Source organism: Sinorhizobium mexicanum (genome assembly GCF_013488225.1).
GTDB lineage: Bacteria > Pseudomonadota > Alphaproteobacteria > Rhizobiales > Rhizobiaceae > Sinorhizobium > Sinorhizobium mexicanum.
The window spans coordinates 3030751-3260759 of sequence record NZ_CP041238.1; the positions used below are offsets into that span (position 1 = coordinate 3030751).

A 230009-nucleotide genomic window follows, 5' to 3' on the forward strand; every position below is an offset into this window, starting at 1 on the left:
TCAAGCTAAAGAAGCGGTAAGGCCCCTCCCAACCCTCCCTCACAAGGGAGGACTTAACTTGCCGCGCCGGAGCCATCCTCCCCCTTGTGGGGAGGGTGGCCCGGAGGGCGGACGGGGTTCCAAGCCAACAGTTGAATGGAGAGGGCATGAGCATCATCAGCAAGGCCGCCTGCGTCGGCGGCGGCGTCATCGGCGGGGCCTGGGCGGCGCGTTTCGCTCTTGCCGGCATCGACGTCAACATCTTCGATCCGCATCCGGAAGCCGAGCGCATCATCGGCGAGGTCATGGCCAATGCCCAGAAGGCCTATGGCATGCTGACCATGGCGCCACTGCCGCCGCGCGGCAAACTCAACTTCTGCAAGACGATCCAGCAAGCGGTCGAAGGGGTTGACTGGATTCAGGAAAGCGTTCCCGAGCGGCTGGAGTTGAAGCGCGGCGTCATCACCGAGATCGACGCATTTGCCCGCCCGGACGCGCTCATCGGTTCCTCGACCTCGGGCTTGCTGCCCTCGGACCTGCAGGCCGACATGAAAAACCCCGAACGCATGTTCGTGGCGCACCCCTATAACCCGGTCTATCTGCTGCCGTTGGTCGAGCTCGTCGGCGGCAAGAAGACTTCATCGGAAACGATCAAGCGGGCGGAAGAAGGCGTTGCCGAAATCGGCATGAAAGGCGTCGTGATCGCCAAGGAGATCGAAGCCTTCGTCGGCGACCGCCTGCTCGAAGCGCTCTGGCGCGAGGCGCTCTGGCTGATCCAGGACGACATCTGCGACACCGAGACGCTCGACAACGTCATGCGTTATTCCTTCGGCATGCGCTGGGCGCAGATGGGCCTGTTCGAGACCTATCGCATCGCCGGCGGCGAAGCCGGCATGCGCCACTTCCTCGCCCAGTTCGGCCCCTGCCTCAAATGGCCCTGGACCAAGTTCACCGATGTCGTCGACCTCGACGACGCGCTCGTCGAGAAGATCGGCGCCCAGTCGGACGCCCAAGCCGTCGGCCGCTCGATCCGCGAACTCGAACGCATCCGCGACGAAAACCTCGTGGGCATCATGCATGCGCTGAAAGCCGGCAATGGCGGTGAAGGCTGGGGCGCTGGCAAGCTGCTCGCCGATTTCGAAAAGCGCCTTTGGGCAAAGGGCGGCGATCAGGCGAAAAGCTATGACGCCTCCGGTCCGCTGCGGCTCCTCGACACCAAGGTCAACGCAGCCTGGGTCGACTATAACGGCCACATGACCGAGCATCGCTATCTGCAGCTCTTCGGCGACACCTCCGATGCGCTGCTGCGCCTGATCGGTGTCGACTTCGATTATGTCGAAGCCGGCCACAGCTACTACACCGTCGAAACCCACATCCGCCATCTGGGTGAAGCCAAGCTCGGCCAGGCGCTCTGCACGACGCTCCAGCTTCTCGCCTCCGACGAGAAACGGGTCCATTTCTTCACGAGGATCCACGATGCCGCGTCCGGCGACGTCATCGCGACCGCCGAACAGATGATGCTGCACGTCGACGCCAAGGCCGGCAAATCGGTCCCGGCGCCGGCGGAAGTGCTGGCGAAGCTTAAGCCGATCGCCGAAGGCCATGCGAAGCTCGCTGTACCGGAAGGTGCCGGGCGTTATGTGGGGCAGAAGCGGTGAACGCATGAGGGCGAATGATCGCCCCTCATCCGCCTGCCGGCACCTTCTCCCCGCAAGCGGGGAGAAGGGATATGTCGCAGCCGCTCGCTTGGCCCTCACCGTAGGGCGAGGCACGAGATGTCCCCTCTCCCCGCCTGCGGGGAGAGGGCTAGGGTGAGGGGCAAGAGCCAAGCAAGCAAAGGGCCGATGGGGAGATCGGCCCAGGCGGGCGGACCAAAAAATACGAGGGAGAACAATGAATTTCGCACTGACCGAAGAACAGCAGATGATCGTCGACACGGTCCGCAACTTCGTCGAGACCGAGATCTATCCGCATGAAAACGAGGTCGAGCGCACCGGTATCGTACCACGCGAGCTCGGCCAGGAAATTGCCCGCAAGTGCAAGGAGCTCGGCTTCTTCGCCTGCAACTTTCCGGAAGAGGTCGGCGGTGCCGGGCTCGATCACCTGACCTTCACGCTCGTCGAACGCGAGCTTGGCCGTGGCTCGATGGGCTTGACCGTATTTTTCGGCCGCCCCTCCGGCATCCTGATGGCCTGCAACGAAGAGCAACGCGAACGCTACCTGCTGCCGGCCGTCAAGGGCGATAAATTCGACGCGCTCGCCATGACCGAGCCGGACGCTGGCTCCGACGTGCGCGGCATGAAATGCTTCGCCAGACAGGACGGCGACGACTGGATCGTCAACGGCACGAAGCACTTCATCAGCCACGCCGACATCGCCGATTTCGTCATCGTCTTCATCGCCACCGGCGAGGAGCAGACACCGCGCGGCCCGAAGAAGAAGATCACCTGCTTCCTCGTCGATCGCGGCACGCCTGGTTTCCAGATCCGTGAAGGCTACAACTCCGTTTCGCATCGCGGCTACAAGAACTGCATCCTGACCTTCGACGACTGCCGCCTGCCCTCCTCGCAGATCCTCGGCGAGGTGCACAAGGGTTTCGACATCGCCAATGAATGGCTCTATGCCACGCGCCTGACGGTCGCCGCCACCTCGGTCGGGCGGGCGCGGCGCGCCTTCGACTATGCGCTCTCCTATGCCGCCGAACGCAAGCAGTTCGGCAAGCCGATCGGCGCCAACCAGGGCGTCTCCTTCAAGCTTGCCGACATGATCACCGAGATCGACGCCGCCGACCTTCTGACGCTGTCGGCCGCCTGGCGGCTCGACCAAGGCCTGCCGTCAAACCGCGAGATCGCCTCTGCCAAGGTCTATGCAACGGAAATGCTGGCGCGCGTCACCGACGAGGCGATCCAGATCTATGGCGGCATGGGCCTTATGGACGACCTGCCGCTCGCCCGCTTCTGGCGTGACGCCCGCGTCGAGCGCATCTGGGATGGCACTTCGGAAATCCAGCGCCACATCATCAGCCGCGACCTGCTGCGGCCGCTGGGGGCTTGAGGGATGATGTACGGTTTTCGGCTAGGCCATTTGCCCCTCACCCGTACCCTCTCCCCGCGTGCGGGGAGAGGGTACGCCGTGCTGCGCGCGCTTCTCCTGTCGGTGAGGCCTAGCACGCGGGGGCGGCAGGTCCCTTCTCCCCGTGTTATGGGGAGAAGGTCGCGGCAGCGGGATGAGGGGCATCGCCCTGCCGCGTTGAGGGAGTGCAGGGCGTAATGACCACCCCTCCCCGCTCTCTCGACCGGCTGATCCGCCCGCGCTCCATCGCCGTCTTCGGCGGCAAGGAGGCACGCCGCGTCATCGAACAATGCGACAAGATGGGCTTTGCCGGCGAGATCTGGCCGGTCCACCCACGCGAAGAAGAAATTCGCGGCCGCCGTTGCTACCGCTCGGTGGCGGACCTGCCGGATGCGCCGGACGCCTCTTTTGTCGGCGTTAACCGCGCACTGACGATCGAGATCATCCGCGAGCTCGCCGCACGCGGTGCCGGCGGCGCCGTTTGCTACGCCTCGGGCTTCCGCGAAGCAGCAAGCGAACTTGCCGACGGCAATGATCTGCAGGAGGCGCTGGTTGCCGCCGCCGGCGACATGCCGATCGTCGGGCCCAATTGCTACGGCTTCATCAACATGCTCGACGGCGCCCTGCTCTGGCCGGACCAGCACGGCATGCTGCGCGTCGAGCGCGGCGTCGCAATCCTCACGCAGTCTTCGAACATTGCCTGCAACATCTCCATGCAGACCCGCGGGCTGCCGCTCGCCTATGTCATGACCGCCGGCAACCAGGCGCAGACCGGGCTGTCCGACATCGCCTGCGCCGTGCTCGAAGATCCGCGCGTCACCGCCGTTGGCCTCCACATCGAGGGCTTCGACAGCATCGAGGCGCTGGAGCGGCTGGCGACCCGAGCTCGCGAGCTGCGCAAGCCCGTCGTCACGCTGAAGGTCGGCAAATCGGAAGCCGCCCAGCTTGCGACCGTCTCCCACACGGCCTCCCTCGCCGGCAACGACCGCGTCTCCTCGGCACTGCTTGTCCGCCTCGGCATCGGCCGGGTCGACACCCTGCCGGAGCTGCTCGAAACACTGAAGCTCCTCCACCTTCACGGCCCTCTTGCCAGCGCCGACATCTCCTCGATGAGCTGCTCTGGCGGCGAGGCCTCGCTGATGGCGGATGCCGGTGTCCGGCGGAGAGTCAACTTCCGGGCGCTCCGCGAAGAGCAGCGCCAGCCGCTGAAGGAAAGTCTCGGCGAGATGGTGACCATCGCCAATCCGCTCGATTACCACACCTTCGTCTGGGGCAACCGTGACAAGCAGACGGCCGCCTTCACCGCGATGATGAAGGGCGGCTATGCCTTGAACCTGATCGTGCTCGATTTCCCGCGTCTCGACCGCTGCGACGCCGCCGATTGGGTGACGACCTGCGAGGCCGTGATCGCCTCGGCAAACGCAACCGGCGCCGTCGCGGGCATCGTCGCAAGCCTCGGCGAGAACATGCCGGAAGAAACCGCCCTTTCGCTGATGGCTGCGGGCGTCGTTCCCTTCTTCGGCATCGACGAAGCGCTCGCCGCTGCGGAGACTGCGGCCGAGATCGGCGCCGCCTGGGCAAGACCTGCCCCGCCGCCTCTCCTCAAGGTCCGGGCCGAGGCGGGCGATGCCGTTACGCTGACCGAGGCGGAAGCCAAGGCCGAACTCCTCGAATCCGGCGTCGAAGTGCCTCGGGGAAAAACGGCTGCCACGGCCGAGGAAGCGGCAGATACCGCCGAAGCCCTCGGCTTCCCGGTGGTGCTCAAGGGCCTCGGCATCGCCCACAAGACCGAAGCCGGCGCGGTCCGGCTCAACCTCACGAGTCCCGACGAGGTCTACGCCGCCGCCAACGCAATGGCCGCCGTCGCTTCCGGTTATCTTGTGGAAAAGATGGTTGCCAGGCCCGTGGCGGAACTCATCATCGGAGCGATGCGCGATCCCGTTGCCGGCCCGGTGCTCACGATCGGCGCGGGCGGAATCCTCGTGGAATTGCTCGATGATTCCGCGATCCTGACGCTTCCGACCACAGAAAAAGCGATTTCGGAGGCGATCGACAGTCTCAAGATCAGAAAACTGCTGGACGGCTATCGCGGCGGTCCGAAGGGCGATGTGGCGGCGCTGACCAGGACTGTCGCCGCAGCGGCATCCTATGTCGTTTCAAACGCTTCAAAGCTCGACGAACTCGATATCAATCCTATTATGGTGTTACCGGAAGGCCAAGGAGCTATCGCCGCTGACGCCCTGATCCGCCGGAGGAAATGACGCCTATGACCGGACCGATCCTCACCCGCCGTGAAGGCGGCATTCTCGAAGTCACGATCGACCGGCCGAAGGCCAACGCCATCGATCTGAAGACCAGCCGGATCATGGGCGAAATCTTCCGCGAGTTCCGCGACGACTCCGCCTTGCGCGTGGCGATCATCACCGGCGCGGGCGAAAAATTCTTCTGCCCTGGCTGGGACCTCAAGGCGGCTGCCGAAGGCGACGCCGTCGACGGCGACTATGGCGTCGGCGGTTTCGGCGGCATCCAGGAACTGCGCGACCTCAACAAGCCGATCATCGCCGCCGTCAACGGCATCTGTTGCGGCGGCGGTCTCGAAATCGCGCTTTCGACCGACCTCATCCTTGCCGCCGAACATGCGACCTTCGCGCTGCCGGAAATCCGTTCTGGTACCGTCGCCGATGCCGCTTCGATCAAATTGCCAAAGCGCATCCCCTACCACATCGCCATGGACATGCTGTTGACCGGCCGCTGGCTCGACGTCACCGAGGCGAACCGCTGGGGCTTCGTCAACGAGATCCTGCCGGCCAACCGACTGATGGAACGCGCCTGGGAGCTTGCGCGCCTGCTCGAGAGCGGACCGCCACTCGTCTACGCCGCGATCAAGGAAGTGGTGCGCGAGGCGGAAGGCCGCGATTTCCAGACGACGATGAACAAGATTACCCGCCGGCAGTTCAAGACGGTCGATGTCCTCTATTCGAGCGAAGACCAGCTCGAAGGAGCACGCGCCTTCGCCGAGAAGCGCGATCCCGTCTGGAAGGGGCGCTGAGACGATACGGCCGCCAAGGGCCGCGTGATTTCCAGCCGGCGAGAACCGGCATTCGACGTGGCAGGCCGCGAGAACCGGTGCACACGGGAATACTGGTCGTCCATAAGCTAGCTTATGGAAAAGATTTACAATTTAGGACGTTACAAGCCTGTTCCGAACGACTAGCCTTATGGATCGGAACAGCTGTATCGCTACCGTAGATCGCAAGGGAGGAGAAACCGGACGACATCACGCGAGCTTTGAAGCCATTTCAGACGATGGTGATACGCAACAGTCTCTACCAATCACAACAAACGGCGAATGCCGACGTAAAGAAGGGAACAGGGGAATGAGCGATTACAAAGACTATCTGACACGACAGGTCATGCTGGGCAAAATGAACCGGCGTGAGTTTCTCGGACGCGCGGCAGCTTTCGGCATCGCCGCTTCGAACGCCGGCACGCTTTTCGCAACCAGCGCCGCGGCGCAGGAGCCGAAGCGCGGCGGGCACCTGAAGCTCGGTCTCGAAGGCGCAGCTGCGACCGACTCACGGGATCCGGCAAAGGCTCTTTCGCAATTCATGTTTGTCGTCGGCCGCAACTGGGGCGACATGCTTGTCGAGAGCCATCCTACGACCGGTGCGCCGGTGCCGGCACTCGCCGAATCCTGGGAGCCTTCCGCTGACGCAGCGACCTGGACCTTCACGATCCGCAAGGGCGTCAAGTTCCATGACGGCAAGGAATTGACCATCGACGACGTGATCAAGACCCTGCAGCGCCACACCGACGACAAGTCGGAATCGGGCGCGCTCGGCGTGATGAAGTCGATCAAGGAAATCAAGGCCGACGGCGACAAGCTTGTGCTGACCCTGACGGAAGGCAACGCCGACATGCCGCTGCTGCTTTCCGACTATCACCTCATCATTCAGCCGAACGGCGGCCTCGACAAGCCGGACGCGATGATCGGCACCGGCCCGTACAAGGTGGCGAGTTTCGAACCCGGCGTGCGCGCCACTTTCGAAAAGAATGCCGACGACTGGCGCACGGATCGGGGCTATGTGGATTCGATCGAACTGATCGCCATGAACGATGCGACCGCGCGCATCGCGGCGCTTTCCTCCGGTCAGGTGCACTACATCAACCGCGTCGATCCGAAGACGGTCAGCCTCCTGAAACGGGCACCCACGGTTGAGATCCTCAATACGTCGGGCCGTGGCCACTACGTCTTCATCATGCATTGCAACACCGCGCCGTTCGACAACAACGACCTGCGCATGGCGCTGAAATACGCGATGGATCGCGAAACGATGGTCCAGCGCATCCTCGGCGGCTACGGCAAGGTCGGCAACGATTTCCCGATCAACGACACCTATGCGCTGTTCCCGGAAGGGATCGAGCAGCGCGCCTATGATCCCGACAAGGCCGCCTTCCACTACAAGAAATCCGGGCATAGCGGCCCGGTCCTGCTGCGCACGTCCGATGTCGCCTTCCCGGGGGCGGTTGACGCCGCCGTTCTCTATCAGGAGAGCGCCAAGAAGGCCGGCATCGAGATCGAGGTCAAGCGTGAACCGGGCGACGGCTACTGGACCAACGTCTGGAACGTCCAGCCCTTCTCGACCTCCTACTGGGGCGGCCGTCCGACCCAGGATCAGATGTACTCGACGGCCTATCTATCGAACGCCGACTGGAACGACACTCGCTTCCAGCGTCCGGATTTTGACAAGCTCCTGCTCGAGGCCCGCTCGGAACTCGACGAGGCCAAACGCAAGGACATGTACCGTACTCTGGCGATGACGGTGCGCGACGAGGGCGGCGTGATCCTGCCGATGTTCAATGATTTCGTGAACGCCGCCACCAAGCAGGTGAAGGGCTATGTCCACGACATTGGCAATGACATGTCGAACGGCTATGTCGCAACCCGTGTTTGGCTCGACGCGTGATGACGGAAAGCGGACCAATGACTGGTCCGGTTCTGACGGATGGGACCGCGGGTGAACAGCCGCGGTCTGCCGACCTTTCCGGAGTGCCAGCAAAACCCAACCCCACCGGCGCCAACGGCGAGATCGGTGGCACCTTCTGGCGGCGTTTCGTCTTTCGCCGTCCTCTCGCGGCGCTGATCCTTCAGCGCCTCGGCTTGAGTGTTGGATTGCTTTTCGCCGTGTCGCTGATGATCTTCGGCGGCATCGAAGCCTTGCCCGGCGATTTCGCCACCACCTATCTCGGCCAGTCGGCAACACCGCAGGCGGTCGAAAACATCCGCAAGGACCTCGGCCTCGACCGGCCGTGGAGCGAACGCTACCTCAACTGGCTCGGCGGCGCCGTCAAGGGTGACTTCGGCACCTCGTGGGCCAGCAAGAATTCGGTCAGCGAGCAGATCGGCAACCGGCTCGGCAATTCGTTGTTCCTTGCGTTCTTTGCCGCGCTCATCTCCGTCCCGCTCGCCGTCGGGCTCGGCATGCTGGCCGTGCAGTTCCGCAACCGAATGCCGGACAAGATCATCAACGTGATATCGCTCGCGGCGATCTCGCTGCCGGAATTCTTCATCGGCTACCTGCTGATCATGTTCTTTGCCGTCAAATGGGGCGTCGCCACCTTCCCGGCGACGGTCTATGAGAGCATGAGCTTCACCGAACGGCTTTCGGCGATCGCGCTTCCGGTCGCGACCCTCGTCCTCGTCGTTCTCGCCCATATGATGCGCATGACGCGGGCGGCAATCCTCAACGTCATGTCATCTGCCTATGTCGAGACCGCCGAACTGAAGGGGCTCAGCACCTTCCGCATCATCGCTCGTCACGCCGCTCCAAACGCCGTGGCCCCGGTCATCAACGTCATCGCGCTGAACCTGGCCTACTTGGTCGTCGGCGTCGTCGTCGTCGAGGTGGTCTTCGTCTATCCGGGCATGGGGCAATACATGGTGGATGCGGTCACGGTGCGCGACATGCCGGTCGTGCAGGCCTGCGGCCTGATCTTCGCGGCCTTCTACATCTTCCTCAATATGGCGGCAGACATTCTCGCCATTCTCGCCAACCCGAGACTGAGGCACCCGCGATGAACCTGAGATCTATCCCCCTGAGCGCCTGGGTAGGCATCGCGGGCATCGCGATCGCCATTCTCTGCGCGATTTTCGCACCGGTCATCGCGCCCTATGGCGAGCGGGACGTCGTCGGCGAAATCTGGCTTCCGGCCGGCGGCGACTTCCTGCTCGGCACCGACAATCTCGGGCGCGACCTCCTCTCGCGCCTGATCTACGGCGCCCGCACTACCATTCTCGTGGCGCTGGCGGCAACAGTGCTCTCCTTCTCGCTCGGCATGATCCTAAGCTTTGCCGCGGCGGTCATGGGTGGCTTCGTCGACCAGCTCTTCTCGCGCTTCAACGATCTGATGATGGCGATTCCGACGCTGATCTTCGCCCTCGTCGTGCTCGCGGTATTGCCGCAGCATCTGTGGATCCTGATCCTGGTGATGGCGGTGCTCGATTCCACCCGCGTCTTCCGCATCGGCCGTGCCGTCGCGCTCGACGTTGCGGTGATGGAGTTCGTCGAGGCGGCACGGCTCAGAGGCGAAGGCTCGCTCTGGATCATCTTCCGCGAGATCCTGCCGAACACGCTGTCGCCGCTGCTCGCCGAATTCGGCCTACGCTTTGCCTTCTCGATCCTGTTCCTCTCCACCCTCTCCTTCCTCGGCCTCGGCATCCAGCCACCGGCCGCCGACTGGGGCGGCATGGTCAAGGACAACAAGGACGGCATCATCTTCGGCATCTCGGCCGCCTTGGTGCCGGGCGCGGCGATCGCGACGCTCGCAATCTGCGTCAACCTCGTCGTCGACTGGCTGATGAAGCGGACCTCGAGCCTGAAAGGAGGGCGCGGCGATGCCTGAGCTTCTTTCCGTCAAGAACCTGAAAATCGAGGCGACGAGCTACCCGCCGGGCGAACCGCCAAAGGTCGTGACCCTGGTCGAAGGCGTTTCTTTCGACTTGCAGAAAGGCAAGGTGCTCGGTCTCATCGGCGAGTCGGGCGCCGGCAAGTCAACGATAGGCCTTTCGGCACTTGCCTATGGCCGCGGCGGCTGCCGCATCATCGGCGGCGAGGTGCTGCTCAACGGCCGCGACATCCTGAAGCTTGGCCGTTCCGGCATCAACTCGGTGCGCGGCGCCCAGGTCTGCTATGTTGCACAATCCGCAGCAGCCGCCTTCAACCCGGCCCACAAACTCGGCGACCAGGTCATCGAGGCCTCGGTCCGGCACGGCATCATGACGCGGGATGAAGCCGAAAAACGCGCGCTTTATCTCTTCCGGGTGCTCGGCCTGCCCAATCCGGAAACCTTCGGCGAGCGATACCCTCACCAGGTTTCGGGCGGCCAGTTGCAGCGCGCCATGACCGCCATGGCGCTCTGCCCGAACCCGGAACTGATCGTCTTCGACGAACCGACCACGGCGCTTGATGTCACCACGCAGATCGACGTGCTTGCCGCGATCAAGCACGCTATCGAGGAGACGCATACGGCGGCGCTCTACATCACCCACGATCTCGCCGTGGTGGCGCAGGTGTCCGACGACATCATGGTGCTGCGCCATGGCAAGACCGTCGAATACGGCACGACCAAGCAGGTGATCGAAGCGCCCAAGGAAGACTATACCCGCGCCCTCGTCAGCGTCCGTCAGACCAAGCGCGACGAAGCAGCGGACCAGTCCGGTACGCTTCTCAAGATCGAGCATGTCCATGCCGGCTATGCCAATGGCTTCAAGGTGCTGCACGACGTGTCGATGCACCTGCCGAAGGGCCAGACGCTGGCAATCGTTGGAGAATCCGGCTCCGGCAAGTCGACGCTCGCCCGCGTCATCACCGGCCTTTTGCCACCGTCCGAGGGCCGCATCACCTTCGACGGCAAGGAACTGCCAAAGGCATTGAAGGGCCGGACGAACGACGAGCTGCGCCGCATCCAGATGATCTACCAGATGGCGGATACAGCGATGAATCCGCGCCAGACCGTGCGTGACATCATCGGCCGCCCGCTTTCCTTCTATTTCAGCATGCACGGCGCCAGGAAGACCGAGCGGGTCAAGGAACTGCTCGACCAGATCGAGATGGGGCCGCGGTTCCTCGACCGCTATCCGGCCGAGCTTTCCGGTGGCCAGAAGCAACGCGTCGCGATCGCCCGGTCTCTTGCCGCCAGGCCGGAACTCATCCTGTGCGATGAGCCCACCTCGGCGCTGGACCCTTTGGTGGCCGAAGGCATCCTGAATCTGCTTCTGAGGCTTCAGGAGGAAACCGCTGTTTCCTATGTCTTTATCACCCACGACATCGCCATCGTTCGAGCCATCGCCGACAGCGTCGCGGTCATGCACCGCGGTCGCTTGGTGCGCTTCGGACCGAAGTCGAAGGTGCTCTCGCCGCCGTTCGACGACTATACCGACCTGCTCCTGAAATCGGTGCCGGAGATGGAAATCGGCTGGTTGGAAAAGGTGCTGAAGACACGGCGCATGGAGAGCGCCGGTAATTGATGCGTTTCTCTCCTCGAACTCGGGAGAGAAAACCGGCGTCGCCGTCGCTAGGATCATTTCATTGTTTCATTGAAACAGTGAAATGATCTAACTCTTTGAGACTACGCAATTCCGGACGAAAAACCGTTACACACTTTTCCTGGAATTGCTCTAATACTCTGCCGGGATGGTCAACACCTCGGCGTCCGGGGTCTCCAGAAAGCGCCTGACTGCAGACGGCAACTGCCGTGATCCGAAGGGAAGCAGCCCGCAGCGCGAAAGCATCTGGCGCTTGTCCGGATCCTGCCCGATATGCCGCCAGATCATACGCGAGGCGTAAGGCAGGTTCTCCTTCCGCCACGAAACCCCCATCGTGGTGCCGCGCAGATAGACCCGCTGGTGCACCTCGAATGGCATCAGGATCGTCTGCGCCAGCATCGACGCGTGCCCGACGGTACGCTCGGCAATGAAGATGCGGTTCCGCCAGAAGGTGACAAGGCCGACATATTTCGAGAACTGCTGGATCTCGTTTGCCACGTCGCGAATGCGCTCGATCGATTTCACCCGGATCGAGCCGCCTTCTTCGTAGATATGCGCGCAGGAACAGACAATGAAGCCGGGCCAGGAGAGCGAAAGATGATAGGTCTGGTAGTAGCCGAGATGGCGGCGAAGGGCCGCGGCATCGCCCGGGAACCCTTCAAGGAGTTGCCCCGCTTCCAGGCGATGGCGCTCGGGACGAGTCATCCGCGCTTCGAAGAGTTTTGGCGAGAGCGAAAAATCCTGTGTCGAAACCCCGAAGAACGCCACGATCCGTGCAACGTTGTGCGGTGACGGCCGCGCCTCGCCGTTAATGTAGCGATTGAACTGCTGGCGATTGATACCGATTTCGCGGCAAATCTGCGAGATCGAACGCCGGGTCGCGCAGGCGAAACGCAAGTTGGTGACGAACGTATCGTCCTGCTCCACATCAGGCTCCTGAACTCTTGATCTCAAGGAGCGTAAACGAGCGTAAATCAGCGTCAAGTCGCGAAATTGTTTCGTATCAGGTACGCGCTAGGTTTTCGTCAAACAACATACAAAGGGAACCCTGAAATGACGGAACTCACGAAGCGTCCCGACGGCCTTATCGTCCCGACTGGCATCAACCGCCGCGGCTTCCTCGCGGGCACGGCCGCGCTGGGTCTCGCCGCCGGCCTCGGTGGCACGCTGCCGGCGGGCAAGGCCCACGCACAGGAGCCGAAACGCGGCGGCCACCTGAAGCTCGGCCTCAAAGGCGGCGCGACAACGGATTCCCTCGATCCAGCCGCCTATACCGGCTCCGTTTCGTTCGTGATCGGTCATCTCTGGGGCGACAAGCTCGTCGAATCCGATCCGGTGACTGGCGCGCCCCTCCCCTCGATCGCCTCTTCCTGGGAGCCTTCCGCGGATGCCTCGGTCTGGACCTTCAAGATCCGCAACGACATCGCCTTCCATGACGGCAGCAAGCTGACGGTCGCCGACGCGGTCGCGACGCTGAAGCGACACTCCGACGAGGGCTCGAAGTCGGGCGCGCTTGGCCTGATGCGGTCGATCAAGACGATCGAAGAAAAGGCCGGTGATCTCGTTCTGACGCTTACGGAAGGCAATGCGGACCTGCCGCTGCTGCTCACCGATTACCACCTGATCATCCAGCCGGGCGGTGGCGTCGAAAATCCTGCCTCCACGATCGGAACGGGGCCGTACAAGCTCGTAAGCTATGAGGCCGGCATCCGCGCGACCTTCGAGAAGAACACCGCCGACTGGCGCTCGGATCGCGGCTTTGTCGACAGCGTCGAGATCATCGTCATGAACGATAATTCCGCGCGCATCGCGGCGCTTTCCTCGGGCCAGGTGCATTTCATCAACAACGTCGACCCGAAGACCGTATCGCTTCTCAAGCGCGCCCCTCGCGTCCAGATCCTTCAGACCCCAGGCAAGGGCTTCTACAGCTTCCTGATGCATTGCGACACGGCGCCCTTCGACAACAACGATCTCAGGCTGGCGCTGAAATACGCGATCGACCGGCAGGCCATCCTGGATCGGGCCGTTGGCGGCTACGGCAAGCTCGGCAACGACTATCCGGTCAACGAAAACTACGCGCTCGCGCCTACGGGCATCGAGCAGCGCGTCTACGATCCGGATAAGGCGGCCTTCCACTACAAGAAATCCGGTCATGACCGGCCGATCCTGCTGCGCACCTCCGATGCCGCCTTCCCCGGCGCGGTCGACGCAGCGGTTCTCTTCCAGGAAAGCGCCCGCAAGGCTGGCATCGAGCTCGAAATCAGGCGCGAGCCGGAGGATGGCTATTGGACCAATGTCTGGAACGTCCAGCCATTCTCCGCCTCCTATTGGGGTGGGCGCCCGACGCAAGATTCCCGCTACTCGACCTCATATCTCTCAAGCGCGGAATGGAACGACACGCGCTTCAAGCGTGCGGATTTCGACAAGCTCTTGTTGCAGGCGCGCTCCGAACTTGACGAGGCGAAACGCAAGGAACTCTATCATACGATGGCGGTTATGGTGCGCGACGAAGGCGGTCTGATCCTGCCCGTCTTCAACGATTACGTGAACGCCGCCTCCGCCTCGCTGAAGGGCTTCGTGCACGACATCGGCAACGACCTTTCGAACGGCTATGTGGGAAGCCGCGTCTGGTTCGACAGCTAAAACGGATGAGGAAGAGTGCGGGCGGTTTTCCGCCCGCATGCTTCGTCCCTAAAGTCAGGCATGGATCGGGAGGTAGGCAACATGGCCGATCGCAACTTCACCGTCGTCGAGAACGAATGGATTACGCTCAAGGACGGGACGCGCCTTGCCGCGCGCATCTGGATGCCGGAGGGCACGGAGCAGAATCCGGTGCCGGCCGTTCTCGAATATCTGCCCTATCGCAAGCGCGACGGCACCTCAGCCCGCGATGAATCGACCTATCCGGTCTTCGCCGCCGCCGGCATTGCCGGCGTGCGCGTCGACATTCGCGGCTCCGGCGAATCCGAAGGCGTGATCGACGGGGAATATACGCCGCGCGAACTTTCCGACGGCTGCGAGATCATCGAATGGATCGCGTCGCAGCCGTGGTCAAACGGCAAGATCGGGATGATGGGCATTTCCTGGGGCGGCTTCAACTGTCTGCAGGTCGCGGCCCTCAAGCCGCCGGCGCTCAAAGCGGTCATATCGATCGCCTCGACCGTCGACCGCTACAACGACGACATCCACTACAAGAACGGCTGCCATCTCTCGGCGCAGCTCTCCTGGGCGGCGACCATGCTCGCCTATCAATCACGCTCGCCGGATCCCGAACTTGTCGGCGAACGCTGGAAGGAAATGTGGCTTGAGCGGCTCGAAAACGAACCTTTCTTCCTGGAGGAATGGCTGGAGCACCAGCGCCGCGACGATTTCTGGCGCCACGGGTCAATTTGCGAGGACTTCGAGCGCTTCCCCATTCCCGCCCTGGTAATCTCCGGTTGGGCGGACGGCTATCGCAACACCCCGATCAAGGCGGTCGAAGGGCTCGGCGACAAGGCGAAGGCCCTCATCGGCCCCTGGGTGCACAAATATCCGCATTTCGCCTGGCCAAAGCCGCGCGCAGATTTTCACAGCGAGGCGATCCGCTGGTGGAATCGCTGGCTGAGAGACGAGAAGAACGACGCGGAACAGCTGCCGCAGATGCGTGCCTATATTCTCGACGGGCCGAAGCCGGCGCTCAGGCGAAATGAAGATCCGGGACGGTGGATCGCCAAGGACGTTTGGACGGCGCCGGAAATGCGCGAGTTTGCCATCGCCGGCGACGGCAGTCTGACCGCTGGGGCCTCGGCGGCGAAGGGCGTCGGCGACGTTTATCTTCATTCGCCGCTCGACACCGGCACGGCCGCCGGCGAATATTTCACGCTGAAGCCGGATGCCGAAATGGCAGGCGACCAGCGCATCGACGACGCCGGATCCCTGACCTTCGAAACGCAGCCGCTGCTTGAAGCGCAGGATTATCTCGGACAGCCGGTCCTTAGTCTCGATGTATCCTGCAGCGCCGAAACCGCGAACCTCGTTGCCCGCATCGTCGACATTCATCCCGATGGCACCGCGACACGCGTCGCTTTCGGCGTGCTCAATCTCGCCCACCGGAACGGCAATGCGACGCCGCAGCCGATGGAGAAAAACCGCAGAACGCGCGTCACGCTGGTGCTCGACGCATGCGGCTACCGCTTCCGCGCCGGCCATCGCATCCGCCTGTCGCTGTCGACATCCTACTGGCCGATGATCCTGCCGCCGCCGACCGATCCGGGTCTCACGATCGACACCGCCAGACTTTCACTGTCGCTACCGCTCCTCGGGGATCATCGCGAGATCGTCGTTCCCCAACCGGCAAATCCCGATCCCTTGCCGCGTTATATAGAGCACTCGCCAGGAGAGACGCGCCGCACGGTCGAGCGCGACATGACGAAAGGCGTGACGCGTTACCGGATCTACGAGGACACGGGTCTTCATGAACACCCTGACACCGGCAACGCGACGCAAGACATCCGCGACGAGGTCTGGTCGATCGCTCCCGACGATCCGCATTCGATGACCGGGCTCTCCACATGGACCTGTGTCGCGCAACGCGGCGATCAGGTCGTGAAGACGGTCTCGACGTCCCGCTTGGCCTGCACGGCGTCCGAGTGGATCACCTCGGCAAGGCTTGAGGCTTTCGAGGGCGAACAGAAGATTTTCGAAAAGAGCTTCGAAAAGCGTATTCAGCGAGATTTCATGTGAGCGACCGCCGCGCGTCGAGCGTTATTGCGGCCCCTCATCCCGCTGCCGCGACCTTCTCCCCGCAGGCGGGGAGAAGGGACTCGCTGCCCGTCTAGCGCATCGGCCCGAAAATCGGAATCGATTTTCGGAAAGCACGATGCGTAGATTCAAAGACTTACAGCGTCCTTGGTGCGTCCGAAGGACGCACGGCGCTGCAGGGCCCCCTCCACCCCACCTGCGGAGAGAGAACGTCCATAGGAAGCTGAAGGGGTGCGCCAACCGCGACGGTGTCCCGTCGCCCCGCGCGCGGGGAGAGGGTTAGGGTGAGGGGCAAAGTCCAGGGCGACTCATCGTGCCAGTCAAACCCCGCAATGCCTCCACAGCCCGCTCGCCATCCGCCGCCGGTACGAAGATGTGGTCGTGGTAGTACGCCGCGACCACATTGGCGCTGATGCCATCGCGGGTTACCGCGGCCGATACCGCTGCAGTCAGCCCCACGGCCTCGAGGGCGGAATGCACGCTGAGCGTGATGAGGCGCAGAACCGGACCATAGGAAAGCCCGGCCGCATCCGCCCGCGATCGTTCGAGAATGAGCGTCAGGCCTTCCGCCTCGCGGAAAGTGCCGAGCGGCTCCAGCGCGAGCCAGGGCGCTACATATCCTTGAACGGTGCAATAGACATATTCGCCTTCCTGCAGGATCGGCTTCATCTCCGCCAACAGTCGGGCAAGGTCGGTCTCTCCACTCATACTTTCACGTCGTCCCGAGCAGTCGCGCCACGCCGTGGACGAGATGGCGAAAGCCCTCTTCTGCACCCGGACTCATGTGCCGAGCACGGAGCCAAGCATGGATCATCTGCGGCTCTTCACGGTAGGTGACATTCACGCCTGCCTGCGCAAGCCGCGCCGCATAATTCCGCGCGTCGTCCCGTAGTGGATCGAAATTCGCCGCGGTAATATAGGCCGGCGGCAAGCCGGAAAGATCGCTGGCCTTCAGCGGATGGGCGAAAGCATTGTCCGCCGGCGCCTTCAGGATGTCGCGGTAATAACCGACGTCCGCTGTTGTGAGCCCCGGCGCATCGGCCATCTCGATATACGAACCGCTGACGAGATCGCCGCCGAGAGCCGGATAGATCAGCACCTGACCGATGATGCCGGAGAGCCCCTCGGCCTTCGCCTTGAGCACGATGCCGGCCGTGAGATTGCCACCCGCACTGTCGCCGACCACGACCACCGGGCGGCCTCCCGCGATCAGGTTCTGCAACACCTCGTAGCAGTCCTCGAAAGCTGCCGGCCAGACATGCTCCGGCGCCAGGCGGTAGTCGACCGAGACCAGCTCGGCGCTGGTGCCGTCGGCGAGCTCCGCGCAGATCGCGTCATGGCTCTCCAGCGAACCGACGACGAAGCCGCCGCCGTGGATGTAGAAGATGCGCGTATCGGTCGCGACGTCACCTGGTTGATAGTGCCGCACCGGAATGCGCCCGCCCACGCGCTCATCCCGCCGCGTCAGCCCCACCGGAGACGGCGCGTCGAACTCGGCGCAAAGCGCGTCGTACCAGCGGCGCTGTAGCTCAATGGAGGCGTCGACGGCATCCGCGGGACAGAACGCCTCGCAGCGTTCGTGAAAGGCGAGTATACCCGGCTCGGTCGGCATCGGTCGCGATGTCTTTGAATCCATCCTGCGCTCCCTAATGCATGTTTCCTTTAATCGTTGCCGATTGAAGGATATGCAGCATTCACAGTGCTACAGCGACCTTTCTGCGTCTGAAAAGATGCACGGCGCTGTAGAAGAGACCTTAGCACCGGCATCCGGTTGCGCACGACAAAATGCGGCGCGGCATGGCGCAGCCGCATTGGCTCGCTTGCCATCACGTCCCTGCCCGGTGTTAAGTCCGTGCATGGCATTCACACTCCGGCAGTTGCAGTATTTCATCGCCGTCGCCGAGCAGGGCTCGGTCACCCGCGCCGCGCAGAACCTTTCGATTTCACAGTCGTCGATCACCGAAGCGATCAAGGAACTTGAAACCGACCTCGGCGTCGAGCTCTTCGACCGCCACCCCCGCGGCCTGTCGATCACCCACAACGGCCACCAGTTCCTGCGCCACGCGACGAAGATCCTGGCCGATGTCTCCGACGCGCGGCGGAGCTTTTCCGACAGCCGCGAGGAACTTGGAGGCAAGCTCAATCTCGGCGTCACCTCGCTCGTCGCGGGCTACGTCCTCTCCGACCTGCTTGCCCGCTACCGCCGCGCCTGTCCCGGCGTCGAAGTGAGCGCGATCGAGGACAACGGCTCCTATCTCGAGCATCTCCTGATCGGCGGCGAGCTCGACGTCGCGGTCATGGTGATCTCGAACCTGCGCGACCGCATGGCGTTGCAAGCGGAAATCCTCGAAACCTCCCCCTACCGTGTCTGGCTTCCGATCGGCCATCCGCTCGTCAGCGCCGATATCATCTCGGTCGACGACATTGCCAAGGAGCCGCTGATCATGCTGACCGTGGACGAAATCGAGGAGAACACCGGCAAGCTCCTGACGGCGCTTGGCGCCCGCCCGCACGTCGCCTTCCGCACCCGCTCGGTCGAGGCGGTCAGAAGCTTGGTCGCGACCGGCGCCGGCATCGCCCTCTTGCCCGATCTCGTCTACCGCCCCTGGTCGCTCGAAGGCGACCGGATCGAAAGCCGCGACGTGTCCGGCGCTCTCCCGGTGGTGCAGGTCGGCATGGTCTGGCGTAAAGGCTCGAGCCTGCCGCAATCGGCGCGCGATTTTGTCGGCATCGCCGAAGCCCTTCGCAGCGCTCGCCCCCGGTGAACGCATGATTCGCGCGGAAAACGCTTCGATTTCCTATCATTTTTCTGCGATATCGGAAAAACCGATAGCGCCATTCTGATTAATGAATTTGCGAATGCGGGGAAATCAAGGCACGCTTCGATCTGGGAACAAAGCTGCAGAAACGCGGCATAAACTGGGGAGACTTCCGATGAAGCAGATCTTGAAATCCTGCACGGCGCTTACTCTTTCGCTGGGCCTCGTCGCCCCTGCGCTCGCGCAGGAGCCGCTGAAGGAGTTGGGCAAGGGCGAAGGGGAGCTGTCGATCGTCGCCTGGGCCGGTTACATCGAGCGCGGCGAGACCGACAAGAACTACGATTGGGTCACCGACTTCGAGAAGGAGACGGGCTGCAAGGTCAGCGTCAAGACCGCAGCCACCTCGGATGAAATGGTCGCGCTGATGAACGAAGGCGGCTTCGACCTCGTTACTGCCTCTGGTGATGCCTCCCTGCGCCTCGTCGCCGGCAAGCGCGTCCAGCCGATCAACACCGACCTCATCCCGAGCTGGAAGACGATCGACGAGCGCATGCAGAATGCGCCGTGGCACACGGTCGCCGGCATCCACTACGGCACCCCCTATGTCTGGGGCCCGAACGTGCTGATGTACAACAAGGATGCGTTCAAGGGCGAAGCGCCGAAGAGCTGGAACGTCGTCTTCGAGGAAATGACCCTGCCTGACGGCAAGTCCAACAAGGGCCGCGTCCAGGCCTATGACGGCCCGATCCACGTCGCCGACGCTGCCAACTACCTCATGGCGCACAAGCCCGACCTCGGTATCAAGAACCCCTACGAGCTCAACGAGGATCAGTACAAGGCCGCGCTTGACCTCCTTCGCGTCCAGCGCACCCTCGTCGGCCGCTACTGGCATGATGCGATGATCCAGATTGACGACTTCAAGAACGAAGGCGTCGTCGCTTCCGGCTCCTGGCCGTTCCAGGTCAACCTGATGGAGGCCGAAAAGCTGCCGATCGCCTCTGTCATTCCGGAGGAAGGGGTAACGGGCTGGGCCGATACGACCATGCTTCACGCCGACAGCGCGCACCCGAACTGCGCCTACATGTGGATGGAGCATACGCTTTCGCCGAAGGTGCAGGGCGACGTTTCCGCCTGGTTCGGCGCGAACCCCTCGGTCGGGGCCGCCTGCAAGGGCAATGAACTGCTGACCGACGCCGGCTGCAAGACCAACGGCTACGAGGACTTCGACAAGGTGAAGTTCTGGAAGACGCCGGTGACAAAGTGTGAAAGCCAGGGCGAATGCGTACCCTACCACCGCTGGGTTTCCGACTATATCGGCGTGATCGGCGGGCGGTAAGCCGCAGCAGCCGCGTCGCAAGCATCGCCCCTCACCTTGGCCCTCACCCCGCTCGCGGGGCGAGGGCACGCCTCCTGCAAAGCTGGAGCGTCGCCTGTAGGCCAGCGCCGGCCGCGTATCACCTTCTCCCCGCAAGCGGAGAGGTACCCGCAGGCGGATGAGGGGCAAGAACATCCCGGAGCATCCCCATGACCACCGCCGTCCTCTTCGACAACGTTTCCCGCTACTTCGGCGCCGTTCGCGCCGTCGATCGCGTGAACCTCGACATCGCCGAGGGCGAATTCTTCGCCATGCTCGGGCCCTCGGGCTCCGGCAAGACGACGTGCCTCAGACTGATGGCCGGCTTCGAGCAGCCGACGGGCGGCCATATCGAAATCTTCGGTGAGACGGCCGAGGGTGTCCCGCCCTACCGGCGCAGCGTCAACACCGTGTTCCAGGACTATGCGCTCTTTCCGCACCTCTCGATCCTCGACAATGTCGCCTATGGCCTGATGGTCAAGGGCGCCGGCCGCGAGGAGCGGCGCAAGGCCGCCGAGGATGCACTCGCCATGGTCAAGCTGCCGGGCTACGGCACGCGCCGACCCGGCCAGCTCTCCGGCGGTCAGCGCCAGCGCGTGGCGCTCGCACGCGCCCTCGTCAACAAACCGAAGGTGCTGCTCCTCGACGAGCCGCTCGGAGCGCTCGACCTGAAGCTCCGCGAACAGATGCAGGAAGAACTGAAGAGCCTGCAGAAATCGCTCGGCATCACCTTCATCTTCGTCACCCACGACCAGGGCGAGGCGCTGTCGATGGCCGACCGCGTCGCCGTTTTCAACGAGGGCCAGATCCAGCAGCTCGGCAGTCCGGAAGAGGTCTACAACCACCCGAAGACCCGCTTCGTCGCCGATTTCGTCGGCTCGTCCAACGTCCTTACGACGACGCTCTGCCAGAGGCTCGGGCTGAAGGCGCCCTTTGCCAGCCTCAGGCCGGAGGCCATCGCGATTGCGGCCCCGAGCAACGGCGCTCTGAGCCTTGCCGGCACTATCGCTGGCCAGAGCTTCCTCGGTGCGACCAACCGCGTCGTCGTCGATGTCGACGGCGCGCGTATCGCCGTGGCAAGCCCGGCCGCACACGCGATTCCGGCCATCGGCAGCCCGGTCACGATCAGTTTCGCCGCGCGCGACCTTCACCCGATGGAGGACGCATGACCATCGTCGCCGAAAGCATCATCCTTCCGGAACGTCGCGGCACCGCCGGTCGTCTCTCGGACTTCTTGTGGAGGCACCCACGTGTGCTCCTGGCGGTGCTGCTCGGGCCGCCGCTTCTTTGGCTGGGCGTCGTCTATCTCGGTTCGCTCTTCGCACTCCTGCTGCAGAGCTTCTTCTCGATCGATGACTTCTCCGGCCTCATCAATTACGAGTTCACGCTCGCCACCTACCGGCAGCTTTTGAGCGAGACCAATCTCGACATCATCATCCGCACCGTCACGATGGCCGCGGTGGTGACGCTTGTCTCCGCCCTCATCGCCTTTCCGATCGCCTATTACGCGGCCCGCTACGCGCGCGGAAAATGGAAGGTGCTGTTCTATCTCGGCGTCATGCTGCCGCTCTGGTCGAGCTACCTCGTCAAGATCTACGCGTGGAAGCTGATCCTCGCCAAGGAAGGCATTCTTACCTGGTTCTTCGCGAAGCTGAACCTGCTCTGGCTGCTCGACGCGTGGCTCGCGCTTCCAGTCGTCGGGGGCAATTCGCTGTCGGTCAGCTACACCGGGACCTTCATCGTCTTCGTCTATGTGTGGATGCCCTTCATGATCCTGCCGATCCAGGCGGCGCTGGAGCGGGTGCCGTCAAACCTGATCGAAGCGTCGTCGGATCTCGGCGGTACGCCGGCGCAGACCTTCCGCTACGTGCTCTTTCCGCTGGCACTGCCGGGCATCGTCGCCGGCTCGATCTTCACCTTCTCGCTGACGCTCGGCGACTACATCATCCCGCAAATCATCGGCTCGTCGCGGCTCTTCATCGGCCAGGCGGTCTATGCCCAGCAGGGCACCGCCGGCAACATTCCGCTCGCTGCCGCCTTTACGGTCGTGCCGATCGTCATCATGGGCCTCTATCTCTGGATGGCCAAACGCATGGGGGCCTTCGATGCGCTCTGAGAAATCGAACCGCGCCCCCCTGAGCCTGAAGATCGCTGCTGCGGGCGGCCTCGCCTTCATGCATCTGCCGATCCTGCTGATCTTTCTCTACGCCTTCACGACGGAGGAGAAGAGTTACCAGTTCCCGCCGCCTGGCCTGACGACGCAGTGGTTCGGCGTCGCATGGGACCGGCCGGACGTCTGGGCGGCGCTGGCGCTCTCGGTCAAGGTCGCATCGATCGCGACGGCCACGGCGCTGATGCTCGGCACGCTCTGCGCCGCCGCTGTCAGCCAGACCCGCTTCTTCGGCCGCGAGACGATCTCGCTGCTGGTCATCCTGCCGATTGCGCTCCCCGGCATCATCACCGGCATCGCCTTGCGTTCGGCCTTCTCGATGGCGGATATCCCGTTTTCCTTCTGGACCATCGTTCTCGGCCACGCGACCTTCTGCATCGTCGTCGTCTACAACAATGCGGTGGCCCGCTTCCGGCGGATCTCCGGCTCACTGATCGAGGCCTCGATGGACCTCGGCGCCGACGGTTTCCAGACGTTCCGCTATGTAATCCTGCCGAATATCGGCACCGCGCTGCTTGCCGGCGGTATGCTCGCCTTCGCGCTTTCCTTCGACGAGGTGATCGTCACGACCTTCACTGCCGGGCAGCAATCGACCCTGCCGATCTGGATGCTGGAGGAGTTGATCCGCCCGCGCCAGCGTCCGGTAACCAATGTCGTCGCCATGATCGTGGTCGTCGTCACCTTCCTGCCGATTCTCGGCGCCTACTACCTGACGCGCGACGGCGACCAGATCGCCGGCGCCGGCAAATGACATCGAACATAAAGGGAGAACAGACATGGACACCCAACTCTTGATCGGATCGCGCTTCGAAGCCGGGACCGAGGTCGAGGAGCACATCCTGAACCCGAGGACGGGCGCCACGATCATCGATGTCGCGGAGGCTTCCCATGCGCAGCTCGACGTCGCCGTCGACGCGGCCGAGCGCGCCTTTGTCGCCTGGTCGCAGACGACGCCTGCCGAGCGCTCGAACTATCTCCTGAAAATCGCCGATGCGATCGAGAAAAACGCCGACGGTTTTGCCGCGCTGGAAGCGCTCAATTGCGGCAAGCCGATCAATGCGGTGAAGAACGATGAATTGCCGGCGATCATCGATTGCTGGCGCTTCTTCGCCGGTGCGGTCCGCAACCTGCATGCACCGACTGCCGGCGAATATCTGCCGGGGCATACCTCGATGATCCGGCGCGACCCGATCGGCATCGTCGGCTCGATCGCACCCTGGAACTACCCGCTGATGATGATGGCCTGGAAGCTTGCGCCGGCCATCGCCGGCGGCAACACGGTGGTCTTCAAGCCTTCGGAACAGACGCCACTGACGGCGTTGAAGCTCGCCCGGCTGCTCGCGGAGATCCTGCCCGAAGGTGTCGTCAACGTCGTTACCGGCCGCGGCGAAACGGTCGGCAACACGCTCATCAACCATCCGAAGATCGCGATGGTCTCGATCACCGGCGATATTGCGACCGGCAAGAAGGTGCTGGCCGCCGCCGCCAAGACGGTCAAGCGCACCCATCTCGAACTCGGCGGCAAGGCGCCGGTCATCGTCTATGATGACGCAGATCTGGAAGCTGTGGTGAACGGCATCCGGACTTTCGGCTATTACAATGCCGGCCAGGATTGCACCGCCGCCTGCCGCATCTATGCCGAGGCCGGCATCTACGAGAAGCTCGTTGCCGATCTGACGTCCGCCGTCTCGACGATCCGCTACAACCTCGATGACGACACCGAAAACGAGATCGGCCCGCTGATCTCCAAGCGCCAGCGCGACCGGGTCGCGAGCTTCGTCGAACGGGCGGCAGACCAGAAGCATATCGAAATCACCACCGGTGGCGCCGCGGGCAGTAAGGAAGGCTTCTTCTTCAAGCCGACCGTCGTCGCCGGCGCCACGCAGGAAGACGAGATCGTCCGTCGCGAAGTGTTCGGGCCGGTGGTTTCCGTCACCCGCTTCACCGCCAGCGATGATGCAGTCGCCTGGGCGAACGATAGCGATTACGGCCTCGCCTCTTCCGTCTGGACGAAGGACATCACCAAGGCGATGCGGGCGGCGTCGCGCCTGCAATACGGCTGCACCTGGATCAACACGCATTTCATGCTGACCAACGAGATGCCGCATGGCGGCGTCAAGCAATCCGGCTACGGCAAGGACATGTCCGTCTACGCGCTCGAGGACTACACCGCCGTTCGCCACATCATGATCAATCATGGCTAATGGGAGGATGCCATCATGTACCGCCGTCAATTACTCGCCGCCGCTGGCGCGCTCGGCCTGAGTGCCCTTCTCTTTCCTCCGGCAGCCTTCGCCGCCGAGGCCGCCCCGGCAGTGGTCGCCGCTTATCTCGCGGCGTGGAACGCCCACGATTCGAGCAAGGCCGCGTCCTACTTCGCTGACGACGTCACCTATTACGACGCTTCCGTCGGCAAGCCCGTAAACGGCAAGGATGCAGCCAAGACCGGCGTTATCGACAATTTCCTGAATGCCGTTCCGGACGCCGTCTGGACCATGAAGGGCGATCCGATCGCGGCTGGCGACAAGGTGTCGTTCGAGTGGGAGTTTTCGGGCACGAATTCAGGCGCCTGGGGCGATGGCACTGCCGCCACCGGCAAGACGTTCAAGTTCACCGGAGCCTCCGTCTTCACCGTCAAGGACGGCAAGATTTCCACCCAGAGCGACTATTACGACGCGCTCGGCTTCTATAAGCAGCTCGGCCTGATGTAGTCGCCACCTGGCGCACCCGCGCCGATACGCAATCACACAGGCATAATACGCCCTCCGGTTCGTCCAGATCGACCGGAGGGTTTTTTTATGCGCCTTCCACCTCGTCCCGAACGCGGAAGCGCTCCGCGCCGCGCCGCGCAACTGTTGCAAATTTCCCACAAATTTAAAAACATGACTCTTAGAGTCATAAAAAGCCTCTTGCGCGAACAGAAATCATGAGTGAATAGCTCATCTTATAAAATTTCGCTTACCGATCAGAAAGTTGCATCGCATGCCCGCCACGAGAACCCTCCTTCTGCCGCTCATCCGCGCCGCCCTCGCCGGCACCACCGCCCTCGCGCTCGTCGCCACCGCGCAAGCCCAGGAAGCAAAGCAGGAAGACACGACGTCCAGCGGCGATTCGACTGCACTCGAAACCCTGGTCGTCAACGGCGGCAGCGGCGGCGTGATCACGGCGGAAGGTTATGTCGGCATCAGCAGCGCGACTGGCGCCAAGGTCGATACGCCCTTCCTGGAAACGCCGCAGTCGATCTCTACCGTTACTGAGCAGCAATTGAAGGACCGCAATCCGCAAACCCTCCTCGACGTGCTGGCCTACACTCCAGGTTCACGCGTAAACGCCTTCGGCTTCGATCCGCGATTTGACAGCTTTACGGTGCGCGGCTTCGACGTGACCTATACTGGTGTCTTCCGTGATAACCTGCGTCAGCCCGCTGCCAGTTCATCGGTATTCAAGAACGAGCCGTACGGGCTGGAAGGGGTCTCCATTTTGCGCGGCCCGTCATCCGCCCTCTATGGAGCATCGGGCGCCGGTGGGCTCTTCAATCTGATCACCAAGCGGCCGACCGAAGACCCCCTGCACGAACTGCAACTCCAATACGGCACCGACAACCGCTATCAGGGCCAGTTCGACTTCTCCGGCCCGGTCAACGAAACCGATCCTTTTTACTACCGCCTTACCGGGCTTCTGCGGGACTCCGACACCGAGCAGGTCAGCGTGCCGGACGACCGCGCCTATGTCGCGCCGGCATTCACCTGGAAACCCGATGAAGACACGCGCCTGACCGTTCTCGGCGAATATTCGCGTACCAAGACTGGAGGCACGGCCGCCTACTACAATGACCCCTTGACCGGTGAAGTGACTGACATCTTCGCCGGCAATCCTGACTTCAACGACTCGGTGCAGAAGCAAGCCAGACTTGGCTACGAATTCGAACATAGACTGAACGATACATTTACCTTCCGCCAAAACGCGCGCATCTCTACGCTTAATACAGACACTGACTGGGCCTTCGCCTATGCTCCGAACGACAGCGATCCAACGCTGCTTGACAGTAGCGCAGGCACCTTCGATGAGCGGCTGACGGCCTTTGTCCTCGACAACCAGATGATGGCTGAGTTCGACACGGGCGCGCTCGACCACACCCTCCTTGCGGGTATCGACTTTACGAAGCTCCGCTTCCGCTCGCTCGATGGCCGCGGCGTGTCGCCGCCGCTCGATACTAACAATCCGGAACAGGGACGTCCGGTAAGTTCAATCGATTTCAATACGCGTACCGTGCAAGATCAATGGCAGCTCGGCACCTATCTGCAAGACCAGATACGCTATGATGCCTGGACCCTCACCGGCGGCATACGGCACGACTGGGTCTCAACCGACACCAGCATAACCGATCTTGCCACCGACACCTCAAGCCTGGTGTCACAGGACGACAAGGAATTCTCTGGCCGCATCGGCCTGACCTACGAATTTGACTTCGGCCTAGCCCCCTATATCAGCTACTCGACCGCCTTCTCGCCCAACGCCGGGCTCAACCAGGAAACGAACCAGCCGTTCAAGCCGACCGAAAGCGAACAGGAAGAAATCGGCATCAAATATCTCCTGCCGAACAGCAACACGCTGATCACCGCCGCGCTGTTCAACATCGACCAAACCAACAGCCTGTATTACGAAGTCGTCAACTTACCGACCGGACCCGCGAACATCCAGGTCCAGCGCGGCAAGGTACGCTCTCGCGGCTTTGAGCTGGAGGCAAATACCAGCCTCGACAACGGCCTGTCGCTGGTAGCATCCTATACCTATACGGACGCAAAAATTCTCCAGGGCCCCGCGGATACGATCGGCAACTACGTCTCGTCCGTGCCGCGCCACATGGCCTCTGTCTGGGCGTACTATACCTTGCCAGAGGAGGGTCCGGGATATGGTCTCGGATTTGGCGCGGGCGCACGCTTCCTAGGGTCCAGCTATGGCAACGACCAAAACACGACGCGCAACTCCTCTCGTGTCCTCTTCGACGCCGCTGCTCACTACGACTTTGCAGCCATCGACAAAAAGTATGAAGGTTTGCGTCTGCAGGTGAACGCCACCAACCTATTCGACCGTCGCGAACCGGTTTGCTCGGCAGGTTTCTGCTACCGCGACCAAGGCCGCGCCGTCATCGGCTCTCTGCGCTACAACTGGTAGAACCATGGCGACTAGCGGGCATGAAAGCATGACGGAAGCCGGCAGGGCAAAGCTCCTGTCGGCGGCCTTTGTCGGTCCGCATGCCTGGTGCAACGAGAAGATGATGCTGGCGGAAGAGCTCTCCGACGGCGTCCCGCTGGCGACGTTCTTCGCCTCGGGCGCCTTCGAACGGGCGCTCTCGACCTATGCCGAGACTTCGAAAGGCAGCGACCGGCGTGCTGTCGCCTCCATGTGGTCGCTCTATTATTTCTCCTGCCTTACCATTCCCTATGTCGTCGCCCGAGTGCTGGATCACCAGGCGCTGCCCGTTGCATTTGACGAGATGACCGTGGCGCTTTCGGCCGATGGTCTCCCCCGCGCATTCGGCGTCACGACGCCCGGCGCCTGGCGGGAGGATGGCGAGCAGGAGATATTTTCCGTCCTCGCACCCCTGATGGAAGAGCATCTCGCCAAGGTCGTCGGTCATCTGAAGGCCGTCGGCGGGATTTCGCCCCGGCTCGCCTGGAACAATGCCGCCGTCTATATCGACTATGCGCTTCGCACGGCCGGGGTCGAACCCTTGAGCGATCAGGCCGATGCCATGGTCGGCTGTCGTCTGATGCCGAACGGCGCGCCCAACCCCTTCTTCGATTGCCTGCGCCATGAGGAAGACGATGGGACAAGCGTCTGCCGTCGCAAGATCTGCTGCCTTCGATACCTGCTCCCCGGTATCCCGAGCTGCGGCAGTCTCTGCGCCCTTCCCAGCCAAAGGAAACAGTAATTGTCTCGTCCCAACGTCGGTCTTATGACCATCATCCGGGTCATCATGCTTCTGTCGATGACAGTGTTCTGCTTCGCCGCGCGTGCGGAGACCCAGTGGCCGATGACCATCACTGACGCCGTCGGCCGGCAAGTAACGATACCGGCTCCACCCAAGGCGGTTCTGCTCGGTAGCGGCTTCAACCTTGTCGCGCTCTCGCTCATCCATCCGGATCCCGTAAGCGTCCTCGCCGGCTGGTCGGGCGACATGAAGAACGACAACCCGGAAATCTACGGAAGCTTCGTCCGCAAGTTCCCGCGGCTCGCAGAAGTGCCGTTGATTGATGACGGCAGCGGAGCGGGCCTGTCGTTCGAGGCGCTACTGACGCTGAAGGCCGACCTCGCGATCCTCGCCAACTGGCAGGCCGATACGGAACCGGGTAGGCGCGCGATCGAATATCTCGAGAGCGTGGGTGTGCCGGTGGTGGTGGTCGACTTCAACGGCGACCCCTTGAAGAATACCGCCGGCAACATGCGGCTGCTTGGCAAGATCTTTGAGCGGGAGCACCAGGCCGAAGATTTCGCCCGCTTCTACGAAGAGCGCCTCGCTCGCATCCGCGAGCGGGTTGCGAAGCACCCTGAACCCGGACCGACCGTGCTCATGGAGGCGTTTCCCGGTGTAGCCGCCTGTTGCTGGGCCTATGGTGTAGGCGGCCTCGGCGAATTCATAAGCATCACCGGCAGCCGCAACATCGTCGAAGGAAAGCTGCCGCGTCCAGGCGGCATGGTCAACGCGGAAGCGGTCATGGCCGAAAATCCCGAGGTCTACATCGCCACGTCGTCACCGGGCGGAAAGTACAGCGGCTTCTCCATCGGCCCCGGCGTGAAGGCGGAAGACGCAGAGCGGACCCTGGCGGAAGCGGTCGGAACGCCGGTGATGACCAGCATCGCGGCGGTCCGCAACGGGCGCGTCCATGGCCTCTGGAATTTCTTCAATGCCGTGCCGCTGAACATCCTCGCGGCGGAAGCCTTCGCCTCCTGGCTGCGCCCGGACCTTTTTCCGGATGTCGATCCAGCGGCGAGCCTTGCCGAAATCAATACGCGCTTCGCAGCGGTTCCCTTCGAGGGCAGCTACTGGATCAGCGTGAAGAGCGGAAAATAGCACGGCCGGCGCATGGGAACGAGCGCGCGGCAACAGGTGCCAGCGCCTTGATTTCAAGCATCTTATTCCGATTCACCTTCCTCGGCGTGGATAGACGCGACTGGTAATTGCCAGTCGCGTTCGACCCCATATAAGGTTCCGCGAGGAGGAGCTTCATGCTGTGGTTGATTGTCCTGCTGGTCGCCGTCGCGATCGTATATCTTGCGGCCCGATACAGCCGCTTTCGCAGCCAGGCCGAGCTGATCCTGTCAATTGCCGTCGCGCTCGGGCTGATCGTCGCCTTCGTGATCTGGTTGAGCGACCGCGGCAACCAGCAAGCGTCGGCGCCTGAGCCAACCCGCCCTGCCGGGCTCGCGGCCGCGGACGTTGCGCTCGAAGGCGTCACTTTCGAGCGCAACCAGTCCGAGCGGAGCTACCGCGTGCGCGGCACCGTTCACAACGGCTCCTCCCTGGCGCTCGAATATTTCCGGCTGACCGTCACGCTCGAAGATTGCCCCGGTCGAGCCTGCGAGCGGATCGGCGACGACACGGCGCTCATCCTCGTCCGCGTGCCGGGCGGCCAGAGCCGTCCCTTCGAGACGTTCCTTACGTTTCCGTTCCGGGATGGAGAACCGCCAACCGCGCCGAAATGGACCTACGAGGTGAGCCAAGTGCGGGGCGCGCCGACGCATTAGAGCAATTCCGGTTTTTCCGCCTGGAATTTCGTAGTTTCAAAGAGTTAGAGAGCGGGAGCCACAGGCGCCCGCCCCGCCAGCCCTCGCAATCACGCCGCCGCAGCGCCGCCGAGCGCCGCGAGCAGCTCGCCTGTCGTCACGACCGAAGCGAATTCCGCCCGCAGCGTCGCGATATGCGCGCGATGGATATCCCGCGCAGAAATCACGCCACCCGCGCCGTCTGCCAGATCGAAACAATCGCAAGCATCCTCCACGAGGATCACGCGATATCCCATGTTGGCGCCGACCCGTACCGAGGTCGAAACACACATGTCCGTGGAGATGCCGAAGAGCACGACGGTATCGGCGCCGAGACGCCGGAGCCGCAAGTCGAGGTCGGTGCCGATAAAGGCGGCGTTCACGCTCTTTGTGACCAGCGGTTCCTCGCCCTTCGGCCCGAAACCCGGGCGGAATGCATTACCCGGCCGTTCCGGACGCAGCGTCGAGCCCTCCTCGACGCTGTCGTGCCGCACATGGATGATCGGCCGCTTGGCGGAACGCCATGCTGCGAGAAGCGCGAGCCCGTTTTCGTCCACGCGGTCATTCCAGCGCGGCGGCCATGGCGCCGCATCAAAGGCCTGCTGCAAATCGATCGGTATCAGGACGGCATTATCGGGCAATTTCAAGCTGTTCATGGATGAGGCTCCTTCGTTGTTCCTGAACGATAACTGCCCTATCGTCCGGTTTCACTGAGCATGATGTTGCCCGGTCCGGACATTCGTCCGGCGAGACCGGCAGGGGACGACGATTTGACCGAACTCGATGAAAAAGACCGGCTATTGATCGCCGCTTTGCGCCAGGATTCACGCCAGAGCCTCGTGGCGCTTGCCCGCCATGCCGGCCTTTCCCGAAGCGCCACGCATGAGCGGCTGCGGCGGCTCGAGACGAAGGGTGTCGTTGCCGGTTACACGATCCGCCTCGGTCAGGAGGACAGGTCGCCGGTCGTGCGCGCGCTCGTCGCGGTCGCCTTTCAGCCCGGCAAGAACTGCGACCATGTGGTGCCGCATCTTTCCGGCATGCCTCATGTTGTCAGTTGCTGGTCGCTCGCGGGCGCAACGGATCTGATGCTGCTCGTCGAGTGCGATTCCAACGGCGACCTCGACACGATCCGGCGGCGGATCGCCACGATCCCGGGTGTCGCCACTGTTCAGACGCATGTGACGCTCAAGACGCACTTCGACCGCCGAACCTGAACGCGCGAGCGGTTCTGCCTCAAGCACGAAGGCGGAACCGCTCTTGCATTGCCGTCAGCAATAGATCTTGAACTTTTCACGGATCGCCCGGTCGATCTCCGGTGCGATCACCGAAGATGCCGCCTCCGCGAGAATGCGATTCTTCCTCTCGATCGCACGCGCGACGAGATCCGGACGGCCGATCTCCACCCATTCCTTCGGGCTCGTGCGATCGGCGACCGCCGGATAGATGTATTCCGTCTGCATGAGGCCAAGCGTCTGCGGGTGGCCGAGATAGTGGCCGGGGCCGTCGAGGCAGACGGAGCGCATGGTTTCAAGGGAAACCGAATCCTCGCTTACGTCGATCCCGCGGATGCAGCGCTGCACCTGGCCGAGCATGTCATCGCCGAGCACCAGCGATTCCAGGCAGAAACCGAGGAGCGAGGCATGCATGCCGACGGCTTCGTAGACCATGTTGAGGCCGGAAAGCCCAGCCATCACGTTGGAGATCGCCTGCTCCCAGCCCGCCTGCATGTCCGGCAGCTTCGCATCCGCGATGCCGGCGGCAGCCCCGCCCGGTAGACGGTAGAACTGATGCATCTGCGCGCAACCGGCCGTCAGCAGCGCCTGCTCGCCGGAGCCGCCTGACATCGCGCCGGTCCTCAAATCCGATACGAAGGGCCAGGTGCCGAAGACAGCCGGGTGGCCGGGAGACATGGCATTGACATAGACGACACCCGCCAAACATTCGGCAACCGCCTGCACGATCGCAGTCGCAAGCGGCGCCGGAGCGGTCGCCCCCGCCTGCCCGGCGGAAAGCAGGAGGATCGGCATACCGCCACGGATACATTTCTCCATGGTGACGCAGCTTTCCTCGGCGAATTTCATCGGCGGCACGACGAAGCAGTTGGAATTGGAGACGAAAGGCCGTGCCCGCCACTTGTCCTCGCCCCCGGCGATCATATGGATGAGATCGAAACAACCCTCGACATGCGACGGATCGGAAAAGCTTGTGCCGACATGTTTCGTTGTCCCGGCGCAACAGGCATAGAGCGTGTTGACGTCCATCAGGAAATTGTCGGGAATGTCACGGCAGACCATTGCCCGCTGGAAGAAGTGGACATTGTCGAGATGGTGGACGAGTTGGGCTGCGTTCAAGAGGTCCTTCGCGGTCGATTCCCGGTATTCCCGCTTCTCGACGTCGACAACATGAACCGCCGCGCCGGCGGTGCCGTAGTAGACCCGCGTGCCGCTAAGCTCGAGATCCTGCTTCGAATCGCGGGCATGGAGCGTGATGTCGCGGGCGGCAATGGCCAGCATGTCCTCGACCAGCGCGCGGGGAAAGCGAATGCGCCCGTCATCGCCGAGGATGGCGCCGGCACCGGTCATGATCTCGATGCCGGATTTCGGCGCGTTGGCAAGACCGATCTCTTCCAGCGCATCGAGGGCCGCTTCATGGATGCGCCTGACGTTCGCCTCGCTCAGCGGCTTGTACTGCCCGCCGGCCAGCCCCGGCCGCACCGGCCGAATGTTCTCGGCAAGCGGCGCGGAGCGAAGCGCCATGCGCGCTGCCCGTCCTCCGGACCGTCTCGAAACCGCAACTGCGCATTCCTCAGCCATCATTCATCTCCCATGGGCCGTCTTGCTACTTGCCCCTCATCCGCCTGCCGGAACCTTCTCCTCGTTCTGACGGGGAGAAGGGAATTTGCGGCTCACGCTCGTCCCGTCTCCCCGCCTACGGGGAGAGGGTTAGGGTGAGGGGCAGTTCGGCGTCGGGCCTCTTCGGCTCTCGGCGTCATTCTCGACGACGTTTACATCCGCACCCGCTCCGCCTTCGGGTCGTACATCGGCTTCAGCGAAACCTCCGCCCTGACCCGCGTTCCGGCAATCTCGATCTCGTAGCGTGACGCCAGCACATCCGCGGCGCTCTCGCCCTCGCAAGGCACATAGCCGAGCCCGATCGCGCCGCCGAGGTGGTGGCCGTAGTTGCCGGACGTAATCGTGCCGACGATCTCACCGTTGCGGACAATCGCTTCGTTGTGGAAGAGCAGTGGCTCCGGATCGGCAAGCCGAAACTGTACGAGCCGGCGCGACAACCCCTTGTTCCCTTTGGCAAGCACGGCCGCACGGCCGATAAAATCGCCCTTCTCGGGCTTCACCGCAAAGCCGAGGCCGGCTTCCAGCACATGGTCCTCGTCGGTGATGTCGTGTCCAAAATGCCGGAACGCCTTCTCGATGCGGCAGCTGTCGAGCGTATGCAAGCCGCAAAGCTTGAGGCCGACGCCGCCGCCTGCGGCTTCCAGCGCTTCGAACACATGGGCCACCTGGTCGGTCGAGACATAGAGCTCCCAGCCGAGCTCGCCGACATAGGTAACGCGGTGGGCGCGGGCGAGCCCCATGCCGATCTCGATTTCGCGCGCGGTACCGAACGGATGCGCCTGATTGGAAAAGTCGTTTGGACTCACCTTCTGCATCAGCGCGCGAGCCGTCGGTCCCATCACGCAAAGCACGCTCTCGGCCGCCGTGACATCGGTGATCACCACGAATTCATCCCGAACATGCTTGCGCAGCCAGGCGAGGTCGCGCTGCAGCGTCGCGCCGGGCACGACGAGGAAGAAGGCGGTTTCCGAAAGGCGGGTGACGGTGAGGTCGCTCTCGATGCCGCCGCGCGCATTCAGCATCTGCGTGTAGACGATCCGGCCTGGCTCGACATTCATCTCGTTTGAGCAGAGCCGCTGCAGGAACGCGAGGGCGTCTCGCCCTTCGACCCGGATCTTGCCGAACGACGTCATGTCGAAAAGGCCGACGCCGCCGCGAACGGCGAGATGCTCGGCCCTCTGGTTTTCGAACCAGTTCTGGCGTTTCCAGGAATAGCGGTACTCGCGCTCCTGCCCGTCCCTTGCGAACCAGTTCGCACGCTCCCAGCCCGCCACTTCACCGAAAACAGCGCCGCGGGCTTTCAGATGTTCATGGAGGGGCGAACGACGGACGCCGCGCGCGGTCGCCATCTGGCGATAGGGGAAGTGATCGGCGTAGAGCAGGCCGAGCGTTTCAGACACGCGCTCCTTGAGGTAGCTGCGGTTCTTCTGGAATGGCTGCGCGCGGCGGATATCGACTTCCCAGAGGTCGAACGGCGGCTCGCCGTCATTCATCCATTGCGCCAGCGCCATGCCGGCGCCGCCGGAGGAAACGATGCCGATCGAGTTGTAGCCGGCGGCAACCCAGTAGCCTTTCACTTCCGGCGCCTCGCCGAGATAATAGCGGTCATCAGGCGTAAAGCTCTCGGGACCGTTGAAGAAGGTGTGGATGCCTGCCGTTTCCAGCATCGGCATGCGATTGACCGCCATTTCGAGGATCGGTGCGAAATGGTCGAAGTCCTCAGGCAACTGGTCGAAGCAGAAGTCCTCGCGAATGCCGTCCATCCCCCAGGGCTTGGCCTTGGGCTCGAAGGCGCCGACGAGCATCTTGCCGGCATCTTCCTTGTAGTAGGTACACTCGTCCGGCACGCGCAGCACCGGCAACCGGCTCAGGTCCGCGATCGCCTCGGTGACTATGTAGAAATGCTCGCAGGCGTGCAGCGGCACGGTGACGCCCACCTGCCGGGCAAGCTCCCTGCCCCACATGCCGGCGCAGTTGACGACATTCTCGGTCTCGATCGTGAAGCTCTCGCCGTTCTGCTCGCAGGTGACGCCAGTCACGCAGCCGTCTTTCTTCAGAACGGACGTGACCTTCACACCCTCGATGATGGTCGCGCCGTTCTGGCGTGCGCCCTTGGCAAGCGCCATGGCGATATTGGCCGGATCGCACTGACCGTCGAGCGGAAGATGCACCGCCGCCCTGACATCCGAAGTGTTGAGATGCGGATACATCGCCTTCACCTCGTCCGGCGTGATCTCGCGAACGTCGACGTTGAAGGCGCGGGCGAGGGAGGCCTGGCGGTAGATCTCTTCCTTGCGCTCGTCTGTCAGCGCGACAGTGATCGAGCCGTTCTGGCGCATGCCGGTGGCGATGCCGGTCTCGGCCTCGAGCTTGACGTAAAGGTCGGCCGAATATTTCGCGAGCCGCGTCATATTCTGCGAGGCGCGAAGCTGGCCGATCAGACCGGCCGCATGCCAGGTCGTGCCCGAGGTCAGCTGCTTGCGCTCGAGCAGCACCACGTCCGTCCAGCCAAGCTTCGACAGGTGATAGGCAACCGAGCATCCGGAGACACCGCCGCCGATGATGACCGCACGGGCCTTTGCAGGAATAGGTTTCGTCATGCTCTCAGTCTCTCAGTCTTTCATTCGAGGGATCCCAGAGCGGCTGGTCCGGCTGAACCACCGCCTTGAAGCGCTCGCCGAAAATCTCGACCTCGATTTCCCGGCCCGGCACGGCGAGATCGGCACGCAGCATGCCAAGCGCGATCGACTTGCCGACGCGATAGCCCCAGTTTCCGGAGGTCGTCTCGCCGACGACGTCGCCGCCCGACCAGAGCGTCGACATGTAGGGTGCGTCGCATTCGCCTGCCTCGACCGTAAGGGTGACGAAGCGTTTGCTGACGCCCCGCTGCTTCTCGCGCTCCAGCGCCGCCTTGCCCTTGAATGCCGGCTTCGACCAATCGACGAAGCGCTCCAGCCCGCCCTGCAGGACCGTGTAGTCGGTGGACAAGTCACCCTTCCAGGCGCGGTAGCCTTTTTCGATGCGCAGGCTGTCGAGCGCCTCCATGCCGAAGGGTCTGAGGCCGTGTTTCTGGCCGGCCGCCCATACGGCCTCGAAGATCGCGGCCGTGTCGTCCACCTTCGTGTGGATTTCCCAGCCGAGCTCCCCTGCAAAGGACACCCGAACGAGTTGGCAGTAACGCCCGGCGATTTGCGCCGTCTGATGCGTGAGCCAACCTTTCGAAAGGTCGGCATCGGAAACGTCGGCGAGGATGTCGCGCGATTTTGGGCCAGTCAGGATCTGGCAGGAGAAATTCGCAGTCACATCGTCAAGCGTGAAGGCCGCACCGGACGGACGGTGTTTCTGCAGCCATTCGAAATCATGCCATTGCGCCGTCGCCGCCGTGATCAGGAAGAAGAAGTCCTCCTCGATCGCCATCACCGACATTTCCGTGACGATACGCCCCTTGTCGTCGGCAAAATAGGCAAGGCCGATGCGTCCCGGCTTCGGCACGCGACCGGTGATCAGCCCCGTCAGCCATTCACGCGCGCCCTCGCCCTTGACGCGGAAACGCGAAAAGCCCGGCAGGTCGAGGATGCCGGCCGCGTCGCGCACCGCCAGGCACTCCTCCTCGATGCGCCTCGCCCATGGCCCCTCGCGGCCCCAGGTCTGCGTCGCTTCCTCGGAGGTGTCGTCGCCGGGTTTTGCGTACCACATGGCGCGCTCCCAGCCGTTATAGGGCTTGAACTGGGCACCGAGCGCGGCGATGCGGTCGTGGATCGGCGACAGCTTCTTGCCGCGCCCCGCCGGCCAGTAATGCTTCGGGAAATGCATCGCGTATTCGTGGCCGTAGATCTCCATGCCCTTGGCGATGCAATAGTCCTGGTCGGTAAAGTTGGTGTAGCGGCGCGGATCGCAGGACCACATGTCCCATTCCGTCTGGCCTTCCGTCACCCATTCGGCGAGCACCTTGCCGGCCCCGCCCGCCTGGCAGATGCCGAAGGTGAAGACGCAGGCCTCGAAAGCATTCGGCACGCCGGGCATCGGCCCGATCAGCGGGTTGCCGTCCGGCGCATAGGGGATCGGCCCGTTGATGACGCGCGACAGGCCCGCCGTGCCGAGCATCGGCACGCGCTCGACCGCATCGTTCAGATACCATTCGAGCCGGTCGAGGTCGTCCGGGAAAAGCTGGAAGGAAAAATCCTCCGGCATCGGATCATCCGGCCTCGTCCAGTGCGCCCGGCAGTTCTTCTCGTAAGGCCCGAGATTCATGCCGTATTTCTCCTGCCGGAGATAATAGGACGAATCGACATCGCGGAGCAGCGGCAGCTTGTGCCCCGCCTCCTTCGACCAGGCGGCAAGCTCCGGGATCTCGTCGAAGAGAATATATTGATGGCTCATCACCATCATCGGCACGTCGCGGCCGAACATCTTGCCGACTTCGCGGGCATAATACCCGGCGGCGTTGACGACGTACTCGCAGCGGATCTCCCCTTGCGGCGTCGAGATCACCCATTCGTCGTTTTCGCGCCGTGCTCCGGTCACGGGACAGAAGCGGATGATCTTCGCGCCCATGTCGCGCGCGCCCTTGGCGAGCGCCTGGGTCAGCTGCGCGGGGTCGATATCGCCGTCATAGGGATCGTAGAGCGCGCCGGTCAGCTCGTGGGTTTCGAGGAAAGGATAACGGCCGCGCATCTCGTCCGGCGTCAGGATGTCGAGATCCGTGCCCTGGTAGCGGCCCATGCCTACGACGCGCTTGAACTCCTGCAGCCGTTCCTTCGAATGACCGAGGCGGATCGACCCGGTGACGTGATAGTTCATCGGATAATCGACCAGCGCCCCCAGCTCGCGATAGAGCGAGGCCGAATAGCGCTGCATGTTCATGATCGACCAGGACGACGAGAAGGTCGGCACATTGCCGGCCGCATGCCAGGTCGAGCCCGCGGTCAGCTCGTTTTTTTCCAGAAGCACGCAGTCGGTCCAGCCGGCCTTGGCAAGATGATAGAGCGAGGAGGCGCCAACCGCTCCCCCGCCGATGATCACGACGCGCGCGTGAGACGGCAAATTCGACATGCGTAGTTCCCTCTTTTGAGTGGATATTTGACGAGGAAAATAAGGCCATCAAGCAGCGGAACGAGGTATTATTGATCGAAGATTTCGATTAGATTCACCGCACTTTGGAGGCGGCGTGTCGCAAAGATGCAAGTTGAACTGATTGAGACATTTCTGGACCTGATGGAAACGCGGAGCTTCAACCGCACGGCCGAGCGGCTGAACATCACCCAGTCGACCGTTTCGCATCGCGTGAAGGCGCTGGAGGCGCAGTTCAACCGGAAGCTTTTTACCCGCAGCAAGGGCGGCACGGTGCCGACGGCTTCAGGCCTGCGTTTCCTCGACTACGCCAAAGCACTTCAAAATCAATGGCATGAAGCAACGCGCGCGGTCGCCAGTGCCGGCGCCTTCGAGCGTTCGATGCGGCTCGGCATCCAGCACGATCTCGCCGAGAGCCTTGCCGGCGATTGGCTGGCCGCCATCCGTCGCGAGCTGCCGCAGACCGAAATCTACATGGAGGCGGATTATTCCAACCAGATGAACCGCGATCTCGCGGCCGGGGAGCTTGACCTCGCGATCCTCTATACGCCCCACTATCTGCCCGATCTTCACTATGAACGGATCGGCGAACTGCATTACATACTGGTCAGCACGCAACCCTGCGACATAGCCGGCGTGAAACCCGCGTCCTACATCCGCTCCAGCTATTCGCCTGCCTTCGACCGCGCCCATCGCCTCGCCCTGCCGCACCTCTCCGCCGCGCCGCTTTCCGCCGGGCAGAACATGGCGATCACCGGCCTGCTTCGCGCGCTAGGCGGGGCCGCCTATGTAACGAAGGCCACCGCCGAGCGGCTCTCAGAAAACGGCGCTGCCACAACGGTCGCCGACGCGCCGGTCATCCCACAGGCCATCTACGCGGCAACCAGCCTCCGCACCCGCCATGCGCATCAGCACCGCAAGATCATCGGTGCGATCGAGGGTCTGCTGTTTGATCTTTAGCGCGTCAATCAAACAGGACTGACGCCGGAGTTGCTGCGGAGATTGCCCCTCACCCTAGCCCTCTCCCCGCTCGCGGGGACAGGGGACTGAAAGCGGCGCGGCTTATCCCTTCTCCCCGCAGGCGGGGAGAAGGTGCCGGCAGGCGGATGAGGGGCGAATGCCGGTGAAGCCGGGGTCGCTCATCGCTCCTTGAATTGCGCCTTCAGCCGCGTGACATCTTCGGGTGTGACCGCCGGTGGATCGGTCACCGCCATCCAGGCATCGATATAGTGCTCCGGCGCATAGACATGGCCGTAACCGATCGGCGACGTCGTCGCCAAAGCAATGTCGGCGAGAAGCTGCAGTCCGGTCACCACTGGAAACCAGCTTAGCGCAGGCGAGACATCAGGCCCCCGCGGCGCTTTCATCCATTGCGGCTCGCGATAGAAGGCATGGGGATCGAAAAACGTCACCGGGTCGCTCGCATATTGCAGATAAACGATCCGCATCGCCCCCCAACTGGCGCCCGGAATCTCAAGCGCATTCTGCTGGTGCGTGAAACGGATGATCGAACTGTCCCGGTAGCGCGGCAGCCAGACCGGGGACGCAGGATCGCGATCCGCCGTCACCGATTGCCACAGCTCGCTCGTGAAAGGAGGCCCGCTCCAGAGCGCGCCCTGAAAGGGATCACTTATGACGTCGAACAGATCAACCGACCCTTGCGAGTTCATCGCACCAAGACTCAGGCCGTGGAGATAGAGCTTCGGCCGCTGGTCCTTCGGCAGCGTCCTCCAGTAGTTGTAGACCTCGTCGAACAGCGCATTGGCAGCATCGGCGCCGTAGCCCGGCTCGACCAGCAGCGACAGCCAGCTCGAGAGATAGGAATATTGGACCGCAACGCTCGCGACATCGCCGTGCAGCAGGTACTCAACGGGATCGAGTGCCGCCGGATCGACCCAGCCGGTGCCGGTTGGAACGACGACGATCAGCGACTTGCGTTCGAAACCGCCGGCGCGCTTCAGCTCTTCGAGGGCAAGCTTCGCCCGCTCCCTCGCGGAGTCGGCAGAATTCAGCCCCACATAGACCCGGACCGGTTCCCGCGCCTGACCGCCGAAGAAGCCGCCGATCTCGGCACCCGTAGGGCCGGAGGCGATAAACTCTCGGCCCCGCCGCCCAAGCTCATCCCAGTTGACCAGCGATGCGGCGCTGCCCGTCTTGGCCGGATCCGACGGAGGCGGCACCTCGGCGTCGATATAGGCATCGAGGCTCTGAAAGGAACTGTCGGCGGCACGCAATGCGAACCTGAAGATCAGGCCATCGGCGACGGACCAGAAAAGTGCAATGGCTGCGAGCCCGCCGATCGCCCTTGCGATAGGGCGCGTGACGAGACGTTCCAGCATGCGCGAGAGAAACTGGAATGTCAGCCGGAACAGCCGCGCCAGAAAGACGAGCACGACAAAGCCCGACGCTGCGATGAGACCGAGCTTCAAGGGTTCCGCCGTCTCGATCGGTTCGAGACCCATGATATTGCGGACGGTGTTCTGCCATCCCGCGGTCTGCCACAGGAACACCGCGACTGCCGCAGCGCAGACGAGCCCCGCCACGATCTTCAGCGTGTGTTGACGCCGCGGCGAGGCGTCGGGAAGCTCGAAAAAGGACCAGAGCCAGCGCATCAGCACGCCGATTGCATAACCGGCCGCGAGCGAGAAGCCGGATATCGTTCCCTGGATCAAGTAAGGCCGCGGAATGAGGCTCGGTGTGAGCGAAACGGCGAAGAACAGCACGCCGACGAGCAGCCCGGTCGTGGAAAACGGACCCCAGAGGCCCGCAGGATGGCTTGAAAGCCGCGGCCTCGACATGTCCGTCCGTTGAAGGTGTTCCATGCGACCCTCCACTCTACAGGCACTACCACCGGAATGTCCGCCGCGAGCGACACGCGCAGAGAGCAATGTCGCCCTGCTGTCTCTTGCAGTCAATTGTTGCCGCCAAAAGGCGCGAGGGCAGCCCAGAGCGCCGCGCGTTCAAACGAACGCGCAAAGGACGCTCTCGTAATTTGAATCTAGAGCATCCTGCTTTCAGTGATTCCACTTGAAAGCAGGATGCTCTAGATCCGCCGCTCCTTGATCGTGTTCATCACGAAACTCGTCTCGATCGAAGCGACGCATTTCAACCGGGCGATCTTTTCCTTGATGAAACGCTCATATTGTTCGAGCCCCGCACTCATCACCTTCAGAACATAGTCGCGCGAGCCGGTGACAAGGTGGCATTCGAGCACCTCGTCCCAGCCGCGGATCGCCTCCTCGAACATCACTATTTCGTCCTCGTGCTGGCGGCTGAGCCGGACGGTCGCGATCGCCGTCATCGTCCAGCCTTCGATCGCCGGATCGACGAGCGCTGTATAGCCACGGATGACACCGCTTTCCTCCAGCCGCCGCAGGCGCCTGAGGCAGGGCGACGCCGACAGCCCGACGCGCTCTGCGAGTTCATTGTTGGTGATCCTGGCGTCGGCCAGCAGTTCCTTCAGAATCCGGCGATCCATTTCATCGGCAATTTTCTGCGTCATATCTCTTCGGTTCCGGCAAATATTTGCGCTCATCAAAGCGAAGTGATCGCAAATAGCAAGGATCGGTCCAAGCGTCTGATATAATTTGGCTGTTACTGCATGTTTCCTGAAATCGTAGGCGATTTAAGGACAAAAACATGCAGCCAATTTAAAGTGCTACAGCGTCCCTTGCGCGTCTGACGAGACTCGCGGCGCTGTAGTCGAATCCGCTTCGTTCGAGGAGAAAAGCCATGACCGCGCCGCATCCTTCCAAGACCCATATCGGCAACCACAAGCTGCACCCCGAAACCCTCATGCTGAACTATGGTTACGATCCGGAGCTCTCGGAGGGCGCGGTCAAACCGCCGGTCTTCCTGACTTCGACTTTCGTTTTCCGCTCGGCCGAGGAAGGCCGCGATTTCTTCGATTTCGTTTCGGGGCGGCGCGAACCGCCTGCGGGGGTCGGAGCGGGTCTCGTCTATTCCCGCTTCAACCACCCGAACAGCGAGATCGTCGAGGACCGGCTGACTGTCTTTGAACGGGCCGAAAGCGGCGCCGTCTTCTCCTCCGGCATGGCGGCAATCGCGACGACGCTGCTCGCCTTCGTGCGCCCGGGTGACGCCATCCTGCATTCGCAGCCGCTTTACGGCGGCACCGAAACGCTGCTCGCCAAGACCTTCCTGAATCTCAACGTCTCGGCAGTCGGCTTCGCCGACGGAGTCGACGAGACGGCCGTTAGGGGCGCGGCGGACGAGGCGATGAACAAGGGACGCGTCGCCGTCATCCTCGTCGAGACACCCGCCAACCCGACCAACAGCCTCGTCGACATCGCCATGATCCGCCGCGTTGCCGAGACGATCGGCGAAAGACAGGGGCACCGGCCGATAGTCGTCTGTGACAACACGCTGCTTGGCCCGGTCTTCCAGCACCCGCTCGATCACGGCGCCGACGTCTCTCTCTACTCGCTGACCAAATATATCGGCGGCCACTCCGACCTCATCGCTGGCGCTGTGCTTGGCTCGAAGGCGATCATCAAGCAGATCAAGGCGCTACGCGGCGCGATTGGCACGCAGCTTGATCCGCACTCCTGCTGGATGCTCGGCCGCTCGCTGGAAACGCTGGCCGTCCGCATGCACAGGGCGAATGACAATGCCCGCATCGTCGCCGAGTTCCTGCGCGACCATCCGAAGGTCGAGCGGATCCACTACCTCCCCTTCCATGACGAAGCCTCACCGGTCGGGCGCGTCTTCGCCGCCCAGTCGACCGGCGCCGGCTCGACCTTCTCCTTCGACATCGCCGGCGGCCAGGACGCCGCTTTCCGCTTCCTCAACGCGCTGCAGATCTTCAAGCTCGCCGTCAGCCTCGGCGGCACGGAATCGCTTGCGAGCCATCCGGCCGCGATGACCCATTCCGGCGTGCCGATCGAGGTGCGCCAGCGGATCGGCGTGCTTGAGTCGACCATCCGCCTGTCGATCGGCATCGAGCATCCGGACGATCTCGTCGCCGACGTCGCCAATGCCCTGACGACCGTGTGACGTTTGTCTAGGCGGGGCGCGATTTGAGCTCCGCTGAATGCGACAGGATGTTGACGATGTTGCCGAACGGGTCGCGCAGAAAGAACCGGCGCACGCCCCAAGGCTCGTCAGTGATATCGTAGACGATATCGGCGCGTTTCGCGCGTTGATAGACCTCGTCCACGTCATCCACCTCGATCGAGAGCGCCGGCACCGGCGTTCCCGATCCACCCTCGATGGCGAAGCTCACCTGCGGCATGGCGGAGCCGCCTTTCGCTGCAAAGGTGAGGATCCACCCATGATCCATCACCACCTCGAGGCCGAGGAGGTCGGTATAGAAAGCGCGCGCACGCGGCGGATCGGACGTCTGAAGATTGGACACGATGCGTCGGACTGCCATGCTCCCCTCCCGTTTCGCCGGCATTCGTCACCGGCTAAAGTATCCCGCTTTCAAGTAGAGTCACTAAAGCAGAAAGATGCTTTAGATCCAAAGTTCTAGAGCATCCTTTGGGCGTTCATTGAACGCCCGGCACTCTAGACCGCGCGAGTGTGATCAGCGATGCCGCCGCCATCCCCGCCGTCTCCATATAGCTAGGATCGCGATGGAGCAAAACGACGGCGAAACTGCCATCGAGGAGCAGCAGGACCTGACGCGCAAGCATGTCTGCGCCGTCGATGCCCTCCTCTTCGAGGCACTGCCGTAGCCAGTTCTCGAATTTCTTCTTGTGTGCGGCCCCGATGCGCATCGCCGGATGCCCCGGCATATTCGCCAGTTCGGCGGAGGTGCGCAGGAAGCCGCAGCCTTTCCACTTTGGATGGCGCGCGGCACGGGCGAGATTGCGGAAGATTCCGTCCACCCTCGTGGCGACGTCGCCCTCGGTTTCGGCAAACCATTTCTGGAAGAGCCTGAGGTTTGGCTGGTCGCGCCCCTCGAGATAGGCGGCGATCAACTCATCCTTGCTGTCGAAATGATAGTAGAGCGTGCGCTTCGTGACGCCGGCGGCTTCCGCTACCGCGTCGACGCTGACGGCGCGAATGCCCTCCGCGTAGAAAAGCCTGGCTGCGGCAGAAACGATACGGTCGCGGGTGGAAGGGGTCGTCATAGGTATACCGACTAGTAAATATACATCCGGTTATCGTTCGCCTAGCCTGCTTCCGTCAAGACCACGGGAGATAGCCATGTCCGATACAGTGCTTTTCGATGCCGCCGACGGCGTCGCGCTGCTCACCCTCAATCGGCCGGAAAAACTCAACGCGTTAAGCTACGAACTGATCGACCGGCTCCTTCACCTCCTCGACCTGATCGAGGTGGACGACACCGTCCAGGCGGTCATCCTCACCGGCGCCGGAGAACGCGCCTTTTCGGCCGGCGGCGACATCCATCAATTTTCCAACAGCGTGGCGCAGGGCGCAAACGCGGCCGTTCGCGATTTCGTGCGGCGCGGGCAAAGGCTCACCGCCCGGCTGGAAGCCTATCCGAAGCCGGTGATCGCAGCCGTCAACGGCCTTGCCTATGGCGGCGGCTGCGAGATCACCGAAGCCGTGCATCTCGCGATCGCCAGCGAACGGGCCCGTTTTGCCAAGCCGGAGATCAAGCTGGCCATGCCGCCGACCTTCGGCGGTACCCAGCGTCTTCCGCGCCTCGCCGGCCGCAAGCGCGCGCTCGAGTTGCTTCTGACTGGAGACGAGTTTTCCGCGAACCGGGCGCTCGAGCTCGGGCTCGTCAACACGATCGTGCCACACGACGACCTCATCGCTTCCGCCCGCGCGCTGGCCGCACGGATCACGCGACACTCGCCCCTTGCGATCGCCGCGATCATCACCGCGGTCACACGCGGCCTCAACATGGCGATCGGCGAAGGCCTGATGAACGAGAGCGAACAATTCGCACGCATGATACCGAGCCATGATCTCGCCGAGGGCCTTGCAGCCTGGAAAGAATGGCGCGAGCCGCACTACACCGGACGCTGACGCCGTTAAGAGCGCTGCACTAGCTTCGCGCGAAGCCGAGCACGAAGAGCGCCAGCGCTGCGATCGAGGCGAATGTCCGGACGTGGTTCCACCAGACCCAATCTGTCAGGTATCGCTTCTGCCAGATCTCTTGAGCCGCCTCTCCTGACGCGGCCGCAAGCGCATCGTTCAACGGCACATTGAAGACGATCGTCACCAGCAGTGTTCCGACGACATAGGCAACGCCGCCTGCCGCCAGCAGCCAGCTACCCTGCCCTCCAGAAAAGAAGGCCGAGGCGACGAGGATCAACCCCACAAGTGCCGTTCCCATGAAAGCAGTGAGAAAGATCGGATTCTGGATCACCTCATTGATGGCATTCATCGCGGCGATTCCCTGCTCGGGCGGCAACCGCGACAAGGCCTGCATGATGCAGACGGAGAAGATGAAGAACAGACCGGCCATCAGGCCGGAGCCGATGACAGCGGCGAAAGCCAGGGCGGGAATCAGGGCGACCATCGCACAACACTCCAGATATCGGCGACTACTGGCGAATATGAGCATTCCTCATATTTGCAAATGTGATAAATCCTCGTATTTTGCGAGTCAAGTGAAAATGTGAGCGATACTCATGACTGAAGAGCCTAATCCGGCCGCGGGACCAACCGAAGAACAACCAAGCCTCCGCCGCACGCCGAGCCAGAAGCGCAGCCGCGAGCGTGTCGAGCACATCCTTTCCTGCGCCAGAACGTTGATCGAGGGAAAGGGCAGCGACGCCATGCGCATGAGCGAGGTTGCGGAGATGGCCGGCATCTCCATCGGGTCGCTCTACCAGTATTTTCCCGACAAGGCGGCGATCGTGCACACTCTTGCCGAACGTTACAACGCCGCCAGCCGGGACTGCATCGCGAGCGAGTTCGCCAAAGTCGCCACGCTCGCCGAGTTGCGTAGCGCCTTTTCCGCGCTCGTCGATACCTACTACGATATGTTTCTCGCCGAACCGGTGATGCGCGACATCTGGTCGGCGATGCAGGCGGACAAGGCCCTGCGCAAAATCGAACTCGCCGAAAGCCGGGCGAATGGGCGCCTGCTTGCCAAAACCTGGGCAAGGGTTCGGCCGGAAACACCACGCCAGAGGATCGAGGACGCCGCCTTACTCATCATGCACCTTGGCGAATGCACGATGAGGCTCGCAGTCTCGGTCGACAGGTCCGAGGGGGACCGCATCGTCGCCGCCTTCAAGCACATGATCCTTCGCGAAATTGTCGCGGATGCAACTTGAGACGACGCAAGTTCAATTGACATCGCCCGCGACCGATCCTAATCATCTGGGATCGATTGGTTCCCGGAAAGCGAACGCGTTTCGGGAGTAAATGGGAACGTGACGGATGGACCCAAGCTGGGCATCTTAATCACGGCCGACCCCGCGACTGTAGAGCGGCGTGAATTTGCCGTTCCGGAGCGATCCGGAAGAAGCCACTGGGAAAGACCGCGAGGGCGGTTCGATCCTGGGAAGGCGAGGCAAATCCTTGGTGAAAACCACCTGACGCCGTGAGCCAGGAAACCTGCCAAGCGATGCGGGCATAGTGCCCAACCCGGGAAACGTCCCACGCCATCACGGAGGTTGTCATGGCTACGTCTACAGCTTCGAGCATTTCGCTCTCCCTCAACGATCGTCTGGTCGCAGGCATCTCCGCCCTGTTGATCGGCGCCTTCCTCGTCTTCGGTGCAGGCCTCGCAAATTCGGCCGTTTTGCACGACACGGCGCACGACACCCGCCATTCCTACGGCTTCCCCTGCCACTGATCGATGCCATGGAACGCACTACGGCGCCGCGCGTCTTATCGGACGCGCAAAGGACGCTGTAGCACTTTGAATTGCTGCATGTTTTTATCCTTGGATCGGCTACGCTTTGAGGAAACATGCAGCAGGCGTTCCATCTCGAACAAGAGCGGATCGTTGCTGCGGCGTATAGCACGCGGGCATGCTTGCCGTTGGGCATGTGCTCCGACGTGCTCCGCCGGCGTTTTGCATCCATGGAAAGTGGAAATGGCGCCAGCTGTGGCGTTTGCGCGGCGGTCGCGTGTCTTGAATGACGCGCTGCGCGTCGGGGCAGCCGCGCGCCGGATTGAGGAATATCGACAATGATCGTCAAGACACTTCTGGCCGCGATCGTGGCCGGGCTGATTGCCGGCGTCTTCATGACCGCCGCTCAGGAAATACGCGTCGTGCCGCTGATCCTGCACGCCGAGAAATACGAGGGCGAAGCGCCGTCGGCGGATCAGCCGACAACGCAGGAGCCCGCGGCCGCTGGTCACGACCAGCATTCGTCGCTGGACGGCGTGTCACCCGTCGGCGCGCTGCTTTCCCTGCTCTCGCCGGTTACGCCGGCCTATGCGCATGAGCATGAGGGCGAGCACGAGGAAGGCGGCATCATGTTCGGCTTGAGCCGCTTCTCCGGCACGCTTCTCGCCAATCTCGTGACCGGCGCCGGATTTTCGCTGCTGCTCGCCGGCGTCAGCCTCGTGATCGGCTATCCGATCACGCTCGCGAACGGGGCGCTCTGGGGCGCCTGCGGATGGCTCGCCGTCCACTTGCTGCCGGCGGTCGGGCTTCCGCCCGAACTGCCGGGCTTCCCGGCGGCCGAGCTCGGCGACCGGCAGGTCTGGTGGGCTGCGACCGTGCTGTTCTCGGCAGCCGGCCTCTATCTGCTGGCGCTGCGCCGCGAACTGGTCGCCAAGATCGCGGGTCTCGTGCTCATCGCCGCGCCGCAGTTCTACGGCGCACCGCAGCCGCTCGACATCTCCAGCAACGTGCCCGCCGTCCTCGGCGCCGAGTTCGCCGTTGCGGCACTCGCGACCACGCTCGCCTTCTGGCTCGTGCTAGGGGTGGTATCCGGCTTCATCAACGACCGGTTCGTCAAGGCGCACTAACGAAGACCGGATCAAGGCATCGCTCGAAAAAGCCTTCTCCCCGTCCCACGGGGAGAAGGTGAGCGTCAGGCGGACAAGGGTCAAACACTCACCCTGTCCGATCGCAAGCAGCCCCGAGCAAATGCGCCCGCAGCCGTTCGCGTCGAGCCTCGGGGTCGAGCAGCACGCAGCTGTCGCAATAGCTGCCGCCGTCGGTGCGATAGTAGAGGCAGCACCCGCCGCGTATCCTGTAGGTCCGCGAAAGATCTGTCCCATCCGCCGCGGCAACACCGATCGTCTCATAGCAAAGCGCCTCGGAATGGAGCGGTGACCCCGCACGCTTGACGATCGCCAGCGCCTGTGCGATCGCCTCTGCCTCCGTTCCGCGCCGTCGTCCGACTTCGAGAAAGGCACCGGCCAGACCGTCGGCCGCAAGCCGCCATTGCGCGCGCAGCGACAGGCCGCAGCGCCGCTTCAGATGAGCGATGACCGGCTTCAGATGAGCGACAAAGAGATCGTGAAAAAGCCTGTCGGCATCCTCTGGTTCGCTGCTGGAGACTTCCTTAAGTCGCATACAAAAATGAAATCGTCCGGCGTCAACGGCGCCCGCCTCGCGCGGACGCACGTAGTGCTCGAAGCGTAGCCCAGTCACGTGCGGGACACGACCGCAGCAGAGATAGATGGCGGTGGCCGCGAGGCTGAGCTGATGGCTATAGAAGGCGATGAGATGCGCCGCCCGCACCTTGTCGTCCATCCCGGCGGCGAAACGGTCCTGATAGGCAAGACAGGTCTCCAGATCGCGCGATCCCTCGGCCCAGAATGCCGACGGCAGTCGCACGTCCTCGTTCAAGATCAGCGAGCAGGCAACCTCGGGAAACGCGGCTTCGAACCAGGCGACCGCGGCCCTCGCCTCCCCCTCGCCCTGGGCGTCTTCCGGCTCCAACTTCGGCGCCTTGTCCATTCCGTCTCCGTCGCGCTCAGACTTGCGGGCCGCCCGCCGACAGCCAGCCACCCTCGAAACCGGCCCGGCGCAGTCCGCAACCAAAGGCAGGGGTGCTGCGTGTGATATCCCAGAGCAATCCGCTCCTCCAGTTCTCGATCAACATGACCACCAGGCCCTGGTCAAGTCCGACGACCCTGTCGTCCACCCAACCTTCTGGGCCCTCGCCTGGCAAGCTCGGATTGAAACCACCTGGAAGGCGGTCATCGCTGAGCAGCGCCGGATAACGGGAAAGCAGGTGGTCGAGGCCGCCAAGGCTGGCCTCCGGCTCGAAGGGCAGGCAGGCAAGCGGCGCCCAGGGCACGAGTGTCCCGTCGTCGGCTCCGAAGGGCGCGCCGCGTGCCGCGTAGCCGAGCATTCTTTGCCAGCGGCCGTCACGAAGCCGCAGCCGGCCCTTCGGCGCGTGGCAGGCGCTGAAGCCCCAGAGGTCGCGGCAATAGCCAGCGAAGGCGCCAGGATTTTCCTCTGCATGCGAGCGCTGGAACGCAATCGCGCGACGGGTATTTTCAAAGTAGTCGCTCCCCGCCTTGCGCATCGCAGCATCGCGAATGGCGCGAAAATCGATCCAGGAATGAGGAAAGAGGTGGATGAAAAGCGCGCCTGCATGAAGGTGCCCGGCGCCTCCGATCGACAGCCACTCATGAGCCGCGGTGAAGGCGTCGTAATTCTCGGGCGCGATCGCGTGGCGCGGCGCGGCAAGCGCCAACGCATAGAGCAACAGCGCCTCGCTATATCCGCGCCAGCGATGCCTGAGAAAGCGACCAGGCGGCCGCCAGCCCATCGTCAGCGTGTCGCCACGATTGAGCGCCCATGCCCAGTCCGCCCGCTCGAAGAGCCGTTCGGAAAGGCTGCGGACCTCCGTCTCGACTTGCCTGCGCTCCGCGAAATAGGCAGCCGCCGTCAACATCCCAGCAAAGAGCAGCGCGCTGTCCATCGTCGAAAGCTCGCAGTTCCAGCTGCGCTCGCCGGTGCGCATATCGAGGAAATGATAGTAGAGGCCACGGTAGCCTGTCGCGCGCCTATCACTTGCCTGCCTGCTGGCCGCGAGAAAACGCAAAACCGTCAGCACGCGACGCGCAGCCTCGGCACGGCTGATCCAGCCACGCTCGACCGCGACCGGATAGCAGGCAAGGCCGAAGCCTGTGGCGGCGACGCTCGATGGCGACCCCTCCCGCGATGTGTCCGCTACGAGACCCGTCCCGGCATCGGAATATCGGAGAAAATAGCCGAACGCAGCGCGTTGCAACCGATCGATCCGCATGATGTCCGTATTTGACCTGGATTGAAGCATCCCCATGTCCCGTCTGGCGCACAGCGTTCGTGCCGGCTGCGTCAGCGATATCTACAGCGCCGCGCGCCCAATCGGGCGCGCTAGGGTCGCTGTAGCACTTTGAATGGCTGCATGTTTCCTTAACTCGATTCCGATTTAAGGAGACATGCAGCAGCGCCCTGAAAGCGGCCAATGCTTTCGCCCATCGGTACGGTTCCTTCAAGGGCAAAATCGGGCAAGCAGGATATCGACGATCACCGAATATTGTAGGGTTGATCGTTCGCAACAGTCGCGCAAAGCCAATCCTGTGCTACATTCTTCCCGATGCCTTGATTTTGGCGGGGTGCAATCCAGACTCACGGATGTCATCGATTTTTGAAGCGCAGGGTGCGGGGCAGACCGCCTCATATTATTCCGCATCCAGCCCCGAAGTGACCACGCGCAGTAAACGGTTGATGCGATGTTGAGCACGTTGGCATTGATCCTGGCCCTCAGTGGGAGTCCGATCCAATCGGCCGCCATGCAGACGGATGTCGATGTGGAACTGGTGCTGGCCGTCGACATGTCCGGATCGATGGATATGGAAGAGGCGCGCGTCCAACGGTCCGGCTATCTGCAGGCACTGCGGCATCCGGACTTCATCAACGCGGTCAAGGGCGGCCTGATCGGGCGCATCGCCATCGGCTACTTCGAATGGGCAGGACTTGTGAACGAGCAGTCGGTCGTTTCCTGGCAGGTCATCGACAACGCCGAGGACGCCGAAGCCTTCGCCGCGAAGGTCGAGGCGCGACCGATCGGTACGCGCCGTGGCACATCGATCTCCAATGCCATCCTGTTCGGCACGAACCTGATCGATTCCAATGCCTTTTCCGGCGCACGCCGGGTGATAGACATTTCCGGCGACGGGCCGAACAATACCGGCCCGCCGGTGACACCCGCCCGTGACGGCGCCATTGCCCGCGGCATCATCGTCAACGGGCTGGCAATCCTCATCCGTCCCTCGGTTTCGACCGGACCGCTCGACCAGTACTACGCGCAATGCGTCATCGGTGGACCGGGATCTTTTGTGCTTCCGGTCCATGAACCGGAGGATTTCGCGATCGCAATCCGCCAGAAGCTGATCCTTGAAGTGAGCGGCCTGCCCCCACCGCCCACCTTGCAACTCACGGCCATGACGCCCGGCGCCGACTGCCTGATCGGCGAAAAGCTGAGGCCCGGTTTTCTCGACCGGATCTATCCCGAACTCGACCGATAAGCCCCATCACAACTGCTCATTCGCTGCCGGGCATGAGCGCCGAAACGCCGCCGTCGACGAAAAGCGTTGTGCCGTCGATGAAATCAGAATCGGGGGAGACCAGGAACAGGATGGCGCGCGCGAGATCGTCCGGCACGCCCGGCCGGTCACGCAAGTTGACGACCGGCCGCGTCGGATCGAACGTATCCTTGCCGACCGGCGAGCCGATCTTGTTCGGCACCACGCAGTTGACGCGGATCTTGTGCTTGGCGAGCTGGATCGCCAGTGAGCGCGAGAGGTTGGTGACACCCGCCTTGGCAGCCGTGTAGGCGACGGCGCGCGGGCGTCCATAGAAGCCTGAGGTCGAGCCGACGTTGACGATGTTTCCGCCATGGCCCTGTGCCACCATCTGCTGGGCGAAATATTTGCTCATCAGGAACGTCCCGGTCAGCGTCACCGCGATCACCCGGTCCCATTCCTCCTTCGTCACGTCGAGGATGTGCTTGTTGTCGCTGATGGCGACGTTGTTGACGAGGATATCGACCTTGCCGAAGTGCTCGGTCACGCTCCTGACGAGCGAGATGACACCTTCTTCGTCGGCAACGTTGGCGAGGAACACCTCGGCGGTACCGCCTGCCGCGCGGATCTCGTCCGCGACGCGTCCGGCACGCGCGGCGTCGATGTCGGTTACGGCGATGCTCGCGCCTTCCTTTGCCAGAAGCTTCGCCGTTGCCTCGCCGATATTTCGGCCAGCGCCGGTGACGACCGCCACTTGATCGATCAGTTTCATTCTGTCCTACCGTTCTTTAGTGTGGGGTGATCCGGCCGGTCGCTCATGACCGGCCAGGAGGTTAGAGCTTGTTGTCCGGCCGCCAGCGGTCGAAGCGCCGCTCGATCATCCTGAGGATGTTGGTGAGAATGACGCCGGCCGCGGCGATCAGGATGATGCCGAACATGACCCGGTCGGTCTGGAATGTGGCGCCAGCGACAGAGATCAAATAGCCAACGCCCGCCTGTGCCGAGTACATTTCGCCCACCACGATGCCGATCAGCGCGTGGCCGAGGCCGAGGCGTAGGCCGGTCAGGAGGAAAGGAACGGCCGCCGGGAAGGCAACCGTCAGGAACATCTGCCTGTCGTTCGCGCCGAAGGACCGAGCCACCTTGATATAGTCGCGCTCGACGGTCTGGACGCCGGCGGTCGTGTTGATGAGGATCGGGAAAACGGCGCTCAGGAAGATGATCGCAAACTTCGAGCCGAGGCCGATACCGAACCAGATCATGATCAACGGCAGCAGCGCAATGCGCGGCGTCGCGTAGAGCGCCGAAATGATCGGATCGAACGCCGCGTCGAAGCGACGGTACCAGCCCATCAGGATGCCCAGCGGCACACCGACGATGATCGCAAGCCCATAGCCAACAACCAGCTCCAATCCGCTGATGGCGAGGTGCGGATAGATGCTGCCGTCGGCGAACATTTCATAACCGGTTGCGATGATGCGGCTCGGAGAACTGGTGAAAAGCGGATTCACCAGGTCGAAGCGGACGACCGCCTCCCAGAGCAGCAGTGCCACGATCATCGTGAAGCTGCCGAGCAAGGCGTTCTCGTGGCGCACCAGGAACTCGTAGAGGGCGAATTCCGACTTGCGCGGTCTTGGGATTTCTCTGTCTTCGGTAACGGACGTCATCTCTCGCTCCCTCAATGCACGCGCAGAAGGCCCATGCGGGCACTTTCCTCTTCGATCAGCCGCCAGATATGGCGAAAGATCTCCATGAAGCGCGGCGTATGCTTCAGATCGAGCGTGCGCTCCTTCGGCAGGTCGATCTCGACGATCTCCTTCACCTTCGCCGGGCGTGCCGAAAACACGACGACGCGGTTGGAAAGGAAGATCGCCTCGTCGATCTGGTGTGTGATGAACAGGCCGGTTTTCTGGGCCCGGTCGAGAATGCGCAGCAGTTCGAACTGCATGAATTCGCGCGTCTGCGCGTCGAGCGCCGCGAAGGGCTCATCGAGCAGCAGCAGTTCCGGATCGACGGCGAGTGCCCTTGCGATGTTGACGCGCTGGCGCATGCCGCCGGAAAGTTCGCGCGGATAGCTGTCTTCGAAACCGGAGAGCCCGACGAGCTCGACGAACTTGCGCGCACGGGCGGCGATCTCCTCCTTGCTCAAGAGCTTCTGGATCTCGAGGCCGTAGGCGACGTTGCGCTGGACCGTGCGCCACGGAAAGAGCGAGTCCTGCTGGAAGACGAGGCCGCGATCCGGCCCCGGCTTCTTCACCTCCCGTTCGTCGATCAGGATTTTACCGCCATCGATCGAGACGAGGCCGTCGACGGCGGCGAGAAAGGTCGATTTCCCGCAGCCGCTCGGGCCGACGATGCTGACGAGTTCACCCTCGTTGACGCTGAAGTCGATGCCGTCGAGTACACTCAGATCGCGCTTGGTGCGATCATTGTAATAATTCAGTTTGACGCTATCGGCCTTCAGCTTGACCGGCGTTGCCTGCAACATGGGTGTCTCCTCCCGCCTTGTTCGCGGTTTCAGTCGAGCGCTTTGAAGAAGCCTTCGCTGTCAAGCGCATCGAGCGTGCTTGTGTCGACTATCGATTCCGGCTTCACGGAGGCCGCAGCCGGCAGCGTTTTTGAAAGCTCCGCCAGGACGGCAGCCACACCCGGCATCGAGGGGCGCAGATCCTGCGGGAATACCTTCTCGGAATAGAAGCGGAACGCCTGTTCGACCGACGGTCCCTTCTCAAGTTTCAGGAACGACGCGGTTACCTCCATTGCGTCCTGCGGATTGGCACGGAAGCCGTGGAGGCCCTCGCCCATCGCCATGAAGAAGCGCTTGACGACGTCAGGGTGCCCGGAAAGGTAGTTCCTCGAGGTCACATAGGCGGTATTCGGGTAATCCTTGACGATCTCGGTCACGTCCACGAGCATCTTCGAGCCGGCATCGACTATTTCCTGGGTGCGCGGATATTGCGACATCAGCCCCTGGACCTGATGACTTTCATAGGCGGCCGCCCGCGTTCCCTCGCCTCCGAGCTGCAGAATGTTGACATCCGTCGCCTCGAGGCCGAGCGACTTCAGCGCGAACTTCAGGGCGGTGTCGGTCGACGAGCCGAACTTGCTGATGGCGATGCTCTTGCCGCGCAGCTGATCGGCATTCTGGATCGAGCCATCGACGACAAGCTGGAACGGCAGTTTATTGGCCATGCTGCCGATGATGACGACATCGGCGCCGGCAACGGCCGCCGAGATCGACGGGGTGTAGCCGTTCTGGGCTATATCAATCGAGCCGCCGACGAGCGCCTGGGTGAGCACCGAGCCACCCTCGACATAGACGAGATTGACGTCGAGGCCATGTTTCTTGAACAGGCCCTTGGCAAGCGTGTACTGGATCGGCGCACTCGTCATGGTGAAGCCGTCATAGGCGACATTCACCGTGGTCAAGGCTTCGTCCGCCGCCGCCGGCGACAGGGCGCCGGCAACGAGGCTCAACCCCGCTGCCAAAACTGTCTTCAATAGATTTTTCATGCTCTCCTCCCACGGGTTGGTTCGCCCTCATCCGGCTCTCCTCCGAGCTCTGGATGAGGGTGACTGGATTCAGCTAAGCAGGCTCTGCATTCGTTCCTTGTTCATGGACTTCATGAGCTGGTCGACGAGACCGTTGAGCGGCAGAGGCAACTTGACGCTCTGCGCTAGGTCGAGGGCGACGTCCATGTCCTTCTCCGCCCATTTACCGGTGCTCTTGCCCCAGCGCGACAGCGACCAGTTGGCACCGGAAGAATGCATCAGCGCGGAGACCAGCGTCGGCACGTCGGCGCCGAGCTGCTTAGCGAGGCTGAGCGCTTCAAAATTAGCGCAAATGCAGGCCCAAAGCAGCATATTGTTGGTCGTCTTGGCGATCTGGCCGGTGCCGCTTGGACCGATGTGCAGGATGTTGCTGCCAAAGGCCGAGAGTACCGGGCGCGCCTTCTCGAGCCATTTCGCCTCACCGCCGACGAAGACCGTCAGCGTGCCGTTGTCTGCCGCTTCCTGTCCAAGCACCACAGGCGTGTCGAGAACGCCGACGCCCTTCTCGGCCGCCTCGCGCTCAAGCTGCCGGCAGGTGTCCGGCGCGATCGAGCTCGCGATGCAGATGACCGATCCCGGTGCGAGCGAAGCGAGAAGCCCGCCATTGCCGATCACGTCGACGACCTGCTTGTCGGTCTGCACCATGACGACGACAACCTCGGCACCGCTGCCGACCTCGGCGATATCCGCCTTGGTCGGAATGCCGATCGCCTGCGACTTGGCAGTCGCCTCAGCCGAAACGTCATAGCCGGCAACGGTGAAGCCGTTCTCCTTCAGGTGCCGGGCCATCTGGTAGCCCATCGCACCCAAGCCGACTACGCCGGCCGTCGGTTTCGTGTTCACGATTCCATCCATTGTTTTTCCTCCTGATCTCGCTTCAAACCGCCGCGGCCTTCGACCGCGCTGCTCGCAATCTCTGCGTCGCCTCGTCATCGAGGCTCGGACCCTTCGGCCCTGCCACCAGCACCACGCCGTAGTCGCGTCCCGCCGCCTCGACGGAGACATACCCTTCCCTGACATCGGCAAGCACCGATCCCGGATCACGCGTCAGCGGATCGCCGTAGCCACCACCGCCCGGCGTTTCGAGTTCGAACACGTCGCCAGTCTGCAGCGGATAATCGGCGTAGCGCGAAGGCAGGCGCTTCCAGCCGTCTCCATCCGGGTTGATGCGGATGTCGCCCGTGCGTCCCGGCAGGCCGTCGGCATAACCCTCGGCCGGAATGACGTGCTTGGTCGAGCGGATCGAGAAGCGTGCCTCGGTGAGGTTCAGATATTTGCGCCGGATACCGAGTCCGCCGCGGAATTTGCCCGCACCGCCAGAGTCGCGGATCAGCTCGAAGGCAAGCACCCGGGTCGGAAATTCGCTCTCGATGATCTCTACCGGCGCGATCTTGGCGTTGCTCTGGTTGACGGTCGTGCCCGAAGCCCCGTCGCGCGTCGAGCGCGCCCCGGCGCCGCCACCGACGATTTCGTACTGCACGTAGCTGCTGCCTGTATTCGTGCCGCGACCGCCGAGGATGATCGACCGGCTGCCGCATCCGTCGGCCCGCGAGCGATCCGGCACCACTTGCCCGAGCGCCGCGAAGATCGCGTCGACGACGGCATGCACCGTCGGATTGTAGGTATTGACCGGGGCCGGATAACGCGGATTCAGCACGCTTGAGGGCCGCGTTTCGACCGTGAAGGAGCGCAAAATACCGCTGGTGATGAAGATGTTCGGGTCCACCAGCGAAATCAGCGCGTAGGCGCAGGCCGCCTGGACGAGCGGCGGGCGGATATTCGCCGGCCCCCGCGTCTGGTCGGCCGAGCCGGTAAAGTCGAAGCGGATGGTGTCACCCGTCTTTTCCACCCGGACATGGATGCGCACCGGCTTCGACAGCTCGACACCATCGTCGTCGACAAAGCGCTCGGCCTCGAAGACACCGTCCTTCCAGGTTTGGATGATCGCCCGCATCCGGCGCTCGGCGATGTCGCCAAGCTCGTTGAAGGCGGCGATGCATTTCGATGAGCCGAACTTTTCCAGAAGGGCCGCAAGTCGGCGCTCGCCGAGACGCGCGGAGCCCAGCTGGCCGCGAATGTCGCCGAGCACCAGTTCCGGCGTGCGGCTGTTGGCGGCAATGATCCTCTCGACATCGCCGAAGGGCAGGTAATTGCGCTGGTAGCGCACCGGCGGCAATTGCAGGCCTTCGTTGAAGACTTCACGGGCCTGGCCCGAGCAGCTTCCCGGCACCGGGCCGCCGATATCGCCCTTGTGCGCAATGCTGGCGCAGAAGGCCACCAAGGTGTCGTCGAAGAAGAGCGGCGTGATCACCGCCATGTCCGGCGCATGCGGACTGCCGCCCTCGTAAGGGTCGTTGATCAGGAATGCGTCGCCGGGCGCGATGTCGCCGGCAAACGCCCGCAGCACCGCCTGGGTGCAGGCCGGGAAGGCGCCGATGTGCAGCGGCAGGACCACGTGCTGGGCGATGACGGCCGCGTTCGCGTCGAGCAGCGCGCACGAGGCGTCCTGCGATTCCCGGATGATGGTGGAAAAGCCGGTGCGGAACAGCGAGTTCTGCATTTCCTGCACGATGCCGCCGAGGCTCGCGCGGATCACTTCAAGTTCGACGGCAGTAGGTCTGCCAAGCGAAGCGTTACGCTGCAGCATCACGCGACCTCCGTTACGATGAGATTCTTGAATTCGTCGATCCGAACCTGCTGGCCCGGCAGGATGACGGTCGTGCAGTCGAACTGTTCCACGACAGCGGGGCCGGTGAAGACGAGCCCGACATCGAGGCGTTCGCGCTGGTAGACGGCGCAATCGAGATTTTCGCCGTCGAAGCGGACCGGACGGCGGCCGAGGAAGGCGTCGGCAAGCGTTCCGCCGCTCGGCCGGTAGCGCTTGGCGTTGACCGGCGGCACCAGGCCGACCGCCTTCACCCGATAGGAGACGATCTCCACGGACTCGCCCGACGCCTTGTGGCCGAACATCACTTCGTGCTCCGCATCGAACGCGCTGCGCACGGCATCGACGTCCGCGGCATCGGCAAGCGCGCCGATCGGAACGGTCAGTTCGTACCCCTGCCCGGCATAACGAAGATCGAGGGCTCGCTCGATACGGATGCGGTCTGCAGGGAAGCTTTCCTCGGCAAGATCGGCAAGCCCCTGCGCTTCCATGCCGGCGAAAATCGCGTTGAGTTCGCTCGCCGAGGCGCCGTCGAGCGGTGTCAGCCGAGAACGCACATAGTCGTGCGTGACATCCGACATCACCAAGCCCATGGCGGAGAATACGCCGGCATGCAGCGGCACGACGAGGCCGGCCATGCCGAGTTCACGGGCTATGCGGGCGGCATGCAGGGGGCCGGCGCCGCCGAAGGGCAGCAGCATGAAGTCGCGCAGGTCGTGGCCGCGCATCGTCGAGATGGCCTTGATCGCCTCCTCCATCTTGACGTTGATGATCCGGACGATGCCTTCAGCCGCTTCGAGCACATCCATGCCGAGCGGGCCCGCCACATGGGTTTCCACGGCCTGGCGCGCCTTCTGTGCGTCGAGACGCATCTTGCCGCCGAGGAAGTTTTCTTCCGAGAGATAGCCGAGCAGCAGGTTGCAGTCGGTGATCGTCGGCTTGGTGCCGCCGCGGCTGTAGCAAGCAGGACCGGGTATAGCGCCGGCGCTTTCCGGCCCGACCTGGAGGACGCCGAAACGGTCGACTTCGGCGATCGTGCCGCCGCCGGCGCTGACCGTGTTGATATCCATCATCGGCATGGCGATGTCGCGGCCCTCGACCTTGCCGCGGTTGGCGATCACCGGCGTGCCGTTCTTGATCAACGCCACGTCGCAGGACGTCCCGCCCATGTCGAAGGTGACGATGTCGTGGTAGCCGGTCGAACGCGCCATCGCGACACTCGCCGTCACGCCGCCTGCGGGACCGGAAAGCACGGTAGTGACGCCCTTCTTCGCCGTCGCGTCGAAGGTCGCCATGCCCCCGTTCGACTGCATGATGTATTTCTGCGGCGTCTTCACGCCCGCCGCTTCCAGCCGGTCGGCAAGCCGCGCAATGTAGCGGGCGAGAACCGGCTGCAGGTAAGCATTGATCACCGTCGTGCTCAGCCGGTGATATTCGCGGATCTGCGGCACGATTTCGGACGAAAGCGAAACCTCGCAGCCCGGCAGTTCCTCGCGGATAATCTCACGGATCCGCTCCTCGTGGCGCGGATAGAGGAACGAGAAGAGCAGGCAGACGGCAACGGATTCGATGCCCTGGCCGCGGAGTTCGGCAAGCGTCTCGCGGAGTGCGGCTTCATCAAGCTCTGCAAGGACGCTGCCGTCGTGAACCACGCGCTCCGATACTTCGCCGGTCAGCGACGGAAGCACGATCGGCGCGGGCTTTTCATAGAGGATATCGAAGATCGCCGGCCCATGCGGACGCGCCTGTTCGCCGACTTCGTAGATACCGCGAAAACCTTTGGTCACCAGAAGCCCGGTCTTCGCCCCCTTGCCTTCCAGGAGCGCGTTCGTCCCTACCGTCGTGCCATGGCAGAAGTAGCTCACATCGTCCGGGCGCACGCCGCGCTCCAGGAGAATATCGATCCCGGACAGGATTGCCCGCGATGGGTCGTCCGGCGTCGACGGAACCTTGGAAATCGACGTTTCTCCCGTCGTTTCGTCGAGATAGACGAAGTCCGAAAACGTCCCGCCGGTGTCGACGGTCACGCGATAGCCTCCCATGCGGCAGCCTCCCTAGATGCGCTCCAAACGACCTGATATTCCGGCCGACCGGCGCTCTCCCTGACCGCACCGGATTTGATATAAGGCAAGCCTAGTGGCACGAAGATGGCCTGTCCAAGACCGTTGAAAGCGGCGAGCTATAAGTTTTTCGCTATGGCTGGATGATGTCACAGGGCGTCAGGAAGACGTCCCGAGGATCTCGAACCGCGGATCGACGATGATCGCGTAAGGGGCCGAGGCGCGACAGATGTGACGGACCACGTCCTTGAGGAACGGCCCGATGAGTTCGTCTTCCAGAAGCGAGCGCTCCTCGCGCCGGCTCACCATGTAGAGCGTGCGGCTCGGCACGGGACGCTCGATCCTGCGGATGGCGAAGATGCCGCGACTGACGCCGTCGGCGACGCTGCCATAGGGCAGAAGGCTGGCGCCGCCTTCGGCAATGCGCGCCCGGATCGCCGGCACCGACTGCATGTCCGAAACGATACGCGGTTCGAGCGAGAGGCGCTGGGCCATGCGGCGGACAAGCGTAACGATGCCACGCTCGCCGGCGAAGAAGAGCTCTTCTTTAAGAGCGTCGGCAAAGCTGATGGAGCTGTCGTCCGACGCATTGGCCCGCGCCGTCACGAACAGCAGCTCGTCCTCGATCACTGCCTCCCGCACCAGCCCTGGACGTCCCTCGACGTCGTAGGCGAAAGCGAGGTCGATCTCCTTGCGCTCGAGCGCGGCGATCAGCGCGAAGCTAAGCTCTTCTACCAGTTTCAACGATGTCGCCGGCAGCTTCGTCCCCGCCGCAATCAACACGTCGGCGCCGACAAGGCGCATATGGCTCGGGACGAGGCCGATGACGAAGGGCCGCGGAGCCGGGCTGCCGGCGGCGGAGCGAACGTCATCGAGCGTCCGCTCCAGGAATCGCTCGAGTTCGTTGTAGCGCTCGTACAACACCTCGCCGGCCTTCGTCGGCACCACGCCGCGCGAATGCCGCTCGAACAGGCTGACGCCGATCTCGCGTTCGAGGTCGCGAATCTGAATGCTGATCGCGGTCTGGGCAAGCTTGAGCTGGGCCGCCGCATGCGACATGCCGCCGGTTTTGACCACCATCGCGAAATAGCGCAACTGCCGAAGGTTTATGGCTCAACCTCCCCATGTCGACGTGGCAGGACGCTGCCGATCAGGCTGCCGTATGGCCCCATCCTCTCGGCAAGCCGCCCAATCATCCTGTCGAGAAAAGCGAGCAGCGCCGTCTCGTGAACGAAAGACACGGCATCCGACATGCGGTTGAGGAAGAGCGTGCGCTTGATGGACGGCTGGCGGATCGGACAGGCGACGATCAGCCCCTGCTGGATTTCCTCCGCCACCACCCCATAGGGCACCACGCTGGTGGCCGCTCCCCGCGCGACCAGCGTCTTGATCGCCGGCATCGACTGCACCTCGAAGGCGACGTTTACGGGAAGCTTTTGCCGGCCGGCGACGTCGTGGATCAATCGCCAGACGATATCGCGGTCGCTGACGAGCGCGAGGTCGGTGCGGATCGCCTCCTCGAAGGAGATGGATTCCCCGAGCACACGGGACCCGGCACCCGCGACGAACAGCAATTCCTCCTCGATCAGCGCCGTCGCGGCAAGCCCGGGACGGTTCTCGAACTCATAGGCAAGCGCAATATCGAGCTCGCCGCGCATGAGCGCGTCGATCAGGATGAAGCTCAACTCCTCGACGACGCGGAACGAAACGTCCGGGATCTCGTCGCGGGCGGCAAGGAGGAGTTCCGGGCCGATCAACGCCTGGATGCTGGGCGTAACGCCGAGATTGACAACCTCTCGCCTCGCCGCCCCATGCGCCATCACCTCCCGGCGCGCCTCCTCGACGGAACTGAGAATGGCAAGCGCATGCCGGTGCAAGACTTCCCCCGGCTCGGTCAGCGAAATCCCGCGCGAATGGCGAACCAGAAGCCGGACGCCGAGCGATTCTTCCAGATGCCTGATCTGCTGGCCGAGCGCCGTCTGCGCGACATTCATGCTCTGTGACGCCCGGGTGATATTCCCGGTCTCGACCACCTTCACGAAATAACGAAGCTGCCTGAGATTAATGGTCTCCTCCCAAATCCACGGCCCGCGGCGATTCTACCGTTCGCGGTGCCGAGCATGCAACGGCGTTCTAGGTTTCGACCTACGGCCACGACTGGTCAAGCTTGGTGCGGCGAAGCAGCGATGATTGCTTGGTCAGCGGTTTGGATGATTTCTACCATGATCTCCCACGCCAACGAGGAAGATGACTATGGCCACTGATCGCTGCGGCGGCCAGCGGGACCAGACGAAACTCTATCCTCGGCGCCGTCTTCGATGAAATTGCATTGGAGCGGGTGAGCTCGGGGCGTCGAGCTTGAGGCTCAGGTTCTCACGGGCCTCGCTGGAGCGCTACAGCGCCGCGCGTCTTGTCGCATGCGCAACGGACGCTGTAGCACTTTGAATTGCTGCATGTTTTGGTAAATCGGCTACGATTTAGGAGACATGCAGTAGAACCAGGCGACGCCGACCTCGGCGCCGCGGTGGCTGGGGACTATGCAGAGTTTCCGGGCCTTAACGCCCGGAGTCACGGTCGCGCCGGGCTTCAGGGCTTGGCTGGGGTGCCTAGGGGGCCGACGTACTGCTCCAACGGATTCAGTTCCAGGGGCGTCCTGAATTGGGCATGGCAGCTCTCGCATTGAGCCTCGAGGTCTTCCACGATCGGCAGCGCATTTGCACGCTTTTCCAGCGACGCCTTGAACATGGTCTCCGACGCCTGCTTGGCCATTGCGTTGAAAGTCTCCCAATCTTCCCACACAGTCGGCAGTGCAAGGCTGGCGCCCGCCGGATCGGCGGCTTCGGCCTCCGGCGTCCATGGATTGGGCTTGGCGCGGTAGAGGTTGGGAAACGCCGTCATCATTGCGCCCATTGCCTCGAGTCGAGCCTTGAACTCAACCCCGTCCCATTCAAGATAACCGTCGAGCATCTCATGCAGCACGTCGTTGTTGGTGCCAATGGCGTCCATCAGCTCCCTTCTTGCGGTCAAGGCATCACCGGTTGGGGTCAGCGCTACCATGTCAGGGGTGGGAACGGTGGCATCCTGCGCTAGAGTCCCGCCGAGGCCCACTGCCAGAGCCGCAACAACGGTCGTAACCAGAACAGATTTCCTCATCATACACCTCCTGCATCATCTGATGACGAGGATGATGGCGAAGTACCCCTTGGGCCTCCTCCCCCCATCTCCGGCATTTTTCTAGAGCAGGTTTGTCGGGCATGTAAAATGTTCAAAAGTTTCGGAAACCGTACAAAAAGTTATACCAAGACACATTGATCAGAACCTTTGAGCCCAGCAGCGTAAGCCGAGGGACAATATGCGCCGGGATTGATCGACCAATCTGGTCCAGGAATCCCAGCATTGATCGACAATTCCATCGTGAAGTAAAGATGCGGTTCGACAGCCAGTTATCGGCATGAACTGCCAGACATTCTCCCGCGCATTGAGCAGAGCGCGACAGTCGACGATGCGGCGGTCGAGGAGTTTCTGGCGGCGGCAGTTTGGGAAATCCCGGTCGGGAACTTCACCGGCTCGTAGGCATCGACGCGACGCGGAGGGATGCCGTGAAGCGCTGGCTTGCCGAGCGGCTGACAGCGGGATTTGAGATCTTCCCGGCTCTGGCGCTCTATCACGTCCATCCCGGCACCGGCCGCTCGGGCCGAAACGACAATCCTTAGGTTTTCCAAAAGATTTCTAGTTTTCTATAGAAAACCGCCCCGTAACCATTTGATTTTGCGAGAAATTGGTGGGCCCGGAGGGACTCGAACCCCCAACCAAGCGGTTATGAGCCGCCGGCTCTAACCATTGAGCTACAGGCCCTTGCCGGTCATCTGCCGGTTGACCGCGAACCAATGGTAATTCGCGGGTCGCAATGGCTCTAGCGGAAAACCTTTTTGACGACAAGCCATTGCCGCAATGCCTACACAATCGATAAGCAAGAGTTCGGCATAAAACAACCGGAGAGAAATAACCATGATTTCTACACGCATCGCCCGCACGGTTCATGTCGCTGCCATGGCCGCTGCCTTTGCCGGCGCTTTTGCGGCTGCCGCTGTGGCGGACGATAGCAATGGCAACAAGAGCGGCAACGCGCGCCCTGAAGGTGTGCGGGGCCGGCAGGCGCTGATTAAGGTCTCCGGTGAGGGCCGCGCAACCGCAGCGCCAGACATGGCGATCGTCCAATTGAGCGTCGTCAAGGACGCGAAGACCGCGCGCGAGGCGCTCGATGCCAACAACAAAGCGATGGCGGAGGTACTCTCGGCACTCAAGCAAGGCGGCATTGCCGAGCGCGACCTGCAGACCAGCGGCTTCGCCATCAACCCGCAATACAACTACCCGCAGGGCAACGACGGCACCAACCGGCCGCCGGAACTCGTCGGCTATCAGGTCGTCAACGGCGTAACCGTGCGCGTGCGCGATCTGAGCAAGCTCGGCGAGGTCCTCGACAAATCCGTGTCCCTCGGCATCAACCAGGGTGGCGGCATCGAATTCACCAAGGACAAGCCCGACGAGGTGATCACCGAGGCCCGCAAAGCCGCAGTGTCCGACGCGATCGTCAAGGCGAAGGTGCTGGCGGAGGCAGCCGGCGTCTCGCTCGGTCGACTGATCGAGATTTCGGAACAGGCTTCCCGCCCGGAACCGGTTCCGATGGTGCGCAGCATGGCCAAGGAATTCGCCGCCGATGCCGTTCCGATCGCGACCGGCGAAAACGCCTACAACGTCACCGTCAACGTGACCTTCGCCATCGAGCAGTGATGCGCGTGGCTGCTGCCTGTTTCCCTAAATCAGCGCCGATCTTGGGATAAGAACATGCAGCAGCTCAAAGTATCGCCGCGACCTGTGCGCGTCTGATAATACGGGCGGCGCTGTAGGCGGAGCGTTCCGCCCGAACCTCAAAGCGATACTTCGCGAAAAGTAACAGACAAAGCCCCGGCGAATTGCATCGCGAGGGGCTTTTCGAATCAAAAGCCCCTCACGGTTTCCCGTGAGGGGCGCATGTCCGTCGGCCGGGGGAGACGAGACGGAAAAACCGGCAGCTTACCAGCGGCCAATCACCGGGCATCCGCGCACATTGGCGAAGATGATCGCCTGGCGGTCACCATGACGGCGGCCCTCGACGATGACCTGGCGCCGCGCGACATTGGCGACATGGGCCCGGCGCAGACCGCGATCACGGGCCTTTTCGACGGCAAGCCACGGGTCGCAACGGCCGCGGCGCTCACCGTCCCAGCGGGGGCGATCCCGGCGCCAGTCGCGATCGTAGTCACGGTATTGGACGCTCTGCGGCGAGCCGAACTCGAATATCACCGATTCAGCGGAAGCCGTGGTGGCTGCACCGGCAAGACCGGTCAGCCCGATGACGGCAGCAACCGCGGCATTGATGAGGAATTTTTTCATGACTTTCTCCGGTATAGCGAAGGGTTCAAAACTGGCGATTACCGCTCTCGACGATTGAGCCAACCATAGTCCGAATAAACTGAACGCTACCGGAACCCTCCGTTCATGCAGTGTTCAGGTTGATGAATCCCGCATGGACGGAACGGCAAGCAAAGCGATTCGTTCCCTTCCGACCGCGCCGCATTCCTCCGCCCCGGATCCGATCCAAGGAGAAAAACACCTACCGCATGTCTCCTTGAACCTATCTCGATCAAGGAGAAAGACATGCAGCAATTCAAAGCGTTACAGCGACCTTTGCGCGTCCGATAAGGCGCGTGGCGCTGCAGACATCCGGCATGTTAGGGGGAGAGGCGGCTCAACCTTCCAGTTCGCGCTCGAAGATACGGAGATTGCGATAGTGGCTGAGGCGCGTGATAGCGCCATCCTCGATTTCGAAGATGAAAACGCTCGGAATCGCGTAGCTCTGGCCCGAAGCCGTTGGAAAGCCCGACATGGTCTTGCGATAGGTGCCGCGCGCAGTCATGTCGGCGGCGACCCGCTGCCCGAACGCATCATGCATCAGCACGATATCGCTGAACGTCTCATCGAAATGGTGCAGATACGTCATGATCCAGGCCCTCAACGGACCGACGCCCACGGTTCGCTGGCCGGTCAGCGAATCAAGCGCGACGTCCTCATCGACGAGCCGGGAAAGCGCGTCGAAATCGCGACTGTTGACGGCCTCGATGAAACGGCTGGCGATGGTCTGGGCGTCTTTCATCGTCCGTTCCCGGAGCTGTGATCCCTCAACTCTACCGCAGAATGGTCGGCCGGAGCAGAACTCAATTGAGCGCCGATCACGCGCCAAGGTGCAACACGATTTCGCGTCGGTGCGGGCGATCGCGATGCTCGAACAGATAGATCCCCTGCCAGGTGCCGAGCATCAGGCGCCCACCGCTGACCGGGATGCCTATCGAGACCTGATTGAGTGCCGCCTTGATATGCGCCGGCATATCGTCCGGTCCCTCCTGGGTGTGCGCAATCCAGCGCATGGAAGAATCGGAGGATGGCGGCACCAGGCGACCGAAGAACTCATTGAGATCGCGTTTCACATCCGGGTCGGCGTTTTCCTGGATGAGCAGGGATGCAGAGGTATGACAGACGAACACGGTGAGAAGCCCCTCCGCGACGCCTGATTGCCGCACGAAATCGGCGGCCGCATCGGTGAACTCGTAGAGTCCCTGTCCACGGGTTGCGATGGTGATAACGGTCTGCGGCATTGCGGCCCTTCTCGTTTGCTACAGCGTCCTTGAATGAATCAATTTAGAAAAAATATCCAACAGGTCAAAATCCGGGACAGCCCACGCGGGAACGAAGAGAGCGCGAGGGCCGCGTCTTGCCAGGTAGAGCGGCACGGCCCCCCTGCCCGCTATAGCTCCAGAAACGGCTCGAAGCCTCCATAAATCATCCGCTTGCCATCGAAGATGGACTTCCACTCATCTCCCTGAAGCCGCGGATCGGCCATGACCTTGGCGACGATCGCATCACGATCCTGGCGCGACCGGTAGACGACCCAGGAGAAGACCACCGTCTCGTCCTCTTTCGCCTGCACGGCGCGTGGAAAGGACGTCAATTCTCCATAGGGCACGTCGTCGGCCAGGCACTCGACGTAGTTGAGCGCACCGTGTTCCTTCCAGACCTCGCCCGCCCGGCGTGCGAGCGCCTTGTAGTCCTCGACCTTCTCCTTGGGCACCGCGACGAGAAAACCATCAACATAGGCCATGTTCATCTCCTCCTATTTGGCTGGACAGGCAAAGGACGATCGAAGCGGAAAGGTTCCGACAGCGGATGATTATTTTTTGTCATTGCTCCACTCGCCAAAGAGGAGGCCGCTTTCGCTGACTTGTGTGGGTGAAGACGCAGAACGCGTCGATTGATTGTCGGAACGTCCCTCCGTCATTCGTCTTAATGCTGTAACGACAAACAAGGGAGAATCGCCATGCAGAAGATCACGCCGTTCCTCTGGTTCGACAACCAACTGGAAGATGCCATCGAATTCTACACCTCCATTTTCCGCGACGCCCGCGTCAGGGACATCAAGCGCGGACCGGACGGTAAGGCCTTCACCGCGACCTTCGAGCTCGAGGGCCTGCAGTTCATGGGATTGAACGGCGGACCGCATTTCAAGTTCACCGAGGCTATTTCATTTTTCGTCCGGTGCAGCGACCAGGCGGAGGTCGACTACTATTGGGACCGGTTGATCGAGGGCGGCACGCCGCAGCATTGCGGCTGGCTGAAGGATCGCTACGGCGTTGCCTGGCAGATCATTCCCGACGCGCTCATCCGCTATCTCAGCGACGCGGACAGCGCAAAGGCCGGCCGAGTGCAGCAGGCGATGATGGGCATGGTCAAGCTCGATGTAGCGGGGTTGGACGCCGCGGCAGCCGGCTAGATCTGGCTCACGAACCGCAGCCGCGCAGCTGCTGTGCGTAGAGCGTCGCCATGCCGGAGGCGCGTTTTGCGCCGGTCTGCGCCGTTTGGCTCCAGTTGCCGCGCGCGTACCCGCCGTGGCCATGGTAATAGGCGATGTAGAGCCTGTAAGGGTCGTTAAGCGCGATGCCGTTCTGCTGGTGGCTTTGATTGTGGTACCAGGCGATGAAGCGGACAGCGTCGGCGAAATCCGTCCGGCGTGCGGTCCAGCGTCCGGTTTCGGACTGATAACGCGCCCAGGTGCCGTCGAGCGCCTGCGAATATCCATAGGCGGAGGAGACGCGCGTCCACGGAATGAAGCCGAAGAGCTTTGTGCGCGGCGGCCTTGCGTTATGCTGGAAACCGGATTCCGTGTAGATCGTTGCCATCAGCACCGGAACGGGTACGCCATATTCGCGCTCCGCCGCATAGGCGGCCCGACGCCAATTGTTGAAAAGACCATCTCGCTGCTCGAAAACCGCGCAGGCGTTCCGGGTGTTTTTCGGCACCGTTCCGCAGCCGGCCAACAACAGGAGGACGACGACAAAAACGCAACGCATCGCGGAACCTCTCGTTTGCGAGAGATTGATAAAGCGTAAATCTTAAGGATCGGTTTTGAGGCGAAGTTGAATGAGCGCCAGAATGACAGTCGTCCTGCCGTTTCTCGCCATGCTTGCCAGCGTGATCTCGCCGGGGATGGCACGGGCCGCCAGCGCGCAGGACCTTTACGTGAGCGATGCGATCGTCACTGGGACCGGCGAGGAGAACCGGGAGATCGGATTTCGTGAATGCCTGGAGGAAGTCCTCGTCAAAGTCTCCGGCGACCAGCGTGTGCTGGCAGCCCCTGCGCTCGCTCCACTCATTGAACGCGCCGGCCGCTTCGTCGCGTCCTTTGCCTATCGCGATCGGCTGGAGGGTATCCCGATCCACGACGAACAGGGCACGCACGACCGGCCGCATAACTTGACCTGTCGCTACGACCCGGCAACGATAGACCGGCTACTTGGGTCGCTGGGAACCAGGCCCTGGCCGCAGCCGCGCCCGAGGATTGCAGTCTTTCTTGCCGTCCACGACCAGAAGAGCAGCTTCACGCTGACGAGTGACGGTGAAGAGAGCCCCTACATGGCCGAGTCGCTCTCCTCCGCGACCGTGCCTCTCGCGCTTGAAGCAAGGCTGCCGGACCAAAAAACGCGTGTCGCAGAAAAGCTCGACCTCGACGTGGTGTCGACCAAAACAACCGTGCAATTGGAGCAGTTGGCAAAGGAAGTCGGCGGCGATGTGGCGCTCGCCGGTAAGATTTCCTGGAGCGACGAGGCGCTCGGCTGGATTGCAGAGTGGCAACTGCATAGCGCCGGAAAGACGCACCGGTGGCAAGTCCGCGGCGTCAGCTTCGACGACGCCTTTCGCAATGCGATCCGCGGCGCGGCGCAAATCCTGTCGGGCAACGGCGCGCCTTGACGTCCGGGCATCGAAGCCGAGATCATCTCACTGTCTCATTGAAACAGTGAGATGATCCAATTCCCTGAAACGAGGCAACCTAGCCGAGCGTGCCGATCAGTTCACGATAGGCGGCTTCCGGAAATGCCTTCAACGTGCGGGTGCGCACATTGCCATTCATCCCAAGCGTCAACGCAAACCGTGCGGCAACCGCGTCGTCGGGCGCTTCGCAGATTGCGACCATGTCGTATTCGCCCATGGTCAGATAGAAGTCCTTGAAGGACCCGCCCATTTCGGCAAGTACCTTCCTGGCGGCATCCAGCCGCTTCGGAGACTCACGTACGTTCTTGATACCCAGCTCGGTCCAATTGAGAAGCACGACATAAGTGGTCATCTCACACCTCCCCACAGAGCATCCCGCTTCCGGATGAAAGCGAACAAAATGCCCTGGATTCAAAGGACTAGCGCCGATGATGCGTTCATCGCATGGGCGCTCTGGCTCGCGCCCGCGGTGCTGCCTCCCTGCATCGCGGGCTCGCTGCAAGCCGCGAAGTATAATCCTGCGGTCATGCGCGAACAAGCGCGCCCGGAACAGGGTGCGTGCGCAAAAAGGAATGATGGGGGCATAAAAAAGCCGGGCGCGAGGCCCGGCTTTTTCGACTTTATCCGTGTCGCTTAGCTATCAAGGAACGAGCGCAGCTTGCGCGAACGGCTCGGATGCTTGAGTTTCCTCAGCGCCTTCGCTTCGATCTGGCGAATACGTTCGCGGGTGACCGAGAACTGCTGGCCGACCTCTTCGAGCGTGTGGTCGGTGTTCATGCCGATGCCGAAGCGCATGCGCAGCACGCGCTCTTCGCGCGGTGTCAGTGAAGCGAGAACGCGGGTCGTCGTTTCACGCAGGTTCGCCTGGATGGCGGCGTCGATCGGCAGCAGCGCGTTCTTGTCCTCGATGAAATCGCCGAGGTGTGAATCTTCTTCGTCACCGACCGGCGTTTCGAGCGAGATCGGCTCCTTGGCGATCTTCAGCACCTTGCGCACCTTCTCGAGCGGCATGGCGAGCTTTTCGGCCAATTCCTCCGGCGTCGGCTCGCGGCCGATCTCGTGCAGCATCTGGCGCGAGGTACGGACGATCTTGTTGATCGTCTCGATCATGTGCACCGGAATGCGGATCGTGCGGGCCTGGTCGGCGATCGAACGGGTGATCGCCTGCCGGATCCACCAGGTGGCGTAGGTCGAGAACTTGTAGCCGCGGCGGTACTCGAACTTGTCGACCGCCTTCATCAGGCCGATGTTGCCTTCCTGAATGAGATCCAGGAACTGCAGGCCGCGGTTCGTGTACTTCTTGGCGATCGAGATGACGAGACGCAGGTTGGCCTCGACCATCTCCTTCTTGGCGATGCGCGCTTCGCGCTCGCCTTTCTGAACCATCGAGACGATGCGGCGGAACTCGGCGATGGAAATGCCGGTTTCGGTCGCAAGATTCTGGATCTCCTGGCGGATATCGCGGATCGTCTGGTTCTCGGCCTTGGCAAACTCCTTCCAGCCCTTGCCGGCGAGGTTGCTGATCGACTTCATCCAGTTCGGGTCGAGCTCGGCGCCCGAATACTGTTCGAGGAACGAGTCGCGCTTGACGCCGTAGGATTCGGCCAGCCGCAGCAGCCGGCCTTCGTTCTGCATCAGGCGCTTCGAAATGTCGTAAAGCTGCTCGACCAACGCATCGATGCGGTTCTGGTTGAGCGACAGCGACTTCACCGCCTTGATCAGTTCGTCCTTCAGCTCCTTGTAGCGGCGCTCCTGCGCCGGCGACAGCGTGCCGGTAGCGGCAAGGCGCGCTTCCACCTGCTGGTCCTGCAGCTTGCGGAGCTTCTTGTAGGTCTCGGCGATGATGTCGAGCGTTTCCATCACCTGCGGGCGCAGTTCCGCTTCCATTGCGGCGAGCGAGAGGTTCGATTCGTCATCGTCCTCTTCTTCTTCCTCGGGCGGCTGGCCATCGCCGCCGACATTGGTGATGTCGTCGTCATTGGCCGCAGCTGCGCGCGTCTTGCGCACCTTTTCCTTCTCTTCGGCCGCCTTGCGGTCAGCCTCGATCTTTTCCGGGCTCTGGAACTGCGGGGCAGCCTTCGCCTCGGGACCGGAATAGGTCGTTTCGAGATCGATGATCTCGCGCAGAAGCGTCTGGCCCTCGTTCAGTTCGTCGCGCCAGATGATTAGCGCCTGGAAGGTAAGCGGGCTCTCGCAGAGACCGGCAATCATCGTCTCGCGGCCGGCTTCGATGCGCTTGGCGATCGCAATTTCGCCTTCGCGGGAGAGAAGTTCGACCGATCCCATCTCGCGCAGGTACATGCGCACCGGATCGTCGGTGCGATCGGTCGGCTCCTTCTTCTTGCCGGTCGCAAGCGCGGTGCCGCTCGAGGTGGTGAGTTCACCGCCTTCTCCGTCACCGTCGTCGCTGCTGTCTTCGTCGTCGCCGCCAGCGGCCGCTTCCTCGGCTTCTTCATCCTCGATGACGTTGATGCCCATGTCCGAAAGCATGGCCATCGTGTCTTCGATCTGTTCGGAGGTGACTTCCTCGGACGGCAGGACCGAGTTCAGTTCGTCCATCGTCACATAGCCGCGCTTCTTGGCGGCCTTGATCATCTTCTTGACAGCGTCGTCGGAAAGGTCGAGAAGCGGGCCGTCCGGAGCGCCTTCGCGTTCAACGTCTGCTTCTTCGTTTTCTTTGACTTTAGTTGCCATTTATTCGTCGCTTTCCTTGTCGCAACCAGCGTGAGCCTGGTGCCAATGCCGCTTCGGGGTCCGGGCGCCGCGCACCCGCCACCGACTCATTTCCCCTGACGTAACGGGATGAAGTTTAATTCCTGATTAACCACGACAACGATCGCGGTCGAGTGGCAAGCTTCGCCAGTCCTGCCACTGAAACGTCTCAGGCATGATTTTCCTATCCGCCGTACCGTGTCGCCATTTCTGCTTGAAATGGTGATTCCCAGAATTTTTGATCCCGTCAAGCATTTCCGGTGAAAAACCGCGTAAATCGGCAAAAAACGCTTCTTCGCGGGTTTTTGCGCTGTTTATCAGCTTTCGCTCAAGATGTAGGGACGGTCCAAAAAAAGACAAGGGCGGCGCTGGTTTTCCAGGGCTGAAGTCGGGAAGCCGGCCGCAGGGGCGACCTGCGGGGGGCTAGCCACGAGATCGAGATCAGTCAACGCAAACGCGCGATCTCTACCAGTCCATCACGACCTTGCCGGAATTTCCGGACCGCATCGCCTCGAACCCCTCGCGGAAATCGTCGATGCCGATCCGGTGGGTGATGACCGGTGAAAGATCCAGTCCGCCCTGGACAAAGGCGATCATCTTGTACCAGGTCTCGAACATTTCGCGTCCGTAGATGCCCTTCAGGTTGAGCATCTTGAAGATGACCTTGTTCCAGTCGATCTCGAAGCCCGCCGGCGCGATGCCGAGAATGGCGATCTTGCCGCCATTGTTCATCTTGTCGATCATGTCGCGGAAAGCAGGCGCCGCGCCGGACATTTCGAGACCGACATCGAAACCCTCGGTCATGCCGATCGACCGCATCACGTCGGCGAGGTTTTCCTTGGACGCATCGACGACATAGTCGATGCCGACCTTGCGGGCGAGTTCGAGGCGCGTCGGGTTGATGTCGGTGATCACGACCTTGCGCGCGCCCGAGCGCTTGGCGACGAGCGCGCCCATGATGCCGATCGGTCCCGCTCCGGTGACGAGCACGTCCTCACCGACGAGGTCGAAGGAGAGCGCCGTATGCACGGCATTGCCGAAGGGATCGAAAATCGCGGCGATCTCATCCGGCACATCGTCCGGGATCGACACGACATTATATTCCGGAATGCAGACGAACTCGCCGAAGGAGCCCGGACGATTGACGCCGACGCCAAGCGTGTTGCGGCAGAGGTGACCCCTGCCCGCCCGGCAATTGCGGCACTTGCCGCAGACGATGTGGCCCTCGCCCGAAACGCGTTCGCCCACGTGATACTTGGTAACGGCGGAGCCGACTTCCGCGATCTCGCCCATGAACTCGTGGCCAACGACCATCGGCACGGGGATCGTCTTCTGCGCCCACTGGTCCCAGTTCCAGATGTGAACATCGGTGCCGCAGATCGCCGACTTCTTCACCCGGATCAAGACGTCGTTGGGACCGACTTCCGGCACCGGCACCCGCTCCATCCAGAGCCCGACTTCCGGCTTCGTCTTGACCAGCGCCTTCATCATGTTCGTCATTGCAAGATCCTCGCTCGCCCCTCAGCCTAACACTTCAAATCACGCCCAGTTCACGGCCGACCTCTTCGAAGACCGCTATCGCGCGCCGGACATCCTGTTCGCTGTGCGCGGCCGACATCTGCGTGCGGATGCGCGCCTGCCCCCGCGGCACCACCGGGAAGGAGAAGCCGATGACATAGACGCCCTTCTCGAGCATCCGCGCGGCCATCTCTTGCGCCAGCGCCGCGTCACCGAGCATGACGGGAATGATCGGATGCCCTTCGCCAGCAAGCATGAAACCAAGCTTCGACATTTCGGCGCGGAAGAGCGCGGCATTCGCATAAAGCCTTTCGCGCAGCTTGTCGCCGTTCTCGATCAAGTCGAAGACCTTCAGCGAAGCCGCGGCGATGACGGGCGCCAGCGTGTTAGAGAAAAGGTAGGGCCGCGAGCGCTGGCGCAGCCATTCGACGACTTCGGCCTTGGCGGAGGTGTAGCCGCCCGAGGCGCCGCCGAGCGCCTTGCCGAGCGTGCCGGTTATGATGTCGATCCGGCCCTCGACGCCGCAATGCTCGGCGGAGCCGCGGCCGTGCTTGCCGACGAAACCGATCGCATGGCTGTCGTCAACCATGACCATCGCGTCATATTTCTCGGCGAGATCGCACACACCCTGAAGGTTGGCGATGATGCCGTCCATCGAGAAGACACCGTCGGTGGCGATCAGCTTGAAGCGGCTGCCTTCGGCCTTCTTCAACTCCTCCTTGAGCGCTGCCATGTCGTTGTTGGCGTAGCGGAAGCGCTTCGCCTTGGAGAGCCGCACGCCGTCGATGATCGAAGCATGGTTCAACGCATCGGAGATGATCGCGTCATCCTCTCCAAGCAGAGTCTCGAACAGCCCTCCATTGGCGTCGAAGCAAGAGGAATAGAGGATGGTGTCCTCCATCCCAAGGAAGGAGGATATGCGCGCTTCGAGCTGCTTATGCTCTTCCTGCGTGCCGCAGATGAAGCGGACCGAGGCCATGCCGTATCCATAGCGATCGAGCGCCTTCTTGCCGGCCTCGGCAAGCTCTTGGCTATCCGCCAGACCGAGATAGTTGTTGGCGCAGAAGTTCAGCACGCGATCGCCGGACGCCACCTCGATCTCGCCCGCCTGCTTCGAAATGATGACTCGCTCGGCCTTGTAGAGGCCGGCCGTCTTCAGGCCTTCGAGTTCGGAACGAAGATGAGACAGAAAGGATGAGGTCATGGCTGGCCACTCGCTGTAAGAAGGATGCTTCGAACCTGGGTATCGCGCGTTCGCGCACCGCTAGACGACTAGCACGACGGGCCGTCTCTTGCAGCAATTTCCAGCGCCTCGGGGAGGCCGGAACGCACCGATCAATGAAAACGACAGGGGCTTTCGCGCTGGACGCGGCCCGCAGACACTTTCTGTCCCACGGCGCGCCTCAGGCGACATTTTCGTTCGCAAGGGCGGGTCGATCAGTGGTGAGGCACCGACTGCGGCCCTACCCGTCGAGGTAGCCGTCGATGACGGCCAGGAATGCCTCGCCGTAGCGCTCGCGCTTGCTCTCGCCGATACCGGGAATATCGAGTAGGTCATCGAAGTCGCGCGGACGCTGCTTGGCGAGCGCGATCAAGGTCGTGTCCGGGAAGACGACATAGGGCGGCACGTTCAATTCCTTGGCGATCGAGAACCGCTCGGCGCGCAGCCGTTCGAAAAGTTCGAGATCGGAGCCGGCAAGATCGGCTCTCTCGCGCTGCGCACCGCCCTTCGCCGTTCGGGCGGCCTTGCCCGAGGTCGGCCTGTCCTTGCGAAAGAATACCTGCCGCTCGCGCTTGAAGACGGCGCGGGCCTCCGGCTCGAGCTGAAGCGCGCCGAAGGCGGAATGATCGGTCCTGACGAGGCCGGCGGCGAGCAGTTGCCGGAATATCGACTGCCATGTTCGCGCCGGCAGATCCTTGCCGGCGCCGAAGACAGGCATATCGACATGACCGAACCGCTCTGTTTTCTCGTTGATCGTTCCCACAAGCACATCGACCAGGTGGCCGGCGCCGAAGCGCTCGCCCGTTCGGTAGACGGCGGCAAGTGCCTTGATCGCGGCTTCGGTACCGTCCCAGGTCTCGACCGGCTTCAGGCAGGTGTCGCAATGGCCGCAGCGGCCGGGATGCGCCTCGCCGAAATGCGCAAGGATCGCCTGCCGCCGGCAGCCCGCCGTCTCGCAGATCCCAAGCAGCGCATTGAGCTTCGCCCGCTCGACGCGCTTGATCTCCTCCGCGGCACCACCCTCGTCGATCATCCGCCGACGCTGGATGACATCGGCCATGCCATAGGCCATCCAGACTTCGGAGGGCAGCCCGTCGCGACCCGCGCGCCCGGTCTCCTGGTAATAGGCTTCGACCGAGCCTGGCAGATCGAGATGGGCGACGTAACGCACATCCGGCTTGTCGATTCCCATGCCGAAGGCGACCGTCGCGACGAGGCAAAGATCCTCCTCCTTCAGGAAGGCATCCTGATGGGCGTCTCGCAGGACGCGGTCCATGCCGGCATGATAGGGAAGTGCGCGCACGCCTTGCACGTTCAGCCATTCCGCCGTGTCCTCGACCTTGGCACGCGACAGGCAATAGACGATGCCGCTTGATCCCTTGAAGCGGGAGAGGAATCTGAGGAGCTGCTGGCGCGGCTGATCGCGCTCGACGATCTCATAGGCGATGTTCGGCCGGTCGAAGCTGGTCGTGAAGACCTTCGCTCCGCTGAGCGCCAGCCGCTCGATGATATCGTCGCGCGTGTGCGGATCCGCGGTAGCCGTGAGTGCTATGCGCGGCACTCCGGGAAAGCGCGACCGGAGACAATCCAGGCCGCGATATTCAGGCCGGAAATCATGGCCCCACTGCGAGACACAATGCGCCTCGTCGATCGCGAACAGCGCAATATCCATATCGCCGATCATCTCGGCGAAACCGTCGGTGACGGCGCGCTCCGGCGTGACATAGAGCAGGTCGAGCGCACCTGCCGAAAGTGCCCGGCGGACAGTGATCGCCTCGTCGCGCGTCAGAGACGAATTAAGCGCGGCGGCACGAATACCGAGTTGCTTCAGCGCCTCGACCTGGTCGCGCATCAAGGCGATCAGGGGCGAGACGACGATGCCGACCCCGTTTCGGCAAAGTGCGGGAATTTGAAAGCAGAGCGATTTGCCCGCCCCCGTCGGAAAGAGCACCACTGCATCGCCGCCCGCCACCACATGCTCCACGACGTCCAGCTGCTGACCGCGGAAGGCGGAATAGCCATAAACGCGTTTCAGAACATCAAGGGGGTCAGAGGCACCTTGCGCCCCGAAAAGGCGCGCGGCGGAAACATTGTCGTTGTGAGGCATGGAATCACTTTCGTCGGGCGGTCGAGTATGGGTTTCGGCCGGTGGGATGCAAATCACCCGCGTGGGGGAGAATAGAAAGCTCTACCGCGCGGCCGGACCCTTCACCCTTCCCGAAAGCACGCCAAATCCTTCGATGATGGCTTCCTGGTTCTCGAGCCGCGTTACTTCGAGCTGGACCTCCTGGAGCGTCCTGAGCAGCTGTGGCACGACCTCGAGGTCCCCCTCCTCGGTGGCGTGGGCCAGTTCACGCTCCAGTTCGCGCCGCTGCCAATGCAGCGCTTTGCTGCGCCTGTGGAGGGCGAGCGCCTGAAGGTAACCTTCGCGCGCATCCTCGGGCGCTGCGGCAACCGTAGCCGTCCACAGCCGCGCATAGCGGACCTGCTGGTCGAGTCCCGCGATCAGCGCACCGAAACCCTCCGCCTCCAATTGCTCGATGAGGATCTCGCGCGTCAAACGCGGTCCGTTTGACGCCGCCGCGTTCAGAACCACGGCCCAGCAGCGCTGCAGGTCGCGGTGGTCGAACTCGATCGTCGAGATCTCGTCATATTCGTCGAAGAGCAACTGCGGGTGGTTGACGATCGTGAGCGCCAACACACTTTCGCGCAGCAGCGGCACCGCCTGTTGGCCGCTGACGAGAGAAGAGCGCGCCAGGCGATCTGAGATGGCGGTCGGGCCGGCGGCAATATTCCTGGCGCCCGCGGCACCTCGGGCGCCGCCACCCTGGCGTCCGCCCCGCTCGAACGGCCGCCGTTCATTCCTGAACGGCGCACTTCCCTGCAGAAAGGCATTGAGGCGGTCGCGCATGTCCTGGCCATAATGGCGGCGCACGCTCTCGTCGGCGATGACGGACGTAACCTGCCTCAGCCGCGCCTCGAGTTCGGCGCGTTTTTCTGGCGTGTCGAATGCGCCGCCTTGGACCTCTCGCAGCCACACCATTTCAGCAAGCGAGCGGGCATTGGCGAGCACCTTGTCGAAGGGTTCGCGTCCGTCATGACGGACAAGATCGTCCGGGTCCTTTCCATCCGGCAGCATGGCAAAGCGGACCGATCGCCCGGGCTTCAGGTGGGGGAGCGCCAGATCGACGGCGCGGTTGGCGGCGCGGATACCCGCGCCGTCGCCATCGAAGCAGAGCACTGGCTGCGGCGTCATCTTCCAGAGAAGATCGAGCTGGTTTTCGGTGAGCGCGGTTCCGAGCGGCGCTACGGCATTCTCGATGCCGGCCTGATGGAGCGCGATCACGTCCATGTAGCCTTCGACGGCGATGATCGTGCCCGCCCCATCGGCACCCTGCGAAGCCCGCCGGGCGCGCGCGAAATTGAAGAGCACATTGCCCTTGTGGAAGAGCTCCGTCTCGTTCGAATTCAGATATTTTGCCGGCGCGTCGGGCGACATCGCGCGGCCGCCGAAGGCGATCACCTTCTCGCGCGCCGAAAGGATCGGAAACATGATGCGGTCGCGGAAACGGTCGTAGGAGACCGGCACGTCGGGTCCATGCACGACGAGGCCGCACGCTTCGATCTGCTCCTTGCCGACACCCTTGCCGGCGAGAAATTCCTTCAGCGCGTTGCGGCTGTCGGGCGCAAAGCCCAATCGGAACGTCTCGATCGTGCGCCCGGTCAGCCCCCGCTCGCGCAGGTAGGCCCGTGCCTTGGCACCATTCGCCGTCTGCAACTGATCCTGGAAGAACTGCGTCGCCATTTCCATGACGTCGAGCAGGCTGGTCCGTTCCTTCTCGCGCCGCTCGGCCTGCGGATCGGGTTGGGGCATGGCGACGCCGGCCATGTCGGCAATCTGCTGCACTGCTTCAGGGAAGCCCAGCCCTTCAAGGTCCGTCAGGAAGCGGAAGTGGTCGCCGGAAACACCGCAGCCGAAGCAATGATAGCGGCCCTTGCGGTCCTCGCAATGGAAGCTCGGCGACTTTTCGCCGTGAAAGGGGCAGCAGGCCCAATAGTCGCCGCGCGAAACATTGGACTTGCGCCGGTCCCAGGTGACACGCTTGCCGACCACGTCCGAAATCGGAACGCGATCGCGTATCTCGTCGAGGAAGGACTGTGAAAAGCGCATGGATAGCCGATACCCCTAGCGGGCCTGCCACACAAGCAGCGCGATCCGTGGTGCCCGCAATTCACAGGCAGATGCCGGGCGCCAAAGCTCAAAAATGAGGCCGGTCGGTGCGCCGGCGAGGAAGGCGACACGCCCGCTGCAAAGCGGGCGCAGGCTTATTTCAGCAGTTCCTTGACGAGACCGGAGGCCTTTGCGAAGTCCATCTGGCCCGGGTAGCGCTCCTTCAGCGCATTCATGCACTTGCCCATGTCGCGAAGGCCCTGGGCGCCGGTCTCCTCAATGATCGCGGCGCAGGCCTGCTTTACCTTGTCCTCGGAGAGCTGTTCGGGGAGGAAATGGTTGATGACGGCAATTTCCTGTCGCTCCTGCTCGGCGAGCTCGGGGCGGCCGCCCTCCTCATAAATGCGAGCGGATTCTTCGCGCTGTTTGATCATCTTGGCGAGGATCTGCATGATCTCGTCGTCGCCGACCGGATCCTTGCCCTGGCCGCGATTGGCAATGTCGCGGTCCTTGATCGCAGCCTGGATCAGCCGGACAGTCGACGTGCGCCGTGTCTCCTTGGCTTTGAGGGCTTCTTTCAATGCGTTCGCGAGTTGGTCGCGCATGTCCTTACTCCATGTCGAAACCGGCCCGCGGAGCTCATGCCCGCAACCGGTTCGATTACGTCGTTGTTGTCGTCGTCTTAAACCAGTGCGGCAGGTGCAATCAAACGGATTACGCAACCAGTTGAATTATAAGGAATTTTATTTCCCTGCAATTCATGGCGGCCGGTTGACCCGGCCAAGGCCTTTCGTTATTTTCCGGCACCTGCACGAACATCGGCATGAACCTTCTCTCGCGGGGTTTCCGCGCGCCATGCCGCATGCGATTTGAAATGGCGCTGAACCGACCGGCTTTCAAGCCTCGCTTTCCGCCGCAACGGGATAGGAACGATGACCGCGACACCCGCATGGACAACCCAGAAACCCACCGCCCTTCTCGTTCTGGCCGACGGCACGGTGATCGAAGGCAAGGGCATCGGCGCGACCGGCAAGGTTCAGGCCGAAGTCTGCTTCAACACGGCACTGACCGGATACCAGGAGATCCTGACCGACCCCTCCTACCTCGGCCAGATCGTCACCTTCACCTTCCCGCATATCGGCAACATCGGCACCAATGACGAGGATATCGAGGATCTGACACCCGCCGCCCGCCACGGCGCCGTCGGCGTCATTTTCAAGGCCGACATCACGGAGCCCTCCAACTACCGCGCCGCCAAACACCTCGACGCCTGGCTGAAGGCCCGCGGCGTGATCGGCCTTTGCGGCATCGACACGCGCGCGCTGACCGCCTGGATCCGCGAAAACGGCATGCCGAACGCTGTCATCGCTCACGACCCCGCCGGCGTCTTCGACATCGATGCGCTGAAGGCAGAAGCCAAGGCCTGGAGCGGTCTCGAGGGCCTCGACCTCGCCAAGGTCGCCACCTCCGGCCAGTCGTCCCGCTGGAACGAAAAGCCCTGGGTGTGGAACGAGGGCTATTCGAAGCTCGGGGAAACCGACGCCGCCTATCACGTTGTCGCCCTCGACTATGGCGTCAAGCGCAACATCCTGCGGCTGTTCGCCGGTCTCAACTGCCGGGTCACGGTCGTCCCCGCGCAGACCAGTGCAGAAGAAGTTCTGGCGCTGCGACCGGACGGCATCTTCCTTTCCAACGGTCCGGGCGATCCGGCGGCGACCGGCGAATACGCCGTTCCGGTGATCCAGGACCTCCTGAAGACCGAGGTTCCGGTCTTCGGCATCTGCCTCGGCCACCAGATGCTGGCGCTGGCGCTCGGCGCCAAGACCGAGAAGATGCACCAGGGCCACCACGGCGCCAACCATCCGGTCAAGGATCACACCACCGGCAAGGTCGAGATCGTCTCGATGAACCACGGCTTCGCGGTCGATTCGAAGTCGCTGCCGGAAGGCGTTGAAGAGACTCACATTTCGCTCTTCGACGGCACGAACTGTGGCCTGCGCGTCACCGGCAAGCCAGTCTTTTCGGTCCAGCACCATCCGGAGGCCTCGCCCGGCCCGCAGGACAGCCACTATCTCTTCCGCCGCTTCCTCAACCTCGTGCGCGAGAAGAGGGGCGAACCGGCGCTCGCCGAGCGCTGAGCCCGAGCCGCCAGCCGGTGCGATAAACAAAGAGAACCCTCCTACAGCGCCGCGCGTCTCATCAGACGCGCAAGGACGCTGTAACACTTTGAATTTCTGCGTGTCTTTCTCCTTAAAGCGAGGTCTATTTAAGGAGAAAGACACGCAGTAGCGCCTGCTCGGAGGGTTTTCTCATATGGGGAGCCTTGAAAACTCCCACGCTCGGCATTCGTAGCGTACAATGCGTCGCATGGTGCTGCAGAAAATCCGGGCGAAGTCGTCGCCTGATTGCGGCTTTCGCGAATGCCTTGTTAGGAACGGACAATGGCAAAGCCTCTTGTCTTTGGTGCCGATTACAGCGTCTACGTCAGAACCGTTCGCTTGACGCTGGAAGAAAAAGGCATCGGTTACGACCTCGTGTCAATTGACGTCTTTGCTGAAGGCGGCCCGCCTGGCGACTATCTTCAACGACATCCATTCGGCCGCATTCCCGCCTTCGAGCACGACGGCTTTCGGCTGTATGAAACAGGCGCGATAATTCGCTATATCGATGAGGCATTCGAGGGGCCGGACCTTCAGCCGGCGGATTTGCGACGGCGTGCGCGCGTCAACCAGATAATCAGCATGATGGATGCATATGCTTATCCCGTAATGGTCTGGGGCATTTACGTCGAGCGGGTATCAAAACCCGCGGAAGTCGGCTTTGCGGATGAGGCGCGCATCGCCGAAAATCTTCCCAAGGCAGCCACTTGCCTCAAGGCGATGACCGATCTCATGAAGGGTGCGCACTGGCTTACGGGCGACAGCCTGACGTTGGCCGATCTGCATGCCGCTTCGATCTTCGACTATTTTCTGATGGCTCCGGAAGGGCGCGCGCTGATCAAGGATCATCCCGATCTGGCATCGTGGTGGTCACGAATGGCAGGCAGGCAAAGCATGCGAGCCACAAAGCCCGCGACGTAATGCGGCGCCGAGTCCGGGCCCCTACAGCGCCGCGCGTCTCATCAGATCGAGGTCGATTTCAAGAGACATACGAGAGTCAGCCTTCGCCGAGGCGGGCGGCCAGGAAATCCACTGTTGCACGCACCGAAGGCAATTGGCCGCGCCGATGCGGCATCAGGATCGTCGTCGTCACCCTGCCGGCCGTCCATTCAGGCAGGATACGGACGAGGACGCCGCCAGCGACCTCCGCTGCACAGAGCTTGCGAGGCAAGGCGGTGATCCCGAGTCCGGAAAGCGCAGCTTCGCGCAGCACGTAGGATTCGTCCGCAAGGAAGCGCGGCCGCGGCCGGGCCTGCACCTGCGAGCCCCGAGGATCGGTCGCCACCCAGCCTTCCGACGAGAGCGACGTCAGAAGCCCGTCGTGGCTTTCGAGATCGCCCGGATGCGCCGGCGTGCCGCGCGCGCTGAGGTAGGCGGGAGCCGCGACGAACCAGACCGCTTCGGAACCGACACGCCTCTGGACGAGGCCGGAGTCCGGCAGCGACGCGAAATGATCGCGCACCGCGAGATCGAAGCCTTCCTGGACAATATCGACGAACCGGTCGGTCGCATGCACCATAAAGCGGATCTTCGGGTATGCGATCGCCAGCCGTGGCAACAGCGGCGCGAGCGAAAGCTGCGCCGTCGGAACGGATGCCGTGATTCTGACGGTGCCGCTCGGCTCTGCAAGCCTTCCCTTGACCACGCTCTCGGCTGCTTCCGCCTCAATGAGCATTGCCGCCGCATGACGATAGAAATCCTCCCCCGTCTCGGTCACCGCAAAGCGGCGCGAAGTGCGGTTGATGAGCCGAACGCCGAGCGCCTTTTCGAGCTCCGCCACACGCTTGCTGAGCGTCGATTTCGGCACGTTGAGCGCACGCGCAGCCGGGGCGAAGCCCCCGTGATCCGCGACGTGGACGAAGAACATGAAGTCATTGAGGTTTGCCATGAGCGAGAGCCACCGTCCGCATCCGTAGATGATAAGTCCACATTAAGCCATCTGGCAAACCTTCGTCCACAAATGCATCTCTTCCTCATCGTTAAGTCGAACCAAGAGGAAGACATCATGACTATCTACGAAGGTAAGAAGGCCGTCGTGATCGGCGGCACCCATGGCATGGGGCTGGCGACGGTCGCACGGTTGGTCGATGGCGGCGCCGAAGTGCTGCTGACGGGAAACAACGAAGACAACCTCGCAAAAGTCAAGGAGAGGTTCGGCACGCGCGTCCATGCCTTGCGCTCCGACATCGCCGATCTCAAAGACATTGCAGCTCTCGGCGCCGCGGTTGGCCAGAAGATGGGCGCGCTCGATCTTCTCCACATCAATGCCGGCATTTCGGAACTTGAGCCGTTCGATCAGGTGACGGAGGCATCCTACGACCGCCAGTTCGCGATCAACACCAAGGGCGCGTTCTTCACCGTTCAGCAACTGGCCCCGCTGATCCGCAAGGACGGCTCGATCGTCTTCACCTCCTCCGTCGCGGACGAGGGCGGATATCCGGGCATGAGCGTCTACAGCGCCACCAAGGCGGCGCTCGTATCGTTCGCCTCCGTGCTTGCGACCGAGCTCCTGCCGCGCGGCATCCGCGTCAACACCGTCTCCCCTGGCTTCATCGATACGCCGACCAAGGGCGCCGCCAGTCTCACCGACGCTGAACGCGCCAAGTTCAAGGCCCTCGGCGACACGGTCACGCCAATGAAGCGCAATGGTACGGCCGACGAGGTCGCGCGCGCCGTGCTGTTTCTCGCCTTCGAAGCAAGCTTCACCACCGGCGCGAAGCTCGCCGTCGATGGCGGCCTCGGCCAGAAGCTCGCAACCGCGTTCTGACGCGAAACGGAAAGGGAGAAGCATGAGCAGGATTTCGGTTCTCGGCCTCGGTGCCATGGGCGCAGCGCTGGCCGCAACCCTCATCAGGAAGGGCCATTCCGTAACCGTCTGGAACCGCACGCCCTCGCGTGCAGAGCCTCTTGCCGGCGCGGGAGCAAGGATCGCCACGAACCCCGCCGAGGCCGTCGCGGCAAGCGACCTCACGATCCTCTGCGTCGTCGACTATGCTGCCGCAGGCGCGGTGCTGGCTGAGGCGCAGGAGGCACTCCGCGGCCGCGATCTCGTCAATCTGACGAACGGCACGCCGCGCGAAGCGAAAAAGCTCGCCGCCTGGGCTGAGGAGAAAGGAGCGGCCTACCTCGACGGGGGCATCATGGCCATTCCGCCGATGATCGGCGAGACCGGCGCCTTGATCCTCTATAGCGGCTCGGACGCAGTCTTCGAACGGCACAAGCCATCGCTCGATGCCCTTGCCGAAAGCCGCCATCTCGGCGGCGACGCGGGCCTGGCTGCGCTTTATGACCTCGCCCTGCTCTCCGGCATGTACGGCCTCTTTTCGGGATTTCTGCATGCCGGCGCGCTGGTAGCAAGCAGCGGCCGCAGGGTCGGCGATTTCCTGCCGCTTCTCCAGCCCTGGCTCCAAGCGATGAGCGGCACCCTGCCCGACCTTGCCGGCAAGATCGACAGCGGCAAGCACAGCGACACCGTCGTCTCCAACCTCGCCATGCAGGCGACCGCACTCGAAAACATCGCGAGGGCGAGCACGGAGCAAGGCGTGGCCCCGGACTTCATCGAACCGATGCTTCGGCTCGCGGCCCTTCGGATCGCCGATGGTCACGGCAACGACGATATCTCGGGCGTGATCGAGACAATCCGGAGAAAAAAGTGAATCCGTTTCAGCGAATTAGCACCGTCGCCTGATGCGGATTGGCAAGGCGTTGAATCGCTTTGTGAGGCAACAAAAAGCCCGCCGGCATCGGCGGGCTCCTCACTTGCGGCAAAGGCCATTTTTATTTGCAGGCGCCGCAGAAGCGCTGGATGCGGCGGCAGGCCTCTTCGAGTAGCTCCTCGGAGGTCGCATAGGAGATGCGGAAGTTCGGGCCGAGACCGAAGGCCGAACCATGCACAACCGCGACGCCTTCGGCTTCGAGAAGTTCGGAGACGAAGTCCTCATCCGTCTCGATGACCTTGCCGGACGGCGCGGTCTTGCCGATAAGGCCGGCGCACGACGGATAAACGTAGAAGGCGCCTTCCGGCGTCGGGCAGGAAATGCCCTTGGCCTGGTTCAGCATCGAGACGACGAGATCGCGGCGGCCCTGGAAGATCTCCTTGTTGCGCGGGATGAAATCCTGCGGCCCGTTGAGTGCCTCGACCGCGGCCCACTGCGCGATGGAGGTGGCGCCCGAGGTCTGCTGGCCCTGGATCATGTCCATCGCCTTGATGAGCTGCAGCGGGCCTGCGGCATAGCCGATGCGCCAGCCGGTCATGGCATAGGCCTTGGAGACCCCGTTCATTGTCAGCGTGCGGTCGTAGAGGCCGGGCTCGACCTCCACCGGCGTGGCAAACTTGAAGTCGCCATAGGTCAGGTGCTCGTACATGTCATCGGTCAGTACCCAGACGTGCGGATGCTTCATCAGCACGTCCGTCAGCGCCTTCAGTTCGTCATGCGAATAGGCAGCACCTGAGGGGTTGGACGGCGAGTTGAAGACGAACCACTTGGTCTTCGCCGTGATCGCCTTTTCGAGGTCCTCGGGCCTCAGCTTGAAATTGTTTTCCTGCTGGGTCGCGACGAAGACCGGCGTGCCGCCGCACAGCGCCACCATCTCCGGATAGGAGACCCAGTAGGGTGCCGGTATCACGACTTCATCGCCGGCGTTCAGCGTCGCCATGAAAGCGTTGAAAAGAATCTGCTTTCCGCCGGTGCCGACGATCGTCTGCGCCGCGGTGTAGTCGAGATTGTTTTCGCGCTTGAACTTCTTCGCGATCGCTTCACGCAGCTCCGGAATGCCGGTAACGGGTGTGTACTTCGTCTCACCGCGGTTGATCGCGTCGATCGCGGCCTTCTTGATGTTGTCCGGCGTGTCGAAGTCCGGCTCCCCTGCACCGAGGCCGATGACGTCACGGCCCTTCGCTTTCAGCTCACGGGCTTTCTGCGAAACGGCGATGGTGGCGGAAGGCTTTACACGGGAAAGGGCATCGGCAAGGAAGGCCATGGTGTGAGGTCCTGATCGTTTCGAAACGGCGTGAAGCGCTACGGAACGGAAAGTCAGGCTCCATAGCGGTTAGGTCTATGTCGAAAGAAGCCCGCTCTTGCAAGCGCTCGAGCGGCGAAAACGGCGGCAAAGCCGCGCAAAATGCGTCACCATGACAAAGTTTCATGAATACCATCGAAGCGATCGATCGGTGACGCCATCGCGCTCCGGCATGCAACGGTCCTGACGCGTAAGATTTGGGGGGAGAGCCGGCGGCGGCGTGCATCCATGAAACAGGAGCACCACGCGACCCCTACTGCAGATTTTCTTCAAAAAAATCAGCGTGTTTCGCAGATTTCCGCAATGCCTTAATTTGGTCACAACAACTGTCGCGGAGCGCCGCAATTTAGTCCCGCAAGAGCCGATTTCCGGGCCTCTTCTACCATGACGTGAATGCATTCGCATCGTGGGGGTATGCAATGTTTCTCGATGACGAAATCGCCGCCACGCGCACTCGGCGCAACGAGGCGCGCTGGGGCTTCTATCTGGCGCTCGCCGCGCTTGCAGCCTGCATCGTGATGATCCTCGGCCTGTTGGCGCAGGCTTCGGCGCAAACAGCCGATGCCAGGCCACAACGGCTGGCGGGCTACGTCCGCCCGAACGACATGGGGACCGGCGCGCTGCTCTTTCCTTCGCGGGAACCGGGCTATTTCGTCGAGGCGCCGCGGCTGGCAACCGACGTCGAGATAAACGTCAACGGGCCCGTCATGCGAACCCGCGTCACGCAGCGCTTCGAAAACCCGAGCAAGGGATGGGTCGAGGGCACATATGTCTTTCCGCTACCGGAGGACTCCGCCGTCGACACGCTGAAGATGCAGATCGGCGACCGCTTCATCGAGGGAACGATCAAGCCACGCGCCGAGGCCAAGGAAATCTACGAACAGGCGAAGGCCGAGGGCAGGAAGGCCGCGCTTCTCGAGCAGCAGCGGCCGAACATCTTCACCAATCAGGTCGCCAATATCGGCCCAGGCGAAACCATCGTCGTGCAGATCGAGTATCAGAGCGGCGTTCGCCAGTCCAACGGGGTCTTTTCCTTCCGCTTCCCGATGGTCGTCGCGCCCCGCTACAATCCGCAGCCGGTCGTCAACACGGTCGATATCGATGGCCGCAGCGGCTACGCCGTAAGCGAGCCGGTTCCGGATCGGGAGAAGATCGAGGCGCCGGTACTCGATCCGAAGGAAAACGCCAAGGTCAATCCCGTAACCCTCACCGTGCACCTCAAGGCCGGTTTTCCGATCGCAAGCGTGACCTCCCCCTATCACGAGGTCGATACCGCATCGCTCGACGAACTCACCCGCCGGATCACGCTCAAAAACGGCAGCGTTCCGGCCGACAAGGATTTCGAACTGAGCTGGAAGGCGATCGACGGCAAGAGCCCCTATGCCGGGCTCTTCCGCGAGACGGTGGGCGGCAAGACCTACCTGCTTGCCTTCGTCACGCCGCCGTCCGCCGTCGAGGCCGGCAAGCCGGTCAGGCGCGAGGTTGTTTTCGTCATCGACAATTCCGGCTCGATGGCCGGGCCATCGATGGAACAGGCCAAAGAGAGCCTCGCGCTGGCGATCTCGCGACTGGGCGACGATGACCGCTTCAACGTCATCCGCTTCGACGACACGATGACAGTGCACTTTCCCGAGCTCGTCGCCGCCACGCCTGACAAGCGCGAGGACGCCATCGCCTTCGTGCGCGCGCTCACGGCCGACGGCGGCACCGAAATGTTGCCGGCGCTGGAAGCGGCACTTCGCACCCAGGGAGCGGTGGAACCGGGCGCCCTGCGCCAGGTGATTTTCCTCACCGACGGCGCGATCGGCAACGAGAGCCAGCTCTTCGACGAGATCCGCAACAACCGCGGCGATGCCCGCGTCTTTACCGTCGGTATCGGTTCCGCTCCCAACAGCCATTTCATGACCAAGGCCGCCGAATATGGCCGCGGCACCTTCACCCTGATCGGCTCCGAGCGCGAGATCGCCACCCGCATGGTCGAGCTTTTCGAGAAACTCGAAAATCCGGCCATGACGGAAATTTCGGCGACGTTCGACGGTGTCGCCCCGGCAGACATCACGCCCGACCCGATGCCAGACCTTTACCGCGGCGAGCCGGTGGTGCTGACGGCGGAACTCAGCGGCGCGGCGCCTGAAGGCAAACTCAGGATCGTCGGCAAGGCGGGGGATCAGCCCTGGCGGGTCGAGATGGACATCTCCAAGGCGGCGGCTGGCGATGGTATCGCCAAGCTCTGGGCGCGCCGGAAGATCGACGATCTCGAGGCGAGCGCCGCGGCAATCGCAAACGCGGACGAACTCGACCGGAAAATCGAGGCCGTCGCACTCGCGCATCATCTCGTCTCGCGCGTCACCAGCCTTGTCGCCGTTGACGTCACCCCTTCCCGCCCGGCCGGAGAACCGCTCGCCGGCGCCAAGGTACCGTTGAACCTTCCGGAAGGATGGGATTTCGGCAAGGTTTTTGGCGAGAACCCGGCCGAGCCCGGCAGGATCGATGAGCGTGAGGCGGAGGCGGGCAACCGGAGCGAACGCGCCATACTGATCGCGGATCGGATGGCCGCAGCGCCGACGGCGCGCGCCGCAAGCCTGATCGCCGAGGCGACCAACCAGGTGAACCTGCCGCAGACGGCAACCGAGGCTGACAGGCAGATTCTGATCGGCCTGATGCTGCTTGCCATCGCGCTCCTGGCAGGCACAACCTTCGCTTTCTGGCGGCAGCAGATCGCCGCGTTCGTTGTCGCAAGGGTGCACCGCGATGGCTGACGAAGACGACCTGCCCAGCCAGCGTGCGGGTTTCCTTGCCAGACTGTCGGCGGTCGAAACGATCGTCGTGGCGATCATCGCGCTCATTGCTCTTGCCGGCCTGCTGCTGATCGGCAAGGGCTTCTACATGAAGGCCAAGGCCGAGCTTTCGCAGGTCCTGTTGCGAAATACTTTCGAAGAACAGCTTCGCGGCGCTGCCGACGGCAGGCCCTGGCCTTGGGCGGATTTCGAGACCGAAGCGGAAATCTCCGCGCCTCGCATCAATCGTTCGGCAATCGTGCTTGCCGGAGCAAGCGGCGAGGCTCTTGCCTTTGGCCCCGCCTGGCTCGCCAACACGCCGCTCCCAGGCGATGAAGGAACATCGGTGATCGCCGCCCATCGCGACACGCATTTCCGCTGGCTGAAGGACGTGAACCCCGGTGACCTGCTGGTACTGACGAGAAAGGACGGCCGCCGTTTCATTTTCCGTGCCGGTGAAGGCCGTGTCGCCCGCTGGGACGAAAGCGGCATCAACGCGTCCGCCAGTGGACACCATCTTGCACTCGCTACCTGCTGGCCCTTCGACGCCGTCAAACAGGGGCCGATGCGCTACATCGTCAATGCCGAACTCGTCGGCGAGCAACGCCCGGTGCCACTGACCACCGGCTCAATCCGCCGATAAAGCGGTTTTGATCCGATTTGACTTGAACGGCGCCTGCCTGCGCCCCAGCTTACGTTAATCGAAGGCGCAATCCGGAGAATGGCATGCAGCGCTCGCTCCTTGGGGCAGGTCTGACGAACATCCCGCCCCTGTTGACGCGGTCCGCGGCCGCTCTCCTATCCGGTTTTCTGTGCCTCCTCGCCCCGCAGGCAGCGACCGCACAAGGAGCGCAGGAATTTTCAACCCAGACCGGCACGGTCCGTGTCGAAACGCTCGCGACCGGGCTCCGCCATCCCTGGGCCGTCGAGGCGATGCCGGACGGCGGCCTCATCGTCACCGAGCGTGCGGGGCGGTTACGCATTCTGCGCGACGGCGAACTGTCCGCCCCGATCGAAGGCGTGCCCGATGTGGCCGCTCGCGGACAGGGCGGACTGCTCGATGTCGCCCTGGATCCGCAATTCGCCACTAACCGCGTGCTGTACCTGACCCATTCCGCCAGTGACGGCAACGGCTATGGCACGGTGCTTGTGCGAGCGACCCTCTCCGATGACCAACGGCGCTTGACCGATGTGAAGGAACTGTTCCGGATGAGCAAGTTCACCGGCAGGGGCCAGCATTTCGGCTCGCGCATCGCCATCGACAAGGACGGCAGCCTGTTCTTCGGCATAGGTGATCGCGGTCAAGGCGACCGCGCGCAGGACCCGCGCGACCATGCCGGCGCCATTTTGCACATCAGTCCCGACGGCAGCATTCCGGCGTCCAATCCCTATCGCGGCGGCACCGAGGGCCGCGCCGAGATCTGGTCGAAAGGACATCGCAATCCGCAAGGCATTACCTTCGACCAGGGCGACGGCAAGCTCCTGACAGTCGAACACGGCGCGCGTGGCGGCGATGAGGTGAACAACCCGCAGCCTGGCAAGAACTACGGCTGGCCGGTGATCACCTATGGCAAGGATTACTCCGGCGCGGAGATTGGCGAAGGCACGGCCAAGGAGGGGTTCGAACAGCCGCTCTATTATTGGGATCCGTCTATCGCACCCGGCGCACTTGCGGTCTACCGCGGCAGCATGTTTCCAGAATGGGATGGCGACCTCCTGGTCGCGGCGCTGAAATACCAGCTGCTCGCTCGCCTGGAGAGAGACGAAAGCGGCGCGATCACCTCCGAGGAACGACTGTTCGACGGCGAGTTCGGTCGGATTCGGGACGTGGTCGTGGCGCCGGACGGCGCGCTGCTGATGGTGACCGATGAAGACAACGGCGCCGTTCTCCGGGTCTCCAAGGCTCCGACGCAATAGCGGGGTTCAGAGCAGTTCCGTCTGGAATCGTGTCGTTCAAAGCGCTTGAAGCGACGCCCGCACCTCCTTGCGAAACATGAACTTGAGCCCCGACCAGACCGGGTCGACAGCGCAGACCTTCACATCGACGAGGTCGAGCGGCAGAAATATCTCGCGCAAGGCATTCTCAGTCAGGGTTGTCAAAACACCCGAAGCCCGTTTCGGCCACGAGACCCAGAGCATTCCGTCCGCCTTCAACCACGCCCCGAGCGCCTTGGCCTGGCTTTCAAGCGTGGTCCGGTCTGCTTCGAAGACATGGATGTAATCGTAGCAGCGTGAGGCGATCCGGCCGATCGAGGTGTCGGTGCGCGCGAAACCGGGAAAGCCGGCAATTTCAGAAAGCCTGGCGGGAACGGCGAGCAGCAGGGCGGCCTGCCCGTCGCGCAGGCCGAGCTTTTTTGTCAGTGGCGTTCCGGAATAGCCGGTGTCGCTCATCGGGTCGCGTCGCGGCCGTCGAAATGGTCACAGTGCATCGCTTGCCTCCCTATTGCGGCGGTGGAGGATGAGGGTTGCCCGGCAAAAACGCAACTGATAGAGCGACTATGCAATCACCGGAGCATGGCTTTGGATTGCCTCGCTTCAACGTCGTGATCCGGGAGCACAGCCGTGACTCGCCTCCAAGCCAATCTTTTCCTGCTGTTTTCCGGCGCGATCTGGGGCGCCGGTTTCGTCGCCCAATCGACGGCGATGGAGGCAATCGGTCCGCTGTGGTTCATTGGCCTGCGTTTTGCGATCGCAACGATCGTCGCACTGCCGCTGGCGGTCGTTGAAGGAAGGCTCGCCAAGACGCCGCTTCCGCAAAAGTCGATCCGCAACTTCACTATCATCGGACTGGCGCTCTTCGGCGGCGCAGTGACGCAGCAGTTCGGACTTCTGACGACGAGCGTCACCAATTCGGGCTTTCTGACCGGGCTCTACGTCGTCTTCGTGCCTATACTGACCGTCGTCTTCCTGCGCCGCAAGCCGCATTGGGTCATCTGGCCGGGCGCCCTGCTTGCTACCTTCGGCATCTTCCTCTTGAGTGGTGGCGCACTTTCGAGCCTGACCGGCGGGGACCTTCTGACGATCGTGTGCGCGCTCTTCTGGGCGATCCAGATGCTGCTCGTCGGCATCTTCGCCTCCGAGACCGGTCGTCCGATGCTGTTGTCGATGGTGCAATTTGCCGTCTGCGCCGTTCTCGGTTGCCTGCTCGCGGCCTTCAACGAACCCTTGAGCCTCGGGGTGATCAGGGACGCCCTGCCACAGATTCTCTACGCCGGAATTTTTTCGAGCGGCGTCGCCTTCATCTGCCAGGTTGTCGGCCAGCGCTACACCACGGCACCACAGGCGGCGATCTTCCTGTCAAGCGAAGCCCTGTTCGCCGCCCTGTTCGGGGTGCTGCTGCTTGGCGAAGTCATCACCCCGATCGGCTATCTCGGCTGCGCCGTCATTTTCGCGGCGATGCTGGCGGTCGAACTCATTCCGGAGCTGGCAAGAAGGCGCGAGGCGGAAGCAGCCGCTTGATTCGATACAGCTACAGCTCCGCGTGTCCAATCAGACGCACAAAGGTCGCCGTAGGACTGTGAATTTCTGCACCTCAGGCAAGCTGAACTTACGGTATTACTTATTACTGTCCAAAAGCGCCGATTTTGCTTCGAAATGAGACGACGTGACGCCGCCGCGCGCAAACCCGGCAGTATTCCTGCAGTTTTTCTGCAAAGTTTGGCAGCCGGACTTTGCCGCATGCGGAACGTGAAACATATCAGGCGCTTGCGATTTTTCGAACGAATCTGCACAAAGTCGCGGCATGATCGAGAGCGACAAAATATGGCGCAAACAGTCCAGTCTTGCCGCAGCTGCGTTCAAAAAGCTGTGATTTCAACAGCTTGCAACGCATTCTGAATACCCGGCGCCGGAGCCGCAACTGACCGGTTTTTGAGCAATGAGAAGCGGCAATACCTCGTCAGAAAAGTTTTGCTTGCCAATTCAAAATAAACCCATCACTCTTACTGTGTTCGGGCAATCTGCGAACACGGGAAGATCTTGAAAATAAGCGGGCCGGAGACGCAAGCCACTCCGGGCGGCCAGACCGGGGGGAGGCTTGTTTTCCCTTCCGTCTATGGCTGGTTGCGATAACAGGACCCTTTCCTCAAATGTCGAGAACTGCCTGCCCCCACGCCCATTTTGGGCAAAACTGCAATGCTGCCCGCGCCGTCAAGCGGGTGGAGAGAAAAGGACCTGACGCATGGCCGAAACTGGCACTGTAAAATTCTTCAACACTGACAAGGGCTTTGGTTTCATCAAGCCTGACAACGGTGGTGCGGACATCTTCGTACATATTTCTGCCGTGCAGGCTTCGGGCCTGAGCGGCCTTACGGAAAACCAGAAGGTAAGTTTCGACACTGAACCCGATCGCCGCGGCAAAGGCCCGAAGGCGGTCAACCTGCAGATCGCCGGCTGATACGGCCTCTGCTGATAGATTATAAGTTGCAGCCCGGCATATTTGCCGGGTTTTTTCATTCAGGCTCCGTTCAGTTTGGGCGCCATAAAGTCCATTTATGATGAAGACCGGAACTGATTCCGGCCCCATGCATAGGATTGAAGCCCATGAACAAGTTCATCAAAGCCGCTGTTCTCTCGGTTGCCGCAGTCACCATGATTCTCCCGACCTTCGGCGCCGCCCAAGCAGGAGGCCACCATCACGACGATGCGTGGGCGGCGGGTGCAGTGGGCCTCGTCGCGGGCACGCTCATCGGTGGCGCGATCGCCTCGCAGCCGCGCTACTACAGCGAGCCAGTCTATAGCGAGCCGGTCTATGTCGATCCGGAACCCGAATATTATGAGTCGCGCCCGGTCTATCAGCCGCGCCCGGTTTACCAGGCTCGCCCGGTCTATCGCCGGGTCGCCGTGGAGAGCTACGGCCTCGAACCCTGGACGCCGGCCTGGTACCGCTACTGCTCGCAGCGCTACCGTTCGTTCGATCCGGACAGCGGCACTTTCGTCGGCTATGACGGCCGCAGCCATTTCTGCACGGCCGGCTGACCGAACCGCAATACGCTGAACAAAAGGCACATGCCCCGCGCGGAGCATGTGCCTTTTGATTCTCTCCGTAATACGTAGCGACCTTGCTTCCGTCAGTCGGCGAAGGAACCACGCTGCGATGTCAGAGACCCCTGAGATAGGGATTGCTGCGGCGTTCCTCACCGATCTGTCCGCCCGGGCCGTGCCCGCAGATGAATCCGACATGATCGCCAAGCGGCAGGATCTTGTCGCGAATCGAGGCCAGCAGTTGCTGGTGATTGCCGCCGGGCAAGTCGGTGCGCCCGATCGAACCGTGGAACAGCACGTCACCGACATGGACGAAATTCTGCTTCCTGTTGAAATAGACCACGTGGCCTGGCGCATGGCCCGGGCAATGCAGGACCTCGAAAACATGGTCGCCGAAGGAAACGGTATCGCCGTCTTCAAGCCACCGGTCGGGAAGGACGTTCTGCACCTTCATCGTCAATCCGAAGCGTTCCGCCTGGCTCTCCAGTCGCTCGAGCAGGGGCTGGTCGTCCTTGTGCGGACCGATGATCTCGAGCCCCAGCGCCTCCTTCAATTCCTTGGCGCCGCCGGCGTGATCGATATGGCCGTGCGTGAGCCATATCGCTTTCAGGGTGATGCTGTTCTCACGAATGGTCTGCAGGATGATGTCGACGTCACCACCGGGGTCGACGACCACGCCCTCCTTGGTTTCACTGTCGAACAGCACCGTACAGTTCTGTTCGAAATGCGTAACCGGGATAATGCCCGCCTGTAACATGCGACCGCGCCTCGCTTTTGGATCGTTTGGGTGCAAGGCAGGCATAACCGCCGAACATCCCAACCGATCTCAATCCGTTCCGCGGCCACCTATAGCGACATATGGACGGGATGACAGCCCAATTCAGCGCAAAGCGGCGATTTCCGGCGCGGGCGCAGGGGCAGGCGGAGACAATTGCACCGTCGTCAACAGCAGGGCCGATACCGCCAGTTTCGACGCCACGACGACAATCACCACCGGACGAAGCCTCTGGGCCGTGGTTCTGCGCTCATCGATGAGTTGCATTTCATTACCCCCGGATGCAGCAGGCCGCCCTTTCCGGGACGGGAAAATATCGAAATCACACCGTCATGCGACGGTCGGGCCGGTCGGCTGCGTTGGTTCGATCGTCAAACCGGGAGCAATATGTCTCATCCTCACACTTCGTGATGTCACGGGGGGAACATCCCGGCTCTACACGGCGTTTCGCCCTCATCACGCAACAGGAGCAAGACGATGAAAACCCCTTCCCTCCACCTGTTTCGGACGGTCGCGGCAGCGGGTTTGATGCTCGCCGCTGGCATCTCGACGGGCTATGCAGCAATGAGCGCAACCGCCGTTACGGATTTGAACATCCGCGCTGGCCCGGGGCCGCAATATCCGACCATCGGCCTTGCAACGCGCGGCAGCGCTGCTGTTCTCGATGGATGCATCCAAGGAAGCAATTGGTGTCAGGTCAACGTCAATGGTGTGCGCGGCTGGGCCTATGCCCGCTATCTGACAACCGATCTCGGCGGATCCGCGGTTGTCGTCGAGCAGCGCCGCACGGAACTCGCGATCCCTTCCGTGACCTATCAGGTACAGCCAGGTGACCCTGTCGTCGCCACGACCTCCGAACCGCTGGAACTGATCGGCCCGGTCGAACAGGTTGATGCCATCACGCCGCCTGCGGCGGTGCGCACCTATATCACCGAGAACCCTGCCGATACGGTTTACCTCGAAGGTGAGCCCGTTCTCGGCGCGGCATTGCCGAGTACAGTCGGCGTCCGGCAGATTCCGGACTACGACTACGATTATGTCAGCATCAACGGACAGCCCGTGCTGGTAGAACCGGCGACGCGGCGGATCGTTTACGTCTATCGCTGACACAATCGACAGCCGGTAGAGGACGCGCGCGCAGCCTCCTCTTCCTGCATGCAGCAACTCAAAATGCTACGGCGACCTTTGCGCGTCTGGTGACGCGCAAAGGTCGCCGGAGAGGAATGATTCGCCGAATCGCGCGCCAATATGCGCGCTTTCTACCGAGAAGAAAGATCGATTTGCGTTCGGAATTACTGGGGCTCTTCTTCTGGAAGCACTATTTACTATTTGCCAATTTCTTCCATTCAAACCGAAGTCCGAACTAAATATCCATATATATCAAAGCGCTACGTACTTCCCGAACCCATCCTTACACCGGTCACCAGTGCCGCCTCCGCACAACCTCAACGTCGAAATTGACAGTTTCCGCTTTCGGTCTCAACCTGTCCGTGCCGGATTGTCGGTGCATCGCGGCTCTTGGACGAGGGGCCGCAGACGGAGGGTTCAATGGAAGCATTAATGCCTATCATTACCCAGTTAATCGCGGGGGCAGCTGGCGGCAACGCGGCCAGCGCCATGCTGAAGCAGCAGGCATTCGGGGTTGTGGCGCGCACGATCGTGGGAGCCATCGGCGGCCTCGGCGGTGGGTTCCTGGTTCAGATGCTTGGCGGGGAAGCAGCAGCCACCGGCCTTGTCATGCAGGCAATTGGCGGCCTTGTCGGCGGTGGCGTGCTGAGCGGCATCGTCGGACAGTTCCTCGGCAAAACAGCGTGACGTCTCCCGAGCGATATCCGTAGCAAGACAAAAGGCGGCCGCAGGTCGCCTTTTGTATTTCTGAATGCCTTGCAGGGCGCCTCCGGTTCTTCGGAGGCGCAAGAAGCCCTATTCCAAGTCTACTGCATGTTTCCTTAAATCGCACTCGATTCAAGGATAAAAACATGCAGCAATTCAAAGTGCTACAGCGTCCTTTGCGCGTCTGATCAGACGCGCGGCGCTGTAGACTATTCTGCCGCCGCAGCGACCGGATTAACTTCCTTCGTGTAGTCGTTCATCAGCGTTTCGGTGATCGTGGCCGGCGCGAAGCGATAGGGGCCGATCTCCGACACTGGAGTGACCTCGGCGGCCGAACCGGTCAGGAAACATTCCGAAAAACCGGAAAGCTCTTCCGGCATGATTGCCCGTTCGACCACCTCGTAGCCCCGGCGCTTGGCAAGCTCGATGACGGTCCGGCGCGTGATGCCGTCCAGGAAGCAGTCCGGCACAGGTGTGTGCAGAACGCCGTCCTTTATGAAAAAGACGTTGGCGCCGGTCGCTTCGGCCACCTGGCCGCGCCAGTCGAGCATCAGAGCGTCCGCATAGCCCTTGGCTTCGGCCGCATGTTTCGAGATCGTGCAGATCATGTAGAGGCCCGCGGCCTTGGATTTCGACGGAGCGGTCCGCGGATCGGGACGACGATACTCGGCGATATCAAGGCGAATGCCCTTCAACTTCTCCGCCGGATTGAAATAGCTGCCCCATTGCCAGATGGCGATCGCGACGTTGATGCGGCTGTTCTGGGCGGAGACACCCATCTGCTCGCTGCCGCGCCACGCGATCGGGCGGACATAGGCCTCGGAGAAACCCTGGCGCTTCAGCAATTCCTTGCTGGCACTGTCGAGTTCATCGACCGAATAGGGGATCTTGAAGCCGAGAATGGCTGCAGACTGGTGAAGCCGCTGATTGTGTTCCGTAAGCTTGAAGATGCGCCCGCCATAAGCGCGCTCACCTTCGAAGACCGCACTCGCATAGTGCAGCCCATGCGTCAGCACATGTATCTTGGCATCCTTCCAGGGCACGAACTCGCCGTTGAACCAGATTTCACCGTCCAACTGATCGAAGGGAATAGCTGCCATGGTATTATCCTCCGGCGCGTATGCACCATACCTACTGTTGATTATCTTGCCGTTTCCAGTTTATCGGCAAACAGACTGGGGGAAAATTCAATTTCACGATTTTGGATTTGCGAACGGAACCGCGCGGCCTATCCTCCAACGGCGACGCCGGGCCCCGATGTCTCGCCCGACGAGCCGATCGCTATCAATGACATAAAAATATGTCAACGAAACTGACATATTTTGCGATATATTTCGTGAAGCGCAATTTGGTTGAAAGGAAATGACTGCGTGCCCGGCCAACCCAAGGACAACACCGAGTACCTGACCGAAGTTGTCGGTGAGGAGGACACGATAGATTTCGAGATCATCGAACTGCTGTTCTTTGCCTATCGTGACTTCACCGGCGATCCGGACGCCATACTCGAAAAGAGCGGCTTCGGGCGAGCGCATCACCGCGTCGTGCATTTCGTCAACCGTGAGCCCGGAATGACCGTTGCCGACCTTCTCGATACATTGAAGATCACCAAGCAGAGCCTCGCACGCGTTTTGAAGCAACTCATCGATTCCGGCTATATTCGTCAGGTAACCGGCCCCGAGGACCGGCGGCAGCGAATGCTTTACACCACGCAGGAGGGCAAGGCGCTGGCCCGGGCGCTTGCGGAGCCACAGTCCCGCCGCATAGCCGAGGCATTGGCAAAAACGGGTCCCGGCGCGCGTGAAACCGTGAAGCGTTTTCTCGCCAACATGAAGAATGCCGCCGCGGACTGATGGTTATGGGGCCGGCGTCTCGAGCTTCATTCGGCGAGGCAGACGGCCCCCTGGAATCGGGGAATTGGGCGGCGGCCGCGCGTCTGGTTGAATGCGTGATCCAGCCAGCCGGCTTGCGGAAAATGAGGGTAGTCGAGCCATGACAGTGAAAGCGAAAGTCTCCGACGATGCGGCGCATCTTCTGATCGTCGATGACGACCGGCGGATTCGCGACCTGCTCAACCGCTACCTGGTCGAGCAGGGTTTCCGTGTGACGACGGCGGCCGACGCCGACGAGGCGCGGCGCAAGCTGATCGGCATCGATTTCGACCTCCTGATCGTCGACGTGATGATGCCCGGCGAGAGCGGCATCCAACTGACGCAGAGCCTGAGGCAGATCAAGACGGTGCCGATCATCATGCTGACGGCGCTGGCTGAATCGAATTCGCGTATCGAGGGCCTTGAGGCCGGTGCGGATGACTATCTGCCGAAGCCTTTCGAGCCGCGCGAACTCGTGCTCAGGATCAACAATATCCTGCGCCGCAACCAGCCGGCACAGGCGCCGAAGGTCGATCAGGTCATTTTCGGTCCCTATACCTTCTCCGTGGTGCGTAAAGAGCTCCGCCGTGGCGCCGATCATATCCGCCTGACCGACCGCGAGCAGGAGATCATGACCCTGTTCTCCCAGCGCGCCGGGGAGACTATCCCCCGGCATGAACTGATCGGAGACGACGCCGAGGTCGGTGAGCGGACGATCGACGTGCAAATCAACCGGCTGAGGCGCAAGATCGAGGACGACCCGTCCAACCCCATCTGGCTTCAGACGGTACGCGGCATCGGCTACCGGCTGAGTGTGGACTGAAATGCGGGAGAGTCATGGCAAGCTTTGACAGCATCAGGCGCGAAGGAACAGGCCCGGCCGACGGTGCCTGGAAACGCCTGACGCGGTGGTTGCGCCGCCGCCTGCCGATCGGCCTTTACGCACGTTCGCTGCTGATCGTCATCATTCCAATGGTACTGCTGCAGTCGGTCGTCGCCTTCGTCTTCATGGAGCGGCACTGGCAGCTCGTCACGCAACGCCTCTCGGCAGCGGTGACCAGCGACATCGCCGCGATCGTCGATCTGATCACGACCTTTCCGCGCGATGGCGATATCGACCAGATCGTGCGCATTGCCCGTGAACAGCTCAATCTCAACATCGCCGTCGAGCCTGGCGGGGAGTTGCCGCCGCCGCGCCCCAAGCCCTTCTTCGAAATCCTTGACCAGATCCTCAGCGAGGAGATTTCGAACCAGATCCGCCGCCCCTTCTGGATCGACACCGTCGGCAACTCGAAGCTCGTCGAGATCCGCATCAAGCTCAATGATGGCCGTATCCTCAGGGTTTATGCGCGGCGCAACCAGGCCTATGCGTCAAACACCCATATCTTCCTGGTCTGGATGGTCGGCGCCTCGTTGGTGCTGTTGACGATCGCGGTCCTCTTCCTGCGCGGGCAGATCAGGCCGATCCTGGCGCTGGCGAGCGCCGCGGAAAGTTTCGGCAAAGGCCAGAAGATCGACGATTTCGCGCCGCGCGGCGCCGAGGAGATACGCCGCGCGGGTCTTGCTTTCATCCTCATGCGCGAGCGTATCGAGCGCCAGATCGAGCAGCGCACCGCGATGCTCACCGGCGTCAGCCACGACCTGCGCACGATTCTCACACGGTTCAAGCTGCAACTCGCGATCGCCGGCAACAATCCGGACCTCGAAAGCCTCAATCAGGATGTCGAGGACATGCAGAACATGCTGGAGGGCTATCTGGCCTTCGCTCGTGGCGAGGCGGAAGAGGACGTCGGTGAGCTGAAGCTCAGCGACCTCATGACCCGCCTTGCAGCCGAGGCGGAGCTATACGGCAAGACGCTGACGACCTCCATCGAGGGAGAAGACGATATCCGGGTGAGGCCCGCTGCCTTCACCCGCCTCGTCGCCAATCTCGCATCGAATGCTTATCGCTATGCCAATTCGGTACGGATCGAGGCGCGCCACAGCGCCAAGTGGCTGACGATTACGGTCGACGACGATGGCCCCGGCATTCCGGAGCGATCCAGGGAGGACGTGTTCAAGCCGTTCTTCCGCCTCGACGAGGCGCGCAATCTCGACAGTTCCGGCACGGGGCTCGGTCTGGCGATCGCCCGCGATATCGCCAGAAGCCACGGAGGCAACGTCACCCTTGGCGACAGCCCGCTCGGCGGCTTGCGCGCCACGGTCCGCGTGCCGACGTGATCCCGATGGCGTTTGCGCGACTGGCGCGCGGCGCGGCGAGTGCGGAGCTTCCGCAGTAAAGCAGGCAAGCGTGCCGCTCCGGTTGCCGCCGTTCGGGATTGGCGAACGAGCCGCCTTTAGCTATCAATGCTATAACTGTCCAACAGTCGGGAACCGCCGCCAATGCAAAGCAGGGTTTTCGAAGCGCTCCTCTCCAGATATGAAACCGTGGCCCTGATTGCCAACAGCGAAGGCGTCGACGTCGACGCGGTCGTGCGCGCCCTGCCGGAAAGAACGCTGTATGTCTTCTTTACCGGCTGCGCAAAGGTGCTGACGCGTCCCTTCGATGGGGATGCGGTGCTTTGCCACCGACTTATCGCCGACGGCACGCGCTTCCTGAAGTCGCGCAAGCATTTCGATAGGGCATATTCGCTCTTCTCGCAGCCGCCGAAGGCCGAGATCGGCGTTCTTGCCGATCGCGGCGTGCCCGAAGGCGCGCCGCGCGTGACGACTGCGCGCACGAGCACCCTCGTGCCATACACGCTGGACTTCGACCACGCGCTTGGGCCGCTCTATCCGGTCGACCGCATGCCCACAACTGGGTTTGCCGTTGCCCTGTGGCTGGCCGAGAAGGTCCCGGACGCAAATGTCTCTCTCTGCGGATTTACAGGCACCGCGGGCCTGCAGTTCAACATGTACAGCGAGCACGACTGGACCTTCGAACAGATCATGTTGCAGCTTCTCGCCCAGAAGGGGCGCATCCGACGCTTCGAAGACAGCCTTTGCGAACCAGCGGGCGCGCTGGCGCGCATCATTGGCCGCTTCCCAGAATTCGACGAGGCGACGATAGCGCTCGTGGCCGCCAACGTGCTGGCAAACCGCTTGACCGGCACCGAGCGTCAGGTCTCCAGGCTTTGGGCAAGGACGAAGCTCGAGCGAAAGATCCGCGCGTTCTTCAAACGTTTCACACATTGATACCCGCGGTGCGGGTTGCCAACATCCCGTCAGACTTGGCCGGTGTCATGCGCCATTACCGTTGCTCAACGAAGAGGACCCGATCGCGCGTGGCGAACCATTCCTCGGCATAATCATCGTTCTTGTATTCCACAAAATACGGACCTCCGTCGGTGAAGTGCACGAGGTCCGCCGCCGGATTGTAGTCATACTCGTTGACCAGCCAGTTCCAGGTCGGCGGCAGTGCGCCGATCAACTCCTCCGATTCCAGCCACTTGAACTGGTGCAGTTGCAGGCCGGTTGCCGTGTTGACGTAGTCTGGCGTAAGCGCCGTGCATTTGGCATTGTTGAAGAGGATGACGCTCGACCAGTTTTTCTTTTCATATTTCGTCTGTGTCTGGCCGAGGAACTTTGTCGCGATTTTGGGCGTGTATTCGTGCTTCACGCACATCACGGCATAGCGCTCGTCGCGCAATTGCCACAGCCGCGCGATGTCGGTTCGCATCAGCATGTCGCAATCGGCGAAGAGACTCCATCCCTGATAGCCGCTGAGATAAGGAACGACGAAGCGGGAAAACGAGAACTCGGTCGACTGCAACGGATTGCGCTCGCGGGTGAAAATCCCTCCCAGAGTGCTCAATGCGATCGGCAGAAACTCAACCGGAATCGAACTCTTCTCCAGAATGCTCTGGCAAAAGACGTGATAGGCGACGACCTCCCTGCTGTCGAAGCCGATAAAGACGCGCGCCGTGTTCGCCATGTCTCCTCCCATCGAAATTATCGCCGGCCGCATGCCAGTCATGCGGCGGCAACTAACCCGGGAAGGGTCGCGACAGGACAAGCCTTAGTCAAGGGCTCCAACTGCAAGATGTGTAGTCGACCACCTCGCTAATTTTGGATCGGTTCAATCCAAATCATCGCGATCTAATCAAGAATCGCGCTACCGCGAATAGGTAGACCTAAAGCCGCGCCGGTAATTGAAGCGATGCCAGGCATCGATCCGCCGTGGATGGCGAGCGCGCATGGCGTCGAGCGGGGCAAGCAGCCTGCCTTCGCGGCCGAGGGAGCCATCGAGGATTTCGATGATCCTGCGGTTTGGCCAGGGCTTGCGGGTGATCGTCAGCAGCGCGGCGAAGGCCTCCTCTTCCCTGCCTTTTCCCAACTGGTAGGCAATCAACCCGTAGGCGAAGGCCGTCGAGCGGCTGACACCGGCATGGCAATGGACCAGGATACGACTCGATCGATCGTCGGCGACCGGTCTCATGGCCTCGAAGACGTCCTGGACGAGGTCCGGGAAATGCTGCGTCGCGCCGGCGTTTTCCTGATCGCGCATGCGTACGACGCGGTGCGCGACATTGGCGATGGCCGGCACATCCGCTTGCGGCAGTTCCGGATCGAGAAGCGAGAGCACATGGCTCGCTCGCCATTCCCGCGCCACCTCCGCCGCGCGCCAGAGGCAGGAAACCTTGACGCATTCAGGGATCAGGGCGCGGTTGATCGTCATGATGCTCACATCAACTTCTTGCCGTTCGGAACCGGTCTGTCGGTCGCCGCCAGCACGATCGCGCCGGCTTCATCTTCAAAGCCGAGGGTCAGCACCTCGGAACGCACGGGGCCGATCTGGCGTGGCGGAAAATTGACCACGCCCAAGACCTGCCGTCCGACGAGATCCTCCGGCTTGTAGTGAACCGTAATTTGCGCCGATGACCGTTTTATGCCGATTTCAGGGCCGAAATCGATCTTCAGCTTGAGGGCAGGCTTGCGCGCTTCCGGGAAAGGCTCCGCTTCGATGATCGTGCCGACGCGAATGTCGACGCGCTCGAAATCGGCGAAGGCAATGGTTTCGGCCATGATCGTACTCTTGAAATTGCGGTGACTTATCCAGCCAGTTCCTCGGCCCGCTTGCGCGCGGCCGCAATGGCCTTTTCGAAGAGCGGCTGCATTCCGTCATCGGCCATCAGAATGGCGAGCGCCGCGGCGGTTGTTCCGCCGGGAGAGGTTACGTTCTGGCGCAGCTGCGCGGCTTCGTCGGGGGACTGATGCAGGAGTTCACCAGCCCCCGCGACGGTTTCCCGAGCGAGACGCATGGCGAGGTCCGCCTTGAGACCGGCCCTGCGCCCGGCCTCCGCCATGCACTCGACGAGATAGAACACATAGGCCGGCCCACTGCCGGAAACGGCCGTCACGGCATCGATGTCGGCTTCGGTCTCGACCCATTCGACCGGGCCGCTGACCTTCAGAAGGTCATGAACCAGGGCGCGCTGTGCTTCGGTAACGCGCGCATTCGCGTAGGCGCCGGTCACGCCACGGCCGATCATGGCCGGCGTGTTCGGCATGGCGCGCACGGTTGCGGCTTGACCGAGATGGCTTTCGATGGACCGGAGCGTCTTGCCGGCAGCGACGGAAACGATGACAGTCTCCGGGCCGACAAGCCCTTCGAGCGGCGGCAATACGGCATCCATGATCTGGGGTTTGACCGCCAGGAATAGCACGCCCGCCTTGACGCCTTCCGGCGCGGACGTGGCGTGCCTAACACCATTGTCGGCAATAAGCTCGGCCATCGCCGGCGGCGGGCCCGGATCGATGACGAGGACGTCGCCGCCCTTGACGCCGCTCTTCAGCCAGCCGCCGAGCATCGCGCCGCCCATATTGCCGGCGCCGATGAGGACGATTGGACCGGACACGGCTACAGCCATCTCATGCCTCCCCGACTGTTTCGAACAGCACCGCATCGACTGCACGCTGCGCATCCATTCCGGACCAGACGACGAACTGGAATGCCTGGAAATAGGATTCGCAAGCATCGAGCGCACTCGACAACAGCACCTCGACCTGCTGGTTCGTCGGTTCCGCGCCGCCCGCGAGCAAGAGAGATTGGCGGAAGATGATGACTTCTTCTTGGCGCCAGAGATCGAAATGCCCCATCAACACCTGACCATTGATATGGGAGAGCAGGCGGATCACCTCGTTGACGCGGCTTTCCGGCACCTTGATGTCAAAGGCGCAAGCCAGATGCAGCGCCTCGAACTCCTCCATCCAGGAGAAGGAAACGTGATAGTCCGCCCATTTGCCTTCGACCGTCATGGCGATCTCGTCTTCGCCGGATCGCTCGAACGACCAGTCGTTGTTGGCGGCCACGAACTCGATCATGTCGACCGGGTTGGACTGGCGCTCGACTTCCATTTCCAAAAGGCTCATGCATCACCCTTACGGCGCGGCACAGGCGCGCATAATCGCGTTCACAAGACGCAACGCTGCAAACCCAATACCGGATACGGACACACTATGATTGCTGGACGCACGGCCATCCTGGCTTACTTACCCTGCCCGGAGCTTACGTGATCCGTTTCGAATCATCATTTAAAATCAGTGTATAACGGCGGAGTCAGCCTGCCAGCCCCTCGGGCGAAAAATTGCGGCGAAGAATGACGCCCGCGTTGCGATTTTGATTCAGCACAGATGCTTAAACGACTCTGCCATAAGGACTTTTTGGCAGTGTCCACAGGTGGAAAACTTTTCAGATTTTATTAACCCTAAAGCGCCGCACGCCCTTCCGACAGGCAAGGACAGTCCTAGCACTTTGAAATGCTGCATGATTCCCTCGTTCAGGAGCCCGGTCTGAGGAATCATGCAGCAGTGCGACCATGTAAAACACGGCAGATTCTGCCCCGGCCGGGCGGGAATCGCTCAGATGCGCGGCTCGCTCCGGGAATGAGCCCGGAGACGGAGCGAGCGGAGCCGCGAGAAGCGCGGCTCCCAGTCGGTCGTTACTTTTTCTTTCCGGTCTCTGCGAGGCGCGCTTCAAGCGCTTCGATGCGGGCAAGCAGCGCGTCGTTTTCCTCGCGCGCCTTGACGGCCATTTCCTTGATCGCCTCGAATTCCTCGCGCTTGACGACATCGAGCGAGTTCAGCCAGCTTTCGGCCTGCGCGCGGAAGGCCGTCTCGACCTCGCGTCGCACGCCCTGGGCAGCGCCCGCCGCATCGGTCATCAGCTTGGCAAAGTCGTCCAGAATGCGGTTGGCTCCAGTGCTCATCGTCCAGATCTCCATTTCAGCGCGCAGCAGCGCGGTCATGAAATTGAGGTAGGATTGTCGACGAAAGGATGCAAGAAAAATAAGACGGCGCGGAGGTAGCGGGCCGGCACCGGGCGCTTGACCCGCCCGGATTCGATCGCCATGTTCCGCCAAAACAACCGGCCGGCACGAGACAAGACCTTGGAAACAATCGCCACCCGCCTCGCCATCCTTCCCTTCCCGGAAATCGATCCCGTCATCTTCACGATCGGGCCGCTTGCCATTCATTGGTATGGGCTCGCCTATGTCGCGGGCATTCTCATCGGCTGGGTTTATGCACGCCGCATCGTCCAGAACACCACGCTCTGGCGCAACGAGACCCCCGCCTTCAACCTGACGCAGCTCGACGATTTCCTGCTCTGGGTTGCCGCCGGCATCGTCCTTGGCGGGCGCATCGGATACGTCCTTTTCTATGATCTGAGCTCGGTCCTGCAGAATCCGGTCCGCGCGATCGAGATCTGGAACGGCGGCATGTCGTTCCACGGCGGTCTTCTCGGCACGATGCTCGCGATGATCATCTTCGCGCGGCGCAACGCCATTGCCGTCTGGAGCCTGTTCGATGTCGTCGCCGCCGTGGTGCCGATCGGTCTCTTCTTCGGCCGCGTCGCCAACTTCATCAACGGTGAACTCTGGGGACGTTTGTCGTCCGTGCCCTGGGCGATCGTCTTTCCGACCGGCGGCCCCTTTGCCCGCCACCCGAGCCAGCTTTACGAAGCGGCGCTCGAAGGCATTCTGCTCCTCCTGGTGCTTGCCTATTTCGTCTATCGCCGCAAGGCGTTGAAAGTACCCGGCCTTCTCTGCGGCATATTCGTCTGCGGCTATGCCGCGAGCCGCATTTTTGTCGAATTCTTCCGCGAACCGGACGCTCAGATCGGCTATCTGGCCGGCGGCTGGCTGACCATGGGCATGGTGCTTTCACTGCCGATGGCGCTCGCAGGCATATGGGCGATCGCGCGCGCACGCCGGGCAGCAGCGACCGCATAACTGGACGGATGCATGACGAATCCTCTCGCCGACAAGATCAAGGCGCTGATCAAGGCCAACGGGCCGATCAGCGTCACCGACTATTTTTCGCTCTGCCTCGCTGATCCGCAACACGGCTACTATCGTGTTCGCGAACCCTTCGGTGCTGCCGGCGATTTCACCACCGCGCCGGAGATCAGCCAGCTTTTCGGCGAGATGATCGGCATATTCCTGGTGCACGCGTGGCAGGAGCACGGCCGCCCGGAACCCGCGATCATCGCCGAGGTCGGTCCGGGGCGGGGCACGATGATGTCCGATGTGCTGCGCGTGATCGGTCGTCTCGCGCCCGATCTCTATCGCTCGGCCAGTGTACATCTCGTAGAGACGAGCGAGCGGCTGCAGAAGGTGCAGGCCGAAACACTCGCGGGACACCAGGGCAAGGTTCATTGGCACGCGAGCTTCGAAACTTTGCCGGCGGGCTTTCTGCTGCTCGCGGCAAACGAGCTTTTCGACGCAGTTCCGATCCGGCAATTCATTCGCACCGCGCAGGGATTCCGAGAGCGCATGATAGGTCTCGATGCCGGCGACAACTTGATCTTCGCGGCCGGCGTCGCGGCTATCGATCCGTCGCTTCTGCCGTCGCCGGCGCAATCGGTCGGCGAAGGTACGATTTTCGAGACAGCCCCGGCACGCGACGCGGTCATGGCCGCGCTATGCGAGCGCCTTCGCGCCGGCGGGGGCACGGCCATTATCATCGACTACGGACATATGGCGACCAGCTATGGCGATACGCTGCAAGCGGTCCGCGAGCATCGCTACGATCCTCCGCTGGCCAGCCCCGGCCAGGCGGATCTCACGAGCCATGTCGATTTCGAACAGCTTGCCCGTCGCGCGAAGGCGGAGGGACTGCAGGTCAATGGACTCGCGCATCAGGGCGATTTCCTCGTCGGCCTCGGTCTGCTCGAGCGGGCGGCGGCACTCGGCCGCGGCAAGGACACGCTGACGCAAGAAGGCATTCGCTCCGCCGTCGAACGACTCGCCGGCTCCGGGGCAGGAAAGATGGGCGAACTGTTCAAGGTGCTGGCGGTCAGCAGCCCTGAAGTCACGCTGGCGCCGTTCCAGAAGAAGGCCTAGCGACGATCAAGGCGCCGTGGCTCTTTCAGACGCATGGCCGCCGCAACAGCTTGAATTGCTGCATGTTTTATACCCAAATCGATTCCGGTTTAAGGAAACATGCAGCAGACCGGCGGCGGCTCGGCGATTGACAGTGCCGGCGTGCCGCGTCAACATCGCGCCGCAAATCAGCCGCAAATCACCGGGCCGCGACGCGCCCTCAATTCCAATGAAACCTTAAAGACAGCAAGGGCGAGTACACCGATGCAGGACGATGCCTCGCTTTCCCCGGTTCAGAGTCCGCTCTTCAGCGCCAAGGCGGGACCGGCGATCGCACACGGCTATTTCACCCGCAAGGGCGGCGTTTCCGAAGGCATCTATCGTGGCCTGAACGTCGGCCTCGGCTCGAAGGACGACCGCGAACATGTCGGCGAAAACCGAGCGCGCGTCGCGCGCTGGTTCGGTGCGGAGCCGCGGCACCTTGCAACCGTGCATCAGGTCCACTCGCCGGACGCCATCGTCGTCGACGGCACCTATGATGGCGCGCGCCCCGATGCCGACGCGCTGGTGACGGCGACCCCGGGCATCGTGCTCGGCGTTCTTTCAGCCGATTGCGGGCCAGTGCTCTTTACCGATCCGCACGCCGGCGTGATCGGTGCGGCCCATGCCGGCTGGAAAGGCGCACTCGGCGGGATTCTTGAAGGCACGATCGAGGCGATGATCTCGCTCGGCGCGCGCCGTGAGCGGATCATCGCCTGCCTTGGCCCGTCGATCAGCCGGACGCACTACGAGGTCGGAGCCGAATTCGTCGAACGTTTCATCGCCGCTGACGACGATTATGTATCTTTCTTCAACCCTTCCGAACGGAACGGCCATGCCATGTTCGACCTGCCGGGGTTGACAATCCGGCGACTGACGGAAGCCGGGGTGACGGCGGAGAACCTCGACATCTGCACCTACGCGGACGAGGACCGTTTCTTTTCCTACCGCCGCACGACACACAGACAGGAGCCTGACTACGGCCGGCAGATGTCGGCGATCTGCATACGGGAGAATTGAAATGGCGCTTCAGTTTGCGGCAGAGGAATACGCAGCCCGCCTTGCGCGGCTGACGGCCAGAATGCAGGAAGAGAAGCTCGACGCCCTGCTGCTCTTTGCGCAGGAGAGCATGTACTGGCTGACCGGTTACGATACGTTCGGCTACTGCTTCTTTCAGACGCTGGTCGTCAAGAGAGACGGCTCGATGGTGCTCTTGACGCGTTCGGCCGACCTGCGCCAGGCGCGTCACACGTCCAATATCGAGCGTATCGAAATTTGGGTGGACCGGGTCAATGCCGATCCGGCAGTGGATCTCAAGAATCTCCTGAACGAGCTCGATCTGCTCGGCTGCCGCATCGGGGTCGAATACGACACGCATGGCATGACCGGCCGAACGGCGCGACTGGTCGACCATCAACTCGCCAACTTCGGCGAATTGATCGACGCCTCGTTGCTTGTGAGCCGCCTTCGCCTGATCAAAAGCCCCGCCGAAGTCGCCCATGTCGAAAAGGCCGCCAGCCTCGCAGACGACGCGCTCGAAGCGGCGCTGCCATTGATCCGCCCGGGTGGCAACGAAGCGGCTATTCTCGCAGCCATGCAGGGCGCGGTCTTTGCCGGCGGCGGCGACTATCCGGCCAACGAATTCATCATCGGCTCGGGCGCCGATGCCCTGCTCTGCCGCTACAAGGCGGGCCGGCGCACGCTCGACGCCAACGACCAGCTGACCCTCGAATGGGCGGGCGTCAGCGCCCATTACCATGCGGCGATGATGCGCACCGTCGTGATCGGAGAGCCGACCAACCGCCACCGTGAGCTCTACAGCGCCTGCCGCGAGACGATCCAGGCGATCGAGATGGTGCTTCGCCCCGGCAACACCTTCGGTACCGTTTTCGACGTCCACGCCAAGATCATGGACGAACGCGGCCTCGCCCGCCATCGGCTGAACGCCTGCGGCTATTCTCTCGGCGCGCGCTTCTCGCCCTCCTGGATGGAGCACCAGATGTTCCATGTCGGCAACCCCCAGGAGATCGAGCCGGACATGTCGCTCTTCGTGCACATGATCATCATGGATTCCGACAGCGGAACGGCCATGACCCTCGGCCAGACCTATCTCACGACACCGGATAAACCGCGGGCGCTCTCACGTTACGGACTGGACTTCATTTCTGCGTAAGGAAATCCGCCTATGATTTCCGACCGAGACGGACGAACGGAGGCAGCCTCCTAGAGCATCCCGCTTTCTAGAAGCTGTCGCGAACCGGAACGGGATCAGGGCGTGCGAAGCTCCCTCCCGCTCCGACTGTTAGAGTCGAGACGGACGGTGGGAACGATGCGAAAGCTGATCATGCCTATCGCAAGCCTTGGTCTTGCAACAGCACTTACAGGCTGCAACAGCACCGATGTGCTGATACCGCAGGTGGACGTGGGCGCCGGGACCTTCCGATCCCCGCCGGTGACTCAGTCCGATCTCGACACCATGTCGACGCAGACTGCCATCGTTCCGGTGCAAACCGTGCCACCAAGCAGCACGGCCGCCTTCTCTGCGCAGCCGAACGTCTCCAGCCCGCCGACGCAATATGCCACGGGCGATGCCACCTATACGGACCCTGCCGGCACGCTCGATGCCCAGGCAAACCGCCTTGCCGAAGGTGAGCCACCGATCCAGACAAGCCAGGCCCAGACTGAACGAGGCGAGACCGAACAAGACGAGGCCGCGCAGGTTGAGGTGAGGAAGGTCCAGACCACGCGCATACAAAGCCCCGCCCCTCAGCAGGAGCCGGCCGGGCAGCGAGCATCGACGGAGCCAGCAGCGCCCGCGCGACAACAAGACGTAAACCACGCCGCCCTGCCGGCGGCCACAAGCGGTTCAGGCAGCATTCGCTTCCTGCCGATCATCGGTGCACCGGTCGAGGCGGTGACCCCGCTTTCGAAACAGCTCGGTGCCGACGCCCGCGCACAAGGGCTGGCGATCAAGGGCTCTGCAGACAAGACGAGCGAGCATATCCTCAAGGGCTATTTTTCGGCGCTCAACGACGGCGGCAAGACAACGGTCGTTTATGTCTGGGACATTCTCGACGGCAACGGCAATCGCCTGCACCGCATCCAGGGACAGGCCACCGTCGCAAGCACCGCTGCCGAGCCCTGGAGCGCGGTCCCGCCGGAAACAATGCAGGCGATCGCCACCAAAACCATCAAGGCTTACCTCGATTGGCGTCAGTCCAGAGCAGGATGAGGAAACGCGTGTGCGCTTTCCGCCCGCATCCGCTCTAACTCACTAAAATCGATCACGATCTGTGATTACGTGTGCGGTCGCCCCAAATGGTCGTGATCTTGGCCGGTTGACACAAAGTTTTTAGGGTAATGGCCTTTGCGCCGCAGCATTCCCCCTTGCATTCGAGTTCAGGGACGCTAAAAAGCGGCCGATCAGCTCTGAACAGCGGCCATTCCGTAAAGATTGCCCGCGATCGGAATGGCTCACGGAATTTGCGCGGAAAAAACCGCCCCGGACTGCACGCCGGACGGAGGCCGCGCCAGCTCAAGGCGGACCGTCAATGAAGGTTTTCGCAGGCAATTCGAACCGGCTGCTTGCCGAAGCGATCTGCAACTATCTCAACCTGCCCCTCGGCAAAGCTACAGTAAGGCGGTTCGCCGACCAGGAAATCTTCGTCGAAATCGGCGAAAACGTGCGCGGAGAGGACGTTTTCATCGTCCAGTCCACCTCTTTTCCGACCAACGATCATCTGATGGAACTGCTCATCATGATCGATGCAGTGCGCCGCTCTTCCGCCCGCCGCATCACCGCCGTCCTTCCTTATTTCGGCTATGCCCGACAGGACCGAAAGCCTGGTCCTCGCACGCCGATCTCCGCCAAGCTGGTCGCCAACCTTATCACCCGAGCCGGCGCCGACCGCGTTCTCACCCTCGATCTTCATGCCGGCCAGATCCAGGGCTTCTTCGACATTCCGACCGACAACCTCTATGCGGTTCCGATCCTGGCGCGCGACGTCAAGGAACACTACGACCTGAAGAACGTCATGGTCGTTTCGCCGGACGTGGGCGGCGTCGTGCGTGCCCGCGCGCTTGCAAAGCGTCTCGACTGTCTGCTGGCGATCGTCGATAAGCGCCGCGATCGCCCGGGTGAATCGGAAGTCATGAACGTCATCGGCGATGTGAGCGGCAAGGACTGCATCCTGATCGACGACATCGTCGATTCCGGTGGCACGCTTTGCAACGCCGCCGAGGCACTCTTGAAGAACGGCGCCACCAGCGTCACCGCCTACATCACCCACGGCGTGCTTTCCGGCGGTGCAGTTACCCGCGTCGCCTCCTCGATGCTGAAGGAACTGGTTATCACCGACTCCATCCAGCCGACGACCGCCGTCCAGTCGGCGCACAATATCCGCGTGATCTCGACCGCCGCCTTGATCGGGGAAGCGATCAGCCGCACCAGCCAGGAAGAATCGGTTTCGAGCCTGTTCGACTAAGGTCATTCAGTCCGAGACTAGAGCATCCCGCCTTCACGTGGCATCACTGAAGGCGGATAAGATGCTCTAGAAGCAAAGCGCTGGAGCGTCCTTTGTGCGTTCATTTGAACGCACGGCGCTCTGGGAGTGCATCGACGCCGGCGCATCGAGCGCCGGCGTTTGTCTGGCAGGTGCGAACCAAGCTATCGACTCTTCCCGAGAACCTGCGTCACCGGCTGGTCGGCAAGATTGTCGATGAACCAGTTCGGATAGACCGGCGGAGGCACGGTCTCGGCATCGAGCGCTGCGATCTCGCCTTCCGTCAACGTAAGCTCGGCGGCGCCGAGATTGTCTTCGAGCTGATGCAGCTTGGAGGCGCCGAGCAGCACGCTCGTCACAGCATCCTTCGCCAGCAGCCAGGAGATCGCCACCTGAGCCACGCTTGCTCCGTGCGCGTCGGCGATCGTGCGCATGCGTTCGACGAGACGGAAGCCCTGCTCCTTGTCGAAAGGTAGAATGTCGAAGCCGGAATAGCGGTTGTCTGGATCCCCGAGATTGTCGCGGGTATACTTGCCGGAGAGGAAGCCGGCGGCGAGCGGGCTCCAGACCGTCAATCCCAGGCCGTAGCGCTGCATCATCGGGATCACGTCGCGTTCGACGTCCCGGCCGAGAAGAGAATAGTGCATCTGCCCATGCGTGAAGGGCGCGAAACCGGCGGCTTTCTGGATTTCGAGCGCCGCCGCCACCTTCCAGGCCGACCAGTTCGAGAAGCCGATATAGCGCACCTTCCCCGAGCCGACCACCTCGTCCAGCACCGACAACGTCTCTTCAAGTGGCGTGTGAGGATCCTCCTTGTGAACGATGTAGACGTCGATCCAGTCGGTGCCGAGCCGTTTCAGGCTCTGGTCCACGGACCAGAGAATATGGCGACGGGAGAGACCGGCCTGCGTCAGCGGCGTGCCGGTTCGAAACCCCACTTTCGTCGCGATGACCACGTCATCGCGGCGCGTCCTCAACGCCTCGCCGAGAATGCGCTCCGACTGACCGGAGGCGTACCCGTCGGCCGTATCGAAGAAATTGATGCCGGCGTCCAGCGCCCTCCCGACGAGTGTGGCCGCCGCCTCTGCATCGGTCTTGTAGACTGCACCGATGCTGCGGTCGCCGGCCGTGAAGGTCATGGCGCCGAAAGCAAGGCGCGAAACCACGAGACCGGTATTGCCAAGCGTTGTGTACTGCATGTTTCTCTCCGTTTCCGAATGGGCCGCATTGCGGTTGGCGATGATCATGCCAAAACGGATTATTGCGAAAAACAGGATGTCACTATAAAGGTTATGAAGAATAACTTCATAATGGCGCGACCGTGGCAGTCGACCCCTTCAACGGTTTGACGGAATTTCTGGCGGTGGCGGAGCATCGCAGCTTCACCGCCGCAGCGGCTGCGCTCGGCGTTACGCCGAATGCCGTCAGCCAAGCGATCAAGGCGCTCGAGAGCAGGCTCGGCGTTCAGCTCTTCGTTCGCACCACGCGCCGCGTGGCCCTCACGGAGGCGGGCAGCGCATTCCTGCTGCGCGTGCGCCCGGCGGCATCCGAGATCGCCGAAGCCCATGACCTGCTTGGCGGTTTTCGCGACCGGCCGATCGGCAACCTCCGCCTGACCGTCCCGCGCATGGCGATCCCGCTCGTGCTGACGCCTTTGCTGCCGCGCTTTCGGCAGGCCTATCCGGACGTGTCCGTGGAAATCTCGATCGATGACGCGGCGATCGATATCACCGAACGCGGCTTCGATGCCGGCATCCGCATCGGCGAGGCCGTCGAAAAGGATATGGTCGCCGTCAGGCTGACGCCCGACATCGCCTGGGCCGTCGTCGGCGCACCGTCCTATTTCGCCAAACGGGGACGCCCGGCAACGCCGGAGGAACTGACGCGGCACGAGGCGATCCGCTACCGTTACCCCACGTCGGGCACGATCTATCGCTGGGAGTTCGAGCGCGAGGGCCGCGAATTCTCCGTCGACGTCCCGGGCGGCCTGATCGTCAACGACTTCCTGCTGCTTATCGAACTGGCCGAAGCCGGGATGGGGCTAGCCTACCTGCCCGAGCCATCAGTCCGCGAGGCAGTCGCAGCGGGGCGTCTCGAACGCGTGCTGGAGGCGTATCTTCCGACGTCACCGGGTCTTTTCATCTATTTCCCCGCCAAGGCCCAGACCCAGCCCAAACTGCGGGCATTTCTCGACCTGGCGGCCAAGATCGGGCGCGAGCGGAAATAACGGCCGCGTCCACAACCAAGCCTAAAGTCCGCGCAGATTGACAATCCTGAGGCGTGCGCCGCATAGTTCGATCTAATTTCAGAAATTTAGTATAGGCGTATGCAAAAATGGGAATTGGCTCTCCAAGGCAGCGCGATCGACTCGCGATATTGATAGATGCCGATAATATTCGCTCCAATTTTCTGCCGCTTATCATTCGCGAAGCATCAGCCATCGGCACTGTTTTCATCAAGCGCGTTTACGGACATTTTGGCAGTGCCGCGATGAAAGCCTGGCAGCCGCTTGTCCATGAATTTGCGCTCTTGCCGGTCCACGTCGCACCAGCCGCAAAGAGCAAGAACGCCACCGATTTAAAGCTGGCGATCGACGCAATGGACATACTGCATCGCGGGCAAGTCGACGGCTTCTGCATTGCATCGAGCGACAGCGATTTCACCTCTCTTGCAAGCCGAATCCGGGAGGATGGTGTGTCCGTTTACGGCTTTGGGGAGAAGAAGGCGACCAACCCCTATGTGAAATCTTGCGACCGCTTCTTTTATTGCGACCTCCTTCTTGAGGAAGGTGCAAAGGCCGACTCCGGCAAGCCTGCCAAACTGCCTTTGAAGGAAATCCTGGCTGCAGTTGACGACACGTTGGGCGAAGACGGCTGGGCTCATCTTGGTGAAGTTGGCAGCGTGCTCAACAAACGCATGCCGGATTTCGACTCCCGAAATCACGGATTCAGCAACCTCAGTACGCTAATGGAGAGTATTCCGTCCCTCGAGTGCAATCGTATTAAGTCGAACGGTGGTAGCTTCATCCAAGTGAAGCGGAAATAGCTACCAGTTCCTCCCGATCTCAGACGGATGGCCGGCACTCAGCTATGGCCGCGGTAAGGTGCAAACCTCCCCTCCACCGAAAAGCCGCGACCGAGTGAGGAAACGCTTCTCCCGGCCATTGTCGAGCGAGAACATCCCGCCCCTGCCCGGCACCACATCGATGATCAGTTGCGTGTGCTTCCAGACTTCATACTGGCTGGCGCTGATATAGACCGGCACACCATCAATTTCGCCGAGCTTCACGTCATTGTCGCCGACGATGTACTCGTCCGCCGGATAACACATCGGCGACGAGCCGTCGCAGCAACCACCCGACTGGTGAAAGAGAATGTCGGGATGGTCGCGCCGGATTTCGCGGATGAGTTCGATCGCCGCATCGGTCGCGAGCACGCGCGGCTCGCCATTCGTTTCCGTCATCATTTCCTCCCTTCCCGCATGACCGACAGGCCCCCGATGAATATCGGGAGCCCGCCGGGAGGATCACCGGCGATCGCCGCCGGGATCGAACAATGAGGATCAGAAGAAACCGAGCGCCTTCGGGCTGTAGCTCACCAGCATGTTCTTGGTCTGCTGGTAGTGGTCGAGCATCATCTTGTGCGTCTCGCGGCCGATGCCGGACTGCTTGTAGCCACCGAAAGCGGCATGCGCGGGATAGGCGTGGTAGCAATTGGTCCAGACGCGGCCGGCCTGGATCTCACGGCCGAAGCGATAGCAGCGGTTGGCATCCCGGCTCCACACACCGGCACCGAGGCCGTAAAGCGTATCGTTGGCGATCTCCAGCGCCTCAGCCTCGGTCTTGAAGGTCGTCACCGAAACCACAGGGCCGAAGATCTCCTCCTGGAAGATACGCATCTTGTTATGGCCGCGGAACACCGTCGGCTTGACGTAGTAGCCCTCGGAAAGCTCGCCTTCGAGCACGTTGCGTCCACCGCCGGTCAGTACCTCGGCCCCCTCCTGCTTGCCGATGTCGATATAGGAGAGGATCTTTTCGAGCTGCTCGCTCGACGCCTGCGCGCCAATCATGGTCGCTTGGTCGAGCGGGTTGCCCTGGCGGATCGCCTCGACCCGCTTCAGCGCCCGTTCCATGAAGCGGTCATAGATGCTTTCCTGGATCAGCGCGCGGCTCGGGCAGGTGCAGACCTCGCCCTGATTGAGCGCGAACATCGCAAAGCCCTCGAGTGCCTTGTCGAAATAGTCGTCATCCTCGTTAAGCACATCGGCGAAGAAGATGTTCGGCGACTTGCCGCCGAGCTCGAGCGTCACCGGTATGAGGTTCTGGCTGGCATATTGCATGATCAGCCGCCCGGTCGTCGTCTCGCCGGTGAAGGCAATCTTGGCGATGCGCGGGCTGGTGGCAAGTGGCTTGCCCGCTTCAAGGCCGAAGCCGTTGACGATGTTCAGCACGCCCGGCGGCAGGAGGTCGCCAACGAGTTCCGCCCAGACGAGAATGGAGGCAGGCGTCTGCTCGGCCGGCTTCAGCACCACGCAGTTGCCGGCAGCAAGTGCCGGGGCGAGCTTCCATGCGGCCATCAGGATCGGAAAGTTCCAGGGAATGATCTGACCGACGACCCCGAGCGGCTCGTGGAAATGATAGGCGACCGTGTCGTGGTCGATCTCGCCGATCGAGCCTTCCTGGGCGCGGATGCAAGCGGCGAAATAACGGAAATGATCGATCGCCAGCGGAATGTCGGCAGCCATGGTCTCGCGGATCGGCTTGCCGTTGTCGAAGGTTTCCGCCCGCGCCAGAAGCTCAAGGTTGGCCTCCATACGGTCGGCGATCTTTATCAGGATGTTGGAGCGCTCCGTCGTCGACGTCCGCCCCCATTTTTCTCGCGCCGCATGCGCCGCGTCGAGCGCGGCTTCGATATCGGCGGCATCGGAACGGGCGATCTGGCACAGCGTGCCGCCGGTGACCGGCGTCGTGTTGTCGAAATAGCGGCCCGCAATCGGCTCCCGCCATTCGCCGCCAATGAAGTTTCCATATTTCTGCTTGTACGGGTTCTCGACGATCTTCTGGTGCAGCATGGCTTCCTCCCTGTAAACAGCAGTCCTTTGCTGTACGAGGAAGGGTGCAGCCGAATATCGAACCGCGATAGAGAGCCGCGGCACTCGGCAGCGCCATCTGTTTCAGAACTGAGACAGGCCGGCTGGCTGCAGCGTGCTGCAGCGCAGCATCGGTCGGAACTGAACGATTTTTTGGCTCGTCCGCCCCTCATCCCGCTGCCGCGACCTTCTCCCCGCAGGCGGGGCGAAGGGACAAGCGGCAAACTGCCAGTCCCCTCTCCCCGCACGCGGGGAGAGGGTTAGGGTGAGGGGCTTTTCGTGGATTTGCGCAGCTCAGTTCAGCGAAAGCCGCTTCATCTTGCGGTAGAGCGTGGCGCGGCTGATGCCGAGAAGGTCAGCTGCCATCGAGACGTTGCCATTGGCACGCGACAGCACGCGACGCAGCGCCGCCCGCTCGGCGTCCGGCAATTCGCCGCCGTCGCCGGGCGGTTCTTCCTGGAGCAGGTCGGCAGCGGGAACGCCCGCTGCAATCCGCCTGTCGTCGAGGCCGAGCCGCTGCCGCGCGGCGCGGGTCGCGCCAAGCACCAGATCGTCGCGGTCGACCGCAAGCAATGCCGGCCCTGCCCTGTCCATCGGTACGAGGACGATGCGGGCCCCGGCATAAGCCCGCCGGAACAGATTGGCCTCGATGCGGGAGGCGGCGTCGCGCACGGCCTGGGAAAGGATCGACACTGTTGCCTCGGATGCGTCGTCGCGGCAGGTGGAAATGTCGATCGCCCCGGCAAGCCGCCCCGCCTCGTCCCGGATCGGCGCCGTCGCGCAACTCAGGCCGATATTGCGGCTCAGGAAATGCTGGTCGCGTTGGATGATGACCGCGCGCTCGTCCGCGATGGCCGTGCCGATGCCATTTGTGCCGACGCTCGCCTCGCTCCACACGGTTCCCGACCACAGGCCGACATCGCGAAATTCGATATCGTCGCCGGCCGCCCCGCGGCGTTCGAGCGCAACGCCCTTGTCGTCGGTCAACAGAAGGCAGCAGCCGGCCCTACCAATGACTGCGAACAGCCGGTCGAGTTCTGCGACCGCCTCCGCGACCAACACGCCGGAGCGCTCGTGCGCCTGCCGGAATTCGTCATCCGTAAGCCGCCAGGGCGAACGGACCTCCTCCGGCGCCAGTCCATGCAGCGTCACGCAGCGGCGCCACGATGCCGCGACCGGCGAACTCGCCGCAGCCGACGATTGATGCGCGATCCTGTAGACGTGTTCGGAATGATCCCTGACAGCAGGCATCCGCTCCCTCCCTAAAAGCGTCCTCCGGCGCTGACAGGTCTGCCGATTTCCCGCTCGGCATACCCGCAGCGGCTGCACTATAGGCATCGATTGCGCGGCCGGTCCAGCCAGACGAAGGTCGCGCCGTCAAGCGCCTTCGGGGATGCAGCAAGCGCCATAGCCCACGAGGCCGCGTGTTTTCAGACGCGCAGAAGAACGCTGTAGCACTTTGAATTGTCGCATGTTTTTATCCTTAAATTGGGCAGTGGGATATGCTACTCGATGGTCATTTCACGCCCCCCGCCCCCGCAACATCCGGTCTTTCGCCATGCTTCGCGACTTTTCGCTTCAAAGCCTTTTCATGGGTCTGCTGATCGCCTTTGTCGGTTTTGCGAGCTCTTTCGCCGTCATCCTGAACGGACTTGCCGGCGTGGGCGCAACGGAAGCCCAGGCCGCCTCCGGCCTGATGGCTCTGTCGATTTCGATGGGGGTGTGTGCAATTGTCATCAGCAGTGTGACGCGGCTGCCGATCAGCGTCGCGTGGTCGACTCCTGGCGCCGCATTGCTCGCAAGCTCGACCGCCGTCGAGGGCGGTTTCAATGCAGCGGTCGGCGCCTTTCTCGTTTGCGGCCTGCTGATCGTCATCGCCGGGCTTTGGAAGCCGCTCGGCAGGATGGTTTCCTCGATCCCCTCGGCTTTGGCGAACGCGATGCTTGCCGGCGTGCTCATTGGCCTGTGCTTCGCACCGGTCAAGGCGATCGCCTTCAACCCCCTCTTCGGCCTGCCGATCGTTCTCGCCTGGGCTCTGGTCGGCAGCATCAATAAGCTCTACGCCGTCCCGGCCGCCCTCCTCGCCTTCGCTCTCGTCATCGCCTTCGGCATCGAAATGCCCGATGGCATCCTTGCAAGGCTTTCCTCGGCGCTAATCCCCCAAGCCGAGTTCATCTTCCCGGTCTTCAACACGGCCGCCATGGTCAGCATCGCCCTGCCGCTCTTCATCGTGACGATGGCATCGCAGAACATTCCCGGGATCGCCGTTCTGAAGGTCAACGACTACCACCCGAATCCCGGGCCGCTCTTTGCAACGACCGGCCTCTTTTCGGTGCTGAGCGCACCCTTCGGCGGCCATGCCGTCAATCTGGCGGCGATTACCGCGGCCATGTGCGCCGGTGTTGATTCCCACCCCGACCGCGCGCGGCGCTACTGGTCGGCGATCAATGCCGGCATTGCCTATATCGTCTTCGGCCTGCTAGCCGGCACCGTTACCACCTTCGTCAGTCTCGCGCCCCCGGTGCTGATCGAGGCAGTCGCCGGAGTGGCGCTCATCGGTGCCTTTGCAAGCTCGGCCATGGCGGCTTTCAGCGAAGCTCAGACGCGCGAAGCCGCCGCAATAACCTTCCTGGTAACCGCATCAGGCGTCAGCTTCGCCGGCGTCTCTGGGGCCTTCTGGGGTCTGATCGCCGGTGGCCTCATGCTCGCGCTCGCCCGGTTTACCAAGCGAAGGGCATGAACTGGGGCGCCCGCCTTGCATTTCCGCCCGTTCTCGGTTATGCACCCCGCGTCCGCGCAGACACCCTTGGAGGCAACGCGGATGAAGCTGCCAGCCAGCTTCAAGTTCTTCCGCTTCTTTGACGGACGAACTCTCCAAATAACCAGAAAGGTCTACCCATGAGCCAGACTTACGAGCTCAAGGCCGAGACGCGCGAACGGGTTGGTAAGGGGTCCTCCCGTGAACTTCGCCGCAACGGTCTTATCCCGGCTGTCATCTATGGTGACAAGCAGGCCCCCCTTTCCATCGCGCTCTCCACCAAGGACGTGACGATGAAGATCCACGCCGGCGGTTTCATGACCACCGTCGCGATCATCGACGTCAACGGCGAGAAGATTCGCGTCCTGCCGAAGGACTATCAGCTCGATCCGGTCCGCGACTTCACCATGCACGTCGACTTCCTGCGCGTCTCGAAGGACAGCCAGGTTTCCGTTCAGGTCCCGGTTCACTTCGAAAATGAAGAGAAGTCCCCGGGTCTCAAGCGCGGCGGTGCCCTGAACATCGTTCGCCACGAAGTCGAACTGAACGTTTCCGCCGACAGCATTCCGGAGTTCCTGACCGTTGACCTCACCGGCCTGAACATCGGCGACACCGTCCACATCTCGGACATCAAGCTTCCGGCAGGCGCGACCCCGGTTATCGCTGATCGCGACTTCACGGTTGCCACGATCGCCGGCCGCGTGATGGAAACCGAAGAAGAAGCAGCAGAAGAGGCCGAGGGCGAAGCAGAAGAATAATCTGCGTTTCGCATCTCGCCAGCGCTACAGCGCCGCGCGTCCAGCGGACGCGCAAAGGTCGCTGTAGCACTTGAAGTGCTGCATGATTTCGTCCTTAGATCGATCCCGATTTAAGGAATCATACAGTGACGGCTGACAAAACAAACCCGCTCCATGTCGCATGGGGCGGGTTTTTCATTTCCCGCCAGACTTCAGGCCGTCCGACTTCAGGCCGTCAGGACTTGGCTTTTTCCAGGAATCATCATCCGCTAATGCAAGCACCGCGTCTTGTCGGCACGCTCATGAAATCTCGGCGTGCAACTTCAGCAACATTTAAGGTTTTGATGATGTCCTGCCGGCGGGGAGACATTGGTGGCAGTCCAAGAGAATTAGCAATGAATCAAATGGCAACGACTGCCGAGCGGGGCATGCGATGATGCACTCGGTGGAAAACCGGTTTGTTGCGATCATCGGCGGCGCGATGTTTGTATTCGTCGCACCGTTGCTCGCACTCTTTCTCACCATCTCCAGCGAACGCGTCGCGCGAGAGCGCCTGCAGAACGTCGAGCTTTTGATGGAGGCGAGCGGCGAAGCGCTCGGCAAGCCGATCTGGGATTTCGACCAGCAGGGCATCGACCGGATCGCCCGCTCGCTGATGAACGCCACCGATATCAGGGCCGTCGCCATTCGCGATGCGGGTGGAAATATCCTTGCTCAATTGCCGCGGGCCGGCATCGGCGGCACCACCGCAAGCCGCTCCTTGAAGACCGCCATCGCCTTTGAGAGTGTCGAGGGCGTCAAAGAAATCGGCACGCTCGAGGTCGTCGTCCCGACGCCTGGCATCCTTTCGCGTTTCAGCAAGGATGAATGGACCGTCCTCGCCATTCTTCTTTTTGCGGTCGCGATCGTCTTTGCGGCGGCCCTCGTCGGCAATCGTTTCACGGTCATCCGCCCGCTGATGCGGCTGACCGCGGCGATCGAGGCGACAAGGCGGCTCGGATCCCGCCACCGGGTCGACTGGACTTCGGACGACGAGATGGGCACGCTCGCGGCGAACTTCAACGAGATGCAGGATCGCCTCGAGCGCGAGGAAAGCGAACTCAAGATCGCCCACCATCGCGCGACCGAAACCTACAATCTCACGCCGGCCATGCTTTTCTCGCTCGACGCTGCAAACAGGCTGAGCGCCGTCAGCGATTACTGGTTGCTTGCGACGGGCTACGCCCGCGAAGAGGTCATCGGCCGCAACTTCACCGATTTCATCGATCCGTTGTGGCACGAAGCCTATCGCCATCGCGCAAAGACGACCGCGGTCGACAATGACGATATCAGCGAAGTAACGCTGCCCTTCCGCAAGGCCGACGGCGAATTCATGACCGTCCTGATCCTGGAATCGGAAATGGCCCATGGCGGCGATCTTTCGCTGTCCGTCATGACCGATGTCACGGCGCTCAAGCAGGCGGAAAGCCGCAACCATGCCCAGGCGATCACCGATCACCTGACCGGGCTGCTCAATCGCCAGGGTTTCGAAAGCGCGCTCGACGACGCGATCCGCAGCGCCGACGAATGCGGCATGCAGCTTGCCTGCCTGTTCATCGACCTCGACCGCTTCAAATGGATCAACGACAATTTCGGCCACGCCGCCGGTGACGCCGTCTTGCGCCGGACGGTCGAACTGATCCGCACGACGCTTGGCGCGGATGACGTGATGTCGAGGCTCGGCGGCGACGAATTCGCCATTCTCGTCGCGGCAACGGATGTCGCCGCCCTCGCCTATGAGATTGCCGAGCGCATCTGCGCGGCGCTGCGCGAACCGATGGCGATTGGCGGCAACGAACTGTCGGTCAGCGCGAGTGTCGGCGTTTCGGTCTATCCGACGCATGCGGCAAGCGCCTCGGACCTTCTCTTGAAGGCGGATATGGCGATGTATGCGCGCAAGCGCGACGGCAAGAACGGCTTGCGGGTTTTCGACGCGAGCATGCTCGACACCGCACGCGAGCGCCACGAGATCGAGCAATACATCGAAACCGGCCTGAGGGAGGATTGGTTCGAGGCCTGGTTGCAGCCGATCGTCGGCCTCGGCGACGGCCAGATTGTCGGTTTCGAGGCGCTGATGCGCCTCGATCATCCGGAAAAGGGGCTGATGCCGCCCGGCAAGATCATCGGGATTGCCGAGGAGACAGGCACGATCGGCCGCATCGGCGACCGCGTGCTCGACAAGGCGATTCGCCACCTCGCCGCGATCTCTAAGCTGGATGGAACGCAGAATACCTATCTGGCGGTCAACTTCTCGCCTTTGCAGTTCGAGCTGACCTTACCCCACAAGCTGGCTGCGTTGCTGCTCAAGCACCACATTTCGCCGCAGAGGATCGTCATCGAGATCACAGAGGCGGTACTGATGCTGGACAATCCCGAGGTTCACGCCGTCCTGAAACAACTCAACGAGTTCGGCTGCCGCATCGCGCTTGACGATTTCGGCACCGGCTACTCGTCCTTGAGCTACCTCAATCGCTTCCCTGTCGATATCGTCAAGGTGGACCAGTCCTTCACCCGTTCGCTGAGTTCCGGCACCGCCGACGTCAGGCGCAAGAGCCGCATGCTCATCAAGGGCATTCGCACCATTTCGCATCAGATGGGATGTACGGTCGTCGCCGAAGGCATCGAGACGAAGGAGCAGTGGCAGCTTCTGCGCAAGCTCGGCGTGGACAATGGGCAGGGTTATCTCTTCAGCCGACCCATGCCGATCGACGGCATGTTGGCCCTCCTGGAGAATGAATCCGAAGCCAAGGCGGCCAATCCGGCATAGCGCCGCTCGAAAAGGAGAAAACGGGCGTGAAGCATCTGATCCTGGCATTCCTGCTCGGTCTTTCCACTACCGCTCACGCCGAGACGATCCATTTCGTCACCGAGGAGTATCCGCCCTACAACTTCTCGACCGCGAGCGGCGCGAATGGCGCAGCGGTCGAACAGGTCGCGCTGATCATGCAGGCTGTCGGTCTCCCCTTCGATATCGAAGTCCTGCCTTGGGCGCGCGCCTTTGCGCTTGCCGAAAGCCAGCCTTTTCACTGCGTCTTCACTACCGGTCACGACGCAGAGCGAGACAGGAAATTCAGGTGGATCGAGCCGCTGCTCGTCGATCACATGATCATGGTACGACGCAAGGGTGCGGCGATCGCGCCGCAAACGATCGATGAGGCCAAAGAGTTCGTCGTCGGAACGCAGCGCGAAGACTTCTCCGCGGCCTATCTGAAGACGCATGGTTTCGATAAGATCGACTATGCTGCCAATCTCGACTCTACCATGAAGAAGCTCGCCGCCGGTCGCATCGACCTGCTCATGACGTCGGAGAAGACCTTCGAGACCATGCGGGCCGATGGCATACCGGTCGAGGCGGCATTGGTGCTGGAAGGCAAGCAATATGGCATCGCCTGCCATAAGGATATGCCCGATGAGACAGTTGCCCGCATGCAAGCCGAACTCGACGGCCTGATCGCCAACGGCACGCAGGACCGGATCTTCGCGCGCTACGGCCTGCGCCCGAATCGCATCGAGCAGGCGGCGAAATAAGGATTGACTTTCCCCGGACCGCGATGATTTTGGGTTGATTTAACGACCAGCGGGACAGGCGCGACGCCCCTTGCCCCGGCTCCCCCGCACGCGGTCGTAACGCAGGGAGTAATGGCGACATGCTGATTATCGCGGGACTTGGCAATCCGGGTTCGAAATATGCCGGGAACCGCCACAATATCGGCTTCATGGCCGTCGACGCGATACAGCGCCGCCCGAGCTTTGCCTTGTGGTCGAAGAAGTTCAAGGCGGAAGTTTCCGAGGGCGAGATCGCCGGCGAGCGCGTGCTCCTGATGAAACCGCAGACCTTCATGAACCTGTCGGGAGAGGCGGTGGGCGAGGCCATGCGCTTCTACAAGCTCGCGCCGAAGGATATCGTCGTGATCTACGACGAACTCGACCTTCCTGCCGCCAAGGCACGGATCAAGACCGGCGGGGGCCACGGAGGCCACAACGGCATCAAATCGATCGACGCCCACTGCGGCAAGGAATACCGCCGACTGCGCCTCGGCATCGGCCACCCGGGTGTGAAGGACCTGGTGCACGCCCATGTGCTCGGCGACTTTGCCAAGGCCGATCTGGCTTGGCTTTCGCCACTTCTGGACGCGATCGCCGACAATGCGGATATGCTGGTCAAGGGCGAGGATTCGCAGCTCATGAACAAGATCGCGCTGGCGACCGGCGCCAAGCCGAGCGAGGAAAGGCAGCAGGCGGCGAAGAAGCAGCCCGCGCAATCCCACATTCACCAAGCTCGCAACGCCGCGCAGCCGAAAAAACTTCCCACGACCGGCCCGATGGCCGAGATGCTGAAGAAGATGTTCGGCTCGAAGGGGGATTGAGAACGACGAAACCGACCGACCCTACTCCTCCGGCTCGGTCGTGAACAGCAGCGGATAGCCCGCTTCCTTGGCGAGATCGGTCGCCTCCTTGGCCTTGGTCTCGGCGATGTCCCTGGCGCAAACGACGACGACCGAGGTGCCGAGCTTGTGTGCCGTCATCATCACCCGATAACCCGTTTCCTCGCTCATGCGGAACACGGCCTTGAGCACCATGACCACGAATTCGCGTGGGGTGTAGTCGTCGTTGACCAGAATGACCTTATACAGCTTCGGCCGCTGCAGCTTGGGCTTCGATCTGGTTTGGGGTTTTGCGGCAACATCATTGTCACTCATCGGAAATCCACCCGTTGATGACATGAGGAGGCGATCACCGTCGCGCACCACAATATTGCGTGTCGGGCATCGGCATTCAAGGGAGAGCCGGCTGGTAAGGTCCACTGGATGTTTCCATCATTCGTTCACGAAAGAAGGAAACGTCCAGAAATTCAAAGTATTATAGCGCCCTTTACGCGTCTGATGAGGCGCGCGGCGCTGCAGAAGCGCGTGAAGAGCTTGACCGCTCCTCTCCTTTACCCCATAGCCACCGCCAAGCAATCCGAGAAAAGACAGGTTTTAGCCATGGGCTTCAAATGCGGTATCGTTGGGCTGCCGAATGTCGGCAAGTCCACACTCTTCAATGCGCTCACCAAGACCGCGGCAGCGCAAGCGGCAAACTATCCGTTCTGCACGATCGAGCCGAACACCGGTGAAGTCGCGGTTCCGGATCCGCGCATGCGCAAGCTCGCCGATGTCGCGAAATCGAAGGAAATCATCCCGACGCGCATCTCCTTCGTCGACATCGCCGGTCTCGTGCGCGGCGCGTCCAAGGGCGAAGGCCTCGGCAACCAGTTCCTCGCCAATATTCGCGAGGTCGATGCCGTGGTCCATGTTCTGCGCTGCTTCGAGGACGACGACATCACCCACGTGGAAGGCCGCATCCACCCGGTTGCCGACGCCGAGACGATCGAAACCGAACTGATGCTCGCCGATCTCGAAAGCCTGGAGCGGCGCACTGACCAGACGCGCAAGCGCGCCGCTGGCAAGGACAAGGACTCGATGGCGCAGCTTCCCGTAATGGAAGCCTCGCTGAAGCTCCTGCAGGAAGGCAAGCCGGTACGGACCCTGCTTTCCAAGCTCGATGCGGACGAACTGCGCATTCTCCAGGGCCTCAATCTGCTCACCTCCCACCCGGTGCTCTACGTCTGCAACGTCGCAGAAAGCGACGCCGCCACCGGCAATGAGCACACGCGCGCAGTCGCCGAAATGGCGAAGGCCCAGGGTGCGGAAGCCGTCGTCATCTCGGCCGCGATCGAATCGGAGGTCGCACAGCTGCCCGAGGAGGAGGCCAAGGAATTCCTTGCTGCACTCGGCCTCGAGGAGGCAGGCCTCGACCGCCTGATCCGCGCCGGTTACAAGTTGCTCGACCTCATCACTTATTTCACGGTCGGCCCGAAGGAAACACGCGCGTGGACCATTCCACGAGGCACCAAGGCACCGCAGGCCGCCGGCGTTATCCACACGGATTTCGAGCGCGGCTTTATTCGTGCGAACACGATCGCTTATGATGACTATATTTCGCTCGGCGGCGAAACCGGCGCGAAGGAAGCCGGCAAGGCGCGCGACGAAGGCAAGGAGTACGTCGTCCAGGACGGCGACGTCATCCATTTCCGCTTCAACACCTGACGCGGTGGCTGTGCGGCAGAGCTGTCCTTAAATTGTCTTCGATTTAAGGAAACATCAAGCAGAGCCGCATAGCAGCACATCTCCGGCAGCGAGGGAGGCCGGCATGCTCTATTTCGAGGACTTCACGCCAGGTCGGCGCTTCGACTATCAGCCGGTCGCCGTGCAGGCGCCTGACATTATCGCTTTTGCCAGCGAATTCGACCCGCAGCCGATGCATCTGGATGAAGAGGCCGGCAAGCGCAGTATTCTCGGCGGCCTTTCCGCCTCCGGCTGGCACACGAGCGCGATCGGCATGCGCATGATGATCGACGCCTTTCTCGGCCATTCCTCCTCTCAAGGCTCGCCGGGCATCGACTTCATGGACTGGAGGAAGCCGGTGCTCGCAGGCGACGTGCTTGCAGGCTTCAGCCTGGTGCTCGAAGCCCGGCCGTCGAAGTCGAAACCTAGCGTCGGCATCGTCAAGCTTCGTAACGAGATCAGCAACCAGTCGGGGGAAGCGATCGCGGTTTCGGAATGCTCCGTCCTCTTCCGCCGCCGAGATCGGGGGCAGCGCCTATGATGACGTTGGCGGAAATCTACGCCGCAGGCCGAAAGACCGTGATCGGCAGCCTGACATTCACGGCGGAAGACATCGTCCGCTTCGCGCGCAACTTCGACCCGCAGTCATTCCATCTCGACGCGGAAGCGGCCAAGCACTCGCTTTTCGGCGGCCTTTGCGCGTCCGGGTGGCACACGAGCGCCGGCTGGATGCAATGTTTCGTGCGGTTCTGGAAGGATGAGATCCGGCGTCTGGCAGCCGAGGGGCTGCATGCCCCGAAACTGGGCCCCTCACCCGGCTTCCGCGAACTCAAGTGGCTGAAGCCGGTCTATGCCGGCGACACGATAACCTACGCGGTCACATTTCTCGAAGCGCGAACCATCGCGTCGAGACCCGGATGGCGTATCAACACCATTCTCTGCGAAGGCGAGAACCAGCACGGCGAACCCGTCATCCAGTTCGAGAGCAAGGTAATCGAATTCACCTGAGGCCTGCAGCGCCGCGCGTCTTATCGGGCGCGCAAAGGACGCTGCAGCACTTGATTTGCAGCATGTTTTCATCCTTGAAGCGGCTCGGATTTAGAGAAATATGCGGTAGGCGTCGCGCTCGCTGAGCGCTTCAATGCCCCGCAAATTCGATCAGCGTCCGGACATTGACGCCGAGGGCCTCGAGCTTCTTGCGCCCCCCGAGCTCTGGCAGATCGATGATGAAGCAGGCGGCCACGATATCTGCTCCCATCTGCTGCAGAAGCCTGACGGCGCCTTCGGCGGTCCCACCGGTGGCGATAAGGTCATCGACCAGGATCACCTTCTCGCCCGGCTGGATCGCATCCCTGTGCATTTCCATCTCGTCTACGCCGTATTCGAGGCTGTAGGCGATGCGGACGGTATCGTGCGGCAGCTTGCCCTTCTTTCGAATCGGCACGAAGCCGGCCGAAAGCTGGTGGGCGATCGCACCGCCCAGAATAAACCCGCGCGCCTCGATGCCGGCGATCTTCTCGATTTTGGTTCCGGCATAGGGGTGGACGAGCTCGTCGATTGCCCGCCGGAAAGCTCTCGGATTGCCAAGCAGTGTCGTGATGTCGCGAAACATGACGCCTGGCTTCGGGTAATCCGGAATGCTCCGGATGGCGGAAATCAGTTCCGATTGAACGGTCGCGGTCATGACGGAAAACAGCCTCTGCGAGTCTCAAGGAAAGGCAAAGCCATAACATCAACGACGTCCAATTCTACAGAAGTTTCTTCGCGTTGCCGTCAGAAAGCTGCTCTCCGCCGCGAACCGCATTTCCCCGGTAAAATCTCCGCAGGACAGGTGGAACAATTTGGCGGCGTCGGTGTTAATGTTACGCTCGAATTTTGCAAGGCACGCAATTGGGGCATAACTGGACCTTGAGCCAGCAGAGGAAGGAGGAGCACAATGCGCTTGTTTGAATGTGGTTCGCTCGTTCCGGGTTGTGAATGGCACACCCGCGCCGACAATGATGCGGAAATCGTCCGTCGTGTTGTGGAACACATGCGCGTGACTCACGGCGAAACGACGATCCGCGAGAACATGATCGACAACATCAAGGTTCGGATCGTCGACGAAAGCAAGGCCGCCTGACCGGAGTGGGGCAAGGCCGTATTTGGGTCGAGTCGCTCCACAATGTCACCTGGTGTCTGAGACCATCGATTCGAGCCGGGCTGCGAGCGCTGCCCGGGTGGGAGTGAAATTGCGCTCGATCCAGAAATTTTCGAGCTCAGATAGCGCTTCGCCGACCTTGGGACCGGCCGCAACGCCCGCCTTCAGCACATCGGCTCCCGTCAAAGGAAAGACCGGGCGCTGCCATTTCTCCGCACGCGACAGAAGCCCCTGAAACGCCGCCGTTTCGCCAAGAAGCGACGGATCGTTTTCGGACAGTCGACGCGAAGATGCCAGGGCAAGCCGCAGGCGCGTTGTAATCCCCTCGGCGCCCGCGCGATAAAGTTGGCGGTCGAGAGCCGCATCCGCGAGCGTCGCGGGAACTACCGGAGCACTCGCAAACCGCGCGAAATAGGCGGCCTCAGCCTTCGATAGACGCAACCGCACGGCCATGGCCTGAAGCCGCTCCGCATCCGGAGGCACGATCGCCGCCAGCCTCTGCAGTGGATCCGGCTTCCAGGAGAACACCTTCTCGGCGGCAATGAGGCCGGGAACGGCATCGATGCCCCATTTTTCCGTCTCCGGCAGGATTTCGGTGAGCACGCCGGTCTGGCGCATCCAGAGCAGCGCGCGCCCGGGATCATCGGCAGCAAGCAGCTTCTTCGTTTCGGACCAGACCCGTTCCGCCGAAAGCGTGGACAGTTTTGCGCGCGCCTGTGCGCAGGCTCTCAGTCCGTCCGCATCCGGGCGGCCGATGCCATAATAGGCGAAGAAGCGGAAGAAGCGCAGGATGCGCAGATAATCCTCCCTGACGCGCTCGGCGGCATTGCCGATGAAACGCAGCGTACGGCTCTCGATGTCCGCAAGACCGCCGACATGGTCGATTATCTGACCTTTGCTGTCCGCATAGAGGGCGTTGATGGTGAAGTCACGGCGCTCGGCATCCGCTCGCCAGTCGGTCCCGAACGCCACTTCGGCACGGCGCCCGTCGGTTGCCACGTCGCGACGCAGCGTCGTCACTTCGTAGGGTGTCCCATCGATGACGAGGGTGACGGTGCCATGATCGACACCGGTCGGCACCACTTTGATACCCGCTGCCCTCGCCCGCTCAGCAACGTCCTCCGGGCGCCACGTGGTCGCCATGTCGACATCACCCGCCGGCAGGCCCATGAGGCTGTTGCGGACCGCGCCGCCGACGACGCGCACCTCGCCGCCGTCTATGTTCAGAGTATCGAAAACGCGCCGGAGCGAGGGAGCCTGAAACCACGCTTCAGCGGCAACGGAGGTCATGCATAAAGCCTTTCGTAAAGCATGCGGACGATCCCCGCCGTAATGCCCCAGATATTCCGCTCGCCATAGGGCATGCGATAAAATTGCCGCTCCGCACCCTGCCAATGGCTGCGTCCGCGCCCATGGTTGACAGGGTTCATCAAGAAAGAAAGCGGCACTTCGAACACGCTTTCCACCTCTTCCGGATTGGGTGCGAGCTCGAATCCCGGCTGCACGACCGCGAGCACCGGCGTGATGCGGAAGCCCGACATGGCCATATAGTGCGGCAGACGGCCGATCGTCTCGACGAAGCGAGGGTCGAGACCGATCTCCTCCTGCGCCTCGCGGAGCGCCGCAACTTCGATGGACTTGTCCTCGGGATCGACCACCCCGCCCGGAAAGGCCACCTGACCAGAGTGCTTGCGCAACGTCGATGTCCGCTGGGTAAAGATCACGCTCGCGTCTTCGCCGTCGTCGACAACCGGCACAAGCACGGCCGCGTCCTTCAAATGCAGGGTTTCGAGGTAGGGCACGATACCCGGATTGAGGAGGAAGTCGCCGTGATCGCGCCAAGCCGTCTCAATCGGTCCACCTGTCTGGGCGAGCGCCCTGCGGCGAAACTCATCGGCGGAAAAGGGATGATTTGTCATTGCGACAGGGCTTCCAGCTCGGCCGCCGGCATGATCGGAAAGATCGCGCCGGACGATTTGACGCAGAACATGTCGATGCCGTCGATCTCGACGGTTTCGCCCAGTTCGACAATGTCATACATGACGGGCCTCGATACGAGCGCCTCAAGCCGCCCACGCACATGAAGGTAGGGTTTCAGTTCGCGATTTTCGCCTTGAATGACAAAGCGCAGGGGATGCTCCGGCCCTGCCTCCACCACGTCGCCGACATTGGTGCGAAATGTCAGGACATTTTCGCCGTCCTTGACAGTAACGCGCATCTCCACGGCGATGAACGGAGCATCGGCGATGCGGATGCCGACCTTTTCCACTGGCGTGACAAGGTAGGTCTTGCCGTCCTCGTCCTTGCGCAGGACAGTGGAAAACAGCCGGACGAGCGGCTGGCGGCCGATCGGCGTGCCCATGTAGAACCACGTTCCATCGCCACGGACTTCCATGTCGATGTCGCCGCAAAACGGCGGATTCCAACGGTCGACAGGCGGCAATCCGCGCGCTTCACCGCCCCTTTCGCCGGCAGCGCGGGCAATCAGCGCGGCAAGGCCGGCCGCGTCGCCCGTTTGCTGAATCTTGGCTTCTGCCATCGTTCCGTCCCGTTTGGTCCCGATCTTGCTCCTGAAGCATATCTTGCTCCTGCAGCATAACGCGTTCAGATGAACGTGCCAGGGATGCTCCGGCCTGTGGTTTGGGCATTCCGTCCGCATCGACGAGCATGCGGGATGCACGGCGAGCGTCCTGCAAGCTCACGACATAGTGCGTTGGCGGCGGCTTGTCAGCCGTCCGCCAGGGTCTAAATTGAAAAATAAGGACTGAATATTAGGCAATGGCGATTCGGTTCAGCAGCGACGATCTGGGAGAATTGCGATGAGTGTAATGAAAAGCGCGACCGGTGCGGCCGACGAAAAGGCAATCGTCGCTGCCGCGGAAGCCGCACTGGGTGAGATCGCGCTCATCCGCGCCGAGGTCGGCAAGGTGATCTTCGGCCAGGAAAGCGTGGTCGAACAGACGCTGCTCGCCGTGCTGTCCGGCGGCCACGCGCTGCTCGTCGGCGTACCGGGTCTTGCCAAGACCAAACTCGTCGCCACGCTCGGTACCGTTCTCGGGCTCGACAACAGCCGTATCCAGTTCACGCCCGACTTGATGCCTTCCGACATTCTGGGCTCCGAAGTGATGGACCAGGATGCCGCGGGCTATCGGTCGTTTCGTTTCGTCCCCGGTCCAATTTTTACCCAACTGCTGATGGCGGACGAGATCAACCGCGCCTCGCCGCGCACGCAGTCGGCGCTGTTGCAGGCCATGCAGGAGTATCACATCACCGTTGCCGGCGTCCGCAAGGACCTGCCGCAGCCGTTCCATGTGCTCGCGACCCAGAATCCGCTCGAGCAGGAGGGAACCTACCCCCTGCCGGAGGCGCAGCTCGACCGTTTCCTGATGCAAGTCGACGTCGGCTACCCCGAGCTTGCCGCGGAACGGCAAATCCTTCTGGAGACGACCGGCGTCGCTGAAGCCGAAGCGCGACCGGTGATCGACGCCCAGCGCCTGCTGCAGATCCAGAGTCTGATCCGCCAGATGCCGGTCGGCGAGAAGGTAGTAGACGCCATCCTCTCGCTCGTGCGCTCTGCCCGCCCCGGAAACGGCAACTCGACCACCGACAAGACTGTCGCCTGGGGCCCAGGTCCGCGTGCAGGCCAGGCCCTGATGCTGTGCGCCCGTGCGCGCGCCCTCTATGACGGCCGCCTGGCGCCTTCCGCCGACGACATCCTGGCTCTTGCCGAACCCGTGCTGCAGCACCGCATGGCGCTCACCTTCGCCGCCCGTGCCGAAGGCATGACCGTCCGCGACGTCATCGCTGGCCTGGTGAACCGAGCCAAGGGTTAATGCATGGCCTCCATCGGGCACATAGTCGCGCGTACCCCCTCCGGCGAAGTCCTGTCGCGCGCTCAACAGCGCGCAATGCTCGTTCCCGACTGCCTTGTCGAAGCGCGCAGGATCGCCAACACGGTGATCTCCGGCTGGCATGGCCGGCGCAAGCGCGGTATCGGCGAAAATTTCTGGCAATTCCGCCCCTACAGCGAGGGCGAAAGCCTGTCGCGGATCGACTGGCGTCGCTCCGCCCGCGACGACCATACCTATGTCCGAGACCGCGAATGGGAGGCGGCCCATACGATCTGGCTTTGGGCCGACCTTTCCCCCTCGATGATGTACAAGTCGACGCTCGGCGCCGTCTCCAAGGAAAGCCGTGCACTCGTGCTGATGCTGGCGCTTGCCGAAATTCTCGCGCGTTCCGGCGAACGGATCGGCTGCCCCGGCGTCATGGAGCCGGTCTCGGCGCGCAACGCCGCCGAACGACTGGCAACCGCGATCATGCTGAGCTCGCTTGCGGAGGGCCTGCCCGATACCAGCATGATCCGCAACGCCAGCGATCTGGTGCTGATCGGCGACTTCCTCGACCCCGCCGACAAGGTGATGGATCGTCTTGCCCCGCTCGCACGTCGCGGCTTCCGCGGGCATATGGTGGAGATCGCCGATCCTGCGGAGGAGGTCTTCCCCTATGCCGGACGGACCGAATTCACCGACCCGGAAACCGGCGAAAAGCTGACCGCCGGACGCGCCGAGGTTCTGCAGGAGGATTATCAGCGCGCCTATCTTGCCCGCCGCGACAGCCTGGGCTCGAGCCTCAGGCATCTCGGCTGGACCTTCATTCCGCATAGGACCGACCGCCCCGCGTCCGAGGCGCTGGTTGCCGTGCACATGTATCTGTCCGGAATGCCTGGACGGGCAACGCATGGAGGTCTGCTATGATCGGCGGCCTTTCCTTCGTCTTCGCCAATCCCGCCATGCTGGCAGCACTTGTCGCGCTGCCGGTGATCTGGTGGCTTTTGCGGATGACACCACCGCGACCGGCGGCCGAGGTCTTTCCGCCGCTGCGCATCCTCGCCTCGGTTCTGAAGCGCGAAGAGACCCCGTCGAAGAGCCCCTGGTGGCTGACGCTTCTCAGGATGCTGATGGCGGCCGCCGTCATTTTCGCGATCGCCGATCCCGTCTTCAATCCGCGCAGCAACACGCTCGCTTCTTCCGGCCCGCTCGCGCTCTTGATCGACAACAGCTGGGCGACCGCGCCCGATTGGGAGCGGCGGGTCGAGGCTGCCTCGGCGCTGATCGATGACGCCGAGGCGAGAGACCTTGCGGTCTCGATCGTCTTCACCGGCGATCGGCAGCACAATGCCACGCCGGGATCGGCGGCATCGGCGCGCAACCGTCTGGCTGCCGCATCACCCGAACCGCTCCCGGCCGATCGCCGCTCCGCGATGGCTGCCATGCGGACGGCTTTCAAGGACGCCGCGCCCGGCACGCTTGCCTTCGTCACGGACGGCATCGAAGCGGCGGACGGCAAGACGATGGAGGCGCTTGCCGGAATGGGCGCCGCGAACCTCCGGATGATCGAGGCCGATGGCAGTCAAGCGATAGCGCTCACCAACAGCAGCAACGAAAACGCTGGCATGTCGGTCACGGCGAGCCGGTTGAAAACCGATGATCGCCGTTCGGTGTCGATCATCGCGTATGACACGCGTGGCCGCGCCATCGCCGACGGCGCGATCGACTTCGCGCCCGGTGAAGCGGTTGCGAAGGGCACGATCGCCGCGCCTTTCGAACTGCGCAACGATTTCGCCCGCATCGGCATCGAAGGGGCCGCGACCGCCGGCGCTGTCCACCTGCTCGACGATGGTTTCCGCCGCCGCCGTGTCGCTCTCCTGAGCGGCGAGGCTCGCGATCTTTCCCAGCCTCTGCTGTCGCCGCTCTATTACATCAACCGGGCGCTGGCTCCCTACGCCGATCTCATCGAACCGCGCGAGACCGACCTTGCCGTTGCAATTCCGGAACTTCTGCAACAACGGCCTTCGGTCCTTATCATGGCCGATATCGGCCGCTTGCCGGAAGAGATGTACCCGCTCATGAAGAAGTGGATCGACAATGGCGGCACGCTGATCCGCTTTGCCGGGCCGCGTCTTGCGGCGGCACCGGCCGACGACCCGCTCGTGCCCGTTACGTTGAGGCAGGGCGAGCGGGCGCTTGGCGGCGCACTTTCCTGGTCGGAGCCACAGCCGCTCGCCGATTATCCCGCCAACGGCCCCTTTGCCGGCATGCCTCGTCCCACCGACATTCTCGTCAAGCGGCAGGTCCTGGCCGAACCCACGGCTGACCTGCCCGAGCGGACCTGGGCAAATCTTGCGGACGGAACACCCCTGGTGACGACGGCTGCCCAGGGGTCGGGACGCATCATCCTCTTCCACGTCAGCGCCGAGGCAACCTGGTCGAATCTGCCGATTTCCGGCCATTTCGTCGAAATGCTTCGTCGTAGTGTGCAGCTCTCGCGCAGCGGCGGCGTCGCGAGCGAAGGCAAGACACAGGCACAGACGCTGGCGCCCTACCGGCTGCTGAACGCCGACGGCGTCCTCGTCGCTGAAACCGGCAGTGCGCGGCCGCTCGACGTCGCTCCCGGCAAGGCGCCGCTTGCGACTCCGGAAAACCCGCCGGGGCTCTACGGTTCCGAAGACGGTTTCACGGCGTTGAACCTGCTCCCGCGCGACGCGGAACTCAAGCGGATCGACATGGTGGCGGCAGGCCCGCACAGCTCGGAGCGGCTGACCGGCGAGGAAAGCTGGTCGCTGAAGCCTGCTCTCTTGACGCTGGCGCTGCTCCTGCTCCTGGCAGACGCCGTCGTCGTTCTCTTCATGGGCGGAGCCTTTTCGCGGGTCCGCATGGTCAGGACCGCGGCCACAATGCTCTTCATCCTGTGCGGCACCCTTGTACTCATGCCGCTACTCATGCCGCCGCAGGCACTTGCAGATGACGCGCGCCCGGATGACCAACGCATCCTCGAACACCTCGATACGACCCACCTCGCCTATGTCGTCACCGGAGAAGACGACGTCGATCGTCTCTCCGAACGCGGTCTCACGGGACTCACCGATTTCCTGACCTATCGCACGACGCTCGAGCCGGGTGCACCCGTCGGGCTTGACATATCCAAGGACGAACTCAGCTTCTATCCGATCATCTACTGGCCGATCTCCGCCAATGCGCCGATGCCGAGCCCGCAGGCTGTAAGCCGCATCGACGCCTATATGCGCGCAGGCGGCACCGTGCTCTTCGACACGCGCGACCAGTTCTCCTCATTGGGTGCCTCGTCGAATGGAACAAGCCCGAACAGCGAACGACTGCAGGCGATTTTGGCCAATCTCGACATTCCGCCGCTGGAGCCCGTTCCGGCCGACCATGTGCTGACCAAGGCCTTCTATCTGTTGACGAATTTTCCGGGCCGCTACACCGGCAGTCCTCTCTGGATCGAGGCGCAACTCGACAACCACGAAGAGCCAAGCGACCGCCCGGCCCGGTCCGGAGATGGCGTCACGCCGATCATGATCACCGGCAACGACTTTGCCGGTGCCTGGGCCGTGGATACCAATGGCGTTGCGCTCTTGCCGACGGTTCCGCCGGACGAGATGCAGCGCGAATACGCCTTCCGCTCTGGCGTCAACATCATGATGTATATGCTGACCGGCAACTACAAGGCCGACCAGGTGCACGTGCCTGCCCTGCTCGAGCGGCTCGGTCAGTGAGGACCGTTCGATGACCGTCGACTTTGCACCATTTCTTCCCTGGCCTTATCTCGCGGCGCTGACCCTTGCGGCGGTCGCGCTCGCAGCGCTCGGCCTTTGGCGTGGCGTTCGCGGCGCCTGGTTGAGAACGGCGGCGCTGGCCGCGTTCTGCCTGGCAATCAGCAATCCGTCGATTTTCCAGGAGGAGCGCGAGCCGCTTTCGACCATCGTTGCCGTCGTCGTCGACCGCAGCCAGAGTCAGAACAATGGCAATCGCCGCGAGCAGACCGACAGGGCGCTCGCCGGCCTCAAGGATCGCCTCTCCCGCTTTCCGCAGATAGAGACCCGCATCGTCGAGGCCGCGGACAGCGCCGAAACCGAGGCGCCTTCGACGAAGCTCTTCGGCGCATTGTCGACAGCGCTTGCCGACGTGCCACCGGCGCGGGTCGGCGGCGCGATCTTCATCACCGACGGACAAATTCACGACGTTCCCGCCGTCAATCAGAAGCTCGGCTTCGACGCGCCGATCCATGGCCTGATCACCGGCAAGCCGGATGAATTCGATCGGCGTATCGAAATCGTCAGCGCACCGCGCTTCGGCATCGTCGGCGAACAGCAGAAGATGACCTTCCGCGTCGTCGACGACGGCGCCGCTCCCGGCGGTGGCGCCGAAGTGACGATCCGCCTTAACGGCAATGAGATCGCGACCGAGCATGCCGAGCCGGGCACCGACGTGCCCTTCAGCTTCACCGTGCCGCGCGGTGGCAACAACATCCTCGAATTCGCGGTGAACCCCGTCGCCGGCGAAGTGACGGAGGTCAACAACCGCGCCGTCCACGTCCTCGACGGCATTCGCGAGAACCTGCGCGTGCTTCTCGTTTCCGGCGAGCCGCATGCGGGCGAGCGCGCCTGGCGCAACCTTCTGAAATCCGACGCAGCGGTCGATCTCGTCCATTTCACCATTCTGCGTCCCCCGGAGAAACAGGATGGCACCCCGATCAACGAACTTTCGCTGATCGCCTTTCCGACACGCGAACTCTTCGTCGACAAGATCAGCGAGTTCGATCTGATCATCTTCGACCGTTACCAGCATCGCGGCGTGCTGCCGATCCTCTACTACGACAACATCGCGCAATATGTGCAGAACGGCGGTGCCTTGCTGATCGCCGCGGGCCCCGAACACGCCGGGGACGACTCGATCGCCGCCACGCCGCTTTCGGCGGTTCTGCCCGCGACCCCCACCGGCGTCATGAATGAAAAGGCCTTCTTCCCCCGCCTCTCGGAGGAGGGAAAGAAGCATCCCGTCACACGCGGCCTTGAGGGCTCGTCGAGCGAGCCGCCGGGCTGGGGCCGGTGGTTCCGCACCGTCGACGTGGACCGTCCGCTCGGGCAGACGGTGATGGAAGCGGCCGACGGAAAGCCGTTGCTCGTTCTCAACCGCGTCGGCAAGGGGCGTGTCGCGATGCTTTTGTCCGATCAGGGCTGGCTGTGGGCACGCGGTTATGAGGGGGGCGGACCGCATGTTTCGCTCTACCGGCGCACGGCCCACTGGCTGATGCAGGAACCGGCGCTCGAAGAGGAGGCCCTGACGGCGCGCGCCTCCGGGCGTACGTTGGAAATTACCAGGCAGACGATCGAAGGCGACCCCGGGCAGGCGACGCTTACGTATCCGTCGGGCAAGACCGACGAGATCACTCTGACCGAGCGCGAACCAGGCCTCTACAAGGCGGAAGTCAAAACGACGGAGACCGGCCTCTTCGAAGTGGCCAATGACGAGCTGACGACGCTCGTCCATGTCGGCAATGTCGATGCGCCGGAATTCAAGGCGGCAATCTCCACGGAAGAAAAGCTCCGTCCCTGGGCGGAAAAAACCAAGGGTCTCGTACGCCGGCTGGCGGATGCCGACGGCCCGGTCGATCTCCCCTCGATCCTACCGGTGCGTGGCGCGGTGCGGGTGGCCGACGACGAACGCCTCTCGCTGCGCATGACCGACGAGACGGTGCTGAAGGGCATCAACTCCCTGTCCCTGTTCGGCGGTCTCTTCGGGCTCGCCGCCCTGCTCTTCCTGATCTCGTCCATGTGGTATCGCGAGGGCCGGTGACTGGCGGCGTGCGTCTTTTCAGACGCACGCGAGATCCCTGTTTTTCACGCCAAGGCTGAGTGGGCACCATCATAGAAGCGCTTCAAATCAGGCGGCGGCACCCTCGGCCTGGGCTTCGACGGCGTGTTCGGCCACCGAGGCAACGCTGTCGTCCCGCCAGCAGATCACGCCGCTGAGCCGCGCGTGGACATCCGCAGCCATCGGCACCACCAGAACCCTCGCCGGGTCGACAGGCCCTGGAAATTCAAGTGCTCCGTAATGCACCTTCTCGAAACCGAGCGGCTGGTAATAGGGCGGATCGCCGACGAGGATCACTGCCTCGGAGCCCTTCCGCCGCGCAGCTTCGACGGCAATCCGCACGAGCTCGCGGCCGATGCCCCGGTTCTTGTGCGAAGGTCGCACCGCCAGCGGACCGAGCAGATGCCCCCTCACCGACCCGGCTATGATCGGCGTCATCCGCACGGAGGCGATCGTCTCGCCATCGTCGGCGCAGATGAAGGATAGCGAACGGTCATGCGGACCCTGCTCGCGAATGCGAGCGGCGGCGCGCACGAAACGCCCGGGGCCAAAGGCTTCTTCGTTGATGATTTCGATGGCTGCGTCGTGTGAAGCGTCTTCAGTCAGATAGACGATGTCGTGCTTTTTCATGGATATCGAGAACCAGGCATGCGAGCGGACAATAGAGATGGCGCGCCCCGAAAGGGCGTTGGCAGCATCAGCGTCGTCGCAGGCTTCCCGACAGGATCATGGTTACGATCGTTCCGAACATGAAATTTGCCTGATCGCGATAGCAGAAAATTGCCGCCCGTCAAAGCCCAAAACGCAGTGTTCAGAATTTGATACCTATCACCGCCCCGCTGCTGCGTTATTTATCAAGGGTAAGAGAAAACGCGAAGGAGCTCATGCATGGGCAGGCTGGTCAACGGAGTCTGGCAGGACGTCTGGTACGACACCAAGGCGACGAAGGGCCATTTCAAGCGCAGCGGGTCGCAGTTTCGCAACTGGATCACCGCCGACGAATCGCCTGGGCCCTCCGGCCAGGGCGGGTTCGCGGCCGAGCCGGACCGCTACCATCTCTATGTCTCGCTTGCCTGTCCCTGGGCGCATCGCACGCTGATCTTCCGCAAGCTCAAGAAGCTTGAGGACATCATTCCGGTCTCGATCGTTGATCCCCTGATGCTGTCCAGCGGTTGGGAGTTCAAGGGCGTAAACGGCGGCACCGTGGACCATCTCTTCGGTTCCGACGCGCTTTGGCAGATTTATGCGCGCGCCGACCCCAACTATTCCGGCCGCGTGACGGTGCCCGTGCTTTGGGACAAGAAGAAGAACACCATCGTCTCGAATGAATCGGCCGAAATCATCCGCATGTTCAATTCGGCCTTCGATCATCTTACCGGCTCGACCGAAGATTTCTGCCCCACGGACCTGCGTGGCGAAATCGACGGGCTCAACGCCCGCGTCTATGACGCGGTAAACAACGGCGTCTACAAGGCCGGCTTCGCTACCAGCCAGCAAGCCTATGACGAGAGCGTCACGGCTCTGTTCGCCATGTTGGACGAGTTGGAAGGCCGCCTCGCCTCGCGGCGTTATCTTATGGGAGATCGGATCACCGAGGCCGACTGGCGCCTGTTCACGACACTGGTGCGGTTCGACCCGGTCTATGTCGGCCACTTCAAATGCAATATTCGGCGCATTGCCGACTATCCGAACCTCTACGCGTACCTGCGCGACCTCTACCAGGTCCCGGGTGTCGCCGACACCGTGAACATGCGCCATATCAAGGAGCACTACTATCGCAGCCACACCATGATCAACCCGACGGGTGTCGTGCCAGTGGGCCCGGTGGTTGACCTTACGACGCCGCACGGTCGCGATCGCCTCGACCACACAGCACGTTCAAACGAGACTACGAGGCGCGTTGCGATCGGCACCCATTGATGCTCACCAGAACGTGTCCGGCGCCTCCGTTCCCGCAAGCTCCGCAATCCGCCGGCGTGTCGCGCCGGTCGTGTCCTCGGGCAGTTCGTCGAGCGCAAAGAATCCGGCCGCAGCTATCTCCAGGTCGGGGACCTTCGGCTGTTGCTGGCGGACGTTGTCGCAACGAAAGAAGATGACGTGATCGCGCTTGCTGGTGCCCCGGTTATAGTAGACCTGCACCAGCGACGGCGGTGACGTGAGTTCCAAATTGCCTTCTTCCCTAAGTTCGCGGGCGAGCCCCTGCACCGCCGTCTCATGGCGGTCGAGCCCGCCGCCCGGCAGATGCCAGCCCGGAAGATAGGAATGCCTGACGAGGAAGATCCGCCCTTCTTCGTCGAAGCAGGCGGCGCGCACGCCAAGCGTCATGCCGCGCGAGATCGCAAAATAGGCATGTGCGAACCGCGTCAGCAGGCGAATTCGCCAGTTACGCATTTCCGCCGGTCGCTGCTGCTTCAACCACGTCTCCTCGTAGCGGCGGCTTTTCACCCGAAATCGTTACAATCTAGTGATTCCACTCTGATGGAATATGCGCTAGACGGGGGCGATGTTCAAACTTGCGCATATTTCGGACGTTCATCTCGGACCTCTGCCAGATCTGTCCCTGAGGGAACTTGCCTCGAAGCGGATAACCGGTTTCGTCAACTGGCACAGGAACAGAGCGCGCCATCTTTTCGCCGGCACATTGGATAGCCTGATGGCGGATATCCAAAGGCGCAAGCCGGACCATCTGGCGATCACCGGCGACCTCGTGAATCTCGCCTCTTCCCTGGAGATCGCGGCCGTGACCGCGTGGCTTGCGGAGGCGGGCGACGCCAAGGATATCTCGGTAGTGCCGGGCAACCACGACGCCTATGTTCCGGGTGCCTACGAAAAGACGACACGCGCCTGGTACCCCTATATGCGCAGCGACGAGGGTCCGCTCGGCTGGATCCGAGACCATCATTGTTTTCCCTATGTGCGCGTGCGCGGCCCGGTGGCAATCATCGGCTGCTCGACCGCAGTGGCCACGCCGCCCTTCGCCGCGAGCGGCTACTTCGGCCAGCGACAGGCGCGTGCGACCGTCGACCTGCTGCAGGCCGCGGGCGAGGCTGGTCTCTTCCGGGTCGTGCTGATCCATCATCCGCCCATCCGTGGCGCGACCTCGATGCACAAGCGCATGATCGGCATTCGCCGTTTTGCTGCGACCATCTCGTCCGGGGGCGCCGAACTGGTGCTGCATGGCCACACTCACCTCAACACGGTTTATTACCTCAAGGGACAGACCGCGCCGGTCCCGGTCGTCGGCATTGCCTCGGCGTCGCAGGGGCCGGGGGGCAGCAAGCCGGCCGCCGCGTACAATCTCTTCTCGATAGCGGGCGAGCCCGGCAACTGGCAACTCAGCCGCGAGCGCTACACGCTCAATGCCGACGCGACCGGCGTCGAACTCGCCGAAACCACTCTTTTCTAGGGTTCGTCTGCCCGCAACGTCGACAGCCTTGCAGGAAAATTCCGCGCTCGCCGAATATTTTGCCACGCCCGTGCGTCATAATGCGGTTCGGGTTCGGCAGCCGGCGCGACGCGTCGTTCGGGTTGCCGGCGGTGCGTTGCGATGTTCGAGGGAGACAGGCACGATGTTCAGGAAGACGACCTTCTTTGTCCTTGCTGCATTCATGGCTTCGATCGCGGGGCAGTCGGCCATGGCCGTCGGCGACACCAGCGAACCGCCGCGCAAGACCAAGACAAGCACCCAATGCAAGAACGGCAAGATCTGGGATACGCGCAAGGGCCAGTGCGTCAACGCGAAGAAAAGCGGTCTCGGCGACGACGTCCTGTTCGAAGCCGCGCGCGAGCTTGCCTATGCCGGCCAGTACGACAATGCGATCAAGGTGCTCGAAGCCGTAAGCGACCAACGCAGTGCCCGCGTGCTCAACTATCTCGGCTACGCCAACCGCAAGGCCGGGCGCATGGAACTCGGCATGCAATATTACAAACGCGCGCTTCAGGCCGACGAGAACTACATCCTCGCCCGGTCCTATCTCGGCCAGGCCTTGGTCGAGCAAGGCCGGATCGAGGAGGCCAAGGTGCAGCTCGTCGAAATTCGTGATCGTGGCGGCGAAAACACCTGGGCGTACAGGGCTCTGCTTCAGTCCCTCGGCGGCCTCCGTCATCATTACTGAGAGGCGGTCGGAGACGACCGGCACTGCACGTCGAGCAGCACAGCCTTCTCCGCCACCGGCTCCGGGGCGCGAGGCAACGGGAAACTGACGCCGGAACGCAAAAACCTGTTTCCGTTCCGGCTCTTCCCTTGCAGACTTCGGATCAAATGTTTCATATCATTGGGTAGTGCATTTCGCACCGCGAATAGATGCCCGATCCGGTACGTCTCATTGGAAGAGCAATGCGCCCAGCGGCAGAGACGAAAGACTTCAGACGGGATTTGGTCAGCCTGCTGCCCAAATTGCGCCGCTTTGCGCTGACGCTGACGCGCAACGCCAATGATGCCGATGACCTCGTTCAGGAGGCTTGCGAGCGGGCCATCGCACGCAGCCACCTGTGGAACGGGGAAGGCCGGCTGGAGAGCTGGGTCTATGCCATGACACGCAATCTCTGGGTCGATGAAGTCCGCAAGCGCAAGGTCCGCGCCGGCGGCGGAGCCGTCGACATTTTTGACCAGAATGAGCTGCGCGTGGAGGCTGTTGCCGAAAAAGCGGTCTATGCCAATCAGTTGCAGAGGATGATCCTGTCCATGCCGGAAGGCCTTGCCAGCGTTTTCCTGCTCATCAACGTCGAAGGTCACAGCTACCGCGAGACCGCAGATATCCTCGGGGTTCCGATCGGTACCGTGATGAGCAGGCTGTCCACCGCCCGCCTGCGGCTCGCCGCCATGCTGTCTGAGAATACCGAAAGGAGGGCCTGACCATTGCAGCAGACGACAGGTCAAGCGCTTGAAGTTCGGTTGTCCGCCTATATCGACGGCGAGCTCGGCGACGCCGAGAGAGCCGAGCTCGATGCTTTGCTGGCCCGTGACGACGACGCCAAGGTCATGCTCGAGAAGTTGAAGGCCGGCAGCGCGTTTGGCAACAAGGCCTTCGAGGACTTTCTCCATGACCCGGTGCCGCTGGCGCTGGTGCGCCAGATCAAGCAGGGACCCGGCATCAATCCGCGATCCGAGCGCGTCGCGACGGCGAACCTGCCGGCGCGGACGGTTCGCGTCTGGCCGCGGGCGCTCGCTGCAGCCATGGCGCTATTGCTTGTCGGCGGTGCCGCGGGCTTCCTCGCCGGCAGCGCGCATTACGTCGCGGAGCCCGAAAGCGCCGCCTCTGCGCGCCCGTGGATCGATGAGATCGCCGACTATCACCGCATCTACTCCCGGCAGAAGGACCACCTCGTCGAGGCGCCTGCGTCGGATGGGCCTAAGATCGAGACCTGGCTCGCCTCCAGCGTCGGCGTCGGCTTCAAGACCCCGGATCTCGCAAGCAAGGGCCTGACCTTCGAGGGTGCAAGACTGTTGGTGGTTGACGGCAAGCCCGTCGGTCAGCTCGTCTACCGCGATCGCGAAGGCGACATCTATGCGATCTGCTTCCTCAAGGGTGGTGACAAGCCACAAGCGGATCAGTTCCGCGAAGATATCCGCGACAACCTCGGGCTGGTCTCCTGGCAGAAAGACGATGCATCCCTGGTGCTGGTCGGCCCGTCCGCGGATGCCGCGCTCCGCGAACTCGCCGAAGCCGTAGCGGCGAGCATCTGATCGAACCGGAACGATCTGCGCGCCAGGGTGCATCGCAGGGTCAGGGGAACCCCTGCCCGGCAACATAAGAAAAAGCCGCGCGGCTCGAAGAACCGGCGCGGCTTTTCTGCATAGCTTGATGTTGGCGGTCCTTATACCGCCTTCATCTCCAGCACCCGGTTGGCCGCCGAGACAATCGCTTCCAGCGAGGCAGCGACGATGTTGGTATTGATGCCAACGCCGAACAGCGTGCCGCCTGGATGCTCGACCTCGACATAGGCAATGGCCGCGGCATTCGAACCATGCTGCAGCGAGTGCTCCGAATAGTCGGCCACCGAAAGCTCGATGCCGAGATAGATCGACAACGCGTTGATGAAGCCGTCGATCGGGCCGGTGCCCTTGCCTTCGATCCGCTTGGTCTCGCCCTTGTCGGTGATTTCCGCGGCAACGACGCGCAGGCCCTTGTGCTCGCCGACCGGATAGGTGTGGTGGTCGACGAATTTCAGCCGCGCGCTGGGCTGCTCGACGTATCGCTCGAGGAAACGGGCATGGATGCGCTTCGACGGAAGCTCCTTGCCCTCTTCGTCGGTGATGCGCTGGATGTCCTCGCGGAACTCGACCTGCAGGTTGCGCGGCAGGTTGATGCCGTAGTCTTCCTGCAGGATATAGGCGATGCCACCTTTGCCGGACTGGGAATTGATCCGGATGATCGCCTCGTAGCTGCGGCCAACGTCGCGCGGATCGATCGGCAGGTATGGCACCTCCCAGAGCGGCTTGTTGGCCTGCTTGATCGCCTTCATGCCCTTGTTGATCGCGTCCTGGTGCGATCCGGAGAAAGCCGTGTAGACGAGTTCGCCGACGTAAGGGTGGCGCTCGGGAATGACCATCTGGTTCGAATATTCGTAGACTTCCTTGATCCGCTCGATGTCCGAGCAGTCGAGCCCCGGGTCCACCCCTTGCGTGAACATGTTCAAGGCCAGCGTCACCACATCGACGTTACCGGTGCGCTCGCCGTTGCCGAAGAGCGTTCCCTCGACGCGGTCGGCGCCTGCCATCAAGCCCAGCTCGGTGGCGGCAATACCGGTGCCGCGGTCGTTGTGCGGATGCAGCGAGATGATCAGGTTCTCGCGGTTGTCGAGGTTGCGGCACATCCACTCGATCTGGTCGGCATAGATGTTCGGCGTCGCCATCTCGACGGTCGAGGGCAGATTGATGATCAGCTTGTTGTCCGCCGTCGGCCTGACGATTTCGGTGACGGCGTTGCAGATCTCCAGCGCCACTTCGAGCTCGGTGCCGGTGAAGCTTTCCGGCGAATATTCGAAGCGGTAACCGCCGCCGGCCTTCGCCGCCATGTCGGTGATCATCTTGGCGGCATCGGTCGCGATCTGCTTGATGCCGACGACGTCCTTGCCGAACACCACGCGGCGCTGCAACTCGCTGGTCGAGTTGTAGAAATGAACGATCGGCTTATGGGCGCCGCGGAGCGCCTCGAACGTGCGGGCGATCAGTTCCGGCCGGCATTGCACCAGCACCTGCAGCGAGACGTCGTCAGGGACGTTGCCCTCCTCCACGCACCAGCGGGCGAAGTCGAAGTCCGTCTGCGAGGCGGAGGGGAAGCCTATCTCGATTTCCTTGAAGCCCATGTCGACCAGCAGGTGGAACATCCGCGCCTTGCGGTCGTGCCCCATCGGGTCGACGAGCGCCTGGTTGCCGTCGCGCAGATCCACCGAGCACCAGATCGGAGCTTGCGTGATGGTCTTGGATGGCCAGGTACGGTCCTGCAGCGCGATCTGCGGGTAAGGTTGATATTTCACCGCCGCGTCGGGCATACCGGACTTAATGGAATGCGATTTCAGAATCATTGCAGCTTCTCTTCGTCACTGGAGCGTGGCTTGCCGCATGCAATAGCCGATCATCGAAGTCATTGCGATGCCTAATGCCGCGTGGGCCGCGCCTTTTGTTTCAGCTCTCTTGGGATTCGAGGAGCATCTGCCGGCTAGGCTTTTCGGCCGCCGGGCGCTCCTCAGCGAACCCGGCAACCGCGAATAAGGCCGAGAAGAAGAAGCGATGCAAGCGCACGGGACGGCGCACGATTGTCATCGTGTCCGGGGAAGATCGCTGCGATCTTATGTGCGTTCGCGCTGGTCATGCGAAAGCCTATACACGGCCTGCCGAAACAGGGCAAGGGCGACGGCGTCAATATCGCGCCGAAGCGGTTGCACCCGCAGCGAGAGCAAAGCAAGGAAAAAGGCACCGGCGCGTGGCCGATGCCTTTCCATGTGATTTGCGGCTATCGTCAGACGTCGGCGATCGACGTGATGATCCGCGAAACGAGGCCGTAGGACTTCGCCTCCTCGGCGGAAAGCCAGTAGTCGCGGTCAGTATCCTTGGCGATCTTCTCGACCGGCTGGCCGGTTGCTTCGGAGAAGATCTTGTTCAGGCGCTCGTTCATCTTGAGGATTTCCCGTGCCTGGATCTCGATATCGGAGGCCATGCCGCGTGTGCCGCCCGACGGTTGGTGCAGCAGGAAGCGCGTGTTCGGCAGGCAAAGGCGCCGTTCCTTCGGCGCGCCGACATAGATCAGGGCGCCGGCGGAGGCGACCCAGCCGGTGCCGATCGTCCATACCTTCGGCTTCACGAATTTGATCATGTCGTGAATGCTGTCGCCGGACTCGACGTGGCCACCGGGAGAATTGACGAAAATGCGGATATCGTCATCGCTGGCGGAAGCGAGCGCCACGAGTTGCGAGCAAACCTTCTGCGCCAGGTCCTGGGTGATCGTCCCGTAGATGAAAATCGAACGCGACTTGAAAAGGTTCGCCTCCGTTTCCTTGCCGAGCGGCAATTCGGTCTTCTTTTCTTCCTGTTCGTCGTCGTTCCGCATTCTTCGGACTCCTCATGAAATGTCTACAAAGTGAGATAATGCGACTCGACCGCGAAGACAATGCAGCAAACCGAACCGTGAACCAGGGCGACCGGCCGGCTTGCTTCCATCGTGCCGCGTCATCGACAGTTAGGAACCTCGTCAGCCTTCACCCGCGTCCCCGATAGGTCGGCACACCCTGATCCGGCAGCCAGACACCCTCCGGCAGCTTGCCCGTCTGCCAGAAGACGTCGATCGGAATGCCGCCACGCGGATACCAATAGGCGCCGATCCTCAGCCACTTCGGCGAAAGCAGCGACACCAGCCTCTTGGCGATATCAATGGTGCAATCCTCGTGAAAAGCCCCATGGTTGCGGAAGGAATGCAGGAAGAGCTTGAGCGACTTCGACTCCACCAGCCAGCCATCCGGCACATAGTCGATGACGATATGTGCGAAATCCGGCTGCCCCGTCATCGGACAAAGCGAGGTGAACTCCGGTGCCGTGAAGCGGACGACGAAGTCCGTGCCCGCATGGCCGCTCGGCACCCTTTCCAGCACCGCCTCATCCGGGCTCTGCGGCAGGTCGACCTTTGCGCCAAGTTGTGAAAGTCCCGATACGTCCGTTTTCGTCATTTCCTTACTGCTCCACGAAGATCACGAGGATTTGGGTCTGTACAACCCAAATCCTGGCCGTGATCGATTCTAAATAGTAAGAGCGGGATGCGGGCGGAAAACCGCATACACTTTTCCTCATCCCGCTCTGGTTTTCACGCGCACGCCGTGCGCCTTCTCGCCTTCCGGCTCGACATGAATGGCTATTCTCGCGCCCGGATGAACGACGCGGATCGCGTCCTCGATACGGTCGCAAATGTCATGGGCGTCGCCGACCGGCATCGCTTCGGGCACGACCATGTGGAAATCCACGAAGATCGCCGGGCCGGCCTGCCGGGTCTTCAGATCGTGAACCCCGAGAGAGCCGCCGGCATTTGCCGCGATCGCCTGCTTGATCGCCTCCTCCTCGTCTGCCGGCACGGCCCTGTCCATCAGTCCGTCGACTGAACGCGAGATGACCTTCCAGCCCTGCAGCAGGATGTTGCCGGCGACGATCACCGCCAGCAGCGGATCGAGGATGGCGTATCCGGTGGCAATGGCAAGAAGAAGGCCAACGAGCACGCCTGCCGAGGTTATCACGTCGGAGAGAAGGTGGTGTCCGTCGGCGCTCAGCGCCGGCGAGCGATGGCGGGTACCCGCGCGGATCAGGACATAAGCCCAGATCGCGTTGATGCCGCTGGCGGCGAAGTTGATCGCAAGACCGAGCGCCGGTGCGCTTAGCAGCTCCGGCGCCATCATTTCCGGCACCGCTTCCCATATGATCAGAAGCGCCGCCACGACAATCAACACGCCTTCGATGACGGCGGAAAAATACTCCGCCTTGTGGTGCCCGAACGGGTGTGTCGCGTCCGCCGGTTTCGCGGCATAGCCGATCATTGCATAGGCGATCACCGCGGCAATAACGTTCACGATGGATTCGAGCCCGTCGGAAAGCAGCGCAACCGAACCGGTCACCCACCAGGCGAGCATCTTCAGCCCCATGACCCCGACGGAAAGCGGCATACCCCAAAAGGCCAGCCTCAGGATCGTTCTGTTATCGAAAGCAGTCATCTTCATTCCTCGTGCAGATGCAAACGAGTTGCAAATGCAAGCCCATTCAAACGCAAAACCGCCCGCGCGAATTTTCGCGCAGGCGGGTTCCAAACACCATATGGGTGATTATGCACGGCTTGTCAAAGGGCCGTGAGTGCCGGCTTGTGCCAGCCCAATTCGAGCGTCGTCAGGCGGCCTTGGTTTTCGCCCGTTTGGCAAGATGCGCGACCACATTCTCGATCATCCGCATGCCGGCGTCGCCGCCGAGCGTCATGATCGACTCCGGATGGAACTGCACCGCCGCCACCGGCTCTTTCATATGTTCGATGCCCATGATCGTGCCGTCTTCGCTCTCCGCTGTGATCATGAACTCGGGTGGCAGGCTGGAAGGATCGGCAAAGATCGAATGGTAGCGTCCGACGGTCACATCCTTGCCGAGCCCGGAGAAGACGATGCCGGGTTCCAGCACGCGGATGCGCGATGGCTTGCCGTGCATCGGGATCGCCAGTTGCCGGAGGTTGCCGCCATAGGCCTCTGCGAGCGCCTGAAGGCCGAGGCAGACCCCGAAGATCGGCAGTTCGCGCGCCCTCGCCTTCTTGATCGTCGCCTTGCAGTCGAAATCCTTCGGGCTGCCGGGCCCGGGCGAAAGCACGACGAGGTCCGGTTTGACGCGGTCGAAAATCTCCTCGGCAACCGGCGTACGCACGGTGGTGACGGTCGCGCCCGTTTGCCGGAAGTAGTTCGCCAGCGTGTGGACGAAGCTGTCCTCGTGGTCGACGAGCAGAATGTTGACGCCCGCGCCGACCGACGCAACGTCGCGCCCGGCCTTGGCGCTGTTGGCGGATTTGGCGTCGCGGATGGCTGCAATCATGGCGGATGCCTTCAGTTCGGTTTCGGCTTCTTCTTCTTCCGGATTGGAATCATAGAGCAGCGTGGCGCCCGCTCTCACCTCGGCGATCCCGTCCTTGATGCGGATGGTGCGCAAGGTCAGGCCGGTGTTCATGTCGCCATTGAAGCCGACCATGCCGATTGCGCCACCATACCATGCGCGCGGGCTCTTCTCGTGGCTCTCGATGAAGCGCATCGCCCAGAGCTTCGGCGCCCCGGTGACGGTCACCGCCCAGGCGTGGCTCAGAAAGCCATCGAAAGCGTCCATGTCATCGCGAAGCCGCCCCTCGATGTGGTCGACCGTGTGGATCAGCCGCGAATACATCTCGATCTGGCGACGCCCGATGACCTTCACCGAACCGGGCACGCAGACGCGGCTCTTGTCGTTGCGGTCGACGTCCGAGCACATGGTGAGCTCGGATTCATCCTTTTTCGAATTCAACAGCTTCAGGATCTGCTCGCTGTCGGCGATCGGGTCGTCGCCCCGCTTGATCGTGCCGGAGATCGGGCAGGTCTCGATGCGGCGGCCCGAAACCCGGACGAACATCTCTGGCGAGGCGCCAACGAGATATTCCTGGTTTCCGAGGTTGATGAAGAAGGAATAGGGCGACGGGTTGATCGCCTTCAGCCGGTTGGAAATCTCCGAAGGGCGGCTCTCGCAGCGCTCGTAAAATTTCTGTCCCGGCACGACCTCGAAGAGGTCGCCGCGACGGAAGCTTTCCTTGGCCTTGACCACGAGTTCGGCATATTCGCCCGGGCGATGATCGCCATGGGGCGGAATGCTGTCGACGGTGCGGAACGGCTCCGGCGTGATTTCCGCCGCCTTGCCCTCGGTCGAAAGGCCGCCCTTGGCAAAATCATAGCAGTCGACCCAGGCCTTCGCCGCATAGTGGTCGACGACGAGGATCTCGTCCGGGAGGAAGAGAACCATGTCGCGCTGGTCGTCCGGCCGCTGCAATTTCAGGTCGATCGCGTCGAACTGGAAGGCAAGGTCGTAGCCGAAGGCGCCATAGAAGCCGAGATTGGAATCTTCGGCCGAATGGAAAAGGTTCGTAACAGCGCGCAGCACCGTGAAGACCGTCGGCATCTTCGAGCGCTCTTCCTCGGTAAACACCCGGTCCGGCTGGTTGATGGTGAGATCGAGCCTACGCGTCGTCAACGCGCCAATGGTAATGTCTGCAACGGATTTCAGATGCTCGCCGATGAGCGCCAGCAATACCTCGCCGCGCCCGTTATAGGCTTCGATCCAGAGCGAACGACCGAAGGAAGAGATGGCGAGCGGCGGGTCGACGACAGCGGTGTCCCAGCGTGTGTAACGGCCGGGATATTCATAGTTCGAGGAAAAGACCGCGCCGCGCCGCTCATCGAGCTTGTCGACACAGGACGAGATCGCGTCCGTGTAGGACGCATCGCGCCGCCTGCGCGTGACGACAATGCCGCCTTCAGTGGTGTAGGTCTCCGCGCCGTCTTCCAGAATTACCGTTGCCATTCGCCTCGCTCCGTAAAGGCCCGGTCTTTCCACGCGGCCTGAATATGAAAAAGCCGCCTCGAAATCTCCGGGCGGCTTCATGTCTCAATCACGCATGACTGGTCAAGGCCGCCTCAGCGAGCCCACCACCAGATCGAAATGTTGCGTGCGTCTATCATGGGCGAAAGTGTTAGCGCGGCTTGCGAATGCACGCAAGCGGGAAAACGGGGTCGACGGCAGAGCTGAAATGGGCGGCTACCGCGAGCCGCCCGTTCGATCGATCGGATGCGTTGGGCCGCTTCAGAAGCGTTGCGTCAGCGAGATCTTGAAGGTTCTACCCGGCTCCGAATAGAAATCAGCCGGCTGCGTGAACGTGTTCTGGGTGTTGACGGCATCCCAATACGTCTTGTCGAAGACGTTGTAGACGCCGGCGTTCACCCGCAGACCCGGCAACTCAACCGGTTCCCACCAGCCGGTGAGATCGACGATGCCATAGCCCGGTGCCTTGAAGCTGTTGGTCGACTTGTCCGAAACGGCCATTGCAGCCGTCAGGATGACGTCGGTTCCCCAGCTTTCCGTGGCATAGCCTACACCGAGGACTCCCTTCAGCGGAGCCACGGAACCGAGCACCTCATCCGTATCGAGGTCCCGGCCATAGGCATAGGCGAGCGCGGTTCGGACGTGGACGCCGTTGCTGAAGACCTTGTGGCCCGACACCTCAACGCCGTGAATGGAGACGTTGGCGCGGTTTATCGCCTCGGTAATGCCGAGCGGGTAGCTCCCGGTCGGATCAAAACTCCAGCGCTCGTCGATGAAGTTCCTGTACCTGTTGTAGAAGGCGCTTACGCGACCGCCGAATTCCTCGTCGCCGAGATTGGCCCCGACCTCAAAACCATGGCTCGTTTCCGGCCTCAGGTCGGGATTGCCGATCTGCAGGTAGCTGCCCGGCGCACCGTAGTTCAGATAGAGCTCCTCGGCTGTCGGCGGCCGGAAAGCCATCGCCCACTGTGCGAAAAGCTCGACCTGTTCGGCTGCCTGATAGGTCGCAAGCAGCTTTGGCGACAGCGTCTGGTCGCTCTGTCCGGGTGGCAACCCGTCATAGTTGGGATTGCGCATGTAGGCGGCCGTATTCTGAGGTGAATAGTCGTACCAGTCGAAGCGGAGCCCCGGCGTCAGCGCGAAAGGACCATCACCGATCGAGATGCGATCCTGCAGGTAGATACCGACCTTCTTGCTGTCGACGTCGGGGCTATCCGACTGATTGGTATGCAGGAAGTTGCAGGAGGGGCTGGGCGCCGTGTCGCAGCTGTCCTCGCCTGAGGAATACTGGTGGAGCTTGCCGATGGCAAAATCGCCGCCGAGCGTGACCTGATGCTGCAGGAGGCCGGTATCGAAGAACTTGTCGACGTAGCCGCTGGCGCCGAAGCTCTCGTCCTCCGCTTCGTTGAGCCGCGAATACCCGCCGATCACCGAGGTGCTGCGGAAGGCGTCGACACCATTTTCGCGGAGCAGGCGCTGCCAGTAGATGGTGGCCGAAGCGCTGTCGAACCAGGCGTTATCGTCGGTCGCCTCGAATTCGTAGTCGAGCGACAGGCGCTCGCGCCGGGTATTGTCGAGCTTGTCGTAATTGCCCGGCCGATAATTGCCGAAGAGGCTTTGGCCGGACATGAAATCGATGTCCTTGTCGCGATCAAAGCGTTCCGCCGTCAGACCGAAAGTGTGGCCACTGTCAGTGTATTGCCGGACCTTGAACAGGAGGTTGTTCTGGTCGTAGTCGGCGGGATCCGCCTCGGTGCGCGTCGTCGAATAGCCGCCAACGTCGCCATTGCTCTGCCGTTCGTGTCCCCTCTTGTAGCCGCCCTGGAACAGGACGGCCGTGTTGTCGTAGCGCGCGGCGACGGCGGCGGACCCGCCGACGCTCTCGTCGTCCCCATCGTAGGCGAACTTGAAGATCCCGCCCCAGGTCCTGCCTTCTCCGATCAGGTCTTCCGGCTCCAGCGTGCGCAGGACGACGGCCCCGCCGAGCACACCGCCGCCGGCGCGGCTCGAATCGGCGCCGCGCACGATATCGATCGTCGAGAGCGCGGCAAAATCGAAGCTGTCGATGCCGCCGTCTGCATCGCGCGCGCCGTCGTCAAGGAAGGGGATCGGGATGCCGTCGATCGTCGTCAGCACGCGCGGCCCTTCGAGACCGCGAATATTGACGCTGCCGTTCGTGCGGTTGAAGTTCACACCGGGTTCAAGGCTTCTGCCCAGATCTTCGAAGCTCGATATCTGGTTGTTGTCGAGTTCCTGTTCGGTGACCCGCTCGGCAAGCGGCGTATCGGCCACCCCCTCCTTCTCGCCGTTCGTGGCGATCAGTTTCTTCAGTGCCGTTACGCGCCCCTGCTTTTCGGCGGCAGTCGCCGCCTCGGTCGCTTGGGCGTGCGAAAACGTTGTTCCGGCCAGAGTGATGAATGCCGTGCATGCGAGAAGAGCCAGGCGATGATGCCGGTTGAGCATAGACCAGTCCTTTGAGATGTTGGCCGGGCTTGCTGTTGAGCGGCAAACTCAAGGGGCTGGCTGGGCGAAGGTTTGGATGTGTGCGACGTGTCAGCGCGTCGCCTCATTTACGCCACATAAAAAACTTGAGTGAAATTGTCAATATAAATCCAGGGGTGCCGGCGAGCTTCCGATCCACGCTCGTTGCAGGTGACGTCCTCAGTTTCAGCACATTTTGAAACAGGATCTGCTCTCATGCGTTTTGGCTTCGGCCGCAACGGATGGAAAGGACCTGCATGCGCCACTCCGCCGGAATGATCCTGTTGTCCGTCTTGATTCTTTCGGGCGCAAGCCTTCCCAGAAAGGGCCCGGTGCCCGTCCCGAAACCCGCCGTCCCTGGCGAGCAGGCAACGCCAACCCCGGAGCCGAAGCCCGGGGTGCCGCCCAAGGGCGCCGAGATCAATGGCAAGACAGCTGCTCAGCCGGGCGCAGAAAAGAAAGAGGAAGCCCCCGGGGACACGACCAAGGACGACAGCGTCGAGGAAATATTCCTGCCGGTGAAAGAGGAGTCTGCCGAAGAGCACGCAACCTGCCTTGCCGACCTCAAGGCGCTCGGCGGCACATTCACTGACAGCAAGCGCATCGACGATGGCAAAGGCTGCGGTATCGACAAACCGATTCGCGTGACTGCCATCTTGCCGGGCGTCGCCTTGAAGCCGGAGGGAACGATGCGCTGCGCGACGGCACTAGCGCTTGCCCGCTGGACCAAGGAATCGGCGACCCCCGCGGCCGCCACTGCCTTCGGACCGGATACCCGGATCACGGCGCTGAACCAGGCCTCGACCTACGTCTGCCGCCTGCGTAACAACGCAACGACCGGCAAGATATCGGAGCATGCCCACGGTAACGCTGTGGACATTGCCTCGTTCACGCTCGGAGACGGCAGGACGATCGCCATTCAACCGCGTGACGAGGATGGCACGCTGACCGGCGCGTTTCAGCGCGCAGTTACGGCTACGGGCTGCCTCTACTTCACGACTGTGCTCGACCCGGGCAGCGACGCCGCCCATGAGACGCACCTGCATCTCGACGTCATCGAACGCAAGAACGGCTATCGTTACTGTCGATAGGCGGTTGTCAGGTCCTGCCGGAGCCGGTTGGCGCCTTTTCGAGCCAAGCACGACGAACTCGCCAGAAAAGACCGGCGACCTCTTCGTGCGCCGACAGCTCGACCGTTATCATAAGACGCGCACCGCCGCACCGCTCCACCTCGTGGCGCATAAGATAGCGGCGACACGATTGAAATCGCCGCGGGCGAGCACGATCTATGGCGCATCATTTTTCGCCCGCCACCGACCTGACCGAGGAACAATCCATGCCGCCAACCATGTACAAGCTTTCCGTACCCGCCTTCATCCGCGGCTTTTCCGCCCTCGGTGGCCTGTTCGACAAGGCCGAAGCCTTCGCTTCTGAGAAGGGCATGCCGCTCGCTGAACTCTTTGACGCACGGTTGGCCCCGGACATGCTGCCGCTGGCGGGCCAGATCCAGCGGGCGAGCGACACGAGCAAAAACGCCATCGCGCGGCTGACGAAAATCGAGGCGCCGCGCTTCCCGGACGAGGAACAAAGCTTCGCGGAATTGCGCGAACGGATCGCCAAGACGGTCGCATTCCTCGAAACGGTCCAACCGGCAGATCTCGAAGGCAGCGAAAACCGCGACGTGACGCTCAGCTTCCCCAACCTCAAGGTGGCCTTTACCGGCGAGGACTACCTCTTGCAGTTCGTGTTGCCGAACTTCTACTTCCACGTAACCACCGCCTACGACATCCTCCGCCACAAGGGCGTGCCGATCGGCAAGGCCGACTACATCGGCGGCCTCGGCTGAAAGGCAACGGACGTCGACTGTCGATGCCTCCTGCCCGACAGGGCCGAGGGGCTACCACCCGCGCAGTTCGGGAGGATGCCGGCCGTAACACACCCAATCGGTCCGGTCTCGCTCCCGCTGTGTTCGAAAGGCCTCAGAACAGCCCCTCGATCAGCCCCTCCTCATTGAGCCGTATTTTCTCAGAGGACGGCGCTTTCGGCAGGCCCGGCATCGTCATGATCTCTCCGGTGATGACGACGATGAAGCCGGCGCCGGCCGCAAGCCGCACCTCGCGGATCGGCACGGTGTGGCCACTCGGCGCGCCGCGCAGGTTCGGGTCGGTCGAGAAGGAATATTGAGTCTTCGCCATGCAGATCGGCAGGTGGCCGTAACCCTGGTCCTCCCAGGTCCGGAGCTGTTCGCGCACCAGCTTGTCGGCAATGACCTCGCTCGCGTGATAGATGTCCTTGGCAATCGTCTCGATCTTCTGGAAGAGCGGCATGTCGTCCGGGTAAAGCGGCGAGAACTGCGAGTGCCCCGCATTGGCGAGGTCCACGACCTTGTGGGCCAGTTCCTCGATCCCTGCCGAACCCTCGGCCCAGTGCTTGCAGAGAACGGCTTCGGAACCAAGCGTCCTCACATAGTCCTTGATCGCCTGGATCTCTGCCTCGGTGTCGGAGGTGAAGTGGTTGATCGCAACGAGCACGGGAACGCCGAATTTCTTGACGTTCTGGACGTGCCGCCCGAGATTGGCGCAGCCCTTCTTGAGCGCCTCGACATTCTCCCGACCCAGATCCTCCTTCTTCACGCCGCCATTCATCTTGACCGCCCGCACGGTCGCGACGACGACCGCGGCGTCCGGCTTCAGGCCGGCCTTGCGGCACTTGATGTCAAAGAACTTTTCGGCGCCGAGATCGGCACCGAATCCGGCCTCGGTAACGACATAGTCGGCGAGCTTCAGGGCGGTTGCCGTGGCGACAACCGAATTGCAGCCATGGGCGATATTGGCAAAGGGGCCGCCATGGACAAAGGCCGGGTTGTTCTCGAGCGTCTGCACCAGGTTCGGCTGCATCGCGTCCCTGAGCAGTACCGCCATCGCCCCGTCCGCCTTGATGTCGCGGGCATAGACCGGGCTCTTGTCGCGCCGGTAGCCGATGATGATGTTGCCGAGCCGCTTCTCGAGATCCTTGATGTCCATCGCAAGGCAAAGGATCGCCATGACTTCCGAGGCGACGGTGATGTCGAAGCCGGTCTCGCGCGGGTAGCCGTTGGCGACGCCGCCAAGCGAACCGACGATCTGGCGCAGCGCCCGGTCGTTCATGTCCATCACCCGGCGCCAGGCGATGCGCCGAATGTCGATCGCCTGCTCGTTGCCCCAATAGATGTGATTGTCTATCAGCGCAGCGAGCAGGTTGTGTGCCGCCGTGATGGCATGAAAATCGCCGGTGAAGTGAAGGTTGATATCCTCCATCGGCACGACCTGGGCGTAACCGCCGCCGGCCGCTCCGCCCTTGCTGCCGAAGCACGGGCCGAGCGATGCCTCCCGGATGCAGACGACCGTCTTCTTGCCGATGCGGTTGAGGCCGTCGCCAAGCCCAACGGTGGTCGTCGTCTTGCCTTCGCCGGCTGGCGTGGGGTTGATCGCTGTCACCAGGATAAGCCGGCCGTTTCCGTTTCCCTGCTGTGCGGCGACGAATTCAGCGCTGACCTTGGCCTTGTCGTGGCCGTAGGGGAGCAGGTGCTCCGGCGGAATGCCGAGTTTTTCGCCGATCTCCTGGATCGGCTTCTTCCTCGCGGCGCGCGCGATCTCGATATCGGATTTGACCTCCGGCATGGCTGCTCCCCCTCTTGTGGCGCACCAATCCGCCTCCTCCGCGAAAATGGGCGCGTTCTGTTTCTTGCGCTTACGCTTGCACGCCGCGCATCAGCGGGCAAGGATATCGCGCATTTCCACGAGATTTGACCGCACTCGAAGGATGTAGAAACCCATCGTCGCCAGATGGGTCGGCATGATCCAGCCATCCTCGCGGCCGTTCGAGATGATCAGCGGCTGGATGTTCAAGGCGGCGCGCAGCTGCCGGATCGTCTCGGTCCAGATCGGTGTCAGGCCGCGCTGGGCAACGACATTCTCGAAGTCGGCACCGGCGGCGGAAAGAATGCCGTAGTAGCCATAGAGCTGGCCGAAGGCGAACCAGAAGCGGTCGTCGGCGCGCGTATCGAACCAGCCGCCATTGTGGAATTCGGATCGTTCGCGGATGATCGCCGATGTGTTGCCGAGGTCGTTGGCGATGCGGTCGAGGAACTCGACCATGTTGTCGGACCGACCGTCGAAGATCGCCTCGCACTTTCCGAGCGAACCATTGAACTTCCTGAAATCGCGCATCGCCGCCCGATAAAAGCTTGGCGTCGGCGTCTTGGGCCCGAACGGGTTGATGCCGAAATACCAGGTCTCCTCGTCGAACTGGATGTTGCCGCGCGCGCTTTGCAGGTCGTTGTTGATGCCCGACGTGCCGCGGACGCGCCCGAGCGAATCCACGAGTTCCACCGAAGTGCGGCGTATCGCCTGGTTGATTCCCCGCTGGAACGACGCCTTGTTGTCGAGCCAGGGCGTATCGTCCCAGTCCATCCCGAAGAGGCCGAGCTTGTAGAGCAGCATGGAGGATATCCAGGCATTCTGGTTGACGTTGTAGTCGATGAGATCGGCTGCGACGTCGACGATCGCCGAGGTCTGACAAACCGTTCCCGCCGGCAGTTGCGCCACGGCGAGCGCCTCGGTCGTGCTGGCCTCGCCCGATGGACCGACTGCGGCAGCCTGGCCGCCGGTAGTCCCTGGATTTTGCCGCCCCGGCGCCGTTGCGCCGGGACCGCTTACCGGCGACCCTGCCGGCACCTTGCGCTCGGCGAGCTTGTAGCGGTCGACATAGTCCGGGTCGAAATTGGTCCAGGCCTGCGTCTGCCAGACGAAGTAGCCATAGAACAGGACGAGGCCAAGGAGGATGAGGCCGATCGGGCCCTTGATGATCCAGCTTCTTGCCCGATACCAGTTACCGAGTGCGACGAAGGGCCAGAGAAGCCAGGCCACCGCCAAGCCGATGCCACGGCCGATCGCCGTGAAAATACGCTGAAAAAACGCAACGATCGGATCGAACATGTCTATTCCTCTTTGAGACCGTAGAGCTTGTGGCGGAAAGCGGCCTTGTCCTTGAGATACGTGCTGGTCAATGTCGCGACAACATATTCCCGGAACTTTTCGCTGAAGTGCTCGTAAGCTCCGTAGAATCCCTGCTTGTCGAAAACGAAGCGGGAGACGAAATCGCGGGGGACGAGCTCGGAGATCAGGCGGTTCACCAGCCATTGATCGGGATGCATCGGTGCGGCGCGCACGAGCAGGAAGCGATGTTCCGGCGGGACCTCCGCCATGGTGATCGTGCCCGTTGCCGCTATCGTCCGGGCCATTTCCTGAAGGAAGGGGTAGGTTCCATCGCGCGACACAAGCGCCGCGTTACGGTGGATCCAGGTCTGCAGCCAGATCCGATCGGCGTTCATGAGATCGGCTGTCGGATCGGCATCGCTGATCAGCCCGCGAATGATCATGTCCGCCCGGTGCTGGAACAGCCCGGATTCCTGCACCCAGGAAGCCTGCGGCAATTGCAGCCGGTTGGTCCGGGCGAGGAACTCGTAAATACGGGCATGGTCGTTGATGGCAATGTAGCTCACCTGCCATGGCCGCGATCGCCTGAAACCGGGCACCGAGGGATCGCAAATAACCGTCGTCGTCTTCTGGTCGAGGAAGACATAGATGCCGCCAAAGTGATTGGCCCAGAAGGCATCATGACGGAAAACGAGTTCGTTTGGCACCAGCGCGTTCTGCCGGATGTCGCCGGTCACTTTTGCCAGCTCCACCATCCGGTTCAGCATGGCATCATCGGCCCAGGCGGTCGGTACCTTCTTCAACCGGTCGACCAGTTCCCTGAGCTCGGTTGCCTTGCCGAGCATGTCTTCCGCCGAAAGAACCCGGAAACGAACCTCGTTGATCGACAGGAGGTCGTCGATGTCCTCGACCACCGAAACAGAATCCTCGATCTCGCCGTAGAGCGCGTCCTTGATCGTCACCGCGTTGATCGCGCGGCTGTTGGCGTTGAAGAATTCATGCATCAGCGCGGCTGTGTTGGAAAAACTCGTGTGGACGACGGGGAGATCCGCCTGAGCCGGCGTCAGGATGATAAAACGTCGATTGACGCGGTTCGGGTCAAGATAATCGAGATCCCCGAGTTCGTCGGCGATCTCGGGTGAGAAGCCGGTCATGTCGATGCTGAAGTGATCGAGCGCCGTCCGTTGCAGGCCCAAGCCCTCCAGCGCCTTGTTGTAGCGCGCGACGAGATGCGGCTCGGATATGTCGAGCAGCCGACCGTAGACCAGCTCCGCTTCAAGAAGGCGCTTCATGCGGGAATGCTCCCCGCCGCGGCAATTGAGCGCTCCCGATTCTCTTCGCTCATCCCTGCCATCTGCCCTCGCGTTTCATGGTCTCGATCTCGCGGATTGCCCTTTCGCGCTGGCGCTCGCGGCGGATGATGTCGCCAACGGCGGCATCGTCCGACTTGTCGGTGTAGCGAAACTCGCTGTCGGCGTAGCGGTTGATTTCCTGCAGCACGATCTCGATCGTGATCGGGCCGCGCAGGTCTTCGATCATCGCCTTCTTCTCGTCGTAGGACTTGTGCATGAATGCGCCGGCATCCTTGAACCAGTCATCGGGCAGTTCGACGTCCATCGCCCGCATCTTGATCGCATCGGTGATGTTCCTGATCGCCCGACCGGTAAAGCGTGGCTCGGCCTCCTTGATCATGTGCAGATAGGCGCCGACGTCGGCGAGCGTGGCGATCTTTCCCTTCTCTTTCTCGTAGCGCTCCCAAACGGCGGCAAGCCCCTCCTCCTGCGGCCGTGAATGGGCCTCGTAGGACTGCGACACCGCCCGCTTGATCTCCTGGCCGGCATAGAGATCGTGCTGACCAAGCGGGATCTTGTGGTTCTTGCCGACGAGCAGCGCGAAAATATCGATATAATCGCCTTCCGTCTGCGGCCCATCGACGAGCCAGCGCGCGCCAGCCCGCTGGCGCAACGCGTCATCGACATTCTCCGGGTAGTTCGAGAACATGCCGAAGGTGCAGTTGCCGCGCACCACGGTCGACGCACCGGCGAAACTCTCCATCAGCACCGCCGTCACCTCATGCTGGCCGGCCGAGGCACGGTCATCGGAGCGCTTGGCCGTCACCTGATCGACATCGTCGATCGTGCCGAAGCCGATCGCCCGAGGATTGATGACGTTGTTGACGAACTCCTTGCAGTTCTGACCGGATTTTCCCTGGTAGGAGGAAATCTGGTCGACGCCGAAGTTCTCGTAGTGGAAAGCGTAGCCGGCGACGCCGCAATAGTCGTGGAGCATTCCGGCCAGCATCTGGATGAGAATGGTCTTGCCGGTGCCCGGCATGCCGTCGCCGATGAAGGTGAAGAGGAAGCCGCCAAGTTCGACGAACGGATTCATCTGCCGGTCGAAGTCATAGGCCATCAGCATCTTCGCGAGCTTCAGCGCCTGGTATTTCGCAATGTGGTTGCCGATGATTTCTTCGGGCTTCTTGAAGGTCATCACCAGCGGTTTGCGCTTCTGTCCCGGCGCAATGTCGAAACCGTTCAGGGTGAAGTCGTCCTGGTCGAGCCGGATGTGGACGTTTTCGAAGCTCTGAAGGCCGGTGAACCGCGCCTTGCGGGCGATCAGTCCTTCGATCGCGACCCGTGAAAAGGCGCGCGTGCGGGCGGTCAGGGCAAGATCGTCGGGCGCGCCGGCAATGCTGCGATCGAGCGCCGCGATCATGCTTTTCAGCGCATCCTGGGGCGTATCGAAGAGAAAGTCGGGCTCTGCCGCATCGTCGACCGGCTCCCCTTCCCCCTGCAGGGTCGCGCCCAGATAGGCCGCCAGCGTGAAGGCGGCAACATAGGCGGCCGCCGAAAGCAGTGCCTTGAATTGGCCCGCCTCCTCGCCGCCGAGCGGCGCCGCGGCGTTGCGCGCCTGCAATTGCTCGAGATTCGTCTGGCGCGCGAAAACGTCGGCGACGGCAAGCGCCACTTGAATGCCGCGGCGCGCGCGGTAAAGGACGGCATGCTGGGCCGGCGACAGGAGCGGATCGGCGCCACGCACCGATTGGATCGTGCGCTGAAGTTCAACCTCGCGGCTGCGGCGCTGGCCGCCACTCGAAACGGTCGAGACGAAACGACGGCCTGTGCCGGCGAGCGGCGTTCCCCCTGATATGTCATCCCGTTCGAGGATGATCAGCTTGGTGACAAGGCTCTGGGCTGTCGCCTGATGCTTGGCGATGTCGTCCTCGTGCAACGTCGTCAAGCCGGTATTCAGCGTCATCGTCAAACCTCGCTCACCACCTGGTTGCCGGAAATCACGTGCACCTTGTAGTCTCCAAAGACTTCCCCCGCCTCGCCCTCGGCGTAAAGCGCCTGATAGGCGTCGTGCGGCACGAGCGCATGCTTCTCGTAAGAGCTGACCCCCATCCGGGCAGCCTCCAAGTTGTCGGTGTCTATGTGGAATTCCTCCTGCGCCGGCGTCGAGGACCAGAAGCCGCGCTCCGCAGGACGTTCGGCCTTGGAGAAGACTTCCTGCACCGTCCAGGTCAAAAGCCAGGCGTTCTCCGTCTTGCGCACCTTCGACAGAATATCGTTGATCCTGGCGTTGTTCTCGGTGATCCCGGCCGAATAGAACGGGCCGAGCACGATGCGCCGAAGCTGTTTCGGGTGGAGCTCCGGGAAGTCCTTGTCGAGATTCGTGGCGATCGTCACCGGCGTCAGCGAATAAGCGCTGTTCTTTGAAGCGAAGTCATCGAAGCGGCTCGCAAGTTCAGGATTGAGCAGACCGCCGACCGGCAGCGGAATCTCGATATCAGGATTGAGCTTGCCGTCACGGGTGACCAGCATCTCGACGATGTTTTCCGATGAATCCTCGATCGTCGCCATGTAGACCATGGGAAGCGTCTGGGTGCCATCGAAGGCGCCCCACGAGACGACGTAGTAGGGCCTCATCGTCTTCGGGTTGACAGCGACCCGGATGGTCTCCGGCAGAATGAAGGGCGAGAAAATATCGCCTTTGCCGATCTGCTCGAGATAAAGCCTTTCCGCCATGCGGGCCTGCAAGGCCTCGGGAAAGGCCTTCTGCCTGAGAATGAAGTCGGCCATCTCCTCGCGGAGCGCATCGGCCGGCGGGATGCTCGCCAGCCGCTTTTCCGCACTCTGTCGGTCGTTTTCCAGCTCGAGTACGTTCTGGAACACCGGGAAGCCGCTTTCGGCGCGCGAAATCCGGAACCGCTCTACGAAGCCGATGCGATTTTCCCAGCAGGCGATCGAAGCCTTCAGCCGGGCGAGATAGGGAACGATGATCTCGCCGACCACCGTGTTCTGGTAAAGCGGTGAGTTGCGGTCGCCGAGAAAGAGTTCGAGCCCCGCCAGCGCGGACCGGATGGAACTGAAGTATTGCCGTACGGCTGCGGATGCGGCGGTGTTCATGCCAAGTCCCTCGGCAGGCGCCGAAAGGCGGTCGGAAATCTCGTCATTGCCGCCTTGCCGATCACTGCTTCACGTAGTTTGCCGCATTGTGCTTGTCCATCACCGTTTGGAAGCGACGGGCGAAGGCGTCGTCGGCCAGTTTCTTGCGCCGCTGGATATCCTGCGTTGCCAGCATGTTCTTTTCATGCATTTCGAGCAGGTCGCCGATGTGACGCTGTGCCGCCGCGCCGATCCCGGCCATTGTCTCCTCGGCCGCAGTGTCGACCTGGCTTCCGAGCGTATTGATCTTGTGCGCGACGTCCTGCTGCGCCGCCGTCTTCAACGAGTCTTCCAGCGACTTGTAGAGGACGATGCGCTGTTCGGTGTCGATCGTCAGCTTGTTGATCAGCGTGTTCTGGGCCGCGATCTGATTGTTGAGGGAATCGACGAAGGTCTGGAACATCGACGTGTAGCGCTCGAGCGTCTGGCTCTCCGCAAGCAGCTCCTGCTCCTTCGCCTGCTTCTCGTTATATTCGGTCGCGAGCGTCGCGCGCTCGCCTTCCAGGTCCGTTCTCGTCTTCTGGTCGGTGGACGCGGCAATTCTGTTCTCGATGTCGAGCAACAGGGGATTTAGCTCCTCGATGCGCTTCTGCGTCTGCTCAAGCGCTGCCATCGTGCCCTTGCGGCGATCGATCACCTTGATGAGGCTCTGCTCGGAGGTTTTGTAGCGCTGGTCGAGGATCGCCCTCTGGTCCTTGAGGATGCCGACGATGGTGTCGGACTTGACGAGAAGCTCCTGCAGATTGCCGGCAAGCGACATGTTGCGCACGCGATCGGTCCGCAGGCGCTGCATCTTCTGCTTGGAGAACATGCCGATGAATTTCTCGTAGCCGGTATAGCTCTTCATGCTTTCGAATTCGGAGCCGAAGAGGTTGGTCGCATCCTCAAGCCCAATGATCAGATCGGCGATGTTGGCTTCCATCACCTTCTGCTGATTGATCACGTCCTGGATGCGGGCGTTCTCGATGTCGAAATTGACGTCGCCGAGTTTGGTGTCGGCCTTGGAGAACTGGTCGAGAACAACGCCAGATTGTTCAAGCCTGCCGCGCATCTCCTGGACGACGTTCCTCGTCTTCTCGATTTCCGCATCAAAATTCTGAAGAGTCGCCATTCCTTCCCCCTTTAATCCGGCCCCATTGATCAGGACAGTCATCCGCATCGGCGCGCCAGATTATTCAGCCTTCGATTGCAGTTATATAAAGGACGTTTAGCCGGTGAGAACAAGTGTCGCACTCAGGCTTTTTAGCACGGTTGGTCGAGCAGAAGAGCGAGTGATGGCAGCGGCCGACTACCGTGTAGGCGAAGGCCCTTTAGATCGGCGATCAGATCCGCGATCTCAGCGGGCTTGTTCAACCCCAAGGCTCGCCCGTGGTACAGCTGACCTGACCCCCGGGGCTCAGAAGATAGTCCGAAAATGCGCGGGCCCCCGCCGCCGCGCTGACAAGCGGGTAGCGTCAGCCGTCGCGCATCCGGTCTTCCCAGTGACGGCGGCAATAGGAAACGTATTTCTCGTTACCGCCGACATCCACCTGCGCGCCTTCGCGCACAAGGTTGCCGGCGCCGTCGAGCCGCACGACCATCGTCGCCTTGCGCCCGCAATGGCAGATCGTCCTGACTTCGCGCAACTCGTCAGCGATCGCCAGCAGCGCCATCGAACCGGGAAAGAGCTTGCCCTGGAAGTCGGTTCTGAGGCCATAGGCCATCACCGGAATGCCGAGGCGGTCGGCGACGCGCGCGAGTTGCCAGACCTGGTCCTCGCCGAGGAATTGGGCCTCATCCACGAAGACGCAGGCGATCTCGCCGGAACCGTCTGCGTTCAGGCATTCGACAAGGGCGTAGAGATCGTCATCGCCGCTGAACGGGATCGCGTCCGATGCCAGCCCGATGCGCGACGAGATGCGGCCGGCCCCGCCGCGGTCGTCGAAGGCGGCGATCAGCATGGCGACGCGCATGCCGCGCTCCTGGTAGTTATAGGAGGCCTGCAGCAACAGGGTGCTCTTGCCGGCATTCATCGTCGCATAGCTGAAATAGAGTTTGGCCATATTCCCGTCTCCGGACCTCCTATAGCGCCGCGCGTCTTGTCAGACGCGCAAAGGACGCTGTAGCACTTTGAATTGCTGCATGGTTTTGTCCTTAAATCGGCTACGATTTAAGGAAACATGCAGTCGTCCGCTTCATGACGGGGCTTGCCGCCGATAGCCAGAGCGGGTCGGCGCGACCCACAGGTTTTCGCGGCAGCGCGATTCCTTGAAAACCACATGGTCGGTCGAAGCACGACGACAACCCTTGCGCGTCGGCGCAAGGGCGTGACGCAAAATGACTTCCTTTTCTTGGACATTGCGACATCGGGCGTCGCATTGTGCATCCCGTCAATGTATTGACGCAATACACTTCCTTCGGCATCAAGGCGCTTGAATTCAAGCTCCATTGGTGTTTGGCTAAAACAATAATAGAGGCAGGGGAACGACAACGATGATAAGGATACGCTCTCTCAAATTCATGCTGGCTGGTGCCGTTTGCATGGCAGCCCTGACCGCCGGAAATGCCGTCGCGGCCGAACCGGATAGCTGCGGCACCGTCCGTTTCTCAGATGTCGGCTGGACGGACATTACGGCAACGACGGCAACGGTAACGACGATCCTCAAGGGCCTCGGCTACCAGACGGACGTGAAGGTCCTGTCGGTTCCTGTCACCTATACCTCGCTGAAGAACAGGGACATCGACGTCTTCCTCGGCAACTGGATGCCGACGATGGAGGCCGACATCGCGCCCTATCGCGAGGACAAGTCGGTCGAAACCGTGCGGGAGAATCTCGAAGGTGCCAAGTACACGCTTGCGACCAACGCCAAGGGCGCAGAACTCGGCATAAAGGATTTCAAGGATATCGCCGCGCACAAGGATGAACTGGACGGCAAGATCTACGGGATCGAACCGGGCAATGACGGCAATCGTCTGATCATCGACATGGTCGACAAGGGAACTTTCAATCTCAAGGGTTTCGAAGTCGTCGAATCGTCCGAGCAAGGCATGCTGGCGCAGGTCGCCCGCGCCGAGAAGGACGGCGAACCGATCGTCTTTCTCGGGTGGGAACCGCACCCGATGAACGCCAATTTCAAGCTCACCTATCTGTCGGGCGGCGATGACATCTTCGGCCCGAATTTCGGTGGCGCGACGGTGCTGACCAATGTGCGTGCCGGCTACACGACCGAATGCCCGAACGTCGGCGCGCTGCTGAAGAACCTAAAGTTCTCGCTCCAGATGGAGAACGAGATCATGGGCAAGATCCTGAACGACGGCGAAGAGCCGGAAGCAGCTGCGGCGGCATGGCTCAAGGCCAATCCAACGGCAGTCGACCCCTGGCTTGCCGGTGTGACCGCCAAGGATGGCGGCGACGGACTGGCCGCGGTCAAGACCGCCCTCGGTCTGTGATCGACTGCAGGACCGTATGTCCTGCAGCACGCATAAAGGTCGCTGTAGCACTTTGAGGTGTTGCACGTTTTAGCCTTGAACCGGTCCGGTTCAAGGAGACATGCAGCGGGCGGGGGACCACCTCCGCCTTTTTTCACCGCTCGCGCGATCCGGTTTTTGACCCTGGCAAGAGGGATCCATTATCGTGGAATTTCTGACTGAACACCGCATCCCCATCGGGGGCTGGGCCAAGGCGTTCGTCGATTGGCTGACAACGAATTTCGAACTGTTCTTCGATCAGCTCGCAAATTTCCTGTCGGCGGTCGTGGCCGTCCTGCTTTACATCCTCCAGACCCCTCACCCGCTGATCGTCGTTGCGGTCGTCACGGCGGCTGCCTGGTGGTTCCGCCGCTCGCTCGGGGTGACGCTCTTCACCGGTCTCGGGCTTCTTTTGATCGTCAACCAGGGCTACTGGAAGGAAACGACCGAAACGTTGGCGCTGGTTCTCGCCGCAAGCTTCGTCAGCATGGCCGTCGGCGTTCCGCTCGGTATTGCCGCAGCCCGCCGCGCATGGGTCTATTCCGTCATGCGCCCCATTCTCGACCTGATGCAGACGATCCCGACCTTTGTCTACCTCATCCCCGCGCTGATTCTCTTCGGTCTCGGCATGGTGCCGGGACTGATCGCCACCGTCATCTTCGCCATTCCCGCGCCAATCCGGCTCACGCGCCTCGGCATCATCTCGACACCCCCTTCCCTGGTTGAGGCCGCCGAGTCCTTCGGCGCAACACCGTGGCAGGTGTTGCGCAAGGTGGAACTGCCCTTTGCCACGCCGCAGATCATGGCCGGTCTTACCCAAACGATCATGCTGTCGCTCTCGATGGTCGTCATCGCCGCGCTCGTTGGCGCCAATGGTCTCGGCGTTCCCGTGCTTCGCGCGCTGAACTCGGTCAACGTTGCCAAGGGTTTCGAGTCCGGTCTTTGCATCGTCATCCTCGCGATCATCCTCGACCGTCTATTCCGCTCGTCGGATGAAGGAGAAGGCGCATGACGGACGCCGTCGTTTTCAAGAATGTCGACATCATCTTCGGCAAGAGTCCGCAGGTCGCCCTGCAAATGGTCGACCAGGGAAAAAGCCGTGACGAGATCGGTGCCGCCACGGGTCTCGTGCTCGGCGTCGCCGGCGCTTCGCTGACGATCAACGAGGGCGAGATCCTGGTCCTGATGGGCCTCTCCGGCTCCGGAAAGTCAACCCTGCTCAGAGCCGTAAACGGCCTTGCGCCCGTGGTGCGTGGCAACGTCGAGATCAAGACTGCAAACGGATCGCTGAACCCCTATCGCTGCACCGCGAAGTCGCTGCGCGACTTCCGCATGCACACGGTTTCCATGGTATTCCAGCAGTTCGCGCTTCTTCCCTGGCGCACCGTCGCCGACAACGTCGGCTTCGGTCTCGAGCTCGCAGGCATGCCTGAGGCAGAACGCAAGAAGCGCGTCGGCGAACAGCTCGAACTGGTCAACCTTGCAAAATGGGCGGACAGGAAGGTCAATGAGCTTTCGGGCGGCATGCAGCAGCGCGTCGGACTTGCCCGCGCCTTTGCGACCGGCGCGCCCATCCTCCTGATGGACGAACCGTTCTCGGCGCTCGACCCGTTGATCCGCACCCGCTTGCAGGACGAATTGCTCGAATTCCAGCGGCGGCTGAAGAAGACGATCCTCTTCGTGAGCCACGACCTCGACGAAGCCTTCCGCATCGGCAACCGCATCGCGATCATGGAGGGCGGACGCATCATCCAGTGCGGTACACCGCAGGAGATCGTGAAAAACCCGGCAAACCAGTATGTCGCCGACTTCGTTCAGCACATGAACCCGATCACCATGCTGATGGCCAAGGATGTCATGCGGACCGGCGTCGAGCGGGGCGCGACAATTGCCGGCGTGACGGCGACGGCGAAGCCGACGACTCCCCTCGTCGATATCTTGGACGCGATGTCTCGCCAGCCGGGCAGCATCGGTGTCGTCGACAACGGCTCGGTGGTCGGCACGATCGACGCGCAAAACATAGTCGAGGGCCTGACGCGTCATCGCAACAAAAGTTGACGCAACACGCCGCACGGCCAATAAAGCCCGGAGCAACCGCTTCGGGCTTTTTCATTTATATTGTTCGGGGTGACGAGCAGCGAAAGGAAGACCGGCATGAGCGAAAAATCCAATGTTCTGCGCGAAACCGATGATGACGCCCGCAAGCTCGCACGGACATTGCTTCGCTCGGCAAAAAGCGGTTCGCTTGCTGCAATCGAGCCCGAAAGCGGTGGATTCCCGTTTGTCAGCCGTGTGCTGATCGGCATCGACATCGATGGCGCGCCGGTCGTTCTCGTCTCGCGACTGGCAACCCACACGCAGGCGCTGCTCGCCGACCGGCGGGCGTCGCTCCTGACCGGCGAACTCGGCAAGGGCGACCCGCTCGCCCACCCGCGCCTGACCGTTCAATGCGAAGCTGAAGAGGTTCCGCGCGATTCCGAGGTTCATGACCGTATTCGCGCACGCTTCGTCCGCCGTCACCCCAAGGCCAAGCTTTATGTCGACTTTCCCGATTTCGGTTTCTTCCGCCTGAACCCAGTAAGGGCGAGCCTCAACGGCGGTTTCGGACGCGCCTATACACTGACGGCCGACGACCTCGCGATCACCTCAGCGGCCGCCGCCGATCTCGCGGAAATGGAGGACAGCGCGATCGAGCACATGAATGCCGACCATACCGACGCCGTGAATCACTATGCGACCGTCCTTTGCCGCGCGCCGGTGGGGGACTGGAAGATCGTCGGTATCGACGCAGCCGGCCTCGATCTCTTTGATGGCGAGCGCTTGAAGCGCCTTGAATTCGAGGCACCGCTGCAGGAAACGGCGGAATTGCGGCCGCTTCTGAAAAAACTTTACGGTTAATCGGTGTTTAGCTACCCCCATTTTTCGCACTGGGTGGTTGCCCTTTTATGCATCACGTCTAATTATCGGGCTTCACCAATCATAACTACGTGTGATGTAATTTTCGCATGGAGCACGCAATGCAGCCCCTTTCGCCTGAAAAACACGAGGAAGCCGAAATAGCAGCCGGTTTCCTTTCGGCCATGGCAAATCCCAAACGCCTCCTCATCCTTGACTCTCTCATCAAGGAAGAGCTGGCCGTCGGCGCCTTGGCCAACAAGGTCGGGCTGAGCCAGTCGGCCCTTTCCCAGCACCTCTCGAAATTGCGCGCCCAGAACTTGGTGAGCACCCGACGTGACGCCCAGACGATTTATTACTCGAGTTCCTCTGATGCGGTCATGAAGATCTTGGGCGCCCTTGCGGAAATCTACGGTGAAGACAATGCCGTGGCAGAGAAAGTCCTCGTCCGCAAATCGGCGTAAACTCCCAATACGTCCGTCACGCTGGACGCCTTATGAAGCCCCCACGAGCAATCGCGCGGGGCTCAATTTTTTTGGCGAGCCACAAAGTTGACGGCCGTGGTTCTCTCGAAAACTTGCTGCAGCGACGCAGGCGCCACAGGCTTGACGCGATCGGGCGCGCTGATAGTTTGACCAAAGGGTAAAAGAATCCGACCTGGCCAGCCACTCGCACCGCCAGCAGTCAGAATTCGCCGAGGAGAACAGGACATGTCGAACCGATTGAATACAACGCCTAACGATCTGCGCGCCTTCTGGATGCCGTTCACGGCCAACCGGCAATTCAAGAAGGAGCCGCGCCTCTTCGTCGGCGCCAAGGACATGTACTACACGACCCACGACGGCCGCACCGTGCTGGACGGCACGGCTGGCCTCTGGTGCGTCAATGCCGGTCACTGTCGGCCGAAGATCACCGAAGCGATCCGCGAGCAGGCTGGCGAACTCGACTACGCTCCGGCTTTCCAGCTTGGCCATCCGAAAGCCTTCGAACTGGCGAACCGGCTGGTGGACATCGCGCCTGAAGGCATGAACCATGTTCTCTACACGAACTCGGGTTCGGAATCGGTCGACACGGCGCTGAAGGTCGCGCTCGCCTATCATCGCGCCAAGGGCAATGGCTCGCGCTTCCGGCTGATCGGCCGCGAGCGCGGCTACCACGGCGTCAACTTCGGCGGCATCTCGGTCGGCGGCATCGTCGCCAACCGCAAGATGTTCGGCACGCTGCTGACCGGCGTCGATCACCTGCCGCATACCCATCTTCCGGCAAAGAATGCTTTCACCCGCGGCGAACCCGAGCATGGCGCCGATCTTGCAGCCGAACTGGAACGGATCGTCACCCTGCATGATGCCTCCACGGTCGCCGCCGTCATCGTCGAGCCCGTTGCCGGCTCCACCGGCGTGCTCATCCCGCCGAAAGGCTATCTCCAGAAACTGCGCGAGATATGCACCAAGCACGGCATCCTCCTGATCTTCGACGAGGTCATCACCGGTTTTGGCCGCCTCGGCACGCCCTTTGCTGCGCAGTATTTCGACGTGAAGCCAGACATCATCACGACCGCGAAAGGCATCACCAACGGCGTGATCCCGATGGGCGCCGTCTTCGTGACGTCCGAGATCCACGACGCCTTCATGACTGGGCCGGAACATCTCATCGAGTTCTTCCACGGCTACACCTATTCCGGCAACCCGATCGCATCCGCCGCGGCGCTTGGCACGCTCGATACCTACAAGGAGGAAGGCCTGCTCACGCGCGCCGCCGAGCTTGCGTCCTACTGGGAAGAAGCGCTGCATTCGCTCAAGGACTGCCCGCATGTCATCGACATCCGCAACATCGGACTGATCGGTGCGATCGAACTGGAACCGATCGCCGGAGAGCCAACGAAGCGGGCGTTCTCCGCCTTCCTGAAGGCCTATGAGAAGGGGCTGCTCATCCGTACGACCGGCGACATCATCGCGTTGTCGCCGCCGCTGATCATCCAGAAACAGCAGATCGACGAATTGTTCGACAAGCTGCGAGACGTGCTGAAGAACAACATCTGAGCTTTCGGCATCACGCTTTCTCAGGCCCTTTCCCCGCATGCGGGGAGAGGGTTATTGTTATGAATCAATATAGAAAGCGGAGTGCGCACGTGTCCGAGATGTTGGAACGTATTATCGATCAGGGCGTGGGCCGTGTCCCGGCAGACATCGTGCTCAAGGGCGGCCGTTTCTTCGATCTGGTGACGGGCGAACTCATTGCTTCAGACATCGCCATTTGCGGCGACCGCATCGTCGGCACCTACGGCGACTATCAGGGACGCGAGGAGATCGACATCACCGGCCGCATCGCCGTTCCGGGCTTCATCGACACGCATCTGCACATCGAATCCTCGCTCGTCACGCCGCACGAATTCGACCGCTGCGTCTTACCGCTCGGCATCACGACGGCGATCTGCGATCCGCACGAGATCGCCAACGTCCTTGGCACCGAGGGCATCCAGTTCTTCCTCGATTCGGCGATGGAAACGATCATGGACATCCGCGTCCAGTTGTCGTCCTGCGTGCCGGCAACACATCTTGAGACGGCCGGCGCCGACCTGCCGATAGAGCGCCTCCTGCCCTTCCGCCACCACCCGAAGGTGATCGGGCTCGCCGAGTTCATGAATTTTCCCGGCGTCGTCCACAAGGACCCCATTTGCCTCGCCAAGCTCGATGCATTCCAGGGCGGTCACATCGACGGTCATGCGCCGCTTCTCTCCGGCAAGGAACTGAACGGCTATCTTGCCACCGGCATCCGCACCGATCACGAATGCACGACTGCGGCCGAGGCGCTCGAAAAAATCCGCAAGGGCATGCACATCCTCGTCCGCGAGGGTTCCGTCTCAAAGGACTTGCATGCCCTCATGCCGATCATCACCGAGCGGCTGTCTCCCTACCTTGCACTCTGCACCGACGACCGCAATCCGCTCGACATCGCCGAACAGGGCCACCTTGATCACATGATCCGCACCGCGATCGCGGCCGGCGTCGAGCCTCTGGCGATCTATCGCGCTGCCTCGATTTCCGCCGCCCGCGCCTTCGGCCTCAGGGACCGCGGCCTTGTCGCGCCCGGCTGGCGCGCCGACCTCGTCGTCATCGACAGCTTGGACAACTGCAAGGCCGAGATCGTGTTTGCCGCGGGGAGACGGGTAACCGATGCCCTCTTCGCGACGCGCAAGCCGGTCGAGCCTGTCGGGCTCGACAGCGTCAAGGCTGGCGCGGTCAAGGCCGCCGATTTCGCGGTCCCCTATACAGAGGGCCAAACCTCGGTGATCGGCGTCCTGCCGGGCAAGATCATCACGGAACATCGGCGCTTCCACCTGCCCGCTGAAGGAAACCAAACTGGAATCGACCTTGGCCAAGACATCATCAAGGTGGCCGTCATCGAGCGCCACGGCGTCAATGGTAATCACGCCAACGGCTTCGTCCAGGGCTTCGGCCTGAAGAAAGGCGCGATCGCCTCGACCGTCGGCCACGACAGCCACAATATCTGTGTCGTCGGCGTCAACGAGGAGGACATGGCGCTCGCCGCCAACCGGCTCGGCGAGATCAAGGGCGGTTTCGTCGTCGTCGACGACGGCAAGGTGACCGGTGAGATCGCCCTCCCCGTCGCCGGCCTGATGAGCCTCGAACCCTATGAGCGCGTGCGCGACATTCTCCATCACCTCCGGCAAGCCGCCTTCGCCCTCGGCGCCACCCTGGAGGAGCCCTTCCTGCAACTCGCCTTCCTGCCGCTGCCGGTGATTCCGCACCTGAAGATCTCGGATCGCGGCCTGGTTGACGTGGACAAGTTCACGCTGATCGGGTGACGCCTGGACAACTCCAGGAAGTTGTGCGGTTTTCCATCCGGCATTGTGTCTGTTTCAATGAAGTGACCCTCAAGCGTGTTATCGGCTTGAGGGTCGGACAGTCATTTGTATTTTAACGAAGGTGCTAAGCGGCGCTTTATGTCTTTCCGGCATAACGCTGTAATGGAAACGGTCGAAACTTCACTCACGTCCGACCGGGGAAGCAGCACATTCCGCTCTCTTCCTACGTTTGGGCCGTACCTACTTCTGCAGACCGTGCCCTGGCTGCTGCTTGCAACAGTGCTTCGGACCTATGTTAAAGCGATGCCGAACGCCTTGCTCCTCCTGGGCATGATATTGGTCCAGTTTGCGGTCTTTATCGCGTTTCTTCTCGCCAGCCAGAAGATGATCGAACTGGCAAATGGCTGGACGTCGCTTTCACGACTTACGTTCAGGGAACAGGTGACTTTCGGCTGGCGCGTGATCTGGCGACTTTTGCTGCTGTTTTTGCTAACCGTTTGCACTGCCGATCTTGCGGGCGTCGACAAGTTCGCCGCAGCTCAGCTCTGGCTCGGCTTTGATGGCATTGCCTACCCCTGGCGGCAGGGGGTGCTGCAGGTGTGGATTGCAATTGTTTCGATGATCACCTTCATGTTCGTGGTGGAGAAGGGGGTGGGTCGCCAACCCCGGTTCGTCGGCATTCTGCGTGAATTCAGACTTCACCGTCGCCATCTTTCGCGAGCGGTCGTGTATATCTGCGCATTTCTGGTGGCCATGACGTTCTTGCAGGGACAGGCCGCTAAATTGCTTTCGCTGTTATTCGACAGTCCCGGGTACAGCCGGGCGAGACCTTTGGTATATATCGGCTGGGTCCTCGCGTTCTCCTACCTTCGACTTTGGGGAACCATTGCGATGCTGACCTATGCTTTACGCGAATCCTATCGGCTAACGGCACGACAAGCTCCGTGACCCTTCTACGCCGACTCGGCAGACCGGCAGGCAATCCGACCGCAGAATGCATCCAGTGCGTCCAACCGGATTTCACCGTTGTCGAAGGTCGCGGCAAATCCCGGCATCGGCAACACCTCGCTGACCCCTTCCAGTGGATGAACGCTTTGCGACTCCCGAGTGAGATTGAAAACGAACAGCAATCGCTCGCCATCCTTCTCTCTCGTGAAAGCCAGGATGTCCTGGTTGAAGTTGAGAAACGTCATGTCGCCGTCGAGCAGCGGCACATGTGTCCGGCGAAAATCGAGAGTCTGGCGGTAATGCTCCAGCACCGAGCCCGGAACGCCCTCCTGCGCATCGACCGCTAGCAACCGCTGTTCGTCGCGGACCGGCAGCCAGGGCGTCCCGAGGGAGAAGCCCGCATGGGGCAATTCCTGTTCCCATACCATCGGCGTGCGGCATCCGTCGCGGCCCTTGAAGGCTGGCCAGAAGCGGATGCCGTAGGGGTCGCGCAGTTCCTCGAATGCGAGATCCGCCTCCGGCAATCCCAGTTCCTCGCCCTGGTAAAGGCAGATCGACCCGCGCAACGCGGCAAGCAGGGAGATCGCGAGCTTCGCCACTCGCTCGCGCTCGGCTCCATTGCGCGCGAACCGGCTGACATGGCGGATCACATCGTGATTGGAAAAGGCCCAGCAAACCCAGCCGTCAGCGACCACCGCCCGAAACTTTTCCACGCAGCGGCGGATATGCCCCGCCGTGAATTCGGGGCCGAGAAAATCGAAGGTGTAGCACATGTGCAGCTTGTCGCGGCCGCCCGTGTAGGCGGCGACCGTGCTCAGCGAACGGGCGCCGTCGCCCACTTCGCCGACAGTTGCGCGAGCGCTGTATTCATCGAGCATGGCCCGCAATCTGCGCAGGAAGCCGACGTTCTCCGGTTGTGTCTTGTCGTAGAGATGATTCTGCATGCCATAGGGATTGACATCCGGCGCATCGTGGCTCGTCGCATCCGGATCTGGAACGAGCGGCGGATTGTCCCTGAGGTGCCGGTCGTGGAAATAGTAGTTGGCGGTATCGAGCCGGAAGCCGTCGACGCCGCGATCGAGCCAGAAGCGGACGGTCGAGAGCACGGCCTCCTGGACCTCCGGATTGTGGAAGTTGAGGTCCGGCTGCGACGACAGGAAATTGTGCATGTAGTATTGCCTGCGCACGCCGTCCCATTCCCAGGCAGGACCTCCGAAGATCGAAAGCCAGTTGTTCGGCGCCGTGCCGTCGGGTTTCGGATCCGCCCAGACATACCAGTCGGCCTTGGCATTGGTCCTGCTGGATCGGCTCTCGACGAACCACGGATGGCGATCCGAGCTGTGCGAAATCACCTGGTCAATGATCACCTTCAGGCCGAGGCGATGCGCCTCTGCGAGCATGGCGTCGAAATCGGCAAGGGTGCCGAACATCGGGTCGACGTCGCAATAGTCGGAGACGTCATAGCCCATGTCGGCCTGCGGTGACCGGAAGAAGGGCGACAGCCAGATCGCATCGACACCGAGCGAGGCGATATGGGGAAGCCGCCCGGTGACGCCGCGAAGGTCTCCGATGCCATCGCCGTTGGTATCCTGAAAGGAGCGCGGGTAGACCTGATAGATCACTGCGCCGCGCCACCAGTCGGCCGCTGAACTCGATGCTATCGCCATCGGCAAATCTCCTCGTTTCGGCTGTCTCCAAGCAGATTTATCTTTGGGAGTTCTTCGAGTAAACGACGATGGTGATATTTGCTCGCAGGGCCTCGGCTCGCGTAATCCCGGAAATGGAGGAGCATATGGCCGGCACACTGCTTTCGATCGGCGAGTGCATGGTCGAACTGATGCAGGCGGAAGGGGGCATGCTGCGCAAGGGCTATGCCGGCGACACGTTCAACACCGCCTACTATGCCCGCCTGTTCCTGCCGTCGGACTGGAGCGTCGACTATTTCACGGCCGTCGGCACCGATACCGTCTCGGCTGAAATGCTGGCCTTTATCGAAAGCAAGAACATAGGCACTGCCCATATCTGCAGGAACGAGGACCGGATCCCTGGTCTCTACATGATCCACCTGAAGGACGGCGAACGCAGTTTCTCCTATTGGCGCTCCGCCTCGGCCGCCAAATTGCTCGCCGACGATCCCGATCGGCTACGGGCGGCGATCGAGACGGCGGACCTTGTCTTCTTCTCCGGGATCACGCTTGCAATCCTGTCGTCCAACGCTGTCGAGACTTTGCGGTCGGAGTTGCGTCGTGCGCGAGCAAGCGGAAAACGGGTCGTCTTCGATCCGAATATCCGTCCGCGTCTCTGGGAACACCTGGCGCAGATGCGCGCGGTGCTGGAAGCCGGTGCGCGGGCGGCCAACATGGTTCTGCCAAGCTTCGACGACGAAGCGACCCATTTCGGCGACGGTACGGTTTCGGCGACGATCGATCGCTATCGGGCACTCGGTGTCGAAGATATCGCAGTCAAGGATGGCGCCAACGGCGTAACCGTGGACCTCGCCGGCAAGGAACGCGTTCATGTTCCTGCGCTGCCGGTGCCGGTCGTGATCGATACGACCAGTGCCGGCGACAGCTTCAATGGGGCGTTCCTTGCCCGTCTTGCAGCGGGTGACAGCCACGCCGACGCGGCGGCATTCGCCGTTCGCGTCGCGGCTGCCGTAATCAGTCGTCACGGAGCATTGATCGCGCGGGACAAGTTGCCGGCAACGGTCCTCTGATCAGCGCTTCTTGCGCGCCTTCGATTCGTACGGATTGTCCGACGCGCGGAAATGCACCCGGATTGGTACACCCGGCAGGTCGAAGTCGTTGCGAAGCCCGTTGATCAGATAGCGGGTATAGGATTCCGGCAGGGCCTCGGGACGCGTGCAGGAGATCATGAAGCCCGGCGGACGGGCCTTTACCTGCGTCATGTATTTGAGCTTGAGGCGGCGCCCGGAAACGGCCGGCGGCGGATGTTGCACCTGCTGCGATTCGAGCCAGCGGTTGAGCCGCGCCGTCGAGATGCGCCGGTTCCACACCTTGTCGGTGTCGATGATCGCCTGCATCAGCCGGTCGAGGCCATAGCCCGTATGGCCGGAAATCGGCACGGCACGGATACCGCGCGCCTGCGGCAGGAGGCGCTCGGTCTTTTCGCGAAGATCGGCCAGCACTGCCTGCCAATCCTCGACAAGATCCCATTTGTTGAAGGCGAGCACCGCCGCGCGTCCCTCGCGCAGGACCAGATCGACGATCTGGAGATCCTGCTTCTCGAAGGGAATCGTCGCATCGAAGACGACGACCACAGTCTCAGCAAAGCGGATCGCCCTCAACGCATCGGCGACCGAGAGCTTCTCGAGCTTTTCCTGGACCTTGGCCTTGCGGCGCATGCCGGCCGTATCGAACATCTTGATCGTGCGGCTCCGCCATTGCCATTCGACGGAGATCGAATCGCGGGTGATCCCGGCCTCGGGTCCGGTCAACAACCGGTCTTCGCCGAGGAAACGATTGATCAGTGTCGACTTCCCGGCATTCGGCCGGCCGACGATCGCCACGCGCAGCGGCTTCGTCTCGTCATAGGCGGGCTCGACATCCTCATCCTCAGGCCCCTCGCCCGGAGCGCTCGGGCGGATGTCGACATCGGTCACCGCCACGTCTTCCTTCGGCGGAAAGGCCCTCTCTTGGCCGAGCGCGGCCACAATTGCGTCGCGCAGGTCGAGCATGCCCTCGCCGTGTTCGGCCGAGATCGGGCAAGGATCGCCGAGGCCGAGCGTGAAGGCGTCGTAAAAGCCGCCATCGGAACCGCGCGCCTCGGCCTTGTTGGCGACGACGATGACGGGCTTGCCGTGACGGCGCAGCATTTCGGCGAGCGTCTCATCCGCCGGGGTCAATCCCGCCTTGGCATCGATCACGAACAGCGAAAGATCGGCCTCGTCGATCGCCGCCTCGGTCTGCGCCCACATCCGCCCCTGCAGGCTATCTGGCGCCGATTGCTCGAGGCCGGCGGTATCGATGATGCGGAACTTCAGGTCGACGAGCTTTGCGTCTCCCGGGCGCCGGTCGCGGGTCACCCCCGGCGTATCGTCGACAAGCGCCAGCTTCTTGCCAACCAGGCGGTTGAACAAGGTGGACTTGCCGACATTGGGGCGCCCGACGATGGCGACGGTAAAGCTCATCTCGAAATATCCGTTTCCGCTCTTAATGCATGTCGCCCAAAAGTGTTCAGCGGTTTTGGGACAACGACCTGCATGAAAACAAAGACCTCAAGCGCGTCACACGAGGCCGCTTAAACGCGACGCGCTTCAGGCTTTTCCACTCGCCGCGATCACGTCAAGCATCATCTGCGCACGGCCCATAACCCCGCGCGGGCTCTCGGTGTCATCGGTGATCTGCTGGAACCAGCTTTTTGCCTTGGCGAAGTCGCCCGCTTTGTAGGCCGAAAGACCAAGCGCTTCCCGGGCGGAATGGCGCATCGTGTTTTGCGGAACGGCCAGTTGTTCGACCTCCGACGACACCTGATCATAGGTCCCGTGGTCGATGAGCAGATAGGCGGCGCGCAGGCGCGCGGCATCGCGGAGCGCCGGCGGAATGCGCGTATCCTTGCCGATTTCGGAGAAGGCAGTGATCGCCGCGTCGGTCTCGCCCTTCTGCGCCTGCAGGGTAGCAGACCGCAGCCGGGCCAGCACCGGATAGGAGCCGTAGCCGTCCTTTTCCAAAGCCGTCAGCGCCGCAAGCGCCTCGTCCGACTTGTTTTCCCGGGCAAGGTTGAGCGCCGCAAGGAAGGCGTCGCCCGATTGCGAGGAGGAGGTTTCCTGCCAATAGTCGTAACCGACCTTGCCGACGGTGCCGAGCACGATCAAGGCGGCGAGCGCGACGATCAGCCCGCCGAAGCGCATCCAGATGGCTTTCATCTGGTCCGAACGGAGTTCTTCATTGACCTCGCGGATAAAGCTGTCGTCTTGGTTCGCCATGTCCCTGTGTTCCGGCTGCCCGGCCTTCATGATGAGAATTTTGCGCCTTCTACCCGATTTTGCGCCGCTTGTAAGGGGGAGGAGATCATTTAGCCGATGGCGATAGGTGCTACCCCGATCACCAGTTCGTGCAATTTCCAGACAATCGCAACGAAGAGCGCAGCCCCGAGGAGGATTGCGCCGACATCGTAACGATAGGAAACAACGGTCGGATAGCTGATCTCGCCGGCTCGCCAGCGGTTCTTCATGGAAATGCGGAGCATGACGCCCCACGCCAGGAAGGAGCCGAAGAGCAGGACGGACGAGGTCTCGCCGTTGGCAAGCAGATGGGCAAGCGCCCAGATCTTGATGGCGAGGATCGCCGGATGCTTCGTTGCGACACGGATCTTGCCGGCCGGCAGGAAGGCGGCGGCGAGACAGATGCAGGCGATCAGCATCAGGGTCAAGGCGATATGGGAGAGAAAGACCGGCGGCGTATAGAGGATGCCGGTGGTCGCGCGCGCCTGGCCGAAACCGACGGCGATAAGTGCGAGGCCAACTGCCGCGGAGATGCCGTGGATCGCATACCAGGTTCCGACGCCCTTTCGCTCGATCACCACCTTGCGCACGCCCGGTGCGAAGCTTCGAACGAGATGGATGCCCAAGAAGATCACAATGCCCAGAATGAGAAGCGCCATGTTTCACCCGCCGCAATTATTCATTTGTTTACCAAGCCATAGCGATATCGATCACGAATTTCCAGATGGATCAAAGGATTGCCGCATTCCTGCACAACGGACGGCACGAACAATTCCTTTACTGATTCTCCCAAGATGCCTCCCGAATGACGCGCCAGATCCTTGCTCTCTCCCTTTGCCTTTTTCCCGCCCTCGCTATTGCCGAGCCGCTGCCGGCACCCCAAGCCACAGCGAACAAACAACTCGTCATCGTTTCCTTCGACGGTGCGCATGACAACGCGCTGTGGGACAAGAGCCTCGCCATGGCAAAGCGCACCGGCGCCCACTTCACCTATTTCCTGTCCTGCACCTTCCTGATGACGAAAGCGGACGGCAAGCAGATCTACAAGGCGCCGGGCCAAAAGACCGGGCGCTCGAACGTCGGCTTCGCGCAAAGCCGTGAGGAGATCGCGACGCGGGCCGGCCATATCTGGCAGGCCCATATCGATGGGCACGATATCGCCAGCCATGCCTGCGGCCATTTCGACGGCAAGGGTTGGAGCGATGCCGATTGGCAGCGGGAATTCACCGCGTTCCGCGAGGCGTTGACTTCCGCCTGGAAGAAGGCCGACAAGGCAGGGGCCGAGCCGCAAGGCTGGGCGGAGTTTGCGAGGAACGATATCAAGGGTTTTCGCGCGCCCTACCTTTCCTTGAGCGACGGCCTGGTGCCGGCGTTGAAGGCGTTTCGCTTCACCTATGACGCAAGCCTCGTGACCAAAGGCCCCGGATGGCCGTCGTCACAGGACGGCTTGCCCCGTTTCGGCTTGCCCCTCATTCCCGAAGGCCCGTCGCACCGTCCGGTGATCGGCATGGACTACAACCTCTTCGTCCGCCATTCGATGGGCGTCGAGAACAAGAAGAACAGCGCCGCCTTCGAAGAACGCACGCTTGCAGCCTATCGCGAGGCGTTCGGCAAGGAATACGACGGCGGCCGTGTTCCGCTTCAGCTCGGCTTCCATTTCGTCGAGATGAACGGGGGCGCCTATTGGCGCGCGCTCGACCGCTTCCTGACGGAGACCTGCAGCAGGCCGGATGTCGCCTGTGTCAGCTATGCCGAGGCGCTTCCCCTTATCGAGAGCGCAAAAAAGAAGGCGGATCGTTCCGCCTTCTGACAAATCAGGCTTAAAGCGCAAGCTCTTCCTTGCCGCCAGCCTTGATGAACTGCTGGTCGATTTCTGGCAGCGGCGCCTCGTCGAGGATGGACTCGAAGGCGCGCAGGCGCTTGTAGATCGAGAGCAACTCGACGATCGTCGGCCAGGAGTTGACGAGATACTGGAACGAGGACGTCACCTGGCCGAAAGCACCGGAAATCTGGTTCAGCGCACCGAGCGAAATTCGCCCGGCGATGATCGACGGAGCCAGGATCAGCAGCGAGAAGATGTTGTTGATCTGCAGATAGAAGATGCGGGCGATATTGAAATAGAGATAGTGGAAGTAAAGCCGGAAATAGTTCCGGCGGACATTGTCGAACAGATCGGCGACCGTTGGCGGCTGGGCGCGGTCGGCGTGGTCCTCGCCATAGACCAGCTCCTTGCGGTAAGCGGCTTCCACCCGCTGATTGCGGAATTCCAGCCCCGGCAGCTTGATGCCGACAAGCGCCAGGAACAGGGTGCCGAACAGTGACCAAAGTACTGCGGCCGTTACCAGCGGATAGGGAATGATGCCCACGATCGGAAGCTCGGTGACGTTGGCGGATAGTCGGATCAGCACCGGCGTGAAGGCGATCAGGGTCATGACGCTATCGATCAGGCTGACGCCAAGCCCCTCGACGGTGGTCGAGAAACGCATCGTGTCTTCCTGAACGCGCTGCGAAGCACCTTCGATGTGGCGAAGCTTGCCCCAGTTCTCCATGTAATATTCGTTCATCGCCGTGCGCCAACGGAAGATGTAGTGGCTGACGAAGAAGCGCGTCATGACGGCAACGGCGACAGCGACCATCGCAATCGCCAGGAACGTGCCGATCTCCCCGTAGAACTGCTCGGCCGTCACCACAGCCGACTTGGAAACCGCTGCCTGCACCAGGTCCCAGAACGGGCCGTACCAGTTGTTGATTGCGACACTGACCTGAACCTGGAAATAGGTAACGAAAAGGATCAGAGACGAGCCCAGGATCGACCAGGTCTGCCAGCGATGCGGCGAATAAACGTACCAGAAAGCCGTGAAAAGCCCGACGACGACGCCAAAGTAGATGTAAAACCACAGGAAAGCCGGCGACCAGAACGCGGAAATGCCGACGATCGGAGGGGCATCAACCGCCAACGGAGGAAGGCCGAATGCGGCGCCCAGGCTTTCGCCCCAGCCGTACCAGAAGGCAATGGCTAACAGCGACCAGGCGATGACGGAAATGAAGAATTGCTTCGGCTTGGGGAAAAAGGATTGGAACAAGGTGCGGCACTCTCGGTTCTGAGGAGGGACAATGACTTGCCCCCTGATGTGCCGAAACTAGGGCAATTCGCCTAAGGCAACAATTAGGTAATGTGAATGTTACTGTTATTTCATCAAGCTGCCCGTTTTTAATTTTTTCCCGCGGATCGGCCGGATGACCTTGGAAATCAACGATCCAGGGCGGCGCTGATCTTGCCCAACTCAAGAACGACCACGCTTCCGCAGCAAAACAGAACCACCGCTGCCACGAGCGTCGGCAAGGTAAAATCGCCGGTCCGTTCGGCAAGCCAGCCGGCGACGAGCGGCCCGACGATCTGGCCGATGCCGAAGGCTGCCGTCATCAAGGCAAGTGCCCGGCGCGGGCTTTCCGGCGCAAGTCGCCGGCCGATCTGCAGGCCGTAGGCCGTGATCATCATGAAGGTGGCGCCGAGCATCAAGCCGCCCACGATCGGCGCGAAGGGCAAGGGCAACGAGACGGTCAGGACAAGCCCGGCAGCCTCGACCAGAAGACCGATGGCGTAGACACCCGCAAGCCCGAAGCGCGGTACGGCGAAGCGCCAGAGATACACCGAGACCGCAGCGCTCGCGCCCGTCAGCAGCCAGGCAAGAAACTCAACACTGTGGCCGCCGCTCGCATCGCGGGCCATGGCGACGAGAAACGTGGCGGTGATCACGTAGCCGAAGCCGAAGAAGCCGTAGGTAAACGTCACGACCGTCAACGGCCGCGTCCACATCAGCGGCCCTTCGCGTTGACCACTACTCGTGGTGAGATGTCCGCGCGGCAGCAGCGCGGCGACGACGACCGTGCCCACAAGCGCGACGAGTGCGCCGGTGAACCAGTCCGCTTGCGACGTGGAGAAGCCGGCGGCTGCAAGCGGGGCGGCCCAGACGCAGATCGAGGAAAGCGCGATGCCAAACCCGACTCCGCCGAAATGCACTGATGGCACATGCTCCGATCTGGCGCGCAGCCCCTCTCCGAGCACGATCCCCGAGATGAAGATCATTGCAAAAGCGCTGGCAAGGCCGGCGAAGAAACGAATGATGGAGTAAGCGAGCACAGAGGACGTCAGTCCCATTGCGGCGAGCAACAGCGTCGTCGCCACGAGCGCGGCGAGCCCGATCCGCCGTTCGCGACCATGAGCCCAGCCATAGGCCGCAAGCACGGCGCCGGCGAGATAGCCAACGAAGTTCGCCGAGGCGATCAGCCCGGCATCCCGTGGCGAGAGCCCCGCATCCGCGATCATCGCCGGCAGGATCGGCGTGTAGGAAAAACGGCCGAAGCCCATCGCAACAGCCATGGCGATGGCACCGGCAATCGCCGTTGCCGCGAGATTGCCGCCTGGGGTGGGATGCACGAGCGAAGGCGCGGGCTCTTTGCCGCCGCGCTGTCTTACCTGATGAAGGCCGGCACCGGCTTGCTTCGAAAGGACGTGATCATGGTCCGGCAGTTTGTGAAGCGTGCTCATGACCTTCTTATTGCACCGCAGCAAGAAGACGACAAATGACAATAATTGAACGTCCTGTTGACGGAATCGAACGCTCCACACAATCCGCCGCATGTTTCCTTAAATCGTAGGCGATTTAAGGACAAAAACATGCAGCAATTCAAAGTGCTACAGCGTCCTTTGCGCGTATGATAAGACGCGCGGCGCTGTGGGGGGTGTCACCCCGGCAAGGTTACGACCAGAGGCCCGCCGCGCGTGACGACGACGGTATGTTCATACTGCACCGTCGGGGCGCGCGGCTCGCTGTAAAGCGTCCAGTCGTCGTCTCCGCCTTCCGCCCAGTGGGCGCCCATCGACAGGAACGGCTCGACCGTGAAAACCATGCCATCGGTCATGTGCCGTCGCTCGGACGGGTCCGGCCAGGTGGCGATCTCGCCCGGCTCCTCATGCAGCGAACGGCCAATGCCGTGGCTTGCGAGATTGGTGACGAGCGAATAGCGGTTCTTGCGGGCGAAGTCGCCGATGGCATTGCCGATCGCCGCCAGCGATTGACCCGGGCGCACCTGTTTCAGCCCGACCCACATGGCGCGCTTGCCGTCGCGGCAAAGCCTGTCGATTGCTGCGGTCACCGGAGGCACCGGAAAAGACGCGCCCGTATCGGCGAAGATACCGTCCTTCTCCGCCGAAACGTCGATATTGACGAGATCGCCGGCGCGGATCACGCGGGCGCCGGGGATGCCGTGGGCGATTTCCTCGTTGACGCTGATGCAGGTCGCGCCGGGGAACTGATAGCAAAGCTCCGGCGCGGAACGCGCGCCCGCATCCTCCAGCACCTTGCGGCCGATCGCGTCGAGCTCGGCCGTGGTGATACCGGGTTCGAGGGCCTCGCCCATGGCTTGGAGCGCATTGGCGCAAATGCGGCCGATTTCCTTCAGCCGCTCAAGATCTTCGTCGTTGTTGAGGGTCATGGTGTCTCGCTTTCGCGGCCACATGTAGCGTGCCGGCCCGGCATATGCCAGTGCGACACCAGACGTTCATGCGCCGGCAGGCTGCGATCGGCGTTCCTCCGCCAGCATCTCCCGGACCAGCGGCGCGACCTTGGTGCCGTAAAGCTCGATGCCGCGCATGATCTGGTCATGCGGCATCAGGCCGATCGCCATCTGCAGGAGGAAGCGATCATTGCGGAAGAGTTTTTGATGCGCGACGATCTTCTCCGCCACCGTCTCGGGATCGCCGAGGAAGAGATTGCCCGTCGGGTTGCGCGCCTGATCGAAGTGGGCGCGGTTCGTCGGCCCCCAGCCGCGTTCACGGCCGATGCGGTTCATCACCTCCGCCTGCGGTCCGTAGAACTGGTCAGCCGCCTTCTCCATCGTGTCGGCGATGAAACCATGAACGTTGATGCTCGTCTTCAGCTTCGCGACGTCTTGGCCTGCGCGGCGCGCCGCCTCGCGGTAGAGGTCGAAGAGCGGCGCAAAACGGCGCGGCTCACCGCCAATGATCGCAAGCGCCATCGGCAAGCCGAGCGCGCCGGCCCGCGCCACCGACTGCGGTGTGCCGCCGACAGCGATCCAGAGCGGCAGCGGATCCTGCAGCGGCCGCGGATAGACCCCACGGTCGTCGATCGGCGGCCGCAACTCGCCCGACCAGGTGACCTTTTCGCTCTCCCGGATCGCCAGCAGCAGATCCAGCTTCTCGGAAAAGAGCTGGTCGTAGTCGTCGAGCGACTGGCCGAAGAGCGGGAAGGACTCGATGAAGGAACCCCGGCCTGCCATAATCTCGGCACGTCCGTTGGAGAGAAGGTCGAGCGTCGAAAACTGCTGGAAGACCCGCACCGGATCGTCCGAGCTCAGCACCGTCACGGCGCTGCTCAGCCGGATCCTGCTGGTGCGCGAGGCAGCAGCCGCAAGGATCACCGCCGGCGCGGAAGCCGCATAGTCCGGGCGGTGATGCTCGCCGAGGCCGAAGACATCGAGCCCGACCTGGTCGGCAAGCTCTATTTCCTCGAGAAGGTTGGCGAGACGACGCCGCCCTTCCGCACCCTTGTCGATCGCATTCGGATCCACGTCCGCGAATGTATAAAGCCCGCCGGGAACCCGTTGGCGGCAGCGCGGGGCGTGGAAGGCCGCCCCGCGTGCGTTTTTCTACATGGCGTCCATGCCCTTGATCGCGTTACCCAGATGCGACTTGCACTTTTCCAGGTCATTGGCCGCCATGGCCTCCTTGGCCATGGTCAATTCCTTGGCAGATTCGACTTTCTTTGCACCGTCGGAAATCTGACTGATCTGCTGTTCGGCCTTCGCGATGGCGGCCGCATCGCAAACGACATCCGTCTGCGCAAGTGCAGGAGCGGCGAGTGCCGCAATGAAGGCGAGAGTAGCGACTGATTTCAGGATCATGAGTGTTCTCCATTGGCCGGCACGATGCCGGCTTGCACAGTTGAACCGCATGCGGCCATATCTGTTCCTAAATTTGCAGCCGGAGAGAGTATTTTTTCGAGAAATCTCCACACGCCTGCCGCGCATGCAGTTGGCCCAACAGGCTGGATGAGCTTTCCTGGTGTCGGGCGCCCTTGCGCGTAACCCACAGGAGATGACCACAATGTCCGTAGTTGGTTTGCAAGTCATACCAGCCGGTTGACCGCACTCCAGCGCTGTTGGCTTTATGGGAGCGAACGCGGCGAGCCCAAGGGCTCACCGTCACTTTTCCAGCCCGCATGGCGCGGCTTAGCCGTGACCCGCTTGGCCAACTTCTCGGTCCTGCAGCACGTTGCCGGCGATTATGTTCACTTGATTACGCCAGCGGCTCGACCACCTTGCCGCTTCGCAACATACGGCAGCGCGAACATGTAGAGGCCCGTGAACAACAGCAGGAAGAGCGGGAGCAGTGGCGAATAGACTACCCAGGCAGGAGGCTCCCCCAGTCCCATGGCGACGAAGTTAGCGATCACGGCCACCGTGAACGCGATTGACAACCAGCGGTGGATTTGCCGGATCCACGTGTTCCAATTCATCGAGACCTCCCATTAACGCAGTGAATCGGGCCGACTGGCCCATTTTGGACGTACCGGCGGACTTCAGTCCAGCTGCGCCAAGACGCGCTCCAGATTGGCAAGGAACTGCTGCCATCCCGCTTTGGCGCCTCCGTAGGCCTGCCGCTGTTCCGGCCGGAAGCCCGACTGCTCCATGCGCAGCTGGGTCCCCGTGCTCGTTGGGATGAGGGTGAAAGTCACCACGCTCCTCAAATCGTAGGCCGCATCGTCGTGGGCGAAATTCCAAGTGTAGGTCAGCTTTTTGTTCGGCTCTACGGCGAGGACCTCGCAGTCTAATACTCCGCCCCAGTCGCCGCGGAGATTGAAACGGTGACCCACAACAGCTTTGAAATCGTTCTTCATCAGCCACTCCTCCACCAGGTGTGGTTGCGTAAGCGCGCGCCAGATCTTTTCCGGTGGATGAGGGATCTCGCGTTCAACCACGACGGAGCGCGTTTCAGGCGACGTTTCGTTCATTGGTCCATCCTTTTCAGTAGGTCTTCGAGGTCGTCGAAGCGGCTTTGCCAGAAGCCGGCCATCTGGCTTGTCCAATCGAGCAAAGGAGCAAGCGCGCCGAGTTGGGCGCTGTAGTAGGTGTGGCGACCTTCGTGGCGGTCGCGCACCAACCCCGCCTGCTTCAGGACCCCGAGATGCTTTGAGACGACCGGTTGCGAGACCCCGGCCCGAGCCGTCAGTGCCCCGACTGTCCTTTCCCCCTCACGGCACAATCGCTCAAAGAGAGCCCGCCGAGTCGGATCGGCCAGCGTTCTGAAGAGCACGTCGTGAGCGTTCGACATTTGGGATCCATACCCGGTTGGCTATTGATCGACATATAGCCATCCAGCTATGCGAGAGTCAAGTCGAACGACGGGCCGCGTGATGACCCTCGATACAGCGACTTCTCGTAAACGAACCGGCATCATCGAGACTTCTCGTAGGGCATACTTCTTGCGCGACGCCCCGGAGTTCGGATTGCGCAAACAGACAGTCTTCCCATAGCCCATTGGAGATGCATTACACATCGACGTCATCGAATCATCGGCGCTCGCAGCAGCGCTTCATTGCCGCGATCCGCAGATGCCTGTGTTATGCGTTTGTAGACAAGCCTGGCAGAACCGCAGGCGAAACCCTGCCGCTTACGCCGCGATCAGCGTCCTCTTGACGGCGCTCCGCCAGCCCTTGAGCTTTCCCTTCCGCGTCGCTTCGTCCATTTTTGGTTCGAAACGCCGGTCGCGCGCCCAGGACTTGGCGAACTCCTCCTGGGTTGGCCAGATGCCGGCGCGGCTTCCGGCAAGCCAGGCGACACCAAGCGCCGTCGTTTCGAGAATCACGGGGCGATCGACCGGCGCGTCAAGCAGATCGGAGAGGCGCTGCATCGTCCAGTCGGACGCGACCATGCCGCCGTCGACGCGCAGCACCGTATCCTTGCCGCCGTTACGCCAGTCCTTGTGCATCGCCTCGAGCAAATCGCGGGTCTGGTAGCAGACGGCTTCGAGTGCCGCCCGGGCAAACTCCGCCGGTCCGGTGTTGCGGGTCATGCCGAAGATCGCGCCGCGCGCGTCCGGATCCCAGTGCGGTGCGCCGAGCCCGGTAAAGGCCGGCACGAGATAGACGTCCTGCGAGGGATCGGCGCTTTCGGCAAGCGTGCCCGTGTCCGGGGCCGCCTTGATCACCTTGAGGCCATCGCGCAGCCATTGCACCGCCGCACCGGCAACGAAGATCGAACCCTCGAGCGCGTAGGTGGTCTCACCGTTGAGGCGATAGGCGATCGTGGTCAGCAACCGGTTCTTCGAGCGGACGATGTCGTTGCCGGTGTTGAGCAGTGCAAAGCAGCCTGTGCCGTAGGTCGACTTCAACATGCCGGGCTTGAAGCAGGCCTGACCGATCGTCGCCGCCTGCTGGTCGCCTGCAACGCCGAGGATCGGGATCGCCGCGCCGAAGAGCGCTGCATCAGCGACGCCGAAGTCGGCGGCGCAATCCTTGACCTCCGGCAGCATCGCCCGTGGAACGCGCAGAATGTCGAGCAACTCGTCGTCCCAGGCATTGTCGGCGATGTTGTAGAGGAGCGTGCGCGATGCGTTGGTCGCATCCGTGGCGAAAGACTTGCCGCCGGTAAGCCGCCAGATGAGGAAGGTGTCGATGGTGCCGAAGCAAAGCTCGCCCTTTGCCGCGCGCGCCTGAGCCCCCTTCACATTGGCAAGCAGCCAATTGAGCTTCGTGCCGGAGAAATAAGGATCGAGAAGCAGACCGGTCTTTTTCGCAAAGGTCTTTTCCAGTCCCTTCTTCTTGAGCTTGTCGCAGAACGGCGCGGTGCGGCGGTCCTGCCAGACGATCGCATTGTGGATCGGCTCGCCGGTCTCGCGCTCCCATACCACCACCGTCTCGCGCTGGTTCGTGATGCCGATTGCGGCGATCTCGCTCGCGGAGATCCCGGCCTTCCCGATCGCTTCCTTGACGGTGAGGAGCACCGTTTGCCAGATTTCCTCGGGATCGTGCTCGACCCAGCCCGACTTCGGGAAGTGCTGCTTGAACTCCATTTGGCCGACGCCGGCGATCTTCTGCTGGCGGTCGAAAACGATCGCCCGGCTCGATGTCGTGCCCTGATCGATCGCGAGAATATATTCGCCCATGCGCCCCTCCCCGGCCTTGCTTTGACGTCGCGCCTTCCTCAACGACGACGTTCGAAAAACTTCAATACGACGGAAAAACGAATGTCAAACGAAAATGAAACGCAATATCACCGCTCTTCCAAACGGCGCTAAATCTGCGTCGGCAATCTGAAAAACACAATTGTCACTCATGTATTTTTCCGCGTAGGTTGACACTGTTGCATTGCCAAACCGAACCGAGGGCGGACGGAGAACAGCATGGCGATTTTCGCCCGCGACCCGCCCGGAACGGTAACAAAGAGCGGCAGCGCGAGGGAGAGAACGAAATGACGAAGACTGCGGTCATAACAGGTTCGACGAGCGGCATCGGACTGGCGATTGCCAAGGCTTTCGCGAAGACTGGCGCCAATATCGTGCTGAATGGCTTCGGTGCGCCGGACGAGATCAGGGCGGTGACGGACGACATCGCCGGCCTCGGCAGCGGCACGGTCATACATCATCCCGCCGACATGACGAAGCCCGGGGAAATCTCCGACCTGTTGGCGACCGCTGCGGCGCGCTTCGGCGGCGTCGATATCCTCGTCAACAATGCCGGCGTGCAATATGTCGAGAAGGTCGAGGACTTTCCGGTCGAACAATGGGACCGGATCATCGCGATCAATCTCTCCTCCTCCTTCCACACGATCCGTGCGGCTCTCCCCGGCATGAAGGCGAAGGGCTGGGGGCGCATCATCAATATCGCCTCCGCGCATGGGCTCGTCGCCTCGCCCTTCAAGTCCGCCTATGTCGCAGCCAAGCATGGTATCATGGGGCTCACGAAGACGGTCGCGCTGGAGGTCGCCGAAAACGGCATCACAGCCAACTCGATCTGCCCCGGCTACGTGCTGACGCCGCTTGTCGAGAAGCAGATTCCGGACCAGGCGAGGACGCGCGGCATCACGGAGGCGCAGGTGGTGAACGACGTGATGCTCAAGGGCCAGCCGACCAAGAAATTCATAACCGTCGAGCAAGTGGCATCGCTGGCGCTCTATCTTGCGAGCGACGATGCCGCGCAGATCACCGGCACGCATGTCTCGATGGACGGCGGCTGGACCGCGCAGTAGCAGGCGGAAGTGTGAGCGGTTTTCCACCGCTGACGAGCTACAGCGCCGCGCGTTATCAGGCGCGCAAAGGACGCTGTAGCACTTTGAATTGCTGCATGTTTTTATTCTCAGATCGGCTAGGATCGAAAGACATGTAGCAGCCACGGAATGATTGACATGGCACAGGCATCCGACAGCATCCGCTTCATCCTGAACGACACCGAAGTCGCCCTTTCGGACGTCGCACCGACCGCGACCTTGCTCGACTATCTGAGGCTGGAGCGCCGGCTGACCGGCACCAAGGAGGGCTGCGCCGAAGGTGATTGCGGCGCCTGCACGGTGCTCGTTGGCCGGCTTGCCGACGACGGCGAGAACGGCGAAAGCCTCGTCTACGAGAGCGTCAACGCCTGCATCCGCTTCGTCGGCTCCCTGAACGCCACGCATGTCGTAACTGTCGAGCATCTCGCGGCCAGGGAAGGCACGCTCCATCCGGTGCAGCAGGCGATGGTCGATTTCCACGGCTCGCAGTGCGGCTTCTGCACGCCGGGCTTCGTCATGTCGCTCTATGGCTTGTGGCTGACGAACGACAATCCGAGCCGGGCCGCGATCGAGAAGACGCTGCAAGGCAATCTCTGTCGCTGCACCGGCTACGAGCCGATCGTGCGGGCGGCAGAGGCGGCAGCGCGGGAACGCCCCTCGGCAATCTTCGATCCGATCACCCGTACGCGAGAAGCGGTAACCGCACGGCTGAAGGCGCTCCGTACCACGGAAACGATCGTGATCCGCAACGGCGAGGACTGTCTGATCGTGCCGGCGGATGCGACAGGCCTCGCAGCGGTGCTCGACGAACATCCGGCCGCGACGATCGTCGCAGGTGCAACCGATGTCGGTCTCTGGGTGACGAAGCACATGCGACCGCTCAATCCGGCGGTGTTCATCAACGGCGTCGCCGAACTGCAGCGGATCGAAAGCACGGAAGCAGGCCTGACGATCGGCGCCGGCGTCAGCTACACGGCCGCGTTCGACGCCCTCTCCAGCGCCTACCCCGCCTTCGGTGGCCTCATCGACCGCATCGGCGGCGAACAGGTCCGCAACATGGGCACGATCGGCGGCAACATCGCCAATGGCTCGCCGATCGGCGACAGCCCGCCACCGCTGATCGTGCTCGGCGCTTCGGTCACCTTGCGATCGAGGAACGGCACGCGCACGCTGCCGCTCGAAGATTTCTTCATCGCCTACAGCAGGCAGGACCGGAAGCCCGGCGAATTCGTCGAGGGCATCTTCGTTCCCGCATTGCCCGAAGGCGATCGTTTCGCCGCCTACAAGGTTTCAAAGCGCCGCGACGAGGATATCTCCGCCCTCCTCGGCGCCTTCCGGATCGCGCTTGACGAGGACAATCGCGTCCGCACCGCTCTCGTGGCTTTCGGCGGCATGGCCGCCACGCCAAAAAGGGCGAAGGCCGTGGAGGCAGCCTTGATCGGCGAGCGCTGGAGCGAGGAGACCATTCGTGCAGCGCAGGCTGCTCTGGAGACCGACTACCAGCCGATCACAGACTGGCGCGCCACGGGCGCCTATCGCATCCTCGCCGCAAAGAACCTGCTGATGCGCTTTTTCCTGGAGAGCACCGGCGAGACGGTCCAACTCCAGCGTTTCGAGGATGTGGCATGAGCGCTAGCCACGATCTTTCTGGCTTGGGATTGCCCCTCTCCTCGGGTTTAACCCGAAGACTAACCCTCTCCCCGCAGGCGGGGAGAGGGGACAAAGGCGGCGCGGCAAAATCCCTTCTCCCCGTCAGGACGGGGAAAAGGTGGCCGGCGGGCCGGATGAGGGGCGCCTTCTTCGAAAGGGATCGACAAGATGGATAAGTCCACCTTCGAAGAGCAGACCACCATCGCTGGCCCGATGCACACACGGCTGCGCCACGACAGCGCCCACAAGCACGTGGCGGGAACGGCAGACTATATCGACGACATGCCCGAGCCGGTTGGTACACTGCATGGCGCACTGGGCCTTACCGATCGGGCACATGCCGAAATCCTGGAGATGGATCTCTCGGCTGTCGCCGCGTTGCCCGGTGTCGTCTGCGTACTGACCGCGAGCGACATGCCGCATTCCAACGACATCAGCCCGAGCCACCTGCACGACGAGCCGGTATTGGCTGAGGGCCGCGTGCAGTTCCATGGCCAGCCGGCTTTCGCCGTGATCGCCGAAACGCGCGACATCGCGCGCCGTGCCGCGCGGCTCGCCAAGATCACCTATCGCGACCTTCCGCTTCTGCTCGATGTAACCGACGCCATGGCCCAGGGCGGCGAACTCGTGACACAGCCACTGACGCTCCAGCGCGGTGACGCGGAAGGTGAACTGGAGCGGGCGCCGCGACGGCTGAAGGGACGAATGCGGATCGGAGGGCAGGAGCACTTCTATCTGGAAGGGCACATAGCCCTGGCCATTCCCGGCGAAGACGACGAGATGACCGTCTGGTCCTCGACGCAACATCCGAGCGAAATCCAGCATATGGTCGCGCATGTGCTGGGTGTGCCGTCCAACGCCGTCACGGTGAATGTCCGTCGCATGGGCGGCGGCTTCGGCGGCAAGGAGACGCAGGGCAACCAGTTCGCCGCACTCGCCGCCGTCGCCGCGCGGAAGCTTCGACGCGCCGTGAAGTTCCGCCCGGACCGCGACGACGACATGATGGCGACCGGCAAGCGCCATGATTTTCTTGTCGATTACGACATCGGCTTTGACGACGAAGGGCGTATCCACGCGGTCCATGCGAACTACGCCGCCCGTTGCGGCTACTCCTCCGACCTCTCGGGACCGGTGACGGACCGGGCGCTTTTCCACGCGGACAGCTCCTATTTCTACCCGCATGTGAAGCTGACCTCGCAGCCGCTGAAAACCAACACGGTCTCCAACACCGCCTATCGCGGTTTCGGGGGACCGCAGGGCATGGTCGGCGCTGAGCGCATGATCGAGGAGATCGCCTACGCCCTCGGCAAGGATCCGCTCGAAATCCGCAAGCTGAACTTCTACGGCGAGAAGGGTTCGGGCCGTGACATCACGCCCTACCACCAGAAGATCGAGGACAATATCATCCATCGGATCGTCGGCGAGCTCGAGGTGAACGCCGATTACCAGGCGCGCCGCACCGCGATCGTCGATTTCAACAAGTCAAGCCGGGTGATCCGAAAAGGAATTGCGCTGACGCCCGTCAAGTTCGGCATCTCCTTCACCATGACGGCCTTCAATCAGGCGGGCGCGCTGGTGCATATCTACCAGGATGGCTCCCTCCACCTCAATCATGGCGGCACCGAGATGGGACAGGGCCTTTACACCAAGGTCGCCCAGGTTCTCGGCGACAGTTTCCAGATCGATATCGACCGGGTGAAGATCACCGCGACGACGACCGGCAAGGTACCCAACACGTCGGCGACCGCGGCCTCGTCGGGTTCGGATCTCAACGGCATGGCCGCCTTCGATGCGGCCCGCCAGATCAAGGATCGTCTCGTCGCCTTCGCCGCCGAGCGCTGGCAGACGACCGCCGAACAGGTCACCTTCGTGGCGAACCACGTGAAGATCGGCGAGGAGCTCGTGCCCTTCGCGGATTTCATCCGGCAGGCTTACACGGGCCGCGTGCAGCTGTCCGCAGCCGGCTTCTACAAGACCCCGAAGATTCACTGGGATCGCGCCACGGGGCGCGGCACGCCTTTCTACTATTTCGCCTATGGCGCCGCCGTCTCCGAGGTCTCGATCGACACTCTTACCGGCGAATACCTCGTCGATCGGGTCGACGTGCTGCACGATGTCGGCCGCTCGCTCAATCCGGCCATCGACCTCGGCCAGATCGAAGGCGGCTTCGTCCAGGGCATGGGCTGGCTGACGACCGAGGAACTCTGGTGGGACGAAAAGGGGCGCTTGCGGACGCATGCGCCCTCGACCTACAAGATCCCGCTGGCCTCGGACCGGCCGAAGATCTTCAACGTCCGGCTCGCAGAATGGTCGGAGAATGCCGAAAAGACCATCGGGCGGTCGAAGGCTGTGGGAGAGCCGCCCTTCATGCTGCCGATCTCCGTGCTCGAGGCGCTATCCATGGCGGTCGCGAGCATCGCCGGCTATCGCGAGTGCCCTCGCCTCGACGCCCCGGCGACGCCGGAGCGTATCCTCATGGCGATTGAAAGGCTGAGGCGAAGCCACGTCTGACCTCGGTGCCGGGAGCCTACCGGAACATCTCGTCGTCTTGCAGCGGCGAACGCCCATCCATGAAACCCATGTCTCTTTTCATGTGATCGGGCAACGCCTCGATGTCCAGTCTCGGGTAGCAGGAACGAACCAGGCCAAGCGCGCCTGAAGCAAAGCGCAAAATCAGATCTGAGGACAGAAACGGTTTTCTTTCAGTGATTTCCAGTGCGTCGCAAGTCATTCTGGCACCTGTTGCAATTGCTGAACTCGGCTTGCAGGATGCCGCGAAAGGTGCTCGAATTCCAATCGAACATCCGTCTGAACGCATCAAGAGAACTTATCCATGAAGATGTCGAAGCAGTTTCCGCTCAACGCGCTGAAGGTCTTCGAGGCGGCCGCGCGGCTCGGAAGCTTTACCAAGGCAGGCGAAGAACTTGGCATGACCCAGACCGCCGTCAGCTACCAGATCAAGCTGATCGAGGAAAATGTCGGCGAGCCCTTGTTCCTGAGACGAACGCGGCAGATCGCACTGACGGATGTGGGCCAACGTCTGGCGCCGAAGGTGACGGAAGCTTTCGAAATGCTGCAAGACGCCGTTTCGTCCGCACGCGGCGATGTCGATGCGGCCCTGATCATCCATTCGACAGCGACCTTCGCCTCCCAATGGCTCGCGCGCAATATCGGCGGCTTCCAGCTCGCGCACCCGAACATCGCCGTTCGACTGACAGCCAGCGATCAGATGATCAGTTTCGGTAAAGAGGCGGCTGACGTCGCCATCAGGTCGGGCGCCGGCTCATGGCCCGGCCTCGACAGCTACCCGCTGATGCGGGTGGAATTCACGCCGATGCTGAGCCCCGCGCTTGCTGAGAGCATCGGCGGCATCCATGAGCCGCGCGATCTTCTGAAACTGAGGATCATTGATCCGACCGATCCCTGGTGGACGCTGTGGTTTGCCGCGGCAGGCGTTTCCGAGCCCGATCTCGCAGGACGGCCCACCAGCCGCCTCGGCGCTCAAACCTTCGAGGCCCGCGCCGCAGTAGCGGGCCAGGGAGTGGCAATCCTCACCCCCGAATTCTATCCGGACGACATTGCGCTTGGCCGGCTTTACCAGCCCTTCGAACTGCGCTGCAGCGACGGCTGCGACTATTGGCTCGCCTATCCGCATGCCCGGCGCAACACACCCAAGATCCGCGCCTTTCGCGACTGGATTCTTTCGGAACTCAATCCGGACGGCGCTTGAGACGCGGCGCAGAGTGACTAGCGATCGATTTACACTCGGTCTGTCCTAACACACTGGAATCCATCGGCTTCGAGACGTCGCTAAATGCGGTCGGGCGGCTAAATCAGCCCTTCCCCGTTTCGGTTTTTTCTCGCAAGCTGCGCCGACGAAGAAAACGAGGGGACCTGAATGTACGAATTCGCCATTGCCTGGGAATGGCTGGCCTTCGCCGCGCGCTGGCTGCATGTCGTGACGGCGATCGCTTGGATCGGCTCATCCTTCTATTTCATCGCGCTGGACCTCGGCCTGGTGAAGCGCGACCATCTCCCGCCTGGCGCCTATGGCGAGGAGTGGCAGGTGCACGGCGGCGGCTTCTACCATATCCAGAAATACCTGGTCGCGCCCGCGGCGATGCCTGAGCATCTCACCTGGTTCAAATGGGAATCCTACATGACGTGGCTTTCCGGCTTCGCCATGCTCTGCATCGTCTATTATGGCGGCGCCGATCTCTTCCTGATCGACCGCCACGTGCTGGACATCTCGGCGACGACGGCGATCCTGATCTCGCTCGCCTCGCTCGGTCTCGGCTGGGTCCTTTACGATCTTCTCTGCAAATCACCGCTTGGCAAGAACACCTGGGGGTTGATGGCCCTGCTTTATGTCGTGCTCATCGCCATGGCCTGGGGTTATACGCAGGTGTTCACCGGCCGCGCTGCCTTCGTGCATCTTGGCGCTTTCACCGCGACCATCATGTCCGCCAACGTCTTCTTCATCATCATTCCCAACCAGAAGATCGTCGTCGCCGACCTGATCGCCGGCCGCACGCCGGATCCGAAGCTCGGCGCCCAGGCCAAACAGCGCTCGCTGCACAACAACTATCTGACGCTGCCGGTCATCTTCTTCATGCTGTCGAACCACTATCCGCTGGCCTTCGCGACGGCTTTCAACTGGATCATCGCAGCGCTCGTCTTCCTGATGGGGGTGACCATCCGCCACTGGTTCAATACGACCCACGCACGCAAGGGCGCGCCGACCTGGACATGGATCGTCACCGTGGTCCTCTTCATCCTGATCATGTGGCTCTCGACGGTGCCTAAGGTATTGACGGGCGAGGAACAAGCAGAGGCCGCGCCAGCCTTCAGGCGCTTTGCCGAGAACGTACATTTCCCGGCTGTCAAGGATGCGATTTCGACCCGCTGCAGCATGTGTCACGCGGCTGAGCCCGCCTACGAGGGCATTGCCCGGGCGCCAAAGGGGGTCATACTCGACAGCGACGCGGAGATTGCCGCCCACGCGCGCGAAATCTATATCCAGGCCGGGCGCAGCCATGCCATGCCGCCCGGCAACATAACCGACATGACGGCGGATGAACGCAGGCTGCTGACCGCCTGGTACGAAAACTCCGTCGGGGAGACACGATGACAACCACCCTCATTCGCGGCCGCCTCTTGAGCTTCAACCGTGCCCCGCAAGCCATCGACGACAGCGCGGCCTATTCCTATGAAAGCGATGGCGCGCTTCTCATCGGGGACGGCGTGATCGAGGCGTCCGGCCCGTATGGGGTGGTAAAGGCCGCAGCGCCGGAGGGTGTCACGGAGATCGATCACCGCCCGCATCTGATCATGCCGGGCTTCATCGACACGCATCTTCATTTTCCGCAGATGCAGGTTATGGCCTCCTACGCCGCTAATCTGCTCGAATGGCTGAACACCTACACGTTCCCGGAGGAATGCCGGTTCGTCGAGACAGCGCATGCCGAGCGCATTGCCGTTCACTTCTTCGACGAGATGATCCGCCACGGGACGACGACAGCGGCTGCCTATTGCTCGGTCCACAGGGCCTCCGCCGATGCCTTCTTCGCCGAAAGCCTGAAGCGCGGCATGCGTATGATCGCCGGCAAGGTGATGATGGACCGCAACGCACCGCAAGGCCTACTCGACAACCCGCAGATGAGCTATGACGAGACGCGGGCGGTCATCGCCGACTGGCACGGCAAGGGCCGCAACCACGTCGCCATCACGCCGCGTTTCGCCATCACCTCGACGCAGGAACAGATGGAGGTCGCGAAATCGCTCGTCGGTGAATTTCCCGACCTGCATGTCCAGACGCATCTTTCCGAAAACCGCGACGAGATCGCCTACACCTGCGAGCTCTATCCGGAAGCGAAGGACTACACCGACGTCTATGCCCGCTACGGCCTGCTTGGGCCGAAGAGCCTCTTCGGCCATTGCATCCATCTTTCCGATCGCGAGGCCGATGCCATGAGCGAAACGGGATCCGTCGCGGTATTCTGCCCGACGTCGAATCTTTTCCTGGGGTCCGGTCTTTTTCCGCTGCGCGCCCTGACGCGCCGGCAGAAACCGGTGCGCGTTTCCGTCGCCTCCGATATCGGCGGCGGCACCAGCTACTCGATGCTCAAGACGCTCGACGAGGCCTACAAGATCCTGCAGTTGCAGGGTGAGCGGCTGAACCCTTTCGACAGCTTCCACCTGATGACGCGCGGCAATGCCGAGGCGCTGTCGCTCGTCGATCGCATCGGCACGCTGGAGCCGGGCACCGATGCGGACCTTACCGTCCTGGACATGGCAGGGACGCCGGCCATGGCGCTGCGTGCCGAAGTGGTCAATTCGCTGGCCGATGAGCTCTTCCTGCTGCAGACGATGGGGGACGATCGGGCGATCGTGGAGACCTATGTGGCGGGCCGCCCGGCCAAATCTTCGCTCGGTGCGAACTGAATCGAAGAGAGGTCAATTTTTTTGACCTCTCTCTCCCAAGAGCTATTACGCGCCTTCCCAAATCGTGATAATGGCCCCTGCAGCGCCATGCGTCTTAAAAGACGCAAGGGTCGCTGTAGTGCTTTGAGTTGCTGCATGACTTGTCCTTAGGTCGTCCCGACTTAAGGAAACATGCAGTCGTCATCCATCGATGAGGCCGTTCCCATGACGCAAATCCTCGAAATCCGCGACCTCAAGGCGCTTGCCAAGCGGCGTGTTCCAAAACTCTTCTTCGACTATGCCGACAGCGGCGCCTGGACAGAGGGAACCTATCGCGCCAACGAGGAGGATTTTGCGAAGATCAAGCTACGTCAGCGGGTTCTGGTCGACATGAGCAACCGCTCGCTGGAAACGACGATGATCGGCCAGAAGGTGTCGATGCCGGTCGCCCTTGCGCCGACAGGCCTTACCGGCATGCAGCATGCCGATGGCGAAATGCTGGCGGCACAGGCCGCAGAGGTCTTCGGGGTACCCTTCACGCTCTCGACCATGAGCATCTGCTCGATCGAGGATGTCGCCTCGGTCACAACCAAGCCCTTCTGGTTCCAGCTTTATGTAATGCGCGAGCGCGAATTCGTTCTCAACCTCATCGACCGTGCGAAGGCGGCGAAATGCTCGGCGCTGGTGCTGACACTCGATCTGCAAATCCTCGGCCAGCGTCACAAGGACCTGCGCAACGGCCTTTCCGCGCCGCCGCGTATGACGCCGAAGCACCTCTGGCAGATGGCGACCCGGCCTGGCTGGTGTATGAAGATGCTCGGCACGAACCGGCGCACCTTCCGCAACATCGTCGGTCACGCCAAAAGCGTCACCGATCTTTCCTCACTGGGTGCCTGGACTACCGAGCAGTTCGATCCGCAGCTTTCCTGGAAGGACGTCGAATGGATCAAGGAGCGCTGGGGCGGCCCGCTGATCCTCAAGGGGATCCTCGATCCCGAGGATGCGAAGATGGCCGCCAAAACCGGCGCCGACGCGATCATCGTTTCCAACCACGGCGGCCGCCAGCTTGACGGCGCACCGTCGTCGATCAGCATGCTGCCGCGCATCGTCGATGCCGTCGGGCACCAGATCGAGGTGCACCTCGATGGAGGCATCCGCTCGGGTCAGGATGTGCTGAAGGCTATCGCCCTCGGCGCGCAAGGGACGTTTATCGGCCGCCCCTTCCTCTACGGCCTCGGCGCGATGGGCAAGGAGGGCGTGACGCTCGCGCTCGATATCATCCGCAAGGAGATGGACATCACCATGGCTCTCTGCGGCAAGCGCAGCATAACCGACGTGAGCCGCGACATTCTTACGGAATAGTGCGGGATGAGGAAGCGTGCGCTTCAGCTTCCGCGATAGGTGGAATAGCCGTAGGGCGAAAGCAGCAGCGGCACGTGATAATGGCTTCCCGGATCGGCGATCCCGAAGCGCAAGGGGATCAGGTCGAGGAAGGCCGGCTTCGGAAGCACGACGCCCGTTGTCCGGAGATAGTCGCCGGCATGGAAGACCAGTTCGTAATGGCCCGCCATGAAGGCCACGCCCTCGACCATCGGTCCGTCGACGCGACCGTCGCTGTTCGTGTGGACCGTGCGGATCAATTGCCGCTCCTCGCCCTCCAGCCAATAGAGATCGATTCTGAGGCCCTCGGCCGGTTTGCCGAGCGCGGTGTCGAGAACGTGGGTCGTCAAGCGCCCGGTGTTGCTCATCGCTTCATTTCCTTCAGAAGGGAACGGGGATGACGAACGGCTCGTCGTAGAAGAACTCTTCCAGATTATTGCCCGGTCCTTCGCGATCGACGACGATGAAATCGCTCGCCGCTACGACCGACATCAGCGGATGATGCCAGACGTTGCGGCCGTAATTCACCCCCTGCCGTCCGCTCGCCAGAAAAACCCGAGGCCTACCCGGGAGTCCGCCCTCATCCTCGGCCACCACTGCGAGCCACGGCCGATCGTCGAGCGGCGAAAAACTCTGGCTGCCGAGGGGATGGCGCTCCATCATCGTCACGGCATAGGGGAACGCGCGGGGCTGACCGCGAAAGATGTTGATGATGACGCCGGCGCCCTCGCCCCTGACATCGGCGCGCGCAAGGGCGTGAAATCGTTCGGTGTTGCCGCCATTGATGAAGCGCATCGACGCTGGGTCCGCTTCAATGACGCTGCCGAACGGCGCGAAAACTTCCTTCGTCAGGGGTTCGATCGAGAGCAGGCGCGGCATCAGGCTTCGGCTCCGCAGCACACGGGCGCGTGGTACGACACCGAGGCGGACAAGTCACGAACGGCACTCTCAGGCATTTTCGTCTCCGGGCAGCATGGATCTGAGCCGTAGCCGGGCGATCTGCTCCACCTGCGCGCAGGCGGTTTCAAATTCTTCTTCCGCCGAATTGTCAATCCGCCTTTCGAAAGCGGCGATAATGTCATCCTTCGTCAGCCCCTTGACCGCAATGATGAAGGGGAAGCCGAATTTCTTCGTGTAAGCCTTGTTGAGTGCAGTGAAGCGCTGATGCTCCTCGGGTGAAAGGCGGTCCAGTCCGGCGGAGGCCTGCTCCGCCCGCGAGTCGGCGGTCAGCTTGCCGGCGATCGCAAGCTTGCCGGCGAGATCCGGATGTGCCTTGAGGACGGCGAGGCGTTCGGCGGGCGAAGCCGCGCGAAAAGCGTTGCAAAGTGCCGAATGGACGCTGCCAGCAGTGAGCCCGCAGGCAGCGGCGCGGTCGTAGGCGCGCTCCGCCACCCATGGCGAATGCTCGAAGACACCGCCGAAGCGATCGACAAAGGTCTCCCTGTCAGACATCAGCGCACACCTTCCGGCTTGTGATGATCGTACCAATGGCGCGCAATGTCGATGCGGCGCGGTATCCAGACCTTGTCGTGGGACATGACGTAATCGATGAAGCGGGCGAGCGCAGCCGCGCGGCCTGGCCGCCCGACGAGGCGACAATGCAGGCCGATATTCATCATCTTCGGACTGCCTTCCCGGCCCTCCGCGTAGAGCACGTCGAACGTGTCTTTGAGGTAGGCGAAGAACTGGTCGCCGGAATTGAACCCCTGATTGGTCGCAAAGCGCATGTCGTTGGCGTCGAGCGTATAGGGAATGATGAGATGCGGCTTGTCGGGGGCCAATCCAGGAACCCAGTAGGGAAGCTCGTCCGCATAGGAATCGCAGGAATAGAGAAAACCGCCCTCCTCCAGCACGAGCTTCAGCGTGTTGACCGAGGGCTTGCCCTGATAGATGCCGAGCGGCCGCTCGCCGGTCAGTTCCGTATGCAGGCGGACGACCTCGCGAATATGCTCGCGCTCCACCTCTTCCGGGAAGTCCTTGTATTCGAGCCAGCGCAGGCCGTGGCTGGCGATCTCCCAGCCCGCCTCCTTCATCGCCGCAACCGCCTCCGGGTTGCGCGCCATCGCAGACGTGACGCCATAGACCGTAAGCGTGACATCGCGGCTCGTGAACATGCGCCACAGCCGCCAGAAGCCGGCGCGAGCGCCATATTCATAGATCGATTCCATGTTGAGATTGCGCTGGCCCGGCCAGGGCTGCGCGCCGACGATTTCCGACAGCAGGCATTCGGACGCCGGATCGCCATCGAGAATGCAGCTTTCGCCCCCTTCCTCGTAGTTCAGGACGAATTGGACGGCGATGTGCGCATCGCCGGGCCACCGCACCTGCGGCGGCGTCCGCCCATAGCCTATGAGATCGCGCGGATAGGAGGTCCCTGCCATCAAATCACCCTTCGATTTTTCCGGAACGGTAGCACTGCGGACCGGATTGTCGAGATGAAATTGAGTTTGCGAGCGGCGCCTAGCAGCCCGCGAGCAAGGAGGCCATGATGAAGGGTATCGGTCTGGCGACGCGCCCCTCGGCGAGGTTCTCGGCGGCCGGCCGTTTCGCCGTGCCGTCGCGCAGCCGGGCGGAAATCTTGCCAAGCGGATGCTGCGAATGAACCCGCATCGGCGCGCCCGGATCCTGCTCGATGAAGAGCGCAAGGCTGCCGATCGCCAGCGGCCTTTCCAGATACGGCTCGAAAAGCTCCCTGAGGGGCGCTTCCATGCGCCGGGCGGTTTCCGGATTCAAGGCGCCCGTCAGCTTCATGTGAAAGCGATACTCGTCCATCACATACGGATCGCCCCAGCGATGGAGGTTGCTGAATTGCGGCGCCGTCAGCCGGTCCGGATCGCACCGTTCGATCTCGTCCTCGCTTATCGGCGCGCGAAACCTGTCGAATGTCTGCACGACACGAGCGGCCAGCAGGTGCATTTCCTGGCTCGGTACCTGCGGCACCAGCCCCCAGCACTGACTGAACCGAGCAACCTCCATTCGCGCGATTTCGAAAGGCGTTTCGGCGCTGGCGAAATGCATCAGTGCCTTCAGCAGATCGGCTTCGTCCGCCGCCGGGTTGAGGCAGAACGGCGCCATGATCATGGCATGAAAGCCGAAGCGGCGGGGTGCTGCCGTATGGAAGGCGATCTCGGAAACCGTCAATCCGGCAATGGAAGGCAGTTCCGTCGGCTCATCCGAATAAACGTTCCGCCCAAGCCAGCTGGCGGCCACTGCCGACAGCGGGTCCCCCATAGGCGGGGTGAAACAAATGGCGTAACGCATGGCGCATGCTCCGGAAGTCCGTGGATGGCCGCCTATTAGGTGATTTGCGTGACAGATTAACGAAGTTGGCGGCTCAGAACCGCGCCGAAATCGCGTGTCATGCGAAGCAAGATGCGCCATGGAAATCCGCGGCGTCGAAACGCTGCAGAGGCCTATCGCGATCCCGCGACGATTCGCCAAGGCCCTATTGTCAACACAATAAGTGCAGTTACTACGCCGCAGCGCTTCCCCTGAAGCGTCGAAAATCGCGCGATGGTGCAAGGCAGCAACCTGCCGTTTCGAGCACCGCTGCGCCGGAGGAAATCTACCCGCGGTTTCCTTTAAAAGGTTGGTACCGGCCGCCTGCTTGGCGGGCGAATGCCTTATCGTCTCCGGACGAGATGCCGGCGCCGACCACTCACACTCGGCATGAGTACCGAAGCGACAAGCGGGGATCAGAGCGAGGGCAGGCTTTGCTGGACCAAACTTCTGTATCCATCATCATCACCAACTATAACTACGCGCACTTTCTCAGGCGCTGTGTCGACAGCGCCTTGGCTCAAGATCACCCGCATACCGAGGTTATCGTCGTCGACGATGCCTCTTCCGATGAATCGCCAGCCATCATTCGAAAGTATGGCGACAGGATCCGCGCGTGTCTGCGTCCGGCAAACGGCGGACACGCGGCCGCCTTCAACACCGGTTTCGCCGCGAGCTCCGGCGATATCGTGTTCTTTCTGGACGCCGACGACTATCTCTATCCGACTGCCGTATCCGAGGTCGTCAATGCATGGGACGTCTCAACCGCTCAATTTCAGTTCAGGCTCCATCTCGTCGATCAACAAGAAAAGGTAATGGATGTCTTCCCGCCGCCAGAACAGCCCTTCGACACAGGCGACGTGACGCCAAAACTGTTTCAGCGTGGTCGTTATCAGACGACGGTCACCAGCGGCCTTGCCTTCGCCCGTTCCGCCCTGGAAGCGGTGATGCCGATGCCGGAGGGAAAATTCCGGCAAGGGGCCGATGGCTATCTTGCAACCGTGGCGCCGCTGCATGGCCAGGTCCAGGCCACCGACGATTGCCTCGGGGCATACCGCATGCATGGTTCCAATCATTCGCTGTTTGCCGAAAAACTTGCCGAACGGGCACGCTGGCGCATGCAACATGATTTCCGCCGTCTCGAAGCCCTCTCCGCCGAGGCGGCGGCCACCGGATCGCAGTTGCGGCCCGGTATCGCCCTGCGTGACCCGACCCATCTCGAGGAGCGACTTGCGTCCCTGTGCATCGAGGAGGCGCGGCACCCGGTCAGGGACGACTCGCGGCTGCGCCTGGCGGCAGCAGGTGCAACGGCCAGTCTTGCCATGAACTACTCTATCCGCAGGCGTGCCGTCGAAGCCGTCTGGTTCCTTGCAGTCGGGGTGCTTCCGCGGCAGCTGGCGACGTCAGTGCTCTCCTGGAAGCTCGTGGCATCGTCACGCCCTGCCTTCCTGTCCCTGCTGTCAAAAACCATACGGCGAGCAATGGGGTAACGCGGGGGGCGCCGTCTGCCCGGCTCGGTCTTACCGCAACGCCGCGATGTGGTGCGCGCATGCAAACGACTCGGGAAGATCAATGCTCGGCCGCCCGATGATCTCGTCGATCACGAAGCGCGCCAGGGCATGTGCCATGCCGAAACTGACTTTGAAGCCGCCGGTCAGCACGGACAGATTGTCGAAATCGGGATGGCGTCCCACGATCGGCTCGCGGCCGGTCGCCCTGGGGCGTAGCCCGGCCCAACGCTCGATCACCTCTGCACCGCGCAAGGCGGGCGCCATTGCTTCAGCTCGCCGGATCAGCACATCCAGTTGATCGTCCGTCGAATAGGGCTCGTCGAAGCGGTTCTCGCTGGTGCTGCCGATCGCCACATGACCATCTTCGTGCGCGACGATGTAGAGCCCATCGGTGAAGATGATCGGCGAACCCGGATCGATTTCGGCGCTGAGCAACGCTGCCTGCCCTTTAACGGCGCTGCCGCTCGGCGCCTGTGCCGAATGCGCCAGGCGATCGATCAGGCCAAAGCTTTCGACCCCGGCGGAGAGGATGCAATGGCCGAAGAGGAAGACCCTTCCGTCCGAGAGCGAGAGCCGCCCGCGTTGAGGATCGAGTGACGCAACTTCGGCACCCTCTTCGACCTGGACATGGGCGAATTGCGCAAGCGCGGCCTTGAGCACTTGCACTAGGCGCCGCGGCGCCACCCTCGCGGCGAGCGTGTCGTGGACCATGCCGAAGGACGCCGCCTCCGCCGCCGGCCACCCGCTGCCGGTGCCCGCATCCCGGACATGCCAATGGAACCGACGCTCGCCGGAGATCCATTGCCGCGCCGCGTCCTGCTCGTGGCCGAGAGCGATCTCTCGCAAATGCGGTTTGCCGAGCGGCATGACCCGGCCGCAGCGACGATAATCGGCCGATAGGCGGGTCGCTTGCTGCAGTTCGGCGATCTCGTCTTCGAGCGCGACCAACGCATCGAACTGGAATTGCTTCTTTGCGTTCCATCGGTCTGGCATATGCGGCATCAGCGCACCGAGCAGGCCTCCACTCGCGCCTGCGCCGATGCTCCTGCTCTCGACAAGGCACGTCTGGATGCCGGCCCGGCCCGCCATCACGGCGGCCCACAGCCCCATGATACCGCCGCCCACGATCAAAACTTCACTCATCGATTGACCTTCTACCGCATAATTCCGTAGATCGAATCCGATCGAAGGAAAATGCAGCGTTTCAAAGTGCTACAACGGCCCTTGCACGTTTTCTTAGGGTCGGAAGATGAACACCGCCATGACAGAAACTGATCTCCGCCAGAGCCATCCGCCATCGCGGCAAAGCCTTGAATGGCATGAGGGCGATATGCCCTACTCGATGGAATTTGGCGATCACTTTTATTGCCGCACCGACGGCCGGCTTGAATGCGGTCATGTCTTTCTCTCCGGCAACAGGCTGCCGCAACGCTGGCAGAAGCCAGAAAGCTTCGTCATAGGCGAGCTCGGCTTCGGCACCGGCCTCAACTTCTGCGAAACCTGGCGGCAATGGAAAAAGACGCGCACGACGGCGCGCCGACTGCACTTCGTCTCCTTCGAGCGTTTCCCGATGCCGGCGGCCGATATCGACCGGGCGCTTTCGCACTGGCCGGAAATTTCCGAGGAAAGACAGGCGCTTGTCGCAAGCTGGCCGGAAACACCGGAAGGCCACGTCGATCTCGACCTCACCGAGGAGGTTCGGTTGACGGTGGTCTGCGGGTCTGCGCTTGAGGGCCTCGGCGCGTCGGAGCACACATTCGACGCCTGGTACCTCGACGGTTTTGCGCCATCCCGCAACCCGGACATGTGGTCGCGGGAATTGATGCAGTTGGTGTTCGACAAGACCACGTCCGGCGGCACCTTCGCGACTTATGCCGCCGCCGGCTTCGTTCGACGGAATCTCGAGGCGGCCGGCTTCATTGTCGAGCGGCGCCCGGGTTTCGCCGGCAAGCGCGAGATGCTGCGCGGCGACAAGCCCTGATCACTGAGTTTCCTTGCCAGCGCCCGACGTTCTATTCATCCTTAAATCGCAGCGATCCAAATTCTGACGGCGCTTTGTGAACCTCCGCTATGCTGCACGAAGCGAACTGTCGCAAATGGCGGGTCATTGCACCTCAAAATCTGCGACAGAGATCCTTCGGAAACGCGGGGGTGGATCTTTCATGACCGACAATCAATTCCGGGACGCTGCGGCAGGCGAAACGTCACCGCTGGAGCGGCGGCGCCGATCAGGCGGCCGGGGTGCGGAACGGTCACGAAAGCCGGTGGCGGCGAAATACCTAAACCTCGTCAACACGCTGGCGACGTCGATGGTCCTCTCGGAGGACGCGCTCGAAGCGATACATGACGCTTCCCTGACTATCCTAGAAGAAATCGGCATGGACATTATCCTGCCGGAGGCGCGCGATCGCATGAAAGCGGCCGGCGCGGACGTGACACCGGGCACCGATCGCGTCCACTTCGACCGCGGGCTGATCATGGAGATGATCGCGTCGGTTCCCGCCGGCTTCACCATGCACGCGCGCAATCCGGCGCGAAACGTCGAGATCGGCGGCAACAACCTCGTCTTCGCGCAGATCGCCAGCGCGCCTTTCGTCGCCGATCGGGAGGGCGGCAGGCGCACTGGCAACCAGGAGGATTTCCGCAAACTGGTGAAGCTGGCGCAGTCTTACGACATCGTCCACACGACAGGCGGCTATCCGGTCGAACCGGTCGATCTCCATGCCTCGACCCGTCACCTGGATTGCCTCTCGGACATGGTGAAGCTGACCGACAAGGTGTTTCACGTCTATTCGCTCGGTCGCCAGCGCAACACCGACGGCATCGAAATCGCCCGCATCGGCCGCGGTATCTCGATGGAGCAGATGGAGCGGGAACCGTCGCTCTTCACGATCATCAATACGTCTTCGCCACTTCGCCTCGACGGGCCGATGCTTCAGGGCATCATCGAAATGTCGTCCCGCAATCAGGTGGTCGTCGTCACGCCCTTCACGCTCGCCGGCGCCATGGCGCCGGTCACCATCGCCGGTGCTCTGGTACAGCAGAACGCCGAGGCGCTTTGCGGCATTGCCTTTACCCAGATGGTGCGCAAGGGTGCACCGGTGATGTATGGCGGCTTCACCTCGAATGTCGACATGAAGACCGGCGCACCGGCCTTCGGGACGCCGGAATACATGAAGGCCGTCATCGCCGGCGGCCAGCTCGCGCGCAAGTACAATCTTCCCTACCGCACATCCAACACCAACGCTGCAAACACGCTCGACGCGCAAGCCGCCTATGAGTCGGCACTTTCGCTGTGGGCGCTGATCCAGGGCGGCGGCAATTTCGTGATGCACGCGGCCGGCTGGACCGAAGGCGGCCTGACGGCCTCCTTCGAGAAGTTCATCCTCGATGTCGACATGCTGCAGATGGTGGCTGAATTTCTCCAGCCGCTCGATGTCAGCGAGGATGCGCTCGGTCTCGATGCGGTGCGGGACGTCGGTCCTGGCGGACACTATTTTGGTACGCTGCATACGCTTCAGCGCTACGAAACCGCTTTCTACTCGCCGATCCTTTCCGATTGGCGGAATTACGAGACCTGGACCGAGGCGGGCCGGCCGACCACCTACGATCATGCCAACCGCGTCTTCAAGCAGAAACTCAACGAATATGAGCGCCCGCCGCTCGATCCGGCGATAGAAGAAGAACTCGACGCTTTCGTCGCCAGGCGCAAGCAAGAAGGCGGCGTGCCGACGGATTTCTGACGGAACGCCGAGAGCTTATCGCGTGGAAGCAAGTTTGCGCTACGGAAACACCACGGAGCGGACCGTTGCGATCAACTGGTCCGTGGGCGCCGCGACGCAGTTGCGATCGATCTCCGCAAGGGTCCTTTCCTTGACCTGGGGCGACAGCAGCTTTCTGAGGTCGCCCAGCGTCTTGGGCGCGGCGCAGATCACAAGGTTTTCGAAGGCGTGCTCAAGCGCATAGTGGTCGAGTTTCCCGGCAATCTCCATGGCGAAGCGGTGCTGCTCCTCGCGAACCGGATCGCTGCTGTATTCCATCGCCGAACGGCCGTAGCCGACCGACGTATGGCTGCGGCCGGGTTTGTCGGCCATGATATCTTGAGCACGCTTGGTTTCGATTTCGTATGTCTCCACTTCCGGTTGCTGGCGTCCATCCTTCAGCAGGTTGACGTCCTTGAAGATGCGCGCCGTGTTTCCGTCGGCTGCCAGTATCCAAATCCGGTTCCGCACTATTTTTTCTCCCCCGTGTTGGTCGATGGCAGATAGGTCGGTGAAGGTCATCAAGGCAGAACGGCCGAACCCGTTTCAAGTTCCCTTTCTGCCGAAATCTTTCACACGCAGTGCGCGCGACCGGACTACATTCGGGCAAGGTAGGCGTCGAAGCTGCGCTCCGGTGTTGGTTCGTATTGCTCCCGCTCGATCTTGAGTGAAGCGATCCTATCAACCCGAAAATCACGGAAGTCATGGCGCAATTCGCACCAGGCCGTGAGCAGCCAGTTGTGCCCGAAAACGCTAAGGCCGAGCGGCCAGATTGTACGCTCCGACGTTAGTTCTGCAAGGCTTTCGTAAGTCAACTGCAGCTTCCGCCTGGTCGCAATCGCCTGACGTATTTCGCCCAGCAGTCGGGGCGGATCGGGCTGCATTGCCGAGCGGAAGGCCCTCAACGGTACCTCTCTCAACCTTTTTGCGTGATCCGGCGGCAGTCCATGTCCGATCTTGTCTATCGCCTCGCGCGCGGCTTGCGCCAGACGTCTGTCGCCAAGCATCTGAACGGCGCGCGCGCCAAATGCGATTGCCTCCAGTTGCTCGAAGGTGAAGGTGAGCGGCGGCGCGTCAAAGGCCTCCCGCAGGAGGTAACCCACGCCGCGTTCGCCATCGATCGGCGCTCCCGACGCCATCAGGTGCTCCATGTCGCGATAGATCGTGCGCGGCGCGACTTCCATCCTTTCGGCAATTTCCCGCGCCGTCATTGCCTTGCCAGAGGCACGCAGGAGTTGAATGATCCGAAACAACCGATCGGCGGGCCGCATGATTTCGCCTCCCCAAACACTATGGCCATAAGGCTGGCAGTTGGAGTGTGATTAAGTCAAGCTGTGTTGAAAGGAGGCAACGATGATGGCCCAACGTGTACTCGAACTGGCACTCTGCACCGTGCGAGACAAGAAGGCAGCACTCGTCGCTCGCGGCCGCGCCATGCAGGCCGTGTCCCGCTATCCCGGTTTCGTCTCGTGGCGCGCCGTGACTGCCTGCGAAATGACCGATCTGCTCGCTGACCTGGTCGAGTGGGAAACACTCGATGCCGCCGAGGCCGCCGGCCAGCGGGTGCTGAACGACCCGGAATTTACACCGTACATGGCGGCGATCACGCGGGTAAGGCTAATGCAGCACTTCGTCACCGAACAGCAGATCTGAGCGGAGAAGATGGCGCTGACTTATGGCTGAACCACTCAAGAACCTTCTGCATCCGGGAGTCGTCCTTGAAATCGCCACGCATCTCGACCGGAATGCGGATACATTCGACGGCGAGCGCTTCATTGCGCTCGCATCGCATGACCTGGATTCGCTCGAATTGATGGAGCGATCGCTGCGAATCCGCGACGCGCTCCTTCAGACGCTGCCGGAAGATTTCCCTGCCGCCGCCGAGATCCTGCAGCGGGCGCTGCCGGGAAACGACACACCAGGGCTGAGCGGCTGGGCACTACTCCCGGTAAACCAGTTCATCGCGGCTCGCGGCCTGGACGATTTCGAACTCTCGCTCTCGCTGCTGCGCCGCCTGACACCGCATTTCACCGCGGAATTCGGCATCCGCGCTTTCATCCATCGGGACCAGCAACGAGCGCTGGCAATAATCTCCAGCTGGACGAGCGACGACAATCATCACGTCCGGCGGCTGGCAAGCGAAGGCACGCGCCCGCGCCTGCCCTGGGCCATGCGGCTGCCGGAACTGATCCGCGATCCAAAGCCGATCCTTCCGATCCTCGTAGCGCTGATCGACGACCCCGAAGATTACGTGCGCCGCTCCGTCGCGAACAGCCTCAACGACATCGCCAAGGATCACCCGGATCTCGTCGCACAGTTCGCGGCCGCGCATGTCGACCGCGCATCGCCGGAACGCCTGAGATTGCTCCGCCACGCCTGCCGCACGCTCATGAAGCAGGGGCATGCGGCGGCACTCGCCAACTTCGGTTTCGGTGCGTTGTCAGGCATCGATGCCAGCCTGACGCTGGGCACGCCCCTTGTCCGCCTCGGCGAGCATCTTCGCTTCGGTCTGGAAATACGGAATTCCGGCGCGGCCAAGCAAAAAGTCATGATTGACTACGCCGTGCATCACCAGAAGGCGAACGGCACAACGGCGCCGAAAGTGTTCAAGTGGACGACAACGACGCTCGAATCCGGTGCCGCCTTCGAAATCGAGAAGCTGCACTCGATCCGAACGATCACGACGCGACGCTACTATGCCGGCGCGCACAGGGTCGTCGTTCTGATCAACGGTCAACCGATGGCCGGAGCCGATTTCGAGCTCGTGATCGACTGAATCGGAGCGCCGCTTCGCACGTGCGAAAAGATAGATCTTGACTTTTCCGGTAAAAACAACGACATCGGCGCAGCGTCACCTTCCGGCCGCCGCGTGAGCGCGCCCTCGGCAACCACTTTCAAGCCGTGAAGAAGGAAAAGCGCAAACATTCGCCGCGATCGGCGGCAGCACAGGCGCATGACGATTTTTCTTTAACCCACAAGTTCCCAATTCACGCGGGGTTCTTGATGCCAGACTAACCGGAATTGCAATACGGCGATTCCGGCGAATGTGTTTGGCGTCCCCGAAAGGTATATCCATTGTCCACATTCAAAGAGCTTGGCCTCTCCCAGCAGATTTTGGCGACGCTTGCCGCCAATGGTTTTGAGAAGCCGACGCCCATCCAGACGCAGGCCATTCCCGTCGTCCTCAAGGGCCACGACCTCATCGGTCTTGCCCAGACGGGAACCGGCAAGACGGCCGCCTTCGGCCTGCCCATGATCGAGAGGCTGGTTGCCGACGGCAAGCGCGCCGACCCACGCAACATCCGCGCCCTCGTCCTCGCTCCGACCCGCGAGCTCGTCAACCAGATCGCCGCCAACCTCAAGGTCTTCGTCAAGAAGACGCCGCTCAAGATCGGCGTCGTCGTCGGTGGGGTCTCGATCAACAAGCAGACCGAACAGCTCGCCCGTGGCGTCGACATTCTTGTCGCGACCCCCGGCCGCCTGCTGGACCTCGTCAATCGCAAGGCGGTGACGCTGACCCAGGGCCGCTATCTCGTGCTCGACGAGGCCGACCAGATGCTCGACCTCGGCTTCATCCACGACCTGCGCAAGATCGCGAAGCTGGTGCCGAAGAACCGCCAGACGCTGCTCTTCTCGGCGACCATGCCGAAGCAGATCGCCGAACTCGCCGGCGAATACCTGACCGATCCGCTCAAGGTCGAAGTCACCCCGCCGGGCAAGGCCGCCGACAAGATCGAGCAATACGTCCACTTCGTTCCCGGCAAAGACTTGAAGACCTCGATCCTCAAGCAGTCGCTTTCCGACAATCCCGACGGCCTTTCGCTCATCTTCAGCCGCACTAAGCACGGCGCCGAGAAGCTGATGAAGCATCTGGACCACGTCGGCTTCAAGGCCGCGTCGATCCATGGCAACAAGAGCCAGGGCCAGCGCGAGCGTGCGCTGAAGGCCTTCCGCGATGGTGAAATCCGGGTGCTCGTTGCAACCGATGTCGCCGCCCGTGGCATCGACATTCCGGGCGTCACGCATGTCTACAACTACGACCTGCCGGAAGTCCCGGACGCCTACGTCCATCGCATCGGCCGCACGGCCCGCAACGGCCGCGACGGTATCGCGATCGCCTTCTGCACCCCGGACGAAATCCGCCTGCTCCGTGACATCGAGAAGCTGATGGGCATCCAGATCGCCATCGCCAGCGGCGAGGCACCGGCCGATCAGGCGCGTCCGTCCAAGGGACGCGGCGGTCGCGGCAACGGCCAGCGTCATGGCAACGGCGGCGGCCACCGACAGGAAGGGCGTCCGCATCGCGAGCGTCCGGCGCGCGAACCGGCGGCAGCCCCGTCGAGCTTTGCCGGGGACGATCTGCTGCGGGACGAACGGCGTCCGCCGAAGCACGACCGCCGGGATCAGCGCCAGCCGGGCCACGGCCATCATGAAGGCCGGTCGGAAGGCAACCGCAATCACGAGGGTCGGAAACACCGCGGCCGTCCGGCATCGAAGCACGAGGGCCGACGCCAGCGTGACGGGCAGCCCGGCAACCGCCATGAAAGCGGCCGCGGAAACCGTCGTACCGACAATGGTGCTCGCCAGGGCTGACGCCTGCGCGGCGTAGCGCAAAAATGCCAAGCGCGATCGCGGAGTTTCTGCGGTCGCGCGTTATGCTGAGACCTTCGTCAGAAGGCTATTTCGGCAGCGGGGCAAACACTCACTTTGGCTCTGCCGGCATCGAATCCATCGAGCGTTTCATTGTGATGCGCCACAATCTCGGGAAACGGCAGGCTTCCCGAGTCAGCGGTCATGTGCCCATCCGCAACAAGCGTCACGTCGTATCCGAGCGTAACGGCCCGCCTGACGGTCGTGTCGACACAGAATTGTGACATGCATCCGCCGATGATCAGATGCCTCGCGGACCGTTCCGCGAGGCGCTTCGCAAGATCAGTCTCAAAGAACGAGTCGCAACTCTTCTTGTGAACGACCACGTCGCTCTCCCTCGGCGCGATCTCGTCGCGGATGGCCCAACCATGTGTCCCGACGGCCAATCGATGATCTTTGTCGCCGTCATGCTGGACCAACACAACCGGGACGCCAGCAGTTCGCGCCTTAACCTGAAGCATGCTGAGTCGTGCGACGGTCTCCTCTAGCGCCGCATCGATGTGCGGCTGACGCTCCAGCGTGCCCTTTCCCGATAGAATGGCGTTTTGAACGTCGATTATCAGCAATGCTTTGGTCATTTGATTTGCAAGCTCCGAGAGTGCCCGCTGTTTCAGCTATCGACGGCGGCAATGCTTCGGCGCCAGCGATCTACCTGGCGGCAGCGCTGCGGGCCGCGTCGCCGGACGGCACCGGGCGAGCGGCCTTCCGGTTGGTGAGATAGACCCCCATCACGGCGATGATGGTGCCGACGATCATCGGCAGGGTCAGGGCTTCGCCGAAGAAGAGCGCCGCCTGAACGGCTGCAAGTGGCGGCACCAGATAGATCAGCGAGGCAGCCCGCGAGACCTGTCCGCGACGGATGAGATAGAGCAACAGCGCGATCGCACCCATCGACAGGCCAAGCACCGACCAGACCAGCGCGCCGACAAGCTGCAGGTTCCAGGTGACCTGCAGGTCCTCAAGCGCGAGCGCGAGAGGAACGGTGACGATCAGGGCGCCGGCATATTGCAGCGTCGCGATGGCACGGATGTCTCCATTTTGAAGGTGCCGTTTCTGGTAGAGCGTGCCGTAGGTGACGGCCGCCATGCCAAGCACGTTGACGAGAACAGGCAGGATCTGGATCGGCGTCGCGGCGGTATCGATCGCCACCATTTTCGGCAGCACCGCGAGCGCAATGCCGAAAAATCCGAGCACCAGCCCGGTCTGCTGCTGCCGGGTCAGGTTTTCGTTGATCAGGAGCGGCGCGACGGCTGCGGTCATCAATGGCTGCAGCCCGGCGATGATGCCGGAAATCGCCGCCGGCACCCCCTGCCCGATGGCCCACCACACGGCACCCAGATAGAGCCCGTGGAGAAACATCCCCGACACGATAGCATGACCGATCGTCGTCCAGGAGCGTGGCCAGCGAGCGCCCGTCACGACGCAGAAGCCGATGAAGAGCAGGATCGCGAAGGTATAACGCAGCACGAGAAAAGTCAGCGGATCGGCGAAAAAGGCCGCATATTTGGCGACAACCCAGCCGGTGGACCAGAGCAGGACGAAGATGGCCGGGGCCAAACGGGCAAGCGTCATCGGTTTTTCCATGGCTGGGCACGCCCGCGGCAGATTTAGTCGGGTGCCGGAGGTCGTGGGCTGATACGAGCACGCCCGCGGATAAAGCGCATGCGGCAATCGGTCAAAGCAATTTTTCTGATGCTCACCATCAGCGAATCGGAACCATAAGCCTGAGCGACGAGGTCGCGGGTGAAACGAACCCGGCCTCGTATTCCTCACGATAGTGGAAATGGGTCGTATCGACGACGTGCCCCTCGGCTGCGATCCAGTCGAACATCCTGCCGTAATCCACGAAGACATCCGAGCTCTCGGGACGATGGATCATCGTTACCAGACGCATGGCCGGCAGTTCCACATGCTGCGGCTGGGTGAAGGTTCCGCCGTCCTCACCCACATAGCCGACGAGATAACGGAAGCCGTCCGACCGATCATTCCAGGAGAGACCGATCAGGGTCGAATGATCTTCGGGATGCGCGCGCCGACGATGCTCCTGCGTCTCGGCGATCAGGCGGCGAACGGCACCGTCGGCCGCCTCGACGAATGTGCCCTCCCAGAGGTGACCCGTGATCTTTTGCGCCGGGCGCTCCACGATTTCGAACGCTATCGCCATTTCGCTTCCTCCCATCGCCTTCCGCCGAATGCTCAAATTTCAGGCACCTGCCGATTTCCCAACGCACATGGAGAAGTCGCCGGGAGCCCGCCGCCGGCTGCGACGGATTTCGGCCGCTCGCGACCGCAGCAGCCGCGTCCCGAAAGACTTTGAAGGCGGCTCAAAAATTCTCGATCCTCGAATGTGCACGCTTCTTGCATTGCATCAACCATTGTACTCAAATGGTCAAAAATAAGGGGACCACGCCGTTGGCATTTGACGAAATGATGAATGCGGACAGCAGTCCGCGACAGCCATATTCGACCTACAATGAATGGTATGCCAGCCAGGACAGAAATCGGCTCATCGCGAAATCAAAAGAAGCGGAGAATATCTTCCGCAAGACGGGCATCACCTTCGCGGTCTACGGACACGCAGACTCCTCCGAAAAGCTCATCCCCTTCGACCTTATTCCCCGCATCATTTCCGGCCGAGAGTGGCGGAAGCTGGCGCAAGGCATCGAACAGCGGGTGATCGCGCTTAACGCCTTCCTCGACGACATCTACCATAAGCAGGAGATCGTCCGCGCCGGTCGCATCCCGCGCGAGTTGATCGAGAAAAACGATGCCTTCCTGCCGCAGATGATCGGCTTCAGGCCACCGGGCGGCGTCTACACGCACATCGTCGGCACCGACATCGTGCGCACCGGCGAAGACCAGTTCTACGTGCTCGAGGACAACGCCCGCACGCCGTCCGGTGTCAGCTACATGCTGGAAAACCGGGAGACCATGATGCAGATGTTCCCGGAGCTCTTTCACCAGAACCGCGTGCGGCCGGTCGAGAACTATCCGTACCTGCTTCGCCAAAGCCTCGCCTCGCTGGCGCCGCCCGGGTGCAGCGGGAAGCCGCGTGTCGCCGTGCTGACCCCCGGTATCTACAACTCCGCCTTCTACGAGCACGCCTTCCTTGCGGACATGATGGGCGTCGAATTGGTCGAGGGCTCGGACCTGCGCGTTATCGACGGCAAGGTGAAGATGCGCACGACGCGCGGCTACGAGGCGATCGACGTGCTCTACCGCCGCGTCGACGACGACTTCCTCGATCCCCTCACCTTCCGCGCCGATTCCGCGCTCGGCATCCCCGGCATCATGGACGTCTATCGGTCCGGCAACATCACCATCGCCAACGCGCCCGGCACCGGCATTTCCGACGACAAGGCGATCTATTCCTATATGCCGGAAATCGTCGAGTTCTACACCGGCCGCAAGCCCTTGCTCGAGAACGTGCCGACCTGGCGCTGCTCGGAGCCGCAGAGCCTCAAATACGTGCTCGAACACATCGAGGAACTGGTAATCAAGGAAGTCCACGGTTCCGGCGGTTACGGCATGCTCGTCGGCCCGACCGCAACCAGGAAAGAACGGACCACCTTCGCCGAGAAGCTGAAGGCGCGCCCCGGCAACTACATCGCCCAGCCGACATTGTCGCTGTCCACCGTTCCGATCCTCGTCAACAAGGGCATCGCTCCTCGCCATGTCGACCTGCGTCCCTACGTCCTCGTCTCCGACAAGGTGCAGATCATTCCCGGCGGCTTGACCCGCGTCGCGCTGAAAGCCGGCTCCCTGGTGGTCAATTCCAGCCAGGGGGGCGGCACCAAGGATACCTGGGTACTGGAGGACTGACGCGATGCTGGGAAGAACTGCGAACGGCCTCTACTGGATGTTCCGCTATATCGAGCGCGCGGAGAACAGCGCCCGCCTGATCGATGCGGGCCTGCGTATGTCGCTGACCCGCAGCGAAGCGACCGAGGACGACTGGGATGGTGTGCTGCAGAGCGCCGGTGTGCGCGAACTCTATGACGAAGTGCACGAGACGCTGACGAGCAGCGATGCCATCGACTTCCTGCTTCGCGACCGCGCCAATCCCTCGAGCGTCATGTCCTGCATCGAGGCCGGCCGCCACAATGCCCGCATGGTCCGCACGGCGCTAACGCGCGAGACCTGGGAAGCGACCAACGAATGCTGGATCGAGATGAAGGCGATGCTGGCGAAGAAGGCACGGCCCGCCGACCTGCCCGAGATCATCGACACGATCAAGCGCCGCGCCGGCCTCATCCGCGGCGCCTTCCATGGCACGATGCTGAGGAACGAGATCTTCAACTTCTCGCGCATTGGAACCTTCATCGAGCGGGCGGACAATACGGCGCGTATTCTCGACGTGAAATATTACGTGCTGCTGCCGGCCGTCGCTGCCGTCGGCTCGTCGATGGACAACGTGCAATGGGAATCGATCCTGCGCTCCGTCTCAGCCCATCGCGCCTATGGCTGGGTCTACGACGCCGAGCTCAAGCCGGCGAACATCGCCGACTTCCTCATCTCCAACGGACGCATGCCGCGGTCGCTGGCCTATTGCTACGAAAAGATCGTCAGCAATCTCGGCTATCTCGCGCGTGAATACGGCGAGACGCATGCGGCGCACGAGACCGCCGAGCAGACGCTTGCGGCGCTCCGCAGCCGTTCGATGAACGACATCATGGATCAGGGGCTGCACGAATATCTCGAGGAGTTCATCAGCGACAACAACCGTCTGGGCCAGGAAATCTCTGACGGCTATCGGTTCTATCACTGAGCTTCAGGAGAAGAGCATGCACCTGAAAATCAGCCACACGACCGAATATCATTACGATGAACCGGTGCAGTATGCCCTGCAGCGGTTGCGGCTGACGCCGACGACACAAGTGGGCCAAACGGTCCTGAATTGGGAGACTCGCGTCGAGGGCGCGGCCGTCGAGGTGTCCTACGACGACCACTTCGGCAATCGCACGCACCTCGTCAGCGTCGAGGGAGACCGCCAAGCCATACGGATCGTCGCCATCGGTGAGGTGGAGACGGAGGATCGCGCCGGCGTTTTCGGCCCGCATCACTCCTTCGTGCCGCTATGGCTCTATGCACGCGAAACGCCGCTCAGCAAAGCGGGGAAGCTGATCCGCGATCTCGCGAAATCGGCCGAAGGCGACACCGACCTCGAGCGCGTGCATTCGCTGATGGCGCTCATCCACGAAACGGTCGAATACAAGCCCGGCGACACGCAGACAGAAACCACCGCAGAGGAAGCGTTGGAGCGCGGCAAGGGCGTCTGTCAGGACCACGCCCACATCCTGATTTCCGCCGCGCGCACGCTCGGCCTCCCCGCCCGCTATCTTTCCGGCTATCTGATGATGGAAGGCCATCCGGAGCAGACGGCGAGCCACGCTTGGGCGGAGGTCCATCTCGCCGGCTTGGGCTGGGTCGGCTTCGACCCCGCCAACAAGATCTGCCCGGACGACCGCTATGTCCGGATCGCGTCCGGCCTCTGCTACCGCGATGCCGCGCCGATTTCCGGGCTGGTACACGGCGCCGCCAGCGAGACATTGAAGGTGGCCGTGACGGTCGAGAAGCAGGGGCAGACGCAAAGCCAGAAACAAGGCGAGCAGAGCCAAAGCCAGAGTCAGTAGATGGCGAGGCATTTCCGGGTAATGACGCCCGGGCCTGCCCCTCATTCGGCCTGCCGGCCACCTTCTCCCCGCAAGCGGGGCGAAGGGACTCGCGGCGCCGCCCCAGTCCCCGCTCCCCGTGCTTACGGGGAGAGGGTTAGGTGAGGTGCAAATGCGGGGGGCAACGGCCCCTCGCAAACCCAATCAATGGCTGTCGCGGTCCATTGGGATGCGATCGCCGCGCGCACCCACGAGGAAGTCGAGGTCGGCGCCGGTATCGGCTTGCATGACCGTCTTGATATAGAGCCCGCCGTAACCACCCTTGAGCGGCTCGACCGGCGATACCCAGGCCGTACGGCGGCGGGCAAGCTCCTCATCCGAAACGTCGAGATGCAGCGTGCGGTTCGGGATATCGACTTCGATCAGGTCGCCGTTTTGGACGAGCGCCAAAGGTCCTCCTTCGGCCGCCTCCGGGGCGGTATGGAGGATGACGGTGCCGTAAGCCGTGCCCGACATGCGCGCGTCCGAAATGCGGATCATGTCCGTGATGCCCTTCTTCAGCACCTTGGGCGGCAGGCCCATGTTGCCGACCTCGGCCATGCCCGGATAGCCCTTGGGACCGCAATATTTCAGCACCATTATGCAGTTCTCGTCGATGTCGAGATCTTCACGGTTGATGCGCGCGTGATAGTCCTCGATGCTTTCGAAGACGACGGCGCGGCCCTTGTGCTGCATCAGATGCGGCGATGCGGCCGAAGGCTTCAGCACGGCGCCCCTCGGGGCGAGGTTACCACGCAGAACGGCGATGCCGCCGGACTTCGTCAGCGCCTTCTCGCGCGGCAGGATGACGTCTTCGTTGTAGTTGACGACGCCCTTGACGTCGTTCCAGATCGTGTCGCCGCTCACCGTGATGGCGTCGTTGTGCAGAAGCCCCATCTCGGCCACGGCCTTGATGACGACCGGCAGGCCGCCGGCGTAATAGAATTCCTCCATCAGGTACTTGCCCGACGGCTGCAGGTTGACGATCGTCGGCACGTCGCGGCCGAGCCGATCCCAATCGTCGAGCGAAAGATCGACGCCGATGCGGCCGGCGAGCGCGAGCAGGTGCAGGACCGCGTTGGTGGAGCCGCCGACCGCGCCATTGACGCGGATGGCGTTTTCGAAGGCCTGCTTGGTCAGGATGTCGGAAGGCTTCAGGTCTTCCTTGACCATCTCGACGATACGGCGGCCGGTGAGCTGGGAAATTACCCGGCGACGCGCATCGACGGCGGGGATGGCGGCGTTGCCGGAGAGCGTCATGCCGAGCGCTTCGGCCATCGACGCCATGGTAGAGGCCGTGCCCATGGTCATGCAGCTTCCGGCCGAACGGGCCATGCCCTGCTCAGCGTCCATGAACTCGTCCAGCGTCATCTCGCCGGACTTGACCATCTCGGAAAACTGCCAGACCGCGGTCCCGGAACCGACGTCCTTGCCGCGCCACTTGCCGTTGAGCATCGGACCGCCGGAGACGACAATTGCCGGAATGTCGACGCTCGCCGCCCCCATCAGAAGGCTGGGCGTGGTCTTGTCACAGCCGCCGAGCAGCACAACTCCATCGACCGGGTTGCCCCGGATCGATTCCTCGACGTCCATGGCCGCGAGATTGCGGAACATCATCGCTGTCGGCCTCAGCGTGCTTTCGCCCGTTGAGAAGACGGGGAACTCAACCGGGAAGCCACCCGCCTCGTAGACGCCGCGCTTTACGCGCTCCGCAAGGTCACGCAGATGCGCATTGCAGGGCGTAAGCTCGGACCAGGTATTGCAAATGCCGATGATCGGCCGACCGTCGAAGGTATCGGCGGGGAGCCCCTGGTTCTTCATCCAGGAGCGATGCATGATGGCATTCTTGCCCGTTCCGCCGAACCATTCCTGTGAACGGAGTTTGCGCGGCCACTCAGCTTTCTTCTTCATTGCTTCCTCTTTAACCCCGCATCGCAGCGGGCGAAATCACGTGGGCTTGAGAGCGGGATGGGAAAAGTGTGTGCGGCTTTCCGCCCGCATCCCGCTCTAAACTCTTCAAGCCAGCGTGTAGGCTGTCTTGACGGTTGTGTAGAATTCGGCGGCGTATTTGCCCTGCTCGCGTGAGCCGTAGGACGAACCCTTGCGGCCGCCGAACGGCACGTGGAAATCGACGCCGGCCGTCGGCAGGTTGACCATCACCATGCCGGCCTCGGCATTGCGCTTGAAATGCGTCGCATGCTTGAGGCTGGTGGTGGCGATGCCGGAGGAAAGCCCGAACGGAGTGTCGTTGGCAACGGCCAGCGCCTCGTCGTAGTCCTTCACCCGGATCACCGCCGCGACCGGACCGAAGATCTCTTCTCGGGAAATCCGCATCGCATTGGTCGCCTCGGTGAACAGCGCCGGCTCAAGATAGAAGCCGGGCGTGTCGCGCGAGATCAGTTCGCCGCCGAAGGCGAGCCTGGCGCCTTCCTGCTGTCCGATGGCGATATAATCGGTGTCCTGGTTCAGCTGGCCCTGGTCGACGACCGGGCCGATATGGGTGCCGGCCTTCAGCGCGTCGTCGATGACAAGGCCTTTCATCCGCTCGCCCATCGCCGCGACGAATTTGTCGTGAATGCCTTCGGTAACGATCAGGCGCGAGGAGGCGGTGCAGCGCTGGCCAGTCGAGAAGAAGGCCGAGTTGACCGCAGCCTCGACGGCGACCGAAAGATCGGCATCATCGAGCACGACGAACGGGTTCTTGCCGCCCATCTCGAGTTGAAACTTGCGATTGTGCTCGACGGAGGCGGCGGCCACGCGCTTGCCGGTGCCGACCGAACCGGTAAAGGTGATCGCCTGGATGTCGGGGCTGTCGAGCATCGCCTGGCCGACAACCGAGCCCTTGCCCATGACGAGGTTCAACACGCCCTTCGGCAGGCCGGCACGGTGGAGAATGTCGACGATCGCCCACGAGCAGCCCGGCACCAGTTCGGCCGGCTTGAAGACGACGGTGTTGCCGTAGCAGAGCGCCGGGGCGACCTTCCAGGCCGGAATGGCGATCGGGAAGTTCCACGGGGTGATGATGCCGACGACACCGACCGGCTCGCGGGTGATCTCGATGCCGATCCCCGGCCGGACCGAGGGGATGACCTCGCCGGCCAACCGCAAGGCTTCGCCGGCGAAGAATTCGAAGATCTGGCCGGCCCGCACGGTCTCGCCGATGCCTTCCGCGAGCGTCTTGCCCTCCTCGCGCGACAGCAGCCGCCCGAGCTCGTCCTTGCGCGCGATGATCTCGTCGGCGGTCTTCTTCAGGATCGCATGGCGCTCGAGGAGGCCGGAGCGCGACCAGGCCGGAAACGCCGCCTTGGCGGCCGCAATCGCTGCCTTCGCATCATCGGCGCTGGCACGGGCATAGTCGCCGATGACATCGTTGGTGTTCGACGGATTGACGTTGGCGACACCGTCGGTGCCGACCCATTCGCCGGCGATCAGGTTCTGATGAAGTGTCATGGGCCTTAAGCCTCCTTGTCTTCTTGACGCGACAACAGGCCGCCCGTTGCGGCCTCGGCTGCCGTAGCAGATCAGAGTTGACGTATGTCGATTTCTTCCTCTGCGGCAATCGTCAGCGGGTTGCGCAGCGGCAGGCCGAATTCTTCAGCCTCGATCTCGAATACGTCGCCTTCCTCCGTGCGGATGCCGTCACCGAAGGAAAGCGTCGCCGTGCCGAACATGTGCACATGCACGTCGCCCGGCACACGGAAGAGACCGTACTTGAAATGGTGATATTCGAGGTTGGCGAAGCTGTGCGACATGTTGGCTTCGCCGGAAAGAAACGGCTTTTCCCACAATGCCTTGCCGCCGCGCAGGATGCGGGAGGTGCCGCGAATGTCGTCAGGCGCCGCACCGATGCGAATTTCCGGGCCGAAGCTCGCTTGGCGCAGCTTGGAATGGGCGAGCCAGAGATAGTTGACCCGCTCGGTCTTGTGATCGGAAAACTCGTTGGCAACAGCAAAGCCGAGGCGATAGGGCACGCCCTTGTCGGAGATGACATAGATGCCCGCCATTTCCGGCTCCTCGCCGCCATCTTCCGCAAAGGCCGGGGAAACGAGGGCTTGGCCGGGCGCGACCGCCGAGGTGCCATTGCCCTTGTAGAACCATTCCGGCTGGACACCCTTTTCACCGGGCTTCGGCTTGCCGCCCTCGAGCCCCATGCGGAACATCCTCATCGAATCGGTCAGCGTCTCTTCCGCTGCCTCGGCCGTCTTCTTGTGCATCGCATCGCGCGTTGCCGCGGAGCCAAGATGGGTCAAGCCAGTTCCGGTGAGATGCAGATGGGCGGGATCGGGATGCGTGATCGGCGGCAGCATCCGCCCTTCGGCATAGGCCTCCTCGAGATCGATCGTTTCGCCGACACCCTTGGCGTCGATGACCGCCTTGAGGCTCTTGCCGCCGTTGGCCGCTTCCACCGCCAACGCGTATACGCTTTCCGCTCCCTTGACGACGCGGGCCGTTTCGCCCGGCGCCCGTACGGCGACTGCAACCGATCCGTCTTGCTTCCTGACCTGAGAAATCAGCACGTTCCTGTCCTTCCTAGTCGAGTTGGCTTCGGCCAGCCCTTCCTTGAGGAAAGGCAATGCGTCGCCCTGAGGGTGGCTCGCACCACCCATCTACAGCAGCCAGAAAGGCCGCCCGTTCACTTGTTAACTTGAGAGCTGACCGGAAATCCGATCAGCCCTTGCCCTTGTTCTTGTTGTAGACGTCGAAGAATACGGCTGCGAGCAGTACGAGGCCCTTGATAAGCTGCTGGTAGTCGATGCCGATGCCCATGATCGACATGCCGTTGTTCATCACGCCCATGATGAAGGCGCCGATCACCGCACCGGTGATTTTGCCGACACCGCCAGAAGCCGACGCTCCGCCGATGAAGCAGGCGGCGATCACGTCGAGCTCGAACCCGACGCCGGCCTTCGGCGTGGCCGAGTTCAACCGTGCCGTGATGATCATGCCGGCAAGGGCAGCGAGCACACCCATGTTCACGAAAGCGTAGAACGTCAGCCGTTCCGTGTTGATGCCGGAGAGCTTGGCAGCCTTTTCGTTGCCGCCCATCGCATAGATCCGCCGGCCGATCGTCGACCGGCTGGTGATGAACGTATAGGCAGCGATCAGCACGCCCATGATGATGAGCACGTTCGGCAGGCCGCGATAGGTCGAGAGCTGGAAGCCGATGAATAGCGCAACAACGCCGATAACCGCCATCTGAACGGCGAAGAAGACGAAAGGCTCGTTTTCCGTGCCGTGCTGCTCGTTGATGCGGCGATTGCGCAGGCCGGCAAAGATTGCATAGCCGACCAGCGCCAGCACCGCCAGCAGCGCCACCATGTTCTTGATGACCTCGGGGCTTGGGTTGAGGAAGTAGAGAAAATCAGGAACGAAGCCGGTCGAAAGAATCTGGAAATCCTTGGGAAACGGTCCGATCGGGCGTCCGCCGAGAACCACATAGGTCATTCCGCGGAACACCAGCATGCCCGCTAGCGTGACGATGAAGGACGGGATTTTCTGGTAGGCTACCCAATAGCCCTGCGCCGCCCCCATGATGCCGCCGACGACAAGACAGGCGGGAACAACGACAAAGGCGGGCAGACCCCATTTGACCAGCATGATCGCCGAGATGGCGCCGATGAAGGCCACGATCGAGCCCACGGAAAGGTCGATATGCCCGGCGACGATGATCAACAGCATGCCCAGCGCCATGATGACGATGAACGAGTTCTGCAGCACCAGGTTCGTGATGTTCACCGGCCTGAAGAGAACGCCGTTGGTCACGAACTGAAAGAACAGCATGATGATCACGAGCGCGACCAGAAGGCCGTATTCGCGGATGTTGTTCCTGAGATAGTCACCGATCGACGGCTTGGTGGTGTGGGTGCTCGTATCGGCGACCATTAGTGTTTCTCCCCTGAACGCATGATGGCGCGCATGATGGATTCCTGGCTCGCTTCCTCCTGGGAAAGCTCTGCCACAATGCGCCCTTCGTTCATGACATAGATGCGATCGCAGGTTCCGAGCAGTTCCGGCATCTCCGACGAAATCATCAGGATGCCTTTGCCCTCGGCCGCGAGTTGGTTGATGATGGTGTAGATCTCGTACTTCGCGCCGATGTCGATACCGCGCGTCGGCTCGTCGAGTATGAGAACCTCGGGATTGGTGAACAGCCACTTGGACAGCACGACCTTCTGCTGGTTGCCGCCCGAAAGGTTCACCGTCTCCTGATAGATCGAATGCGAACGGATACGGAGCTTCGAGCGATAGTCCGCAGCGACCTTTCGCTCCTTGCGCTCGTCGATGACGCCGTTCGACGCGACCGCGCTCAGGTTGGCGAGCGTCGTATTGTCCTTGATGTTGTTGATCAGCACGAGACCGAGCTGCTTGCGGTCTTCCGTGACATACGCAAGGCCCGCCTTGATCGCGCGGGGGATCGTGCTCACGTCCACCGGCGTGCCGCGCATGGTCACCTCGCCGGTGATCTTGTGTCCCCATGACTTGCCGAAGATGCTCATCACCGTTTCGGTGCGGCCGGCACCCATCAGCCCGGCGATGCCGACGACCTCGCCGGCGCGAACATTGAAGCTGACATCGTGCAGGAATTGGCGGTCGCGGTGATGCTGATGGAAGACGTTCCAGTTCTTCACTTCGAGCAACGTCTCGCCGATATGCGGTTCGCGGGGCGGGTAGCGGTCTTCCATCGCGCGGCCGACCATGCCCTTGATGATCCGGTCCTCGCTGATGTCTTCCTTCTGACAGTCGAGTGTTTCAACCGTGCCGCCGTCGCGCAGGATGGTGATCTGGTCCGCGACCTTCTTAATCTCGTTGAGCTTGTGCGAGATGATGATCGACGTCATGCCCTGCTTGCGAAACTCCATGAGCAGCTTCAAAAGCGCGTCGGAATCGGTCTCGTTGAGCGAGGCGGTCGGTTCGTCGAGGATCAGCAGCCGGACCTTCTTGGAAAGCGCCTTGGCGATCTCCACCAGTTGCTGCTTGCCGACACCGATATCGGTGATGAGGGTCGCAGGCGGCTCCTTCAAGCCCACCTTGTTCAAGAGCTCCTGCGTGCGGGCAAAGGTCTGCGGCCAGTGGATCACGCCCTTGCTGGCGACCTCGTTGCCGAGAAAGATGTTTTCGGCGATCGACAGCAGCGGAACGAGCGCCAGCTCCTGGTGAATGATGATGATGCCGAGATGCTCGCTGTCCGAGATCGTGCTGAAGCGGCGCACCTCGCCGTCATAGTGGATCTCACCCTCGTAGGTTCCGGCCGGATAGACGCCGCTCAGCACCTTCATCAAGGTCGACTTGCCGGCACCATTTTCACCTACGAGAGCGTGAATTTCACCTTCGCGGACCTTGAAGCTGACGTTGTCCAGCGCCTTGACGCCCGGAAACGTCTTGGTGATGCCCCGCATTTCCAGAATGATATTGTCCATGTTCAGCATTCCAGCGGCAGTCTGCGAGAGACTACAGACTCCCTTATCCAGAGAAAAGGGTCCGCAACGGATCGCGGACCCTCCATGTTCGATGGGATCAGTTGTTGATCTGGTCTTCCGTGTAGTAGCCCGAGCCGACAAGGATTTCCTTGGCGTTGGACTTGTCGACCGCAACCGGCTTCAGGAGGTAGGACGGAACAACCTTGACACCGTTTTCATAGGTCTTGGTGTCGTTCACTTCCGGCTCCTTGCCATCCATGATCGCGTTGACCATGCCGACGGTGACCTTGGCGAGTTCGCGGGTGTCCTTGAAGACAGTCGAATTCTGTTCGTCGGCGAGGATCGACTTGACCGACGGCAGTTCAGCGTCCTGACCGGTGACTACCGGCATCGGCATGTCGCCGGAGCCGTAGCCGACGCCCTTCAGAGCCGAGATGATGCCGATCGAGAGACCGTCATAGGGAGAGAGCACGCCGTCAACCTTGGCATCGGTGTAGGTGGACGAAAGCAGGTTTTCCATGCGGGCCTGGGCGACAGCGCCGTCCCAACGCAGGGTGCCGACCTGATCCATGCCCGTCTGGCCGGACTTCACGACGATCTTGCCGCTGTCGATCAAGGGCTGCAGGACCGACATGGCGCCGTCGTAGAAGAAGAAGGCGTTGTTGTCATCCGGCGAACCGCCGAAGAGTTCGATGTTCTTCGGCTCGGTCGCGCCGTCGAGCTTCAGGCCGTTGACGAGCGACGTCGCCTGCAGGACGCCGACCTGGAAGTTGTCGAAGGTCGCGTAGTAATCGACGTTGCCGGAGTCGCGGATGAGCCGGTCATAGGCGATGACCTTGACGCCAGCGTCGTGTGCTTTCTGCAAGATGTCGGACAGCGTGGTGCCGTCGATGGCGCCGATCACGAGAACCTTCGCGCCCTTCGTCACCATGTTCTCGATCTGTGCGAGCTGGTTCGGAATGTCGTCGTCAGCGAACTGCAGATCCGGCGTGTAGCCGGCGTCCTTGAACAGCTTCTCCATCGTCTCGCCGTCGGAAATCCAGCGGGTCGACGTCTTCGTCGGCATGGAGATGCCGACCGTGCCCTTGTCCTGTGCGAAGACCGGTGCAGCAAACGACGCGACGGAAATCGCCGCGGCTGCGAGAAGCGAAGTAATCAATTTCATCAGATCTCTCCCTGAGTGTTGAAGCCGGCAGGCCCCGTCATATGCGCAGCGATCCACCGGCGCGGAGAGCTTGTCTCCGGCGGTGGTTCAAGGTGAAGGAAAGCCCTCCCGGCCCCACATACTCCCGCATGCACTGGCGCATCGGAAGCGAAACTGGAATCAATCGACATAACTGTCAAATACAATATCGCTTTGCATGCATATCAAACTTGGTATACCACTTCAAAAGAGTGTGATTATTAAAACTTTTCAGAAACGGGACCAGTGCCGTGACAGCGGACAGCAGAGCGAATGCCACCGGGATGGCGGACGAACTCCTCGATACCGGCCTCCTTCGGTCGGGGCTGAAGATCAATCACATGAGACTCATCCTGGCGATCGAGGATCATCGCCGCATCAGCACCGCCGCCGATTCGCTCGGCATCTCGCAACCCGCGGCGTCGCGCATGCTCGCCGAAATCGAAGCGATCATGAAGGCGCCGATTTGCGAACGGGTGGCGCGCGGCGTCGAACTGACCCGTTATGGCGAGGCCCTTGCGCGACGGGCGCGCACGATCTTTCTCGAACTGCGCGAGGCCGCGCGCGAGATCAATGAATTGAAAACCGGCAGCGGCGGCTCGGTATCGCTCGGCTCCGTCACCGGCCCCGCCCTTAACCTCGCCGTGCCTGCCATCCGCCAGGTTTCGACCGCCTATCCGGGCATCGAGATCAATGTGCAGATCGACAACAGCAATGTGCTGACCCGCGAACTCCTGGCGGCGCGTCACGACTTCGTCGTCGGTCGCATCCCAGACGATTTCAATCCGCGTCTCTTCAACATGGTGGAGATCGGCTTCGAGGAAGTCTGCCTGATCGTTCGCGAAGGCCATCCCCTTCTCGACAAGCCATTTGCCAGTGCCCATGATCTGCCGGGCTACGACTGGGTGTTCCAGCCGCCGGGCACGCTATTGCGCCGCGCGGTCGAGGACAGCTTCGTCTCCGCCGGCGTTCGGCTGCCGGCAACTGTCATCAACACATCCTCGATCATCCTGACCCTATCGATCGTTCGAAACACCAATGCGATCGCGCCAGTCGCCCTCGATGTCGCAAACCTCGTCGCCGGCAACGGGACGCCCGCCGGCGATATTCGCGTGCTGCCGACGCAATTCCCGATACGCATCAAGCCCTACGGCCTCATCACCGCCGAAGGCCGTGCCCTGCCGCCAAGCGCAAAGCTGCTCTACGACCTGATCCTGAAGCAAAGCAGGGCGTGATCAGGCCCGCATAACCCTCGTAGGGCAGGATCGCCCAAGATCAGTGCTTCGTTCGATTGGCGCAAATTGCTTCGCCTTGAATGAATGCTTTTGGGAAGGGCAACGTCATGTTCGGCATGTCGCTGTTTCAGTCGGTGCTCGAGCGATTGAAGGCGGAGCAGCAGGGCGACGCGTGCGACGAGGACGTCGGCGTGCAGGTATTCCGGCACGGGAAAGCGGGCTTCTCGCCAGGCTTCATCGTCGACACGTCTTCGGCGGCCGCAACCGCATTCGATGCCGTGGAGCGAGCCTATCGTGAGCTCGCGCCGGCCGAGAAGGCGCAGCCGCCGGTGATGCCCGATTATCTGAGACGCACGAGTCTCGCTGACGTTGCCGCCGACCTCGTGCTGCAGGAGCAGGAGACGGCCGCGACGCTCGCTGCCAAGCGACGGCGGTTCGCCGCCGCCAACCACCCGGACAGATTACCGGCCGAATTCAGGGCCAACGCCACCATCCGGATGAAGCTCGCCAATATGCTCATCGACGAAGCGTCGCGAAGGCTGCCGCGCGACAACAGGTCGACATGACCTTCACTTCGACGCGTCCTCCGTATCGGCTTTGTCATCGGCCGATTGCTTCGGCTTGAAAAAGATCAAGAGGGCACAGCCTGCATAGGCAGTCACAGCCAGAAAGATCATGCCCCAAGTCACCTGGCCGTTGCTGAACTCGACCGCCGTCCACGCGGCACAGGCGGCGACGATCAACAGACGGATCCACAAGGGGCGGTAGAAAGGGTGATCCGGATCGATGAACTTGAGCATTCTGTCTCTCGGGCGAGCGTGCAAAGTGGCTTCCTTGTATGGGCAAATTGGCCGCGTCCGCAAGTGTGCCGTCACAAACCCAGCCTTGACGACACCGGCATAAATGGAATAAAAATTCCGAAATTTGAAAAACTAGCCTTTTCATTCCGTCGCTCGTGAAATTGTCGCAAACGCGAGACAGGATCGGAATGGAGCCAAGGGAGAGAGGCACACCTCGCCGCGGCGCGCAGGATATCAACCGTCGTCACATTCCTATGCATGCGCGGGCAATGCTGCCCGCGACGCCTTCGCGCGATGAGCGTCATCATCGCGTTCCCTTCCGGTTGCGACCGGATTTCGAGAGAGACGAACATGACAGTGAGATTTGGTCTTCTGGGCGCCGGCCGCATCGGCAAGGTTCACGCGAAAGCCGTCAGCGGCAATCCTGACGCCGTGCTTGTCGCGGTTGCCGACGCGTTCCCGGCGGCGGCGGATGCCATTGCCGA

210 protein-coding genes, 1 tRNA gene, 2 pseudogenes and 1 riboswitch (2 of these 214 only partly in view) are annotated in these 230009 nt (G+C 62.1%); of the genes and pseudogenes, 106 read left to right on the plus strand and 107 right to left on the minus strand.

Annotated features, from left to right (window positions below; all coding sequences use genetic code 11):
* The 9 genes from bcoG to FKV68_RS14410 form a co-directional block, all read left to right on the plus strand.
* Positions 1-20 carry the final stretch of a 3-dehydrocarnitine:acetyl-CoA trimethylamine transferase BcoG gene (bcoG, locus tag FKV68_RS14370; RefSeq protein WP_180938478.1) on the plus strand. 883 nt of this gene lie to the left of the window's left edge, so 20 of the gene's 903 nt are visible here — the last part of the coding sequence; its start codon lies beyond the left edge, outside the window; the stop codon is at positions 18-20.
* A 126-nt stretch (positions 21-146) separates the two neighbouring features.
* Complete coding sequence (locus FKV68_RS14375) at positions 147-1637, plus strand: carnitine 3-dehydrogenase (protein ID WP_180938479.1); 1491 nt, start codon at positions 147-149, stop codon at positions 1635-1637.
* Positions 1638-1872: 235 nt separating this feature from the next.
* Positions 1873-3033: an acyl-CoA dehydrogenase family protein gene (locus FKV68_RS14380; RefSeq protein ID WP_180938480.1), complete on the plus strand. Its 1161-nt coding sequence runs from the start codon at positions 1873-1875 to the stop codon at positions 3031-3033.
* Positions 3034-3248: 215 nt separating this feature from the next.
* Entirely contained in the window at positions 3249-5312 is a 2064-nt protein-coding gene (locus FKV68_RS14385; protein WP_180938481.1) for an acetate--CoA ligase family protein, read from the plus strand.
* 5 nt (positions 5313-5317) lie between these two features.
* A complete protein-coding gene (locus tag FKV68_RS14390) occupies positions 5318-6100 on the plus strand; it encodes a carnitinyl-CoA dehydratase (RefSeq protein ID WP_180938482.1) in 783 nt (260 codons plus the stop codon).
* A gap of 328 nt (positions 6101-6428) precedes the next feature.
* Positions 6429-8018 (plus strand): ABC transporter substrate-binding protein, encoded by a 1590-nt coding sequence (locus FKV68_RS14395; protein WP_180938483.1) that lies wholly within the window; start codon positions 6429-6431, stop codon positions 8016-8018.
* Positions 8018-9130, plus strand: coding sequence for an ABC transporter permease (locus FKV68_RS14400; RefSeq protein WP_180938484.1), 1113 nt, complete (start codon positions 8018-8020; stop codon positions 9128-9130). Before FKV68_RS14395 ends, FKV68_RS14400 begins: the two co-directional genes overlap by 1 nt.
* Entirely contained in the window at positions 9127-9954 is an 828-nt protein-coding gene (locus FKV68_RS14405; RefSeq protein ID WP_180938485.1) for an ABC transporter permease, read from the plus strand. Before FKV68_RS14400 ends, FKV68_RS14405 begins: the two co-directional genes overlap by 4 nt.
* Positions 9947-11578: an ABC transporter ATP-binding protein gene (locus tag FKV68_RS14410; RefSeq protein ID WP_180938486.1), complete on the plus strand. Its 1632-nt coding sequence runs from the start codon at positions 9947-9949 to the stop codon at positions 11576-11578. Before FKV68_RS14405 ends, FKV68_RS14410 begins: the two co-directional genes overlap by 8 nt.
* Positions 11579-11728: 150 nt before the next feature.
* On the opposite strand, the gene FKV68_RS14415 is transcribed toward FKV68_RS14410, so the two are convergent.
* Complete coding sequence (locus FKV68_RS14415) at positions 11729-12523, minus strand: helix-turn-helix domain-containing protein (RefSeq protein WP_180938487.1); 795 nt, start codon at positions 12521-12523, stop codon at positions 11729-11731.
* Positions 12524-12649: 126 nt separating this feature from the next.
* On the opposite strand from FKV68_RS14415, the gene FKV68_RS14420 reads away from it, so the two are divergent.
* Together FKV68_RS14420 and FKV68_RS14425 are read left to right on the plus strand one after the other, a co-directional pair.
* Complete coding sequence (locus FKV68_RS14420) at positions 12650-14239, plus strand: ABC transporter substrate-binding protein (RefSeq protein ID WP_180938488.1); 1590 nt, start codon at positions 12650-12652, stop codon at positions 14237-14239.
* An 81-nt stretch (positions 14240-14320) separates the two neighbouring features.
* Complete coding sequence (locus FKV68_RS14425; protein WP_180938489.1) at positions 14321-16318, plus strand: CocE/NonD family hydrolase; 1998 nt, start codon at positions 14321-14323, stop codon at positions 16316-16318.
* Positions 16319-16615: 297 nt separating this feature from the next.
* Here the strand turns inward: FKV68_RS14425 and FKV68_RS14430 are convergent, their stop codons facing one another.
* Together FKV68_RS14430 and FKV68_RS14435 are read right to left on the minus strand one after the other, a co-directional pair.
* Positions 16616-17044, minus strand: coding sequence for an ACT domain-containing protein (locus FKV68_RS14430; protein ID WP_180938490.1), 429 nt, complete (start codon positions 17042-17044; stop codon positions 16616-16618).
* Between the two features lie 4 nt (positions 17045-17048).
* Complete coding sequence (locus FKV68_RS14435; protein ID WP_180938491.1) at positions 17049-17972, minus strand: alpha/beta hydrolase; 924 nt, start codon at positions 17970-17972, stop codon at positions 17049-17051.
* 220 nt (positions 17973-18192) lie between these two features.
* Between FKV68_RS14435 and FKV68_RS14440 the strand changes: the two genes are divergently transcribed.
* The 11 genes from FKV68_RS14440 to FKV68_RS14490 all read left to right on the plus strand — a co-directional run bounded on the left by FKV68_RS14440 (position 18193) and on the right by FKV68_RS14490 (position 30368).
* Positions 18193-19101: a LysR family transcriptional regulator gene (locus FKV68_RS14440; protein WP_136506594.1), complete on the plus strand. Its 909-nt coding sequence runs from the start codon at positions 18193-18195 to the stop codon at positions 19099-19101.
* Positions 19102-19270: 169 nt separating this feature from the next.
* Positions 19271-20431 (plus strand): ABC transporter substrate-binding protein, encoded by a 1161-nt coding sequence (locus FKV68_RS14445; protein ID WP_180938492.1) that lies wholly within the window; start codon positions 19271-19273, stop codon positions 20429-20431.
* 188 nt (positions 20432-20619) lie between these two features.
* On the plus strand, positions 20620-21618 hold the full coding sequence (locus FKV68_RS14450; protein ID WP_180938493.1) for an ABC transporter ATP-binding protein: 999 nt from the start codon (positions 20620-20622) through the stop codon (positions 21616-21618).
* The gene (locus FKV68_RS14455) at positions 21615-22565 is read left to right on the plus strand and encodes an ABC transporter permease (protein ID WP_180938494.1); all 951 of its coding nucleotides are present in this window, start codon (positions 21615-21617) and stop codon (positions 22563-22565) included. The genes FKV68_RS14450 and FKV68_RS14455 overlap by 4 nt, the downstream gene beginning before the upstream one ends.
* Positions 22555-23370 carry an ABC transporter permease gene (locus tag FKV68_RS14460; RefSeq protein ID WP_180938495.1) on the plus strand — a complete coding sequence of 272 codons (816 nt, stop codon included), beginning with the start codon at positions 22555-22557 and terminating at the stop codon, positions 23368-23370. The genes FKV68_RS14455 and FKV68_RS14460 overlap by 11 nt, the downstream gene beginning before the upstream one ends.
* 25 nt (positions 23371-23395) lie before the next feature.
* Positions 23396-24823: a gamma-aminobutyraldehyde dehydrogenase gene (locus FKV68_RS14465; RefSeq protein ID WP_180938496.1), complete on the plus strand. Its 1428-nt coding sequence runs from the start codon at positions 23396-23398 to the stop codon at positions 24821-24823.
* 15 nt (positions 24824-24838) lie between these two features.
* Positions 24839-25330, plus strand: a complete 492-nt coding sequence (locus FKV68_RS14470; RefSeq protein ID WP_180938497.1) for an ester cyclase — start codon at positions 24839-24841, stop codon at positions 25328-25330.
* A 271-nt stretch (positions 25331-25601) separates the two neighbouring features.
* Positions 25602-27794, plus strand: coding sequence for a TonB-dependent siderophore receptor (locus tag FKV68_RS14475; protein WP_180938498.1), 2193 nt, complete (start codon positions 25602-25604; stop codon positions 27792-27794).
* A 4-nt stretch (positions 27795-27798) separates the two neighbouring features.
* Entirely contained in the window at positions 27799-28554 is a 756-nt protein-coding gene (gene fhuF, locus FKV68_RS14480; RefSeq protein WP_180938499.1) for a siderophore-iron reductase FhuF, read from the plus strand.
* 24 nt (positions 28555-28578) lie between these two features.
* Positions 28579-29694, plus strand: coding sequence for an ABC transporter substrate-binding protein (locus tag FKV68_RS14485; protein ID WP_180941517.1), 1116 nt, complete (start codon positions 28579-28581; stop codon positions 29692-29694).
* Between the two features lie 155 nt (positions 29695-29849).
* Positions 29850-30368: a hypothetical protein gene (locus tag FKV68_RS14490; protein WP_180938500.1), complete on the plus strand. Its 519-nt coding sequence runs from the start codon at positions 29850-29852 to the stop codon at positions 30366-30368.
* Between the two features lie 89 nt (positions 30369-30457).
* Here the strand turns inward: FKV68_RS14490 and FKV68_RS14495 are convergent, their stop codons facing one another.
* Positions 30458-31042 (minus strand): cysteine hydrolase family protein, encoded by a 585-nt coding sequence (locus FKV68_RS14495; protein WP_180938501.1) that lies wholly within the window; start codon positions 31040-31042, stop codon positions 30458-30460.
* 114 nt (positions 31043-31156) lie between these two features.
* Between FKV68_RS14495 and FKV68_RS14500 the strand changes: the two genes are divergently transcribed.
* Positions 31157-31600 (plus strand): Lrp/AsnC family transcriptional regulator, encoded by a 444-nt coding sequence (locus tag FKV68_RS14500; RefSeq protein ID WP_245181308.1) that lies wholly within the window; start codon positions 31157-31159, stop codon positions 31598-31600.
* A 54-nt stretch (positions 31601-31654) separates the two neighbouring features.
* On the opposite strand, the gene FKV68_RS14505 is transcribed toward FKV68_RS14500, so the two are convergent.
* From FKV68_RS14505 to FKV68_RS14515, 3 genes are all read right to left on the minus strand, one after another.
* Positions 31655-33199 carry a trimethylamine methyltransferase family protein gene (locus FKV68_RS14505; protein ID WP_180938503.1) on the minus strand — a complete coding sequence of 515 codons (1545 nt, stop codon included), beginning with the start codon at positions 33197-33199 and terminating at the stop codon, positions 31655-31657.
* A 191-nt stretch (positions 33200-33390) separates the two neighbouring features.
* On the minus strand, positions 33391-35838 hold the full coding sequence (locus FKV68_RS14510; RefSeq protein ID WP_180938504.1) for a GcvT family protein: 2448 nt from the start codon (positions 35836-35838) through the stop codon (positions 33391-33393).
* Positions 35839-35842: 4 nt separating this feature from the next.
* Positions 35843-38290 (minus strand): GcvT family protein, encoded by a 2448-nt coding sequence (locus tag FKV68_RS14515; RefSeq protein WP_180938505.1) that lies wholly within the window; start codon positions 38288-38290, stop codon positions 35843-35845.
* 126 nt (positions 38291-38416) lie between these two features.
* Between FKV68_RS14515 and FKV68_RS14520 the strand changes: the two genes are divergently transcribed.
* Positions 38417-39268, plus strand: coding sequence for a LysR family transcriptional regulator (locus tag FKV68_RS14520; RefSeq protein ID WP_180938506.1), 852 nt, complete (start codon positions 38417-38419; stop codon positions 39266-39268).
* 179 nt (positions 39269-39447) lie between these two features.
* Here the strand turns inward: FKV68_RS14520 and FKV68_RS14525 are convergent, their stop codons facing one another.
* Positions 39448-41130, minus strand: coding sequence for an alpha/beta hydrolase (locus FKV68_RS14525; protein WP_180938507.1), 1683 nt, complete (start codon positions 41128-41130; stop codon positions 39448-39450).
* Between the two features lie 221 nt (positions 41131-41351).
* Positions 41352-41810, minus strand: coding sequence for an Lrp/AsnC family transcriptional regulator (locus FKV68_RS14530; RefSeq protein WP_153440780.1), 459 nt, complete (start codon positions 41808-41810; stop codon positions 41352-41354).
* A gap of 230 nt (positions 41811-42040) precedes the next feature.
* On the opposite strand from FKV68_RS14530, the gene FKV68_RS14535 reads away from it, so the two are divergent.
* Positions 42041-43324 carry a cystathionine gamma-synthase family protein gene (locus FKV68_RS14535; protein ID WP_180938508.1) on the plus strand — a complete coding sequence of 428 codons (1284 nt, stop codon included), beginning with the start codon at positions 42041-42043 and terminating at the stop codon, positions 43322-43324.
* A gap of 7 nt (positions 43325-43331) precedes the next feature.
* Here the strand turns inward: FKV68_RS14535 and FKV68_RS14540 are convergent, their stop codons facing one another.
* The gene (locus tag FKV68_RS14540; protein ID WP_180938509.1) at positions 43332-43703 is read right to left on the minus strand and encodes a VOC family protein; all 372 of its coding nucleotides are present in this window, start codon (positions 43701-43703) and stop codon (positions 43332-43334) included.
* Between the two features lie 115 nt (positions 43704-43818).
* Positions 43819-44406 carry a TetR/AcrR family transcriptional regulator gene (locus FKV68_RS14545; protein WP_180938510.1) on the minus strand — a complete coding sequence of 196 codons (588 nt, stop codon included), beginning with the start codon at positions 44404-44406 and terminating at the stop codon, positions 43819-43821.
* Between the two features lie 76 nt (positions 44407-44482).
* Here FKV68_RS14545 and FKV68_RS14550 point away from each other — a divergent pair, with 76 nt between their 5' ends.
* Positions 44483-45274, plus strand: a complete 792-nt coding sequence (locus FKV68_RS14550; protein WP_180938511.1) for a crotonase/enoyl-CoA hydratase family protein — start codon at positions 44483-44485, stop codon at positions 45272-45274.
* A 19-nt stretch (positions 45275-45293) separates the two neighbouring features.
* Here the strand turns inward: FKV68_RS14550 and FKV68_RS14555 are convergent, their stop codons facing one another.
* Positions 45294-45770, minus strand: coding sequence for an anthrone oxygenase family protein (locus tag FKV68_RS14555; protein WP_180938512.1), 477 nt, complete (start codon positions 45768-45770; stop codon positions 45294-45296).
* A 112-nt stretch (positions 45771-45882) separates the two neighbouring features.
* Between FKV68_RS14555 and FKV68_RS14560 the strand changes: the two genes are divergently transcribed.
* The 3 genes from FKV68_RS14560 (at position 45883) to FKV68_RS14570 (ending at position 48184) form a co-directional block, all read left to right on the plus strand.
* Positions 45883-46533, plus strand: coding sequence for a TetR/AcrR family transcriptional regulator (locus tag FKV68_RS14560; protein ID WP_180938513.1), 651 nt, complete (start codon positions 45883-45885; stop codon positions 46531-46533).
* A 40-nt stretch (positions 46534-46573) separates the two neighbouring features.
* Positions 46574-46838: riboswitch (cobalamin riboswitch) on the plus strand.
* A 42-nt stretch (positions 46839-46880) separates the two neighbouring features.
* Positions 46881-47057 (plus strand): CbtB domain-containing protein, encoded by a 177-nt coding sequence (locus FKV68_RS14565; protein ID WP_136506572.1) that lies wholly within the window; start codon positions 46881-46883, stop codon positions 47055-47057.
* Positions 47058-47395: 338 nt separating this feature from the next.
* Complete coding sequence (locus FKV68_RS14570; RefSeq protein ID WP_180938514.1) at positions 47396-48184, plus strand: CbtA family protein; 789 nt, start codon at positions 47396-47398, stop codon at positions 48182-48184.
* An 88-nt stretch (positions 48185-48272) separates the two neighbouring features.
* Here FKV68_RS14570 and FKV68_RS14575 read toward each other — a convergent pair whose 3' ends face one another.
* Together FKV68_RS14575 and FKV68_RS14580 are read right to left on the minus strand one after the other, a co-directional pair.
* Complete coding sequence (locus tag FKV68_RS14575; protein ID WP_180938515.1) at positions 48273-49124, minus strand: IucA/IucC family C-terminal-domain containing protein; 852 nt, start codon at positions 49122-49124, stop codon at positions 48273-48275.
* 16 nt (positions 49125-49140) lie between these two features.
* A complete protein-coding gene (locus FKV68_RS14580; protein WP_180938516.1) occupies positions 49141-50454 on the minus strand; it encodes a glucoamylase family protein in 1314 nt (437 codons plus the stop codon).
* Between the two features lie 439 nt (positions 50455-50893).
* Here FKV68_RS14580 and FKV68_RS14585 point away from each other — a divergent pair, with 439 nt between their 5' ends.
* A complete protein-coding gene (locus FKV68_RS14585; protein ID WP_180938517.1) occupies positions 50894-51688 on the plus strand; it encodes a DUF1194 domain-containing protein in 795 nt (264 codons plus the stop codon).
* Between the two features lie 16 nt (positions 51689-51704).
* Here FKV68_RS14585 and FKV68_RS14590 read toward each other — a convergent pair whose 3' ends face one another.
* From FKV68_RS14590 to FKV68_RS14645, 12 genes and pseudogenes are all read right to left on the minus strand, one after another.
* Positions 51705-52457 carry an SDR family NAD(P)-dependent oxidoreductase gene (locus FKV68_RS14590; RefSeq protein ID WP_180938518.1) on the minus strand — a complete coding sequence of 251 codons (753 nt, stop codon included), beginning with the start codon at positions 52455-52457 and terminating at the stop codon, positions 51705-51707.
* Positions 52458-52518: 61 nt separating this feature from the next.
* Positions 52519-53352 carry an ABC transporter permease gene (locus FKV68_RS14595; protein ID WP_180938519.1) on the minus strand — a complete coding sequence of 278 codons (834 nt, stop codon included), beginning with the start codon at positions 53350-53352 and terminating at the stop codon, positions 52519-52521.
* An 11-nt stretch (positions 53353-53363) separates the two neighbouring features.
* Positions 53364-54173 carry an ABC transporter ATP-binding protein gene (locus FKV68_RS14600; RefSeq protein WP_180938520.1) on the minus strand — a complete coding sequence of 270 codons (810 nt, stop codon included), beginning with the start codon at positions 54171-54173 and terminating at the stop codon, positions 53364-53366.
* Between the two features lie 29 nt (positions 54174-54202).
* Positions 54203-55198, minus strand: a complete 996-nt coding sequence (locus tag FKV68_RS14605) for an ABC transporter substrate-binding protein (RefSeq protein ID WP_180938521.1) — start codon at positions 55196-55198, stop codon at positions 54203-54205.
* 69 nt (positions 55199-55267) lie between these two features.
* Positions 55268-56170 carry an NAD(P)-dependent oxidoreductase gene (locus FKV68_RS14610; RefSeq protein WP_342454797.1) on the minus strand — a complete coding sequence of 301 codons (903 nt, stop codon included), beginning with the start codon at positions 56168-56170 and terminating at the stop codon, positions 55268-55270.
* Positions 56115-57884 carry a hydantoinase B/oxoprolinase family protein gene (locus FKV68_RS14615; RefSeq protein WP_180938523.1) on the minus strand — a complete coding sequence of 590 codons (1770 nt, stop codon included), beginning with the start codon at positions 57882-57884 and terminating at the stop codon, positions 56115-56117. The genes FKV68_RS14610 and FKV68_RS14615 overlap by 56 nt, the downstream gene beginning before the upstream one ends.
* A complete protein-coding gene (locus FKV68_RS14620) occupies positions 57884-59944 on the minus strand; it encodes a hydantoinase/oxoprolinase family protein (protein WP_180938524.1) in 2061 nt (686 codons plus the stop codon). The genes FKV68_RS14615 and FKV68_RS14620 overlap by 1 nt, the downstream gene beginning before the upstream one ends.
* A 177-nt stretch (positions 59945-60121) precedes the next feature.
* Positions 60122-61057, minus strand: a complete 936-nt coding sequence (locus tag FKV68_RS14625) for a LysR family transcriptional regulator (protein WP_269808439.1) — start codon at positions 61055-61057, stop codon at positions 60122-60124.
* 11 nt (positions 61058-61068) lie between these two features.
* On the minus strand, positions 61069-62043 hold the full coding sequence (locus tag FKV68_RS14630) for a LysR family transcriptional regulator (RefSeq protein WP_342454799.1): 975 nt from the start codon (positions 62041-62043) through the stop codon (positions 61069-61071).
* 505 nt (positions 62044-62548) lie between these two features.
* The gene (locus FKV68_RS14635; RefSeq protein WP_180938527.1) at positions 62549-63115 is read right to left on the minus strand and encodes a cytochrome c; all 567 of its coding nucleotides are present in this window, start codon (positions 63113-63115) and stop codon (positions 62549-62551) included.
* Positions 63116-63274: 159 nt separating this feature from the next.
* Positions 63275-63445 (minus strand): annotated as a pseudogene (locus tag FKV68_RS33755) (IS630 family transposase); the annotation flags it as partial.
* Between the two features lie 296 nt (positions 63446-63741).
* Positions 63742-63817: transfer RNA gene (locus tag FKV68_RS14645), tRNA-Ile, on the minus strand.
* 153 nt (positions 63818-63970) lie between these two features.
* Here FKV68_RS14645 and FKV68_RS14650 point away from each other — a divergent pair.
* Positions 63971-64753 carry an SIMPL domain-containing protein gene (locus FKV68_RS14650; RefSeq protein ID WP_180938528.1) on the plus strand — a complete coding sequence of 261 codons (783 nt, stop codon included), beginning with the start codon at positions 63971-63973 and terminating at the stop codon, positions 64751-64753.
* 282 nt (positions 64754-65035) lie between these two features.
* On the opposite strand, the gene FKV68_RS14655 is transcribed toward FKV68_RS14650, so the two are convergent.
* From FKV68_RS14655 to FKV68_RS14670, 4 genes are all read right to left on the minus strand, one after another.
* Positions 65036-65395, minus strand: a complete 360-nt coding sequence (locus FKV68_RS14655; protein ID WP_180938529.1) for a hypothetical protein — start codon at positions 65393-65395, stop codon at positions 65036-65038.
* Positions 65396-65750: 355 nt separating this feature from the next.
* On the minus strand, positions 65751-66155 hold the full coding sequence (locus FKV68_RS14660) for a ketosteroid isomerase-related protein (RefSeq protein WP_180938530.1): 405 nt from the start codon (positions 66153-66155) through the stop codon (positions 65751-65753).
* 76 nt (positions 66156-66231) lie between these two features.
* Positions 66232-66654 (minus strand): secondary thiamine-phosphate synthase enzyme YjbQ, encoded by a 423-nt coding sequence (locus FKV68_RS14665; protein ID WP_180938531.1) that lies wholly within the window; start codon positions 66652-66654, stop codon positions 66232-66234.
* A gap of 149 nt (positions 66655-66803) precedes the next feature.
* Entirely contained in the window at positions 66804-67157 is a 354-nt protein-coding gene (locus FKV68_RS14670; protein WP_180938532.1) for a DUF1428 domain-containing protein, read from the minus strand.
* A gap of 216 nt (positions 67158-67373) precedes the next feature.
* Here FKV68_RS14670 and FKV68_RS14675 point away from each other — a divergent pair, with 216 nt between their 5' ends.
* Positions 67374-67826, plus strand: a complete 453-nt coding sequence (locus FKV68_RS14675; protein WP_180938533.1) for a VOC family protein — start codon at positions 67374-67376, stop codon at positions 67824-67826.
* A 7-nt stretch (positions 67827-67833) separates the two neighbouring features.
* Here FKV68_RS14675 and FKV68_RS14680 read toward each other — a convergent pair whose 3' ends face one another.
* Entirely contained in the window at positions 67834-68403 is a 570-nt protein-coding gene (locus FKV68_RS14680) for a transglycosylase SLT domain-containing protein (protein WP_180938534.1), read from the minus strand.
* Positions 68404-68473: 70 nt separating this feature from the next.
* Here FKV68_RS14680 and FKV68_RS14685 point away from each other — a divergent pair, with 70 nt between their 5' ends.
* On the plus strand, positions 68474-69301 hold the full coding sequence (locus tag FKV68_RS14685) for a DUF2066 domain-containing protein (RefSeq protein WP_180938535.1): 828 nt from the start codon (positions 68474-68476) through the stop codon (positions 69299-69301).
* 79 nt (positions 69302-69380) lie between these two features.
* Here the strand turns inward: FKV68_RS14685 and FKV68_RS14690 are convergent, their stop codons facing one another.
* The 7 genes from FKV68_RS14690 to FKV68_RS14720 form a co-directional block, all read right to left on the minus strand.
* Positions 69381-69674: a GYD domain-containing protein gene (locus FKV68_RS14690; RefSeq protein ID WP_180938536.1), complete on the minus strand. Its 294-nt coding sequence runs from the start codon at positions 69672-69674 to the stop codon at positions 69381-69383.
* A gap of 281 nt (positions 69675-69955) precedes the next feature.
* Positions 69956-72016 (minus strand): RNA polymerase sigma factor RpoD, encoded by a 2061-nt coding sequence (gene rpoD, locus FKV68_RS14695; protein WP_180938537.1) that lies wholly within the window; start codon positions 72014-72016, stop codon positions 69956-69958.
* A gap of 483 nt (positions 72017-72499) precedes the next feature.
* Positions 72500-73534, minus strand: coding sequence for an L-threonine 3-dehydrogenase (gene tdh / locus FKV68_RS14700; RefSeq protein ID WP_136506477.1), 1035 nt, complete (start codon positions 73532-73534; stop codon positions 72500-72502).
* 34 nt (positions 73535-73568) lie between these two features.
* Positions 73569-74756, minus strand: coding sequence for a glycine C-acetyltransferase (locus tag FKV68_RS14705; RefSeq protein ID WP_180938538.1), 1188 nt, complete (start codon positions 74754-74756; stop codon positions 73569-73571).
* A gap of 259 nt (positions 74757-75015) precedes the next feature.
* Positions 75016-76881 (minus strand): DNA helicase RecQ, encoded by a 1866-nt coding sequence (gene recQ / locus FKV68_RS14710; protein WP_180938539.1) that lies wholly within the window; start codon positions 76879-76881, stop codon positions 75016-75018.
* 81 nt (positions 76882-76962) lie between these two features.
* A complete protein-coding gene (gene dnaG, locus FKV68_RS14715) occupies positions 76963-78945 on the minus strand; it encodes a DNA primase (RefSeq protein WP_180938540.1) in 1983 nt (660 codons plus the stop codon).
* A 155-nt stretch (positions 78946-79100) separates the two neighbouring features.
* Positions 79101-79550, minus strand: a complete 450-nt coding sequence (locus tag FKV68_RS14720; RefSeq protein ID WP_180938541.1) for a GatB/YqeY domain-containing protein — start codon at positions 79548-79550, stop codon at positions 79101-79103.
* A gap of 327 nt (positions 79551-79877) precedes the next feature.
* Here FKV68_RS14720 and carA point away from each other — a divergent pair, with 327 nt between their 5' ends.
* Complete coding sequence (gene carA, locus FKV68_RS14725; protein ID WP_180938542.1) at positions 79878-81083, plus strand: glutamine-hydrolyzing carbamoyl-phosphate synthase small subunit; 1206 nt, start codon at positions 79878-79880, stop codon at positions 81081-81083.
* Positions 81084-81386: 303 nt separating this feature from the next.
* Positions 81387-82025, plus strand: a complete 639-nt coding sequence (locus tag FKV68_RS14730; protein WP_180938543.1) for a glutathione S-transferase family protein — start codon at positions 81387-81389, stop codon at positions 82023-82025.
* 76 nt (positions 82026-82101) lie between these two features.
* Here FKV68_RS14730 and FKV68_RS14735 read toward each other — a convergent pair whose 3' ends face one another.
* Entirely contained in the window at positions 82102-82992 is an 891-nt protein-coding gene (locus FKV68_RS14735) for a LysR substrate-binding domain-containing protein (protein WP_180938544.1), read from the minus strand.
* 117 nt (positions 82993-83109) lie between these two features.
* On the opposite strand from FKV68_RS14735, the gene FKV68_RS14740 reads away from it, so the two are divergent.
* Positions 83110-83871, plus strand: a complete 762-nt coding sequence (locus FKV68_RS14740) for an SDR family oxidoreductase (protein WP_180938545.1) — start codon at positions 83110-83112, stop codon at positions 83869-83871.
* 22 nt (positions 83872-83893) lie between these two features.
* Positions 83894-84760 carry an NAD(P)-dependent oxidoreductase gene (locus tag FKV68_RS14745; protein WP_180938546.1) on the plus strand — a complete coding sequence of 289 codons (867 nt, stop codon included), beginning with the start codon at positions 83894-83896 and terminating at the stop codon, positions 84758-84760.
* Positions 84761-84881: 121 nt separating this feature from the next.
* Here FKV68_RS14745 and FKV68_RS14750 read toward each other — a convergent pair whose 3' ends face one another.
* Positions 84882-86084 carry a pyridoxal phosphate-dependent aminotransferase gene (locus FKV68_RS14750; protein ID WP_180938547.1) on the minus strand — a complete coding sequence of 401 codons (1203 nt, stop codon included), beginning with the start codon at positions 86082-86084 and terminating at the stop codon, positions 84882-84884.
* A gap of 458 nt (positions 86085-86542) precedes the next feature.
* Between FKV68_RS14750 and FKV68_RS14755 the strand changes: the two genes are divergently transcribed.
* The 3 genes from FKV68_RS14755 to FKV68_RS14765 all read left to right on the plus strand — a co-directional run bounded on the left by FKV68_RS14755 (position 86543) and on the right by FKV68_RS14765 (position 90817).
* Positions 86543-88882, plus strand: coding sequence for a marine proteobacterial sortase target protein (locus tag FKV68_RS14755; RefSeq protein WP_180938548.1), 2340 nt, complete (start codon positions 86543-86545; stop codon positions 88880-88882).
* Complete coding sequence (locus tag FKV68_RS14760; protein ID WP_180938549.1) at positions 88875-89543, plus strand: class GN sortase; 669 nt, start codon at positions 88875-88877, stop codon at positions 89541-89543. The genes FKV68_RS14755 and FKV68_RS14760 overlap by 8 nt, the downstream gene beginning before the upstream one ends.
* Before the next feature lie 83 nt (positions 89544-89626).
* Entirely contained in the window at positions 89627-90817 is a 1191-nt protein-coding gene (locus tag FKV68_RS14765) for a PQQ-dependent sugar dehydrogenase (RefSeq protein ID WP_180938550.1), read from the plus strand.
* A 36-nt stretch (positions 90818-90853) separates the two neighbouring features.
* Here FKV68_RS14765 and FKV68_RS14770 read toward each other — a convergent pair whose 3' ends face one another.
* Complete coding sequence (locus FKV68_RS14770; protein ID WP_180938551.1) at positions 90854-91291, minus strand: hypothetical protein; 438 nt, start codon at positions 91289-91291, stop codon at positions 90854-90856.
* Between the two features lie 171 nt (positions 91292-91462).
* Here FKV68_RS14770 and FKV68_RS14775 point away from each other — a divergent pair, with 171 nt between their 5' ends.
* The 3 genes from FKV68_RS14775 (at position 91463) to FKV68_RS14785 (ending at position 93877) form a co-directional block, all read left to right on the plus strand.
* Positions 91463-92359, plus strand: coding sequence for a DMT family transporter (locus FKV68_RS14775; protein ID WP_180938552.1), 897 nt, complete (start codon positions 91463-91465; stop codon positions 92357-92359).
* 721 nt (positions 92360-93080) lie between these two features.
* Positions 93081-93296 carry a cold-shock protein gene (locus tag FKV68_RS14780; protein ID WP_128442587.1) on the plus strand — a complete coding sequence of 72 codons (216 nt, stop codon included), beginning with the start codon at positions 93081-93083 and terminating at the stop codon, positions 93294-93296.
* A 146-nt stretch (positions 93297-93442) separates the two neighbouring features.
* Positions 93443-93877, plus strand: coding sequence for a BA14K family protein (locus FKV68_RS14785; protein WP_180938553.1), 435 nt, complete (start codon positions 93443-93445; stop codon positions 93875-93877).
* A gap of 121 nt (positions 93878-93998) precedes the next feature.
* On the opposite strand, the gene FKV68_RS14790 is transcribed toward FKV68_RS14785, so the two are convergent.
* Together FKV68_RS14790 and FKV68_RS14795 are read right to left on the minus strand one after the other, a co-directional pair.
* Positions 93999-94640, minus strand: a complete 642-nt coding sequence (locus tag FKV68_RS14790) for an MBL fold metallo-hydrolase (protein WP_180938554.1) — start codon at positions 94638-94640, stop codon at positions 93999-94001.
* Between the two features lie 123 nt (positions 94641-94763).
* Positions 94764-94925, minus strand: a complete 162-nt coding sequence (locus FKV68_RS14795; RefSeq protein WP_180938555.1) for a hypothetical protein — start codon at positions 94923-94925, stop codon at positions 94764-94766.
* Between the two features lie 210 nt (positions 94926-95135).
* Between FKV68_RS14795 and FKV68_RS14800 the strand changes: the two genes are divergently transcribed.
* A complete protein-coding gene (locus tag FKV68_RS14800; protein ID WP_180938556.1) occupies positions 95136-95765 on the plus strand; it encodes a DUF1236 domain-containing protein in 630 nt (209 codons plus the stop codon).
* 441 nt (positions 95766-96206) lie between these two features.
* Positions 96207-96473: a hypothetical protein gene (locus FKV68_RS14805; RefSeq protein WP_180938557.1), complete on the plus strand. Its 267-nt coding sequence runs from the start codon at positions 96207-96209 to the stop codon at positions 96471-96473.
* Between the two features lie 227 nt (positions 96474-96700).
* Here the strand turns inward: FKV68_RS14805 and FKV68_RS14810 are convergent, their stop codons facing one another.
* Entirely contained in the window at positions 96701-97591 is an 891-nt protein-coding gene (locus FKV68_RS14810; protein WP_180938558.1) for a branched-chain amino acid aminotransferase, read from the minus strand.
* A 270-nt stretch (positions 97592-97861) separates the two neighbouring features.
* Here FKV68_RS14810 and FKV68_RS14815 point away from each other — a divergent pair, with 270 nt between their 5' ends.
* The 4 genes from FKV68_RS14815 (at position 97862) to FKV68_RS14830 (ending at position 101533) form a co-directional block, all read left to right on the plus strand.
* The gene (locus FKV68_RS14815; RefSeq protein WP_180938559.1) at positions 97862-98341 is read left to right on the plus strand and encodes a MarR family winged helix-turn-helix transcriptional regulator; all 480 of its coding nucleotides are present in this window, start codon (positions 97862-97864) and stop codon (positions 98339-98341) included.
* A gap of 139 nt (positions 98342-98480) precedes the next feature.
* Complete coding sequence (locus FKV68_RS14820) at positions 98481-99182, plus strand: response regulator (protein ID WP_180938560.1); 702 nt, start codon at positions 98481-98483, stop codon at positions 99180-99182.
* Positions 99183-99196: 14 nt separating this feature from the next.
* Positions 99197-100579: an ATP-binding protein gene (locus FKV68_RS14825; RefSeq protein WP_180938561.1), complete on the plus strand. Its 1383-nt coding sequence runs from the start codon at positions 99197-99199 to the stop codon at positions 100577-100579.
* Positions 100580-100741: 162 nt separating this feature from the next.
* Complete coding sequence (locus FKV68_RS14830; RefSeq protein ID WP_180938562.1) at positions 100742-101533, plus strand: hypothetical protein; 792 nt, start codon at positions 100742-100744, stop codon at positions 101531-101533.
* Positions 101534-101588: 55 nt separating this feature from the next.
* Here the strand turns inward: FKV68_RS14830 and FKV68_RS14835 are convergent, their stop codons facing one another.
* The 6 genes from FKV68_RS14835 to FKV68_RS14860 form a co-directional block, all read right to left on the minus strand.
* The gene (locus FKV68_RS14835) at positions 101589-102272 is read right to left on the minus strand and encodes a glycosyltransferase family protein (protein WP_180938563.1); all 684 of its coding nucleotides are present in this window, start codon (positions 102270-102272) and stop codon (positions 101589-101591) included.
* Between the two features lie 180 nt (positions 102273-102452).
* The gene (locus FKV68_RS14840; RefSeq protein ID WP_180938564.1) at positions 102453-103016 is read right to left on the minus strand and encodes a protein-tyrosine phosphatase family protein; all 564 of its coding nucleotides are present in this window, start codon (positions 103014-103016) and stop codon (positions 102453-102455) included.
* A gap of 5 nt (positions 103017-103021) precedes the next feature.
* Positions 103022-103363: a tRNA-binding protein gene (locus FKV68_RS14845; RefSeq protein WP_180938565.1), complete on the minus strand. Its 342-nt coding sequence runs from the start codon at positions 103361-103363 to the stop codon at positions 103022-103024.
* A 26-nt stretch (positions 103364-103389) separates the two neighbouring features.
* Positions 103390-104208, minus strand: coding sequence for a pyrroline-5-carboxylate reductase (gene proC, locus FKV68_RS14850; RefSeq protein ID WP_180938566.1), 819 nt, complete (start codon positions 104206-104208; stop codon positions 103390-103392).
* Position 104209: 1 nt separating this feature from the next.
* Positions 104210-104710, minus strand: coding sequence for a type III secretion system chaperone family protein (locus FKV68_RS14855; protein ID WP_136506450.1), 501 nt, complete (start codon positions 104708-104710; stop codon positions 104210-104212).
* 569 nt (positions 104711-105279) lie between these two features.
* Entirely contained in the window at positions 105280-105546 is a 267-nt protein-coding gene (locus tag FKV68_RS14860; protein WP_180938567.1) for an accessory factor UbiK family protein, read from the minus strand.
* Between the two features lie 180 nt (positions 105547-105726).
* Here FKV68_RS14860 and lgt point away from each other — a divergent pair, with 180 nt between their 5' ends.
* From lgt to FKV68_RS14890, 6 genes are all read left to right on the plus strand, one after another.
* Positions 105727-106569: a prolipoprotein diacylglyceryl transferase gene (lgt, locus tag FKV68_RS14865; protein WP_425347595.1), complete on the plus strand. Its 843-nt coding sequence runs from the start codon at positions 105727-105729 to the stop codon at positions 106567-106569.
* Positions 106570-106581: 12 nt separating this feature from the next.
* On the plus strand, positions 106582-107682 hold the full coding sequence (locus FKV68_RS14870; RefSeq protein WP_180938569.1) for a class I SAM-dependent methyltransferase: 1101 nt from the start codon (positions 106582-106584) through the stop codon (positions 107680-107682).
* A gap of 243 nt (positions 107683-107925) precedes the next feature.
* Positions 107926-108720: a peptidoglycan editing factor PgeF gene (gene pgeF / locus FKV68_RS14875; protein WP_180938570.1), complete on the plus strand. Its 795-nt coding sequence runs from the start codon at positions 107926-107928 to the stop codon at positions 108718-108720.
* 1 nt (position 108721) lies between these two features.
* Complete coding sequence (locus FKV68_RS14880) at positions 108722-109873, plus strand: M24 family metallopeptidase (protein WP_180938571.1); 1152 nt, start codon at positions 108722-108724, stop codon at positions 109871-109873.
* A 156-nt stretch (positions 109874-110029) separates the two neighbouring features.
* Positions 110030-110932, plus strand: coding sequence for a hypothetical protein (locus tag FKV68_RS14885; protein ID WP_180938572.1), 903 nt, complete (start codon positions 110030-110032; stop codon positions 110930-110932).
* A gap of 319 nt (positions 110933-111251) precedes the next feature.
* Entirely contained in the window at positions 111252-112184 is a 933-nt protein-coding gene (locus FKV68_RS14890; RefSeq protein WP_180938573.1) for a ribose-phosphate pyrophosphokinase, read from the plus strand.
* 182 nt (positions 112185-112366) lie between these two features.
* Here FKV68_RS14890 and FKV68_RS14895 read toward each other — a convergent pair whose 3' ends face one another.
* Complete coding sequence (locus FKV68_RS14895; protein WP_180938574.1) at positions 112367-113401, minus strand: aldo/keto reductase; 1035 nt, start codon at positions 113399-113401, stop codon at positions 112367-112369.
* Between the two features lie 122 nt (positions 113402-113523).
* Between FKV68_RS14895 and FKV68_RS14900 the strand changes: the two genes are divergently transcribed.
* Positions 113524-114429, plus strand: a complete 906-nt coding sequence (locus FKV68_RS14900; protein ID WP_180938575.1) for a LysR family transcriptional regulator — start codon at positions 113524-113526, stop codon at positions 114427-114429.
* 107 nt (positions 114430-114536) lie between these two features.
* Complete coding sequence (locus FKV68_RS14905) at positions 114537-115247, plus strand: NYN domain-containing protein (protein WP_180938576.1); 711 nt, start codon at positions 114537-114539, stop codon at positions 115245-115247.
* A gap of 42 nt (positions 115248-115289) precedes the next feature.
* Here the strand turns inward: FKV68_RS14905 and FKV68_RS14910 are convergent, their stop codons facing one another.
* From FKV68_RS14910 to FKV68_RS14920, 3 genes are all read right to left on the minus strand, one after another.
* Positions 115290-115667: a DUF779 domain-containing protein gene (locus FKV68_RS14910; RefSeq protein WP_425347591.1), complete on the minus strand. Its 378-nt coding sequence runs from the start codon at positions 115665-115667 to the stop codon at positions 115290-115292.
* A gap of 96 nt (positions 115668-115763) precedes the next feature.
* Positions 115764-117272, minus strand: a complete 1509-nt coding sequence (adh, locus tag FKV68_RS14915) for an aldehyde dehydrogenase (RefSeq protein ID WP_180938578.1) — start codon at positions 117270-117272, stop codon at positions 115764-115766.
* A gap of 312 nt (positions 117273-117584) precedes the next feature.
* Complete coding sequence (locus FKV68_RS14920; protein WP_180938579.1) at positions 117585-118541, minus strand: helix-turn-helix domain-containing protein; 957 nt, start codon at positions 118539-118541, stop codon at positions 117585-117587.
* A gap of 307 nt (positions 118542-118848) precedes the next feature.
* On the opposite strand from FKV68_RS14920, the gene FKV68_RS14925 reads away from it, so the two are divergent.
* The 5 genes from FKV68_RS14925 (at position 118849) to pth (ending at position 125191) form a co-directional block, all read left to right on the plus strand.
* A complete protein-coding gene (locus tag FKV68_RS14925) occupies positions 118849-120030 on the plus strand; it encodes a benzoate/H(+) symporter BenE family transporter (RefSeq protein WP_180938580.1) in 1182 nt (393 codons plus the stop codon).
* Between the two features lie 158 nt (positions 120031-120188).
* Positions 120189-120806 carry a 50S ribosomal protein L25/general stress protein Ctc gene (locus FKV68_RS14930; RefSeq protein WP_180938581.1) on the plus strand — a complete coding sequence of 206 codons (618 nt, stop codon included), beginning with the start codon at positions 120189-120191 and terminating at the stop codon, positions 120804-120806.
* A gap of 412 nt (positions 120807-121218) precedes the next feature.
* The gene (locus FKV68_RS14935) at positions 121219-123591 is read left to right on the plus strand and encodes an EAL domain-containing protein (RefSeq protein WP_180938582.1); all 2373 of its coding nucleotides are present in this window, start codon (positions 121219-121221) and stop codon (positions 123589-123591) included.
* A gap of 26 nt (positions 123592-123617) precedes the next feature.
* The gene (locus FKV68_RS14940) at positions 123618-124352 is read left to right on the plus strand and encodes a substrate-binding periplasmic protein (RefSeq protein WP_180938583.1); all 735 of its coding nucleotides are present in this window, start codon (positions 123618-123620) and stop codon (positions 124350-124352) included.
* 119 nt (positions 124353-124471) lie between these two features.
* Entirely contained in the window at positions 124472-125191 is a 720-nt protein-coding gene (gene pth / locus FKV68_RS14945) for an aminoacyl-tRNA hydrolase (RefSeq protein WP_180938584.1), read from the plus strand.
* Between the two features lie 21 nt (positions 125192-125212).
* Here the strand turns inward: pth and clpS are convergent, their stop codons facing one another.
* Positions 125213-125524, minus strand: a complete 312-nt coding sequence (gene clpS, locus FKV68_RS14950; RefSeq protein ID WP_180938585.1) for an ATP-dependent Clp protease adapter ClpS — start codon at positions 125522-125524, stop codon at positions 125213-125215.
* A gap of 285 nt (positions 125525-125809) precedes the next feature.
* Between clpS and ychF the strand changes: the two genes are divergently transcribed.
* The 3 genes from ychF to FKV68_RS14965 all read left to right on the plus strand — a co-directional run bounded on the left by ychF (position 125810) and on the right by FKV68_RS14965 (position 127939).
* Positions 125810-126913 (plus strand): redox-regulated ATPase YchF, encoded by a 1104-nt coding sequence (ychF, locus tag FKV68_RS14955; RefSeq protein WP_180938586.1) that lies wholly within the window; start codon positions 125810-125812, stop codon positions 126911-126913.
* 103 nt (positions 126914-127016) lie between these two features.
* On the plus strand, positions 127017-127472 hold the full coding sequence (locus FKV68_RS14960) for a MaoC family dehydratase (RefSeq protein ID WP_180938587.1): 456 nt from the start codon (positions 127017-127019) through the stop codon (positions 127470-127472).
* Positions 127469-127939, plus strand: a complete 471-nt coding sequence (locus FKV68_RS14965) for a MaoC family dehydratase (RefSeq protein ID WP_180938588.1) — start codon at positions 127469-127471, stop codon at positions 127937-127939. Before FKV68_RS14960 ends, FKV68_RS14965 begins: the two co-directional genes overlap by 4 nt.
* A gap of 130 nt (positions 127940-128069) precedes the next feature.
* Here FKV68_RS14965 and FKV68_RS14970 read toward each other — a convergent pair whose 3' ends face one another.
* Positions 128070-128615, minus strand: a complete 546-nt coding sequence (locus FKV68_RS14970; protein WP_180938589.1) for an adenine phosphoribosyltransferase — start codon at positions 128613-128615, stop codon at positions 128070-128072.
* Positions 128616-128867: 252 nt separating this feature from the next.
* Here FKV68_RS14970 and FKV68_RS14975 point away from each other — a divergent pair, with 252 nt between their 5' ends.
* Positions 128868-129053: a DUF1059 domain-containing protein gene (locus tag FKV68_RS14975; RefSeq protein ID WP_173509582.1), complete on the plus strand. Its 186-nt coding sequence runs from the start codon at positions 128868-128870 to the stop codon at positions 129051-129053.
* Between the two features lie 45 nt (positions 129054-129098).
* Here the strand turns inward: FKV68_RS14975 and FKV68_RS14980 are convergent, their stop codons facing one another.
* From FKV68_RS14980 to FKV68_RS14990, 3 genes are read right to left on the minus strand one after another with little or no spacing between them, the layout of a single operon-like run.
* Positions 129099-130361, minus strand: coding sequence for a CCA tRNA nucleotidyltransferase (locus FKV68_RS14980; protein WP_180938590.1), 1263 nt, complete (start codon positions 130359-130361; stop codon positions 129099-129101).
* Entirely contained in the window at positions 130358-130990 is a 633-nt protein-coding gene (locus FKV68_RS14985) for a CoA pyrophosphatase (protein WP_180938591.1), read from the minus strand. The genes FKV68_RS14980 and FKV68_RS14985 overlap by 4 nt, the downstream gene beginning before the upstream one ends.
* The gene (locus FKV68_RS14990; RefSeq protein ID WP_180938592.1) at positions 130987-131610 is read right to left on the minus strand and encodes a DUF1285 domain-containing protein; all 624 of its coding nucleotides are present in this window, start codon (positions 131608-131610) and stop codon (positions 130987-130989) included. The genes FKV68_RS14985 and FKV68_RS14990 overlap by 4 nt, the downstream gene beginning before the upstream one ends.
* 280 nt (positions 131611-131890) lie before the next feature.
* Between FKV68_RS14990 and FKV68_RS14995 the strand changes: the two genes are divergently transcribed.
* From FKV68_RS14995 to FKV68_RS15010, 4 genes are read left to right on the plus strand one after another with little or no spacing between them, the layout of a single operon-like run.
* A complete protein-coding gene (locus FKV68_RS14995) occupies positions 131891-132904 on the plus strand; it encodes an AAA family ATPase (protein WP_180938593.1) in 1014 nt (337 codons plus the stop codon).
* A gap of 3 nt (positions 132905-132907) precedes the next feature.
* Positions 132908-133828 (plus strand): DUF58 domain-containing protein, encoded by a 921-nt coding sequence (locus FKV68_RS15000; protein ID WP_180938594.1) that lies wholly within the window; start codon positions 132908-132910, stop codon positions 133826-133828.
* A complete protein-coding gene (locus tag FKV68_RS15005; RefSeq protein WP_180938595.1) occupies positions 133825-136647 on the plus strand; it encodes a DUF4159 domain-containing protein in 2823 nt (940 codons plus the stop codon). Before FKV68_RS15000 ends, FKV68_RS15005 begins: the two co-directional genes overlap by 4 nt.
* A 10-nt stretch (positions 136648-136657) precedes the next feature.
* Positions 136658-138727 (plus strand): hypothetical protein, encoded by a 2070-nt coding sequence (locus FKV68_RS15010; RefSeq protein ID WP_180938596.1) that lies wholly within the window; start codon positions 136658-136660, stop codon positions 138725-138727.
* A gap of 87 nt (positions 138728-138814) precedes the next feature.
* On the opposite strand, the gene FKV68_RS15015 is transcribed toward FKV68_RS15010, so the two are convergent.
* Positions 138815-139375 carry a GNAT family N-acetyltransferase gene (locus FKV68_RS15015; RefSeq protein ID WP_180938597.1) on the minus strand — a complete coding sequence of 187 codons (561 nt, stop codon included), beginning with the start codon at positions 139373-139375 and terminating at the stop codon, positions 138815-138817.
* A 258-nt stretch (positions 139376-139633) separates the two neighbouring features.
* Here FKV68_RS15015 and FKV68_RS15020 point away from each other — a divergent pair, with 258 nt between their 5' ends.
* A complete protein-coding gene (locus FKV68_RS15020; protein WP_180938598.1) occupies positions 139634-140665 on the plus strand; it encodes a glutathione S-transferase family protein in 1032 nt (343 codons plus the stop codon).
* Between the two features lie 3 nt (positions 140666-140668).
* On the opposite strand, the gene FKV68_RS15025 is transcribed toward FKV68_RS15020, so the two are convergent.
* Positions 140669-141136, minus strand: coding sequence for an NUDIX domain-containing protein (locus tag FKV68_RS15025; RefSeq protein WP_180941518.1), 468 nt, complete (start codon positions 141134-141136; stop codon positions 140669-140671).
* Between the two features lie 112 nt (positions 141137-141248).
* Between FKV68_RS15025 and FKV68_RS15030 the strand changes: the two genes are divergently transcribed.
* The 4 genes from FKV68_RS15030 (at position 141249) to FKV68_RS15045 (ending at position 144431) form a co-directional block, all read left to right on the plus strand.
* Positions 141249-142151: a metallophosphoesterase family protein gene (locus FKV68_RS15030; RefSeq protein ID WP_180938599.1), complete on the plus strand. Its 903-nt coding sequence runs from the start codon at positions 141249-141251 to the stop codon at positions 142149-142151.
* 163 nt (positions 142152-142314) lie between these two features.
* Complete coding sequence (locus tag FKV68_RS15035) at positions 142315-142860, plus strand: tetratricopeptide repeat protein (protein WP_180938600.1); 546 nt, start codon at positions 142315-142317, stop codon at positions 142858-142860.
* Between the two features lie 221 nt (positions 142861-143081).
* Complete coding sequence (locus tag FKV68_RS15040; protein ID WP_180938601.1) at positions 143082-143600, plus strand: RNA polymerase sigma factor; 519 nt, start codon at positions 143082-143084, stop codon at positions 143598-143600.
* A gap of 3 nt (positions 143601-143603) precedes the next feature.
* Complete coding sequence (locus tag FKV68_RS15045; protein ID WP_180938602.1) at positions 143604-144431, plus strand: anti-sigma factor family protein; 828 nt, start codon at positions 143604-143606, stop codon at positions 144429-144431.
* 131 nt (positions 144432-144562) lie between these two features.
* Here FKV68_RS15045 and leuA read toward each other — a convergent pair whose 3' ends face one another.
* From leuA to FKV68_RS15080, 7 genes are all read right to left on the minus strand, one after another.
* Entirely contained in the window at positions 144563-146272 is a 1710-nt protein-coding gene (gene leuA / locus FKV68_RS15050; protein WP_180938603.1) for a 2-isopropylmalate synthase, read from the minus strand.
* Positions 146273-146706: 434 nt separating this feature from the next.
* Positions 146707-147294, minus strand: a complete 588-nt coding sequence (locus tag FKV68_RS15055) for an ATP-dependent Clp protease proteolytic subunit (protein WP_180938604.1) — start codon at positions 147292-147294, stop codon at positions 146707-146709.
* A gap of 148 nt (positions 147295-147442) precedes the next feature.
* Positions 147443-147907, minus strand: a complete 465-nt coding sequence (gene queF, locus FKV68_RS15060) for a preQ(1) synthase (RefSeq protein ID WP_180938605.1) — start codon at positions 147905-147907, stop codon at positions 147443-147445.
* A gap of 117 nt (positions 147908-148024) precedes the next feature.
* Positions 148025-148936, minus strand: a complete 912-nt coding sequence (locus FKV68_RS15065; protein ID WP_180938606.1) for a cation diffusion facilitator family transporter — start codon at positions 148934-148936, stop codon at positions 148025-148027.
* Positions 148937-149105: 169 nt separating this feature from the next.
* Positions 149106-151295: an anthranilate synthase gene (locus FKV68_RS15070; protein ID WP_180938607.1), complete on the minus strand. Its 2190-nt coding sequence runs from the start codon at positions 151293-151295 to the stop codon at positions 149106-149108.
* A gap of 113 nt (positions 151296-151408) precedes the next feature.
* Positions 151409-151453, minus strand: a complete 45-nt coding sequence (trpLE, locus tag FKV68_RS15075) for a trpE operon leader peptide TrpLE (protein WP_180941519.1) — start codon at positions 151451-151453, stop codon at positions 151409-151411.
* A gap of 121 nt (positions 151454-151574) precedes the next feature.
* Positions 151575-153776 carry a TonB-dependent hemoglobin/transferrin/lactoferrin family receptor gene (locus tag FKV68_RS15080; protein WP_180938608.1) on the minus strand — a complete coding sequence of 734 codons (2202 nt, stop codon included), beginning with the start codon at positions 153774-153776 and terminating at the stop codon, positions 151575-151577.
* Positions 153777-154051: 275 nt separating this feature from the next.
* Between FKV68_RS15080 and FKV68_RS15085 the strand changes: the two genes are divergently transcribed.
* Positions 154052-154885, plus strand: coding sequence for an extensin-like domain-containing protein (locus FKV68_RS15085; protein WP_180938609.1), 834 nt, complete (start codon positions 154052-154054; stop codon positions 154883-154885).
* Positions 154886-155130: 245 nt separating this feature from the next.
* Complete coding sequence (locus FKV68_RS15090) at positions 155131-155640, plus strand: DUF1993 domain-containing protein (protein WP_180941520.1); 510 nt, start codon at positions 155131-155133, stop codon at positions 155638-155640.
* Positions 155641-155773: 133 nt separating this feature from the next.
* Here the strand turns inward: FKV68_RS15090 and FKV68_RS15095 are convergent, their stop codons facing one another.
* The 7 genes from FKV68_RS15095 to FKV68_RS15125 all read right to left on the minus strand — a co-directional run bounded on the left by FKV68_RS15095 (position 155774) and on the right by FKV68_RS15125 (position 165260).
* On the minus strand, positions 155774-157453 hold the full coding sequence (locus FKV68_RS15095) for a formate--tetrahydrofolate ligase (RefSeq protein ID WP_180938610.1): 1680 nt from the start codon (positions 157451-157453) through the stop codon (positions 155774-155776).
* Positions 157454-157543: 90 nt separating this feature from the next.
* Complete coding sequence (locus tag FKV68_RS15100; protein WP_180938611.1) at positions 157544-158770, minus strand: DUF2333 family protein; 1227 nt, start codon at positions 158768-158770, stop codon at positions 157544-157546.
* Between the two features lie 2 nt (positions 158771-158772).
* Positions 158773-160062, minus strand: a complete 1290-nt coding sequence (locus FKV68_RS15105) for a DUF6638 family protein (RefSeq protein WP_180938612.1) — start codon at positions 160060-160062, stop codon at positions 158773-158775.
* Between the two features lie 49 nt (positions 160063-160111).
* Positions 160112-162028, minus strand: a complete 1917-nt coding sequence (locus FKV68_RS15110) for an AAA family ATPase (RefSeq protein WP_180938613.1) — start codon at positions 162026-162028, stop codon at positions 160112-160114.
* A gap of 2 nt (positions 162029-162030) precedes the next feature.
* Entirely contained in the window at positions 162031-163179 is a 1149-nt protein-coding gene (locus FKV68_RS15115) for a hypothetical protein (RefSeq protein WP_180938614.1), read from the minus strand.
* A gap of 61 nt (positions 163180-163240) precedes the next feature.
* On the minus strand, positions 163241-164329 hold the full coding sequence (locus FKV68_RS15120; protein WP_180938615.1) for a hypothetical protein: 1089 nt from the start codon (positions 164327-164329) through the stop codon (positions 163241-163243).
* A gap of 343 nt (positions 164330-164672) precedes the next feature.
* Positions 164673-165260 carry a thymidine kinase gene (locus FKV68_RS15125; RefSeq protein WP_180938616.1) on the minus strand — a complete coding sequence of 196 codons (588 nt, stop codon included), beginning with the start codon at positions 165258-165260 and terminating at the stop codon, positions 164673-164675.
* Between the two features lie 430 nt (positions 165261-165690).
* Between FKV68_RS15125 and FKV68_RS15130 the strand changes: the two genes are divergently transcribed.
* From FKV68_RS15130 to FKV68_RS15165, 8 genes are all read left to right on the plus strand, one after another.
* Positions 165691-166647, plus strand: a complete 957-nt coding sequence (locus FKV68_RS15130; protein WP_180938617.1) for a choline ABC transporter substrate-binding protein — start codon at positions 165691-165693, stop codon at positions 166645-166647.
* Positions 166648-166831: 184 nt separating this feature from the next.
* Positions 166832-167677 carry a choline ABC transporter permease subunit gene (gene choW / locus FKV68_RS15135; protein ID WP_180938618.1) on the plus strand — a complete coding sequence of 282 codons (846 nt, stop codon included), beginning with the start codon at positions 166832-166834 and terminating at the stop codon, positions 167675-167677.
* Positions 167674-168723, plus strand: a complete 1050-nt coding sequence (gene choV / locus FKV68_RS15140; protein ID WP_180938619.1) for a choline ABC transporter ATP-binding protein — start codon at positions 167674-167676, stop codon at positions 168721-168723. Before choW ends, choV begins: the two co-directional genes overlap by 4 nt.
* A gap of 96 nt (positions 168724-168819) precedes the next feature.
* Positions 168820-169563 carry a HugZ family pyridoxamine 5'-phosphate oxidase gene (locus tag FKV68_RS15145; RefSeq protein WP_180938620.1) on the plus strand — a complete coding sequence of 248 codons (744 nt, stop codon included), beginning with the start codon at positions 168820-168822 and terminating at the stop codon, positions 169561-169563.
* 119 nt (positions 169564-169682) lie between these two features.
* On the plus strand, positions 169683-170024 hold the full coding sequence (locus tag FKV68_RS15150; RefSeq protein WP_180938621.1) for an ArsR/SmtB family transcription factor: 342 nt from the start codon (positions 169683-169685) through the stop codon (positions 170022-170024).
* A 246-nt stretch (positions 170025-170270) separates the two neighbouring features.
* Complete coding sequence (aptA, locus tag FKV68_RS15155; protein WP_180938622.1) at positions 170271-171599, plus strand: omega-aminotransferase AptA; 1329 nt, start codon at positions 170271-170273, stop codon at positions 171597-171599.
* Positions 171600-171688: 89 nt separating this feature from the next.
* Positions 171689-173386, plus strand: coding sequence for an adenine deaminase (gene ade / locus FKV68_RS15160; RefSeq protein WP_180938623.1), 1698 nt, complete (start codon positions 171689-171691; stop codon positions 173384-173386).
* Between the two features lie 162 nt (positions 173387-173548).
* Positions 173549-174334: a hypothetical protein gene (locus FKV68_RS15165; RefSeq protein WP_180938624.1), complete on the plus strand. Its 786-nt coding sequence runs from the start codon at positions 173549-173551 to the stop codon at positions 174332-174334.
* 5 nt (positions 174335-174339) lie between these two features.
* Here FKV68_RS15165 and bglA read toward each other — a convergent pair whose 3' ends face one another.
* A complete protein-coding gene (gene bglA / locus FKV68_RS15170; protein ID WP_180938625.1) occupies positions 174340-176001 on the minus strand; it encodes a beta-galactosidase BglA in 1662 nt (553 codons plus the stop codon).
* Between the two features lie 125 nt (positions 176002-176126).
* Between bglA and FKV68_RS15175 the strand changes: the two genes are divergently transcribed.
* Positions 176127-177050, plus strand: coding sequence for a sugar kinase (locus tag FKV68_RS15175; RefSeq protein WP_180938626.1), 924 nt, complete (start codon positions 176127-176129; stop codon positions 177048-177050).
* Here FKV68_RS15175 and der read toward each other — a convergent pair whose 3' ends face one another.
* The 3 genes from der to FKV68_RS15190 all read right to left on the minus strand — a co-directional run bounded on the left by der (position 177051) and on the right by FKV68_RS15190 (position 179956).
* The gene (gene der, locus FKV68_RS15180) at positions 177051-178484 is read right to left on the minus strand and encodes a ribosome biogenesis GTPase Der (protein WP_180938627.1); all 1434 of its coding nucleotides are present in this window, start codon (positions 178482-178484) and stop codon (positions 177051-177053) included.
* Positions 178485-178610: 126 nt separating this feature from the next.
* Positions 178611-179279, minus strand: a complete 669-nt coding sequence (locus FKV68_RS15185) for a tetratricopeptide repeat protein (protein WP_180938628.1) — start codon at positions 179277-179279, stop codon at positions 178611-178613.
* Between the two features lie 89 nt (positions 179280-179368).
* The gene (locus tag FKV68_RS15190; RefSeq protein WP_180938629.1) at positions 179369-179956 is read right to left on the minus strand and encodes an NnrU family protein; all 588 of its coding nucleotides are present in this window, start codon (positions 179954-179956) and stop codon (positions 179369-179371) included.
* A gap of 146 nt (positions 179957-180102) precedes the next feature.
* Between FKV68_RS15190 and FKV68_RS15195 the strand changes: the two genes are divergently transcribed.
* Entirely contained in the window at positions 180103-181107 is a 1005-nt protein-coding gene (locus FKV68_RS15195) for a polysaccharide deacetylase family protein (RefSeq protein ID WP_180938630.1), read from the plus strand.
* Positions 181108-181117: 10 nt separating this feature from the next.
* Here FKV68_RS15195 and sbmA read toward each other — a convergent pair whose 3' ends face one another.
* From sbmA to glpK, 9 genes and pseudogenes are all read right to left on the minus strand, one after another.
* Positions 181118-182380, minus strand: a complete 1263-nt coding sequence (gene sbmA, locus FKV68_RS15200; RefSeq protein WP_180938631.1) for a peptide antibiotic transporter SbmA — start codon at positions 182378-182380, stop codon at positions 181118-181120.
* A gap of 167 nt (positions 182381-182547) precedes the next feature.
* The gene (locus tag FKV68_RS15205; protein ID WP_180938632.1) at positions 182548-183846 is read right to left on the minus strand and encodes an MFS transporter; all 1299 of its coding nucleotides are present in this window, start codon (positions 183844-183846) and stop codon (positions 182548-182550) included.
* Positions 183847-184043: 197 nt separating this feature from the next.
* Positions 184044-184793 (minus strand): type I methionyl aminopeptidase, encoded by a 750-nt coding sequence (map, locus tag FKV68_RS15210; RefSeq protein WP_180938633.1) that lies wholly within the window; start codon positions 184791-184793, stop codon positions 184044-184046.
* A gap of 66 nt (positions 184794-184859) precedes the next feature.
* Positions 184860-185909 (minus strand): annotated as a pseudogene (locus FKV68_RS15215) (LLM class flavin-dependent oxidoreductase); the annotation flags it as partial.
* A gap of 57 nt (positions 185910-185966) precedes the next feature.
* Positions 185967-186221: a hypothetical protein gene (locus tag FKV68_RS15220; protein WP_180938635.1), complete on the minus strand. Its 255-nt coding sequence runs from the start codon at positions 186219-186221 to the stop codon at positions 185967-185969.
* A 386-nt stretch (positions 186222-186607) separates the two neighbouring features.
* Positions 186608-186835 (minus strand): hypothetical protein, encoded by a 228-nt coding sequence (locus FKV68_RS15225; protein ID WP_180938636.1) that lies wholly within the window; start codon positions 186833-186835, stop codon positions 186608-186610.
* 63 nt (positions 186836-186898) lie between these two features.
* Complete coding sequence (locus FKV68_RS15230) at positions 186899-187330, minus strand: SRPBCC family protein (RefSeq protein ID WP_180938637.1); 432 nt, start codon at positions 187328-187330, stop codon at positions 186899-186901.
* Positions 187327-187650: an ArsR/SmtB family transcription factor gene (locus tag FKV68_RS15235; protein WP_180938638.1), complete on the minus strand. Its 324-nt coding sequence runs from the start codon at positions 187648-187650 to the stop codon at positions 187327-187329. Before FKV68_RS15235 ends, FKV68_RS15230 begins: the two co-directional genes overlap by 4 nt.
* A gap of 339 nt (positions 187651-187989) precedes the next feature.
* Entirely contained in the window at positions 187990-189483 is a 1494-nt protein-coding gene (gene glpK / locus FKV68_RS15240) for a glycerol kinase GlpK (protein ID WP_180938639.1), read from the minus strand.
* Between the two features lie 305 nt (positions 189484-189788).
* Between glpK and FKV68_RS15245 the strand changes: the two genes are divergently transcribed.
* The 3 genes from FKV68_RS15245 (at position 189789) to xdhB (ending at position 194744) form a co-directional block, all read left to right on the plus strand.
* Positions 189789-190565 carry a 3-hydroxybutyrate dehydrogenase gene (locus FKV68_RS15245; RefSeq protein ID WP_180938640.1) on the plus strand — a complete coding sequence of 259 codons (777 nt, stop codon included), beginning with the start codon at positions 189789-189791 and terminating at the stop codon, positions 190563-190565.
* 156 nt (positions 190566-190721) lie between these two features.
* A complete protein-coding gene (xdhA, locus tag FKV68_RS15250) occupies positions 190722-192212 on the plus strand; it encodes a xanthine dehydrogenase small subunit (RefSeq protein WP_180938641.1) in 1491 nt (496 codons plus the stop codon).
* Between the two features lie 189 nt (positions 192213-192401).
* Positions 192402-194744, plus strand: a complete 2343-nt coding sequence (gene xdhB, locus FKV68_RS15255; protein WP_180938642.1) for a xanthine dehydrogenase molybdopterin binding subunit — start codon at positions 192402-192404, stop codon at positions 194742-194744.
* A gap of 16 nt (positions 194745-194760) precedes the next feature.
* Here xdhB and FKV68_RS15260 read toward each other — a convergent pair whose 3' ends face one another.
* Positions 194761-195051, minus strand: coding sequence for a hypothetical protein (locus tag FKV68_RS15260; protein WP_180941521.1), 291 nt, complete (start codon positions 195049-195051; stop codon positions 194761-194763).
* Between the two features lie 15 nt (positions 195052-195066).
* Between FKV68_RS15260 and FKV68_RS15265 the strand changes: the two genes are divergently transcribed.
* The 4 genes from FKV68_RS15265 to FKV68_RS15280 all read left to right on the plus strand — a co-directional run bounded on the left by FKV68_RS15265 (position 195067) and on the right by FKV68_RS15280 (position 200018).
* Positions 195067-195963, plus strand: coding sequence for a LysR substrate-binding domain-containing protein (locus FKV68_RS15265; RefSeq protein ID WP_180938643.1), 897 nt, complete (start codon positions 195067-195069; stop codon positions 195961-195963).
* A gap of 168 nt (positions 195964-196131) precedes the next feature.
* Positions 196132-197364 (plus strand): urate hydroxylase PuuD, encoded by a 1233-nt coding sequence (locus tag FKV68_RS15270; protein WP_180938644.1) that lies wholly within the window; start codon positions 196132-196134, stop codon positions 197362-197364.
* Positions 197361-198677 carry a guanine deaminase gene (gene guaD / locus FKV68_RS15275; protein ID WP_180938645.1) on the plus strand — a complete coding sequence of 439 codons (1317 nt, stop codon included), beginning with the start codon at positions 197361-197363 and terminating at the stop codon, positions 198675-198677. The genes FKV68_RS15270 and guaD overlap by 4 nt, the downstream gene beginning before the upstream one ends.
* Before the next feature lie 204 nt (positions 198678-198881).
* Complete coding sequence (locus FKV68_RS15280; RefSeq protein WP_180938646.1) at positions 198882-200018, plus strand: alpha-hydroxy acid oxidase; 1137 nt, start codon at positions 198882-198884, stop codon at positions 200016-200018.
* A 23-nt stretch (positions 200019-200041) separates the two neighbouring features.
* Here the strand turns inward: FKV68_RS15280 and uraH are convergent, their stop codons facing one another.
* The 5 genes from uraH to FKV68_RS15305 form a co-directional block, all read right to left on the minus strand.
* Complete coding sequence (gene uraH / locus FKV68_RS15285) at positions 200042-200404, minus strand: hydroxyisourate hydrolase (RefSeq protein ID WP_180938647.1); 363 nt, start codon at positions 200402-200404, stop codon at positions 200042-200044.
* A gap of 13 nt (positions 200405-200417) precedes the next feature.
* Entirely contained in the window at positions 200418-200915 is a 498-nt protein-coding gene (locus FKV68_RS15290; RefSeq protein ID WP_180938648.1) for an ureidoglycolate lyase, read from the minus strand.
* 69 nt (positions 200916-200984) lie between these two features.
* Positions 200985-201488: a 2-oxo-4-hydroxy-4-carboxy-5-ureidoimidazoline decarboxylase gene (gene uraD, locus FKV68_RS15295; protein WP_180938649.1), complete on the minus strand. Its 504-nt coding sequence runs from the start codon at positions 201486-201488 to the stop codon at positions 200985-200987.
* Entirely contained in the window at positions 201488-202417 is a 930-nt protein-coding gene (gene puuE, locus FKV68_RS15300; RefSeq protein ID WP_180938650.1) for an allantoinase PuuE, read from the minus strand. The genes uraD and puuE overlap by 1 nt, the downstream gene beginning before the upstream one ends.
* 79 nt (positions 202418-202496) lie before the next feature.
* Complete coding sequence (locus tag FKV68_RS15305) at positions 202497-203297, minus strand: DUF1045 domain-containing protein (protein WP_180938651.1); 801 nt, start codon at positions 203295-203297, stop codon at positions 202497-202499.
* A gap of 452 nt (positions 203298-203749) precedes the next feature.
* Between FKV68_RS15305 and FKV68_RS15310 the strand changes: the two genes are divergently transcribed.
* Entirely contained in the window at positions 203750-204805 is a 1056-nt protein-coding gene (locus FKV68_RS15310; RefSeq protein ID WP_245181341.1) for a glycosyltransferase family 2 protein, read from the plus strand.
* 30 nt (positions 204806-204835) lie between these two features.
* On the opposite strand, the gene FKV68_RS15315 is transcribed toward FKV68_RS15310, so the two are convergent.
* Positions 204836-205969: an NAD(P)/FAD-dependent oxidoreductase gene (locus FKV68_RS15315; RefSeq protein WP_180938652.1), complete on the minus strand. Its 1134-nt coding sequence runs from the start codon at positions 205967-205969 to the stop codon at positions 204836-204838.
* A gap of 118 nt (positions 205970-206087) precedes the next feature.
* Between FKV68_RS15315 and mnmC2 the strand changes: the two genes are divergently transcribed.
* Together mnmC2 and FKV68_RS15325 are read left to right on the plus strand one after the other, a co-directional pair.
* Positions 206088-206807, plus strand: coding sequence for a tRNA (5-methylaminomethyl-2-thiouridine)(34)-methyltransferase MnmC2 (gene mnmC2, locus FKV68_RS15320; protein WP_180938653.1), 720 nt, complete (start codon positions 206088-206090; stop codon positions 206805-206807).
* Positions 206808-206988: 181 nt separating this feature from the next.
* A complete protein-coding gene (locus FKV68_RS15325; RefSeq protein WP_180938654.1) occupies positions 206989-208569 on the plus strand; it encodes a trimethylamine methyltransferase family protein in 1581 nt (526 codons plus the stop codon).
* Positions 208570-208608: 39 nt separating this feature from the next.
* Here FKV68_RS15325 and FKV68_RS15330 read toward each other — a convergent pair whose 3' ends face one another.
* On the minus strand, positions 208609-209058 hold the full coding sequence (locus FKV68_RS15330; RefSeq protein ID WP_180938655.1) for a host attachment protein: 450 nt from the start codon (positions 209056-209058) through the stop codon (positions 208609-208611).
* A gap of 125 nt (positions 209059-209183) precedes the next feature.
* Positions 209184-209858, minus strand: coding sequence for a helix-turn-helix transcriptional regulator (locus tag FKV68_RS15335; RefSeq protein ID WP_180938656.1), 675 nt, complete (start codon positions 209856-209858; stop codon positions 209184-209186).
* An 82-nt stretch (positions 209859-209940) separates the two neighbouring features.
* On the opposite strand from FKV68_RS15335, the gene FKV68_RS15340 reads away from it, so the two are divergent.
* The 3 genes from FKV68_RS15340 (at position 209941) to FKV68_RS15350 (ending at position 213180) form a co-directional block, all read left to right on the plus strand.
* Positions 209941-210240, plus strand: a complete 300-nt coding sequence (locus FKV68_RS15340; RefSeq protein WP_180938657.1) for a hypothetical protein — start codon at positions 209941-209943, stop codon at positions 210238-210240.
* 22 nt (positions 210241-210262) lie between these two features.
* Positions 210263-211363 carry a DNA alkylation repair protein gene (locus FKV68_RS15345; protein WP_180938658.1) on the plus strand — a complete coding sequence of 367 codons (1101 nt, stop codon included), beginning with the start codon at positions 210263-210265 and terminating at the stop codon, positions 211361-211363.
* A gap of 299 nt (positions 211364-211662) precedes the next feature.
* On the plus strand, positions 211663-213180 hold the full coding sequence (locus FKV68_RS15350; protein WP_180938659.1) for a DEAD/DEAH box helicase: 1518 nt from the start codon (positions 211663-211665) through the stop codon (positions 213178-213180).
* Between the two features lie 77 nt (positions 213181-213257).
* On the opposite strand, the gene FKV68_RS15355 is transcribed toward FKV68_RS15350, so the two are convergent.
* From FKV68_RS15355 to FKV68_RS15365, 3 genes are all read right to left on the minus strand, one after another.
* A complete protein-coding gene (locus FKV68_RS15355) occupies positions 213258-213815 on the minus strand; it encodes a cysteine hydrolase family protein (RefSeq protein ID WP_180938660.1) in 558 nt (185 codons plus the stop codon).
* A 70-nt stretch (positions 213816-213885) separates the two neighbouring features.
* Positions 213886-214809, minus strand: coding sequence for a DMT family transporter (locus FKV68_RS15360; protein WP_180938661.1), 924 nt, complete (start codon positions 214807-214809; stop codon positions 213886-213888).
* Positions 214810-214939: 130 nt separating this feature from the next.
* Positions 214940-215401, minus strand: coding sequence for a GyrI-like domain-containing protein (locus FKV68_RS15365; RefSeq protein WP_180938662.1), 462 nt, complete (start codon positions 215399-215401; stop codon positions 214940-214942).
* Positions 215402-215664: 263 nt separating this feature from the next.
* Here FKV68_RS15365 and FKV68_RS15370 point away from each other — a divergent pair, with 263 nt between their 5' ends.
* The 3 genes from FKV68_RS15370 to FKV68_RS15380 are packed head-to-tail and all read left to right on the plus strand — an operon-like array spanning position 215665 to position 218870.
* On the plus strand, positions 215665-217059 hold the full coding sequence (locus FKV68_RS15370) for a circularly permuted type 2 ATP-grasp protein (protein WP_180941523.1): 1395 nt from the start codon (positions 215665-215667) through the stop codon (positions 217057-217059).
* A gap of 4 nt (positions 217060-217063) precedes the next feature.
* On the plus strand, positions 217064-218005 hold the full coding sequence (locus FKV68_RS15375; protein ID WP_180938663.1) for an alpha-E domain-containing protein: 942 nt from the start codon (positions 217064-217066) through the stop codon (positions 218003-218005).
* A gap of 16 nt (positions 218006-218021) precedes the next feature.
* Positions 218022-218870 (plus strand): transglutaminase family protein, encoded by an 849-nt coding sequence (locus tag FKV68_RS15380; RefSeq protein ID WP_180938664.1) that lies wholly within the window; start codon positions 218022-218024, stop codon positions 218868-218870.
* A gap of 183 nt (positions 218871-219053) precedes the next feature.
* Here the strand turns inward: FKV68_RS15380 and araD are convergent, their stop codons facing one another.
* From araD to chvE, 6 genes are all read right to left on the minus strand, one after another.
* A complete protein-coding gene (gene araD / locus FKV68_RS15385) occupies positions 219054-220799 on the minus strand; it encodes an L-arabinonate dehydratase (protein ID WP_180938665.1) in 1746 nt (581 codons plus the stop codon).
* Positions 220800-220904: 105 nt separating this feature from the next.
* Positions 220905-222338 (minus strand): aldehyde dehydrogenase family protein, encoded by a 1434-nt coding sequence (locus tag FKV68_RS15390; RefSeq protein ID WP_180938666.1) that lies wholly within the window; start codon positions 222336-222338, stop codon positions 220905-220907.
* Between the two features lie 71 nt (positions 222339-222409).
* Positions 222410-223405 (minus strand): AraD1 family protein, encoded by a 996-nt coding sequence (araD1, locus tag FKV68_RS15395; protein WP_180941524.1) that lies wholly within the window; start codon positions 223403-223405, stop codon positions 222410-222412.
* A 151-nt stretch (positions 223406-223556) separates the two neighbouring features.
* On the minus strand, positions 223557-224771 hold the full coding sequence (gene mmsB / locus FKV68_RS15400) for a multiple monosaccharide ABC transporter permease (protein WP_180938667.1): 1215 nt from the start codon (positions 224769-224771) through the stop codon (positions 223557-223559).
* Positions 224771-226306, minus strand: a complete 1536-nt coding sequence (gene mmsA, locus FKV68_RS15405; RefSeq protein ID WP_180938668.1) for a multiple monosaccharide ABC transporter ATP-binding protein — start codon at positions 226304-226306, stop codon at positions 224771-224773. Before mmsA ends, mmsB begins: the two co-directional genes overlap by 1 nt.
* Positions 226307-226403: 97 nt before the next feature.
* Positions 226404-227471 carry a multiple monosaccharide ABC transporter substrate-binding protein gene (gene chvE, locus FKV68_RS15410; protein ID WP_180938669.1) on the minus strand — a complete coding sequence of 356 codons (1068 nt, stop codon included), beginning with the start codon at positions 227469-227471 and terminating at the stop codon, positions 226404-226406.
* A gap of 302 nt (positions 227472-227773) precedes the next feature.
* Here chvE and FKV68_RS15415 point away from each other — a divergent pair, with 302 nt between their 5' ends.
* Positions 227774-228724, plus strand: coding sequence for a LysR family transcriptional regulator (locus FKV68_RS15415; RefSeq protein WP_180941525.1), 951 nt, complete (start codon positions 227774-227776; stop codon positions 228722-228724).
* Positions 228725-228831: 107 nt separating this feature from the next.
* Positions 228832-229290, plus strand: coding sequence for a hypothetical protein (locus FKV68_RS15420; RefSeq protein ID WP_180938670.1), 459 nt, complete (start codon positions 228832-228834; stop codon positions 229288-229290).
* 3 nt (positions 229291-229293) lie between these two features.
* On the opposite strand, the gene FKV68_RS15425 is transcribed toward FKV68_RS15420, so the two are convergent.
* Positions 229294-229524, minus strand: a complete 231-nt coding sequence (locus tag FKV68_RS15425; RefSeq protein WP_180938671.1) for a hypothetical protein — start codon at positions 229522-229524, stop codon at positions 229294-229296.
* A 351-nt stretch (positions 229525-229875) separates the two neighbouring features.
* On the opposite strand from FKV68_RS15425, the gene iolG reads away from it, so the two are divergent.
* Positions 229876-230009 carry the beginning of an inositol 2-dehydrogenase gene (gene iolG / locus FKV68_RS15430; RefSeq protein WP_180938672.1) on the plus strand. It continues 859 nt past the right edge of the window, so 134 of the gene's 993 nt are visible here — the first part of the coding sequence; its start codon is at positions 229876-229878; the stop codon falls past the right edge of the window.

Coding starts and splice junctions, on each gene's coding strand:
- FKV68_RS15425 (WP_180938671.1), bottom strand. CDS start 229,524: ATGCTCAAGTTCATCGATCCGGATCACCCTTTCTACCGCCCCTTGTGG.
- FKV68_RS15360 (WP_180938661.1), bottom strand. CDS start 214,809: ATGACGCTTGCCCGTTTGGCCCCGGCCATCTTCGTCCTGCTCTGGTCC.
- FKV68_RS14755 (WP_180938548.1), top strand. CDS start 86,543: ATGTTTCTCGATGACGAAATCGCCGCCACGCGCACTCGGCGCAACGAG.
- FKV68_RS15040 (WP_180938601.1), top strand. CDS start 143,082: ATGCGCCCAGCGGCAGAGACGAAAGACTTCAGACGGGATTTGGTCAGC.
- FKV68_RS15020 (WP_180938598.1), top strand. CDS start 139,634: ATGGGCAGGCTGGTCAACGGAGTCTGGCAGGACGTCTGGTACGACACC.
- FKV68_RS14765 (WP_180938550.1), top strand. CDS start 89,627: ATGCAGCGCTCGCTCCTTGGGGCAGGTCTGACGAACATCCCGCCCCTG.
- FKV68_RS14855 (WP_136506450.1), bottom strand. CDS start 104,710: ATGAGCCTTTTGGAAATGGAAGTCGAGCGCCAGTCCAACCCGGTCGAC.
- FKV68_RS15305 (WP_180938651.1), bottom strand. CDS start 203,297: ATGCGTTACGCCATTTGTTTCACCCCGCCTATGGGGGACCCGCTGTCG.
- FKV68_RS15315 (WP_180938652.1), bottom strand. CDS start 205,969: ATGAGTGAAGTTTTGATCGTGGGCGGCGGTATCATGGGGCTGTGGGCC.
- FKV68_RS15165 (WP_180938624.1), top strand. CDS start 173,549: ATGGAAACGGTCGAAACTTCACTCACGTCCGACCGGGGAAGCAGCACA.
- FKV68_RS14595 (WP_180938519.1), bottom strand. CDS start 53,352: ATGACGTCCGTTACCGAAGACAGAGAAATCCCAAGACCGCGCAAGTCG.
- leuA (WP_180938603.1), bottom strand. CDS start 146,272: ATGATTCTGAAATCGCATTCCATTAAGTCCGGTATGCCCGACGCGGCG.
- FKV68_RS14380 (WP_180938480.1), top strand. CDS start 1,873: ATGAATTTCGCACTGACCGAAGAACAGCAGATGATCGTCGACACGGTC.
- FKV68_RS14925 (WP_180938580.1), top strand. CDS start 118,849: ATGCTTCGCGACTTTTCGCTTCAAAGCCTTTTCATGGGTCTGCTGATC.
- FKV68_RS15025 (WP_180941518.1), bottom strand. CDS start 141,136: ATGCGTAACTGGCGAATTCGCCTGCTGACGCGGTTCGCACATGCCTAT.
- FKV68_RS14485 (WP_180941517.1), top strand. CDS start 28,579: ATGACCATCATCCGGGTCATCATGCTTCTGTCGATGACAGTGTTCTGC.
- pth (WP_180938584.1), top strand. CDS start 124,472: ATGCTGATTATCGCGGGACTTGGCAATCCGGGTTCGAAATATGCCGGG.
- FKV68_RS14650 (WP_180938528.1), top strand. CDS start 63,971: ATGATTTCTACACGCATCGCCCGCACGGTTCATGTCGCTGCCATGGCC.
- pgeF (WP_180938570.1), top strand. CDS start 107,926: ATGCAGGACGATGCCTCGCTTTCCCCGGTTCAGAGTCCGCTCTTCAGC.
- FKV68_RS14400 (WP_180938484.1), top strand. CDS start 8,018: ATGACGGAAAGCGGACCAATGACTGGTCCGGTTCTGACGGATGGGACC.
- FKV68_RS15325 (WP_180938654.1), top strand. CDS start 206,989: ATGACCGACAATCAATTCCGGGACGCTGCGGCAGGCGAAACGTCACCG.
- FKV68_RS14410 (WP_180938486.1), top strand. CDS start 9,947: ATGCCTGAGCTTCTTTCCGTCAAGAACCTGAAAATCGAGGCGACGAGC.
- FKV68_RS14620 (WP_180938524.1), bottom strand. CDS start 59,944: ATGGGAGGCTATCGCGTGACCGTCGACACCGGCGGGACGTTTTCGGAC.
- FKV68_RS14735 (WP_180938544.1), bottom strand. CDS start 82,992: ATGGCAAACCTCAATGACTTCATGTTCTTCGTCCACGTCGCGGATCAC.
- FKV68_RS15340 (WP_180938657.1), top strand. CDS start 209,941: ATGATGGCCCAACGTGTACTCGAACTGGCACTCTGCACCGTGCGAGAC.
- FKV68_RS14545 (WP_180938510.1), bottom strand. CDS start 44,406: ATGACGACCCCTTCCACCCGCGACCGTATCGTTTCTGCCGCAGCCAGG.
- FKV68_RS14885 (WP_180938572.1), top strand. CDS start 110,030: ATGCGAAAGCTGATCATGCCTATCGCAAGCCTTGGTCTTGCAACAGCA.
- FKV68_RS15120 (WP_180938615.1), bottom strand. CDS start 164,329: ATGGCGACTCTTCAGAATTTTGATGCGGAAATCGAGAAGACGAGGAAC.
- FKV68_RS14685 (WP_180938535.1), top strand. CDS start 68,474: ATGAGCGCCAGAATGACAGTCGTCCTGCCGTTTCTCGCCATGCTTGCC.
- FKV68_RS14660 (WP_180938530.1), bottom strand. CDS start 66,155: ATGAAAGACGCCCAGACCATCGCCAGCCGTTTCATCGAGGCCGTCAAC.
- FKV68_RS15245 (WP_180938640.1), top strand. CDS start 189,789: ATGACGAAGACTGCGGTCATAACAGGTTCGACGAGCGGCATCGGACTG.
- FKV68_RS15145 (WP_180938620.1), top strand. CDS start 168,820: ATGAGCGAAAAATCCAATGTTCTGCGCGAAACCGATGATGACGCCCGC.
- FKV68_RS14550 (WP_180938511.1), top strand. CDS start 44,483: ATGTCCGATACAGTGCTTTTCGATGCCGCCGACGGCGTCGCGCTGCTC.
- FKV68_RS14490 (WP_180938500.1), top strand. CDS start 29,850: ATGCTGTGGTTGATTGTCCTGCTGGTCGCCGTCGCGATCGTATATCTT.
- FKV68_RS15420 (WP_180938670.1), top strand. CDS start 228,832: ATGTTCGGCATGTCGCTGTTTCAGTCGGTGCTCGAGCGATTGAAGGCG.
- FKV68_RS15220 (WP_180938635.1), bottom strand. CDS start 186,221: ATGATCCTGAAATCAGTCGCTACTCTCGCCTTCATTGCGGCACTCGCC.
- mnmC2 (WP_180938653.1), top strand. CDS start 206,088: ATGACAGAAACTGATCTCCGCCAGAGCCATCCGCCATCGCGGCAAAGC.
- FKV68_RS14795 (WP_180938555.1), bottom strand. CDS start 94,925: ATGCAACTCATCGATGAGCGCAGAACCACGGCCCAGAGGCTTCGTCCG.
- FKV68_RS15235 (WP_180938638.1), bottom strand. CDS start 187,650: ATGTCGAACGCTCACGACGTGCTCTTCAGAACGCTGGCCGATCCGACT.
- chvE (WP_180938669.1), bottom strand. CDS start 227,471: ATGAAATTGATTACTTCGCTTCTCGCAGCCGCGGCGATTTCCGTCGCG.
- FKV68_RS14515 (WP_180938505.1), bottom strand. CDS start 38,290: ATGTCGAATTTGCCGTCTCACGCGCGCGTCGTGATCATCGGCGGGGGA.
- FKV68_RS15260 (WP_180941521.1), bottom strand. CDS start 195,051: ATGCGTTCAGACGGATGTTCGATTGGAATTCGAGCACCTTTCGCGGCA.
- FKV68_RS14995 (WP_180938593.1), top strand. CDS start 131,891: ATGAGTGTAATGAAAAGCGCGACCGGTGCGGCCGACGAAAAGGCAATC.
- FKV68_RS14555 (WP_180938512.1), bottom strand. CDS start 45,770: ATGGTCGCCCTGATTCCCGCCCTGGCTTTCGCCGCTGTCATCGGCTCC.
- FKV68_RS14935 (WP_180938582.1), top strand. CDS start 121,219: ATGATGCACTCGGTGGAAAACCGGTTTGTTGCGATCATCGGCGGCGCG.
- carA (WP_180938542.1), top strand. CDS start 79,878: ATGACCGCGACACCCGCATGGACAACCCAGAAACCCACCGCCCTTCTC.
- FKV68_RS14505 (WP_180938503.1), bottom strand. CDS start 33,199: ATGGCTGAGGAATGCGCAGTTGCGGTTTCGAGACGGTCCGGAGGACGG.
- FKV68_RS15190 (WP_180938629.1), bottom strand. CDS start 179,956: ATGGCGCTTCTCATTCTGGGCATTGTGATCTTCTTGGGCATCCATCTC.
- FKV68_RS14705 (WP_180938538.1), bottom strand. CDS start 74,756: ATGACCTCATCCTTTCTGTCTCATCTTCGTTCCGAACTCGAAGGCCTG.
- FKV68_RS14810 (WP_180938558.1), bottom strand. CDS start 97,591: ATGGCAGCTATTCCCTTCGATCAGTTGGACGGTGAAATCTGGTTCAAC.
- FKV68_RS14455 (WP_180938494.1), top strand. CDS start 21,615: ATGACCATCGTCGCCGAAAGCATCATCCTTCCGGAACGTCGCGGCACC.
- rpoD (WP_180938537.1), bottom strand. CDS start 72,016: ATGGCAACTAAAGTCAAAGAAAACGAAGAAGCAGACGTTGAACGCGAA.
- FKV68_RS15370 (WP_180941523.1), top strand. CDS start 215,665: ATGATGAATGCGGACAGCAGTCCGCGACAGCCATATTCGACCTACAAT.
- FKV68_RS14965 (WP_180938588.1), top strand. CDS start 127,469: ATGATGACGTTGGCGGAAATCTACGCCGCAGGCCGAAAGACCGTGATC.
- FKV68_RS15175 (WP_180938626.1), top strand. CDS start 176,127: ATGGCCGGCACACTGCTTTCGATCGGCGAGTGCATGGTCGAACTGATG.
- FKV68_RS15290 (WP_180938648.1), bottom strand. CDS start 200,915: ATGCCGCGCCTGCTCTCGATCGAACCCCTGACGAAGGAAGTTTTCGCG.
- FKV68_RS15130 (WP_180938617.1), top strand. CDS start 165,691: ATGATAAGGATACGCTCTCTCAAATTCATGCTGGCTGGTGCCGTTTGC.
- FKV68_RS15000 (WP_180938594.1), top strand. CDS start 132,908: ATGGCCTCCATCGGGCACATAGTCGCGCGTACCCCCTCCGGCGAAGTC.
- FKV68_RS14605 (WP_180938521.1), bottom strand. CDS start 55,198: ATGAAAAATCTATTGAAGACAGTTTTGGCAGCGGGGTTGAGCCTCGTT.
- FKV68_RS14590 (WP_180938518.1), bottom strand. CDS start 52,457: ATGAAACTGATCGATCAAGTGGCGGTCGTCACCGGCGCTGGCCGAAAT.
- guaD (WP_180938645.1), top strand. CDS start 197,361: ATGACAACCACCCTCATTCGCGGCCGCCTCTTGAGCTTCAACCGTGCC.
- FKV68_RS14990 (WP_180938592.1), bottom strand. CDS start 131,610: ATGGCAGAAGCCAAGATTCAGCAAACGGGCGACGCGGCCGGCCTTGCC.
- FKV68_RS14895 (WP_180938574.1), bottom strand. CDS start 113,401: ATGCAGTACACAACGCTTGGCAATACCGGTCTCGTGGTTTCGCGCCTT.
- FKV68_RS14570 (WP_180938514.1), top strand. CDS start 47,396: ATGATCGTCAAGACACTTCTGGCCGCGATCGTGGCCGGGCTGATTGCC.
- FKV68_RS14495 (WP_180938501.1), bottom strand. CDS start 31,042: ATGAACAGCTTGAAATTGCCCGATAATGCCGTCCTGATACCGATCGAT.
- FKV68_RS14520 (WP_180938506.1), top strand. CDS start 38,417: ATGCAAGTTGAACTGATTGAGACATTTCTGGACCTGATGGAAACGCGG.
- FKV68_RS14830 (WP_180938562.1), top strand. CDS start 100,742: ATGCAAAGCAGGGTTTTCGAAGCGCTCCTCTCCAGATATGAAACCGTG.
- tdh (WP_136506477.1), bottom strand. CDS start 73,534: ATGACGAACATGATGAAGGCGCTGGTCAAGACGAAGCCGGAAGTCGGG.
- FKV68_RS14580 (WP_180938516.1), bottom strand. CDS start 50,454: ATGCTTCAATCCAGGTCAAATACGGACATCATGCGGATCGATCGGTTG.
- FKV68_RS15095 (WP_180938610.1), bottom strand. CDS start 157,453: ATGCCGGAGGTCAAATCCGATATCGAGATCGCGCGCGCCGCGAGGAAG.
- puuE (WP_180938650.1), bottom strand. CDS start 202,417: ATGGCAGGGACCTCCTATCCGCGCGATCTCATAGGCTATGGGCGGACG.
- FKV68_RS14840 (WP_180938564.1), bottom strand. CDS start 103,016: ATGACGATCAACCGCGCCCTGATCCCTGAATGCGTCAAGGTTTCCTGC.
- FKV68_RS14635 (WP_180938527.1), bottom strand. CDS start 63,115: ATGAGGAAATCTGTTCTGGTTACGACCGTTGTTGCGGCTCTGGCAGTG.
- FKV68_RS15335 (WP_180938656.1), bottom strand. CDS start 209,858: ATGCGGCCCGCCGATCGGTTGTTTCGGATCATTCAACTCCTGCGTGCC.
- FKV68_RS14425 (WP_180938489.1), top strand. CDS start 14,321: ATGGCCGATCGCAACTTCACCGTCGTCGAGAACGAATGGATTACGCTC.
- FKV68_RS15380 (WP_180938664.1), top strand. CDS start 218,022: ATGCACCTGAAAATCAGCCACACGACCGAATATCATTACGATGAACCG.
- FKV68_RS14435 (WP_180938491.1), bottom strand. CDS start 17,972: ATGGATTCAAAGACATCGCGACCGATGCCGACCGAGCCGGGTATACTC.
- FKV68_RS14960 (WP_180938587.1), top strand. CDS start 127,017: ATGCTCTATTTCGAGGACTTCACGCCAGGTCGGCGCTTCGACTATCAG.
- choV (WP_180938619.1), top strand. CDS start 167,674: ATGACGGACGCCGTCGTTTTCAAGAATGTCGACATCATCTTCGGCAAG.
- FKV68_RS15150 (WP_180938621.1), top strand. CDS start 169,683: ATGCAGCCCCTTTCGCCTGAAAAACACGAGGAAGCCGAAATAGCAGCC.
- queF (WP_180938605.1), bottom strand. CDS start 147,907: ATGACGAAAACGGACGTATCGGGACTTTCACAACTTGGCGCAAAGGTC.
- fhuF (WP_180938499.1), top strand. CDS start 27,799: ATGGCGACTAGCGGGCATGAAAGCATGACGGAAGCCGGCAGGGCAAAG.
- recQ (WP_180938539.1), bottom strand. CDS start 76,881: ATGCCTCACAACGACAATGTTTCCGCCGCGCGCCTTTTCGGGGCGCAA.
- mmsA (WP_180938668.1), bottom strand. CDS start 226,306: ATGGACAATATCATTCTGGAAATGCGGGGCATCACCAAGACGTTTCCG.
- FKV68_RS15015 (WP_180938597.1), bottom strand. CDS start 139,375: ATGAAAAAGCACGACATCGTCTATCTGACTGAAGACGCTTCACACGAC.
- glpK (WP_180938639.1), bottom strand. CDS start 189,483: ATGGGCGAATATATTCTCGCGATCGATCAGGGCACGACATCGAGCCGG.
- FKV68_RS14860 (WP_180938567.1), bottom strand. CDS start 105,546: ATGAGCACTGGAGCCAACCGCATTCTGGACGACTTTGCCAAGCTGATG.
- FKV68_RS14420 (WP_180938488.1), top strand. CDS start 12,650: ATGACGGAACTCACGAAGCGTCCCGACGGCCTTATCGTCCCGACTGGC.
- FKV68_RS15415 (WP_180941525.1), top strand. CDS start 227,774: ATGGCGGACGAACTCCTCGATACCGGCCTCCTTCGGTCGGGGCTGAAG.
- bglA (WP_180938625.1), bottom strand. CDS start 176,001: ATGGCGATAGCATCGAGTTCAGCGGCCGACTGGTGGCGCGGCGCAGTG.
- FKV68_RS14450 (WP_180938493.1), top strand. CDS start 20,620: ATGACCACCGCCGTCCTCTTCGACAACGTTTCCCGCTACTTCGGCGCC.
- ychF (WP_180938586.1), top strand. CDS start 125,810: ATGGGCTTCAAATGCGGTATCGTTGGGCTGCCGAATGTCGGCAAGTCC.
- FKV68_RS15070 (WP_180938607.1), bottom strand. CDS start 151,295: ATGGCAACGGTAATTCTGGAAGACGGCGCGGAGACCTACACCACTGAA.
- FKV68_RS14910 (WP_425347591.1), bottom strand. CDS start 115,667: ATGATGACGGAAACGAATGGCGAGCCGCGCGTGCTCGCGACCGATGCG.
- FKV68_RS14540 (WP_180938509.1), bottom strand. CDS start 43,703: ATGGCAGTCCGACGCATCGTGTCCAATCTTCAGACGTCCGATCCGCCG.
- FKV68_RS14585 (WP_180938517.1), top strand. CDS start 50,894: ATGTTGAGCACGTTGGCATTGATCCTGGCCCTCAGTGGGAGTCCGATC.
- FKV68_RS15280 (WP_180938646.1), top strand. CDS start 198,882: ATGACGCAAATCCTCGAAATCCGCGACCTCAAGGCGCTTGCCAAGCGG.
- der (WP_180938627.1), bottom strand. CDS start 178,484: ATGAGCTTTACCGTCGCCATCGTCGGGCGCCCCAATGTCGGCAAGTCC.
- aptA (WP_180938622.1), top strand. CDS start 170,271: ATGTCGAACCGATTGAATACAACGCCTAACGATCTGCGCGCCTTCTGG.
- FKV68_RS15205 (WP_180938632.1), bottom strand. CDS start 183,846: ATGAGCACGCTTCACAAACTGCCGGACCATGATCACGTCCTTTCGAAG.
- FKV68_RS15375 (WP_180938663.1), top strand. CDS start 217,064: ATGCTGGGAAGAACTGCGAACGGCCTCTACTGGATGTTCCGCTATATC.
- FKV68_RS14470 (WP_180938497.1), top strand. CDS start 24,839: ATGTACCGCCGTCAATTACTCGCCGCCGCTGGCGCGCTCGGCCTGAGT.
- FKV68_RS15355 (WP_180938660.1), bottom strand. CDS start 213,815: ATGACCAAAGCATTGCTGATAATCGACGTTCAAAACGCCATTCTATCG.
- FKV68_RS15365 (WP_180938662.1), bottom strand. CDS start 215,401: ATGGCGATAGCGTTCGAAATCGTGGAGCGCCCGGCGCAAAAGATCACG.
- FKV68_RS14745 (WP_180938546.1), top strand. CDS start 83,894: ATGAGCAGGATTTCGGTTCTCGGCCTCGGTGCCATGGGCGCAGCGCTG.
- FKV68_RS15030 (WP_180938599.1), top strand. CDS start 141,249: ATGTTCAAACTTGCGCATATTTCGGACGTTCATCTCGGACCTCTGCCA.
- FKV68_RS14615 (WP_180938523.1), bottom strand. CDS start 57,884: ATGCTGCAGCGTAACGCTTCGCTTGGCAGACCTACTGCCGTCGAACTT.
- xdhB (WP_180938642.1), top strand. CDS start 192,402: ATGGATAAGTCCACCTTCGAAGAGCAGACCACCATCGCTGGCCCGATG.
- FKV68_RS14385 (WP_180938481.1), top strand. CDS start 3,249: ATGACCACCCCTCCCCGCTCTCTCGACCGGCTGATCCGCCCGCGCTCC.
- dnaG (WP_180938540.1), bottom strand. CDS start 78,945: ATGCGCTTTTCACAGTCCTTCCTCGACGAGATACGCGATCGCGTTCCG.
- FKV68_RS14845 (WP_180938565.1), bottom strand. CDS start 103,363: ATGGCCGAAACCATTGCCTTCGCCGATTTCGAGCGCGTCGACATTCGC.
- FKV68_RS15345 (WP_180938658.1), top strand. CDS start 210,263: ATGGCTGAACCACTCAAGAACCTTCTGCATCCGGGAGTCGTCCTTGAA.
- FKV68_RS14730 (WP_180938543.1), top strand. CDS start 81,387: ATGGCAAAGCCTCTTGTCTTTGGTGCCGATTACAGCGTCTACGTCAGA.
- FKV68_RS14405 (WP_180938485.1), top strand. CDS start 9,127: ATGAACCTGAGATCTATCCCCCTGAGCGCCTGGGTAGGCATCGCGGGC.
- FKV68_RS15100 (WP_180938611.1), bottom strand. CDS start 158,770: ATGTTCGATCCGATCGTTGCGTTTTTTCAGCGTATTTTCACGGCGATC.
- xdhA (WP_180938641.1), top strand. CDS start 190,722: ATGGCACAGGCATCCGACAGCATCCGCTTCATCCTGAACGACACCGAA.
- FKV68_RS14445 (WP_180938492.1), top strand. CDS start 19,271: ATGAAGCAGATCTTGAAATCCTGCACGGCGCTTACTCTTTCGCTGGGC.
- FKV68_RS15035 (WP_180938600.1), top strand. CDS start 142,315: ATGTTCAGGAAGACGACCTTCTTTGTCCTTGCTGCATTCATGGCTTCG.
- FKV68_RS14690 (WP_180938536.1), bottom strand. CDS start 69,674: ATGACCACTTATGTCGTGCTTCTCAATTGGACCGAGCTGGGTATCAAG.
- FKV68_RS14920 (WP_180938579.1), bottom strand. CDS start 118,541: ATGCCTGCTGTCAGGGATCATTCCGAACACGTCTACAGGATCGCGCAT.
- FKV68_RS14780 (WP_128442587.1), top strand. CDS start 93,081: ATGGCCGAAACTGGCACTGTAAAATTCTTCAACACTGACAAGGGCTTT.
- FKV68_RS15230 (WP_180938637.1), bottom strand. CDS start 187,330: ATGAACGAAACGTCGCCTGAAACGCGCTCCGTCGTGGTTGAACGCGAG.
- FKV68_RS14560 (WP_180938513.1), top strand. CDS start 45,883: ATGACTGAAGAGCCTAATCCGGCCGCGGGACCAACCGAAGAACAACCA.
- FKV68_RS14375 (WP_180938479.1), top strand. CDS start 147: ATGAGCATCATCAGCAAGGCCGCCTGCGTCGGCGGCGGCGTCATCGGC.
- FKV68_RS14460 (WP_180938495.1), top strand. CDS start 22,555: ATGCGCTCTGAGAAATCGAACCGCGCCCCCCTGAGCCTGAAGATCGCT.
- FKV68_RS15005 (WP_180938595.1), top strand. CDS start 133,825: ATGATCGGCGGCCTTTCCTTCGTCTTCGCCAATCCCGCCATGCTGGCA.
- uraH (WP_180938647.1), bottom strand. CDS start 200,404: ATGAGCAACACCGGGCGCTTGACGACCCACGTTCTCGACACCGCGCTC.
- FKV68_RS14905 (WP_180938576.1), top strand. CDS start 114,537: ATGGGAATTGGCTCTCCAAGGCAGCGCGATCGACTCGCGATATTGATA.
- FKV68_RS14655 (WP_180938529.1), bottom strand. CDS start 65,395: ATGAAAAAATTCCTCATCAATGCCGCGGTTGCTGCCGTCATCGGGCTG.
- FKV68_RS15065 (WP_180938606.1), bottom strand. CDS start 148,936: ATGACTGCTTTCGATAACAGAACGATCCTGAGGCTGGCCTTTTGGGGT.
- FKV68_RS15080 (WP_180938608.1), bottom strand. CDS start 153,776: ATGCTCAACCGGCATCATCGCCTGGCTCTTCTCGCATGCACGGCATTC.
- adh (WP_180938578.1), bottom strand. CDS start 117,272: ATGCTGCACCAGAAGATCGTCGAGAACCCGTACAAGCAGAAATATGGA.
- mmsB (WP_180938667.1), bottom strand. CDS start 224,771: ATGGTCGCCGATACGAGCACCCACACCACCAAGCCGTCGATCGGTGAC.
- FKV68_RS15010 (WP_180938596.1), top strand. CDS start 136,658: ATGACCGTCGACTTTGCACCATTTCTTCCCTGGCCTTATCTCGCGGCG.
- FKV68_RS14610 (WP_342454797.1), bottom strand. CDS start 56,170: ATGACGAGGCGACGCAGAGATTGCGAGCAGCGCGGTCGAAGGCCGCGG.
- FKV68_RS15265 (WP_180938643.1), top strand. CDS start 195,067: ATGAAGATGTCGAAGCAGTTTCCGCTCAACGCGCTGAAGGTCTTCGAG.
- FKV68_RS14395 (WP_180938483.1), top strand. CDS start 6,429: ATGAGCGATTACAAAGACTATCTGACACGACAGGTCATGCTGGGCAAA.
- FKV68_RS15125 (WP_180938616.1), bottom strand. CDS start 165,260: ATGGCCAAACTCTATTTCAGCTATGCGACGATGAATGCCGGCAAGAGC.
- FKV68_RS15225 (WP_180938636.1), bottom strand. CDS start 186,835: ATGAATTGGAACACGTGGATCCGGCAAATCCACCGCTGGTTGTCAATC.
- FKV68_RS14825 (WP_180938561.1), top strand. CDS start 99,197: ATGGCAAGCTTTGACAGCATCAGGCGCGAAGGAACAGGCCCGGCCGAC.
- FKV68_RS14535 (WP_180938508.1), top strand. CDS start 42,041: ATGACCGCGCCGCATCCTTCCAAGACCCATATCGGCAACCACAAGCTG.
- FKV68_RS15055 (WP_180938604.1), bottom strand. CDS start 147,294: ATGCGGAACGACGACGAACAGGAAGAAAAGAAGACCGAATTGCCGCTC.
- FKV68_RS15195 (WP_180938630.1), top strand. CDS start 180,103: ATGACGCGCCAGATCCTTGCTCTCTCCCTTTGCCTTTTTCCCGCCCTC.
- FKV68_RS14760 (WP_180938549.1), top strand. CDS start 88,875: ATGGCTGACGAAGACGACCTGCCCAGCCAGCGTGCGGGTTTCCTTGCC.
- map (WP_180938633.1), bottom strand. CDS start 184,793: ATGACCCTCAACAACGACGAAGATCTTGAGCGGCTGAAGGAAATCGGC.
- FKV68_RS15110 (WP_180938613.1), bottom strand. CDS start 162,028: ATGACGCTGAATACCGGCTTGACGACGTTGCACGAGGACGACATCGCC.
- FKV68_RS14575 (WP_180938515.1), bottom strand. CDS start 49,124: ATGGACAAGGCGCCGAAGTTGGAGCCGGAAGACGCCCAGGGCGAGGGG.
- araD (WP_180938665.1), bottom strand. CDS start 220,799: ATGAAGAAGAAAGCTGAGTGGCCGCGCAAACTCCGTTCACAGGAATGG.
- FKV68_RS14675 (WP_180938533.1), top strand. CDS start 67,374: ATGCAGAAGATCACGCCGTTCCTCTGGTTCGACAACCAACTGGAAGAT.
- FKV68_RS14785 (WP_180938553.1), top strand. CDS start 93,443: ATGAACAAGTTCATCAAAGCCGCTGTTCTCTCGGTTGCCGCAGTCACC.
- FKV68_RS15390 (WP_180938666.1), bottom strand. CDS start 222,338: ATGACACTTCATCAGAACCTGATCGCCGGCGAATGGGTCGGCACCGAC.
- FKV68_RS14390 (WP_180938482.1), top strand. CDS start 5,318: ATGACCGGACCGATCCTCACCCGCCGTGAAGGCGGCATTCTCGAAGTC.
- FKV68_RS14670 (WP_180938532.1), bottom strand. CDS start 67,157: ATGGCCTATGTTGATGGTTTTCTCGTCGCGGTGCCCAAGGAGAAGGTC.
- FKV68_RS14440 (WP_136506594.1), top strand. CDS start 18,193: ATGGCATTCACACTCCGGCAGTTGCAGTATTTCATCGCCGTCGCCGAG.
- FKV68_RS14565 (WP_136506572.1), top strand. CDS start 46,881: ATGGCTACGTCTACAGCTTCGAGCATTTCGCTCTCCCTCAACGATCGT.
- FKV68_RS14880 (WP_180938571.1), top strand. CDS start 108,722: ATGGCGCTTCAGTTTGCGGCAGAGGAATACGCAGCCCGCCTTGCGCGG.
- FKV68_RS14820 (WP_180938560.1), top strand. CDS start 98,481: ATGACAGTGAAAGCGAAAGTCTCCGACGATGCGGCGCATCTTCTGATC.
- FKV68_RS15105 (WP_180938612.1), bottom strand. CDS start 160,062: ATGAAGCGCCTTCTTGAAGCGGAGCTGGTCTACGGTCGGCTGCTCGAC.
- FKV68_RS14890 (WP_180938573.1), top strand. CDS start 111,252: ATGAAGGTTTTCGCAGGCAATTCGAACCGGCTGCTTGCCGAAGCGATC.
- clpS (WP_180938585.1), bottom strand. CDS start 125,524: ATGAGTGACAATGATGTTGCCGCAAAACCCCAAACCAGATCGAAGCCC.
- FKV68_RS14665 (WP_180938531.1), bottom strand. CDS start 66,654: ATGCCGCAGACCGTTATCACCATCGCAACCCGTGGACAGGGACTCTAC.
- FKV68_RS15270 (WP_180938644.1), top strand. CDS start 196,132: ATGTACGAATTCGCCATTGCCTGGGAATGGCTGGCCTTCGCCGCGCGC.
- FKV68_RS14790 (WP_180938554.1), bottom strand. CDS start 94,640: ATGTTACAGGCGGGCATTATCCCGGTTACGCATTTCGAACAGAACTGT.
- FKV68_RS14600 (WP_180938520.1), bottom strand. CDS start 54,173: ATGTTGCAGGCAACGCCGGTCAAGCTGAAGGCCGATAGCGTCAAACTG.
- FKV68_RS15090 (WP_180941520.1), top strand. CDS start 155,131: ATGCCGCCAACCATGTACAAGCTTTCCGTACCCGCCTTCATCCGCGGC.
- FKV68_RS14805 (WP_180938557.1), top strand. CDS start 96,207: ATGGAAGCATTAATGCCTATCATTACCCAGTTAATCGCGGGGGCAGCT.
- FKV68_RS14980 (WP_180938590.1), bottom strand. CDS start 130,361: ATGACCTCCGTTGCCGCTGAAGCGTGGTTTCAGGCTCCCTCGCTCCGG.
- FKV68_RS15085 (WP_180938609.1), top strand. CDS start 154,052: ATGCGCCACTCCGCCGGAATGATCCTGTTGTCCGTCTTGATTCTTTCG.
- FKV68_RS14770 (WP_180938551.1), bottom strand. CDS start 91,291: ATGAGCGACACCGGCTATTCCGGAACGCCACTGACAAAAAAGCTCGGC.
- FKV68_RS14430 (WP_180938490.1), bottom strand. CDS start 17,044: ATGAGTGGAGAGACCGACCTTGCCCGACTGTTGGCGGAGATGAAGCCG.
- FKV68_RS14525 (WP_180938507.1), bottom strand. CDS start 41,130: ATGGAACACCTTCAACGGACGGACATGTCGAGGCCGCGGCTTTCAAGC.
- FKV68_RS14835 (WP_180938563.1), bottom strand. CDS start 102,272: ATGGCGAACACGGCGCGCGTCTTTATCGGCTTCGACAGCAGGGAGGTC.
- FKV68_RS14465 (WP_180938496.1), top strand. CDS start 23,396: ATGGACACCCAACTCTTGATCGGATCGCGCTTCGAAGCCGGGACCGAG.
- FKV68_RS14530 (WP_153440780.1), bottom strand. CDS start 41,810: ATGACGCAGAAAATTGCCGATGAAATGGATCGCCGGATTCTGAAGGAA.
- FKV68_RS14800 (WP_180938556.1), top strand. CDS start 95,136: ATGAAAACCCCTTCCCTCCACCTGTTTCGGACGGTCGCGGCAGCGGGT.
- FKV68_RS14510 (WP_180938504.1), bottom strand. CDS start 35,838: ATGACGAAACCTATTCCTGCAAAGGCCCGTGCGGTCATCATCGGCGGC.
- FKV68_RS15185 (WP_180938628.1), bottom strand. CDS start 179,279: ATGGCGAACCAAGACGACAGCTTTATCCGCGAGGTCAATGAAGAACTC.
- FKV68_RS14750 (WP_180938547.1), bottom strand. CDS start 86,084: ATGGCCTTCCTTGCCGATGCCCTTTCCCGTGTAAAGCCTTCCGCCACC.
- FKV68_RS14985 (WP_180938591.1), bottom strand. CDS start 130,990: ATGACAAATCATCCCTTTTCCGCCGATGAGTTTCGCCGCAGGGCGCTC.
- FKV68_RS14930 (WP_180938581.1), top strand. CDS start 120,189: ATGAGCCAGACTTACGAGCTCAAGGCCGAGACGCGCGAACGGGTTGGT.
- FKV68_RS14475 (WP_180938498.1), top strand. CDS start 25,602: ATGCCCGCCACGAGAACCCTCCTTCTGCCGCTCATCCGCGCCGCCCTC.
- FKV68_RS14720 (WP_180938541.1), bottom strand. CDS start 79,550: ATGCGCGACCAACTCGCGAACGCATTGAAAGAAGCCCTCAAAGCCAAG.
- uraD (WP_180938649.1), bottom strand. CDS start 201,488: ATGTCTGACAGGGAGACCTTTGTCGATCGCTTCGGCGGTGTCTTCGAG.
- FKV68_RS15115 (WP_180938614.1), bottom strand. CDS start 163,179: ATGAACACCGCCGCATCCGCAGCCGTACGGCAATACTTCAGTTCCATC.
- FKV68_RS14975 (WP_173509582.1), top strand. CDS start 128,868: ATGCGCTTGTTTGAATGTGGTTCGCTCGTTCCGGGTTGTGAATGGCAC.
- proC (WP_180938566.1), bottom strand. CDS start 104,208: ATGGCTGTAGCCGTGTCCGGTCCAATCGTCCTCATCGGCGCCGGCAAT.
- FKV68_RS14740 (WP_180938545.1), top strand. CDS start 83,110: ATGACTATCTACGAAGGTAAGAAGGCCGTCGTGATCGGCGGCACCCAT.
- FKV68_RS14870 (WP_180938569.1), top strand. CDS start 106,582: ATGACGAATCCTCTCGCCGACAAGATCAAGGCGCTGATCAAGGCCAAC.
- FKV68_RS14970 (WP_180938589.1), bottom strand. CDS start 128,615: ATGACCGCGACCGTTCAATCGGAACTGATTTCCGCCATCCGGAGCATT.
- FKV68_RS14680 (WP_180938534.1), bottom strand. CDS start 68,403: ATGCGTTGCGTTTTTGTCGTCGTCCTCCTGTTGTTGGCCGGCTGCGGA.